The organism is Aurantivibrio plasticivorans (genome assembly GCF_055392955.1).
In genome coordinates this window covers 3,571,912-3,802,597 of the sequence record NZ_AP036020.1, presented here as the reverse complement: position 1 = coordinate 3,802,597, position 230,686 = coordinate 3,571,912, and the positions used below count along the sequence as shown (strand labels likewise).

Below are 230,686 nucleotides of genomic sequence, written 5' to 3'. Positions count from 1 at the left end.
TGACGCCCTGTTAACGGAAGAAGATTGGGTAAAAGAGCTGTATCGCATTGAAACCGTGGAAACCTTACCGGTAGAGCGTATCTCCATTAACGACGAAGATCGCCAACGACAGGGCTTCGAACTGCAAACTACCTATCGATTCCTGCCGGGTCCCGATGGAAAAATCCAACAGCAAAAAGCCATTGTTCAGGCAGACGAAGATAGTCTGGCTGAACTGACATACGCGCCAGCCGCCCGTATCTGGCGAATCAATCGGGGTTGGCGTCGCAGGAAAGATAAAAACCAACTTGGTTTCTACATTAACCCCATTACCGGCACCTGGAGTAAACAGGACGATCCCAATAGCGAAGATGACAAGAGCGGCGATGAAGGGGCATTAGATAAAGTCGCTAACCAGCGCATTGTTCCCTTTGTTGAAGATCACCGCAATTTGTTGATCCTTCAGCCGATTAAGCCTCTGTCCATTGAAGCCATGGCAACGGTTCAGGCCGCATTGAAGCGTGGCGTTGAGATGAGCTTCCAGATTGAAGAGTCAGAGCTGGTTGCCGAGCCGCTACCCAAGCTGGATGACAGAAAGTCGTTGTTGTTCTATGAGGCCGCCGAAGGCGGGGCCGGAGTGCTGACTCGTTTGGCTTCTGAGCCAGAAAGTCTGGCAATGGTGGCCAGCAAGGCATTAGAAATCATGCACTTTCAGAAGCCAGAAGGAGAGTGGAACGTCAGCCAGCTTGCCTCATTAGAGAAAAAGGATGATCTCAACAACGCGCTGTGCGAGGCCGGTTGTTACCAATGTTTACTCTCTTACTACAATCAGCCCGACCATGAAAATATCAATCGTCGCAATGCCGATGCTCTGGAGTTATTAGTGGCTCTGGCCAACGCCAACGTCAAACCGGTGGCGCTATCAGAAGTATCAATTCCAGTTGCCGCCGGTGATTCACTTGGGCAGGAGTTGCTCAATGTCATCAGTCAACGAGGGCTTAACCAGCCAGACGCTACCTTCGTTACCGTATCCGGAGGAGCGGCCACGGCAGTGGCCCAATATAAAGGCGCCAGAGCATTGGTTTTCATTCAAACGCCAGTAGAAGAGATCATCCAGCAACTAGCTGATAAGGGGTGGGACTGTATCGATGCATCCGGCCAATCTTCCTGGGAGACCCTATTTAGTCGTTACGCCAATGTCTTTGGTGTAAGCGAGGAACAAGCCTAATGACGCAAGAGTACAACTATCAACCTGGCAACCTGGTGCATGCGAGAGGGCGTGAATGGGTAGTGCAAAATGAATCCAGCCCTGAATGGCTTCGCCTCCGTCCACTGGGCGGTACCGACGACGACATTGTTGCGTTGATTCCCGATTTGGAGCTTGAACCTGTCAAGTCGGCGACCTTTCCATGGCCCGATGCAGAAAAACCTGGCAACCATTCAGGAGCATTATTACTACGCGACGCGCTGCGCTTGAAATTGCGTACCGGCAGTGGCCCATTCCGTTCATTTGGCAATATCGCTGTTGAACCACGGGCGTACCAGCTGGTGCCACTGTTGATGGCACTGCGCCTGAGCACGGTACGCCTGTTGATCGCTGATGACGTCGGTATCGGTAAAACCATTGAGGCCGGCCTGATTGTTCGCGAATTGATGGATCGTGGCGAGATCGCCAGGTTCGCAGTGTTGTGCCCGCCTCACCTGGTAGAACAGTGGCAATCTGAACTTGAGAACAGGTTCAACCTGCAGGCAGTGGCTTTGACGTCAGCTACTGCCGGCCGTGTTGAGCGTGAAGTGCCTCATGGCACCAACTTGATGGATCACTTTCCCATCATCGTAGTAAGCCTTGATTACATCAAAAGTGAGCGCCACAGGGAGCATTTTCTCTCAATTGCACCAGAATGCATTGTGGTAGATGAGGCACACACTTGCGCCGCGTCCGGCCAGGGAAAACAGCTCCGTTTCGAATTGTTGCAACGACTTGCAGCGAACGAAGAGCGTCATTTGATCCTGCTGACGGCCACGCCCCACTCAGGTGATGAAACCGCTTTTTATAATCTCATTTCGTTGCTCAATCTCAAGTTCGCTGAACTGCAAAACCGCACCTCAGCAAACGACCCGTTGCGTCAGGAGCTGGCACGCCATTTTGTGCAGCGTCGCCGCAAGGATATTACCGAATGGCAAGCTGAAACCAATGACGGCACAGGCTTTCCCCGCCGAATGAAGGCTGAAGTCACTTATAAACTCAGCGGTGATTGGGGCGGTTTTTTCGATGCTGTTCAAAACTATTGCGTTGAGCTGGCTGAGAGTGTTGAACGCCAGGGAGAAAACGATTCACGTCTTATCTGGTACGCCACACTTGCGTTGTTGCGTTGCGTTGCCTCCTCACCGGCAGCTGCAGTCAAAGCCCTCAGCAACCGGCTGGAAGGTTTGCAGTCTACTGACGAGTTGTTGACCGATGAGCGACTGCATGACGGCGAGGCGGATGACCTTTCCGCCTCTGATCTGGAGCCGCCAGCGCAGCTCAATAACCAGGCATTGCAAAACCTGATAAGCGAGGCAGAGCGCTTGAGCGGAAAGCAGGGCGATCCGAAATTGGCAGCGTTGATTCAGCACCTGGACGTGCTAGTCAAAGACGGGTACCACCCGGTGGTATTTTGCCGCTATGTAGCGACCGCTCATTATGTCGCCGAGCATCTGCGCAAGCATTTCCCCAAGGCGACGATTGAATCTGTCACCGGCGAATTAACCCCGGAAGAGCGCCGCCTCAAGGTAGAGGAGATGGAGGAGGGGTCAGAGGATAAACAAGTTGGGCGAATTCTTGTCGCTACGGACTGTTTGTCAGAAGGCATAAACCTGCAGCACCTGTTCACAGCCGTCGTGCATTATGACCTGGCGTGGAATCCTACCCGCCACGAACAGCGTGAAGGCCGGGTAGATCGCTTTGGTCAGCAGGCCTCCGAAGTGCGATGCACCATGCTCTACGGGCAAGATAACCCGGTCGATGGCTTTGTGTTGAACGTAATTTTGCGCAAGGGCGAAGCCATCCAAAAGGAGCTGGGTGTATTAGTCCCCATGCCAGAGGATGATAACCGCATCAATCAGGCGCTCGTAAAAGCCGCTTTAATGAAGCGCTCAGCGGGCAACGCCCCTTTTACACCGGACATGTTCGCCGATGCCGAGGAGCTGCTAGCACCGGTTGAGACCCAATGGCAAGACGCACTCACTAAAGCCAAAGCAAACCGCACGGTATTTGCCCAGCGCCGTATTCAGCCCAATGAAGTCATGCCTGAGTGGCAAAAGCAACAAGAGTCATTGGGTAGCCACGAAGACGTACAGCGTTTTATCAGAACGGCTGCCGCTCGCCTCAATGCGCCGTTGGAAACTGCCAAGGGTAATCGTTATCGCTTTTTACCGCAGTACACACCTGACAACTTGCGTCAGCGCCTGTTCGATGAAGGTATTGAGCAGCCTTTGCTGATTGATTTCAATGAACTGCACCGAAGCCATCCGTTGGTGGGCGTTTTAGCGGATCACTTGCTGGAAGAAAGTTTACAGGGCGACAGCAATCTGGCTGCTCGCTGTGCTGCCGCCGAAACCGACAGCGTTGATGTAGTGACGACCATTTACCTGCTGCGCCTGCGCCACCAGTTGGAATACGTGCGCCGCCGTGAACCCTTCCAGTTGATGGCTGAAGAAACCATCGCCTTGGCGGTAAAAGGGCGCACCAGTCCACAGTGGCTGACAGGCAATGAGGTGAATAACCTGCTGGAATGCGTGCCCAGTGGCAACCTTCCCAAAGAGGCGATGACTCGCGAAATTAATCACGCCATCGGCTTTTTACAGCAGCACAAGCACAAGCTCGAAGCACTGGCTACGGAACGCGCCAGCAATCTTTTAAAGGATCACAAGCGTGTGCGCGAAGCCGCTCGCGACGTAGGTCAATACAGCGTCAACGCCTGTTTACCCGTGGATGTGATTGGCGTGTACGTACTGCTGCCGGATGCGCTGTAAGGAATAAGAATGAAGAAAGTTAAACGCCAGGCCAAAAGCGCTCTCAACCTGCCCAGTCTTACCCTGGAAGGCGCACTGTTTCTACCTGATCAACTGGAAAAGGCTGCATTGGGCCAGGCCAAACATCAAGCCGAGGCCGATTACCACACGCCTAAAGGCTTAAAACTAAAAGATGACTACAGCCGGGCCTTCCAGATCGCCTGTGCCCAATGGAAGCACTTTGCCCCATTGCTGGAGCGTGAGGATGTGGATGCACAGTTAGTCACCCAAACCTTTGTGGCAGAGCTGCTGCGCGATGTATTCGGCTACGGCACGCTGCAGGCTACAGCCCCGGTTTTAGTCAACGATCGTTCGTACCCCATCACTTTTTTAGCCGGCCACGTGCCGGTTGTGGTAGCACCCTTTAACGCCAGGTTGGACGACAGCCTTCCCAGCTTTGCTATTGAGGGCAGTGGCAGCCGTAAAAAGTCCGCCTTTCAGTTGGCGCAGGAACTGCTCAATGCCAGCGATGCGCATTTGTGGGCCATCGTCAGCAATGGCAAGCAGCTGCGCCTGCTGCGTGATGCGGCTAGTCTGACGCGCCCCAGTTTTCTTGAAATCGACCTGCAGGATGTACTCGAAGGTCAGCGCTTTAGCGAGTTCGCCAACGTCTGGCGCCTGCTGCACGCCAGTAGAGCATCCCTTAACGACAAGCCTGAGCACAGCATTTGGGAAGCCTGGCGCGAAACCGGTAAAGCCGAAGGTACCCGCGTGCGCGACGGCCTTCGCAACGGCGTAGAGCAAGCCCTGCTGGTATTGGGAGAAGGCTTTATCCAACACCCATCCAATCAAATGCTGCGCCAGCAGCTTGATCAGGGTGACCTCAGTAAGAACGACTACTTCCAGGAATTGCTGCGCCTCATCTACCGGCTCATTTTCTTGTTCACCGTGGAAGAGCGCGGTGTATTGCACACAGCCGATGATTCAAAGCCCGCCCAGCAAGCCCGCCGCCTCTATGCCCAGGGCTATGCGCTGGCACGCCTGCGTGATACCTGCTTAAAGCGCCGAAATCTCAACCGCTTCGACGACCACTGGCAGGCGTTGCGTATCGTTTTTAAAGGGCTGGCCGAAGGAGAGCCTCGCCTGGCGTTGCCCGCATTGGGTGGGTTGTTTAACGCGGCCCAGTGTCCAACGCTGGATTCTGCCGCGCTCAGCAATCACCACCTGTTAACGGCTATTCGATACTTGCGCTGGGCCAAGCATGATGGCTCTTTGGCACCGGTGGACTACCGCAACATGGGGTCAGAGGAGCTGGGCAGTGTGTATGAAAGCCTGCTGGAACTGGTACCCGAGATTGACCTGACCGCAAAATCCTTCGGCTTTGTGGGTATCACCTCTGAGGGTTCCACCGCGGGTAATGCCCGTAAAACCAGCGGCAGTTACTATACGCCGGACTCATTGGTGCAGGAGCTGATTAAGTCGGCACTGGAGCCGGTGATAGAACAGCGGTTGGCAGAAAACAGAGCCAATCCAACAGAGGCCCTGCTCAGTATTCGCGTCATCGACCCGGCTTGCGGCAGTGGCCACTTTCTTCTAGCCGCTGCACGTCGTTTAGCCCAAGAGTTAGCTTTACTACGTAGTGAGGATGGCGCGGTAAAACCTGCCGATTATCGCCATGCTCTGCGCGAGGTAGTGAGCCACTGCATCTTTGGCGTTGACCGTAACCCAATGGCACTGGAGCTGGCACGCACCGCGCTGTGGCTGGAAGGTTTTGAAGAAGGTCAGCCGCTGTCCTTCCTCGATCACCACCTGCAGTGCGGCGATGCCTTGCTGGGCTTGACCGATCTGAAAGCGTTGGAATATGGCATCCCTAAGGCGGCGTTCAAGCCACTCTCCGGGGATGAGAAGCCCGTGTGTACGGCCCTCAATAAAGCCAATACCGCCTCGCTGAAAGATCTGGAGAAAAAGCGCAACGCCGCACAGTTCAAACAATTGGATGAATTTCTCACCACCGACTCCGGCCTGAAGGAACTTGCCGCTATTGAGGCGATGCCCCAATCGACCACTAAGCAGATTGCCAAACAGGAGGCGGCTTACAAAGCCTTTTTGGACAAGGCAAAGCACAGCCACCTGCGTCACGCCGCCGATATGCTGTTGGGGGCATTTCTGTTGCCGAAAACGGAAGCGACCGAAAGATCAATTCCTACGACTGCCAGTGTGTATCTGGAATTGGTCAGCGAAAGTCACAATACCCAGCACAACGCGCAGCGTGAAGCCGCTACCATTGCCTGTCGCGAGGCCTCCGCATTTCATTGGCCGCTGGCCTTTCCGCAGGTGTTTGCCCAAGGTGGGTTTGACTGTGTGCTCGGCAACCCGCCGTGGGAGCGCATCAAACTGCAGGAAGAGGAATTCTTTGCCACCCGCAATGCCGATGTGGCCAAGGCCAAGAACAAGGCGGAGCGCGCCCAGCGTATCCAATGGCTCAGCGAAGGTATGCTGGCCAAGCACTTACTGCCGGAGTTGCACCACCCCGAGCATGAATGCGCTGCAGAAGTGCGGCTGTTCAACGAATTTATCACCGCCAAGCGTACCGCCGAAGCGGCCAGTGCCTTTATGCATGTAAACGGGGATGAAGGTGGTCGTTATGCGTTAACCGGCGTTGGTGATGTAAACACCTACGCGTTGTTTAGTGAAACTATTTATCAAATCGTAGCACCTGCCGGGCGGGCAGGTTTTATCGTGCCCTCTGGTCTGGCTACCGACAATTCAACCAAAGGTTTCTTTGGCGAACTGATATCGAAGAAATCACTGGATAGCTTCTTTGAGTTTGAGAACGAAGGCTTTTTCGCCGGTGCCGGTCAAGGACATATGCTGCGATTCGCACTGACAACCATTGTTGGCTCAGCACAACAAATTCCTGAAACACGCTTCCTGTTCCAAGGTAAAAAAATTGAACACCTGCATGACCCGGAGCGTGTATTTACTCTAAGCCCTGAAGATATATTCCGGGTAAACCCGAATACTCTGACCTGTCCGATTTTTCAATCACGCTACGACGCCGAGATTACCAAGAAAATCTATCAACGTGTTCCAGTGCTTATTCGCGAAGCCAGTGGTGGCCAGTCTGAGGTAAATCCCTGGGGGATTACCTTTATGCGAATGTTTGATATGTCCAACGACAGCCACTTATTTAAAACCTATGAGGATTTGATAGATGAGGGATACGAGCTGGATGGGAATCACTTTATTAAAGATAAATCTGAGTATGTGCCGCTGTATGAAGCCAAGATGGTTTACCACTATAACCACAGATACAGCGATTTTAGCCAGACTGAGGGCGAGAGAGCACACATCCTTCCTAAGACCCCTATAGAAAAGCTAAAGGATATGGCTTTCGAGCCAATTCCGTTTTACTGGGTGACAAAATCAGACATGGAAAGTCGGTACTCAGATAAAAGTTGGGATAGAAAATGGGCTTTGGGATTTCGAGATGTTACTGACTCTCGCGCTAGTGCTCGATCTTTTGTCGGAACAGTTATTCCCCGAACCGCTGTTGGAAACAAATATCCTCTAATGCTAACCAATCAAGACCCTAGATTGGTGTCGTTGTTACAGGCCAATCTAACATCTATCTGTTTTGACTATTTTTCTAGGCAAAAGATCGGCGGATTGACAATGAATTTTTTCATTGTAAAGCAATTACCGGTTTTGCCGCCGGAGATTTATCGTGCAGTGGATATTGAGTTTATTTTACGCCGAGTTCTAAAGCTTACATATTCATCATACAGCATGATTGGATGGGCGAAAGATCTTGGATTCGACGGGAATCCGTTTGAATTTAACGATGAGGAACGAGTAATCATTCAAGCAGAGCTGGATGCTTATTTTGCAAAACTGTATGGGCTAAACCGTGAGGAACTTCAGTTTATTCTTGATCCAGAATCCGTAAGACCAGGCTATCCATCAGAAACATTTGCTGTTTTAAAAAGGAGTGATATCCGTCTCTATCAAGAATACCGAACCCAGCGCCTGGTGCTGGAAGCCTGGGATAAATTGGAAGCCGGAGCGCTGCACTGATGCTCACCCACTTAAAACTCGACAATTTCAAGATCTGGCGCAGTACTGGCCCGCTGCGCTTGGCCCCATTGACCTTATTGCTGGGCACTAACTCCTCGGGCAAATCCAGCCTGATCCAAAGCCTGTTGCTGATTCGTCAGACAGTAAAAAGCGACGACCCAAATTTGGATTTGAATTTGGGTAACCCGGATAACGACAACGGCAAGTCCGATTCCGTCACTCTTGGCCAGTTTCAGGATGTCCTCTGCCGCAGCGCCAGCGCCAGTCCCGGCACTCCGGCTTCGCAGTTCGGTATTGAGTTTCGTTGGGCTGAGGAGCCCGATGGTACCGATTCATCGCTGTTTTCTGCCCGCTATCGCAAAGGTTCTGGTAACAGTGCTGAACTCGATTATTTACGGTTGGGCAAGGATGGCCAAGGATTTACCGTCAAGCGTCGCAAAGCGGGCATTTATCAGCTAAGCCTTGCCAGCCAGCGAAAGCCATTGGGACAAAGTGCCGAATACCGTCCCGAGCGTTCTTTTGCCTTTTCCGCTGCGACCCTTAATAAGCTGGGTGAACAAGCTGAGAGCATTAACGAAGTTGGCCCAGAGCTGCTGGATGAACTCAGCCGTATCATCTATCTGGGCCCCGTTCGGCGGCTGGCTCAGCGCGACTATGTTTGGGCTGGCCGTATGCCAGCGCATATTGGCGATGACGGCGCCAAGGCTATAGATGCTTTGATAGCCAGTGGCGTGGCCTATCAGCGGCAGAAGAAGGCGGGGGAGGAAATCAGCGATGAAGCTGTGCTGTTTCAGCAATCCGCCGCCTGGCTGAACACCATGAACCTGGCAGATGGCCTTGCCGTGAAGCAATTGGGGCGATCCGCCCGCTATGAGCTTCACATTATCAATCAGAACGAAGTCAGCAACCTGAAAGATGTTGGCGTAGGCGTATCGCAGGTATTGCCGGTGATTGTGGCGGCACTTTTCGCTCAACCAGGCCATATCGTGATTATCGAAGAACCGGAAAGCCATTTGCATCCTCTGGCTCAAAGTCAGCTAGCGGAATTGTTTGCACAAATAAGTCATCAGCGCGGCGTGCAGTTCATTATCGAAACTCACTCTGAACACCTGCTCACCCGCCTGCAGCGCCGCGTAGCGGAGCAAACGATTGAGCCAGAAGCCTTGGCCATGTACTTCGTTGAGCGCGACGGAACCAGGGCTAAAATCAACGCCTTGAAGCTGGACGATTACGGCGAAATCAGCAACTGGCCAGAAAACTTCTTCGGCGACGAAATGGGCGACATCGCCGCCCGAACCATGGCCGCCATGCAACGCAAAATCGAAGAAAAGAAAATAACACCGCCCAAGGAAGGTGAGGAATGAATGCGGTAGTGATTGATACCAATGTATTGCTCGTGGCTAATCAGCAACATGAAGATATTTCTGAAGAGTGCGTTTTAGCCTGTACTGCAAAGCTGCTGGAAGCAAGAACAAGAGTGGTTGTGATTGATGACGGTTTTCGCATGCTCAACGAATACCAGAATAAAACATCGGCAAACCAGAATACCCGCATGGGCGACGTATTTTTAAAGTGGTTGCTACAAAATAAAGCCAATACGGATCGGGTGCATCAAGTAACCATCACAGACACCGCCGGAGACCACTTTGCAGAGTTTCCTGACCAAGCATTACAACCGCAATTCGACCCACCTGATCGAAAGTTTCCAGCGGTAGCCAACGCCCATGCGGATAAACCACCTGTATTGCAAGCCGCCGATTGCAAATGGCTAAACTGGTGGCCCGCTCTGCACGCTGCGGGCGTTGTCGTAGACTTTGTGTGCCCAGCGGATGTCTGTGGTTTTTACGGCAACAAATTCCCAGGCCAGCCTGTTCCGGCTATGCCTTAAGGTGATGTGATGGATGCCCTGAAACGCTCATTAATTGAAAAGGCCGGCCATGATTTTGGCTTTGAATACACAGTGGCCGAAACTCCCACCTCTTTGACACTAGGCTCAGCCCGGCATCCTCTCCATGCGCAAGTTACACTGGATGGTTCGCAGTATCTGCTTCAGCTTGTGAACGCAAAACCGCTTTTGATCAGCGAGCTAAGCCGTGATTTTTCCGTCACGGACCAAAAGATCAGCTGTAGCACCATTGAGCAACTGTCTGTTGTTTTCCGTCGTGCCGCCGCGTTGGCTCACTCGCTGCCTAACCAGGCTGAGAATGATTTTGAGTCTGCGTTGAAAGCGGAACTTGAAAAGCTTCCCTGTGCGATAAAAAACACCGAAATAGAACGTATGGTTCGCCAACGTGTGGGGCAGGATACCTATCGCAAGGCTATGCTCGACTATTGGGGTAGTGCTTGCGCAGTGACTGGTGTCGCTATACCCGAAGTACTTCGCGCCAGCCATGCACTTCCCTGGGCTGAATGTGAATCCGATGCGCAGCGCCTGGATGTCTTTAATGGCTTCCTACTTAACGCGAACTTGGATGGGCTGTTTGATCGCTTTCTGATCAGCTTTGATGAGGAAGGAGTCGTCATCGTCTCTGATCTCGTTTCAACCAAGGATCGGGACTACTTGGGCTTAATCGAAGGACTGCAGTTGCGTTGGCTTACAGAGCGGCACGAGACCTATCTGCAATTACACCGTACTCGCCTGCGAACTAAAGGGCAGTAGAGACAAATAACGGAATAGGGGATAGAGGGTGCCATCTCAACTTGCATGGATAGACCACGATTCAACAGCGAGAGAGCGTACACTTCGCATTCTTTCCCTGTTCCAGGAAAAGGAAAGCCGCGACGAGCTTGGGCTTGGCTCTATTCGCGATAGTTTCGCTGATCAGTTATTTCCCGGCACAAGTACCATCCAGACACGGCTGCGCTACATGCTTTTCGTGCCCTGGATTTATCACTCCCTGGAAGATAAACGATTACCTGCAGCGAACTTTGCCGTCCAGGCTGATTTTCTGGAAAGGGCGCTGGTTCAGCCGTTGATGGAGTCCGATGATCTGGCGGGAGTGTTTGGAAAGACGGCAGGAAAAAGTCTCAAACGGTTACCCAGCTCGGTTTATTGGGCAGGACTCGGCGTTTGGGGAATACGGCTGACGCCATTCTCGCAGGATGAATATCACAGGCGTATCGAAGAAGTCTATCGTCGCCGGGGCACACTGAAGTCACTGGAAAAGGACGCCAGAGCCAGAGGTGATGATGTCGATCAGGAACAGCGCCTGGCCACGTATAGCTGGCATCCTCGGCTGCCTGAACCGCCGGTTGAGTTTCCGGCTAAGATCGATTTCGCTTTAACCCGGGAAGAAGCAGAGTTTATTCGGGATCGCATCCAGGTCGCTTGCCCTGACAGTCTGCTTTCATTTCTGGTGTTGCACTGCAAGCCTGCTGATTCCCTGGCCCCGTGGGAGCACCCCGACTACGCCAGTTTTTCCACTCAACACCAAGAGCTCCTGACCCATGCGCGTCTCTTTTCTGAGACGATGCACGGGGCGTCACTCATGTACAACATTCAGCTCGCCAGGCTCAAGAACCATGAAGCGCTGGCTGAGGAACATCAGACTAGCTTCAATAGTTGGATTGAGAGTTTTCCTCTGGATGAAGTTCGCGAGTGGTCGATTAGCCGACTTTGGGAACTGACCATCGATCACGGTCACAGTGTTACCCCGCAAACAAGATCGTTTATTCAGCAATGGATCGAGCATACCCGCAAATCCCCAGAGGACCTTCTGGCTAATACTGATGCATTGAATTTGATAAAAAGAAGGGAGATGAAACTCAAAGGTGCGCGCTCACGGTTCAGAAACCAGCGTGCACTTGAGCAGTGGGGCGGATATTCGGGTGTCGGAAGACTGGTCTACCGGTGGCCTAATGTGAAGGTACTGTTGAACGACTTGTACCAAGGGCTGAGTCGGGAGCAGTTATGCTGAATCCAAACTCCCGAAGCCTCTATACCTCGGCATTGACCCCGCCTCCGGGAATGATCTTCGACGAAGCTGTGGCGACCACATTCTCAATGGATCCTGCGTTACTGCTTGAGGCGCCAGTCTACCTGGCACTTATGGCAGCCGACGGTCAGACAGATCCCGACCCGTTAGCGGTACTTGAAGCCATTCGTCGGTACTCGAAGCGTATTACTGTCTATGTGCAGCGTGGACGTATTCAGATCCCCCAGATTGCCAAGCCCAATCCACTGTTTGGCTTTCTGGAGAACATGGTAGTTGAAGTGTCTGCCCCGGGAGGCGGTGTCTTCCATCCCAAGGTTTGGGCAATTCGCTTTGTCAGTCCGGATCAAAGCCGTGCGATGTGTCGCCTGGTGGTGCTGAGCCGGAATATGACCGCCGATCAATCCTGGGATCTGTCACTGCAGCTTGAAGGATCGGTGGTTGGCCGCAAGGCCAAACTGAACAAGCCATTGGCGCACTTCTTTGACATGTTGCCCGGTCTTGCAACCGGCGCCGTAGCCGCGGAGCGAGAGGCGCAAGCACATCGATTTGCAGAGGCACTGCATCGCGTTGAATGGGAGCTGCCTGAGGGCTTTGATGAACTGGCCTTTTACCTGCCGGGCATAAAGGGCTTTGATTGGGAACCTCCGGAAGCGAATCGAATGGCCGTTATTTCGCCTTTCTGCTCGGATTACGCACTGCAAAATTTGGCGAGCAAATCGATTGCTGCTGATGCGCTCATCTCACGACCGGAATCATTATCTGCCTTGAAGCCGGAAACGTTGTCGCTCTTCGCTCAGTGCCTGCAGCTGGATGACGCGGCGGAAACGGAAGATGGCGAAGAAGACACAGCATCTGAACATCCGCTCGCGACGGGTCTTCATGCGAAGGTTTATCTATTCGAGACCCGATATTACTCCGACTACACCCATGTAATTATGGGGTCTGCCAATGCCACCAACGCGGCGCTGAATGCGGCAAAGAATATCGAGATTCTGGTGGGGTTGGTCGGCAGAAAGAGCAACGTCGGCGGTATTGACGAGCTGCTCGGGACAGATGGTCTGGGTGAATATCTGGTGGACTTCGATGTCAGCAAGGAGTCTATTGTTGATGTGGAGCGTCAGGCCGCGGAGGCGTGTGTTGAGGATGCACGATATCGGCTCGCTGACGCCGCGCTGTCGTTGGAATGCAGCCCTGCAACCAAGGAGAGCTTGTGGTCGCTGTTACTGATCGGTGAAGCTCCTCCCCTGGAGGGAATTGTCAGTGCGGAGGTCTGGCCAATCACTCTGCAGTCAGACAGTCGCGCAACCTCCCTTTTATCGAGCGAGCCCGTGGTGTGGGAGTGCGATGCAGCCTATGTCACCGGCCTCATTGCCTTTGATTTGAAAACCAACCATCCCGATGTGTCAGCCCGGTTTGTGCTGAACCTTCCCATTACGGGCATACCTGGAGAGCGCGACTCCGCCATTCTGCAAACGGTCATCAACAACCAGGAAGGTTTTATCCGGTACCTGCTGCTGTTGCTGGGAGACGATACAGCACAGGGGCTTGAGGGAGGGAATGCTGCTGGTTGGGCCAAGTGGCTGGCCCGCTTGGCGGCCGGCGAGGATATTCCGCTACTGGAAGAGCTTACGCGTACTTTCAGTCGCCACCCGGAGCGATTATCAGAAGTCTCGCGATTGGTTCGAGACTTGTCAAAAGGGGCCGAGAACGCGGTGGTTCCAGATGAATTTCTGGGGATGTGGAGCGTTTTTGAATCGGCGATTGGGGAGCGCGATGCCTAGCAATCGATTTCTGGCCGCGCCTGCATTGGCGGGATTAAAGGACTTTCAGAGAACGACCGTTGAGTATGTTTTCCAACGACTCTACGGGTCAGATTCGACGTCGCGTTTTCTTGTTGCGGATGAGGTGGGTCTTGGCAAGACACTGGTTGCCCGAGGCATCATCGCCAAAACCCTGGAGCACCTGCAGGATAAAGTGGACCGGGTTGATGTGATATACATTTGCTCCAATGCTGCGATCGCGACCCAAAACGTTAACCGACTCAACGTCAGCGATACCGAAGGCTTCACAATTGCTACGCGCCTGACCTACCTGCCCAAACAGGTACGGTCCCTGCGCAAGAACAAGGTGAATTTCATCAGCCTGACTCCGGGAACGGCATTTGATCATGCCCGCAGCCGGGGAGGTCACGCCGATGAGCGGGCCATACTCTACCGCATGTTATACGATCTGCCCCTGGCGCAGAGTGAGCGCCGCAAGCGGTTGCGAGTAGGGCTGCTGAATATACTGCAGGCGACTGCAGGCAAGAAAAACTGGCGGGCGAAAGCCAAAAACCTCCCTGCATCAGAACTGGATTTGGATCTCTCCAAGGCGTTTCGCCGAGCGGTTCTTGAAGATGCTGAGCTCTATGCTGACCTGAAGGAGGGCTGTGACCGCTTTGCCCGATATCGCGACTACAGCAGGATTCCCTGGGAGGATTCCGAGCTGCGCTATAACCTGATTGGCCGACTCAGGAGCAAGCTGGCATCCGTGTGTCTTTCTGCGCTTGAGCCTGATCTGGTTATCCTCGATGAGTTTCAGCGCTTCAAGAACTTGCTGGATGGTGATGACGAAGCCTCCATGCTGGCGACGGCGCTCTTTGAACATCCGGAAGTTCGCGTGCTTCTGCTTTCCGCAACGCCCTATAAGATGTTCACCCTCGATCAGGAGACGGAAGAGGACGACCACTATCCTGATTTTATCCGTACTCTGAATTTTCTGTTTAATGACCCTGCGGAAGTGGATGCGGTCAAAACGCTATTGTCGGCGCATCGAACCACGCTCCATGCGAGTACCAACGGCGCGGTAGGCCTTCCACAGAAAAAGGCCGAACTTGAGCAGGCACTTCTTAAAGTGATGTGTCGAACCGAGAGGGTCGCCACCACGCGCGATCATAACTCGATGTTGCGAGAGATTGAGCGGGTTGCCCCTCTTAAACCCGCGGATCTGCAGCACGCGGCCACTGCCGATGCGGTGGCAGTCTGTGTCAAAGCCGGGGAACCCATTGAGTACTGGAAATCGGCACCGTATCTGATCAACTTTTTAAAGCACTATGAGTTGAGGCACAAACTGGATGCCCAGTTGAGTGCGCCTTCAGATGCGCTTCGAGATGCCTTGCAGTCAGCAAACGGGTACTTGTTGTGCAAAGATAAGTTCGAAGGCTACGAGTCAATCGACCCTGCGAACCCGAGGATGCGCTTACTGTTTGAGGACACGATTGAAAAGGGTATGTGGCAGCTGCTCTGGATGCCACCGTCCATGCCTTATGTCGAACCGGGCGGGGCCTACCGAGATAAGGATAATCTGACGAAAGCGCTGGTGTTTTCATCCTGGAGTGCTGTTCCCGATGCTGTGGCTTCGATCTGTTCCTATGAAGCAGAGCGGCACATGCTGGGCGGAAACACGGTCTCCCACAGTGAGCTGTATGACAAGATCAAACCTTTGCTGCGGTTTGCAGTGGCCTCAAGCGACAACCGCCTGACGGGTATGCCGGTGGTTGCGTGGCTGCTGCCTTCTCCCACTCTTGCCACCCGGATCGACCCGCTGGAGATTGCGCTACGCCATGGGCCGCTGAGCGCTCAGGATTTGAAGAACGAAGTAAAGGCGGTGTGTCGTGATTTGATCAATACCCTGCCTGAAGGCAAGGAAGGTTCGCGGGCCGACGAGCGCTGGTATTGGGCGGCTCCCATCCTCATCGATGGCCACAACGGCTTGCTGGATTGGTGTAAGAGTGAGCTGGGGTGGCGATCTGCGACGCCAGACCACGAATCGGGTACCCGCTTCAGAGATCACCTTGATCTGCTGGTCAATGTCGCTGAGGGCAACCTGACGCTCGGCCCCATGCCTGACGATTTGGCGGATGTGCTCTGCGATCTTGCGTTGGCTGGCCCCGGTGTCTGCGCCTTGCGGGCGCTTCGTCGTATCGCGGGTGGGCTCGATATCGATAATCCAACACTGTTGTCAGCCGCGGCCAGAGTCGCGTCCGGATTCCGATCGTTGTTTAACATGCCGGAAACCATCGCCATGTTGCGTGGTGCGGGGGAGGAGACCTACTGGCGATTAACACTGCAGTACGGCATTGATGGCAATCTTCAGGCTGTGCTTGATGAGTATGTGCATGTTCTTCGCGAGTCCCTGGGCTTGCAGGAGCATTCACAGCAAGAACAGGTAGCCGCGATCGCTGAATGCATACAGTCGGTGCTGTCTCTGCGCACGGCTCAGATACGCATTGATGAGATAAAAAGCGGCGGAGAAGGGTTTGTTGTGGATGACTTCAATACCCGCTGTCGATTTGCGCTCCGCTTTGGTGATATTCGCGACGACAATAATCAAGCCCTGGTCCGTGCCGACTCGGTAAGAGATGCCTTTAATTCCCCGTTTCGCCCCTTTGTCCTCGCCTCGACATCAATCGGTCAGGAGGGACTGGATTTCCATACCTGGTGCCATGCGGTCGTGCATTGGAATCTACCGTCGAACCCGGTTGATCTGGAGCAGCGGGAGGGGCGGGTACACCGCTATAAGGGGCATGCCGTCAGAAAGAATGTTGCTGAGCGGTATGGCTTGAGCGCGCTCTCTGAATTTCACGATGGCGGGGATCCCTGGCAGACACTCTTCCGGATGGCCTCTGAGGGGAAAGCCAGCGGGTTGTCCGATCTGGTTCCCTACTGGGTATTCGAAGAGGGTTCCGCGCGTGTCGAACGCCGAATTCCAGTGCTTCCGTATAGCAAAGAAGTGGGGAAGCTCAAGCGTTTGAAGCAGGGGTTGGCACTCTATCGAATGGTGTTTGGCCAACCGCGGCAGGAAGATCTGTTGTTTAGCCTCAGCCAAAATGGCCACCACGAAGTGGCGGACTTTGCCAACTGGCTGATCTCGCTCCAGCCGCCGTTAGCGGACAAAAACCTACCAGAACCTGCGGGCTCACCAATCAGGGAAGAATAGGACGATCAATCTATGATGCAGGCTATACAGTTTCTTTTGGTTCCCGACGGCAGTGCCGCTCGCCGCCTTCGCCGAATACTGGCCACCCAATCCCCAAGCATGGGGATTGTGGTTGGTACCTGGCCGGAGCTGATCGAGCAAGCCAAGAGCGCGTATGTCATTGCACCTCAGGTAAGTGACTGGAAGTCTCAATTTCATGCGGCGCTGGAACAGTTGCCTGATGCGTTCTGGTCCAACAGTTTTGAGGTGGCGCCTCAAGAAGTGGCTGCAGAAGTTGAAGCCGCGCTATCCCTGATTGTTTCTGCTACGCGGCCTAGCTACAACGTTAGTGATGCCTTTCTAAATTTTGACCAAATCCCTGATCGTCCCAGAAAGCACGTTGAAGATATCGTGTGTTTGCTGGTTAAGTTGGATAGCCTGCTACCCGACGAGTTACTGGGTATACAGCAACTACTTTCTGCTGAACCCTCCGCCGCCATACGGCGGATCGCGGTTTATCATTTGGAGGGATTTCCGTCGCTGACTCGCTGGCAGGGGGCGTTGATAGACAAGCTCAACGAGGATTCTGGGATAGAACCTGACTCGACATTGACCGCGCTTATCGCGTCGCTCTTGCTCGATCCCTCTCCGACTACACCACAGACCAGCATTCAGGCTTTACAGCAACGCCTGTTTGCTGTGCCAGAGGAGACGGTGCCGCTGGATGATACTGTGCAATGGGTGGGCGTCAGGGATTTTCTGGAGGAAGCCGAAGTGGCAGCAGGCATGGCTCAGCAAATGCTGGCCGAAACCCCGGGGCTCGTCCCAGCTGACATCGGCTTGTTGTTGCCTGATACCTTTGAGTATTCACTGGCCGTCAATGATGCATTTTCAGCGGCGGGGCTGCCACTTTCCGGTTTGCCTGTGGATCACTGGCAGCGGGATCTGGGGCATGAAGCCCTGTTCCACTTTCTGTATTGCCGTCAAAAGCCTTCACCGGCCATGGCTCTGGCCGTTTGCTTGTCGTCTCCTTTAATGCCGTGGTCGAAAGAACAGGGCGCCGAATTGGCCCAGGCTGTGATGGATGGCGACTATCGATTGCGTCCATTTCCGGAGGCGACTCGGAGTGCGCTGCAGATGTTGGACCTGTTGCATGAGGGCGATGAGCGTCCGGACACCTTAGCCGCGGCGATTCAGGCTTTTGTCGGCTTGCTGGACGGCAGCGAGCAATTGGAATCTCACGTCTACCACGCGAAGGCAACGGCCGACGAGTTGTGTGCGGCATTAACCGGTAAGACGGATATCGACTGGAGCTTACTGCGGCGCCTATCCAGCCCAAAGAACATTAGCACTGGGGAAGCGCCCGTTTTTAACCTGGAAGGGATTACGGTGTGGCGTGAAGCCCACGAGGCCTGGCGCCCGGTTCGGTTTTTGCTGGTGTTGGGGTTCGCCTCGGGACATTACCCGGTGGCCAGCAGCGATTCCACGGTATTTGTCTCTGAGGACTTGCTGGCGCTTCGGGACACGCTCGGGTTATCGCTGGCAACACCGGCAGACCAAATGCGCGATCGACGGGCGCGATTTAAACGCCAGTTGGCATCCGTTGCCGAGTTCATCTGTTTCACGATCCCCCGCAGAGACGCCAGTGGCGCATCCCAGTCGCCGTCGGAGTCACTGGTATTTATGGGCCAGTTGTACAGCGGTATCGATGACGGAGAGTCTCTGATTCTGGAGATGGATGTGGCGGCAGACCGCGATCGCATTCGTTTCCTGCCGCAGGCCGGATCACAGCCGCCGCAGCTACCGCGTGCGCTTGTCACGGAAGATATACAGTTTGGATGCGACCTGCTGGCGTTACGCACTGATGCCGAGGGTAATCTTCGACCCGAGTCTCCCAGCAGCCTGGAGACATTGATGGTGTCCAGGCTGGCCTGGCTGTTACGTCGCATCAACGCGGAGCCCCAGGGCTGGGAGCCGGAACGGCCCGATGTCATGCTGTTGGGCACGCTCACCCACCAGGTCTTGGAGGAGTTGTTTCAGGCATCGCGCCCGATACCCGACCCACAGGCCATCAGCGCACAAGTTGAGCCACTGCTGGACGCGGCCATCAGAACCCACGCACCCTTCCTCCGCGCTGCGCAGTGGCAGGTTGAACGCCGGCATTTGGCCTCTGGCATCACCAAGGCCGCCTTGGCCTGGCGAGACGTGTTGGAGACCCTGAATGCCGAGATTCTCGGTACCGAAGAGTGGCTGGAGGGGCACCTGGAAGGTCTGCCCATTCATGGCCAGGCCGATATATTGCTGGGCCTGCCCGATGGCCGATTGCTGGTGGTCGACTACAAACGCTCCAGTGCCAACAGCCGCAGGCCCCGTATGCAGAAAGGCTACGACAGTCAGGCAAACCTGTACCGCACCATGCTGCAAACCGGGGGGCCTAAGAGCGAAGACAATACGACCTTGCTGGAGAGACTGAAGGCTGGAGATACCACCGGTATCGTCTATTTCATGACGAACGACCAGACGTCGCTATCGGATGCATTAGTGGTCGAATCTGGAGCCATTCCGGGTTGGGAGGTGCTGGAAGGCGATGTAGCTCATCAGGCGATGACCCTGATCCGGGAGCGATTGGGGGAGGTGAGGGCAGGGCAGTTGTATTTGAATCGGGACGGCGATGCGACGTTCTTCGATAAACAGGCAGGCGTGAAGCCCTATGCCCTGGAGAACAGCCCGTTGATTCCGCTATTCACAATACCCGGTGATACCAGGGAGGCCGAATGATGTTGCCAGCACTCACCATTATTCCCGCCGGCGCGGGGTCCGGTAAGACCTACACCATTCAGCAGCAGTTGGGTGAGTGGGTGGTTGCCGGATTGATTGCTCCCGAACGTATCGTGGCGGTGACCTTTACCGAAGCCGCTGCAGCAGAGCTGCGGGAGCGGATTCGCGTCAAGTTGCTGAGTCTTGGTCGCCTGGAAGAAGCCTTAAAGCTGGATCAGGCCTACATCTCCACCATCCACGGTTTCGGCTTGCGCTTGCTGACGGAATTTGCCTTCGATGCAGGGCTGTCTCCTCGGCCCCGACTGCTGAATGAAGACGAAGAAAACACGCTGATTCGGCTGGCGTTGGCGCGCACGGAAAAGGCGGATGTCATCACCTCAGATCTGGCCAGGTTTGGCTACAGCTTTGATTTCAACTCCCAGAAGAGCGCCGAAGAGGGCTTTCGCGATGATCTGCTGAGAATCGTCACCTTGTTGCGATCTGCCGGTTGGTCCGAAGAGAGCGATAGCTACGCTGCGTTTGCCGCCGATTGGATCAGAGCACGCTACGGCGTCACCGGAGACGGCGACCAACTGACGGCACGGTTGCAGCAGGCGGCAAGTCGTTTGCTGGAGGCCTTCCCGGAGAATTTATCCAGAGAATTTGGTAATAGCGCTACGGCTGCCAAGGAGTTTCAGCGCGACTATCGAAATTTGCGGGCCGCGGCGACAGGTGAAGGTTTAAATACCGATTGGAAACTGTGGAAAGAGCTGCGCGCGCTGCGCAAATCCAAGCGGGGTTGTCAGTTACCCGACGGCTATGACGAGTTGGCCGATGCCGTTATCGAGGCGGCGGACGCATTGCCTACGCACCCCGGCCCGCGTGAACAGGCCGTATTGCACATTGAATCGCTGATCGCCGCCGGCCAGGAAGTGCTGGTCCACTATGCGCAAGCCAAGCGTGAAGCGGGGCTGGTCGACTACGGCGACATGATCGCCATGGCCGCAGACATGCTGCGCAACCGCCCGGAAGTATTGAATACCCTGGGGCAGCGCATCGATTGCCTGGTTGTGGACGAGTTTCAGGACACCAACCCGCTGCAGTTTGCCTTGCTGTGGCAGTTGAGGGACGCCGGTGTACCCACTGTCACCGTCGGTGACTTGAAGCAGGCGATTATGGGTTTCCAGGGCGCCGATCCGCGCCTGTTCGATGCCCTGATCCGCCAGAATCAGGATGTCGCCAAGCCCTTGACCAGCAACTGGCGATCCCAGCCAACCCTGATGCACTTTATCAATGCGGTTGGCCCCAGCTTGTTTGGTGATGAATACGTGCCTCTGGCGCCGCAGGGGGCTGCGAGCCGCCAGGAGCCGATCGAGCTGATTGATTTTCCGGTGAAGGCCAAAAAAGGTCAGCATGCCGTTCGGGCGCTTTCCGTGGGTGAGCGGCTACAGGTGATGCTGGAAGATCCTTCACAGCAGATTACGGATCGACGCACAAAACAGCTGCGTCGACTGCGTGGTGGGGATATTGCGGTGCTCTGCCCTACCCACAGGATGCTGGCAGATTACGCTGATGTGTTGCGGGCGATGGGGCTACGGGTGCGATTGCAAGAGGACGGCTGGCATTCCTCACGGGTGGTGCAACTGGCCTGCCAGGCCATGGCCTATGTCGCCAACCCGACGGATCGCCATGCCGCCTTGTACCTGGCCGTCACGGAATTGGGTAGCTGCGATTTAAAAACGGCCCTGGAACAGCTGATTGCCAATGGGAAAATCGTCGATCCAGTGTTGGCACGGTTGGATGCGCTGGCCGCGAACGTCAAAGACCGCACTCTTTTTGCCTTGGTGGCTGACACCTGTGCGGCACTCAATCTGTTTGACGAGGTGTCCGTCTGGCCGGATGCTGATCAGGCACGCGCAAATCTGCTTCGCTTGCAGGCCGAGGCGGGCGAATACATGGATGCCAACCGTGAAGCGCTCGCCAGCGGTGGCTACTACGGTTCCGGTATTCAGAGCTTCCTGGCCTGGCTGAACGCCAAGGTTGAGCAGAAGGACAAAAACCATCAGCCCGATCCGCGGGTGATCGACGAAGATGCCATTCAGCTGGTGACCTGGCACAGTTCCAAAGGCCGGGAGTGGCCCGTGGTGTTTGTGTGTGGCATGGATAGGAGCTTGAGCCCGGGATTGCCCAACATGGCGCTCGGCTACAGCACATTTGAGGATCTCTCCCAGCTGATCGAGAAGGCGCAGATTGAGTACTCACCCAAGTTTGCCGCTCCCGAGTCCGACGACAAGTTTCTCGAAGCGTTGGGGCTTGCTAACGAGCTTGAATCCAGACGATTGATCTATGTGGCCATGACCCGAGCACGGGAAAAACTGGTGCTGGAATGGCCGAGCTATTTGGCGGGTAAAGATGGACTGACCTATTGGTCGATTCTGGCGTCAAACCTCACCCCATCGCGTCAAGACGCGACCATTGCCGTTGGTGGCAACTCGTTCCCATGCCTGATCAGGGAAGGAGGGTCGGAGCTGCCAGAGGATGTCGGGACGGGCGGGGAGACAACCACTGACCTACTGGCCACCATCGGCCGCCGGGCGATACAGCGCGGAATCGTCCCGCAGGGATTGATTCCGGACAGCGTTGTGCCATCGGGAATGGAAAGTATCAAGGCCTCAGAGACGGACAAGCAACCACTGGAGTTGATCCGCTACCACAAAGGGTTGGACCTGGATATCGAGCTTACCGGCACGACACTCGGTACCTTTTTGCACCGCTGCTTCGAGATTCTCGGCGCTAATCCAAGTCACGCTGCGAATATCTCAGGTATCACTGGCGTAGAGCTCAGTGATGGCACCGCCGCGAACATCGCTGCCAGTGTGAATAGCTTCGAGCAATGGACATCAGACCACTTCTCCGCAACAGCTGTGCATCGGGAACTTCCATTACTGGGGCTTGATGATAACGGCTCCGTGGTCTCTGGCACCGCCGACCTGGTGCTGGAAACAGGCAGCGGCCTATGGATCCTTGACCACAAATCAGACCAGATTGAGGATCCGGAAGCGGCATTTAATGGCTATCGGCCACAGTTGGAATGCTACGCAAATCTAATCGAAAGTATGGGTCATACCGTTTCAGGTATAGGAATTAACTGGATTCGGCGAGGGGAAGTGGTGTTGGTGCCATTTCTCTGATTATATAGGCTTATAATTTGCAGTGAATAAAAGATAGAAACATGGAGATTCGAATGAAAAAGATGCCACTTCTGATGCTGTTGATGATTTTCACATCAATACCGGCATTCGCAGGAGAGAAGAGAATTGTTCATGGTGCCCAGACTGCTGCAGATGGCTCGACCTATGAAGTAGGGTTTTGCGCAAGGGGGCAGGATGCTGCAGGTAGCAAACCTGGCCATGCTTTCGTTGTATTGCAAAGTTTCGATAAAAATAAAAAGAGAACAGAGTTTCTAACTGCGGGATTTGGACCACCCAAATCAGTGCCTGTGCACCAATATGGGTTAATAAGCCCTGAAAACTACTCCGATCCAACGCAAGATTGTCTTGTTGCTGAAACAAATAAAGACAAATATCTAAAGATTAGGCAAGGAATACAAGATCAAAAAGAATTTCTGTTCGCTGGTGTCAAAATACCGCTTACTCGCCCATACACCGTGGTTCTAGATGACTGCGTGACTTTTCTGCAGGCTATCGCAACAGATTTTGGACTGGTGGTACCAAGCCGCCAAGAAGGTTGGATGCCTCTCTCATTTGTGCAGGCTTTGAAGGCGGCCAATTGACGAATAGGGACCGGAGTATGAACCAAGGAAAGATGATTCTCTACAGTCATAGTGGAATATGCGTAGGTATATTGTCGAGGAGATTTCGTAGCCTCGGTTTTCATACAGTCGGATTATGCGCTGCAATACTAACAATGATTGTTTTTCCGAATTCTGCGTTTGCAGAGAAAACGCAGTGGATCTGCGAAGACGCGCTGTTCCCCATCGTTGTCGAGGCGCGCACTGCGGCCGACAACAGAGTTTTTGAATTCAGAATCAATGCCGGCGACTTCTGGCTTCCGCCGAAGTCGAAAGGTTCGGTCAGAGTAGCGCCGGATTTCGAGATTGGCCTTGGGCAGATCGTGCAAACAATCGAACTTGCAGAGTACGAGCAGCAGACTACAGTAACACCCGTCGCCCGGGAGGCCGGCACGCTGGTCGAAGCTATCGCATACTACACCGCTGGCGACGCCTGTGGCGCCGATGCCGTGGGCAGGGTCGACGGGTTGATCAATGAAGGAGAGTCAGCCAAGCGCGTGTGCGGGGAGTTATCGATCCGGGTTGTAGACGAACCGTTGGGCGAAAACCTGCAATTCTACCCAAGCGTCAGTGACAAATGGACACCCGTGGCGACATTTACCGTGGCCATCGAGTCACTTTCTGGCCGGTGGGAAAAGACTGACGAGACACCTCCCGATGGTCTGTGTGAATAAGCTGTTTATCGCGGTGGTGGCGGCGATACTCGCTGCACCTGCAGCGTGGGCAGATCGCACCTACATGAGCGAAACACATGCGTGGAACGGTCCGATTAGCGTCACCGCGAAGGGGCAGTTAATAGCTGGCGGCGCAGCATACACGTTCACGCTGAGTATCGAGAACAACGATACGCCAGCGCTCCACCTCGGCGACAAGGTCCGGGTGAGCAACGTAGGTCCATCCGAATTTTCGCCAATTACCTGGTGGCAGAATGGCAGGCGCTATGCCGGAAAGAGCTGTAGCGGTTTCTTATTCAAGAAATGCAAAAAGACGTACCACAATCACCAAAACAAAAAGCGTGAAAACTATCGTGCATCCGAAGTTCGATTCGGACTTCGACCGCTGGCAGGTGGCGACTGTCGATCTGATCCGAAGGTGGGGCTGAACGAGGAAATGACCGTTTCCTTTCCATCGCGTCTCTGCGTCATTGGAGAGGGCCGTTTTTTGAGGCCGGCTTCGGTTCCGGGGCCTGGGAATCCAACGGGGCCAGTTCAGAAGTTCACAATGATAGACAACGCAGGACTGACAGTTTTGCATTTTGCCGTGAATATTGTTCGAGAAAAGTAGGAGCAGGAGGAAAAGATGAAAAACAAGAAGGATTTCGTCTTGATGATGGTAATTACGTTACTTGTCGCTGGCTGCGGAAAAGTAGAGGACCAGTGTGCCGCTGAAAAATCTGAGGTCGCAGTACTCAAAGCGATCGTGGAAATACACAAGTCGCGTTTCGAGAGTCGCTCCGCAGAGGCGGTCGGTTACAGGGCGACGGATGAAGTGCGACAGATACTGCAGCAGCGCGATGATAATATTCGTCTTGCCCAGCAAGCCGAAATTCAGCGCCTCGAAGATATGCTGCTGGGGTTGAGTCAGGAGCTGCAGCAGGCAAAGGCCGGTGATGTTGCGGCCGCAGCCGCCAAGCAGACGGAGCTCAATGCTGCGCTCGTCGAGGCGCGGCAATTGCGCTCGAGTCTGGAGGCGCACGAGAAAAACCAGCAAGTGGTGGAAATGCGGCTTCGGAACTTACGTGAAGTGAAAAGCGAAGATTTGAAAGATAAAACGGTGTTCTCGCCAACGGCTATGGGTGACGAGAACACCGATGAGAACACGTCTGAACAGGACCTAGTTGCCATGGCGATGGTTGCAGGTGTTTGCTACGCGGCGTCGGGAGGACTCTGCGCCATTGTTGCCGCCGATTTCTTACAGGGTGTGCTGGGCGGATCCTCGACGGAAGAGGATATCGAGAAAATGGGCTCTATCATTGAAAAAACCTCCAACGGTGAGCCTTTGTCGGACGAGGAACGAAAGTGGATTCGAGGAAAAACGCGCGACCTGTTCGATGACAACGAAAACGTGCAGGAAATTCTCGCCGACGTGCTCGGCGGATCGAAAACGCTAGATGAAAGCTTCCAGGGAACGGTTAAACAGGTGATCAACGACAAGATTGGCGAAGAGACTCTGCAACAGCTTGAGCGGCTGATTGATCGTGACATCTCCTGCAGGGATATGAAAGATCTTATCAACGAGGTAGATGACAACAATCTTCGCAATATCCGGAGGGTCTTGCCCAAACTGCAAAAGGAGCTGCGTACCAAAAACCCGGACGCAGCGGCTTGTCTTGGCGAACTGGCAGGCTGATCTGGCGGAATGAAGATGATGTTGACCAGCCTTAAAAATCCGGACACCTTGCTGATCGTATTGCTGGTGTTTTCTCTGTTAACGCTACCGGTAGCCGTCTTTGGTGGCATCTATGAAAACTGGAGGTGGTACTCGCTGTCGGGATGGGTGCTTGCATTGGCGTGGATTAGCATCTACGCCGGCTCTTGGTGTACTAGGAAATACGGCATGAGGAAGGTCAATGGCTGGTTCTTGAGGGCCTGGATGCGAAAGTCCCTGCTCGTCGTCTTCGTTGCGCTGATCGCGGCAAACGTTGGGATTCGCAAAGAGAACTGCAGCTGGCTCGGCGATTGCACTTCAGTCACTGGCGTGTACGAAGCCGAAGTAGAGCCTGTCGTCGATGTGCCAAGCTGTGTGGATGGGCTCGAGGATGACCTCGCGTTTTATGAGAACTGGAATACCCGAGGAAAGCTGGTCGAGTTGAAGGCGTCTCCCTCTGAGTTGCTTGCTGATCGGCAGCAGGAGCTCACGTGCGATGGCGAGTTGACCGAAGATCAGCAAAGTAGGGTCGTTATACTTGACCAGGCATTCTCCGCCGCAGTCAATGCGTTGAACGAACGGGAACGTGCCGATCGTGCGGCGGTGTTGCAACGCCAGCAGGACGAGATGGAAAAGGCAGCACAGGTTCCGCAGACCTTCGAGTTGGCGGATTACACCAAACTTGATTTCGAGCCTCCCCAAGGCAATTCGCCGACCCTGGACGACTTTCACGATATCATCGACGATTCGCGCGGCGCGACAGTTCCGGGGTTTGACCGACGAACAGTTTACAAGAAGCACAAGATCAGCGGTTTTTTTCCTCAATTTCTGTTAGGCGCGCTTGGCGCGGCGATCCCGGGTGGATTCACTCGAACCACGATCGTCGAGGAAGCTGTCGAAGGTGTCGCGACGAATAGCTTTGACGTCGAGGAGGCTATCTCACGCCTTACGCCATTGTTTGAAGGGCTATCGGTCGACGATCAGCTTCGTCTCAAGGATCTGATCGCAGCCGAGCTCGAGGTCGCAGTCATGAATGGTGAGATGTCGAAGGATGACGCAAGTGCAATATTTGCGAAAGTAGTCGACGTAACCATGGAGTCGGCAGCGAATGACGCAGAGGCGGAAATTATGCGTCACGCTGAGGCGATCTGTGCGGGTCTTCGTGATGGCAAGGTCCCTAAGGAATCCGTGAAATCGATGCTCGTTGGCAATCCTCGTCTGGTCCAGATGGTGTCGGCGTGTATCGACAAGGCGGTGCCCACGGGTGAAATGAAGTCCGAGTTGCTTAGTAAACTCTCCGAATGGGGGACTTGATGAACAAGGGCATTTCGATAGGTCGGCGACTGAGCGCAATCCGCAGGGGCCTTGTTCAGTGGGTAAATGCAGAACCCCAGGTACTTATGGACCCGGCGCGCAGCGACCATGGCCGCTTTTACGAAACCGGCAGCCAACTTATCCAAACGATCGAGGCATCGATTCAGCGTGGACAACATGTCGTCCTGTACGGACCGCGCGGCTGTGGTAAGAGTTACTGTGTCGCGAAAGCGATCGAGCGAGCCGAGGCAAACGGGATAATCGCCAAAGGTGCGTGGATGAAGGTGCAGGGAAACAAGGAGTTCTCGAGAGATGCACTGATCGAAGACGATATCGTCCTGACGCTCGAGGAAACGATCGCTGCCGACGGATCGCGGGACCGGCGCGTCATTCCGGAAATTCGGAAGGCGCCGTTGCTGCGGCGTGTGGAGCGTGACTCGACCACCAACCGGCCGCTCGTGCTCAATGCATCCGGGGATGAAGGTATTAAGACCTTCAAAATGGACTACAACTCTGGCGATTCCGACGAACAGGGGCTATTCGTCCTATTTCTCGACGAGATCAATCGTTTTTCCGACGGTGTATTGGACAGCCTGCTGCTCCTGCTGGAAGAAGGCCAGGTCGTGATGGGCGGAGAGCTCTACGAATTGCCCGTAGTCGTCTGCATGACGATGAACCCTCCCGGTTACGACGCATCCGCACGCGTGCTGAGCCCGCCGCTGGCTGCGCGCATCGGGCAGTCTTTTCGTTTGAGAAGCCCAAGCATCAACGTTCTCTCGGACGTTATTCTTGGTAGCCGTATCCGTGAACAGAAGGTCGACTGGATGTTGCTGCGACGGGCGGCCCTGGTGACCCTGTGTTGCTGGGGTAATCCATACAGCCGAAAACCCGGCCTGGAGTACCTGTCGGCCGAGACAATGGTGCTGCTGGAGGACGTCATCAGAACGGCTGAGAGCGCTGGGTCGTCTCGCGAAGTGACGGCTTCCATGGACACGCTGTCGGAGCTCTGCAATTTCGGCCCGGACGGTCGCGCGCTAGGTGACTGGTACGACGCAGCCTACGCGGAAGCGCGTAGGGAGGGCGAAGAACGCGGTGTCGCGGAGGAAGATATCCAGGTTCGGGCAGTACACCTTATCAACGTTGCCGTCCGTACCCTAGGGCACAAGATCCAGGATACATTTTCACAGGCTAGCAATCCCGGAAAAATCGCGCGAAAGGAAAACGCGATTCGGGATCTTGCCGCTGAGATTCTCCGGCACCCAAACGTCTACGACAAGTGTAACGGGCTCAAGCGGCCCGTTGATAGCATCGAACAGATGGAGTCCATCGCGGCCATGATCAATGGGGATAGAACGCTGTACAAAGAATGCCGACGCGCGCTCGTCGATAACGGTCTTACGAGCACGGGTGACACGGAGCGGTGGCGCATTGCCATCCAGGAACTTTCCCGGGATGCGTCGCTTACGCGCGAAACACTGCGCGACAACCGGGTACTCGAACCGTTGAACAGTGACTACATATTCCGGTCCGAGTCAGATAGGGCGATGGCGATCTGGCTTGGTGACCAAGCGTGGACCAATGCAGATGTGGCCAGGCAGCTAAAATCTGTCGTCAAAGACATAAAACGCAGCAGGAGCGACCCAGTGGATCATTATCTGCTATCGCTGAATGCGATATTCGACAACCAGAGTCTCAATGAAAGTGAACAGGGGGTCATCTCCTTGCGAGATTTTGAGCAAAGTTTCCTGTCGCACTGCGACAATGACTACGACCTGCTGAAGATCGTCGGAGATGAACTCGAGAGAGCTTGGCTTTACGTCGAAGAAAGCGGGGACGCGATCGTAGAGCCGATGGTGCAGCGACTGGAGCAGGAGTTTTCGAAGGTCTCCAACGATACATCCGATGCTCGCAGGCGAAGCTACGCCGTCGTCCGGAAGATCGCCGCGAAAATTTGGCGACGCAGGCCGGCCAGTTTTGCGGTGATGGCATTCCGGAAGAAGGCTGGGTCGTTGAGTTAGGCCGGCCCCGGTGCTTTGATGCTGCAGGCCCTGCTATATATCCTGATCGGCTCCGGCGCGGCTCTTTCCGTCGCAGGATTGCTCTATGGTGTAAGTATTCCCCGCCGGCCCAGGCTGATTGTCAGCTCGGTGTCACTTGCTCTTCTCGTTGCGGGACTCTGGCGCCTCGAGGGTGGCAACCTGCCGATCTCCATCCCGCGACATATTATTGCTGTCGTCGATTGCAAAGTCGGCGCACTGGACGTGGCCGCAGCCAGCCTGTCGGAGTTAGACAATGTCGCGAGTGTCTCGGTTGTTTTGTTCGACGGTGGGTCCCGGTTTGGTTGCGGATCACGGGCTAACGGTGACGACGCATTTCGGGGCCTTAATCTGCCCGCTGAGCCCGATGAATTAGAGGTAATAGCGGGTAGGAGCCGCGCAGCTCATTGTGGCATGGAAACGACAGGCATTGCCGCAATAGACCTGCTAAATGACATTGCCTGTGGTATTCAACTGGCCCTAGATCGTCGCGGACTGCAGTTCAGAATGCGGATACCCTCTGTCGTCCTGTTTCTGGAATCTGAACGCCAGCTGGGTAGGATTCCCCGCAATGCACTCGACATCGAACCGAGTGTCCGTGAAACACTGGCTCGACTAATCCAGCAGGATGTACCCATCGGCACTTTTTTCGTCGAGGAGAGCCGATCGATCGGCCGCGCCGCGACTTTGGAAACGCGCAATGCTCTGGCCTCGGAATCTTGGTCTGCTAAGACGGTTTTCGTATTAACTCTGAGAGATGAAGCACTGATCGATCTTGCGGAAGCACCGCCATACCGTCTGAAGGGTACTTTTCGCAGCCTTGGTGGAACGGGCTGCAGTGAAGTCACGGACCTGACGACGCAGTACTACCCGCTAGGTGAAAATTGGGTGACGGCTACCCGACAGGACCTGATCCGCCCAGGCGAGAGGCCGGAGGAGTTACAGATAACTTTCAGCGCGGATCACTTGAAGTCAAGACCCCTCATCGAACCACGATTCTCATGCGATGGCTGGGTTCGGCTCGAAGTGGAAGCAACGCTTCGGGTTGATGGTGAAGACGTCCGGTTTCCAGTGACGGCGACATATTTTCGACAGGATCCCGTGCCATCCGCGACTCTGATCGAAGGCAATGATGAGGGTAGGCTAACGAGAGATACTTGGTATGGCGCAAGCGCACCCGATGCGATTGGTACTGTCCTTCGGGCATCAACGTCAGGTTTTGCATCATTTTTCGGGCATCTTGGTAGTGCACCCCTCGTCAAGTCAGGCTGCAGTTTCAGGATGTCTGAACTCGAGAACGGCGCAAGGTCGGTGGCAGACCTTGCGAACTGCCTGAGGAACACTGAGGCCTTGCTGCTCGTTGAACCTACTGCGGACGATACCCGATGGTTGGAGTCGGAGGTCGATTTGACGACGTTCCTTCACCAACGTGGCCGAACAGCGGTCGTCATAGGGCCGCCGGCGCAATCTGGTGACGGATCCCTACCCCACTGGATTAGGCCTTCCAATGGGCGGGCGGGCAGTGAGCGGGGGCAGCTCGTACGGCGGGAACGGCAGTTGCACGTCGTGCCGGACCGAGGTTTGCTCGCCAGGGCTGCCCACGATGGCATCCGGCGGCAGCAGGAAGCGATTGACACAATTGCCAGGCAGACGGACCTGCTCGAGTGCGGGACGACCAATCACAGTGTGGGGGTCATCGATTTTGCGGCAGCGCATTTTGGCTTGGACCAAAAGACACTGGTCAATCTCGCAGTCAATCCGCAGCCTACCCGGCTCGATATCATAGGGCCGGATGCGGAGGCAGCGTACAGCACGTACAGCACGGCCCCTTCGGGTTGGGGTGTTTCACCGTCGCTGGAAACCTACCTTGCGAGTCACGCTCTATTGCAGCTAGCCGAATTCGTTAGAGACAAAGGCGATGTAGATGAGTGGGAGTCGTCGATCCGCTACGCCACTACAGTCGTCCTGTTCGCCTCCGATGTCTTTCAGCCGGATATCGATGCGCTGGTGGACTTTACACCGGAGCGTAAAACGGAGATTAAACGCCGGCTAAGTGCCTTTTTCCGGTCGGGCGCACGCGTTGTTGTTGTCGAATTACCTACGGGATTTGCAGATGTCCCAGAAATAGACGACTACATCAGGACGAACATAGGTACAAGGGGAGCCGCCAGCCCTTATGAGTCGGTCAGAGATTTTGCTGCATCGATCGGTTTCGCCGGTCAGGTGTTCTCCGAGAGCATCAACAATCCGGTCGGCATTCTCGAGCATGTAGCGAGTAGTTCCGAGTCGATCAGCAGGACCGCTTTCGGCCGTGGGTTCGATAGCGAGGTAGACTGTATTGGTTCTATCGCAACGCCATGTGATCGATTCGGTCTGAGTGCCGAACGTCCGGCCCCGGAGCGTCACCTCATTCTTGATGGTGCCGATCCGTTGGATGCAGCTAGTGTCCGAACGAGTGCAACCGGAGATTTAATCTATGCGGAGCACCATTTCGGGCGTAGCCGAATTCATACGCTCGGTTATAGTCCGTTGGCTCGCGACTTCATCGAACGTGACACGCTTACGACATATGTCACAGACGCTGCCGGCAGGCCGGTAATGCTTGATCGATGCTTTCTCGATTCGGGGAATCTTGCAATGCCTGATCGGGATACCGAGCCCGGCGTCCGGGCTTGGGTGGACGGGTGGGGGTTTACGCGTCTGATCGACCTCGTTCGGCATTCGGCCGCAGACATTCTCGAAGAGCAGGACGGACAAATCGTTGCGATCGAGGAGGCACCAAATGGACAGTCTGTGGACCTGTTCGTTCGCGCGAGGCCAGATAGTCAGTGGTCGGAGCCTGCCATCAGCGCCGGTTACGTCATTGCACCGGTAGACTACGATCCGGTGACGAGACTGGCGAAGCTCAGGATCAATCGGAACCCGAGCGGAACCGAACCCGATGACAAAGAACCGCTAACGATCGAATCATTGGGAAGGCAGGAACGCATCGCCGTAAAGCTCCTGCCGCTGGAGACGTCGTTTAGCAGCTTCGAAATCTGGAGGCGGGTCGCGGAAATGTCGAGCGGCACAGGCAGTCTGTATGGTAATACATCATCTGCGGCCGGTCGCTACGGTATCGCTACACTTTCAGTAATGGTACTACTGTTTACGCTGATTGAGCTTAGCCCGCTGACGCGCCGCTGGACAGGCTTCCTTGGCATGATCCGACGATTGTTCGAACGACAGGGTCCCGACGCATTGACGATCGTGACAATTTCCGGATTTTCCGTAGAGGCTGTGCTCAGTGAATGGGGCGCAAACCCCGGCAAAGCGGGAAGTGGGCGGCATGCCGGCATCCCCCTCGGCGTTCGCACTGCCCTCAAGGATGATTCACTTACGTCGGTCATCTGGGCCGACCTTGCTGGACTCGTCGCACCGGATACGTTTCCGTTCAAAAAGCCGCGAGTGCGCCTGCGGTCACTGAGCCAGACGAAGGAATCCGTAGTCGTCGTGGATGACACCGGTGCACTCCGGTATCCATCGCCGTCGTGGCAGCGCGCTGACCAAAACACAACTGGACACGGGGGGCACGTCATCAATATCCGAACCCAGAAATCCGAATTTGCTGCACGACTCGCTGCCGTTGTCGCCTGTGGACTCCGGCAGACGGGTACGGTCAAGGTTGTCAGTTCGAGCGCCACTGTGCTGTTGAGTGAAGTTCAGCCTGACGCCGATTCGACGATGTTAGCCGAGACGTTTCGGAATCGAATCAATCGTTCGAAAGCAGAATTTAGCATCCACCGGGAACAGTTCAGCGATGATGAATCCAACCGGCTCCTATTCCTTATTGCTGATCCGCTATGTACGGAAGTGCTGAATATCGAGAAGCTTGCCGAGAGAATGGCTTCAAATGGTGGCGAATTACGCCTCGCACTGGTCGTTAGTGAAAACGATCACAATCCAGCAGGCCTGATGCTGGACTTGTCCAGCAGTGGTTTCATTGACCGAACGGAATGGACGCGTTATGAGTTGACTGTGGCGATGGAAAAGCGCATCGAGCAGCTGAGGGCCGCCATAAATGCGCATGGAGCTCGCTTGGCGGTGCTCGACGCTGACATGACGAGTTCTGAGGTGCTCGCTGTCATCCGCGACGGGGGGCTGTTGGACTAGCATGCAATTCGCCATCGATAGTCTGTTATCGCACTTCGTCACGCCGTTCTGGTCAATCCCGGTTGGTCTGGCACTTTGTGTGCTCGTTGGTGGTTTTTGTATTGCTGCATTCTGGTGGGAGGCGACTGGCGGTGAGTTCTTCAGGAATGAGGGCATCCAAGTCAGCTCGAACCGGGTTGTTAACGTGGCGCTTGCGCTCGTAGTGCCGATATTGATTGCTATGGGTGTATTTCTGATCGTCTTTCCGGTCCAGTCGCCGGTTGGTGTCTTCCTGAAAAGCCAGTCGCACCCATCAGGATTCGATCCTGCCGTGCAGAGTCCATGGGATTCCGACCTTCTACAGTGGTCTCGAGACCTCGATGCGATTGGCATGACTCCGCTTGATGCGTCGCCTTATGTCAATGAGGTCCTGTGGGGTCTGGTAGACGTTGCGCCCCAAGACGGATGGCGGCGCGATTCGGAAGAAATTAGCGCCACGATTTCTGACCTTGTTCTTTCCTCTCTGCGAAAGGACCCTTCCGAGCTGCGACGCGGTACGTCATGGAATAACCGCTTGCCGCGCTGGCTGATTGAAAGCACCGAAATCGCCGTGATCAAGGCTCTGCTCCTCAGGAACAACGTCCATGCGCTCATGATCGAGGCGCATCCGAGACGCACGCCCTCCGGGCATGCCTGGGTGGGAGTTATGCGCTATTTCTCTGAAGACCTTGGTGCCTATAACTGGATTTGGGGCCAGGATTCCGAACGTATTTTCGGCAATGACAAGGTCGTGCCGGCGTCGTACATCAAGGATGACGCATCGAATTTGGGCAATGAGGAAGTACCTTACATCGTCGGTCGGCCGCGGTTTTTCTTGGGAGCGAGGAGCACGGGACAGACCGAGATTAACGTTGCGATAAAGATTGCTTGGCCGCCCGGTTCGTCCGAAGCGAAAATCACTGTGCTGGTCGACGGTGAGGAGTCCATATCGAAGACGCTGGCTCGGGATGTAGTGGTCCCGAGCAATAGCTTGCATCAGATCAGTGGAAATATATCGATGACTGACGCCGCGGACCTGCAAGTGAAAATGAAAACAGCCGGAATTGTTACACGCGTAAGTGGTGTGCAGTTCTCTTTCCCGCATGCGATCCGCGTGAGCATCACAGGCAGCCATGCTGGGGCAGTTTCAGAGTCTATCCGACAGGTTCAGAACTGTAACGTGCCGGAGTTGTTCAACTGGCGGGGGCAGATGATCGAGGTCATTGACGTCGCCAAGGTCAGCCTTGTCGGGAGCGGCAGCGACGTTGAGGTACGTAATGCCGGTGACGAGGGTGTCTGGCTCATCCCGAAAGGCTTTATGGAAAAGAGGTTGGAACAATTGCAGGATCGACTTTCCCGGATTCCCGTGGACGAGTTCGGAGATCGGCAGTTCATGAAGGTGTCGCGGTCAAGAAGCGTTTCACCGGGTCCCTATAGTTTCTTCAATACCCCGTTTCGATACAACGCCGAGCAGCTTTATTTCCAGTCCGACGATGGCGATGCGAAGGCGTTCATCGTTGATCATGATCCTAGGATTGCGCTGAACAGCGGCCCGGTAAGAATACATACGACGAGGCCGCTCATCGTTAAATGGCGGGTTGCCCAGGATAACGCTCCGGGGTTCCTGAATTTGTATCACCTGGCTGTCAACCTCGAAGCACAGGGCCTTTTGCTGAATGCCGATTGCTCACCCCGAAACCCCGCGGAGTTCGATAACGGTCGCTTCTTTCCATTCTGGCGGGCATTTTTCGAAGCACTGCACGGCGCTGCCATCGCCCAGTTGTCCGCCGATACCATTGAAGCGCGGGAGCGCCTGTCCGAGCCACTGTTTGCGCTCAACGATGCGGCACAGGCTCGATTGCGTGCCGAACGAACCCGCCCCGGTCTCATCATGGTGTTGCTCGGCGTCCTGTTGCTGCTGTTTACTGCGACGCGCGGTGTTATTTCTGCTAGGCGAGTTACGAGGGACAAATGAGACAATGAATGCTCAGATAAAAACGGCCGGGTACTACACTAACTTCTGAGACCCGCGAACCGTCAATTCTGGCAAATTATGGCGCTCATTGGTGGGGCCTCCATGAGCCCATCATCCCAAAGGTACTGGGATATGCTGTACGTTGTTCGTAGGGGATTCCAATGTTTCTATATCGGAATCGTCCGGCATATCCTGGGCACAATCACTTCCTTTAGTCTTACACACCTCTAGTTTCGACTTGGCTTCTTCGAGGCGAGATTTGTACTTGTTCAGATGATCGATATTCCGCTGAACCCGCCCCTTGTCCTGGCGCAAGAGGTCGACTAGGCCCAGATACTCTTGGCATCCGGGAGCGCCGCATTCGGTGAGTTGGTACAGTATGTATTCTCCATCTAGGTCGTCGAAGCTAACACTCGCCGCTCCGTAGTAGGCAGACGCCTTCTTGTAATGGGCGATCGAAATATTGATAAGCTCGATCGCCTCAGCGCATTTTTTGACAGTGCTAGGAATCTTGACTATCTCCTTGGTGCATGACGGTGAGCCCCCGTAACATGATATTATCAATTTCCCGGTATTAGCGATGCATGATGTTCCTTTGATTGCCCCTCCTTTTCCTACATCAAAACCTATATCCTCTTCTTGACGACCAAGTTTGCGGGTCCCCTTGATGTCATGGATGATCGCCTGGCAGTTCTTTCGGAGCTCTTGCACTTGGTTGCTGGAGCATTCAGCCGCTCCTATTTGCGTTGTGGCTAGCACAATGGGCAGTACCAGAAAAATTCGTAGGGCGACGATCATTGCTTGGTCAGTTTCCAATGTGGGGGGATCGCCATATCATGGCTGTGTGGTCATCATGCTGCAAGCGCTAGGCTTTTAGAGGGATCTCATGCGTCGGAAGTTGTATTATCTGTGTTCGCTTATTAGTCAAGTTGATTCGGGTAACCAGCTATTGCAATGCAGCGTTTCTGTGTGTTCACGTCTTCGAAAAATAAAACAGGTGTCATATTTTTCGATTTATTTTGATTAATTTTCTAAGCATGGTATTTTTCATGGTATTATCATCTCTCAGGAAAATAAGTCATTGAATATAAAAGATAAAAACTAATTATTGATAATAGAGTGGGAATTATAAATTAGAAAAACTTGCTAAATGAAGGTAACCAATGTATCGCTAAGCTTACAGTATGTCCGCCAAGTGCTGACCAACGACCCGGTTACCAATCTCTTAATGCACTATCCAGAGTACTGGTGAATCTGATCGAACAGTTCTAAGCACACGAGTTCGAGGCAGAGCCGACAGATGAAGAGTTCAGGGCCATTCTCCTCAAATCCGATTCGTGGTCGATGTACTTGCTTCAAATTTTGGAAGATGCCTCAAGAAAGTAAACGAGGCACAACCTCAGCGTGGTAGGCGTATATGACTTGGCCGTGGTGGCCGCAGACAGATTGTACACGGATGATGTGTTAGGCGAGATTCGTGTGCTGCTTGATCAGACACAAGCTACTGGGAATACGTTTCTCAAGCAGTCCTTGTCGAGAAGAATCTGACAGTTCAGGTGAAGGTAGGAGAGTAAAAATAAGTCGGTGTGATGGTCCGAGTTTAGCGCCAAAATCTCTATTCTGCGTTCCACCCACGTTCCACTGGCGTTCCACAGAAGGGACAATTTGAGATGATGAGAGACAAGTGGTTGAGTGGGTATAAACAAGAAAACCATTTAAGAATCAGCATCTTAAATGGTCTCTCGTGGTCTTTCGACGTTTTTCAAAATGGTGCCCAGGAGAGGACTTGAACCTCCACGGGATTGCTCCCACCAGCACCTGAAGCTGGCGTGTCTACCAATTTCACCACCTGGGCATTTGAAGGTGGATTTTAAATTATTGCTAACTGCACGTTCTGTGTATTTACCCCGACACACAGTGGTCGCTCCCGGCTCCTGCCTCCCGCAACACTTGTGCATCCTGCACATCGCCTACGCTCTTTACCTATGCGAACGCACCACCTCGGAATATTGGGGTGTTTTGCAGCTGATAGTGCTAAGGGCGCGAATCTTAGAGGCCCTTTGTAGTTGTGTCAAACAGTGTTTGAGGGGTAGTTCTCTGAGCTTAGGGCAACTTGGTTGCGACCATTTTCTTTGGCTCTGTAGAGGGCGGTGTCGGCGAGTTGTATTAGCTTGTGGGTGCTTTCTTCGCTGCTGGGCTGGTGGGTGGATACGCCAATGCTGGCTGTCATTTTTATGGATTTGCCTTCGTGTAAGACTGAGATATTTTCGATGGCTTTACGAATTCGCTCAGCGAGATGATGAGCTCCAGGTTCATCGGTTTCTGGCAGTACGAGGGCGAATTCTTCGCCGCCGTATCTGGCCACCATGTCATTTGGTTTGCGTACGTTTGTTGCGATGCAGCTGGCGACGAGGGTTAAGCACCTGTCGCCTGCTTGGTGGCCGTAGTTGTCGTTGATGGCTTTGAAGTGATCAATATCTACCATCATTAAGGATAGCGGTTGTCCGGTGCGGCTTGCTCGCGCGATTTCATATTCAGCCACTTCGTCGAATTGCCGGCGGTTGTTGACGCCGGTTAATGGGTCGGTTTTGGTTAGCTTGGCGAGCTCGCTGTTAGCAACCTGAAGTTTGGTCATCGCGTTTTCTAGTTCTTCGGTGCGTAGTTTGACTTGGTCTTCTAGTTCTTTGTTGGTTTTCTCCCGAAGCTGCAATAAGGAGCGTTGAGCCGCTTCTTTTGCAATGCGTTGACGTCTGATTCGATCAGCCAAGGCGAGAGACAGAAGAACAATTTCAAGTACAAAGCTGCCTGCCTGTGTGTATTCCAATAGTGGCGAGTAATTTATTTCACCTTGCAGTGTTAGGACCATAAATGTGGTGCTAATGGCAACGCCAGTCCATGCCACAACAAAGTAAATGGCTGATCGATTGCCTCGCCGCCAAACGACGAACGATGTAACTATCGCTAAAATTCCAAGGATGCCTGAAAGGCTGCCTAGCAGCAGCATTGCATAGCCTAGGTAAGGAGTGAGGGTAAAGACTAATACTGCTGATAGCCCTATCAGCATTGCTGTGTTGGCTTTTAAAAGCCAGTTTGTATATCGAGGTAGGTCGAGGAATATGCGAAAGAAATAAGTGACTGAGAGAAAACAATAAGATGCGAAAACGGGGGAGGCGTGGAGGTTCAGCCAATCGTTAGTTGGCCATAACAATAATCGCCCATAGCCGCTTACGGCGAGTAAATACAAGAAGCTGCTAAATACGGTGTTGGTATAAAAGAGGTACATCGAGTCCCGTACGGCAAAATACAGTGACAGGTTGTACAGAATCATCACGAGCAGTATGCCGAAGACCATGCTGAACATGATGGTGCGTGTTAGGTCATGCTTTTGGTAGGCCTTATCCGAGAAGAGCATCAACGGAATATAAATAAAGTTGGGGTCTTGAATTCGTAAATAGACAGTTGTTGTGTCTTCCTGCAGTTTTAAAGGAAGCACGATGTTCTTGTGTGCGTTGTCCTCGGTGATGGGGGTAGATTTCCCGGCGCGATAAACTTTTGAGAGTGTATTTTGGTTGCTGTAGACCGCGAGTTCTACTAGCGAAATGTGAGGCCAAAGAACCTCGAGCATCCAATTTTGTGGGCTATTGGCATTTGTTGTTACGTTAAAGCGTATCCAAAGGGTGCCATTGGTTCTGATATTTAGCGTGTCTATTTTGGGTGTTTGCCATGCGTTATTGTGGTGGATCTGGGCTATCTGGCCCCAATCAGAGCTGGCGGGCATCAACAAGTATTCAAAGTTTTGATTGCTAATTAATGTTCCGCTTTTGATTGTTGGGCTGACAGGTGTTGTGTCAGCACTTGTAGTCGAAGTGCTGGCTATCGAAAGAAAAAAAGCTATCAGAAGAAGGGCGCGCATATATCTACAACTATAGAAGGCTTTGATCAGCTGTCCATCTGCGATGGCAGTGCGTTATTGTTGAATCGAGCCTATAGGTTGAGGCGCACATTTTAAATAGCGCTCGTCTGGTTGGCCGATGCTCGGTTAGTCAAAGTTTCTATTTGGCCCTCTCTGATCGCTAATCTCGAGCTGGTGTTGATTCTTTTTAAGTATGTTGAACATACTAATCGGTCACAATGTTGTCTTTTTAACTTCATAAAACTGACCCTTTTCTGCCATATCCCCTGACTAAGGTGACGCCTTTTACGACATGCAAACGGTCAATTGGGGGGCTGCATGAACCAACCACTGTGTCTTAAAACGTTACCTAAAAATCTATTGAGTGTGGCAGTCGCTAGCCTTATCTCTGCTACTACATCTATTTCTGTTGAAGCTGCTCGCGTTGAAGGTCGCGTAACGGACAGTCAGCAAAAAGTGAACTTCGCTGGCGCGCAGGTTCGTCTCGAGGAAATTAATCGAACAGTGAGTACCGGTGAAGACGGTCGATTTGTTTTCCGAAATGTGCCTGAGGGGACTTATACGTTAAAAGTCGACTATGTTGGCGCAGACGCGGTCTCGCAAACGCTTGTTGTTGACGACGAGGTCGAGTCGCAAATCGTTCGCATTGGTGAAAACGTGGCGGACATGGATAACATCATTGTTTACGGTGTATCGAGTCAAGCAGCGACGGCCCTCAATCGTCAGCGCTCAGCCAATACCACGATGAGCGTCATTTCTTCTGATCGTGCGGGTGATCTTCCAGACCAAAACATAGCGGAAGCGCTTCAGCGCGCGCCGGGTGTCTTTATTGAGCGGGACCAAGGGGAAGGTCGTTTCGTTGCTGTTCGTGGGTTACCTCAATCCCTGAATACAGTGTCCATTAATGGCGTGAATGTGCCAGCCCCTGACTCGGGGGAGCGTGTTGTAGCGCTAGACGTTATACCTGCTGATTTACTTGAAACAATCGAGGTCAACAAAACCTTTACGCCGGATCAAGATGCGGGGTCTATCAGTGGCAGTATCAACGTAAAAAGTCTTAGCGGTTTTGATCGCAATGGCCAGTTCATGCGATTTAGTGTCGAGAATAACCATAACAATTTGCAAGAAGAGAATAGTCCGAAAATTTCAGCGACCTATTCCAACGCTTTTGATTTGTCGAATGGAAACGAGTTGGCAATCGCTGCGTCTTTGTCTTATGAGGATAGGGAATTTGGTTCGGAAAATACGGAACAAGATGGCGACTGGGAGATTGTTGGCGGAGCGCCAGTAACTGAAGAGGCTGAGCTACGAGACTATCAAATTTCGCGGGAACGACTTGGCTTTGCGTTGAATTTTGACTTGCGCACCAGTGAGTCACAACGCTTTTACTTGCGAACGTTATACAGTGATTTTGAGGACGCCGAAATTCGTAATCGTATTGAAATTGAACCCGATGCGGATACAGTCAGTGCTATCGGCGGCGGTGCGAGCTTTACTGAAGCCGAATACAAACGCAGCATGAAAGATCGTATTGAAACACAGGAAATTATTTCGCTGGTGCTCGGTGGCGAGACTGAAGTAGGTACTTGGTCTTATGATTACGCTCTAGGTTTTTCAACGGCTGAAGAAGACGAGCCTAATCGGGTGGATTCAAAAATTGAGACGGATGATCCTTACGCGTTTTCCTATTCAAACTTGGGGCAGATACCTAATTATTCATTGGCTGCCGAAGCCTATGATGCAAATAACTTTAAGTTTGATGATATCGCCATCGAGAACAACTTGGTGGAAGATGAAGAGCTTAGTTTCAAGCTAGATGTTGCCCGCGACATTGATTTTGGCGGCAATCCAGGTGAAGTGAAGTTTGGTTTTAAATATCGTGATCGCGAAAAAGAGCGTCGTTCAGATATCCGGGTTTACGATGACTTAGACTTCTTGAGCGCCAGTGACTTCGTGGCGGGCTCACCAGATTATTCTCTAGCAAACTTTGGTTTTGGTTTAAATGCCAATGCGTTGCGTTCAACAGCATTTGCTTTGGGAAGTACCGGTCTGAATGCTGAAGAAAGTGTCGTTGAGTCGAGTGTTGGTGATTACGGTATGAGCGAAGAAATTTTCGCTGCCTATGTAATGGCTCAGGTCGATATCAATCGTTTGCGTCTTGTCGGTGGTGTGCGGTTTGAGCAAACCGATTTTTCTTCCAGAGGTGCGGTGGGAAGCATCTATGAAACTGACGATCCATCGACTGCATTTGCCGCCGCAGACCTGGCGGATGGCAATCAAAATGATGTTGTCGCAAGTGCCGACGGTGTGTCTTTCGATGGTGATTACGACTATGCATTGCCAAGTATTGTCGCGCGCTATAAGGCGACGGATGATTTAATTATTCGTGGTGGCTTGAGTCAAACCATCAGTCGTCCTGGCTTTGGTGCGATTAATCCCTCGGCCTTAGCGGAAATTGAAGATGAAGACGGCGAAGTGAAGTTAGAGATTGAAGAGTTGGGCAACGTTGACTTAGATCCTTACGAGGCGTTTAACGTTGATTTAAGTGCTGAATACTATCCCGGTAAGCTTGGTGTCATGTCTGCGGCATTCTTTTATAAAGACATCGATAACTTTATTGCCTTAACCAATGTGTCTGACACTATCAACCTAGCGCCTTGGTTAATCCTTACGCCAGACTTAACAGCCGCGGATATCGACGATGTTGACGCTACGCAATATCGCAATGGTGAATCTGCGACGGTTGCGGGGGTTGAGTTGGCGTACATCAAAAACTTTGTCAACGGCTTAACCGTCGGAGTTAACGCAACCTTCACTGATACCGAGGCGGATTACGAAGATGGTGTGACCCGCGACCTCATTGGTTCTGCCGATACTGTGGCAAATCTTATGTTGGGCTACCAGCTGGGCGGTTTTAGTGGTCGGCTTGCCTACAACTACACGGCGGAAAGATTAGAGGAAATCGGTGGTTCATCAGCGTTAGATGTTTATCGTGATGAGCATGCGCAAATCGATCTTTCATTAAAATATGATTTCAATGAAAGCTTTCAGGTCTACCTCGAAGGCGCGAACTTAACTGATGAGCCTTATTACATTTACCAGGGTGGCGCTAGCTTCAACCGTCAGTACGAAGAATACGGTCGCACGTTTGTACTGGGTTTGAGCTACACGAGGTTTTAAGTGATAAAACGTTTTGTTGTAACCGTTGCAGCAGCTTACTTGATGGTGAGCTGTGTGCATCAGACCGTGCCACCAGAAATTGCTGCGACCACACACGCATTAAAAACGCTGGACGATTTAGCGTCAATTGATCCCGGCGTACTGCATCAGGGTGTGCAGCGGGCCAGTTACGGATGGAATTCCACGCCGCGTGAATTGGCGGTGACATTGGATGATGAGTCCGGTCTTTTATCTGTGTGGCAGAAATCGGGTGAGAAGTACTCATTGCTGATCGGGCATTATTTTTCTACGCAACAGCTCGACGGGGTTTGCTTGTCGTCCTATGACAATTTGCCAACACTGATTACCTTCGATGACAAAGGTTATTTGGCGCAATGGCTGATCGATTTGCAAACGACACAATTACAGCTTGTGCGAACATTGGCTGGAAGCCTGAACAGCAAAATGTGTTACTCCCCGCCCAATACGTTTGACTTATTTGTCATGGAAGAGGGGGTTGGGCTGTGGCGCTTTGCATCAGACCCTGAGCTCGAAGATGAGCGTAAGCTTGTGGCGGCCGTTGAGCCAATAGGTAATTTGAATGCGGATGCAGAAAGCGTCGAAGTGACCGATAAAGGCTTGTGGGTTGAGGAAAAGCTTGTTGTCAGTGTCGACGGGTTTAGAGCCAACTCGCGCAATGTTGCTCAGATCACTCCGAAATTTGAAACAACACCTGCCGAATTAACAGGCGATGTCATGGATGATCCGGTTGTGTGGAGCGGCGTTCGCAATGAAAAGTATCATCGCATATTGGCAACGGATAAGCGCGTTGGTTTACGAGTGTACGACTTCACGGGAGAGCAGCAACAGTTCATCCCTGTGGGGCGAGTCAACAATGTAGATTTGCGCCCTGTCGATAATCATCCCGATTTTGTTGCCATTGCGGCGGCAAGTAATCGTACATTGAAATCCATCAGCTTATTTGGCATTGATAAGAAAGGCCGCGTGACGTGGTTGGAAAATGCCGAGGTTGCCACAGGTTTAGACGACCCTTACGGCTTGTGTATGCATAAACATCAGCAGCAAGTGTTTGTGTTTGTGAATGATAAGGATGGGCGCTATCAGCAGTGGCTACTCAACATTAATCCGGGCTCGATTACCTCCTCATTGTTGCGCGAATTTGTCACTGATGATCAGCCTGAAGGCTGCGTCGCCGACGATGCGAATCAGCGTTTATTTGTCGGTGTGGAAGATGACGGTATTTACGTAACGTCCACTCTCCCGGCCGCCAATACGGCCCTGACATTGGTTCATGCCATTGACGGCGAGCGACTTGTGGCAGACGTGGAGGGTTTGGATATCTACCTCCAAGGCGACTCTGGGTATCTGGTAGCGTCTTCCCAGGGAAATTCAACCTACGCGATCTTTGATCGACTGCCTCCGTATGGTTATCGCGGTAGTGTAAAAATATCGCCAAACATCGGGCTTGGTATCGATGGATCCGGTGGTACCGACGGTTTAGCGGTAGACTCGCTGCGAGAGGTGTTGGTAGTCCAAGATGGTCTCAACGTTTTAAATGACACGCGTAGTGGTTATTTGCCTCAAAACTTAAAGGTGGTTGAGTGGCAGGATGTGGTTGAGGCGCTTAAGCTTGACGAATAGCCTGTTTGGGCCGCCACTATCGAGACTCAATAGATGCAAGTGGCGGTTCAGCGGCGTATAGTATCCGTTCTTTAGTATCTATTGAGCACATCTTTTGAGTAAACGAAAACGTAGCAAACCTTCCTCCGATCCCTATGCGAAGCGCGAAGCATCGCAATACGAAAATCCTATCCCCAGCCGAGAGTATATTCTTGAGCAATTGCGCGACGTCGGCAAACCGCTAACGCATGACGAACTAACGGCGTTACTTAATCTCAGTGACCCTGATGATGTTGAGGCGTTGCGTCGGCGGTTGATCGCCATGGAGCGAGATGGTCAGTTAATTAGAGACCGTCGGAGAGCCTATGGTGTGGTTGATCGTATGCATCTATTGCGCGGGCGGGTGCAAGGTCATCGAGACGGTTATGGGTTTTTCATCCCTCAAGACGGAGGTGAAGACCTCTATCTGACATCGCGTCAAATGGACAAGGTCTTTGATGGTGATGAAGTCTTGGTGCGGTCCTCAGGTTATGGCTTTAAAGGCAAAAAAGAAGGCTCGATTGTTGAGGTGTTGTCCCACAATACGCGCCAAGTCGTTGGGCGCTTTTATAAAGAGCGCGGCATTCAATTTGTTCGCCCCGATAATCCGCGTTTAGTGAAAGATATTCTTGTACCGCTTGGAGAGCAAGGCGACGCGGAATCTGGTCAATATGTTGTTGTGGATATCGAACAGCAGCCAACACGTAGCCAGCCTCCGGCAGGCCCGATTGTGCAAGTGTTGGGTGATCACATGGCGCCGGGAATGGAAATTGATGTGGCAGTTCGCAGTCACGGCATTCCCAATCAATGGCCTGGCGATGTGCTCGATGAGGCAAGCCAGTTGCCGAGCGAAGTGGATGAATCCGATAAAAAACATCGAGTCGATTTGCGTAAACTTCCGTTCGTAACGATTGATGGTGAAGACGCACGAGATTTTGATGATGCCGTTTATTGCGAACGTAAAAAGTCGGGCGGCAAACCAAGTGGTTGGCGGTTGTGGGTGGCGATCGCCGATGTATCACACTATGTGAACATTGATTCCCCGCTTGATCGCGAAGCACAGCTGCGCAGTACGTCGGTTTATTTCCCTGACTACGTTATTCCCATGTTGCCTGAGGCGTTGTCGAACGGTTTGTGTTCGCTCAACCCTGAGGTGGATCGCTTGACGATGGTTTGCGAGATGACCATCAGTGAGGCGGGTAAAGTCAGTGGCTATAAGTTTTATGAGGGGTTGATTCATTCTCACGCACGGCTGACTTATACCAAAGTGGGTCAGATGTTGGAGGAGCGCGGCGATAACAAAAGTGGTATCCGCAAGCATTATCACAATGTGGTGAAACACGTTGATGAATTACATTCATTGTATACAGCGTTGCGTGGCGCGCGAGATGAGCGTGGTGCGATTGACTTTGAAACGGTGGAAACTCGAATTATTTTCGATCAAAACCGCAAGATCGAAAAAATTATTCCTGTCGTACGGAATGATGCGCACAAAATTATTGAAGAATGTATGTTGTGCGCCAATGTGTGTGCGGCAAAGTTTTTAGAAAAACACGAACTGGTGGGTTTGTATCGCGTTCACGAAGGCCCTACAGACGAAAAGCTCGAAAATCTTCGGGACTATCTAGCGGAACTGGGGTTGTACTTACCTGGAGGTCGCAAACCTAAGCCTGAACACTATCAAGAACTGATGGCAATGATTGAGGATCGCGTCGACGCGCACATGATTCAAACCATGATGCTGCGAAGTCTTCGGCAAGCGGTCTATTCTCCTGAAAATGAAGGTCACTTCGGCTTAAATTACACGGCGTATACCCACTTTACGTCACCTATTCGTCGCTATCCGGATTTGTTAACACATCGCGCGATCCGCCATGTTATTCGCTCAAGGCAAGACACTAAGAGCGTAAAGCGTGTAACTGGTGCGAAGGTAATCGCCAAGCAAAAAATTTACCCCTACGATATGGCGATGATGCTGCAGTTGGGCGAGCATACTTCGCTGGCGGAGCGGCGCGCTGACGATGCGACTCGAGATGTCGTTAGCTGGTTGAAGTGTGAGTTTTTGCAAGCCCATGTTGGCGATACGTTTCAGGGGGTTGTTACCTCCGTTGTTGGGTTTGGTTTATTTGTCGAGCTGGAAGACTTATATGTCGAAGGCTTGGTGCACATTACATCGTTGCCTAGAGATTATTATTATTTTGAGCCTTCCAAGATGCGTTTGGTGGGAGAAAATACGCGTCGCGTGTTTCGCTTAGGTGATGAGTTGACTGTCCAGGTAGCGCGTGTTGATCTGGAAGATCGCAAAATCGACTTTGAGCTTATTGAGGCGAAAGGTTCGAAGACTCATCGCATCAGTAAGCAAGAAGCACAGCAAGCGATGAATGACGCTCGAAGGCCGAACAAAAAGAATCGTGCTGGCAAAAAGTCTAAATCGACGAAAAAGGATCGTTCGGAACGTGGTGAAACGTCGACAGGCAAAAAATCTAGCAATTCCAAAAAGAAAGGCTCCGCTCGCAAACGTCGCCGCTAACCTCCGATTTACGTTTCTATAAAGTTAATTATGAGTAAGAAAGCAAATCAAGCAAAACCTGAGTGGGTGTTTGGTATTCATTCAGTACATACATTATTAAAGACAGCGGCAACTCGAGTTCAAGTGCTGTATGTTTCGCAGGGGCGTCGCGACCAAAAGCTGCAAAAGTTAATTGCGCTGGCAGAAAAGCAGGGTGTCGATGTTAGTGCTGCGTCTAAAGATCAGTTGGATAAGTGGGTAGATGGAAATCACCAGGGTGTGGTCGCGCAGTGCACACCTGGTGAGGTTTATGATGAAAAGTATTTGTTATCCATGTTGGATGATTTATCCGAACCTGCCTTTTTGCTGGTGTTAGACGGCGTAACTGATCCACATAACTTGGGTGCTTGTTTGCGTACTGCTGACGCCGCTGGCGTGCATGCGGTTATTGCGCCGAAAGATAATTCCGCCAGTATCAATCCGACTGTGCGTAAGGTGGCTAGTGGTGCGGCCGAATTGGTGCCCTATATTTCCGTAACAAACCTCTCTCGTACCTTAAAGGCCATTCAAGACAAAGGTGTATGGGTTGTTGGCAGTGCAGGTGAGGCCACCCAGTCGCTTTACCAGACTGATTTAAAAGGCCCGCTGGCGATTGTGATGGGTGCAGAAGGTGAAGGTATGCGCCGGCTCACGCGAGAAGGCTGCGACTTTATTGCCAGCATTCCTATGCAGGGTGGAGTTAGCAGTCTCAATGTCTCGGTTGCTGTGGGTGTCTGCTTATTTGAGGCCTTGCGGCAGCGAGGTGCCGAGTAGGCTTTTCTGTTGACGTTTTTCTAGCCAAATTGCTTGCAATGCCCCCCCTAACTCCATAGAATACGCGGCCCCGCTGGCCACAGGTCTATTTATAGATTGGAAGTTGGTCGGCTCTCCTTGCTTCACTGCGACGCCACAATGCGTTTAGCGGGAAGCTTTAACCCGTAAGGAGCTTCAATGCGTCACTACGAAATCGTGTTTCTGGTCCACCCTGACCAGAGCGAGCAAGTGCCCGGTATGATCGAGCGCTATTCTTCGGCAATCACTTCTACTGGTGGTCAGGTTCACCGTCTAGAAGATTGGGGCCGTCGTCAACTTGCTTATTCAATCAACAAAATCCATAAAGCTCACTACATTCTTATGAACGTTGAATGTACCGAAGAAGCTTTGGAAGAACTCACTACTAACTTCCGTTATAACGACGCCGTACTGCGTAACATGGTTATGCGTATGGACGAAGCGGTTACTGAGCAGTCTCCTATCGCGAAAGCAGAGAAAGAGAACCGTGAACGTAAGAGCCGTACAGAGCGTCGCGAAGAGCCTTCTGAAAATACTGCCGAAAGCAGCAGCGACTCAGAAGCAACAGCGGACACATCCGATAACACTGAAGCTGAGCAAGGAGAATAATCATGGCTCGATTTTTCCGACGTCGTAAATTCTGCCGATTCACAGCTGAAGGTGTTAAGCAGATCGATTACAAAGATTTGGATACATTGAAAGCCTACGTTTCTGAAACTGGCAAAATTGTTCCAAGTCGTATTACGGGTACTAAAGCGAAGTATCAGCGCCAGCTTTCTAGTGCGATCAAGCGTGCTCGTTATTTGGCTTTGTTGCCCTATACAGATAGCCACGACCAGTAGGCATAACCACAACTAAAAGGCTGCTTAGCTAGCGGCCTTAACAGGTGAGGTAAGTCATGCGAGCCCTGGCTGAATTCGTGATGCGTGGGCGAGCACAAGCGGCGATAGTTGCGCTGTGTTGCTGGATTGTACCGTTTGTGGGTCCGGCAGTTGTTGCTCTCGTAACCCTACGTCGAGGCCTGCTAGACGGTTTTAGTGTCGCCATTTGGGCACTGTTACCGTGGATTGTATTCTCTCTGCTCGATTCAGCGCTAGTACCTTTGGCCTTCATCTATTTCTCCATCATCGTGGTGGTGATGGGTGGAGCGGAAGTGCTGAGGAATGTAAATTCCTGGCCGGCCGCTAGTATGGGCTTGGTAGTTTTAGCTGTTACCGCGAGTTTGGTTTTTGGTTCCAGTTTCGACCAGCAGAGCGCAGAGTTTGTCGCTGCGGTTAATGAAGAACTGAAACGTTATGCAGAGCAGAGTGGCATAGAGCCTGATGACCTGCAGACTATAACCATTTGGTTCGTCGCTGGCATGTTTGGCTTTGGCATCGTAGTCGATGCATTGCTTTCGCTGGTGTTGGCTCGTTGGTGGCAAGCATTGCTGTATAACCCCGGTGGTTTTCGCCAGGAGTTTTATAGCTTTCGGCTAAGCAAAACCCAGTCCCTTGTGGTTTTGGGGTTTGGAGCGTTGCTCATTGCACAAATGCAAACGGCGCCTTGGGGCTTTTTGGTAACTGTACCGTTGTTGATGGTAGCCAGTGCAGTTGCTCATAGCCTGGTAGCGAACCGACGACTGGGTACCCCATGGTTGGTTGGCTTTTACCTGTTATTGCTGTTCGAGCCGACGCGCCTAGTTGCGCTTTTGGTAGGGTTTTTTGATGCGTGGGTGGATTACCGTAGCCGCTTTAGTCGGCCGTCTACTCAATCGCGAGACTGAATGTATTTAAACCGCATCGTTGATGCGAATTTTGTGAGGAAAAACGATGGACGTTATCTTATTAGAAAAGCTTGGCCGTATCGGTCAAATTGGCGATAAAGTCGCTGTTAAAGCAGGCTTTGGTCGCAACTTCTTAATCCCGCAGGGTAAAGCTGTGCCTGCGACTGAAGCGAACATTAAAGAGTTTGAAGAGCGTCGTGCTGAACTTGAAGCAGCGGCAGCAGAGAAAGTTGCTGCAGCAGAGAAACGCGCTGATCAACTCTCGGGTGTAAGCGTAACCATCACTGCGAATGCAGGTGACGAAGGCAAGTTGTTTGGTTCTATCGGTACTAAAGACATTGCCGATGCCATCTCTTCTGCAGGCGTTGAAGTAGCGAAAGCTGAAGTGAAGCTGCCAGAAGGTACGTTGCGCGAAGTGGGTGAATACCAAATCGATCTGCAGTTGCACTCAGAAGTAACGACTTCTATTACCTTGACTGTTGTTGCAGAGTAAGGGCTAGCAGTAAGTTCTACTGCCAGCTCAGCCTCAGGCATCTATCGGGGTCTCATTTGGGATAAGCTCGATGGGTGTGGCGCTAAGTGCTTCGAGCGCTTGAAGAGATTCAGCAGTCGACATCCATCGGTCGCTGTTGATCATCGATTGCTTCTTGGAGCATGTATCGCCGCCAGCTAGGCAAGAGCGAGTGAATAATAGAGCGGGTGCTGTGTTGTGCAATTAGCGCAACGGAGCGCTCGCTTTTTTATTTGTCGGTTACCGCGGTCACCTGTATCCAAATCCGGTTAAGTGGGTGTCATTGATTGTATGAAAAGGCGGTAGGATTGATTAGTATTAGCTGTTCTGTGCCACCTATAAGTCTAATGATTCTGTCTTCACTATGGCCCTAGATTTACCCGAAGAATACCCGCTCGAATACCTCGAGCCTGCTGACTTGCTAGATGCCATGCAAAGTGGAGATAGTGAGCGCTCGCTGCCACATTTCATTGAGGCAGAGCAATCCGTGCTCGGTGGGTTAATGCTCGACAATCAGCGCTTCGATGCGGTCGCTGAGTTGGTCAATGAAGAAGACTTTTATCAAGACAGCCACCGTCAAATCTTTAAGGTGATGGGTGAGCTGGCTGCTGAATCACACCCGTTAGATGTTATTACACTGTCTGAGACACTCTCTCGGCATGGTGAGTTAGAGCGGGTCGGTGGTATTGCCTACCTCACGGAAATGGCGCAACAAACGCCTAGCGCAGCAAACATCACCACCTACGCCAAGATTGTTCGCGATCACGCCACCGTCAGGAAGCTGATTTCTGTCGCCAATGAAATCAGCCGGTCTTCGATGAACCCAGCGGGGTTGGATTCGGATGATTTGTTACAGTTGGCTGAGCGGCGTGTTGCCGAAATTGCAGAGAACCGCCCGAAAGAGGGCGGTTTTATGGGCGTTAATGATCTTCTCAAAGGTTCGGTTGACCGCATTAGTGAGCTATTTGACTCCGATGAGGCTATCACCGGATTGGCAACAGGCTTAACCGACCTCGACGAGAAAACCTCCGGCTGGCAAAACGGTGAGCTCATTATCCTTGCGGCGCGCCCGTCGATGGGTAAAACAGCGCTAGCGCTAAATTTTGTTGAGCATGCCATTTTGCATCAGGATAATCCGGTACTGGTATTCAGTATGGAGATGCCCTCCCAGTCCTTGGTCATGCGGATGCTGTCGTCCATTGGGCGTATTAATGCGGGCAAGATCCGCAACGGTAAGTTGACCGAGGAAGATTGGCCAAAGCTGTCTGCTGCGGTCGGAAAAATGAAAGATCGCCCACTCTTTATTGATGACACACCAGGCTTAACGCCTCAGGATGTCAAAGCACGAACTCGCCGAATCGCTCGTGAGCACGGTAGTCCTGCGCTGATCATGCTTGACTATATTCAGCTGATGCACACGGGCGGTACCAGCGACGGGCGTACCCAAGAGATCTCAGAAATTTCTCGCTCTCTCAAGGCGCTCGCTAAAGAATACGACTGCCCCGTAATTGCCCTGTCTCAGCTCAATCGTGGTGTAGAACAGCGTCCTAATAAGCGCCCAATGAACTCGGATCTGCGTGAGTCCGGGGCGATTGAGCAGGATGCGGATATCATCTTGTTCATCTACCGTGACGAGTACTACAACGAAGAGAGTCCGGAAAAAGGCATCGCCGAACTCATTGTCGGCAAGCAGCGAAATGGTGAAATTGGTACCATTCGAGCCGCCTTCGTTGGTCAGTTCACTCGTTTCGAAAACCTTGCGCCAGAATACTTTAGTCAGGATTTCTAGCGGCTAATCGGCGCGCCCGCGTTTTGACGCGCAAGATAAGGCTTCTATTAGACCTGTATAACGGCGCGTGTGTCTGATAGGGCTGTTGCTCGAACTCTTATGCGGGCGCTCGGACACCCTAGGGCTATTAGCACTCCCTCCTTATTTGGCCGCCTTATTGTTTGGCAGAAATCATGCTGAAAATGTAACCGTTACTTGTCGTCAAAACGTGTACATCGGTAACATCCTTGTGTATGATCGCCGGCCACGTTTTGTACAGCTTTGTGACTTTATATGCCATTTGAGTGCTAAAAGTTGAGGGTCACATCGCTTTCCTGCCGCGCAGGGGTAAACAGTATGCAGATATTCCATCACGTTGCTTCGGTTCGCGAGGCGCTTAATGCAGAGCGAGCAGCCGGTAAAACCATCGGCTTTGTGCCAACTATGGGGAATCTCCATCAAGCTCATATTGAGCTGGTTAAGATTGCTCAGCAGCAGTGCGACGTGGTTGTGGTGAGTATCTTCGTCAACCCACTACAGTTTGGTCTTAACGAAGACTGGGACAAATATCCACGTACTTATGAGGCGGACACAGCTAAACTCACCGAAGCCGGCTGTGATTACTTGTTCTACCCCGACGAAAAAGAGATTTACCCTAACGGCATGGCTGAGCAGACTCGAGTGGTTGTTCCGTCTATGACCGATGTGCTGTGTGGTGCTAGTCGGCCCGGGCATTTTGAAGGCGTCACGACTGTCGTTAGTAAGCTGTTCAACATTGTACAGCCGGACGAAGCGGTGTTTGGGATTAAAGACTTTCAGCAATTGGCGGTTATTCGTCGTATGGTTGAGGATCTCTGTATTCCAGTAAAAATTGTTGCTGGTGATATTTTCCGCGAAGATGATGGCTTGGCGATGAGCTCTCGCAATGGCTATATCACCGACGACGAGCGCCCCAAGGTGGGGGTGTTGTATCAAACACTGTGCTGGTTGCGGGATCGCATAGAGCAGGGTGAAAAAGATTTTATAGCTCTCGAACAAGAGGGTACGAAACGCATCGAACAGGCAGGCTTTCGAGTAGATTATCTGAGTATCAGCAACAGTAAAACACTGGAGCCGGCAGCTCACGATGACAATGACATTACGGTGCTCGGTGCGATGTTTACTGAGAGTGCTAGGCTGATAGACAACCTATCATTAACTTTACAATAGTCGGCGGAAACGCCAGGAAACGCGGTTGCATTGATGGCTAAAAAAGGCACAATAGCCGGCCTGCTGCGGCAACCCAAAGTGAAAGCGAGGTAGATATGTTATCCACTTTCTTAAAAGGCAAATTACATATGGCCAGCGTTACCCAAGCTGAGCTTTGGTACGACGGTTCCTGTGCGATTGATGCGGACCTCGTCAAGCTTGCTGGGCTGCGCGAGTTTGAGCAAATTGACATCTATAACGTCAATAATGGCGAACGTTTCACAACCTACGTCATTATCGCCGAAGCGGGATCAGGCACTATCTCCATGAATGGTGCAGCGGCGCGTAAGGTGCAAGTGGGCGATCGTGTGATTATCGCGGCGTACGGGCAGCTCAGCGAAGAACAAGCCCAAGACTTTAAGCCTAAATTGGTATATCTCAACGAAGATAATACGGTTGAGCGCACGGCAAACACCATTCCGGTTCAGCTCAAAGAAGTAAAATAACCCCACCAAAACGCCCCGCCCGGGGCGTTTTTGATTCCCCTTTTCGCAATTCTTACAACGCTTCACCATCTTCTTGACTTCTGATGCTCATCTAGACGGGCTACAATGGCTCAAAATTGATGGCTGACCCATTGATGCCAGTGTTTGAGTGCCAATAAGAATTAACAACGAATACACGATAGGGGTGAATGAATGTCGGATCTACCCAAGCTTCATCAAGTGCCACAGCAGTGGTCTTCCAGCGCGCATATCAACAAAGAGCGCTACCAACAAATGTACCAACAGTCCATCAGTGACCCTGAGACCTTTTGGGCTGAGCAAGCGAATAGCTTCCTGGATTGGAGTAAGCCGTTTACCAAGGTTCGTGAATTCGATTTAGACAAAGGCGAAGTGAGCTGGTTTAAAGAGGGTGAGCTGAATGTTACCTATAACTGTATTGACCGCCACTTACAGCAGAGGGGTGATCAAACTGCCATTATTTGGGAGGGAGACGATCCGTCCGAAGATAAAACCGTCACCTACGATGAGTTGCACACAGCAGTTTGTAAGCTTGCCAATGCACTGAAAGCACGGGGAGTTTCAAAAGGTGATCGTGTGTGTATCTACATGCCCATGATTCCGGAGGCTGCCTACGCGATGTTGGCTTGCGCGCGCTTGGGGGCAATCCACTCTGTTGTGTTTGGCGGCTTTTCACCGGAAGCGCTGAAAGATCGTATCCTTGATGCAGAATGTGAAGTCGTGATTACGGCTGATGAAGGTATTCGAGGAGGCAAGACGATTCCACTAAAAGCCAATGCGGATAAGGCGATGGCTCAGTGCGAATGTGTGCACACCTGTTTTGTGGTTAAGCGCACCGGAGGCAATATTGAATGGGATGCCGAGCGTGATATTTGGTATGAAGAGGCCATGATGGATGCGGCTGAAGTGTGCCCGCCCGAGCCAATGAACGCAGAAGATCCATTATTTATTCTTTATACATCAGGCTCAACGGGTAAGCCTAAAGGTGTGCTTCACACCACTGGCGGCTATTTACTGCAGGCGTCTATGACGCATAAATACACCTTCGATTATCACGAAGGGGATGTGTATTGGTGTACTGCGGATGTTGGTTGGGTGACAGGCCACACTTATATTGTTTATGGTCCGCTAGCAAATGGCGCAATTACATTAATGTTTGAAGGTGTGCCTAATTACCCTACGGCGGCGCGCTGTTGGCAAGTTGTCGACAAGCATCAAGTGAAACAATTTTATACCGCCCCGACGGCAATCCGTGCATTGATGGCAGCGGGCGACGAGTTTGTTAATGAAACCTCCCGTCAATCTTTGGTGTTGCTGGGTACGGTTGGGGAACCTATCAACCCAGAAGCCTGGGAGTGGTACTACAACGTAGTGGGAGAATCACGTTGTCCTATTGTCGATACCTGGTGGCAAACGGAAACCGGCGCTCACATGCTAACGCCTTTACCCGGGGCGACTGATTTAAAACCCGGCTCAGCAACCTTGCCTTTCTTTGGTGTCGAGCCTGTTATTTTGGATGGCGAAGGTAATGAGCTCAGTGGCGTTTGTGAAGGGAACCTTGCCATTAAGAGTGCGTGGCCGTCCCAGTTGCGCACCGTGTATGGTGATCATGAACGCTGCGTGCAAACGTACTATTCAACGTACAAAGGTTATTATTTTACGGGTGATGGCGCTAAACGCGACGAAGATGGTTACTACTGGATCACAGGTCGGGTGGACGATGTGCTTAACGTCAGTGGCCATCGAATGGGTACTGCTGAAGTCGAAAGTGCGCTTGTGTTGCATGATAAAGTGGCGGAAGCTGCCGTGGTAGGTTGTCCCCATGACATTAAAGGCCAGGGGATTTATGCCTACGTGACTTTAATGGCTGGAGAAAGTTTTACTGATACGCTGCAGCAAGAACTTATTGATTTATGTGTCAAAGAAATAGGCGCAATTGCTAAACCTGATTACATTCAGTGGGCACCCGGTTTGCCTAAAACGCGTTCAGGTAAAATTATGCGTCGTATTTTACGAAAAATCGCCGCTAACGAACTCGACAGTTTAGGTGATACGTCTACCTTAGCTGATCCGAGTGTAGTAGACGATTTAATTGAAAAGCGTTTAATTAAATAACGTTGTACGACGGATGGTTTTTGCTCGGCTGTTATGGCGAGTTAGTCGGTGCCGAGCTAAAACTATCCAAGTCAGGGATTTTCAGCATTTCTCGTTCGTAGGCGATATAGTTTTTTATCAGCCATTTGTCGTCTTGCTTTTGCCACTCCAATTGATAAGTCGATGAAAATTTAAATTGTCGCGGTGTTTCTGCAGAATAATTGTAAACCCCTTGTTCAATAATATTATTAGGGGTGGTCATTTCGATGCTTTTAACGGTTAGTGTCAACTTGGCATCGAGTTTTACCGCAAACACTAGTATCTCAATAATTTTATCGACCCCTTGCGTGGTTACACCGGCGACGGTGTAACTCCCATCCTTGTGGTAAAGCTCTGAAAGTTTTTTCGCATCACCTGAAGTGTAACTTTCGTAATAGGCTTGGCGGGCTGATTCGATGTTTGTGATGATGTCTGCCGATTCTTTGTCGCTCAATAAACTTTCAGAATACGTTGTTTGCAACTCCCGCTGGGTTGATGTGGCTTCTTGGGCGGTAACCGGAACCTCAATTAATGGTGTGGCGACTAGATACGCCAGCATTGCAAAAAATGTTGTAGCCTTGTTGCCAATGAATGATGGCGTACTATGTCGTTTATTGCTCACTTGAGTCGCTGGTGTCTTCGCTTGGTAGCCATGTTGGTTCATCTGCGTGGTATCTGTAAATTAGCCAGCGGCCATCTTCTTTGATCCATTTAATTCTATAAGTCGATGAAAACTCCATGGTGTAAGCAGAGGAGACCTTGTAGTCGTACTCTCCGTGTTCAACGATTAGTCCGTCTGCATCGACATCAAGAGATTCAACGCGCAGGTGAATTCGAGCGTCGAGCTTTAAAATATAGCTGAGCGTTTCTTTGATCTTTTCTTTGCCCCGGCTAGTGACGCTTGAAACAGTATGGTGCGCTTGTGGGTGGTAAAAACTGATAAGGCGTTCTAGGTCGGCATCTCGGTAGGCTTCAGATATCCCTAGTCGGGTGACTTTTAAGGATTCGTTGATTTGAATGAATTGATCTTCATCGGCAATTGAAAGCGATATGCGTCGGTTGGTATTGCCTTGCTCCGCAACGGAGGTTGTGTTGTTAGCGTCGGCGACAAAAGAAAGGGCTGGTATCAATGTGAATAGAGCAAAATATCTACCAAAGCGCGTACTGGTGTCGAGCATTGCTTTCTCCTAGGTCTTTTCTAAATCCTAGCACCGTTAATTTTTCCTGCCTGAAAACCTAGATCTGTCACGAATGATTATTAACCTTTCTTTACGTGAATGGGTGGGGTTTTGTGGTTATGGTGTTATAGTGATATATAACACCAGATAACAGGGGCTAGATTCGGTCTCTGCTTTTTCAATGATCTAAATGGTAACTCATGACACAGCTCGACGACTGGGATGACTCAAAGCCGATTTATCGGCAGCTACGTGACAAAGTCATCTCCCTCATTATTGATGGAAGCTTCGCGGAAGGTGAGGCGGTTCCGTCTGTTCGGCAGGTGTCTAGCGACTATCGAATTAACCACTTAACAGTCAGCAAAGCCTACCAAGAGCTAGTTGAAGACGGCCTATTAGAAGCCCGAAGAGGTTTAGGTATGTTTGTAAAGACAGGGGCGAAACGGCAATTGCTTGAAGCTCAACGTAAGCAATTTATTGAAAAAGAAATTCCCGAATTGTTAGCACGGCTTGCGCAACTGGGTCTCAGCAAAGCCGAGTTGGTAAGTTTGTTAAAGGATGAGGAAAGCAACAAGTGACTGATGCGCTGATAAAAGTACGTGGGCTAAGCAAGCGCTACGGCAAGAAAACCGTACTCAATAACCTTAATCTTGATATTTCGGCAGGGCGAATCGTTGGCTTGGTTGGCCACAATGGTGCGGGCAAAACGACGGCCTTGAAATGTTTACTGGGCCTAGCAACGTACGAAGGTGATATCAGTGTCGTTGGAATGTCGCCGCGAAAAGCTCGTTCAACATTAATGAATGAGGTGTGCTTTATTGCGGATACAGCAATCCTGCCCAAATGGATTACCGCGGCGAAAGCAATAAAGTTACTTGAGCAGATGCATCCACGCTTTATACCTTCTGTTGCATTAGACCTGCTGGGTAAAACAGATATTGACCCAGGCGAGCCTGTCTCAAAATTGTCGAAGGGTATGGTGACGCAACTACATCTAGCGCTTGTTATGGCTATTGATGTCCCATTGCTGGTATTAGATGAGCCGACGCTGGGTCTGGATATCGTCTATCGTCATCAATTCTATAAATCATTAATGGATGATTATTTCGATCAGCAGAAAACCATCATTCTAGCGACCCACCAGATTGAAGAAGTTACAAATTTACTAACGGATGTTGTGTTTTTAAAGCACGGTGAAATAGTGCTTCACCAAACGATAGATGAGATTGCTGAACGTTACTGCGAAGTATTAGTACCATCACTCAAACAAGAACAAGCTCGTGCATTTAGCCCTATATATGAACAGCCAGGCATGGGGCGTACAGCAATGCTATTTGAGAACGCTGATCGTGATTCTCTGCGGGAGTTTGGCGATCTCTGCGAGGCAAAAATTGACACCATTTTTCTGGCAAAGATGCAGTCTCAGTTAACCTAAATGGCAATAAAGATGATTAGAAATTTTACAGGCTATCAAGGGCTAATGTTGCGTGAATATTGGGAGAATAAGGGTATCACCCTTTGGTTGCCGTTAGTGCTGGCGGCGCTACTGGTGGCACAGAACGTCTTGGGGTTGGGTGTTCTTTTTATCAATGGTGGGATCGACCATGTCGTCGAGGTGATCGATCATTCAAAACAGTTGAGTCAAATGGATGGCGCTGAGCGCTCCGGTGAAATTACATTTCATGACCGCGGATGGAAGCTAAACAACAAAGAAGACAGTAGCTATTTTCTGCGTTTGAGTGATGCGCAGTTTGCTATGAGTAGTGGGCTTCATGTTATCAGTGTTGTTTTTATGGTGGTGGCCGCGTTGATAAGTGGGTTTTATCTTTTGCAATGTTTGTATTCAGATCGTAATGATCGCAGCGTGCTATTTTGGAAAAGCTTGCCTGTGGATGAAGTGGCAAACGTGCTGAGCAAATTACTGTACGGTATTTTGGTCATCCCGTTGGTGGTTTTCATATTTGCCGTGATAGCTGAGGTGTCTGGGTCTCTGACCCTTGCGTTGATCTACTCTGCTAGTGAGAACTATAGTTTTTGGGGAATGCTGGGTGAAATAAACCCTATTTCCATGGTGCTTAGACAGCTGCTGAGCATACTGATGTTTGCATTTAATGGTCTTCCGATTGCCGCGTGGTTGTTATTTTGTTCTGCTTTTTCTCGGCGTTTACCGATCGTTATGGCGCTAATTGTTCCGTTTGTTATTAGCGTGCTTGAGCACTTTTTATTGGGTGATAAATATATCGGCGCTTTTCTTGAGTATGTGTTTGATACCGGCCACCCTGTGCTTGAAGGTGTGTGGCGAGGGGAGTCTTTTAGTACGCTGCTCGCGTACTACGATGGTGTTCAAGTTGTCACGAGTATCTGCTTTTCAATGGTGCTACTAGCGGGCGCGGTTTGGTGTAGAAATAATCGGTTTGAAATTTAGAGAGGTTAATATGGATATTCAATTTACGAAACGTAAATTTCTTGAAAAGGGGTTGAGTGAACCCGCAGGCCCTTTCCGAACAGAGCTTGGTTATTTCTTATTTGTCGAGGCAGCCTGTTTTTATGGGGTTTTACCCCCTTTTACCATGCTCAACTCCATGTTGCGTGAGGGTAAAATTATCAGCACCAAAAATTATTTACTGGAGTGGCAGCCCTTTCGGATGACGCGTATTGACTATGAAGAACTCAAGTGGGCGATACAAGACAATCCCACATGGGGCGGGGAGGTTGATGATGGTTATCGTGGGAGCCGCAAGTATTGGTCTCGTTGGGCAATGCTGCGTACGCTTGATAAACAGTTCGTTTCTGCCTAAGAGCGTTCTTTATTCTTCCCATCGCGATGAGAGCTTCCCCCTCATCGTTGGTGGGTTTTTTGCGTTTTAGTATTTAGTGATTCATTGCTCTTCACGATATTTTTCTCCATGTTATAGTTAGTGCTTTAACTTCTTGTGCTTTAACGACATGACTGATGATGAAGATTTGTTCGCTCAGGCGATGGGCGATGTCAAACCATTACAAACCGCTAAGCGAGTATTGTTGGACAAGCGTGATAATAAGGACGCTGCATCTGGTCATCGTAGGCGCGCTGCGCAAACGCAGGTGTCTGTAGCCTCTGACTCGCTGTCAGGCGATTTCGTCGCACCGGTTGGTCCTCACGATATACTCGAGTTTAAGCGGCCTGGTATTCAGCACGGCGTTTATAGGAATCTTCGATTAGGAAAGTACGCAATAGATGCACGACTAGACCTGCATCGTATGAAAGTCGATGATGCTCGCGTTGCTGTGTCGGAGTTCATAAAAGATTGTGTTGCACACGATATTCGCTGTGCATTGATAACCCATGGTAAGGGTGAAAACCGTCAGCCTCAGCCCGCATTGCTCAAAAGTTGCGTTGCGCACTGGTTGCCACAGTTAGAGGCAGTCATGGCATTTCATAGTGCTCAAAAGCAACATGGTGGTGTGGGTGCCACTTATGTGTTGTTAAAGAAAAGCGAAAAAAAACGTCAGGAAAACTTCGAGCGCCATCAAAAGCGCCGTTAAACGACCAGCTTTTGTAGCGTTTAGTCGTCGGTTTTCAGTTTATCGATGGCCTCATTGAGTGCGGCGACGTCGCGACAGATATTTTCTGAAACAGATTGGACGTCAGCAGCGACTTGCGTATTTTCTGATGTGGCTGAGGAAATTCTGTTGATACTGGTATCGATTTCATTACTGGCTTCAGCTTGTTGTTGTGTTGCGGTTGCGATGAGCGAACTCATTTGGTGGAATTGTTTTATCGCGGCAACCACGTGTGTCAGAGCTTCTTTCGCTTCACTGATTTGTTCTGAACTGGTTTGCGCACTTTGAGTGCTTGTTTCCATCACTTCTACTGCTTTTCGTGCTTGTGTTTGTAAGCGCTGAATAATTGTTTCGATTTCTTCGGTCGACTCTTGGGTGCGTTGCGCCAGTGTGCGCACTTCGTCCGCCACGACTGCAAAGCCTCGTCCTTGTTCTCCCGCCCGTGCGGCTTCAATAGCCGCGTTCAACGCCAGTAGATTGGTTTGTTCTGCGATATTGGTGATGACAGTGAGCACGTTGCCAATTTCTTGGCTTTCTTTATCAAGCTCCTGCATTACACCGACAGCATCATTCAAGTTGTTGCTCATGTTGTTGATGCCGTTAAATGTACTTTCCACTATCGACTGGCTGGCAGTGGCTTCACTCGCAACATCGTTGGCGTCGCGCTCGGAGTCGTTCGCGTGATCGCTGACTTCTCGAATGGTCGCTGACATTTCGTTCATCGCCGTTGCTACTTGCTCGATCTCCTTACTTTGCTTGGCTGTATTGGACGCCGCCGTTCGCGATGCACTAATCAATGAATCGGTTTGTTGCGAGATGCTATGTGACAATGACTTGGCGGAGCCTGAGAGGGCGCCAACTTGCTGGATCATGCGATTGTAGGCGGAGAACATATCCGACACTTCGTTATCGCTAGCAGGTTCGTGAATGGGTCGAGAAAAGTTGCCGCTGGCGACTTCATTTAGGTGGTTGCGCAATCGATTGATTTGCGTCATTAACCAGTTCATACCAAGAAAATGGCTAATCAAAGAGGTTAACAAAATTGCGATAGAAAATAGTAGGGCGACGGTTTGAAAGCGTTGTGTTTTCGCATTGGCTGCGCTAGCCATGAGGCCAACTGCCTCGTTCATTGTCCTTAAGACAACTAGGCTTTGCTCGTTCAGGGCTTTAAGTTCGGAGGTGCTCCCAGAACTAATGTACTGCTTGATCCGATCTTTATAGTTACTCCAGGCGCGTTGGACTTGCGTTAGTTTTGTTTCTACCGCTTCATTCGGTGGTGCGAGTATACCTTTGGCAGGATTGCCAGCTAGCAAGTCTCTGTGCGACGTTTCGAATAGCTCGATAGTTGCATCGATAGTCGCCTGGGATTCTGCACCCTGCTGGACTAGAAAGGCTTCTTTTGCCACCCGCTGGCTCAGCATTCTCTGCCGGCCAGCCAGGTTTACCGTGTCGGCGCTGGCTGATAGGGTGAGATAGAGAGTAAGAGTAGAGCCAATGGCAAGGGCTATGATGGCTAGTGAGGCGATTGCAAACTGGCTCTTGATGCTGCGGCAGCCCAGCATTCGCAAAAAACTATCCATGATAAGGCTCAATTGGTAACGCATGAAAAACCTCAGGGAGTTAAAACTCAGTTGCAGCAAAGAATAATGGTTCTCCCTCTTTAATGGGGAAGAGCAAGCCAACGTCTGTGGCACTTTTGATGGTGATTGTTTCTCGTAGATAGAGCATAAGTTGTGATGCTCAAAGTACCTATCAGGCCTCACAATGTGGCTCTTGTTTCAACAGTATAGACAAGAATCGAAAGGTCGCCGTGCGCGTGTGGGTGGCTAACTTTCGTGCAAAAATGTTCAATTCTGTCTTTTTAAGGGCCTGGGTTGCTTAGGGGTGGTAGTTTGGCGCAGGATCACTTATAAATCGCACTCTATTTGTGGGGAAGGTATTCATGTCAGAACAGCAGAGTCGTCGAGTCAATTCGCTAACCGTTGTGCTAGTTGGGGTTGTTGTGGTTTTAGTGTTCGCGGTTGGCTGGTTAGTGTTAGCTCCGCAGGAAGAGCTAACACCGCGGCCTGCAATGATAGAAGTTGCACCTATCCAACCAATAGCAAGAGATGCATCGCCTAAACCGGCGCCATTGTCGACTCCCGTTACAACCCAGGAAGAGACGGCTGAAGAAGAGGTTGTTCCGGCGCCGATGGACCCTCCTGGTCCCCCGTTACCTGCCTTACCCAGCTTAAATGAAAGCGATACGGCTGTGATGGACATAGCATCGGATCTAGATCCTCTACAAAAACTCAGTGCTTTACTGATTCCAGATCGCGTTCTCTTAAAGTTCGTGCGCGCAGTTATTGCGCTTGATGAAGGGAATGTAGTGAAGGATTACCGACCGCTTGAATCGCCTGCGCCGCCAATGAAAGTGATCGCGATCGACGAACCGTTAAATATTGAAATTGGCCAACGCTACCGCATTGATCCGGCGAATTATGGCCGTTATAACGCTTATGTCGATGCGCTGGTTGCTGTGGATAAAGAGCGTGTAGCGGCACTTTACCATCATTATTACCCGTTATTGGATGAAGCTTACCAGCAGTATGGCGTTGATCGCGGTGGTTTCCTGAATGTGACGCTGCGAGCCATTGATGCGGTTAACGCTGTAAAAATAAATGACTTCAATGCGGTACTCATTCAACCCAAAGTGTTTTATGAATTTCAAGACCCGCAACTACAGGCGAAACCTGGGCCGTATAAATTGTTGTTTAGGCTAGGGCCAGATCATTCAGCGAAAGTTCAAGCTGCATTGCGTGAGCTTCGCGCCGCTTTAGTCAAACCCAGATAACTTCCAATGAGAGCTAAGTTGTAAATTTATGCCAATTTTTCAGCCAGAACCCGATGTCGAAACGTTTCGGTTGTCGCGCGACGACGCAAGCGAATCGTTATCCTGTGTTTCACCTTTTAGTTTTGAATTGGATGGCCACCGCTGGCCAACGGTTGAACATTACTATCAAGCGATGAAGTTCGATAGCGCAGGCTTGCAATCAAAAATTGCGTCTGCTGCTACCGCGCAGGCAGCTAGAAAAATTGGCCGTGGATTTTTTCGGCGGCCACGTAAAGATTGGTCGAAAGTACGCGAAGTTGTCATGACTCGCGCTGTTTACATACGAGCACGGACGCATGAGGACATTGCTGAACGATTGTTGGCAACCGACGATCAGCCCATCGTGGAAACGAGTGTGTACGATTATCACTGGGGTTGTGGTCGCGATGGTCGAGGACACAATCACTACGGTAAAGTGTTGATGAATGTTCGTGATAAGCTGCGTGAAGAGCGCGCCAAACAAAATGATCAGTCTGACTCTACGCATAGTGGAGGCTAGTTGTATCGTGGCCGTGTGTTATGAAGCGTCACGCTTGCGTCAATATCTGATTCAAACCTTAATGTCTTGATTCTGCTAACAGTATGCGAATTCATTTAGCTCCGATGGAAGGAGTTGTAGACCATACCATGCGTACCTTACTCACCGAGGTGGGTGGTGTGGATCGGTGTGTGACAGAGTTTGTGCGTATCACGGACCAGCGTTTGCCGCCTCGCGTTTTTTATCGCCTATGTCCAGAGTTGCGAAACCAAGGTAAAACCGCAAACGGTATTCCTGTTTACGTACAGTTGCTGGGTGGCAAACCAGAATTTATGGCTGTTAATGCAGAGCGTGCAGCAGAGCTAGGGGCGCCAGGTATTGATATCAACTTTGGTTGTCCTGCCAAGCAGGTTAATAAAAACGATGGTGGATCAATTATTTTGCGTGAACCGCAACGGGTGTATGACATTACCCGTGCGGTTCGTGATGCGGTGAATAACACTGTACCGGTGACGGTGAAAATGCGTTTGGGTTATGACAATGCCGACCAGTTTATCGATACAGTTGATGCCATTGTTGAGGCCGGTGCGGACGAGCTTACGGTGCATGCGCGTACCAAAGTTGATGGGTATAAACCACCTGCATTTTGGTCGGAGATTAGGGCTGCGAAAGAGCGTCACCAGTTACCCATCTATGCGAACGGTGAAATTTGGTCTTTTGCCGATTATCAGCAATGCGTTGCACAAAGCGGTTGTGATGATGTGATGCTCGGTCGTGGTCTATTATCACGACCGGGATTAGCCTTGCTTATAAAAAACCATAGTGATCAATCAGACTTATCATGGTTTCAGGTGCTAGCCCTGCTGCTACGTTTTAGTGATATTACACATGAGGCCTATGACCCACGTTATGTAGGGAATCGGGTAAAACAGTGGCTGGGATATTTGCGTCAGTACTATACCGAAGCAAGTGAGCTATTTGAGACCGTCAAACGAATGCGCAGTGCTACCGAGATTCGCAGTGCGATTTTAAAGCAACGAGATCAATACGAAGCAGCGGCGTGATAGCTTTTATGCCATATTCTGCGCGATGAATACTAAGTAGGGGAAACTGCGTTTTATGAGTGAGAATTCGGTAAAAGAATTGTTGCAATTGAGTGAGGCAGAAGCAAGGGTGTTGGGCTCGCTTATGGAAAAGCAATTAACCACACCTGAGACCTATCCACTAACTCTCAATGCCTTAGTGACAGCATGCAATCAAAAAACTAGCCGCGAGCCAGTCACTCATTATTCATCCGGCGAGGTGCAGCAGGTGGTGAATAGTCTGCGGGATCGAGATTTGATCGAAGTTGAATATGGCTCGCGAGCTGACAGATTTAATCAACGGTTATCCAAACACCTCTATCTAGATAAGCCGCAGCAAGCACTACTCACCATCATGTTATTGCGAGGCCCTCAGACAGTGGGCGATTTGTTTGCGCGCACGCAGAGGATGGCTGCCTTTGATAGTACTGAGTCTGTGAGTACTCAGCTTGAAATTCTTTGTCAAAAAGTTACGCCGTTTTTGATACAAATACCTCGTCAGTCTGGACAGCGAGAAGATCGTTATATGCATCTACTCTGCGGCGATGTTGACGCCGACAGCTTTGTGGAGACCGCTCCTGTCGTTAAAGCAGCCTCGCCTAGCACCGTTGCTTTAGAAGAACGAATTGCCCTGCTGGAAGCTCAGGTTGAAAAATTACTCGCGCATACTGGTTTAGGCAGTAAGTAGATTGGTTTTGCCCTGTGGTTAGCAGTATCGTACTGACAAGCCTATTTATTATAATCGCGCTCAGTGCGTGGTACCTGTTCATATGGCCCAGGCAAAAGCGGGCCCGTATAGTGAATCGAGAGTTCCCTGTTCAGTGGGAAGGTATTCTAGTAAAAAGCTTACCCATTTATACCCAATTAGCTGATTCAATAAAACAAGAATTGCATGGCCATATTCAGGTGTTTTTATCTGAAAAGGAATTTGTCGGTTGTGCGGGGCTTGCTGTAACAGAAAAGATGCGCGTTATTATTGCCGCGCAAGCGTGCTTACTTGTCTTGAATCGCCCTAGCCGAAGCTATTCTGGGCTTCACTATATTTATATTTACCCATCGTCTTTTAAAGTGAATCGAACAGTAAGAGACGAACTGGGGTTGGTGTCTGAACAATCGCATCATTTACTCGGTGAGTCTTGGGATAGCGGTAAAGTTATTCTCGCCTGGGACCAGGTGGCTGAAGGTGTGCGAAACTTTAAAGACGGTCATAATGTTGTTTTGCATGAATTTGCACATCAGTTGGATCACGAATCGGGAGTCACCAATGGGGCTCCCCTTTTATATACGCAAGGCGCTTACAAGCAATGGGCTCAGGTCTTGGCAAAAGAGTTTGAGTCATTACAGCGTTTGGACCCGGCTCAGCGAAGTGTTATAGATCAGTATGGTGCCACGAATCCCGCTGAATTTTTTGCAGTCGCGACGGAAACCTTCTTTGAAGAGCCAGAAAGAATGTCACGTCATCATCAAGAATTGTTTGATCAATTAAAGGCGTATTATCGGATTGATCCTAGGGATTGGTCTTTGGTAACTGAGTCGCGAGATAGTTGATAAATTAGGGTTAGTTAATAACAAGGAATATTATGAAAAAAATTGGATTGGTGGCTTTGCTCTTGCTGGTGGTGGCTGCGTTTTTCCAACTTGATTTGCATCAGTGGTTAAGTTTCGAAAAACTCAAAGCATCACAAGACACTTTTCAACAGTGGTATTCCGCAAACCCGCTATTGGTGCCTCTCGCCTACTTTATTCTTTATGTCATAGTGACCGCGTTATCTCTACCAGGGGCGGCGGTGATGACGCTGGCGGGTGGGGCGCTGTTTGGCTTATGGATGGGGCTGCTGTTGGTTTCATTTGCCTCATCGATGGGCGCAACGCTTGCGTTTTTAGTTTCTCGCTTTCTGTTACACGATACCGTTCAGCAGCGGTTTGGATCAAAGTTAAAAGCGATTAATAAAGGTGTTGAAAAAGAAGGTGCCTTTTATCTCTTTACGCTCCGCTTGGTTCCCGCATTTCCGTTTGTTCTTATTAATCTCGCAATGGGGCTAACGCCAATAAAAACGTGGACTTTCTATTGGGTGAGTCAGGTGGGAATGTTGGCGGGTACTATCGTATACGTTAATGCTGGAACTCAATTGGCTGATATTGAACAGCTTTCGGGCATCTTGTCTCCTACATTAATCGGGTCGTTTTTACTGCTAGGCCTATTTCCTCTTATTGCGAAAAAAATTGTGTCTTGGTTTAAATCGCAGCGTGTCTACAAAGGGTGGAAAAAACCCAAGCGATTTGACAACAACATGGTGGTCATCGGTGGTGGTGCAGCGGGTCTCGTGAGTGCTTATATTGCAGCGACGGTTAAAGCGAAGGTGACATTGGTAGAGTCCCACAAAATGGGCGGTGATTGTTTGAATTATGGTTGCGTGCCGAGTAAGGCATTAATTAAATCAGCCACTTTGGCTCACCAAATAGCAAATGCCGATCGCTTTGGTCTATCGGCGAGTACACCGCAAGTGTCTTTTAAGGCGGTGATGCAACGCATTGAATCAGTCGTTAAAGCCATTGAACCTCACGACAGTGTAGAACGGTATACGTCGCTTGGCGTTAATGTCGTCGATGGATATGCAACAATTGTTGATCCATGGACCGTTGAAATAAAAACGAAAACAGGTGCGCAAAGGGTCACGACGCGAAGTATTGTGATTGCCGCGGGTGCCTCCCCCTTTGTGCCGCCGCTGCCAGGTATCGAGGATAGTGGTTACGTTACCAGCGACACGTTATGGGAAAAGTTTGCCCAATATGAAAAGCCGCCGCAGAGGCTGTTGATTCTGGGAGGAGGTCCTATTGGTTGTGAGTTGGCACAGAGTTTCCAGCGTCTCGGAAGTCAGGTAACACAAGTCGAAATGTTGCCTAGGTTAATGATTCGTGAAGATGTAGACATATCTGAGCGGGTGTCAGAACGTCTTACTAAAGAAGGCGTTGCTGTTTTAACTGAGCACAAAGCGCTGCGTTGCGAGCAGCGGCCAGAGGGACGCTATCTCATCGTGGAACACAAAGGAGAGGAGATCTCTCTTGCGTATGATGAAATGATCTGTGCTGTTGGTCGTTCTGCTCGATTAACCGGCTACGGTTTGGAAGAGCTGGGTATCGATACCAATAAAACCGTCATAACAGATGAGTACTTGGCGACACTCTACCCCAATATATTTGCTGCCGGTGATGTCGCAGGGCCTTACCAATTTACACACACGGCATCTCATCAAGCATGGTATGCGGCAGTGAATGCGTTGTTTGGTGGGTTTAAAAAGTTTAAGGCGGATTACAGGGTTATTCCCTGGGTCACGTTTGTAGATCCTGAGGTGGCTAGAGTAGGGATTAATGAGCAGGAAGCAAAAGAGGCTGGAATTCGCTACGAAGTGACGACATACAACATCGATGATTTAGATAGGGCGATTGCTGAGAGTGAAGCAGAAGGGATTGTTAAAATTATTACGGTCTCTGGTCAGGACAAAATTCTTGGTGTTACTATTGTGGGGTCTCATGCTGGCGAGCTTCTTGCGGAGTTTGTGATCGCAATGAAACACAATATCGGCCTGAATAAAATACTCGGTACTATACATACATATCCCACCTGGTCTGAAGCAAACAAATATGTTGCTGGCGAGTGGAAGAAAGCCAGAACGCCTGAAAAACTGCTGACCTGGGTTGAAAAATATCACCGTTGGCGGCGCGGGTAAGGCCAGTATGTTTAGACGGTGATGATAATCTGAACCCATGACCCATACTTCACTCAATATTGAACTGCTTTCAAGTCTTCAAGCGCTATTGCCGTCGGCATCGTTAGAGGTATTTCAGGTACCTGAAACACCCATTGACCTATTTCTGATTAATGCTGACTACCCACGTGGGCGGCTGCCTGACGACGTGGCGCTCGCTATCATGGAAAACCCGCTGTACTGGGCTTTTTGCTGGGCCTCCGGTGCGGTTCTGTCTCAATATATTTTGCGTAATCCTCAATTAGTTGACGATAAAACAGTTGTGGATTTTGGGTGCGGTTCAGGTGTTGTTGCAGTTGCTGCGGCAATGGCTGGTGCAAAGCGAGTGATTGCTTGCGATATAGACCCCTTGGCGATTATGGCCACTAAATCTAACGCGATGTTAAATAATGTTGTGTTAGAAATAGAAGACGATTTCGAGAAGGTGCCCGATTCAGTAGATTTGATCGTAGCAGCAGATGTTTTATATGACCGAGAGAATTTACCTTGGTTAAAGCGTTTTCAACAGCGAGCAGCTAGCGTGTTGGTCGGTGATTCTAGAATTAAAAATTTCTCTTATGATGGATACAGAAAACTTGGGGAAAAGGAATCATGTACTCTCCCAGACTTAGATGAATCTGCTGAGTTTCGGCGGGTTTCACTGTATCAGTCTGGATGAAGCGCATGTGAGATTGCGGTTTGGAAGTTGTGTTAACCTGTATTTATCGGCTTTCAGCCGTCGGCGTGCGTGAGGCCCCTTGGTGAAATTGATCCATATCATTGAGATGATAGCCTTGAATAGCATCACAACCACAGCGCTCGACTAGCCGATAAGTCTCATCATCAGCGACACCCTCGGCAATAACATGTAACCCAAGTGTGTGTCCAAGGCTACATATAGCGGCGATAAGTGTCTCCCTTGATACACCGTCGGTCCTCGGTGCTAGTAATCGTCTATCTATTTTTAGTTGTTGGCAGTTTAGGCTGCCGATATATTCAATCGAGCTGAATCCGGTACCATACTGATCGACTGCGACATTAACGCCTCCACTGGCTAAAGAGTCTACAGACATCTTTATATCATGCATGCTCTGGGCTAATTGTTGTTCTGCGATATCAATGATGATGTCGCTTGGGGTAAGGCCAAATTTTCCTGCCTGTGTAATGATGGTATTTGTAATTGAATGGTTATTTAAAGCCTTTGCACTAAGATTAATTGCGCATTTAAGTTGAGGAAACGCTTTTTGTATCTCCAGCAGTTTAGCTAGTGCGAGCGGGACAAAGTTTTTGTAATATTCCGACATGATGTCTGCGTGATTGCAAATCGAAAAAATCTCTTTTTCATTAAAAGATTTAGAATGTTTTCCAAAATTTGGCAACATTTCAATTGATTCAATGGCTTCTTGGTTAACGCAGAACACTGGCCGGTAGTCGATGCTAAAATCACCATTTTTTATTAATGTTTTTATCTTCCCTTGCTCTATCTCTTTGTGCTCCCTCGCCAAGTCTACTTCTGGCAAATATTTCTTATAATTTAAGTTATCTGTAATAGCTTGTTTGACTGCAATATTCGCTTGTCTAAGTAGGTCGGCAGAGCGGTGTGTCGTGGCATTAGTTACTGACATGCCAATCGCCAATTTGGGAGTAACAGAGTTTCCTTCGATATTTTGTGTTTTAGAAAGTAAGCTAGTAAATTTTTGCGAAGTGTAGTGGCCAATATGCGATTCGCAAGTATTTAGGAGGGTGGAAAATTCATTGCCGTGTAAGCGTGCTACGATGTCTCCTTTGCTAAGGTTTTGAGTTATGTTGCGGCTAATCAATTTAATAACTTCGTCGCCTATATCTTCGCCAAATTGATCATTTATATCGGTTAAGTTGGTGATTTGTATTCTCAATAGGCATGACTGAATCTGAAATTTACGGAATTGCTCGACAGCTTCTTCTATATGTTTGTCGAAAGATAGACTATTGATGAGCCCTGTAAGTTGATCATGGTTAGATTTGAAATTGATTTCGGCCTTTTTTGCGAAACGAGAAACGGTGTCATTGAGAGCGTTGGACAAAACCGCTTCGTTGAGGTCACTTTTTAGTAAGTAGTTTTGTATGCCTAGCTGTATCAGTTCTTTGGCTATTAATTCATTACTTTGGCCGGTTATGACCACAATTGGGAATTGTAACTCCCCAAATTTGAGTTTAATTCTTTGTAGCAAGTCTTTGGCATTTCCATCCGGAAGGCTGTAATCCATGATGCAGCAGGCTGGTGTTACACTATCCAGGTGCAAAAGAGCATTTTCGACACCATTTACATAATAAAAATCGGTAAAGATATGCTTGGATGAATCGAGCAAGCGTAAATAGTGTGCGTAATCTGCTGGGTTGTCCTCGATGATGAGTAATTCACGATTCTTTTTCATGCTGGGTCTATCCATAGTTGGGGTTGCTGCGTTGCGGGATTGAAATGCTCACTTCAGTCCCTTTCCCTAATTCACTCGTGATTGCTAGCTGGCCGCCATGGAGTTCACTTATATGGCGCGCTATTTCTAAACCGTATGTATGCGAAACTTTATGTTCGTTGTGTTCGTCGTAATGTGGGCGTTGTAAATACTCGATTTGTTCTTCAGCCATGCCTTGGCCCGTATCTTTTACCGTGATTACCAGTTGTGACGTGTTTTGTGCCTTTTCACTCGAGGCTCTAATAGTAATTTCGCCAGAGTGCGTAAATTTAATTGCGTTGCTTAATAGGTTGCCAACAACTTGTTTTATTCTATTTAAGTCTGCGTAGGCGATGATGTCTGTAGGATAAAAAATTGACAGCGTGTTTTCGTTATTTTTGGCTATAGGAGCATAGCTTTGCTCGAGTTCACTGAATAGCTCAGCGAGCTTGAATGGCTTACGATAAAGCACAAGGTTGTCTAAATCAATCTCTGAATAACCCGTTAAATTCTCCACAAGATTCTTCAAGTGAGAATAAGAACGATTTATTTTTTCAAAGCAATCGTTGATTCTGCCCTTGGTGTCTCCATCTGAAGCATTTTGCCAATTGTTTTCGACAATTTTAAGGTAACCTCCAATGTCACTTAGCGGTGTCTTAATATCTTGGCAAACCTGAAAAACATGCCTCGAGCCTTGCTCTTGACTGTATAGCATATCTTGCTGTTGTTCGAAGCGGTAACGGGCATAGCGGAGAGAGCGCTCCAAGTGGTTTGGGCTAATGTTATTTTTATCCCAGTAATCTTGAATACCCAAAGCCATTAGCTTCCGGTCAATCTCCTTATCTTCAAAGCCGGTCATAATGACAATGGGTAGCTGACGGATATCTCTCGTTTGTAATTGTGCGATAAAGTCGAAGGCTGTTTGGCCAAATAGTCGATAATCAACTAAGCACACATCAATTTGGTCTTGCTGATCATCCAAAAATGTCAACGCGTCTTTAATGGTCGTAAAGCTACTTGCCTCGTATGCCGAACCGTCTATCTCGTCGAGAATCCTTTCCACCCGCCGAAGATCAGCAGGGTTGTCATCAAGGATAAGAATGCGTGTTACAAAAGAGGTATCTGACATCTACTGCTTCCTACTACTATTACTTACAACGCGGGTAGTTTTGCTAAATTAAACCAAAACTCTTCTATTTTCTTCGCAATAGATACGAAGTCTTTCTCTTCCATAGGCTTCGTTAAATAGGCGTTAGCTCCACTACGATATGCCTGTCTAATATCGTGATCGCTTGACGAGGTCGTTAACATGACGACCGGAAGGTGTTTAAGTTCTTCAGTGTTTCGTATGGTTTGTAGCGTTTCAATTCCACCCATTAATGGCATATTGATATCCAGTAGGACGAGTAGGTGAAGATCATTATATCGCTCGCCTATATTAGTGGACTGATCTTTGAGGATTTGAAGTGCTTCGATACCGTTGTTGGCAATTAGCAGATTGCATTGGATATTTGCATCTTCGAGAGCCCTACGTATCAACGTTTGATCGGCAAGGCTGTCTTCGACTAGCATGATGCTGGCAATATTTTTGTTGTCAATCGATTGATTAGCTTGCATGAGCGATCGAGCTCTCTTGTTGTGCAAGTTGAAGGTTTATCGTAAATCGCGTGCCGCGATTGGGTGATGAATCTACTGATATTCTCCCGTTATGTCTTTCGATCACTTTCTTAACGATAGCTAAGCCGATACCGGTACCATCATACTCAGATACTGCGTGCAGTTTTTTGAACGCACCAAATATTTCATCCGTTTTGTCCTGCTGTATACCAATGCCATTGTCCTCTATCACTAAGGTACACATTCCTTTTGTGTTCTCGTCTAGACGGGTTATGTTGACCTGAGGTGTAGATCCTGGCTTATGAAATTTAATCGCATTGTTAACTAGATTGAGAAACACGCTAGCTAATTGTGTGTCGTCTCCCCTGACGATTGGTAGGTGGTCATACGCGACGTTTGCATTAGTTTCTTTAATTAAACCGTCGAGCTGGGCGACTATGTTATCCATGCAATCATTGAGATTAACGTCGCTGAACTCGAGTGTCTTGTTCGATACTCTAGACAATTGAAGGAGATCATCAATGAGGCGAGTCATGCGTTCAGATGCGCTATTGATAAATTCAATGTCTTCATTAATTCGCGTGGTATCGCCATTTTGTAAATCTTTAAGTAAATACTTGCTGAACGTTCGCATCGTTCGCAGCGGCTCTTTGAGGTCATGTGATGCGATGTAGGCAAACTGATTCAATTCTTGGTTGATGCTGGATAATTCTTGGTTTTGGTCTTCGAGCGCTTCTTTTAATCGTTTTTCTTCTTGGATATCAAGAATCTGTGCAGCGATATGGGTGATTTCACCCTTGTTATTGAGTACGGGGGAGGCCGCTAAATACCCCCAAACAACCTCGCCATCTTTCCGTAGGTAGCGTTTCTCTGCCAGCATAACCTCGTTAGGCTCGATTAATAATCGGTCAAATAACGCTCGTCTCTCTTCCCGTGTTTCCTCGGGTACTAAATCCAGGAAGGACCGCCCGATGATTTCGTCTTTGTCATAACCCAGCCAACGACAAAAAGCATTGTTAATATCAATATAATTCCCTTGGGCGTCTGTAATTGCCATAGCGACTGGAGAATTTTCGATGGCAGCTCGCAGCATAGCTTCATGTTCGGCGAGTTTTTCTTGGGTGGCGAGTTGCTCGGATAGATCTCTAATGACGACGGTGTAGAATATTTTCCCGTCATCAATGCCTCTCGATATTTTTGCTTCTAGCGGCACTTCTTTCCCGCTGCGCTTCATTCCACGTACCGTAGTCGATAGACCATTATTCGGTTGGGGAGAGTTATGCTGTTCAGCAAATTGCGCTTCAATTTTTTGTATGAATGCCGCATCCGCTGCGATGGGTGCAAGCTTTACCACATTTTTCCCGATGAGATCCTCTCGAAGGTAGCCAAGCATGGTTGCGGCAGTGTCGTTAATGTCAAGAATGACACCTGAACTGTTTACAATGATAAGCCCGTCCATCAACGCATTGACTGCTCCATCTAAGCGGTTGTGCAGTAGTGTAAGTTGTCGTGAGCGCTGTGCACCTTTCAATAATATATGCATCAACCAGATAATGAGAACGCCACTGATAAAAACCAGCATAGTAGTAACATAGCTTAGCGGCCTATGATGAAAACTGAAAAATGAGGGCGTTGGGGTAACCACCAGCTCCCATGTTTGGCCGGGTATGTTTAATGTCTCAGTTGACGCAAAAAAAGGATCTATATCGATTGCTTTAGTTAATGTTGTACCGTGCTGTTGCTGGATTTGTGCGGCAATGCCTAATCTGTTGGTGAGTGGTGTGAATGAGTCTAGGAGTCTGTTCATGTCAATACGAGCAAGAATCCACCCTTTAAAATCACGTTCTTGATATATTGGCGAGAGTAGGAGTACGGACTGTCCAATAATGGGGCTGTAAACTAAGTTTGAATAGAGGGTGCCTTTATCTTTTGCTAGGTCGAGTGCATTACTTACTTTTTCGTTGGAAGCGAAATTGAAACCAACATGCTCGCTTGAAGTTGTTTCCGGTTCCGCCCAGCCAATCGTTTTATCCGGTTTAATCCACTCAATGGAATTGAATTCATTATGGTCAGCGAGTAAGGCGTGAGTATAGTTGCGCCAATAGGTCTCTCTATCTCCATCGAGGTCTGCCCAGAGTTCGCTGTTGCGGTCGATACAGTTAGACAAGTCATCGAGACTATTAATGATAGCTATTTGCAGTATTTGCGTATCGTGCTCAACGATTTGTTTTAGCCCGCTACTACGTTCGTCTCGTAATTGAAAAAAAATCGCGAAACCCACCATGATGGTAAATGGAGCTACGGTAGCCATTAGGGTTATTCTGAATTCTTTAAATCCAGCAATTGATCTCCAGGTTAAAATTAGCAGTGCTATAGATACTAGGCTTAAGCTGCCGGCCCCATGTGCCGTCATGTATGTGCCAGTTCCCCACCCGATGGGACCAAATATTGTTGTTAGATAGCCTACGAATGCGGCGGAGGATATACCTAATGCAGCGGCGGTAATTCCAGCGATCCATGAAGAGCGGTTGGGGATCGACACGAGTTCACTACTTCTGAGAATAATGGCAGCGCTGATTAAGCAAATGCAAGCGGCGGTATTACCGGCCATTCTTCCTGGGTGCAGTGACGCTGTTGTGAGGTAAGCGTTCTTAAAAAGTTGGTCAATTCCTAAATCAATGAGCGCAAAGTATTGAACTAGGGTGATGCTAGCAATTAAAAAACTGGTAGCAGCGAAAATGCTACTAATAACCTGACTGCGTTTAAAAAGGCTAAAAAACGTGCTGGCGCCTAAAAGAACAATGCAAAGAGCGGTATTAAACTGCATGGGTGAAAAAGCAGGTTGAAGCTGGATGAGGCGCGGAATTTGGAGCCACCAACCAAGCATGACAGCTGAGCCTACGATGGTGGCGGCTAGGCTGCAAAACCAAATAATGAATGCTGCGTGATTAATGGGAAGCTTGCGCATAATGTCCCTGATTGTGAACCCGTTAATTATTGTCGTTGCTTCGGGCACACCATGCAGCGTGGGAACCCGAAAATGCTTCGCTAGTTATATGTTTAATGCAGCAATAATTTTACTGTTAGCGGTAGCCCTAAGTATGTATTAACTTCAGGTATCGGACTAGTAATGTTCCTTATAAGCAGGCTCGTTAATAGTTACTTTACTTATTTGGGTTCTGGCCGTATGCAAAAGTTTGTATACGTTACGTTAAAGTTGTGGGCTTATTCGATGTACGCAGCTTACCCATGCGAGCATGTGAACCATTTATCACGAGCGTTGAATTCATGGTATGGATTACACGCTAATGTAGAGATTGACAGTAGCTCAAGATAAACGAGTGAGATTGCCATGAATAGGGGGTGGTGAAAAATCTACTGGTTTATTTTGCGAATTCAATAACGCAAAGTTATTTATCTTTTAACAACCCTTCACCTTTTGTAAACCAAGCGATTCCAAAGGCAACCTGAGCGACCGATTCCATCCAAAATGTCATATTATATTGCGCTAGTTGGGGATGCTGTTCCCGTAGAAAAATATAAACACCCATCCCCGCGATCATCAATAACATTGTGTAGCCACATAGTTTGTATATGCGATTACGCTTTAGCTTTTGCGGCGTGGGCGAGCTGCCAGATTTGGTAAAAAGAAAAATACAAAAATACGAGAGAGTAAGAAAAAAGACTAAAGCGGCTAGAGAGTGAATCTGTGCGATTAATCCTTCCGGCGTTGGTGATAGTTGGCCGCCACCAAAAAACGCCACACCCAGCGCGGACACGGCCACAATATCACCTGCGATATCGTCTTTGCGTTCTGGCCCACGATACGCAAAAGAAAATACGGCGGTCGCACACAATATACCGACAAATACGTCACCCATCGGGCCAAAGTAATAACTACTGAGGTCCGGCAGTACGGGAGTTTCGCCAAGCATCACGTGCCCCAGCACCATGACGAATGGCAGAGAAATACCTAGTACACCAATAGATTTGCGTAGAGTTAAGAAAGAGATAACAAGGTCGCGACGGTGGTCGGTTGTCATCATAACTAGAAGTCCTTTCACGTGTATCATGTCGGGAAGCTTCATCGCTTCCAATGGTCGCTAGGGATTATTCCTTAATCCATCAGCGACCTCAAACAGGGAAAGATAGTCGGTACTATTTAGGTGTGTATCTGCCTTTGCGTAAATGGCCATAGAGCAGCTCTTCGACAAATTCAACACATTTAAAATCTAATAGCTGAGCGCCCTTGTCGAGGCGGCGATAGAGCGGCAATTCAATGGTCCAGGCCTGGGTAAAGACTTCGGGGTCTGTCATGGTGGCGCTATACATAATGACATTGTCGCTTACCAGTTGATAACGTTCTTCTACTTGCAGTTGTGCGCTATGAAAATTGCCGGCGTAGTCAAACCAAGTTTCTGGCATTTGATCAGTGACATTAATTACTAATGTATCGCCTTCCCAGTGACCGAGGTTGTGCGCCATCCAACTTTCAACAGGGGCTTCGAAGTCTGGACGGTTCATGTAAACAATCCGGTCCGCTCCAGCGAATTCATAGGTAATCAAAGTCGTATCGGGGCCCTGTACGATTTGCAGTGGGAAGGGTAGGTAGGTCGCTCGCGGCACACCTGGCAAATAACATTTTACGAGTGGGTCATTGGCCAACCAATCTGCACGGTTTTTTTCACGCTGTGCGAGTGCTTTATCTGTATAAGGTATTTCGCCGTCCGTGACGATACTGAGACCACCGGGGATGGCACCAATCGCACCCATCTCTGGTATAGGTCCAGCGCTAGCGCTATGGGCCTCGAGATTCCAATGAGCGGATCCGATGGTTTGCCAAATGCCGTTGAGGTCGGGTTCACCTGTTGGTGTCCGCGGGATGTCTGCATAACTTAGCAGGCTCGCGCAGGCGGCCATCAGGCCTAGTACCTGTGCGCAAAGGTTCACTCGCGACAATAAAAACATAGTGGTTCCTTAATTATTATTTTTGTTGTTGGGTTTTCAGCTCTTCGACGCGAGCGCCTTGTAAAATGTTAACCATGCCGTAGTTACCTTCGTGGCAGGCGTACTCAAAAATTTCGCCATCGACCTTGACCAGCGGAAATAAGACGGTGATTGGCTGCGTAAACGCTTTAGGTGCATCGACTGTGGCTCTATATTCGATACTCTCTGGCCCTGTGCGAGTAAAGCGTTCAGTGAGATGCATATCGGAGCCAATCCCTGTGCCGCGGAATGCTTGGATTTTATCGGTGAAGTTTGAAGTCTCTACCACGAGGGTGTCGCCTTCCCAATAACCAATCGAGTCTCCGCTCCAACGGCTAAGTTCATTTGGGAGGTGATTTCGGTCCTGGAGTTTAACGACGCGTGCATCGTGAATCATCTCTGTGAGAATCACCACGTGGTCGCTGTTTTGAAAAATTTGTAAGTTATTGTTGTACATACTTGGCATGAAAGGGGGGCCGGAGTTAAACCCTTTTAAGCAACGCTCGGAAAGTCCTCGTTGTTCTGGGCCGTCTTTTCCGATTCCGCCAACCCGAAAACGCACGGGTAGTTCACCTTTAGAATCTGGTCCCAGGCCACCAAAGGATACATCCGCGCCAGGCACTCGAGGGGGTAATTTGCCATTCTTCGGTTCAATAATCAGCGATGTGCGATAGTTGTCGCCCTGGGCCAAACTCTCTACCCAAAACTGGTTGTAGCCGCCGACGCCACTGCCGCTGCCTGAACCAGCACCGCGTTGTTCGAGAGACTCTCTACGAGCCACTTCCGCTTCATGACGTGCTTCCACTTCCGCGGCAGAGAGTTCCGCTCGATCACCATATTCGTCGGGTCGTTCGAGCGGTGTATTGGAGCTAAAATTCCAAACGCCACGTAAATCCGGCTGGCCGTACTCAGTTCGAGGGACGTTAAAATCCGAAACGCTATGGTTACTGCTAGGGGTTGTACTGCACGCCGCCGTAAACAAGGCGGTCATTGTGATTGCAATACTCGAATAAAGTGACACTCGTGATTGTTCTGATGAGCATGGGGGCTTCATAGCATCCTCCTATTATTATCTAGGGCTGAGCATATCAACCAATGTCACCAGTTCAACAGAATTTGCGTTTAGAAAGGTTGGCGGAAACCCAGCGGAAATAGTCGGTATTGATACGACAGAACTTTGTAGTCGAGTTTATCTTTGGTTTTCAACCCCCGCTTCGCGGTACCCTGGGAGCTTTCATATTTAAATGTCGAGAGAAACGAAAGGTATAGGGTGAATTGTTCTACAGTAAGGTGTTGAAGTCGGCAGTCTCGGCACTTAACTGAAAATAGCTGGTCTATACTGAAGCAGTATCGCAAGGGAAGTTGTATGTATCACGGTGAAAAGTTTAATAGTATTTCGCATCTCGTAGGGGCAATATTGGCCCTGGTCGGGTTTGGCGGTTTGTTGACCGTTGCCATTAATACTGGCGATACCGCCACGATCATTAGTTTTGCTGTGTTTGGGGCGACTCTGGTGTTGCTCTACACTATGTCTACTCTGTACCACAGTTTCCATCCGCCTCGGTTAAAGCGCGTCTTCAGAAAATTTGATCACCTTACGATCTATTTATTGATAGCAGGCACCTACACACCCTATATGATGGTCTCCATTGGTGACAGCGCCGGTTACGGTATGTTGGCATTAGTTTGGGGATTGGCCTTCATTGGAGTAGCGATTGAGCTGCTCAGCCCAAAGCGTATCGAAGCACTGCAAATTATTATCTATTTGTTTATGGGCTGGGTGTGCGTATTTCATTTTTCGACATTGGTTGAAAATGTCGGCAAGGCGGGTGTCATTTGGTTAGCAACAGGTGGAGTGGCTTATACCGTTGGCGTAGTGTTTTATATTCTCGATCACGCCGATAGGTTGCGACATGCACACGGAATTTGGCATTTGTTTGTTTTAGTAGGTTCGTTGACCCACTACGTTTCTATTGTGGGTTACGTGCGATAAACACGTAACCCCATTCTCGATTTTTCTGCGCAGTTCTTTCTAAAATACTTACCAAGGAAGCTGATCGCCATTGGCGTGCCAAAACGTTCCTGAAGTTTCCATAGTCAATTCTTCAATTCTCGCAGCCAACCCGCTAGCGGACTGTTGTGGCGTAACATCACCCATCCCTCCGACCATGTCAGTTTGAACAAAACCAGGATGTAAAATAGCGACGGCAATATTATCCCCTGCGAGATCATGGGCGAGCGAAACACCTGCCGCATTGAGCGCTGCTTTTGACATGCGATAGCCGTACTGACCACCGCTGCTATTGTCCGCCATGGAGCCCATGCGACTGGTAACTAATGCGAGCTTTGAACCCGCTGGCATTAAGTCACGCAAGGCGGCAGTGACTTTGAGTGGTGCTAAGGAATTGACTCGGTATTGACGCTCAAACGCTGCGTCATCAATATTTTCGATTGATGTTCGCTCAAGAATCCCGGCATTATTAATGAGAATGTCAATTTGAACGCCGTCGAGTCGGGAGCGAAGTGCTTTTAGACTATCGGTGCCAGTGACTTCGACATTAGCAATGACCTTCGCTGCGGTAGCCGACAATTCAGCCGATGGCTTTCGACATAACGCATACACCGTGTCGCCTTTTGCAAGAAAATGTTCAGTTAATGCTAGGCCAATGCCGCGATTTGCGCCGGTGATAACAACGGTACGAGTCATCTTAATTCCTTCGTTTTTAGTGAATAGGGTTGGGGAAATTGTATTGCTAAAGCTAAACGCTTGGGGCGCTTAATAAGTTACTAATACTATACCAACTGTTTGGCTGTCGGCGGGCATTCGCGTGTTGCTGCGCAAAAAATACTCGTGACTCATTTCATAAGCACATTCGCGCAAGCCATCAATTTTCTGATCGACGAGATATTTAGCTCGCGCTGCCCGGCGATGAGGCTGCTGAAAGCAATCGTCGAGTTGTTGCCAATTAATATTGTTGTTGAACCACCAAGCGATATCCGCATCGCGTGGATGTTTTTTCAATGATACAAAACTGCCACCCACCACAATGCGTTCGACACTACTACTCAGCATATTATCGACGGCGGCACTCAAGCCCTGAAAAATATTGCGCCGTGAGTGATTAGCGCTGCCAAATTGGCTACGAATGTCGTCGAGTGATAGCAAGTAGGGCTCTTCTCTGGGTGCGAGTAAGCCGTACTGTGAGAAACGTAAATCGTCCATGTTCTTGTGTATGAAAAACCGTTTAGGGTAACTATTGAGTACTGTGATTATATACAGATGAGTGTTGGAAGAGTGTGCGCTATTTTGCGCTTAGCGGCAATCTATGATTTTTTGTCGGTCTTCAGTTGGGCGTTGAATACCGCTTAAGCTACCGCGGCAACTGGAAGCCATGGGGTTAGGCCCCCTTTTGCATCGGCTTGTCGGTAGCTGTTGGTCTCTAGTGCGATACAGGTGAGTGGCCCACCTTGGCCCATACCCGTATCCAAACCAACAAAGTGGTCGGTTATTAATGGCTGTGAGCGAGGAGTATGCGCACTGACAATACGCCTACCGTCCGCTAGCCGATACGGTGACTGATGGTGCTGCCAATACAGCTCCTCTTCTGTTTGGCGACCGAGAGGTTTGTGATGATTTACTCCAGCATGAACGAATAGCGCGTCACGGGTGCTTAAAAGCGGCAGACACTCTCGTAAAAACGTAAGGTAACGAGAGGGAATTGCACGCGCAGTGGAGACCCCTAAGCTAGATAATGTTTGCTCGCCACCTTGTCGCCGCCACTCACGCTCGATATCGGGGTCTTCAGCTGCACCGAGCATCATGAGTTCGTGATTGCCGATCAGGCAATGTACGTTCGGTTGGTGTCTTAAGCGAATCAGGTAATCAAGAACGTCACGGCTGGCGGGACCATGATCAATATAGTCGCCTAGTAGCACTAAATTGTCGCTAGCTTCCAATGGTATAGCCTCGACTAAAGCACGCAGCGGCTGGATATGACCGTGGCAATCGCCAATAGCGTAATACATCAGCCGACCTCTGAAACTTTACCTTGGTAGTTAAGTTGAAAACGCTCTAGCACCGTATTCACCACCTGGGTGGATGCGTTTTGGTATTCGTGCGCTTCGTAACGCTTTAATTGGCTCAAACTAATGCCCACGTAATCGGCGAACGCTTGCTGGCTCATGTCGCGTGCTAAGCGAATCACTATGGGAAACTTGAGAAAATCTTGATAGGTAGAGAAGGTGTAGTCGTGTAGCGGGGTGCAGCAGGCCGCATCATATTCTTCGATCTCAGCTTCGAGGAGGGCAATATCCTCATTAATTTGCGCCGCTTCCACGGCGAGCAAGTGCGGTGGAACACCAGGCTTGGCTGGCGCTTCGAGTCGAGCATTGAGGCTATCAATATTCGCTTGAACACGATTCTTTTGTTGCGGGCTGGTAATCATAAGCCTGAGACCTTGTCTTAAGATTCGGTACTTGCCAGGTGGTGGGGGTGCTGTGTCTGCAGCCACCTAGCTTTGCTAGTGTATGTTTAAAAATAAAACAGGTCAAATATGAACCTTTTGGGTCGGCATTGATTGTTGTGTTCTTTTATAACTTGTTGTTTTTACAGGTATTATTTGTCTTGGCGTGAGTTCCTCTCAGGCGGAATAATGCCTAACTCATACCTTTTTAGCGCTGCTTGATGATTGTTGGTACAAAAATCCTGCTTTTGACGTGCGGCTCTACCTCACACTTAACAATTCGCAATTCTGCTTTGCAGCTATTCAATAGTTCGGTTAACGTGTCGAGCCCATAAGCGAGCGAATTTAGCCCACAGCGCCCGCGATATTTTCTCCTCTCTCTTATGATTTGCCATGTCTGTCGGCCAATGGCTAATCAGCATGTTGGCAAACAATGAAATTACTCGACAAGGAATGTAGCTATGAACAAAAAAACACTGAAATTGACGGGAGTCTTGAGTGGTATAGCCTTGGGGATAGTAGGGTGTACCTCGTTATATTCGACTAAAGGCTATTACAGTGATGTGACAGATGTCGCGCTGACCCCTGCGGTGGGGACAATCCCCGCTCGTGTTGAATTAGAGCAAGCGTGGGATGCAGAAACTCGCATGCGCTTTTGGTTTACCAGCCAAGGTTCGCGCATTATGCCTTACAGCTGGTTTGCGTGGTTAGAGCAAGCTGATTCGGAAGAATTATTTCGCTCTGCCGAGAATATGGAATCTCTGCGTTATTTGCCGATGCCTGCATCACAGCTCAACCCCGCAGGGTTGCCTATTGGTTTTGCGTTAGATGTCGACAAAGAAAGTGATGTGGCGTGGGTGGGTATGACGTGCTCGGCGTGTCATACCAATCAGCTAGATTATCAAGATACAAAAATCTTAATCGAGGGTGCCCCCACATTAGCGAACTTTGTGAAATTTTATAGTGATGTGGTTGCCGCACTGAATGCCACTCATGAAGACGATGAAAAATTTGAGCGCTTTGCTCGCAACGTTCTAAAAGACGAGTATTCAGAATCGCGAGCAGAAGGCTTGCGTGAGCAACTCGCGCAATTAAGCCTCGCAGCATCAGAAAGGCAAGTGGTCAATAATTTACCCGACGACTTCCCTGCTGACTTCACAAGTTATGCGCGCTTAGATGCGTTTGGCAACATTCAAAATGCGGGGTCAGCTTTTGCGTTAAATGATCTCAGTAATCGTAATCCACCGAGTTCACCCGTTTCTTACCCGTTTATTTGGGGAACACATCAATCTGACGTCGTGCAATGGAACGCGTCTGCTCCCAACACACCGGTGGTGGGTCCATTGGTTCGTAATATGGGCGAAGTCGTCGGTGTATTTGGTGATTTAAAAATTAAAAAAGCGCCCTGGTGGCAGCGTTTATACGGTAAAAAATATCGATATAGCTCTACGGTGGATATGGAAGGGCTTGGTCATCTCGAATCTTGGGTGAAAGCGCTACGCTCTCCACGGTGGCCTGAGGAACACCTTCCCGCCATACGTGAGGGTGATGCCGCGCGTGGTGCACAGCTATTTGATGCAAATTGTAAATCATGCCACAACGTTGTGTTACCAAAAGACGAAGGGCTGAAATATATCGCCACGCAAGTACCACTGGATGTTGTCGGTACGGACCCTATGATGGCCTGGAACGCTCAGCATCACAGAGCTAAGTCATTAATCCTCGAAGGTTCTCGCGATAAAATTATTTTTGGGGATCGATTCGAAGAGGAGACTGCCGCGATAGCAATACCCGTCAACGGTGTAGTTGGGGTTGCACTGCGTGATCCTATCACTGCAATTAAAGCGGGCATCATGCCAATGGAAGTGGGTGAGTATGAGGTGGATAAAACGGAGGAGATCCGTAAATCTATCGAAGAATACCTAAAAGAAAATTTGGAAAAACGTACGGTCATGGCCAGTGATTCATCTTCCCCTTATTTAGAAAACGGTGAGAAAAATCTTGCTGGTTTGGTCTATAAAGCGCGTCCACTAAATGGTATCTGGGCGACGGCTCCTTACCTACATAATGGTTCAGTACCTAACCTGTGGGAGTTACTACAAAAACCCGAAGAGCGTGTTAAGGAATTTTGGGTAGGCAGTCGACAGTTTGATCCTAAGCATGTTGGCTACAAAACCAATGAAGGTCTCAACCTTTTCAAAGTCAATAATGCGCAAGGTGAAATACAACCAGGAAATTCCAACCTAGGGCATACGTGGGGTACGCACTTAAGCGAAGCTGAAAAGTGGCAGCTTATAGAGTATTTAAAAACGCTTTGATTGATCGCTATATCGATGCTCGTTCCGTGCTAAGTGGGACGAGCGTTGATTTGCTTAAAGCGAAATTGACAGCTTCCGATGCTTTAATTAATAGCGATTAAGATGAGCAAGAGCGCTAGAAACCACAATGCTAACCAAAGGCTTCGATAGTACCAATTCACCTCAGCTTCGTTCGAAAGATAATTTTTAATCGCGCCCTCGTATATCTCAAGTGTAGCTGCCGATCTATCAATTTTGATGAGAAAGCTTGTGCTAAACGCAAAAAAATATGTGCATAAAAACCCAATCACATTCCACCAAAGCCAAGAGATGTTGGGGTGGAAAAGCCACAAGTAGCTATTTAAAGCCACGCCGATTATAAGTCCGCCTATGACATGCGGACCTTGAACCCGATGAGTTAAAAAGCCTAACGCAAAAACCGCGAGTATTGGTCCGTTGGCTAGGGACCCGACTTTGTTGATTGCTTCAAGCACAGTGGGCGCAATATCGCCAACAAAAAACGCCATCGTTAATGTCACAGCGCCCCAGGCGGCAGTGATCCAGCGTGAAAGAATCAATTCTCTGTGATGATCCCAGCGACCCTGGTGAAATCGGCGGACAAAATCTTCCATAGTCGTGGCGCTTAACGAATTTAATACGGAATCCAGCGAAGACATCGCAGCTGCGAAAAGCGCAACTAAACTAAGACCCACTAACCCTGTGGGTAGTGCATTAATCATATATAGCGGGACCGCGACGTTGAACTCCGGTGAGTCGTTATTTTTAGGCAGTGAATTTATAAACTCTGGATGCTGTGTAGCATAAACAGCGATTCCTACCCCCACAAAACAATATAGCAATACTAAGGGAAATCGCAGTAACCCGTTGATCAGTAATGCATTGTTGGTGGTGTCAATATTTCGTGTGCTCAGTTGTCGCTGTACTTGGCTCTGGTCGCACCCGTAGTACGAGACATACAAGAAGAGCCCACCTAGTAACATGGGCCAAAACGCAAAAGTCTGACCGTCACCAAAGCCGTGATGGGAGAAGTCTAGGCTTGTTTTTCGTTCATCTGAAAAATGTTGCCAAAGGTTCTGTGTGCCCCCGGCATCGTCGACAAGGTATAGCAGAACCAACACTAGCATCGTAACGAGAATGCCAAGTTGGAGAACATCGCTGTAAATTACGCCCCGGATACCACCGAGCACATCGTAGATAATGGTAAAAATACCGAGCAACAAAACACTGGGTATAAAGCCTAACCCTGTAATTAAATCAATGACAATGGCGATACTGTAAACGGTAACTGCTGTTGCAAATGCGCGCACAAATAAAAATAGTCCACTTAAAGCGAGGCGCGTTCGCAAATCAAAGCGTTGTTCTAAGTAAGCGTATACGGAAATCAGGCGCAAATGGCGAAATAAGGGCATAACAAACAGCATCAACGCCACCATGGCCAGTGGGACAGCAAGTTCATACTGCAACCATATGAGGCCTCCACCAGCAGCGAAAGCGACAAACGCCGGAGCGCCAAGAATACTATTGGTCGAACATTGCGTTGCCATGATCGATAAGCCTACGGGCCATGCACCGATTTTTCGCCCGCCGACGTAATAGTCTTCGCGGCTGTCTTGGCTTCGCGATAACCACAGGGCGAGTGCGATAAGCCCACCGCAATAAAGCACAATAACTGACCAGTCGAGGGTCGCTATATTAGTAGTCATGATGAGTGGTCATGCTGTGGCGTATTGGTTGTCGGTTGATGCAAAAGGAACCAACACGCTAACAAGGTGACAGTGAATGTCAAATAAGAACGGTATGCTCGAGGCAATAAGTCATTTTATTGCCTCGGTAGGTGGGGTATTAATCGCGTTGATACGTGCCGATAGTACGGTTCATCCCGATGGCAATGGGTTCTATTTTTTCGAGTAATTCCCACATGGTTAGACCTGGTTCAAATTGGGTTTCTTCCTTAAGCGCAATTACCCAAAAGTAATAATGGTGGGTGCCGTGTCCATCTGGTGGCATTGGGCCGCCGTATGCGACATTACCAAAATCATTTTTCCCATCTGTGTGCGCCTTACAGTTTTCGGGTAATTCACTGACATTGCCTGGAATGTTGTAGTGTACCCAGTGAACGAAGCCGTACGTACCATTGGCGCTGATCAAGGGTGCATCCGGGTCGTGACAAATAACAGCAAAGCCTTTTGTGCCTTCCGGCGCGTCTGTCCAAGCGAGCGGCGGTGAAACGTCGTCACCTTCGGTCGAAAACTGTTTGGCAATATCGGTGCCGTTGGCAAATGCGGTGCTGTGAACCTGCATGCTAGAGAGTGCAAAGCCCATGGAGGCCTCCTAATGACTACTGTGGATTGTATATAGAGCAATTGAAGCCAGCATTGTAAAGGGATTGAAAAAATACTAAAGCACCTCTGTGCTCGCCGTATTCTTCTATTCATTCAATATCAGTCCGTTGAGAAGTACAGGTAAACCAGCGGCTGGTTGCAATACGTGTTGTGTTACCAATCTCCTTTATTAGAGGTTATGCATCAAGTTTATTAAGGATTATTTGGGGTGGCTTTCGTTGTGTCCAAATGTCCGCTTTATAGGGTTTGTTTGTTAGCAGGCTAGTTTTATGTAACAGATTTAACTAAGTATGGTGCATTAGCGTTAAAAATGTGGGTCTCATAATTATCGAGTCTTTCAAATCTTTTTGTCATGAATAGCTAATCTTAAACAGCTGATCCAATTTCGGTTTGAATTGCGTACCCTAGTTAACGTTTGAAGTATTGAGTTACGTAATCCAACGTCAACGACATTATGGAGGGTGACAAATGAAGCGCCATTACTATATTTCTGATGATATAAGTGAATTGCAGCGGGTCGAGAATGAGCTGGAAGAAAGCGGTTTTTCCAGGCCGCAAATTCATGTGTTGACTGAAGACGACTTTGAGTTAGAAAAGCGACATATTAATGGTGTTGATCCTTTTCTCCGGAAAGACATTGTGCTCACTGCTGAGATTGGTGCCGTGGTAGGTATATTGCTGTCAATTAGCGTGCTTGGTTTGGCTTATTTTTTCGGCTGGTATGAAACTTTTAGCTGGGCACCATTTTTGTTTCTTTCCATTGTCATACTAGGGTTTTGCACCTGGGAAGGTGGGTTGATAGGTATGCACCTGCCTCACCGAGCATTTAAGCGCTTTCAGACCTTGTTGAAGCAAGGTCAGCACGTGCTTATGGTCGATAGTAAAGAGGTTCAAGAGTCTCGCTTGGGCGCTATTGTCAGGATGCACCCCAAGCTAATGCCGGCAGGGACAGGTAAATCCACTCCCAGTATGGTGATCTCTGCGCAAAATGGATTTAGAAGTTTTACGCGCTTTATGCCATAAAGGCTCACCCTGTGGTCGGTATATATCCCGGTAAGCGCTCCCTTTGACCTCATGGTGTGGCCGCGGTGGCAAGGCCAGAGGCTCTCAGGACGCTGAGGTGTTCTGAGAGCTTAACGCCAATTATTAAAACTCATATTCTACTAATAACTTAATGGTGTAGTCGGGAGTTGTATCGTTTAGGCCAACGATGAGGCCATTCTCCCAATGCACTTGGCTACGACCCTTAAGCTTAATAGTTCCTCCAGCTACAGGGCCTAACCCTTGAGTGTCTTCCGATAGGTACCATTCGATACCAGGCTCAAGATGTGGGTAAAAACGATAACGTACCTGGCCGTTAAAGCTACTTTCCCATTCATTTTCAATGTCGTCGTCAAACTCATAGCCGACACCTAGGTTGCCAAGTATAGTCCAGCGCTGTATATCTTTGGCTAGCAATAACGCGATGCTGGATTCGTAGATTGAATCATCGTGTTCCTTCTCGAGTTCTACCAATAGTCCCCAGTCGGCGGCGTACTCGCCTTGCTCTGTGAGTTGCCATTTTGCTTCAATCTCTACTGCCTCGAGTTGAGTGTTGCTTTCTCTCTCTCCGATCACGTAAATCTCGGAGAAAAAATTATCCGTCCAGCCGTAGCCAAACCCCAATTTATGAAGGCTCACATTGTCCGATTCGTCAAAGTGAAAAAACGTAGAGCGCCATTCGATCTCTCGCTCGTGAAATTCAACATAGGGATCGTAAATTCGATCAATTGTGACACCGTCAGAAAATGCAGAACCACAATAGATCAGCACAAAAATTAATATGAAATCTCTTAACGCTATTGGCATAACAATTAATTATCCGGTTGCTTTTTTATGCGTGCAGCTAGAAATAGAAAAATACCAGCGATGCAAAAATAGCTGCTAACTTGCAACGCGCTGGGCGTAGACTCGTAACCCATTACGGCATAGAGTAGCTGACCAATAAGAGACGACTCTCGAATAAGTGCTGAGCTATCCCAAAGCGCGCCATTGCTACTTAAAATGTCTGCTTGATATAACAACGTAATGGCTTGAGACACAAGCCCTGCGCTGATGAGCCCTAGCAGGATAAAAGTTACGGGGATGAAATGGCCATTACGTAGCGAAAGCAGTAAATAGTAGCATATGGCGCCGATGCTCACTCCAATTGCCAGGCCTATGATGCCGCCTACTGACACATTCATTAATAGATCGGCGTTACTCATAAAGCCGGTATAGTAAATTATTATTTCACAGCCTTCCCGTAGAATTGCTAAGTTAATAGCAAATAGCATTAGGTAAGGTAGAAGGTGGGTTTGGCTGGGGTTTGACCATAGCCAAACAACCAGGCCTAAAACGGCAACAACGAGAAAGTGAATCGTTGCAAATAGAATATCTTGGGCAACACCTTCGCCAATTTCAGACAGCCAAGGCAGAATGTTTGCCAATAGGTATGAACCAATGGTGCCGAGAGCTATCGCTTTCCAAAGCCAAGTAATGGGGAGTTTTGAATAGCGGCTAAATGCTAGAAGTACGCTGATAATTAACGCTGCCTCTAAAGCCTCTCGGAGTATGATAATGACTGATGTAATAATCATTGTTCGTCTACCGCGATAATAGTGCCTTGGGCAGTGGTAGGGAAAAATTCGCCAAAAAATGGATATTTTCCAGGCTTTAAAGGGCCAATAAAAATAACGGCTTTCTGTTTTCCCATAACAACTTTTTCTCGGTTTAACTCATAGCTTTCAAACTCTTCAGGCGTTGGGTCGTTATTGTGGACAATGAGCTTAACTTTGGTGTTGGCTGGCACAAACACTTCACTTGGGATAAATAAATGGTTTTCGATGATGATTTCAAATGTCGGCTTATCAGCATAGCTTAGGTTGGTACACCAGAATGTCAAGATCAGTAATATTCGTAGACGGCTGGATACTTTTTGCGTGTATTTGAATAAGAAATTAATTGTCATTTTGATTGTCGGGAGCGTTGTTTTTGCATAGTAAAGCGTGATCGAATGTCACTGAAATTGCCAGCCCTCCGAGTTGTTTAGAAGTGCTTATGGTAATAGTTGCACCATGCGTATCGGCAACTTGTTTCACAATATAAAGACCCAATCCACAGCCCATTTCTCCAGACGCATGGCGATCACCGCCAGAACGGTAAAATCGCTCGAATACTATATCCTTTTCATCATCCGATATTCCGGGGCCACTATCTTCGAAGGTCATCCGTATGTGGTCTTCTCCGCCCAGTTGACTTTTCTCGACTGTGATAATGATAGATCCATGAGGTGGACAATATTTATTTGCATTGCCTAAGAGGTTGTTGACTAGCGTTTCAATTGCATTTTGATTGCCGTATATCGCAAGTTCGGCCTTTTCAGGATAAATTAGTTCGACATCTTGCTGCTTGAGTTCCATAGCATCATAGTGATGCCCTATTGCGTCTTGCAAGATTTGCGTAAGGTTGATGCATTGACGGTTGACACTGGTTTGGCTTTGACTGCTGCGATGGAGGCTTAAGGTTTGCTCGACAAGGTAACTCAGTCGATCTAGGCCTAGACGAACTTGTTTTAGTGAGTCAGGTTCGTTCACTAAATCTTGGCTCAAATTATAGAGGTGAACCTTCATTGCGCTGATAGGTGTACGTAGTTCGTGAGCCGCATTGGATGAGAAGCGCTTTTCTTGTTCGAGTGTATTGTTTAGCCGTTGAAGTAGATCATTGATCGTCGTCTCGAGTTGAATCAACTCACGGGTCGGTGCTTCGTTCGATAAAGGTGATAGGTCATCACTTTGCTTTCGCTTCAATTGCAAGGTTAATTTTGCGAGCGGCGCTAAGCCTCGGCCAACGACAAACCAAATAAGTAGGCCTAATATTGGAATAGCGATGATAATAGGAAAGACAGATTCAATAGTCACCGCTTCTGCAAGCGAATAGCGTTGGTCCATGCGCTCAGCTACGATAATTAGCAGCGTCAAATCTGCATCCTCTTCGTTGCTAAGTAGAGTGTAAGCCCGCCATCGATATCCATTGACATTTGTGTTATGAAATCCCGTTATGGGTTGCGTTATCGGTTGGTCACTTGAAAGTGATGCTTTAACCAGCTGGTTACCTCGCCAAACTTGAAGTTGCATGTTGCTCGCTATGTTTGGTTGGGTGTAAGGCGCAGAGTCACTTCGCGTTTTGTACCTGTCGTTATCGACGATATGCGCTGTTGCTAAAAGCTGTGCGTATTCTTTGAGGCGACTATCCATCATTGAATCGATGGCGCTCATGCTAGCGCGGTAGCCGTGTAACGCGGCGATAAAGTTAACCAGGGTTACTGTGGCCAAAAGTATGACGATCAAAAAGTAACGGATAGATCTCAATTGTGTCTCACCGTGTAGCCGACACCACGTACTGTTTTGATGAATTGTGTTCCCAATTTTTTACGTAAGTGGTGGATATGCACCTCAAGCGCATTGGAGCTGACCTCCTCTCCCCAGCTGTAGAGTTTATTTTCTAAGGATTCTCGCGTAAGTATTCGGCCAGAGTTCTCCATCAATGCTTTTAGGAGCATGTACTCCCGTCGTGCCATGTCGACTTCTTGGTTGTCTAGGTAGGCAATATGGGAGGTGGTATCAAGGCTAACGTTGCCTACCGTTAGGGTATTAGAAGTATTAGCCGTGCTTCGTCTTTCCAAGACCCTTAATCTGGCGAGCAATTCTGGTAATTCGAATGGTTTCGCTAGATAGTCATCCGCACCGCTGTCGAGCCCTCCAACCTTGTCTTCAACCGTATCGCGGGCAGTTAAAATCAACACCGGGATATGCTTATGTTCGTTGCGTAACTTTTTTAATACAACAAGTCCGTCCATGTCCGGCAAGCCGAGGTCAAGAATAATCAAATCGGAGGGTTGGCTGCTGCTGATCGATAGCGCAGCGCGTCCATTATTAACACAATTGACGGCATAGCCGGCATGTTGCAACGCATTCTGTAAACCACTGGCCAATCCTGGATCATCTTCAATCAGCAATATGTTCATAGTTATATTTATCGAAGATTTGAAATAGAAAATGCTGCTATGAAAGCATTCTAGACCTTTTAACGTAGTTTTTCCGCCACTTGGATCAAGGCTATACGAATTTCTTCTTGCCTTCCTGAATCGGCTATCGGTCTGTCGGGTCGAGCGGCGGCTTGTTGCGCTAAACGATAGTGTTTGTCAGCGGTGGTATAGTTTCCTTGATCGAACATGAATTGTGCGAAAAAATAGTTGCTATCGATCCCTTTGGGATTCAACTTTAGTGCTTCAGCAAACAATGCTTTGGCTTTTTTATTGCTGCCAAATCCAATAGGCCAGCCAGGCACCTGAGCATACAGTGTTGCCAAACTAGTGTACGCGGAGCCGTCTAATACTTTGCCATCGATTTCGATAGCACGCTCTAAATCTTTGCGCGATGCCTTGGCCAAGCTAAGGGCACCCAGCCCGCCTTTGACGCCAGCGTAACTGGATTTAGTAATACCACGCCATGTTAGCAGTTGAGCGTCATTGGGTGATGCTTGCAGTTGTGAATCTATATCGGTTAATAAGGACTCAAAAGCCTTTAATTGGGTGTCGCCTTGTAGTTGATAGTTGGCAACACCCCAAGCTTGTTGGATTTTGTGTATCTGTTCGTAATCACTCGCGTATAGATGGTTAGATGAAAAACCCAATATGGATGCCAGTGCGAAAAACTTAATAATTGCTGCAAGATTCTTCATGTTAATTACCTCGTTGTTCTCGTAGTACGCATTTAGCGAATGGCGGAGGGAAAATAGCTGTAAATAGTGGGTAAATGTTTGGCAATGCTTTGACTAACGACTTTAGGCATCAGTGCATTGAGGCGAACGAAAAGCTTTTCTGGCCATCCTAGATATTGGTCATAACCGATTTCTCGTTGTAGTTGATGAAGAGCTGCGTCGACTACGGTCTGTGGGTCATCAACACTATTGCCAAGCATAGCGTTGAGAGAGTCGACACTCTCACTATTCATGGGGGTTTTTACGGCGCGCGGTGAGAGATAGTGAACAGTAATGTCGCTATCAAGTAATTCCCTGCGTAATGCTTCAGTGAAACCTCTTAGCCCAAATTTGCTCGCCGAGTATGCCGCATAACCAGGATAGCCAATACTCCCAAACGTTGATCCGATATTGAGAATGGTGGCGTGTGATTGAAGGCGTAGCAATGGCAATGCTGCACGACAGACAAACATGGGGCCCAATAGATTGGTTTGAATCATATTGTGTATCAGTGAATAGTCTTGCTCTTCATATAAATTGAAATCGTTAACGCCTATGCAATTAATGATGATATCGAGTTTTTTAAAGGTGTTGATTTCCATTTGAAATTGTTGAATACCTTCAGATCGACTCAGGTCGGCAACAATAATGCGATGGGTACCTGGAAGCTGGTCGCATTGTGTTTGTAGTTTTTGTTTATCTCGACCGACAAATACGAGTGAGGCACCTTCTGCCGCTAATGCGGAGGCGAGAGGCTGTCCTATTCCACCGCTGCTACCGGTTAGAAGGACAGTTTTGTTTTCCATATAAGATGGCATAGCGATATCCCGAAACTAAAATTGACTGAATCGATCTCATTGCAATGTTAAGCGGCGTTCGCTTGGTCTTCAGCAACAGGTATTGAACGAAAAATATCACCATAGAGGTGGTAAAAACGTCTAGCGCAGTGAATGACTAATGTTTGTTCCTCAGGGGCAGCAAGTTGATTAACGAGGCTTTGGAAAAATACGATATGTTCTTGATCCAGTGCACCGTGAGAACGCAAGTAGGAAAACGCTTTGTTAGGTAATCCGAGCGCGTTCTGAATGGCTTCAGCCGCTTTGTCTGCTACAGAAATGCTAGTACCTTCTAGGACAAAAATCATTCCTAGCAATCCAATCGGATTTACGCGGTTGATGGTATCGTAAGCATAGGAGACCATCAATTCTGTTGGTAGGTTTGCTTTGCTGTGTCTTGTAGATTCTTTATCAAAGCCGCAAGCGGCAATGTCATTAAGAATCCATTCCTGATGACCAATTTCTTCTTCGATATAATGTGCGCTTGCTTCGCGCAGCCATTCTTTGCTGTCCGGTAATCCAGCACCCATTGACATAATAAGTGGCACAGTATGTTTTACGTGATGATAAGCACACGTTAAAAAACGTCGATACTCTTCTAAAGTAATATCTCCTGCAAAACAACGGGAAAAAATGGGTGCGTCGTACATGTACGCCTGTTCATCTGCAGTTTCTCTTTGTAATACGGCATAAAAAGTTGTCATGATACATTCTCTTGTTTTGGATATAGCGCTTCGATAGTGTTATCAAAGTAGCGATGAATGGTTTGACGTTTTAATCGCCCGTTGTTGGTCATAAGATCAGGGATAGTTGAAAGGCTTTGATCTAAGCGGTGCCAATACTTTATACGGGCGTAATCTGGCAGCGTTGAATTTACTTGATCAATCCATTGCTGAATGCGGTTGTCGGTGGTTTGTGGTTCTCGCGCTAGAATGAGTGCAGTGCAATAGGGTTTGTTGTCACCAATCACAATAGACTGTTGCAGTAGCGGGCCGGCGAGTAATTCTGCTTCAATCCATTCAGGGCTTATGTTACGACCAAAAGAAGAAATTAATAGGTGTTTTTTACGTCCGCTAATGCTGAGAAAGTCAACGTCGTCGAGTGATCCTAAATCTCCAGTCATTACTTCTCTTGGGTGCCATGATTTAGGTTCATCGCAGTACCCTAGAAAGCATGAGCCTTGAACCACCACTTCGCCATCAAGAATATTTAATTTTAAGTGTGGTAAGGGTTTTCCAACAGAATCTATTAGATTATTGGAAGGGGTGTTTAGGCTGACCACAGATCCACATTCTGAAAGTCCATAACCTTGATAAACCGGTAATTCATGTTTTCGTGCATGAACCAGTAATTGCTTTGAAACGTTCCCGCCACCCACTGCGATAAATTGCAAACTGCTGGGTGCTTGCCAACCTAAATCGCAGGCTGCCGTTAATGCAGTGAGCAGCTCTGGGGTTAAAATTAGCGAATGCGGTTGGCATTTTTCAATGCTGGCCAATAGTTTGCCGAGATCTAACTGCGAGCTACCGGACAGGCCAACTTCTGATAGTGATGGTGTGAAAACAGTGCCGTCTGATAACCAAGGAACATAAATACCCGCAAGATTTTCTAGCAGAGTACTGAGTGGCAAAATGCACAAATGTCGAGGAGCGCGTATGCCAATCATTTTTGTAAGACTTTGTGCAACTTGAAATAAGTGATCTGAGCTAAGACAAACGCCTTTCGGGCTGCCTGTAGTGCCGGAAGTGAAGGTGATTTTTTGTGTGCCTTTGGGTATTCGAGGTGATGCCTCGTCTAGTTTATTTGGTTTCGGGTAAATATAGCTAAACTGAGATAGAACCGGATGTTGCTCAGATTTTTTGGAATCTTCATAACCGACTATGCCGAGGTTGTCGATCAATAAAGGTTGATCCGTTAGGATGCAATCTACACCGGATTGGTGAATAGCATGAGTCAGTTGTTGATTCGAAAAGAAAGTAGGTAAAGGAACGATAGCAATATCGTAGGATAAGCAAGCATAATCGGCGATAACCCAATCTGCACTATTGTCACCATACAAACCGACACATCGAATGTTGTTGGCATGTAACCAGTCGCCTAAGCGGTTGGCTTGTATGATCATCTCACTAGCAGTCAGTGATCGCTTGCCATCATTTAAAACAATGTCGTTTGACCGCTTTAACAGAACGTCATGTAAATTCATTGGTGATATCCATTGAGTTGTGCCGCAAGATCAGCCACTTGGTTGCGGTAGAGATATAAGATACCGTTGTAAATTAATTGCTTTCTTGCAGAGGCGAGCGCGCTAGGTAAATGTACCGCGTGAATGTGTGGTCGGCTGTCGTAGTAGCTACCCCATTGGGCTGGATCACTAATTAAACGCGAAGAATTTGCTCGACCAAGGTCAATCATCTCACAATGAAAACGATCGATGATTTTTTTGACTTGCGGTGTGGCACAGAAGGTCATCCATACGGCGCCGTGTTGTTCTAGTGCGTCGGCGAGCAATAGAAAAAGTAATTGTGATGCGCCACGGCGTTTTGCGACGAGATTGCCAATTTCACAAATCTTTTCACGTGCTATAACCTGTTGAGTTGCAGTACTTAGAGTTGACTCGATGGGTGAATCTAAATATTGTTCTAGAAATAGTGAATCTCGATCGGCGGTGCGAGTGCCGACAACGGCTGATATCTGTTGTTGGCAGCTTAAAGTCACTAGACAGGGTAAAAATTCGGTGACGTTTGCGGCGTAGGTCTGGTGAAAACGTTCTTTAATATAATCTTCTGTTTCTGAACGTCGGGTGTTCGAACGAGAAATCAGTGCGACTTGTGATTGCGGCAGCAGCAATTGTTGTACGCGTTGATAGCGCAGGCCAAACGCGGGGTTTTCCTCTATCAGTTGCCGTTGGTTGGCGGCGGTTAAAGACATAACTTGGCTTCCTATATAGTAACCATCATTCATGCGTTACATGAGTTGTTGATGGTTACTATAGGGGAGCAAGCTTATGGCAGACTTAAGAGTTACAGGTCGTCACACAAAAGCTAAGAGCAATTAGTGATGCATATCCCAAACTTACCACCCGATGGTTATTAGCGACCAAACTGTTTGCTGACGGCAATCCCTCCCCATACTAAATGCCTATCACCATGACCTTCACGAATTTCGGAAGTATGTCCGCGGACGTAGTAGCTCAGGCGGTAGCCATTTCGAAACCCTAGTGTATAACCTGCCCAGGCTTCGAGTAATCCGTGGCGTAGTTCATTACTGCTGTAGCTAATGTCGCTATCTCTAAACTGACCTTGTAAAAATGCGTTGTAAAGTCTTGCTTTGATATTAAAGCCGGCCCACCAGTAGGCTTCGGGTGCGGAATGATTTTGCCCTTGCACCCCACGTTCACCATAGGTTGCCAAATCCGGGTCAAAGCTCCACCAGCTATCGGCGAAATTACCTCCACGTATACTGAGCCCAACACCCGCCTCGGAGATGTAGCCGACGGAGCCTTGGTGTGTCACTTTGATTTCAGTTCGCGCTGTGCGATGCACGATTTGCTGTCGAGCGACGGTGTACCTGGCGGTAATTTCGCCACCGTCACTGATTTGGTGTTTCCAGCCTTGCGCTTCATTACCGTCGATGGCGCGATGAAAACGATTTTGCGCACTGCCTGCTAAATCTAGCCCAAGGACTCCGACACTTAAGCTGCTCGTCCAGCTGTACTCTTCTGCTAGGTTAATGCGTTCGTGGCGGCTTTGCGCATAAAGCAAACTGGCGTATGGCCGGTCATCATAGATTGGTTCTGCGACCGTGATGTCGTCGGGTGTAAATCCATAGACGCCAACCTCTAAGCTGTAGCGGTTTTGATTGCTTGATCCAATCCCAACAAGGTCATCGATAGCTGTCAGCACCGGTTGCGGGGTAAATCGAGACTGCGCAAGACTGTTGTCGCTCAAGGTGAAGTTAAGCCCGTAGGTGTAGTCGCGATCAGAATCGCCACCCGCCAAGATGTCGTTTTCAAATGCAAAACTCCAGCTGGGAAGCGGTTCATCGCGATTGGTAGCACTGTGAGAAGTGCCCGATACGGTAACTATGGCTACAGCTAATAGATTGATAAGTAAGGAATTTTTCATGTTGCACTCCGTTTAGCTGACCGGTCGTCTTGAAATAATGGCAATAGATGACCGGTCGTCTTAATCCAGGGCCTAAAAAATGAAGTGTTAGTTACAGCAAGCGCGGTAGTTGTGCCATGAAGGCGTCTAGCGGCTCGCGGCATTTAGCTGCTTTCATCCGCATCATGGCGCCTTGCCAGGCGTTGAATAAGAATTCAGCAGTGCTTTTAGGGTCAACCGATGCATCAATACAGCCGGTATCTATACCCTCTTTAATGATCTGCTCGATCAGGGATGTGTGCTCGGCAAGTGCCGTTCGTAAAGTGGAACGTATGTTTTCATTACTGTCGGCCATTTCTTGGCACATGTTGCCCATGAAGCAGCCTACTGAAAACCCGTCCGCGCAACAGTCGTTAACCTGGCTTGAGAAGTACCGTTCTAACCTCTCAAGGGGCGTCAACTGTTTATTCCCTAGCAATTTTTGCGAATGCTCTTTGGCTTCGATTGAGGCCTTGGTTAAAGCCTCAATTGAAAACTCTTCCTTGCTGGGGAAGTAATTATAAAAAGACCCCTTCGGCACACCGGCAGCATCGACAATGTCTTTAACGCTGGTGCCATGGAAACCTTGGTTTTTCATGACTTCCAAACCGGCGTCCAGTAGATGATCTTTTTTAATCTCATGTTTGCTCATGGGTGAGAATAATATGACCGGTCGGCTTGTTTTGCAACGGATCTATTAGAATAGTCTGGCCTAAGGTTATGTGTAAAACGCAGTGGGGCGAGTCCGCGAGATTGTCGCTTTTCTTCCATGAAGCACCCACGCTTCCGTCGCATATCCGACATCAGTACAACACTGAGAGTACTCTGAACTCCCCAACTTATTGATTTTGTAGCAAAATTTCTATGCTGTTTTGCTCCGAAAATGGGCCTGGTAATTGCTATTTCGTAACCAGCCATTGTGGTTCTTACCACCTTGGTTCTGAGAGGTGCCGGTCGATTAGAGCTAGGTGCCCGAAACGCCTGTGTATTCCGCAGGAACTTGAATCATTTAATTCAGAGAGATTTGGATATGTCAGTCGAGCAAATTGCGGCGTTTTCCGCCAAAGCAAAATCAGATTCAGCATTAGGGGAGCAATTAAAGGCCTGTCAAAAAATGAAAGAAATGTTTGCTCTCGCTCGAGAGAACGGGTTTCAGTTTGAGGAAGATAGCCTCTACCCACCTAATGAAGCGCAATTTACCGAAGATCAATTAAGTGAGCGTCTAGTTAAAGCGCTACTCAGGGTATAGATCGCTGCGAGTATAGACCGCTTCGCGTAATACGAAATCGAGGTTAACCAAAAAGCACTATGCCAATTGCTCAATCACCCAATGCCAATGGTCGCGCAGTAATAAACTCGTTTACGATCAGCGACGAGACAAAACGTTGGTTGTCGGCGTCGGGTTTTGATGAGCTCAACTTGAACGCTGTGAATCAATACAAGCGTACGCCGCTCATGTCGGCTGCTGCGGATGGCAATGAACAGCATGTCAGTGATTTGCTTTCTGCCAATGTGGATGTCGAAGCAGTGAATAGTGATGGCAATAGTGCGATTTGGTTGGCCTGTTTTTCTGGTAACGAGCGCGTGATTCAAATGCTCGTTGATGCAGGTGCAAATCTTGATCATCAAAACCCAGACGGTGTTACCGCATTAATGTATGCAAGCTCGGCGGGTAAAACAGCAGCGGTCAAACAATTGGTTGCGGCGGGCGCGAATACACGCTTGCGTAGCAAAGATGATTTTTCTGCGTTGGACCTCGCATCGAATATCGATATTTTGCGTTTTTTAAAAGCGCGTTCTTGATAGATCTTTTAAGCTAATTAGGGAAATACCGGTGGGTGACGCACAGTTGCGAGCGATCGTCTGTCATAAGCATCCGTCCAGCGGCAGATTAACTTTTTTGCAATTTGCGTCGGGAAACATTTGCGGGCCTTTGGTTCTACCGCGCTTGTCAGTGATAAGTGATTTGCCACAAGCAAAAGTAGTGTTTCATCCATCGATTGCCGTTCGCCAGGTCGCAGAGCATCTGCAGCTGCCAGAACAGTGGCTAATGTTAATGCAAGACTTCAAATTGTTTTTGGAGGTTCCAAAGCAATATGCTTCGGGCGGCTTGCTGCCGGTATTCTTAGTCATGGTGGTTGGTCGCGATTTGCCCAATGTTCCCTATGGACATAGTTGGATTGAATTGCCAGATGGTTTTTCCCTTCCTTACTTAGAGCGCGAAATTTTGCGTGAGGCATATCGACATGTCATGTAGCTTAAACATCCACAAAGTTAAAAGCTGAATGTTTAATACACGAGGTTTAGTGCATGAGGTTAAATGCTTAAAATTTAACGAGAGTAACTATGAATAAGATCGGTATGTTTTTCGGAACGGAAACGGGCACGACGCGCCTCATCGCCAAAAAACTGCATAAATTAATTGGTGACGAAAATGCAGCTAAGCCAATTAACGTAAACCGTATTAATGCCGAAGATTTTATGCAGTACGACGCCTATATTTTGGGGACCCCCAGCTATGGGGTGGGCGATATTCCAGGGTTAAGTGCGGGGTGTTTAGAAAGAAACTGGGAAGAATTCTTAGATGTCTTAGGACGACAAGACTTGAGCGGAAAATGCTGCGCGTTTTATGGGCTGGGTGCTCAAGAGCGCTATTCAGAACGATTCGCGAGTTCACTCATTGCCCTGTATAGAGTCTTCGAGTCGATGGGAGCCACCATGATTGGCGATTGGAGTACCGATGGTTATACCTTTGAGAGCTCTGCGTCAGTGGTTGATGGTCGTTTCGTTGGGTTGGTTATTGATCAGCGCACACAAAGCATGGAAACTGCGACGCGACTTGAGCAATGGACCCAACAAGTCGTGCCTGAACTACTCGCTCATATCCAAAAAGTGTCACAACACGCAGCTTAGCGTTCGCGGAGAGATTCAATGACAACCCCTTTAATTGCCGTAGCGACTAACGAAGACGGTACAGTATCACCTCATGCGGGCCGTGCAGAAACATGGAAAGTGTATGCGGTGGAAGGTGATAAGCCAGAGCATGTTTGGGATATTCACGTTGACCCACCGGGAAGCCTACATGAATGGCATGTGCGAGGGGATGGTAATCGTCACCCCGTGCATGGTGTGGACGTAGCCATTGCTGGCTCTGCAGGTGAGGGTGTAACTCGTCGCCTTGCGGAGCGCGATACACAATTAGTGACTACCGCAGAAAAAAATCCTGAAAAAGCGGTGATTGATTATTTGGAAGGAAACCTTGCGGCTGGCTTGCCTCACGAAGAGACGGAGTGTTTAGACCCTGAACACCACGCGGCTGTTAGTGCAGCCGGGCAGAGTTAAATGACGGCGATGGATTTAATTTGCGCCCAAATATCCATGCCGGTTTTTAATTCAAGGTTGTGAGCGGATCGGCGCGATACCCTTGATAGTAAGACGCTGCCATTCGCTTCTTTTTCAACCTCATCATTACCGTTTCCTTTCGCGCCAATCAGTAATTTCACTAGCAGTGAACCGTCGTGTTCATCTTCGCCAATGTCGAGAACGTGCGCGGGTAAAATATTGGTAATACTCGTATCTTCATGCTGGGTTTTGGACAAACTAATATCCCGCGCTAATACGCGTATTCGTACCTGGCTATGAATCGCATTGCCTCCGTCACGTAGCCAAACTTCACCGCCAGGAATACTCACTCGGGCCAATTGCCACTCGAGATCGCGTTCGATAACAGTGCCTTCTATAACCGCACCGGCGTCTTCGCCAAGTCGAATGGGGAAGTCGATGCGGGTCATGGCATTGCTCAATGTATCACTACTGACGGCACGACCTTCTTTCATTACCACTAAGTAATCAGCTAAACGCGCAACTTCATCCGGTGCGTGGCTCACATAGATGATCGGTAATTCCAAATCTCGCTTTATACGTTCTAAGTAGGGCAATATCTCTAACTTGCGCTGCAAATCCAGCGCAGCTAAAGGTTCATCCATTAGCAATAGTTTGGGTTGAATTAATAGTGCGCGAGCGATAGCAACACGTTGCCTTTCACCACCTGACAATTGTTCGGGGTGGCGTTTTAATAAGTGTTCGATACCTAACAATTCGATGGCGTGATCGTATTGAATGTCGGTATGAGCTTTAGGCGCTCTTTTTAGCGCGTAATGCAAATTGCCCTCAGCGCTCAAATGGTTAAATAAACTTGCTTCTTGAAAAACATAACCAATCGGGCGTTTATGTGTAGGTACAAAGCTAGATTCAGACTGCCAAAGTTCACCATTGACTCGTAATAAACCATTATGGGATTTCTGTAGGCCAGCAATGCAGCGCAGCAATGATGTTTTTCCCGAGCCCGAATGACCAAATAGTGCGGTCACTCCCTGAGCGGGAAGTTGTAGGTCGACGTCTAAGGTGAAATCAGCAAAAGACAATGCAAATCGCGCATCGATACCGGGCCGGGTGATTTGTTTTGGTAAAGGAAGATTATTGATCACGCTTTAACCCCTGTACTAAAAGAAGCACGTGGGTTAAATAAATACAAAGCAATCAAAACGCAAAATGAGAAACCAACCATTAACAACGACAAGCTATGGGCGCTAGCGTAATCGAGTGCTTCAACGTGGTCATAAATTTGTACTGATACAACTCGCGTTTCACCGGGAATATTGCCACCCATCATTAATACCACGCCAAACTCACCCACAGTGTGTGCAAAACCGAGTACGGTTGCGGTTAATAATCCGGGCCGCGCTAAAGGTAGCGCAACAGTAAAAAAACGATCAAGCGGGCCAGCGCGCAGTGTGGCGGCAACTTCCAGCGGGCGTTTGCCAATCGCTTCAATCGCATTTTGTATGGGCTGTACGACAAACGGTAACGAATAAATAATTGAAGCAATCACCAAACCGCTAAACGTAAAAGGTAAGGTGCCTAAGCCAAGGCTGGTAGTGAGTTTGCCTAGCGGCCCGCTGGGCCCCATAAAAATTAATAAATAAAAACCGATGACGCTGGGCGGTAAGACAATAGGCAACGCAACAACCGCGCTAACTAAGCTTTTTAATCGCCCTTTGGCGTTAGCAAGCCACCAGGCGATGGGGGTGCCGACGATCAATAGACAAATTGTCACTGTGGTCGCTAGTCGCAGGGTCAGCCAAATGGCGCTGATGTCGGCATCGCTAAAATGCATTGGTTACCTATATAAAGTGGTCATGCAACTATTGTTGCTCGCTCGGTGTGTCGTAGCCGTAACGTTGGATGATAGTGATCGCCTGGTCACTACGCAAAAATTTTAAGAAATCTACTGCCGCTTTTTGAGTTGATCTTGTCAGCAATACGGCATCTTGAGCGATAGTTTGATGGTTGCTTTCCGGTATTAACCAAGCGCTGGCTGGAAGCGTGCCATCATCAATAATTTGTGAGGCTGCAATAAAACCTAATTGCGCATTGCCGCTGCTTACGAATTGGTATGTTTGCGCAATATTTTCACCCATGACTAGCTTAGGCTGGGCGCTTTCCCATAATCCCATGGAGGTTAATGCCGAATGCGCTGCGGCACCGTAAGGTGCGAGCCTGGGGTTGGCAATTGCAAGGCGTTTAAATTGTTTATCGAGAAGTTGTTGTTTCGCATCTCCGCCTTGGCTGCTCATAAGTACTAGTCGGCCGATGGCGTAAGTAAATCGACCGGAGTCGTCTGCGAGATTGACCTCAGTCAGTTTCAAAGGTTTATCTGAATCGGCGGAGAGAAAAATATCGAAAGGAGCGCCGTGTTGAATTTGCGCATAAAACTTTCCAGAGGAACCGTAGCTTACCAATACCTTGTGTTCTGATTGTGCTTCGAAGGATTGTACGATCTCTTTCATCGGTGCCATAAAATTCGAAGCCACCGCTGCGCGAATGGTGTCCGCCATTGCTGGATTACTAAGCAATAAGCAAAAACTGATGGTGGCGATGAACAACTGCTTCATAATTCTTTAGCCGATGTGTCTACATGTTGATTGACATGAATGCGATTAAATAATCGCCTTACCGAATAGTTTTTCACAAAGGCTAAACCCGTAATGATAATAGCGATGATGAATGCATGCTGTATTGCAACCTCAATGCCAAAAAGAGGGTAAACCAAAAACTGAATCAGCACATTTAGTAGATAGCCAGCGAGAACACTCACAGTACTTTCAACAACACTCATGAAATGGCTTTGACCTATATGCATTGCAATCAATCCTTGGGGTGTGCGCCTGGCAGTTATGTCGTCGCTAATGGAGCCAAGCATTACGAAAATTGATGTTTTGCGACGTTTTCTATCTCTCGTTGGCTGTTATCCTACAGCCACACTATACCGAGAAGCATAGTGTTATAAAAAGTACTCTCGGTTAATAAGTACTTACTTCAATAATCGTCATTATTCCAATTCTGAGGGATTTTTTATATGCAGCGACGACACTTTTTGCTTGGTGCTACTGCACTGACCACATCAGCATGGCTCGGGCGGGCCGTTGGTGCCGAGGCGGATTACTTTCCTATCGTAGAAACAGCCAACGGTAAGGTGCGCGGCTTGGTTTCGGGCGGAATTGCGTACTTTAAAGGAATCAATTACGGAGATAACACCGGCGGAAAAAACCGTTTTCTCCCAGCGCAACCGGTTAAAAAGTGGTCGGGTGTGAAAGACGCCTTTGCCTACGGGCAGATCGCGCCGCAAATCCCTGGCAATCGTCGCCACGTCTATGCCGACCTGATCTTGAACGATGTGCAATCTGGCGGTATGGGAGAAGATTGCCTGGTTCTCAACGTATGGACTCCAGAACCTAAGTCCGGTGGTAAAAGGCCGGTGATTGTGCGATTCCATGGTGGAGGTTTTTACGGTGGTTCTAGCAATACCCCCGGTAATGATGGTTGGATGTTAGCTCAGATGGGTAATTGCGTCGTGGTAAACATTAATCACCGTCTTAGTTCGCTGGGTTTCTTGTATCTCGGTGATGAAGGCGAATACGCCGATTCAGGGTCTGTCGGAATGCAAGACCTCGTCGCCGCATTGGCGTGGGTGAAAGAAAACATCGAAAGCTTTGGTGGTGACCCTGATCGGGTAATGATCTTCGGCCAATCCGGAGGTGGTGCAAAAGTGAGTCACATGCTGGCTATGCCATCATCGAAAGGCCTATATCGCAGTGCAGGTGTCATGAGTGGTTCAAGCTTAGTGACAATGAGCCGAGAAGATGCAGTCGAAGTGTCGGACAAGTTTCTAAATAAGCTAGGTATTAAACGCAAGGAAATTAAAAAATTACAAAAGGTCCCTTTCACCACGTTATTGAATGCGCAAGCGGAAGTAGAAGCATTTGAGCGGTCACGTGGTGAAGCGCCAAAATCTTTTTCTCCTGTCATAGGGGAAGCAATTCCAAGAAATCCATTTTCTCCAGATGCGCCCCCTTTAGCGAAAGATATTCCAATGATTGTATCAAGCGTGTTGGATGAGCGCAGCTATCGCGAAGTGAAATTCAACATGACATGGGATGACGTAAAAACTAATTTAGAAAAGCGTGTCGACAAAAGCGAAGTGGGTGACTTGTTAGCGATGTATCGCAAAGAAGATCCCAAAGCCACGCCTTACATCATCAACTCACGCTCAATTACAGATGCCACTTTCCGCCGCAGTGCGCACATCATGTCGGACTTGAAAGCCAAGCAAGGCGGGGCGCCGATTTATAAATATTTATGGACCAAAGGCAGCCCTGCTTATGGTGGTATTTATGGTGCGGTGCATGGTGTCGACGTTGCCTATTCTATGAATGATGTTCGCTTCCCGCTTGCTGGTCCCACGCGTGAAAATAAAAAACTCGCCAGCCAAATCGCAAGCGCTTGGATTTCCCTTGCAGCTACTGGTAACCCTAATAATAAAATGACACCCGAGTGGCCGGCTTACGACGTCAAAAAGCGCACAACGATGGTGTTTGGTGATAGTCCTGCTGCCGAAAATGACCCGCGCAAGGAATTCCGCGAGTTTTGGGCGAGCCATGGGAAAGACGGGCGAATGATATAATTAGTTGAATTTTTAAACCGCATTGATCGTCCCAAATGCGGTTGAAGTGTATAGAGGTTCTATTTAGAAAAAGTCTGTACGGCGCGGTGTGCCATTCTATTTAAAATGGCTACCAACTTGTCGAAAATCGTTTTTATTGTTTGATAGGTGATTTCTTTAATAATCGTTGTCAAATCTCCCATAAACGCTAGCATGTGGCCGAGTAGACCTTTTACATCCGCTTCATTATTTTCTGAGGCTTTATAAATTTCAGCAACAGTGCGAGCGAGAAAATCGTAAAATGTTAAGCCTGCCATAAGGGCGGCTTGCATTTGCACGAGTGCGAGGTAGCCCGCTTTTTTCAAGAGTGCAATAAGGGCTGCTGTGATTTTTTCTAAGCCATCTTTGTTAAAAGATGTTTCGTGGCGACGGTTATATTGCAGTTGAATAGATTGATTGAGATATTTTCCGCCACGAAAAGCAAACTCTTCCCAGTTGCGTCCCGATACGGCTTGAATATATCCGGGCTTTGCGCCTTGGTTGGCATCCATTCCGTGTGCAGAAAAATCAAAAATTCCAGTATTATTACTGCGGTATTCCAATCCTCCCAATGGCGCGTGCATGAAGGGCCAAAGAGGTACCATCGGAACTGGGTCTGCCGAATTAGCGGTGCGATAAATTTGTGGAAGGCTAGCGTTTCGAGTGAGCCTTCCGGCGAAATCCTCTAAGCCAACACGAGGCGCGCCAAAAGTATACAAAATGGTGTTGTGGGCGGTGTTTTCTGAAATCCAATCTGCGCAAAGAGTGGCGATCGCGCCGCCTAAGCTGTGACCTACGCAGTGAATAGTTTTAACGCCATTCAAACCATTGGTAAATTCTTGAATGGCGCCGGAAATAGAATTAAAGGCATTGTTAAAGCCCGCGTGGGCCATGGCTTTATTGCTTGCTGGTTTTAAACCGATTTGGCCATTGGTTAGCCAATCATGTGTTGAGGTGAATTCCGTTCCGCGAATAGAAATAACCGCTTCATTACTGCGTGGGCCTGTTCCCGTTCCTGCCATCGCAAAGCCGGTTTTTTTGTTGAATTTAAGAATGCTTCCGCTGATGCCTTCAATGCGGCCTTCGTTTTCAAAATCAAAATGAAAATTCTCTGGGAGGAGCGGGCGCATGGTAACGGCGTAGGCGCGCGCGGGCATTTTGCTGCGCAGTTGGTAAACGCCACTTGCTAAGTTCGCTGCTTCTGATGCAGTCAGTTTGGGCATGATAAATCCTTTTAGTATTTATGTTTATATTCGGTGTTTTCTATCGCTGTTTATTTCCAGCGGCAAATGGTCAATACCTCGTGGGTGGCGCCGTCGCTAGACTCCTGATTGGGGAAGCTGAAACCTTCCTCAGGATTGCTTAGGTCACAATGCAGCGCTGACAATTTTTCAGTAATGGTTTTATGCGGAATGATATTCGGCGCTACCGTGGTCCAAAGAATAATTTCACGGTCATCAAGGTGTGCCGTGATCACTTGCATAATGCTGGCGGTGCCGAAACTATTGGCGTTGCGGATTTCTTTTTCTATTTTCGGAAACTGAAAATTGCCGTCAGCGTCGGTTACAACTTCATCTTCTTGATAGTTGTCCGCGAAGTCCAAGCCTCGCACAATACGAATACCTGCCGCAGGCTTACCTTCGTTCTTCAGGCTACCAACAACATCGGGGCAGAGGTGAACGGTATCGGCTTTAAAAATATTAAACATATTGCTAGCAAGTCCTATTGCAGAGAAGGTCAGTAATGCGCCGCTAATCACCAGGACCGCCAATTGGCGTAGTGACGGTCGGTGGGCTGATCTATTGTTTGGGAACGATGCGTGTCGTGATGACATCTAGCGAATAGCTCCTTTTACGCGTCTGTCATATAGAAAATGACAGTAACGATTCCGTGTTCATATTTCTCGATTGGTGATGGCTCTATTCGACTCAATATTAGTCTGGTATGGCATTCGCGAACCGTGGTGGTGCAGGGGTGGTCGTGCAAAATTGCCATCCAACTGGGAGTCTACTGGTTGGTTTGGTTGAGCGTAAAGTGAATAATTCGGTGTATTGAGGTTCTGTGAATAGACTCACATCTGTAATAGCCCATCATATTTAGGAGTGATCTAGATAAGCGTCGCGAGCAACCTATGTGTTTCGCTGGTGTGAAGCTTAATGTGAGAGTGGCCGCTAATTTCTTGATAATACAGGATTTTTCCTCTGGCTCATGTATTGCTACACTGCACAGCAGTGAATTGGCTTGCAACTGGTTGAATTGTATACAGTTTGTGGCTTGCTTGCCGTCAGGTGCCGTGGGAGCAAAGCCGATTATAATGTTGTCGTAAAAGAGTGGTCGTTGCCTGCCGTATGCAGGCTCGAAACGCTTAGTCTCGATAAAATTTCGCTTGAGGAATTAGTGTGGTGAAAAAGATACACCGTCTATGTTTAATAATGTTCAGTGTCTTATTGTCTTTTTTGGCAGTTGATGTTGCTAGAGCCGAAGATAAAACACTTACTATTGGTATTTCTCAATTTCCCGCGACGTTACATCCGAATATAGAGTCGATGGTAGCGAAAAGTTATGTATTAGCCATGGCGCAGCGTCAGCTTACAACCATTGATGCGAATTGGAATATGACCTGCCTGTTTTGTGAGACATTGCCGACCTTAGAAAATGGCTTGGCGGTGTTAGAGGAAACGCCGGATGGCAAGCCGGGAATGTCCATGACCTTCACGTTACCTAAAAATGCAAAGTGGGCGGATGGTGTGCCGGTGACAACGAAAGATATTGAATTTGCTTGGCAGGTCGGTCGAAACCCCGAAGTCGGTATTAATAATATGGAGCTCTACCGGCGCATGTATCAGTTAGATATTAAGGATGACAAAACATTTACCTTTCATCTAGATAAACGCACCTACGATTACAATCGTATTAACGATATCTATCTACTCCCTGCCCATCTCGAGCGCAATATCTTTGAAAACGATCCCAGAGAATATAAAAACCGTACAAAATACGATTCGGATTCAACCAATCCGGGCCTCTATCAAGGGCCTTATCGCGTTACCAATATTGTGCGTGGTTCAAGTATTACGTTGGAGCGCAACCAGTACTGGCACGGGAAAGCACCGTATTTCGACAAAATCATTGTCCGCACGATCGAAAATACCGCGGCATTAGAAGCCAATTTATTGTCAGGTAATATTGATATGATTGCCGGTGAGCTTGGTGTAACACTTGATCAAGCCATCGCGTTTAAAAAGCGCCACGGAAAAAAATTTGAAATTGTTTATAAACCGGGACTAATTTACGAGCACATCGACTTGAACTTGGATAATCCCATTCTTAAAGACAAGCGCGTCCGTCAAGCCTTGTTGTATGCGATTGATCGAGAGTTAATTAGCCAGCAATTATTTAATGGGATACAACCTGTAGCGCATGGCGATATTAGCCCATTGGATAAAGTCTATTCGCCAGACATAAAAAGATATCCTTTTGACGTAAACAAGGCGAAATCACTCCTAGAGGAGGCTGGTTGGAATATTATTAAGAGAGGTGTTCGTCACAATGCTAACGGTGACGCATTACGATTGGAGTTGAATACAACAGCAGGTAACAAAACGCGTGAGCTGGTTCAGCAAGTGTTGCAGAGTCAGTGGAAACAAGTTGGGATTGATATTCGAATTCGCAATGAGCCGCCACGTGTGTTTTTTGGCCAAACAACACGTGAGCGTAAATTTGACGCGATGGTTATGTATGCATGGATGAGCTCGCCAGAAAATCCCCCTCGCCCACAACTCCATTCAACAGAAATCCCCACAGAAGCTAATAACTATTCTGGCCAGAACTACACGGGATTTCGACATTCGGAAATGGATGAGCTGCTAGCGGCGCTAGAAGAAGAGTTGGATTTCGAAAAGCGAACGCCATTGTGGAAACGTATGCAGGATATTTATGTTGAAGAACTCCCTGCGCTGCCTTTGTACTTCCGCGCTAATCCCCATATTTGGCCAAAGTGGTTAAAGGGTGTTGTGCCCACTGGCCACCAATATCCTTCTACGGAAGCAATTGAATATTGGAGTCGAGCTGAATGAGTCTAGCGGGACAACCGCTAGACAAGGAAAGCACTGCGGAAAAATCATCACAATCGCTCTTAACCGTTGATGATGTGAGTATCGGATTCGATACTGATGACGGTTTAATTCGTGTTGTTGAAAATATTAGTTTTACCTTGCAGCGCGGAAAGACCTTGGCGTTAGTTGGAGAAAGTGGATGTGGTAAATCTCTTTCTGCTTTAGCGTTACTGAATCTCTTACCTTCATTTGGCAGTATTCTCTCGGGTAGAATTTTACTAGAGGGACAAGACCTCTCACACGTTAACGAAAAAATTATGCGTCGTATACGAGGTGATCGTATCGCGATGATTTTTCAAGAGCCGATGAGTGCACTTAATCCTGTTTTTACGGTGGGTGCTCAGGTCGCTGAATCTTTTCGCCTACATCGTGGGCTATCTAAGCGGGAGTCACAGGAAAAGGCCATTGAGGTTATCGCCTCTGTAGGTATCCCAGATCCCAAAGCGCGCGCAAAAAATTATCCTCACGAGTTATCGGGTGGTATGCGGCAAAGAGTGATGATTGCGATGGCACTCGCCTGCGAGCCGGATATTTTAATTGCTGATGAGCCTACAACCGCGTTGGGTGTCACTATTCAAGCTCAAATTCTTGACCTCATGCAAGAGTTGCAAGCGAAACACGGTACGGCAATTTTATTTATCAGTCATGATTTTAATGTTGTCTCACGTATGGCAGATGATATTGCCGTGATGTACGCGGGAAAAATTGTTGAATACGGAACATCTCGCGATATTTTGGCCAATGCAATACACCCTTATACAAAAGCATTGTTAGAGACAACCCCTCGAATTGGTGTGAGCGTTTCACACCTGCCTGCTATTGCTGGTCGCGTACCGGGGCCTGCTGCGCGGCCGGCGGGTTGCTATTTTCAACCGCGGTGCCCAATCTCTTTTGCTCAGTGTCAGCAGGTTCCAGAGCTTATTTCTATTTCCCCTACTCATCGTGCCGCCTGTTTCTCATTGTGTCAGGGTGAGTTAGATGACTGAGGCAAGCGAATCAACCAACACTGTGCCTGCGAATCCGCTTATCGATGCAAAGCATATCAGCCGGGTTTATCCGCCCGGTGTTGCCGCTGTTTCGGATGTCAGTTTGATGATTCGCGAAGGTGAAACGCTCGCATTGGTCGGTGAAAGTGGTTGTGGAAAATCAACTCTCGGTCGTATTCTTGCGTTATTGGACAAGCCCACCGAGGGTGATCTGTCTATTGCCGGAGATGATGTGGTTGCGCTAAATCGTAAACAACTCAAGCCACTCCGTCGAGAAGTGCAAATGATTTTTCAAGACCCCGTAGGTTCTCTCAATCCTCGGCATACGGTGGAGGGAATTCTCACCGAGCCGATGAAAATTCACGCCCTCTACGACGTTAAGCAGCAAGACATAGAAGCTATCAAGCTCCTAGAGTCAGTAGGTCTAGGTGAAGAAGACCTTAAAAAATATCCACACGAATTTAGCGGCGGCCAGCGTCAACGAATTGCGATTGCGCGAGCGTTAGTTCTGAACCCCCGGTTTATAGTGGCTGACGAACCTGTGTCGGCGCTTGATGTGTCGGTGCAAAGTCAAATACTCAACTTGTTGGTTGAGTTGCGAGAAAAATTCGCACTTACTTATCTTTTTATTAGCCATGATATGGCGGTGGTGCATCATATTGCTGATCGTGTTGCGGTGATGTATTTAGGACGGATTGTAGAAGTTGCTTCGCGTGATCAATTGTTCGGAAAACCTGAGCACCCGTACACACGAGCATTACTAGCGTCTGTCCCTAGGATGACCTACAAGAAAACGCCAATGGGGCAAGTCCTCCATGGTGACCCACCGAGTCCATTGCACCCTCCATCGGGTTGCGCTTTTCATCCGCGTTGCCCTCATGCGCAACCCATATGCCGTCAGCAATGCCCCAACTTAGAAGCAATCGACGGATCACAGAATCAATTAGTCGCTTGCCACTTCAGGGGAGAAATCGAATGACTCGATTTTTTATGCTGCGCATTGGGCAATCACTGATTGTGCTTTTTGTTATGTCGTTTTTGATTTACGGACTGATGGGACTAATGCCTGGCGACCCCATCGACCTAATGATTAGCTCTAATCCAAATATAACATCGGCAGACGCCCAACATCTTCGTCAGCTCTATGGGCTGGACCTCCCTATCTACGAGCGTTACTGGAATTGGCTTGTTTCGGCCCTGTCGGGTGACTTGGGTTATTCTCGTTTGTTTTCTCAGCCTGTATTGGAAGTACTCATTCCGGCGCTTAAAAATTCCGTTATGTTGCTAGGCTTGGCCCTCGTTTTATCAGTGTCGATCGCGATTCCTGTTGGCGTATTAGCAGCTTCAAAACCTCGTTCTATTTTTGACTATGGCGTAAACCTTTTTGCATTTGCGGGTATTTCAATTCCATCGTTTTGGCTGGCATTGATGCTGTTAATTTTGTTTGCGGTGCAATTGAGTTGGCTGCCTGCCGGTGGTACGGCACCTGCAGACGCCGGCTTTTTTGAACAGTTACGTCATTTGATTTTACCTGCGGCGACAATCACAGTCGCCAGCGTTGGCGGTCACGCACGTTATGTTCGAGCTTCAATGCTTGAGGTGTTGCGGCAAGACTATATTCGTACCGCGCGGGCAAAGGGCGCAAGCACCTTGCGTGTGATTTGGGTGCATGGCTTACGCAATGCAATGATTCCTGTCGTAACAATTCTTGCGTTAGATTTTGGCACGCTATTTTCCGGAGCGCTTATTACCGAGACTATTTTTTCTTGGCCCGGTATGGGCAAACTAATTTTTGAATCCGTAATGGGAAATGATTTCAACCTGGCGCTGGTCGCGCTGTTGTTCGCGACTACATTGACCCTTACGGGGAATGCTCTTGCGGATATTTGTTACGCTTGGCTTGATCCCCGTATTAGCGTCGGCGGAAACACCACGTCTACTCACGGGGTGAGCGCATGAATAGAAATTCGCCACTCTACCTAGCGCTGCGTCGCTTCCGACGTCACACCCTTGCAATCGCAAGTTTTGCTTTGCTCGTCATTATGATAATTGTTGTCACTATAGCGCCGATGATTGAGAGCTGGCTTGGACTTGATGCCAATGCTGTTAATTTGTTTAACCGTATGAGTCCTGCATCCAGTGAGCACTGGCTAGGCACCGATGAATTAGGGAGAGATACATTTTTACGCTTGTTGTATGGCGGGCAAGTGTCCTTATACGCGGGGTTAACTGCTGCCTGTGCAGCGGCAAGTATAGGAACGATTGTCGGTTTGTTTGCTGGTTACTATGGTGGTCGACTTGATGCCATCCTCATGCGCTTAACGGATGGTGTAATTGCCTTGCCGTTGTTGCCACTGTTGATTGTGTTAGCAGCAATCGATCTGAATAAGATTGGTTTGCCGCAATCCTGGATTGACTCGGAAGATGTCAGTTTCTATCGCATTGTCGTTATTGTTGCCCTCGTTGGCTGGACCACTGTTGCGAGGTTGGTGCGAGGTGCCGCGCTGAGCATAAAAGAGCGTGACTATGTTAAAGCGGCTGAAGGTGTAGGGGCGGGGCATATACACATTATGTTTAAACACATTCTGCCAAACCTTATTTCCCCCATTGTCGTTGCTATCACCCTATCGGTAGGGAACGTAATTTTATTGGAGTCTGTTTTGAGTTTCTTGGGGTTAGGTATTCAGCCCCCCATGCCGAGCTGGGGCAATATGCTTACCAACGCACAAGAATTGATTTGGGAGGCTCCAATGCTTGCCGTTTATCCAGGGCTATTAATTTTTGCGACGGTCATTTCGTTTAACTTTTTAGGTGATGGGCTGCAAGATGCGTTTGACCCTAAAGCCGAATACTAACGCTAAGCGCAGTGATTAGCTATCATAACGCGACTTATCAGTATGTGTGTTCGTTTTATCAGCTAAGGGGCTAGCGCAACTAGCCGGTTTGGCTAGCCCTATAGCAATCGAGCGAATTGGTAGTTTAGCGCGATTCTTCGTTCGTAATTAACTCAAGCTAAAAGTATGTGCTTTCGAAAATTCAGGTTTTGGCAAATTTTTACTGCCGGCTCGCTCTCTTACGCGCCAAGCTTGCACGTTGAGTTTAATCTTACCGCCATCTCGATGGCAGCTAATGGTCATGAAATGCTCTCGTGTCCTCGTTTTGGGGTAGGCTGAAAATATAAACCCTTTCTTTGTACTGACATCGAGCTTCTTACTGTAGTTAACTTTTACTTGCGCCCAACTATCGGGTAATACTTGCTCTTCTGGAAATTTTTTCGGCTTGTGTTCAGACTTGGACGTCGCTATCCCATTCAAATAGGTTAAGTTTGACATTGGGGAAGAGATTATTTCAGTCAGTGTTGCACCGTTATTGCCGAGTTGACAAGACGCGATGCGGCCAAAATGAACATCTCCTGATAACACCACAATATCGTGACCGCTACTGCCCAGCGCTTCTAATAAACGCTTATACTGCGATTTAAAACTTAATAAGTTTCTTTCGGTGTTGTTGGTTTTTACTATCAAAGGTTGCGGAATAACGAGTACTCCAGGTCCCTTTAAAGACTCCGCCCAATTGACAAGCTCATTGAATGGCTTGCTTGGAAGAAAATTGGACTTGGATCGGTAGGACCGCAAATCCGCTAAGCAAATTGATAGGTCGTCGCCAAACTTCAAGAACTCGACTTTGGGTGAGCGTTGAATGTTTTTGACAGCATCCTTGGACGCATCTGTCCACGCTTTTCTTACCTTACTTAGCTTTAGTGCAAGCAATTGCGGAATTAGTGAATCGTGAAAGGGGTAGTCATTCCAGTATTCGTGATCATCTGGCAGCATCCAGGTACCACCTCGATTAAGAATGCCTCCTAGAGCTTGCCAATGTGCTGCGTAGTCATCACCAATGCGTTGCCGGATTTCTTCGGGCCTTCGTGATAGTGAATCGAAGCCAATATCCAAGTAAACTTGGTCGCCGGTCAAAAAAGTGACGTCGGGTTTAACGTTGTCATTACCTCTCTCGTACAGCGCCTGGTATGCACCAGCGGCTTGCCCGCCATCCCGGTGGTTGTAGAAACAGCTGCCTAACCCAATAGTGAAAGGCACTTGAGATTTTGTCGGTATTCTACTGGGTAGTGTCTTAAAGTAGGCGCTGCGTAGATGCATCCAACCAGAAGGTTTGGTCATTTCAGATGGATCGACAAAGCGCTCAAACCGAACGGTATATTCAGAGGACTCTGATAAGCCGGAAAATTCAACGGTGGTGCAGAATCGTTGAGTAGTCTTTCGAAACGGCCGTTTCCAGCTTTTGGTGTTGATATTACGTGTTTTAATCACGCTGCCATTTTCGAGTAGTTGGACACGCGCTTTTTTAGGTTTGATCAATGTAGGAAATAGCGACCCAACCCAAACCTCTGCTGTGCTAGAGGATACTCTATGTATTGAAATGCTCCATTTACTGGTATCTGTCGTATATTCCGTCATAAGCTAACTCCTGCCTGTCGCGTTTTTTGTTGTCGAGTTTATGTAATTTTATTTATTATTGGTTGAGCGTACTATTCAATGCGCGTCGCTATTGTTCCTGTTGTGCTATACCTGATGTACTTTACAGCCTTTCTCAGTAGAGAGCTAGATCCTCCTAGAATGCTCCCTCGATGTGAATGGTCCACAAGGTTTCGTCTATAAACCTGCTAGAATTACAACCCTTTCATTAGTCAGCATGATTAGGTATGAATGTATTAAATTTACTCGAGAATTGGCTTCAAATCTCCAATAAGTCGTTTTCTCGACAAGCGAGCGTAACCGCCGCCGAGATAGCTTGTGATTGTTCTGGTCTGATTAATCTAGCGTTTGAAAAACTAAAACTCCCTTTTCCCTATCAATTGATACGGCCCAAAGCGGTTCACTACTATGCATCGCTACAAGAAATCGGTAGTAACAAGATAAGTCAGCTGAACGAAGGATGTCTATTGGCGTGGCGCAAAGATATATTGCCAAAATCCGGTGATACGGGACACGTACTAGTAACAGCAGGTAAACCTACTCTGGTTGCTAAAGATCGCTACAGTATTCCAGTATTCGATTCTACCAAGGCGGAAGGCGGTCTTGCTAAACGGTATATAGATCTCTATACCGATGAGAAAGGCACAATTATCGGTGTAAAGTTTCATAAATCAGAAAGCAAAATAAAGCGGACGCAAATTTATCATCACTCTTTGGTGAAAACTCGCTACTGTTTCGGGTGTGGCCTGCCGAAAAAAGTGTGTAACTGTGGTGTTATTGAACCGAAGCTTGAATCTCCTCCTATTATCATTCTTCGTCATCCTGGCGAGCGCAAAAGGACCTTATCCACTGTTTCGTTAATTAAGCAGCGCTACCCAAATGTGCTAGTGAAGGAGGGGGAGCTATTTTCTCCATTAAGAAAAGAACATATGGTCCTACTGTTTCCAAGCGATGGGCTAGAACATGCTGAGCAATCAATTAAGGAATCCGACGATCAATTTTACATACTATTAGATGCAACGTGGCGAAAGGCGAAAAAAATACTTCATCAGAATCCTTGGTTGCAAGTATTGCCAAGGACTAGTTTGCGACCAGCGTCGGCGTCTCAATACCTATTAAGAAAAGTGGCTGATGAGCAATCATTATCGAGCGTAGAAGCGTTTGCAGCGGTAATGCAAGATAATCCGTTGGCAGAAATGCTCGGAGGCTATATGCAAAAACACATAGAAGTAATGGGTGAGGATATATATCAGAAAAACTACAAAAATCACTTAAATTACAGGACTTGAAATAGTTAAATTTGCGATTATCTATGTTGTGAAAAGTTAACCTTCACAATGTTGTCGGTTGTCGGTTGTCGGTTGTCGGTTGTCGGTTGTCGGTTGTCGGTTGTCGGTTGTCGGTTGTCGATATGACCGGGTCTGGTTCAGCTGGTTGATTTTCGACGCTGTGTTCCACGAGGTTTAAGCAATAATTGCCTAGAGCCTCGACGGCACTTGGTTGATCGTTCTGCTGCTGACTTTTTGGCTTGCGCGTATTGATTGGGAAGGTGTATTCAAACGCTGACTTGCCATCCATCGGCAAAGGTTCTTTATCGTATAAAAATCGGCGTTCCAGCTTTTCAATCACATTAAGCAGCTTCCCTTCTTCTAAAGGCTCTGGATTTAGTCGATAGCTTTGGGAATCAAAAATCTGTTTTAAATGTCTACTTAAAATAGATCGTTCGTAAAGGTTTGCTTGTTCACAAATGGCGACTGCTTCACGCCAAAGACGATCAGTGAATAACAATGGGAACTGCGCAAAGTCATCTTTATCTAAACCGCAAAGCACTAAAATATAATTGGTATATTGTTCTTGTGCGACAACACATGCATTACTGCCGATTTGGGCGATGTCGGCATTCCATAATAAATCGGGTTGTAAATTAATATTGGGTCTACTTTTTGAGTAAACGTGTCGCGATAACGGCTTTGCTAGTTCTTTGGACACTTCTATTAATAACACACGCGATTCCTTATGGGATTTGTTTAGTGGCAGCGTGGCCTGGATGAAGGCCAGACATTAATCGAATGCTTTCCGCTGGAACAGCTAACTTTTGCATCAAGTAATTGCGGAAGTCATTGGGGTAATCGAGCTGTTGAAGCGCGAGATCCATGCAGTGCAACCAGCTGTTTTTAGACTCTTCATCGACGTGTAGGTGGCTGTGGGCAATAGGAATGTTAATCGGGCCAAAATGTTCAGCGAATAGCTTTGGCCCACCCATCCAGCCGGATAGAAAATACGTTAGTTTTTGTCGCGATAGTGCTAGATCGTCCCCGTGCATGTCACGCAGGACTTTAGCTGCGGGTAGGCTATCCATTAAATCGTAAAAACGGTCGACGATTCGAGTGATACCTTCTAGCCCACCCGCGGCTTGGTAAGTTGCATCGTCTACGCCGTAAACAGGCAACGTTTCTTGTGTCATTAGTGTGTTACCTTGTTTTCTAGCGCTCGTTGATACGACCATTGAATCAATTCTTTCAGCAGCGTCTCATCAAAGTTCTCAACACGTTGTATAGTGATCCAATAATCATTATCTTCTTTCTTCACCTTTTTATTAGCCTTGCGAACTAAAGGTGGGTTGGGAAGGTCGTTAAAGTGAGATTCCGTTACGCGCAAAGAAAATCGCCATTGGATGGGGGCGCCTGTTTCGAAATATCCAAACGGACTGGATTCAGCTAACAACGCAAAAGCATTTCCATCCGCGCTCAAGGGCTGACGTTTCGTCTCAGGAAACGACAGGCAATATTTCATCACTTCACTATATTTCATGTTGCGAAATTAACCTGCGAGCCAATCTTTTGCCCACATCGCGGCGGTAAGTTGAGGGCGGTCATCAACCTGTGCGTCGATGCGTAGTAATTTGCCAATGGGTTTGGCTCCAGACCGGTACAAGGCATCTTCGATTAGCATACCTGCATGTGCGAAGCGAGGAAAACCGCTATCGCCTAAAGCGATGATGCCATAATGTCTCCCCGATAAGTCCAACACTTCATTGTTCAATGCGGAATAAACTGGATAGATATTGCGGGGTACTTCACCGTCGCCTGTCGTAGAGCAGCACACTAGCAGTAATTCGTCTTTGTCACGCGTAAGATCGTGAGGGGTGGTTTCTTCATTAACTTGAGTTTGGTGCCCTAGTTTCTCTAAGATCGCTGATGCTGCCTGTGCTGCTTTCCAAGCGTTACCTTCTACTGTGCCTACGATAATTTGAATAGTCGCCATGATGTTTTAGTGGAACTACCCATCCCACTCTTCATCATCCATAGTATCAAAACGGTTTTCGTCTTGCGATTTTGCTTTGCGCTGAATGAGTTTTTCTAACCAGGGTTCTTTGTCACCCTCCAGTTGTATTTGTATATCTTCGATAAGCTCTTCGACGTCCGGTCCACCTTTAACTTTGATAGGGTGAACGCCAAGAGTAATTAACTGGCGGGTCGCTGACCCACCAATCGAACCACAATATACAATATCAGCACCGGCTAACCAGGCGAGTTTAGGTTTTAGTTTATCTTCGTTACCATCTTTCTTTTCGATACCGAAATTTTGTGAGGCAATAAGTTCAGCGCCTTCATTGTTAATGGCGTACAGATAAAAAGCTTGAGCGGAACCAAAGTGCTGGTCGACCATATCGCCGTCTAAGGAGGCGAATGCCACAAGTAAGTCGTCATCGTTGGTTTGTGCTTCGGCGACACAGGCTAATTGGGCTGCAGTATTCATAGGCTATTAATCGTCATCATCATCGTCGTCATCCAGTACACGCGTAATGGGCCGATAAATCTCTACCCGGTCTCCTTCGGATAGACCCTTCTTGAGCGGCGTCACCTTGCCATGAACACCAACCTTCATTGAATCCAAATCAATTTCTGGGAATTTGCTGAGAATCCCACTCTGTTCAATGACATCCCTAATTATGCAGTCGTCATCAACATTGAGCTCAATCCATGACTGCGCGGTATATCCTGCGTACACAACACTGACTTTCATGGCTATATACTCATTAATGGATAATTACGATTAAACATTACTTGGCATAACGAGATCAGAAGATTTTTTGCTGCCGGCAAATTTCCGATCAATAACCCGTTTTATAGCAATCAATAAGCCGAGCGCTATAAACGCACCCGGTGGTAAGACAGATAATAAAATACCTGAAAAGTTAGGTATGACAGTGATTTCGAGCCAAGCGAAATTTTCACCTAGCAATAAGGAGGCATGTGAAAATAAAGTACCGCTTCCAAAAATTTCTCGCATTGCGCCAATGGCAACCAACACCCAAGTAAAACCTAAACCCATAGCTACAGCGTCTGCACCTGCGACAAAAATGGAATTTTTTGCTGCGAAGCTTTCCGCTCTACCAAGAATGGCGCAGTTGGTAACAATTAGCGCAATAAATAAACCGAGTACTTTATATAGCGGGTGCAACCAAGCGTTGATAGCCATATCAACGAGGGTTACTACAGAAGCAATGATGACAATCAGAACAGGGATACGTACTTGAGGCGCAATAAAATGTCGCAATGCGGAAATAAAGATATTGGTAATAAACAGTACTACCATCGATGCTATTCCCATACCCAAACCATTAGTGGCAGAGGTGGTCACCGCTAGTAAGGGGCATAAAGCAAGCATTTGCCCCATGGCAACATTATTGTTCCACAATCCATCACTGAATATTTTTTGATAAGACTGATTCATAAGTACCTCTATACGAATATCAATACCACTAGCTTTATAAAAAGTGGCATCAACAACTCACTATTCAGATGCTTCGCGAGGTGTTTGTTCGCGCCACTGTTGCAACTGCAGCAAGGCGTGATAAACACCATTCACCATTGCGCGTGGTGTAATAGTCGCCCCTGTAAACTGATCGAACTCACCACCATCTTTTTTAACTCGCCAATCGGGGCCTGGAGTATTACTGAGCGATTTACCTAAAAAGCTGTTGATCCAATCCGATTTATTGCGCTCGATGCCGTCAGCTAGGCCTGGTGTTTCTTTGTGGCTAACCACTCGAACACCAGTAATCTTCATGTTTTGATCGACAGCAAGAATAAAATAGATATTGTCACCCCAGCCGGGCACGGCGCTTTGTAATATAGCGCCACTAAATGCACCGTTTAGCGTTGCTGTAGAAACTTCTATCGGAGCGGAAAAGTCGGCTGATCCGGCTAGTTGTATCGTCGTGCTTAGCGGTTCGTTGTCATAAAGTGAATCGGGAAAGACTTCCGTAAGCAGTGCGACTTTGTCGGCTTCAATCAGCTTTTCAACTCTAGGTTTTGTTTCCTCATTACCAAACAACAACATAATACTGACTATCGCACACACGCCGCCCAGCAGTATGGCGTGATAACTCAGTTTCGAGTGAAAACGTGTGATGTTCTGCGAGGGAGCTGTATCCATTGCTTAGATAACCTTTCGCGCATTTTTCAACAATTTCCTGGCCTTGCCTTTGAAGTCACGACCATAGGCGCGCGGTTTACAATAGCGGTCAATCAACGGCGTTAACGCATTCATAAACAATACCGCGAAGCCTGCGCCTTCAGGGAATCCTCCCCAACTTCTAATAGCGAACATCACCAGTGCTGTACCGCAACCGAATAGAATTTTCCCGAATGGTGACGATGGTGAAGTAACATAATCAGTGGCGATAAAAAACGCGGTAAATAGCAAACCACCACTAGTCAAATGCAAAATAGGGCTCGCGTAACGATCTGGATCTCCGACGTGGAAAAGCAGGGATATCATCGCTATAGTAGCGATTATGCTTACGGGTATATGCCAACTAATAATGCGCAGCAACAATAACCACGCAGCACCAATTAAAATAAGAATTTCTGATGTTTCACCCATACTACCCTTAGTTATGCCGGTTAGTGCGGGCCACCATTGAAAGTGTGTTGAGCTCACTTCGGCGACAGTATGTGCCGTATAGGCGGTTTTGAGTTCACCCAGAATTGTTGCACCTGTAACGCCGTCAGTTAATTGATTGGTGGAAGATAGATATTCTCCACCATCACTAAAAATAATGCTGAGCGATGTGACAAGATCAGGTGCTGGAATATGGCTTATTGGTTCGACATAGATCCATGTGGTCATTTGCACAGGGAAAGAGACTAGGAGAGCAACCCGCGCAAGCATGGCAGGGTTAAATATATTTTGCCCGATGCCACCATATAAGTGTTTACCCACGATAATCGCTAAAGCACTGCCTCCAACACCAATCCACCATGGCGCCCAAGGTGGCAAACTTAATGCGAGTAGCCATCCAGTCAATAGGGCAGAAGCATCACTTACACGATTAATCTTGTAACCACGTAGCCAAAGACAAAAAGCTTCTGAAGCGACCGCACTTAAGCAGGTAATGGTCCATAGAATAATCGCGGGCCAGCCAAACAAATAAAATCCCCATGCGGTAACTGGAGATAGTGCAAGACAAACATGCAGCATAATGCGATCGACAGATGACTTGTCGTGCGCATGTGGGGCTGCGGCCATTAATAAGTCAGCGGTAGTTTTCATGAATCATTTTCCGCTGTTGGCTCGGAGCTTGAAGTTTCACTTGGAGTGCTGCTAGGAGTACTTTTGGAAGCGGAGCGATCACGGCTACGACGCTTTTTGCTCTTCGCCGCTTTCTTAGCGGCCGCTTCTTTTTCGATGCGCTCTTCTCGCGCTTTGGTTAGCTGTTGTGTGTAGGCAAGCTTTTGTGCAGCCGTTCTTTGGTTTTTCAATTCGCCTTTAGCGTACTCAAAGTAATTGACCAAGGGTATATGCGACGGGCAGACATAGGAGCAAGAACCGCAAAGAATGCAATCGCGAAGTCCGTAAGTTTGTGCGCCATCAAAACTATCAGCTTTTACGTGCTTTGCCATTTCTAGAGGTACTAAACCCATGGGGCAAGCAGAAACGCAGCGGCTACAACGTATGCAGGGATCTGGAGATTTTTCGTTAACTTCTTCAGGCGACAATGCCAGAATCGCCGACGTGCCCTTCATGACCGGTGTGTTTATGGAAGGTAATGTTTGCCCCATCATTGGCCCGCCCATAATCAAACGTGCGGGTTCACGTTTTAAACCACCGCAATACTCGATTAAGTGTGAAATGGGTGTGCCGAAAAGTGCCTCAACATTGTGAGGGCTGGCAATGCAGCTACCGCCGACTGTAACGACGCGCGAAGTTAGGGGGCGCTTAAAACATAGAGCTTGCTGAATGGCATAGGCCGTCGCAACGTTGTGAACAAGAATGCCCACGTCGTTGCTGCGCATTCCCGCTGGTACTTCTTCACCGGTAACTGCTTGAATGAGCTGCTTGGCTGATCCCATAGGGTACATGCTCGGTACAACAGCAACGCGCAATTTACCGTGGGGTGCTGCGGCTTTTTTCAGAGCAGCTATGGCATTGGGCTTATTGTCTTCAACGGCAATGATAACTGCGTAAGCTTCAATAATGTGTTGAATTAAACGAGCACCTTCGACAATTTGCTCTGCGCGCTCTTGCATTAATCGATCATCGGTCGTTAAGTAAGGCTCGCACTCACCGCCATTGATAATCAATGTCTTGATTTCAAAACGGCGCCCTTGGCGAAGTTTTACAGCAGATGGAAAAATTGCACCGCCTAAACCAACGATACCTGCTTGCTCCACTTCGGTGGCTAATTCTTCTGGGTCACGCGTGAAAGGGTTACAGATCGAAGGTTGTTCCAAAGGTAAATCATCACCATCGCTCTCAAGTACCATGGCGGGGGCCGGCAAACCAGATGGGTGAGGTGCAACGATATCTTCTATGGCAATTAGTTTTCCTGACGTCGGCGCGTGAATGTGCGCCGATAAACCACCACCGGTAACCGCGATTTGTTGTCCCTTTAACACGGGGTCACCTATGCCAACTACCGGTAATGCACTTGCACCTGCCTGCTGAAAAAGCGGCAAGTACAAACGCTCAGGTATAGGCATGCTCGTTAAGATGTCACGGTTCGCCGTGTGATCTTTGTGCGAGTCAGGGTGGATACCACCTTTAATGGGAGAAAATCTAAACATTACTTAAGCCCATTGTGGTTTTGGCCAATGCCACGAATCGAGATCGACAGTTTCAGGCTCAAGGGAAATACAGTCTTCAGGGCAAGCGTCTTTGCATTTTCCACAGCCTGTGCAGGCACTGCCAATAACAGAATGAATTTGTTTGTTGGCGCCAACAATGGCATCGGTTGGGCAAACCTTGAAACATCGGGTACAACCAGTGCACAAGGATTCCTTGATATAAGCAAGGCTTGGGGCTGCCGGTTCGCCGATTGTGCTTGGGTCCATTCCAAGGTGTTCTGCCAGGCTACTAACCAACGCTTTACCACCGGGAGGGCAACAGGTTAGGTCTGCACTACCATCAACAATCGCTTCGGCCGCTGGCTTACAACCGGGGAAGCCACATTGACCGCAGTTGCTCCCTGGTAACATTCCTTCAATGTCTTCAACCAGGGGGTTTTCTTCACCAACAGAAAAAACCTTTGCAGCTAGGCCTAACAAACCGCCGAGACCAACTCCAAGTAAAGATAAAACAATGGTAGATGTGAACATCATAATTCCTCACATTGTTCGTAGCGCGCAGCGTTAAAGCATGCCACTAAAGCCCATAAACACGAGAGACAAGACACCTGCTGTTACTAAACCTACAGGCGTGCCTTCAAAAGTTTCCGGGACATCAGCGAGCGCTAATCGCTCGCGTAAACCCGCAAAAATAATCATTACTAAACAAAAGCCTAAAGCAGAGCCAAATCCGTACACCAAACTTTCTAGCAAACTATAAGATTCACGAACGTTCAGCAAAGCCACGCCTAGAACGGCACAGTTAGTAGTAATAAGAGGAAGAAAAATGCCTAAAGATCGATGTAGCAGTGGACTGAATTTGCGAACGAGTAACTCGGTAAACTGCACAATTGCAGCGATCACCAAAATAAATGAAAGAATGCGCAGAAATTCGATGTTCAGTGGAACCAATATAATATTTTCAATGAACCATCCACAAAAAGCAGATAGGGTTAAGACGAACGCTGTGGCTAGACTCATTCCGATTGCAGAACTCAATTTATTAGAGACGCCCATTAACGGACAAAGCCCTAGAAATTTAGCGAGGACAATATTGTTAACTAAAACAGTGCTGCCAAGTAGCGTTAGATACTCCATGACTCATCTCGCGACCATAGATACAAAATTTAATAGTGTTTCACGGGAATATATTGGCAATAGACTTTGTTCCGTCTGCAACAAATTTCCCTACGCCAACCATCTAATGGAGTAATTTGCATTAACCGTGCCACGGAGTTTTTAAACGCGAGAGATTGGAAATGATCTAAGAATAGATAGCTACGCCCAAAAAGTGCGCAATAATAATGATGAATTGTAGTGTTTGCGACAAAAAATACGTGGTGTATTCGAACGCATTGTCGTAATGATGACAACTAAGTCATTGGTCTTTGTAGCATTTTGGTGGTTTGACGTTGGTTTTGTCGCTAGGCATACATCTTGCAATTTCGTAATCAAACATCTAACAACATGCTTGTCAGTGTAAACGTTATCAATAGTTTACATAAATTGTCTGGAATAAAGCCTTGATGTTTTAAGAAAAGTTTAGAACTAAAAAAAGGCAAAAACCTAGAGTTTTGCTCTGGTGTTTTGGGAGAGACCAAAAGGGGCAATCAATCAGCTCCTTTGCATTGAGCGTGATAGTAATGTCTAGTAAGCGGTACGCGATCTAGTCACTACCTTAGCCGATTAGTTAGTGAGGAATTCAATGAGTAAAACAAAACCAACAGCCGGGGCGTCGTCTCTCTCCGTCGCCATAAATTCGTCTGCTCTCGGCGCAGAAGGTAGTCCATTGCATGCAAAAAGCCTTTCAGAAGAAGTTTTTTTTCAAGCCGTTGAACATTGCCCTGTCGCTATATCTATCACAGATTTGAAAGCGAATATCATCTATGTGAACCGCCAATTTACTCAAGTCACAGGATACTTAGAAAGCGAAGTCATTGGGAAAAACGAGTCCATCCTGTCCAATCACACTACGCCTCGCATCGTTTATCAAGCGCTTTGGGGGAGGTTGGCGCAACAAAAACCCTGGTCGGGTATGCTAGTTAACAGACGAAAGGATGAATCGCTGTATCTTGCCGAGCTAACGGTTGCGCCGGTTATAAATGATCAAGGAGCGACCGTCTTCTACTTGGGTATGCATCGAGACGGTACTGATGTTCATGAGCTTCAGCAAAGAGTCTTAAACCAAAAGCTGATGATTGAGTCAGTAGTCAATTCTGTGCCAGCGGCGATGGCTCTGTTAGGGCTTGATGGCAGACTGGTATTGTCGAATCCGAGTTTTGATAGTCTTTCTAGAGAATACATTCAGAAGGGCTCAACCGTGGACTTTGTGGGGTTGCTTGATAAGCAACTTGAAGGTGCGGTAAGCAAATTGAAGTCTGACCGTTTAGCATTCGATCGCAAGGAAATTACGATTGACCGAGGCGATGGACATCCTAAGCGATTGTCTTGTTTCGGTACAACCATCGATATTAATAGCGAAAGCGCCGACGTGTTTTTTGAGCAAGAAAGCTCCCACTACCTGTTGTTGATGATTAATGACATTACAGATTTGCGACGCAATCAGGAATTAATGCAACTAAACATTCTGAAAGCATTAATGGCGGAGGAGGACCTCGTTCATGGTATGAGAGAAACAGTTAACGGCGCCATTCACCAATTAGAGGGCCCCGTTAATTTAATCTCGGCAGCAGTTAGTACGCTACAGCGACGTGCGGCGAATGGGGATAAAGATGACTTGGTTCTATCTGCGGCTGAGGAGGCTCTGGACGCCGGGCGATCAGCGCTTGAAAACCTTATCGGGTCTTTACCTCCACCGATTGATGAAAGTAAAAAGCCGGTTAATATCAATCAAATCATTAGAGAAGTGCTGTCTTTGTCAACTGATTCGTTGTTGCGAGCGGGGGTTACAATCGACTGGCAGCCATCTATTCATCTTCCTTGTGTTATTGGTCAAGAACGCAGATTACGAAGTATGTTCCGACAGGTCTTGACCAATGCAATCGACGCACTATCAGAAAGTCATAGTGCAGAACGAGAGATCGATATTGTTACTAAAGCCGATGCTAGTCAACTAACCATTGAAATAACGGATACAGGTCCGGGAATTCCAGAGGATTTGTTGCTGAAGGTATTTGAACCGTTCTTTAGTACCAAAAAGACACACGATGGCTTTCGTGGAATGGGATTGCCGATGATTCAGGAAACGGTGAGTGATCATTCAGGCACTGTGTACATAGATTCCAAATACAAAGCCGGTTGTAAGGTTGTCATTCAACTGCCTACTTCTGCCATCTGAACGAGCATTTAGGTTTGATCATGGATTCGTCACGATTTGTTAGTACTGGATTTAGTGTCAATAGTCGCGGTGAGCTCATCGATCGGCAGTTTAATGCGTTGTGCCACATCGCGCAGATATTGTCACGCGTGACCGACATTGAAGAAACCTTAAAGCAAATACTAGGAATTATTCATAATGAAGTTGGATTGCTCCATGGCATAGTGACGCTCACAGACCCAGAACACAGTATTTTACAAGTGGGTGCAATCTATTGTGATTCTGAATCTGTCATCAAGGCTTCAAACTCCATACGCTATCAATCGGGTGAGGGAGTGGTCGGTAGGATTCTTCAACACAATCAATCGATCGTACTCGGCCGAGTGTCAGCAGAGCCACGTTTCCTAGACAAGCTATCTCTGTATGAAATGGAATTGCCATTTATTGGTGTGCCAATTCGCGACAATGACGGTTCTGCTATCGGAGTGCTCGCAGCGCAACCTGATGTACCGGCAGATGACTACCTCCCCGAGCGTACTGCGTTCTTAAAAGCTGTATCTGATTTACTGTCTCAAACAACCCGTTTACTCGTTAACGTTGAAAAAGGTCAAACACTCGCCAATGAACGTGATGAGTTGCGTCGCGAGGTGCGTGGACGTTACGGTTTTGAAAACATGGTTGTCGGAAATACCGATAGCATGCGTCGCATATTTGACCAAGTTCGACGTGTTGCCAAGTGGGATAGTACGGTTTTGGTTCTCGGCGAATCAGGCACCGGTAAAGAGCTAATAGCCAGTGCTATTCATTACAATTCCCCGCGCGCACACAAGCGATTCGTCAAGCTTAATTGTGCCTCATTACCCGAAACGCTTTTAGAATCTGAATTATTTGGTCACGAAAAAGGTGCATTTACTAATGCAGTAAAACAACGCAAAGGGCGGTTTGAACAGGCCGACGGAGGCACATTATTTCTGGATGAAATTGGAGAAATATCGCCTATGTTCCAGGCTAAACTGCTGCGAGTTTTGCAAGAAGGCGAAATAGAACGTATTGGTGGAGGCCAAACCATCAAAGTAAATGTACGAATTGTGGCCGCGACTAATAGAAACCTCGAAGAAGAGGTAGAGAAAGGCAAATTCCGAGAAGATTTATATTATCGGTTGAATGTAATGGCAATTCGGTTGCCACCTCTTCGCGAACGTATTGTTGATATACCCGAATTATCAACATTCTTAGTTGACAAAATATCAAAGGCGCAAGGGCGACCGTTGCGTATAACCGACAACGCTAATCGAGAATTGATGAGTTATGATTGGCCGGGTAATGTACGCGAACTAGAAAATTGTCTTGAGCGTGCAGCTATCATGAGCGAGGAAGGAGTGATCGACGCAGACGTCATCAGCTTAAAAGGTACTCATCATGTGAGTGTGCAGCCGGTACAAAAGCCAATTCCGGCGGCGGATATTGATGATCCAGATCTAGACGAGAGAGAACGACTCATAGCCGCTTTAGAGCAAGCGGGTTGGGTTCAAGCAAAAGCTGCTCGCCTGCTCGGGATGACACCAAGACAAATTGCTTATCGAATTCAAACTATGAAAATTAACGTACGGAAGCTATGACGTAATTTTTATACCTCGTTGATACTTAACGAGACATATCAACTCAATTCTAGACTCATGCAGTTTCTTAATATTGCGCACCTTCTTTGGTACAAGGAGAGGTCGCGTAGGGCACGTGCTTGCTCAAAATTCATCAACTCGGCAAGCAAAGAGAGTAAAGAGGTAATGCTTACGAAGTGTCGACTAAAGAACAATTGCAAAAAATTGGCGTGTATTAAACCCCACAAAACGATCAATAACCATTGCTAAAAGTTAGATAAAACAACGAGTTACAGAATGGGCATAGGCATTGCAACCACAATAGGTGAAAGCTAAATGAACGTTGTATGAAGACGCATGGTGGTGCGAATAGCGAGCGACTTACACCACTATAAAATTAAGTGTTCTTCATGTTACCCAACCAATCCCTAATAGGGAGCGAATAGGAGTTCTCGTTATGGAGCTTACCGTTCTAGGACAAGAAGAAGCGACTGCAGTACCAGCCGAAGGTGGTGGATGTTCTACAGGATCGTGTGGCAGCACTGATGATCAGATGTCACATCTTTCCGACGAAATTAGAGAGAAAGTACAAAATCACCCGTGTTATTCTGAAGACGCCCACCACTATTTTGCACGTATGCACGTCGCCGTGGCACCTGCGTGTAATATTCAATGTCACTACTGTAACCGAAAATACGATTGCTCGAACGAATCTCGGCCGGGTGTTGTGTCTGAACTTTTGACACCGGAAGAAGCCGTAATGAAAACTAAAGCTGTTGCGGCAACAATTCCTCAAATGACGGTGTTAGGAATAGCCGGTCCAGGCGATCCACTAGCAAATCCGGAGCGTACCTTTGAAACTTTTCGACGTCTCTCGGATGAGGCGCCAGACATCAAATTGTGCGTATCAACCAACGGTTTGGCTCTCCCAGATGCTGTGGACGAGTTGGCGAAACATAACATTGATCACGTCACTATAACGATCAACTGCGTCGACCCAGAAGTTGGGGAAAAAATATATCCATGGATCTACTGGAATAACAAACGTATTCGCGGAAAACGAGCGGCGAAAATTCTGATTGATCAACAGCAAAAAGGCCTAGAAATGCTAGTTGAGCGTGGAATTTTAGTCAAAGTGAATTCCGTTATGATTCCCGGCGTCAATGATGAGCACCTAAAAGAAGTCAGCCGCATAGTAAAACAGAAAGGCGCATTCCTTCATAACGTTATGCCATTGATTGCTGAAGCGGAACATGGAACCTTTTACGGCATCATGGGACAACGCGGGCCTTCAGCTGAAGAATTGCAGGATTTGCAGGACGACTGTGCTGGTGACATGAATATGATGCGGCATTGCCGTCAGTGTCGTGCTGATGCAGTAGGGTTACTCGGTGAAGACCGAGGTGAAGAATTTACACTCGATAAAATCGCAGAGATGAATATTGACTACGATGCAGCAATGAAGACACGTAAAGTCGTTCACGATGGGATTCTTGAAGAGCTGGATGAAAAACGTGATAAAAAGGCGCGTCTTGCGGCCGTATCCGTACCCGCTCCGGAGGATATTATTAACCCGAATTATCGTCCTGTATTGGTTGCTGTAGCTACCAGTGGTGGTGGCTTAATAAATCAACATTTTGGTCATGCGACTGAATTCCTAATCTATGAAGCCTCCCCCACTGGCGTACGTTTTATTAGCCACCGAAAAGTAGACCAGTATTGCATTGGTGGTGATACCTGCGGCGAAAAAGAATCAGCCCTCGATGGCAGTATCCGAGCACTTAAAGGTTGTGAAGCAGTGCTATGTTCGAAAATCGGTTACGAGCCTTGGTCTCTCCTAGAAGACGCCGGTATTGTACCAAATGGTGAGCATGCGATGGAGCCAATCGAGGAAGCTGTGTTAGCGGTGTATAAAGAAATGATCGCTGCTGGAAAACTCGAGGGTGAGGCACCCGTGGCGCAAGTGCAGGAAGCGTAGAGATGACCTTGTTGCAGCCTGGGAGCTTGTAGGCGGCTACTAGCATCCTTGGCTGCCTTTTTAATAGCATTTAACGACAGAATTGGGAGAAGAACATGGCATTATCCATTGTTGAATCGTGTGTTAATTGCTGGGCTTGTTATGACGTCTGCCCAAGCAATGCAATTTATCAAAGCTCTCCCCATTTTAAAATTAACCCCAAAAAATGTACTGAGTGCGAAGACGATTATGCTCACCCTCAGTGCGCGAGTATTTGCCCAATTGAAGAAGCTATTCTCGATGCGAGTGGGGCACCCCTGAATGTATTGGGGTCGTTGACCGGCATTCCACCAGAAATGATGGACGAGGCAATGGCTGAGATACAATCTCGATAAAAAGGGGATTGCATTGGAGACCATAATTTTTTACGAGAAACCGGGTTGTATTACCAATAGCAAACAAAAAAGTTTGCTAAGAAAGGCAGGCTACTCATTAAAAGTTGAAAATCTGCTGACCCATTCGTGGACAGTAGAAGAATTACAGTCGTATATGCAAGGTTTAAGTGTGGGTGAATGGTTTAACCGAGCCGCTCCGAAAGTAAAAAGTGGCCGGGTTAACCCAGATATTATGACTGCCGATGAAGCACTAGCGGCTTTATGCGATGCCCCGATATTAATTCGTCGCCCGCTGATCAGTTTTAATGGCAGAAAAATCGCGGGCTTTGATGAATATCGGTTGCGCGAGAGTATGAGCATCACGTTAACCGATAGTCGCCCGAGAGCTGGTACTGACCGAGACCTGGAGAGCTGTTCCAACAATCATGCACAAGCTGCGTGTGCGGTGGAGTAGGCATCGATGAAATCATTAGCAGCTATGTCCATAAATGAGGATAGTTCGCTAGAGCATCTAGATCTAGCGGCAAATCAAGCAAAGAATGAACAACGCTGCGCGGATTTTTTCTACCAGTTACTGCTTGGACAGAGACGAGGCCATGGTTGTTTACCTAATTATCTAGGGTTATCCGAGGCAACGTTCAACAAATTACTGTTGAAGCATTTTAGCCATTCTATTGATGTAGGTGCTTTTCTTACATTGACAGCTGATAGAAGCCTACCGATTTGGCGTAATGGCGAGATTCGTGAAGAACTAATGGAATTGAGAGCTGCAGAAATCGCAGATTTGGTGGGCCTGTTAACTGAGCACCGGGCAAGTAATAGTGAATGGGAGCATTACTTTGCAAAAATTGTTGCAGCAGGCTGTTTAGGTGGAGAACACCTTTGGAAGGACCTAGGTTTGGCGACACGCGCAGAACTGCGTGAATTGCTAACGCTGATGTTCCCCACGCTTGTCAGTAAAAATGTAAAAGATATGCGCTGGAAGCGATTTTTTTACAAGCAGTTATGTGAGCAGGAAGGCGGGTATGTTTGCCGCGCGCCAACTTGCGAAGAGTGTTCGACCTATGACGAATGCTTTGGGCCTGAAGATTAATTGACATCAATCTAGTAACGGCGATATCCGCGAGCGAGGAGAAGTCCAATGAGTAAATGGCAAGTACTGAATATTGAAACTGCCGAGCGTATGATCGCGGAGCAAAATGTTATTGTGTTAGACATGCGTGATATTCGCTCCTATTCCATGGGGCATTATCCTACCGCACTACATTTAGATGACAGCAATTTACGGATGCTATTAAAGCATACCAACAAGTCGTTGCCGATAATTATCTACTGCTATCACGGTCACTCTAGTCGTGATATGGCTCAACTTTTCAGTGACTTTGGCTTTTCTTGCTGCTACAGCCTAGAAGGTGGATACGAAGCTTGGTTCCAAGCGCTTAACCCTCCTATGAAAAAACTATCGCCTGAACTTACCAACTGGCTCACTAACGAAGGATTTAATCCCGAAAACCTAGACTCTCGATTAAGCAACAATGAAACGGCATTGATGGTGGCCGCACGTAAGGGGCTATATTGGGTGTGTAATCAATTAATTGATGCCGGTGCATCTGTGGACCTAAAAAATGCAGATGGTAACAATGCGCTATGGATGGCTTGTATGTTTGACGATTGCGAATTAGTTAAATTGTTCATCATGGCTGACATAGACGTGGATAACCAAAATGACAACGGTGCAACAGCGTTAATCTACGCTGCATCTAAAGGTAACCACGAAATGATCAATATGTTGATTAACTGCGGCGCAAACCCTAGCTTGACCACGCTCGATGGGTTCTCACCCTTAGATGTTGCTGGAGATTTGCCAACATTGCGTATGATTAAAAATTTCGTTACCAATATTCAAGAAGGTGTGATCTATCCCGTATCTGCGTGATATCCACTGTGAGGAAAACATTATGAGCACAGAAGAAATGATTCAGCAGCAATTGGCTAGCAACCCCGTTCTTATTTATATGAAGGGCTCGCCAGATGCACCAGAGTGCGGGTTTTCAGGCGCGGCAGTTGCGGCATTGAAAAAAACCGGCGCGCCTCTTGCTTACATCAACGTACTTCAAGCTCCATTTATTCGTGAGCGTCTTCCTAAAATTTCAGGGTGGCCAACATTCCCTCAGTTGTTTATCAAAGGCGAATTAGTTGGCGGCAGCGATATTATCTGTGCCATGGTGGATGATGGCTCATTGCAGCCTATGTTGGATGCAGCCGTAGAGAAAGAAGCATCGTAGTTGATATTTTAATTACATATTTGTGTAATAGGGGTTGAATAATGGAAGAAGCTGAAGTTGTCGAACGCATTCGCAAAGTAACACCCGATGCAGAAGAAATTAAGGTCGAAGGTGCTGACTGCAATTTTACAGCCGTTATCGTAAGCCCAAGCTTCGAAGGATTGAATTTACTTAAAAGGCAACAGTTAGTGCTAGCGGGATTTTCTGATTGTTTGGCAACTGGAGAGTTGCATGCGCTGACCATTAAAGCGTACACACAATCTGAATGGCAGGCTTTTAATCAGTCTTCGCTAACGCAAATTTCTCTTTAACCCTGATTTGCATAACTAGGTTAACGTAAGTCTTCAAATAGCTTAGTTGCATAGATAAGGCCAATGTATGTCTGACAGCCCGAATTTAACTCGTGATGTGGCATTAAAGATTGCGTTAGCCGCGCGCATATTACCGGATATTGGTGTTGGCCAATTACTCGAAATATTACATCGTCGTATAGAAGGCGAATTGACCGAAGAAGCATTGAAAAATGTGACGGTAACAGACCTTAAAACGGGCTTTGCCAGTGTTGATGGTGAAGAAGACGGCGAAGACATCGGTATCGGTTTACCCGCATTGAAAGAAGCCGTCAGAATACTGTGGGGTGAAAATGATGAAGAAGATCTACCCGCAATCTCAAATGACCCTATTCCACTACCGAATTCAATACGCGTAGCGATTGCTTCCAATGGTGGCGACACGTTAAATGGGCACTTTGGTTCTTGCATTCGTTACTTAGTCTATGAAGTGAATACAGAAGCCTATCGCCTTGTTGATATTCGATCAGCGCTGGAAGCTGACTTTTCGGATGATCGTAATGCATTCCGCGCGGATCTGATTAAAGACTGCCAGGTGCTGTATGTCGTATCGGTTGGTGGCCCGGCAGCGGCCAAAGTCATTCGCGCAGGCGTTTACCCTATCAAACAAATTGAAGGTGGTCAGGCTGGTGAGGTGTTAACAAAACTTCAATCGGTTATGGCAGGCACCCCGCCGCCTTGGTTGGCTAAAATTCTCGGGGCTGATGAGCAGGCACGAATCCGCTATCGTGGTGGAGAAGAGATGCAAGCAAACAATATTGCTTAGTGTCCTTGAGAAAGACCAAAGACCATCGAGTAAAACCTAATTGAGATTTGATTAGGTTTTTTAAAGTTAGCTATCCAGCTTATATTCTCCGGCATCTATCATGCCTTCTAGAATTTCATACAAGCGGTGTGGTGAAATTAAGCAGCCTGGCGATTGTGCATCTGGCATAATTGACAGAGTAATATCGCAATCAATCAGCTCGCTCAGTGTATTGTAGAGGAAGTCTTCCAACGACTCGGCAGTGATACCCAGCTGTGTATTTGCTTTTTCTGCGTTATGTGCATCGGAAAAATCTTGTGCAAACTTTTCGTAGGGCCAAATAGGCATGATGTTGTCGTCGCCGTGATCTATGGTGACCCATTCACAGCCATCATCTAGCCCCCATATCTCTTCCGCTTCAAACACACGCGTTAAAAAATACTCGAGTTTTGCTGCCTCAGACATCATGGCTGCGGTTTTGTACTCGTTTTCGTAAGGCGAATATCGCATATAAACCTTCTTAATATTTGAGGCTAATTAGATTGATCGTGCTACGTCTAATTAACACGGCTGAGACTATTGACGAACTGACTCCATTCGCTGCGATGGAAGGCGTAGTCATGCTCGCCAAAAAATTCGGCCGCATTGTCAACTACATCTTCCAACACCAAACGAACAAAATCGTTTGCTTTAGGCGAGTTGATCAAATCTTCTGGTACGGGCTTTTGGAAAAACAACGTGTTTTCGGTCGATTCAAACCCACCCATACTCATGCCCGTAAAATTAGGCTTGTCTAATTTACCTGGGATCATGAAAGTAATATCAAGATTAGGGGCGCTTGGTACTAAACCATGTATAGAATGTAATTTAATTTTAGCCGCTAGGTTGGTAATCGCACTGGACATTGGACTATCGAGCGCTTCGCTGCTTGCAGATGTCAGGTTAATTTGTAGTGGCATTACACTTTCCTCTCTAAAAAAATGTTCTCTCCTAAGACAGTCCTTTCTCAAACACACTACCCGAATGTCATTAAGGTATATGTTCGCGCTATATATGCCTAAGTGCAAAAACTGAACCAAAAACAACCCCTGATTTATTAGGCTTCAACGTGCTTCACTGTCGTATTTCAGACAAAGTGATTTCATGATCGAGCAATCGCTTTGTCAGCTATTTAACAAAATGTCGCATCAAAAAATTGTGGTGCCCCTTGTAAGTTGTTGTTTATACGACGAATCTAAAATTGTCGTGATCGGCACGCAACTTGCCATACTCTCTACTAGTTAAGTCTATTAGCTAAACATCGACCCTGTGTCATCAACAGCAGTTATTGCGATCTAGAACTGGAGAGACCGTTGTGATTTTAGAAACCTACCAAGCGAATCATCTATTTTTTAACACCAATTTCATCGAGCCAACGTCAGATGGTTCGATGCAGGGATACCGTGGGGATTTGGTTATTATCGATGGCGGATTAGATGATAAAGGTCATCCAAACCCACCGGAAGTAACCATCAAAGGGGCGGTTGTTCTCGCTGACGATAAAATACACATGCTGATTGCTAGCCTTGATCAAGTCGAGGATATTCCTACTCTCCTAGATCGTTATCAAGCGGATTTCGCTGATGACATTGCGATTTTACTATTCGTGGTCAACGCCAAAGAAAATGCAATTTATGAAATTGGTTCCGCCAAGGCAATCATTATTCCTCTTGTACAAGGTGTACCCTGGAACGAGGCAATTGATGAACTAGCTTTAGAAAAGAGTGACTTTAAAGGCCAAAAGCCAGCAGACAAAATAGCCACTGTGTACGCTGAATTGAAAAGCTACAAGGCTAAAGGCACGGTTAAATCACTCGACCAGCTACTTGCAGATGTCACGGAAGAAAAACGCGAAGCTTGGGGTGCGGTTTAATTTTTTAGCGGGGATCCACTATGAATCATCTGCGTAGTGTTCAAAAAGGTGATGCGGTATTTGCCACCACCACAATTGTGAATGACGGCTCTGTTCCGGGTGTTGATGACGATGTTGTATTCGCAACACCAGGCACTATGGGTATGTTGATTAATACCGGTTATGTTGAAGAAGAGCCACAAACGGAATTGTATTTGGTGAGCTTTCGCGATGAGCATGGTCAAGCGGGCCCGCCCGTTACATGCCTAGCTGATGAAATAAGCGCATCGCCCGTATCGTGACGTTACCCATTTCAAGACATTGTTTTTGCAATGAATAAGCCGTTACTTTCTGCCACTGAAACGTCTTCGGGCGTTTCTGATGCCCGCGATTATCATCAGCGTACAAAACATCATTTTTCTGGTTACGCCAAAGGACCAGAAACAATCGATTGGGATAATCAGCCAAATCCGTTTCGGCGATATGATGGTGCGCCGCTGGTAGAGCTGCCATTCGTTGCTGATCAGTTGTCGGTTTCCTATGCGCAGTTGACCGACAGTGCGGCACAAAAAGTGGCTGCCGAAAAGGTTAATCTGAAGTGGATTGCGGGCTGGCTCGAAACGTCCTTAGCGCTGTCGGCGTGGAAACAATTTGGCACGGCACGTTGGTCACTGCGCTGTAATCCATCCAGCGGCAATCTACATCCCACCGAAGCCTATTTGATATTGCTTGGTGTGCCCGGTGTAGCCGATGGTTTATATCATTATTGTGTTGAATTGCATGCGCTTGAGTTGCGTTGTGACTTTCGTTGTGAAGAGCATGATGAGGCAACGCCTGCGGAAAATTCACCTGTTGTATATCTCGGTTTAAGTTCGATCGCTTGGCGCGAAGCCTGGAAGTACGGCGAAAGGGCCTATCGCTATTGCCAATTGGATATCGGTCACGCGGTTGCCGCATTAAATTATGCGGCAGGTCTGCAAGGTGGCAGTGTCGAAGCACTACCCGCTACACCTGATGCTCAATTAGCACAATTACTTGGTGTTGATCGCGCTGACGATTTCGCCGAAGTCGAAAAGGAATACCCTGAAGTATTGTTGCGTTTAAATACGAGCAATTTAGACAGCTTTGAGGGAGCTGAAAAGGACAACGTTGAAACACTGTTGGCCGATGTATCGGCAGGAAAATGGTACGGTAAGCCCAACTTGTTGGATAAACATCCATTCTACAAATGGCCCATTATCGATGAAACCTTTGCGCTCTGTGAAAAGCCCGAAGGCATAGAGATTGAAGAGACGCAAACGCTAAACGTGTATTCGGCTGCTTTGGCGTCACGTTGTGAAGAGTCTGCAGCTCGTATTATTCGTTCACGCCGCTCTGCTCAAGCTTTTGACGGACAATCTGTGTTGGCAAAAGATGACTTTTATCGAATTCTCGATCAAACACTACCGCGCAAAGATTTTTTACCCTGGAGTGGCTTAACCGGTGATGTGTTAGTACATTGCGTTTTATTTATACATCGCGTCGAAGGTTTCGCGCCGGGCTTATACGCTTTTCCGCGCAGCGAATCCGGAGAGGCAATGATGCGATCGGAATTGCGTGATCAATTTTTGTGGAAAACATTAGACGATGGTCCAAATTCTGGCCAAAGAGATTTTCCGCTTTATCAACTAATTGCTGCAAAAGCCGAGCGCACGGCATCTAAATTAAGTTGCCAACAACCCATTGCGGGAGATGGCGCATTTAGCCTGGGTATGCTGGGGGATTTTGCTGATGTTGAGGCAAAGCCCTGGCGATATCGCGCCATTTTGTCTGAGGCTGGAATGATCGGCCAAACTCTTTACTTAGAAGCTGAGTCAGTCGGCATGCGCGGCACAGGTATTGGGTGCTTTTTCGATGATGGTGTCCATGATCTGTTGGGTATACAAACCGAGCGATTACAAAGTGTGTATCACTTTACTGTGGGCAATCCCATTATTGATCATCGACTAGCGAGCTATTCACCCTATTCAGAGCTGAAAAAGCAACGAGGTGCTGATCAATGAAGTTACAAATTGAACGCCCATTCGCCGAAGCTTTGTTAAGCGAATTCCCGGATATGACCGTGGTCTCCGATCAACTAAAGTTTGGTAACCGAGCAGAGCTAACCACCAGCCAGTTATCCGTTCAAGAACTAGGCTACTTACAAAACCTTTATGAGCAAGCCGGGCCGACTATGCGTGGCAAAGCAGCTCAGCTGGACACATTAAAGCAAGCATTGAACGATCCAGGGGTTACCTATGGAGAAGGTGAACTAGAAAAACTAGTAGCGGGTATCGCAGAGTTTCTTATTGATAACGCCATTAATGGCTGGTTATTCCAAGCAAACCCTAATGGGAAACCCATAGCCTACTTGGTCACGCGTATCGACTATACGCCGCCTGGCGAAGAAGAAGCGGGGCGCATTGTGTTGGAATTAAAAGCCAACTCAATGGCAAAGATCGTGTCGATACCGCTGATTATTCGCGAGCGCGATATGGTTGGAAAAACCATTGCAGAAATGTTCGCAGAAAGGGGCTATTTCAAAGAAACACAAGCATTAGTCGACAACTACCAGCAATCAGTCGAAAAGTATTTTGCCTGGCGATCTGATTACGGCCGCCAGTTTTCCGGTCGCGGCACCGGGATATACACCGAGGATCCAAGCGCGTCGCACCGAAGTAGCGATTGGACACGAAAAAGCGTTGTCGTACTGTCCAGTAGTGGTGGTTCAGCGCGTTTGGTTAATGATGAAGATGTGATTAAAGAGCGCGCGCTGACAATCGATGCTACCGGCAATATATTAAGTAAGTACCTGCGCAAAGCAGGTAAAAGCATGAACTATGACGATAAAGTCGAACGCGAAGCTGAAAAACTTCAGGAGCGTTTAAAACCTGGCTCGTTTACGGAATTACCTGTTCACGCCTATATTTTATTCTTCCACTTAGACCTCCATCATCATTTGTGGGTACACGTGGACGACATCGCACCTTACGAATACCAACCTGAATTAAAAGACAAATTAATTCTTCCGCCGGAACAAACGGATCTCATCGATATTTTGACTGCAGAAATGGATATGTTGATGGACGATATCGTTGAAGGTAAATCTGGGGGAACTACAGTGTTGTGCGCCGGACCAGCAGGTGTTGGTAAAACACTGACGGCGGAAGTGTATTCGGAAATTATTAAACGACCACTGTATCGCGTCCATTCGGGCCAGCTCGGCCTAAACGTTGCGGAAATGGAGCAATGCTTAAAAGACACACTCACGCGTGCACAGCGCTGGGGTGCGGTGATGTTAATCGATGAAGCCGATGTCTATATCAAGCGACGAGACGACAATATTTCTGCAAATGCTGTAGTGGGTGTTTTCTTGCGCGTACTTGAATACTTCAACGGTTTATTGTTTTTAACCACTAATCGTGTGGGCGATATAGACGAAGCGATTATTTCTCGGTGTATCGCCATGATTAGCTACCACGCACCGGACCTGGAAGACCGTCGGCGAATTTGGCAAGTCATGACCGAGCAATTTCAACTAGCCATTGACGATACTCTCCTTGGCATATTGGCAGAATTATTTCCCGAAGCGACAGGGCGAGATATTAAAGGTTTAGCAAAATTGGTAGCCAAATACTGCCACCATAAACAAGTTAAGCCAACTCTCGAAGTGTTTGAACGTTGCAGCATATTTAGAGGTATGAACAGAGATAGCACTAGGAGCATACAATGAAAGTGGCTGTAGCCAGTAAAGATGGTATCTCCATTAACCTCCATTTTGGTCATGCGAAAGAGTTTTGGGTGTATGAGCTTGGCGAAGCTGCACCCGTACTGTTAGAGCGCCGCGAAGTTGATAACTATTGCCACGGCCAACATGGCAGCCAAACAGCGATGCAAAAAATACTGCAAACGATTAGCGACTGTAGTGCCGTGTTCAGTGCAAAAATTGGCGATGGGCCCATAGCTAAGCTAGAAGCAATTGGTGTGCAATCGGTAGATGATTTTGCCTATTTAGGTGTAGAAGATTCGTTGGCAGAGTTTAGTCAAACAGTGACATCGGAATAGACATGTCGAGTGTGCAACAACCACTAGTTTCTGCCGATTTGCCATTGCAGGCAGTAAGGCAATGGTTTTCAGAGCAAGTATTTGAACCGCTCGATGTGGATTGTGTGACAACGATTAAATTAAAAATCCTCGACGGCAAATGCAAGATGACGGAAGAGGATAAGTGGGTAATCGGACTGTTATACGAGGTAACGAAAGACATCCCAGGTAAGTTATTCGACGAAGACATGCATGCGCTGATTGAAGAGGCTTGTGCTGTCATGGCGGGTAGCTGGGAAGCAGAGCAGCATGAGCAGCTGCGTATTAATATTTATGAAAAACGCTTGTTGGCTGAAACAATGATATCCCGCCCAGTAATGAAAGCGTTTAAAAAAATGATTCGTGAAAATGGTGTTTATAGCACCGCACTTTCTGGCAACTAAGCTAGTAAGACACGTCCAGCTAAGGTTATTGAATAGATGGCAAATTTAAAGTTCTATTTTACACCAGGCTCCTGTAGCACTGGCATCCATATCTTGTTGGAGGAGGTTGAGGTCACCTTTGAGGCCTACCTGATTAATCTCATAAAGGGTGACCAATACAAGCCAGAGTACTTAGCCATAAACCCCAGAGGAACAATTCCCAGTCTCGTGACTACGGATGGCAATGCACTAACAGACTTTGTTGCAATTGCCTTGTGGATAGCGAAAGAATATCCACGTAGTAGTTTACTTGGTGATAATGAAGAGCAGCGAGTAGCGATAATGGAGATGCTGGATTTTGCTACCCGAAAGGTTCACGGGGAAGGTTTCACCCGCATTTTTACCACAGACAAGTATACCGCCGATAAAGTTGAAGCTGAGAAAGTGCGTGAGCAAGGCGTGGAAATGGTCACCAAAGACTTCGATTGGATCGAGAAAACAATGCGTGAGAATAATTGGCATCAGTGGAAGTTTAATATTGCTGACGCCGCGTTGTTCTATATCGAATTTTGGGCTGAGCAGGTTGATATTCAATTACCACTGTTGTGCCAAAGCCATTATCACAAAATGCTTAAACGCCCTACCGTCCGGCAAGTGTTAATGGAAGAAGGTTATCATTCGGTGATTTCGCGGCACGAGAGCGTGGCGGTATAAACATGCAGTTGCGAGATTTACTAACAGACATACCCGTTAGCCAAGATGCAGTGGTACCCTTGGCGATTAAGCAATTGATGCGTGAATCGCTCAATATTGCCGATGACTGGCAACGAGCAGAAACCTTATTATTAAAAGCCCAGGCCGAGCTGCCCGAGGAGTTAGAACTTCAAGTGGCGCTCTACAAACTTTACGCTTATAGCAATCGCTTTGAAGAGTCATTGAGCTTTATAAACAGCGTATTGGAGACTGCAGCGAAAATAGTCGGCTTTGAAAATGATTGGCGAACCCTTAAAGCGGACACGGCCGACTGGCAACATGCTACAGGTGCAACGAGATTATACTTGTACAGCTTAAAAGCAGCCGGTTTCGTAAACCTTCGCAAGGGCAATATTGAGTTGGCCATAGAAGTGTTGACCAAGTTACAAGAACTCGACCCCCTCGACCAAGTTGGTGGCAGTGTGGTCTATGAGATGGCAATGCGCATAGTTGAAGATGAATAGCAAACGAGAGGACTAAACCATGCCCGCTTTTAAAACTCTGGAAGTCGAACATTTGCAATCAACCCTAACGGATAATAGCTGCGTGCTATTAGATTGCCGAACAACACCAGACTATAAGATTGAGCACATGGAAGACGCACTGCATGCCCACGATGCGTTAGTGGAGTCTTTGCTAAAGAATGCTGACAAGAATAAGCATATTGTTATCTACTGTTATCACGGTCATTCGAGTGAACATCTCGCCGAGCTCTTTGCCAATTTTGGTTTTAATAATGTCTACAGCCTTGCAGGTGGTTTTGATGCCTGGCGAAAGTTCAACGCACAGTAACAACATAGCCTCTAACTTTTTGTTGTCGCAAAACCAACACTGAGTTGATGGGCTCACCGGTTTGTATCGTAAAAGCCAACTACAAAAATGTATCTTACTAATAAAATCAAGCAGATAGCGGACAACGCGTTTGGCGTGGCTATTGCATTTTGTCTATTGCAACGGACTAATTGAAATGTTCCTAGAGAAGTTGCCGTATCCAATAGACTCCGAAGGTGGAGGAATTATGCTAGGTTTTAAGCGTAAGCACACACAACAACGTCCTGTCAGTGCGAGCCCTTATGAGGACATGCCGAATATATGGGCGCTCGATAAACACATGGGAATCAAGAGTTTACTCTTGGTGTTAGTCGACCACCTTGGCGAAGCGTCGTTTAAAATTAATATTAACGAAACCGTCAATCGACAAGCGATTTACATTGAGCATCCCGAGTGCGAGGGGCTAAGAGCCTATCTGTACAACTATGGGCAAGAGCAAAACTGCTATGGCGCACATTTAGAGTTTCCGGACGTGGGTGGTGAAACCAGTATCTACAATACCTTCGAAGGTTTGAGTGTGGCACAGCTATCCAGCATGCTCGCATCGCATTTTGATATTTGTTAATGGCAGGTGGTATTAAGTGTGGCAATAGAACCCGTCAGCCTAATTACTGCGTTGGAAAATCGACTGAAAGCCGCGATCAATTTAACTGCCATGTCTGATGATGGATGGCTACTGAGTTTAAAGCTCATGTATGACGGCGAGCCCGCTGGCGAATTAAGTTTTAATTTGCATGGCTATAGTGAGGATGAGGCGTTGCAGATTGCGAAGGATGTGAAGAATAATCATTTTTTGATGCGCGAGATAGATGAGTATCTGTGGGGTGAATCCGACTAGTTCTTGCGTCAGATCCAAGCTTTTACCACTGGGCGGCGTTATCGCCATTTTTCAATGCTCACGTACTACGTGTACGACCGCCACGGACGGCGGAAGTGCAGAAAATGCAGGAGCAATTTTCTGCCGCTCCGCTTAAAAAATAGCTCTGGCCTTGCCCAGTGGCAAAATCTTGAATCTTCTTTCCTTTGTATTTTCCTGTAGGCTCTTATTGGCTTTGCCAATAATTCGTACACACAAGTCTATGATTCTTACATTGCGAGTAATCTGCGGCTAGGGCCTGGTTTCAAAACGCTTCAAAACATGGATGTTTTGGACTTTCGTACATGAGAATTCCCATGGATGGGTTTATACGTTTTTGAAACCAGGCCCTAGTTGTAGATTACGGATTCAGCGCTAAATTCTATATCCGCAAAAAACCATTAACCCGCAGCTGATGCAGAGACTTTTTCGTCTAGCGAACCGCTGATTAGGCTGTCCCAATCCGCGTCGATGACTTCGATGCCTTTTTTCTTACAAAAGCGGAGTTCTTTTTCGGTGGGGTTGGGGATGAGTGCCCAACCGGTGGGTTTGTCGGCGGCGTAGATGATGTCGCTCAATACCATGCGTTCGGTGTCACGGGTCATGTTAATGCCCAGAAAGAGGTACTGCCTTTCTTTGCGGTAGTCTTTCATGAAGTACGGGATAGAAAAACCGCCCATCAATTCGGTAATGTAGTCGACATAGTCCGCGTCAGAGGCAATAAATGTTGGCTCTGGTCGAGGTGAACCCATGGGCTTAAATAAAATAGGTAAGCCTGGGTCTGCGTTTTCGACATCAATCTCTTCATATTGGCCATCGGTGAATTGGAAGATTCGAAAACGGTAATCGGTACCTGAGATGCGTGCAACACCAAGTACTAAATTATGGGCGCGGTCTTGATAGTAATCTTGAAATTGTGTGTCGCGGTTAATGTCGATGATGTAGGGCAGGCCAAGGCTTGCTAACCAGTCATGCAGTTTAGAGGCGGTATACTGTTTTTCGCCATAAGTCGTTGTTAGAAAACGCTCTACAAACTTGCGGCCTTTCTTCAATTCTAAATTCATAGCAGCACGTGGGAATTCGTACATCAGTTTTGGCGCCATGGGCGTACCGTTGTTCATCGCAAGGATAAGGCTTTCGCTATCCGCGGGAATGGGTGTGCCGTCGGCTCTGTTGGTTACGCCTGCAAGCGCGCCTGGACCGATGTAGGGAACAATCTTTCCTGATTTTAAACCTGAAACAATAGTATCGAATGTTGATTCACTCATAGTGGGCGCCTCGTGCCGTTAATTGTTATCGCCAGTAAATGGTTTTGCGACGTCATTAAAGTGTTTAAAGCTTTCAAAAAGTGCGCCACCAGTAAGTCATTGATTTCCCGTAAAACTTTTTGAAGTAAATATCACATTCATAAAGAAACACCTTCGCGCGACTCTATTTTGTATGGTTTTCGACAACATTAAGCGAGCAAAAATGCTGTTGTTGTTCGCTACAAAAATCCCTCAAAACTCTTGTTGTTATTGCGACACTTCCCTCCTTTTGTCGGGTAGAACACCATAGGGAAATACTCGGGTTAAATAAATAATCCTCATTAAAACAATAGGTTACGAAATTTTGCCCCGGCTGGCACAAACGCTGCACCTAAGGCAGTGCTACAGGCAGTACGAGCTATGTCAGGTATGTGGCCTTCTCTGCTGCTCCGAAATAGATGAACGAACGCCTGTTAAATCCGAGGAGAATTATTATGGCAATGCGTCAATGTGCAATTTACGGTAAAGGTGGAATCGGTAAATCCACTACCACTCAAAACCTTGTGGCTGCACTAGCTGAAGCTGGTAAAAAAGTCATGATCGTAGGCTGCGATCCTAAAGCAGACTCAACTCGTTTGATCCTTCACTCGAAAGCGCAAAACACCATCATGGAAATGGCGGCTGAAGCGGGAACTGTTGAAGATCTCGAGTTAGAAGATGTATTAAAAACTGGCTACGGCGAAGTTAAGTGCGTTGAGTCTGGCGGTCCAGAGCCAGGTGTTGGTTGCGCAGGCCGTGGTGTTATCACTGCAATTAACTTCCTTGAAGAGGAAGGTGCATACGAAGACGATCTAGATTTCGTTTTCTACGACGTACTGGGTGACGTTGTATGTGGTGGTTTCGCTATGCCTATCCGCGAAAACAAAGCACAAGAAATCTACATCGTTGTATCTGGTGAAATGATGGCTATGTACGCTGCCAACAACATTTCTAAAGGTATCGTGAAATATGCAAACTCAGGCGGTGTTCGTCTAGCTGGCTTGATCTGTAACTCACGTAACACTGACCGTGAAGATGAATTAATCGAAGCGTTGGCTGCTAAATTAGGCACTCAAATGATTCACTTCATCCCACGTGACAACGTTGTACAACGTGCTGAAATCCGTCGTATGACTTGCATCGAGTACGATCCAGCTGCAAAACAGTCTGATGAGTATCGTGCACTTGCAAACAAAATCATCGAAAACAAAAAGCTTGTTATTCCTGCGCCTATCACCATGGACGAACTCGAAGAGTTGTTGATGGAATTCGGCATCATGGAAGAAGAAGACATGAGCATTGTTGGTAAAACAGCTGCTGACGAAGGTTAATTCCTCTCTACAGCAAAGTGGTAACCCCGGATTTCGCTCCGGGGTCAGATCGGGATAGGGCAGATTGGCCCTATCAGATATCTTTCGATATCTGCACCCGCAACCCGGGTCTGTTAATACCTATTTGGTTATCAAAACAGTGGAAATCAAATAGGTATTAACAGACCCAAATTAGAGGAGGCTCACCATGGCCGTAATGTCTAGAGACGAAGTTGAATCGTTGATTCAAGAAGTACTTGAAGTTTATCCAGAGAAAGCGAAAAAGGATCGTGCGAAGCATTTATCGCCTAATGATCCTGAATTAGAGCAATCCAAAAAATGTATTACATCGAACAAAAAATCTTTGCCAGGTGTAATGACTATTCGCGGATGTGCTTACGCTGGGTCTAAAGGTGTGGTTTGGGGTCCAGTAAAAGATATGATTCATATCTCTCATGGTCCTGTTGGTTGCGGTCAGTACTCACGTGCTGGACGTCGTAACTACTACATCGGTACTACGGGTGTTAACGCTTTCGTTACCATGAACTTCACTACCGATTTCCAAGAGAAAGACATCGTTTTCGGCGGTGACAAAAAGCTTTCGAAAACTATTGATGAAATTGAAACGCTTTTCCCATTAAACAAAGGCGTAACAATTCAATCAGAATGTCCAATCGGTTTGATTGGTGATGACATTGAAGCAGTATCTAAAGCAAAAACTAAAGAACACGGTAAAACTGTTGTACCCGTTCGTTGTGAAGGTTTCCGCGGTGTTTCTCAATCATTGGGTCACCACATTGCTAACGATGCGGTTCGCGATTGGGTATTAAGTGCTCGTGACGAAGACGATTCATTTGAAACCACTCCATATGACGTAGCCATCATTGGTGACTACAACATCGGTGGTGACGCATGGTCATCTCGTATCTTGTTAGAAGAAATGGGCCTACGTGTTGTTGCTCAATGGTCTGGTGACGGTACGATTTCAGAAATGGAATTAACGCCTAAAGTTAAATTGAACCTAGTTCACTGCTACCGTTCAATGAACTACATCTCTCGTCATATGGAAGAGAAGTATCAGATCCCTTGGATTGAATACAACTTCTTTGGTCCAACCAAAACTGTTGAATCACTCCGTAAAATCGCTTCTTACTTCGACGAAACTATCCAAGCTAAATGCGAAGAAGTTATCGAGAAGTATAAAGTTGAGTGGGAAGAAGTTATCGCTAAATTCCGTCCTCGCTTAGAAGGCAAAAAAGTTATGTTGTACGTTGGTGGCTTACGCCCACGTCACGTAATCGGCGCCTACGAAGACTTGGGTATGGAAGTTGTTGGTACTGGTTATGAATTTGGCCATAACGATGACTACGACCGCACACTCAAAGAAATGGGTGACGCAACGCTCTTATACGATGATGTAACTGGCTACGAATTCGAAGAGTTCGTGAAGAAAGTTAAGCCAGACCTCATCGGCTCAGGTATTAAGGAAAAATACATATTCCAGAAAATGGGTATCCCATTCCGTCAAATGCACTCTTGGGATTACTCAGGTCCTTACCACGGCTTCGATGGCTTCGCTATCTTCGCTCGTGATATGGACATGACGTTGAACAACCCATGCTGGAATAAGCTACAAGCGCCTTGGAAGAAAGAAGCAGAGCAAACTGAATCAGTTGCAGCTACTGCTTAATCGATCTGAATAGTCGTTACGTAGGTATCTAACCTTGGTGGGTTGTGTACTCAACCCACCACTTACTCAACCTAGCTCGCCGGACCACAGATTAGTGGCGCGAGAGGAGAAATTACCATGAGTCAATCAGTTGAAGACATCAAACCCAGTTATCCCTTGTTCCGCGATCAGGACTACAAAGATAGCCTGAAAAACAAACGAGAGCAGTTCGAGGAAGTTCATCCACAAGAATTAATCGACGAGACTTTTTTGTGGACAACAACCGAAGAATACAAAGAACTCAACTTTGCTCGCGAAGCGTTAACTGTTAACCCAGCTAAAGCCTGTCAACCACTTGGTGCAGTATTGTGTTCATTAGGTTTTGAAAAAACCATGCCTTATGTTCACGGGAGCCAAGGTTGTGTTGCTTATTTCCGCACTTACTTTAACCGTCACTTCAAAGAGCCAATCTCTTGTGTATCTGACTCAATGACAGAAGACGCGGCAGTATTCGGTGGTCAGAAAAACATGTTTGACGGACTAGAAAACTGTAAAGCGACTTACAAGCCAGACATGATCGCTGTGTCTACTACGTGTATGGCTGAAGTAATCGGTGATGACCTTAACGCCTTTATCGGAAACTCTCGTAAAGAAGGTCATATCCCTGACGATTACCCAGTACCTTTCGCTCATACTCCAAGCTTTGTTGGTAGCCATACCACAGGTTGGGATAACATGTTTGAAGGTATTATCCGTTACTTCACTTTGAACCATATGGAAGATAAAGAAGTAGGCAGCAATGGTAAAATCAACATCGTTCCAGGCTTCGAAACTTATCTTGGCAACTACCGTGTTATTAAGCGCATGCTTAATGAAATGGACATTGACTTCACAATGTTGTCTGATCCAGAAGAAATTTTGGATACTCCAGCTGACGGTGAATTCCGTATGTATGCCGGTGGTACTACGCAAGACGAAATCAAAGATGCGCCTAACGCGCAAAACACGTTCTTCTTACAACCTTGGCAGTCAACCAAGAGCTTGAAGTTCGTTAAAAATACTTGGAACCATGCAGCACCTGGTGAAAAAGATTCACATATCCCAATGGGTCTTGATTGGACAGATGAATTCCTAATGAAAGTTAGCGAAACCACTGGTCAACCAATTGCTGATAGCATCGCCAAAGAGCGCGGTCGTCTTGTTGACATGATGACTGACTCACACGCTTGGTTACATGGCAAAGAATACGCACTATGGGGCGACCCAGATTTTGTCATGGGTATGACTAAGTTCTTATTAGAACTCGGTTGTGAGCCTACTCACGTATTAGCTAACAACGCTAACAAGCGTTGGAAAAAAGCCATGGAAGCTATCTTGGCGGAAAGCCCATACGGTGCTAACAGTGAAGTGCACATCGGTAAAGACTTGTGGCATATGCGTTCACTCGTATTCACCAACAAGCCTGACTACATGATTGGTAACAGCTACGGTAAGTTCATTCAGCGCGATACGCTTTACAAAGGCGAAGAGCATGAAGTGCCACTAATCCGTATCGGCTTCCCAATCTTCGATCGTCATCATTTGCATCGTCAAACCACTCTTGGTTACGAAGGTGCTATGCAAATTCTCACTACCTTGGTTAACACTGAGCTTGAGCATTTGGATGACAAAACCCGTGGTATGCAAACCACTGACTACAACTACGACTTGGTTCGTTAATTGACTAACGAGTAGAAGTATTCCGCAGCGGCAACCCCGCTGCGGATCATCTGTGAGCGCGCCATTGCTTATCATGCTAATGGCGTTCACATATTGTTAAGTGTGCATAACGGGAGATACGCAATGCCAAGCGTAATGATTCGCCAAAATGATACTGGGCAACTAACGCTCTATATCGCGAAAAAAGATTTAGAAGATACAATCGTATCTGTCGAATATGAGGATGATGACAAATGGGGTGGGAAATTTACCTTAGCGGATGGATCATCATATTATATTGAACCTTTTACCGAACGCCCGCGTTTACCCATAACCGTTAGGGCGAAGCGCGCAGAGGAGGCCTAACATGTCTTCTCCGCTATCAGAACAAGTCGCACTACGCATTGGTCTGGCAGCACGTGAACTGCCAGATACCGAAGCGAGTACGCTGTTAAAAATTCTACTGCAAGCTGTTGGCCATCCTATTACGGCCAACAAATTGTCAAAGCTGCGTAAAGGTAAATTGGTTTCCGCGTCAAACGATTTACTCGCCAATGCAAGCGATGACGAACTCACCCGCGCAGTCAATTATTTAAAAGGTCGAGGCTTTGAATTCGAAGCTGAGCCTTTACCTGAAATTGACGACTACGCCGAAGACGACATGCCGGGCTCTATTCGTATTGCTTGCACGTCAAACAATGGCGATAAAATCGATGGCCATTTCGGTTCCTGCGCCCGTTTTCTCATCTACCAAGTCTCCGGTAGCGAAATTCGTTTAATCGATATTCGTAGCGTTCCCAAAGTTGACCCCGACGACGACAAAAATGTCATTCGCGCGAATCTAATCGAAGATTGTCACGTGCTGTGTACAGCGTCGATTGGTGGTCCAGCCACAGCCAAAGTGGTTCGTGCAGGGCTTCATCCAATGAAGTTAAAAGAAGTCCGCCCAGCTCCAGAATTAATGGCTGAGTTACAAACCGTTATCGGTGGTACACCACCACCCTGGTTAGCGAAAATCATGGGTGAACAACCGCAAGAACGTGTTCGTTTTGCAGTTGAAGGTAATGGTTAAGGCTTTTGGTTAAGAGGTTCATCAAATGAAAATGCAAGTGATTGATGACGTAGTGGCCTTCGTTGAAAAACAAGGCCTCTCCGAAGCGACTATGCAAAAAGTGCGTGAAGAACATAGCGACGCGCACTTCACTTACTGCTCAGATGACGACGTGAATATGGGCAAAGCTTTTCGCGAATGCGAGGGGTTTAATGTATATCTCGTTAATTCGTCTGATCATTGTTCGGTATTAACTAACGACGAAGAAGCTGCATCTGGAATGGTACTTGCCGAGTTGTATGAAGACTAAAAGTCTGTAGCTACTATAAGGGTATGTGAAGACTCATAGAACAAAACATTAATTGAAGGCAAACAAACGTCCCTCAATGTAAATACCGGTAACCCTAATTGAAGACAATGAGCGACGACCGAAACGACCTAACCCCGAGAGCCGATTGTATTTCCTGCCGCTACTCGGAAAACCTCCTTCCGGCACAACGCTGCTGTCCGGGCGATGCCTGCGTGGTTGTCGACAGCGGCCGCCAAATTGATCGCTTCCTCCGTTTAAACCCAGAACTCGCACCACTCTATGTAGGTGATGATTTCTGGGAACGCCGCGCAATAGCCGCACGCTACATCCCCGTCGCGATGCTCGACGAACTAATCTACGACCCAGACGAAGCCGTAAGAAGGGCAGTCGCCTATCGATTACCTCGCGATAGATTGTCAGAACTCATGAACGACGAAGACCGCGAAGTAAGAATCACCGTTGCCGATCGCTTGCCGCTAGAACATTTAGAGAAGCTCGCCAGCGATCCTGATTACTTAGTCCGCGCCTACGTGGTACAACGTTTACCGGCCGGTAGATTATTTCGTTTTATTCGTGATGATGATCGTCAAGTGCGCAAAATGGTGGCCAATCGTTTGCCGGAAGAAACGCTGGAATTAATGTCAACTGATCCCGAACCGGAAATCCGGCGCATAGTCGCAAGTCGTTTACATGGGGAAAGTGTTGTTCGTTTGTTGAAGGATAGTGATTGGACGGTGCGGTTGGCGGCGGTTGAAAATGCGCCGTTGGAAGCGATACTTCCTTTGAAGGAGGATAGTGATCCGGAGGTTAGGGATGCGGTGGGATGGAGGTTGGAGCAGGAGAGCAAGAAGCTCTCTGATTCATAATCTTTTGATTAATCCATAAAGCTAAATAAAGGTTCGCCTTTGGGCGAGTTACTTCTTTATTTGGGGACAATTTTGTATGGAACAAAATTGGGCAGCCGCTTTTTGTGCTGGTCGAAGACCGAAGAGCAGGACGCTCTGAGTCAAAGAAGTAACCAAGACCGCTCCTACGCATCCATGCGTTCGCGGCATTCGAACGTCCCTGTACATCAAAGCCCACCCATCAAGCCGGCCTTCGGCTTCTCTGCGTTACTCGCCATCAAGAGAAGCTTCGGAAACTCGCTCCGCTCAAACAGCCTCAGCTTTTATCTCTTGCTTGCTCCGTTACTCGACGGCTTGAAATGGGAACGCCGTGGCGAGGGGCACGCGGCGCTAAGAAAAGCGCGTCCCGCGCAGACCATGTTTTTTAGTGACCGAAGCATCCTTCGTTATGAGCCACAACTCTCCGAGAACTCTTCCTTTATCTCTTTTGCTTGATATTCCATTTCCGGGAATAAAGTTGCCTCCCGAATACCCGCATAAGCGAGCTCTTTTAGAATATTTCGCTTTTCTTTCGATGATATTCGAATTTTTAAAAGACAGTTTTCACTATAAGTGTGTGTTTCCATCTCATCCACTTTAATGAACTCTTGGCCTTCTATAAACATGCCGCCGTGAAACGTAAAAAAGCCATGTTGCTGCCTTATGCGAGGATTTAGATGTGGAGATCTAAATGGGATAATGTTGGAGAACGCGCTGATTACATCTTGCTCAATCATGTGCACAGGCTTCCCTTCATGATCTACGGTATTTTGTAGTTTTTGTATAATTGTGAGACTGTTGAAATCTTCCGTGCTTCCTGTAGATAGGCCATAAAATTTAATTTGCGTATGCAAGTCATTTTTTATCTGGGCGATAGAAATACCATTAATTTTCGTACTGTCTTCTATCAATCCTTCTGTGTTAAAGACTAGTCTCCTATAAAATTCATGCTTTGTCTTTTCTTCCACCTGCATTTTCATAAACTCATTAAAATGGAAGTCTCTTTCCATATAAGTAGGATCAAAGACAAATAGTGCTGCATCATCGTCAGGGTTTGAAACACAAGCAAAATATAAACCGACGGTTAGACTACTACTCCAATCTAATAATCTTGAGGGTAGTCCATAGTGTTGCATTAGAGTTAACCATTCATAAGTTGTTTTATGCTGCTCCGACTTGTCTGGGTACCTACGTTTGAATTCCTCAAACATTTTTTGTTCATGGAATACCATTCCGAACTCATTGCCTTGCCTAAAAATACTTGGCCTCAATTTATATTCGTAGCTTGGCTGACCCCTAAACCATAAATTTCTGTAGTCACTAGCATATTCTGAGAGGACGTCAGCTATATCACTAATCCGTCCTTTAGGCTCAATTTCTTTCATTGTCTTCCTTTGTATGAGAGCTCATAAAAACAATTTATAGAAACGCGTTGACGATAAATACCGGATAAATCAACAACAGATGTGTAAATAAAAGAGATAGAGGGTATGTTTATTGATCAATTGCGGTGTTGGTCAAAAATTATTCCCTCCGTCTCCTTTTACCAAATTCTACATTTAGGCTTATGGCACTTTGTGCCACGGTATAAAATTTTTAGGTAGTTGCTCGGCAATTAGGAACCGTTGTCTACCTTGATGACGAGCTATACCAACCTTTTCAAGATCTTTAAACCAAAACCAGAGATTTTTTTGTCTTGCATCGATAGAGGCTTGATCTTCAGGCCAATCGAGCAGCTCGGATATCCACGCATCATCTGCAATTGATTTTAAACTCACTTCAAAGCCTGTTTTTCTTGAGATTTTGTAGTACCACACGAGGCTTTTCCAAACCGACCAAGTAGTATTCCAGTTCGGTAAATAACTACCTTCTTTTTCAGGTTTCTTGATATTAAGTTTTTCTGCTATGAATTGCAGTTTGAATAGATCATTGCCATTTCTAAATTTTTCAGAGAATTCACTAATATCGCTATGTTTTTTCTCATTCCTGTAAAATTCCTCTTCGCATCGTTTTTTAGCGATTTGCTCAAGCTTACTGATCCATGTATCAATGCCTATCCATTCTAGCTCACAAAACTCCTCCACTATTTCTCCATCATAAATTTCAAGCCAAATGACCAATGCGGGTTTTTCGATATCAAAGCTAACATTCGGGGTGCCGCGCAAGACTAAATGTATGGGTAATCTTGTTTTGCCGTTGACTAAGCCTGTTACAGAAAATACGTTGTGATCACGCTTCCAGTCGTCATGAAGGATGGTGACTTTAGGTTGGGTTTTGTGCTCAATAACTGTAAGCCCACTTTTTCCTTTCTTACGATATGTGCCAGTAATTATGGGCCAATCAAAGAGCTTTAAAATTCTATTGCCTTGCTTTCCAAGCTTTTTGCAAAAGTCTTCAACTGCTACGAAATCAAGGCGCTCAGTATTACTAATATATGATCTAAGCTCCTTTTTTGTTTGTTCTATAAGCAAGTATTCGTAGTCACAATATATCCATTTTTTTGGTGCCTTTTGTAAAACAGCATCTTTTATTTCCTCAGAAGTGCTATTCCAAGGTATTTCGGATAAGTCTATTTCAATACAGGATAACTTTACGTCTTCGTATTTGTCTGCCTCAACCTCGGTCTTTGCGTGTGTAACATAGATTTCAATTGCCAGCTCTTGCTCACCTTCTCCTTGCGTAAGGACATCGGCAATGAGGTCGGGGCGTATTTTTACCTCTTGCTTTGCCGAAAAAAGTCGAAGGTTTTGGGGTTGCATGCTCCATGTTCTTTGGAATGATTTACCCCGTGAAGAACGCAAGGTCACTATCCCAGATTTATCTGGTAAGCTGATTGATTCTTGTTGGTTTGCCGCATCTACAATCGCTTGCTTTGCAGCACGGTGCAGAACACTCTCGCCGTTGCATTCAATTGGAACTGCATGTGCAAAATGCCATACTACTTTTTCACCTTGCCTTGCAATTAGCGGGTTTTTGCAGTCTGGGCAAATGCAGTTGCATTGCTTACCTCGATCTGCATCCGCAATGTGAAGCATTCGTCCTGTATCGTGAAGCCCCCAGCCAAGTTTAATTCCAGTCATGGTTCAAAATAGTGTTTGTTTTGTGCTGATTCGAAATATTATAAAGACACTCACTCTGCCAGCTCTAAACATATAAAAAACTAAATATAGCTGATACTGATCTAACTATTATTTCATACCCCTCTATCACAATTGAAATATGCTTGCACTATATTGTGAGCGGAACTGTCTTCGAAATTGTAAATGCCGGCTATAGTCAAAATTGTGTCAGGTTCTAGTTCAGAAATTCCCTTTTCATCCAATTTCGGGTTTTGTAAATTTCTATCGTGCTTAGAAATATAAACTTCATCGATTGGGATATAACCTTCTGTTTGATCAAAACAGACATGTTTTATCTGTAAATTGCTAATGAACTCCATTTTACTCCATAGAGCCTCAGTATATGTGTTCCATACGAACCTTGCCCATATTTTTGTGTCTATGCCGGGTATATAGCTATCACAAAATTGGATATCGGTTGGCATTGAACGAGTGATTTCATCAGTAGCCCTCAAGAAATACCATGTAAAATCTGCGAGCTCTGAACACCGAGTCTTATTGGGAGCCTCACTAAACTGATGTTCTATAGCGTTCCTGATTGCTCTAATTTGATGGAGCATCGCTGGCTTGGCTAAGCCTAGCTGTGTAAGTTTATCGAGGTCACCTTTGGAATAATTGAATACATTGAGGCGCTTAAACTTATAATCGGAAGAGATTTTTTTAATTCGGTGATCTATAGCTCTTTTCAAATTTGACACGCAATCAATGAGTTCTAGATTGTCTAGATGGTTGTTTAGTGTTCTGTATGCAAGGTCAAGATATTCGTAAGGCCTTTTCCAATCGGCTTGCATCGCATAAGTACAGCTATCGTTGCTTACATGCCAACTAAAAATTTCCCTTGTTATATAAATTCGGTTCATGATCTGTTCTAGAAAAACTATGAATAGGACGAAAAGATAAGAGAGGTTAGGTTTACAAGCAGCTTAAACGAAATTTACCCATTATCCCTTTGGCTTGCTAGTGTGTTTCTTGCTCATATTTATTGTTATTTCCTCGTGCGACCTTAAACTCTGCCAGTTCTTCATCGGTCAGCTGGTATAGGTCTGGGTCATTCTCAATTATCTTGTCGATTTTTTTATCAGTCATGTTCTTGACTTTTTGAGCATTGGATAGGCTTCTAAGTTTTCGAGCTCGGTCAAGAGTAACGCTTGTGGTTTTTTTGCTCACTTATAACCCCTAGTTAAAACTTCGGCTCGTACTCCGCCCAGTTAAGTTAGCATTCGAGCCGTAATTTATGCAGCTATGTTGCATGTGTTTTGTTGTCGTTATATGGACTCTCTAGAAAAGTTAAGTATTTGCTCGCCAAATACATTTACTGCTTCCGAACATAAGCGTTCGTACAACCCGGAAATCTCAATATAGTCATTTCCTGCATCGGCGGCTTCATCTTCGTCTTCCGAGGTGGCGTTAATGGTTTTCAATCTATTCATTTCAGCTGCGAGCGACTCTAGAATATACCGTGTTTCCCAGTCGTTTGAGCTAATGTTCATTTCTCTTATTGTTGCCATCTATACTACCTCTTTCTTGAAAACCTTTTGGCATTTGAGCGCCAACTTAGACAGTAAACCAACGAATTCATCTAAAGGCATATTCGCGGTTGGGCATATAGAGTAGTGGCCCGGTCTATCGTTGATTAATCTCAAACCAGAAGGAACTTGGGTTCCCCTAATAATCTTCCAGACCCAACCTGACATTTGGGTTTTATCTAAGCGCTCTTTGGTTGAGAGCGAAACTCCCTTTCCGTTTGCAATGACAACGGTAATGCCATTCACTTCCATCGTATCAATATCTTTAGGGCGCCGAACATTTGTTAGTCGCGGGCTCGAAGAGTTACCTAGTCTGTAAAGGTCCTCGGGCGCAAAAAATAAGTCCTCTAACTGCATTATCTTCTCCTTGATTTATTTGTAATCTGGTTTGCTAGAGCGTCAATTTATGTAACATGATTGACAAATTTATAATCATATTTAAATGGCGTTTAATTCATTGTATGGGCGTTTTTATCGAGTTTAGCGTTTATTGAAGTCAATACGCTAGATCTTCGCTTCCTTTCTGAAAGCTTTGCTGAATGCGAATAACGAGATAGAAATCGCTGGCTCGCAACACAAGCACCGACGAATCCTCCAACAATAATGTCGGTATTGCAACCAAAATGCTGTCAATGATCTAGATCAAACAAAATCTTTAATGGTCTTCAAAACAGAAGTTTTATAACTGTTTGATTTTATTGAATTATTAGAGACGTTTATACAGAGGTATTTGGTACAAGATTCGCATTTTACCTGTAGGCCTTAAAGGTAAGTCTGCAGCGGCTGACAACAAGCGGTTAATCAGTAGATCTCATCAGGCCAATTAAACGACAACATCTCTTAATAGAGATTAATCGACCAGATATAAATCGAGGTGTGAAATGGCAGAATTTTTCTTGGATAGAAAAAGTGAAGAAGACAATATCGTTCACCGTAAAGAGTGCGCAACTATAGTGCCGAATACAGAATTCCGTTATTTGGGGTCGTTTGCGCAGGCGATAGCTGCTTTTGATAAGGCAAATGGTTTCGCGCGTGGTGTGAGCTATTGTCCGGACTGCATTAAGGCTTAATATTAAGGCTTAAATAGCTCTTGAACATTTCTCTAAATTTAGCGATAGATTTAGAGAAATGTTTATCTACATGCGGCGAAAAAAATTGGCTAGGCAGTAGCTGTGCTATTCAGCTCTGCCGCCAATGCGCTGTCCATGGTTTTTGCATGTGTGGAAAACCAAACGAGTAGGCTTTCGCCGACCCAGGCGCGCGCCATTGCTGGGCGGCCGGCATTGGCGCGCAGGCAGAGTCTTTCCATGTCGCCCAATATGCGTTGATGATCGGCGCGATGTTCACTTAGAAGCCCGTGTCCGATTTCGGTCATGCGGGCTTCTTCATCGGCAAAGTGTGTTTTGGTATGTTCTAAAAGCGCGGTCATCGCGGCGGGAAATTGTTGCTGGTCGGCGTCACTGGCTGCTTTTACTAAAGACAAGAACTCGATGTGAGTGTTATCCATCGTTTCGTCGTCTAATGTAAATTCATCGGCGAAACGATTAAGCAAATCTTCTGCGCTTGGCATGCTTACAATTCCCTATACTAAAGACTATTCGCCAGCGTCCATCTGTGATTGCAGGTAGTTTTCTACACCGACCTTAGCGACTAGCTCTAGTTGTGTTTCTAGGTAGTCGATATGGTCTTCGGTGTCTTCAAGGATAGATTCGAAGATTTCGCGGCTGACATAGTCTTTTACTGTTTCACAATAAGCGATGCCTTCGACTAAATCTTTGTGTGAGCCTTTTTCCAAGTCTAAATCGCACTGTAGACACTCAGGCACATTTTCGCCGATCATCAACTTGTTGAGGTTTTGAAGGTTTGGAAGCCCTTCGATCATTAAGATACGCTCGATAAGCTTGTCGGCATGCTCCATTTCTTCAATGGATTCTTTGTATTCGTGTTTGCCAAGTTTGGTTAATCCCCAGTTGTCGTACATGCGCGCGTGTAGAAAGTACTGGTTGATGGCGGTTAGCTCGTTGGTGAGTTGGGTGTTGAGTAAGCTGATGACTTTGCTATCACCTTTCATAGATCAAATGCCTCTTTATGGATGAAACTATTGATAGAACCTTAGTGCTTATGCGTTAGGAGTATTGCCATAATCTCTATTCGAGGCTTAAGCAGTAGCGGCGTAGACCGGGCTGCAATTGGCCTCTTTGGTTTGTAGTGATTCGCTCAAACATTTATGCGCGCAGTGTTTACAGCGGCCACAGACGGTGCCGACTTGTAAGCTCGAACGTAAATCGTTTAAGTGCTTAGCGCCTTCACTCACCGCTTTTTCAATGTGGCGGTCGGTGATGCCTTGGCAAACGCAAACGTACATAAGTCACTCCTCATCACTGAACTGATTTCCCAGCATCGCACTCACATAACATCACTCACATAACATCAAGGGCTCGTTGGAATTTCACTCGGGCATGAACACATGGAACTGGTAATGCAATCCGCGCGCCCATTTCGTTGTAAATTCAGAGCAGAAAAAGAAGCGAAATAAATCAATCACTTACGATGCAGTGGCTTGCTTTTCCAAATTCAGCCAACGACGCGTTGTTGCAAAGCCGACAAATTATTTTGTTTTAGTTCGACTGTTTGATGCGATCTGCGTTGATGCGGAATCGTTGTAGTGTTTTTGTCGGGTTTGTCTCCTGTCGATAGCCGCAAGTGCTTGTCGTGTTCGTTGCAAACAAAACTCAATTGTTGCAATTGCTACACGTCAAATGTGTATATAAAACGTTATAAAACAGAGGGTTAGATGGCTGGTCTGAGTATTGCAGCTAAGCTTTCAACGGGTGCGTGTTGGTATGGTTCGCCGAATGATGGCCGAGGCATAACCGACATACGCAATCAAGCCAACGAGCGTTAAGGGTTGTTCGGATGAAAGCAAAAGACATTGCTGAGTTGTTAGATGAACCGGCCTGCGAGCACAACAAGAAAGAAAAATCGGGTTGTGCAAAACCAAAGCCGGGAGCTTCTGCCGGCGGTTGCGCATTTGACGGTGCGCAGATTGCGCTTTTACCGATTGCTGATGTAGCGCACATTGTTCACGGCCCAATCGCCTGTGCGGGTAGTTCTTGGGATAACCGCGGTACGCGTTCCAGTGGTGCCGATTTGTATCGTATCGGTATGACCACTGACCTGACCGAAGAAGATATTGTGATGGGGCGCGCGGAAAAACGTCTGTTCCACGCGATCAAACAAGCAGTGGCTGACTACAACCCACCCGCGGTATTTATTTACAACACCTGTGTGCCCGCGCTGATTGGTGACGACATTGATGCGATTTGCAAAACGGCCACCGAGCGATGGGGTGTACCCGTGGTGCCGGTGGATGCGGCGGGTTTTTACGGCACCAAAAATTTAGGTAACCGCATTGCGGGCGAATCGATGGTGAAACACGTCATCGGTACGCGTGATCCCGATCCGATTCCCGAATCAGTCCAGCGCCCGGGTATTAAAGTTCACGATGTGAATCTCATTGGCGAATACAACATCGCCGGTGAATTTTGGCATGTGCTGCCATTGCTTGATGAGCTAGGTATTCGCGTGTTGTGTACCTTAAGTGGTGATGCGCGTTTTAGAGAAGTGCAAAGCATGCACGCCGCCGAAGTGAACATGATGGTGTGTTCCAAAGCCATGCTGAACGTTGCACGCAAAATGGAAGACAACTACGGCATTCCCTGGTTTGAAGGTAGCTTCTACGGCATTACCGATACTTCCCAAGCGTTGCGTGACTTTGCCCGCTTAATTGATGACCCAGATTTAACCGAACGCACCGAAGCGCTAATTGAGCGAGAAGAAAATCGTGTACGCGAAGCCCTCGAGCCTTGGCGTGATCGGTTGTCCGGTAAGCGCGTGCTGCTTTACACCGGTGGTGTGAAATCGTGGTCGGTGATTTCTGCGCTCCAAGATTTGGGCATGAAAGTGGTTGCCACCGGTACCAAAAAATCGACCGAAGAAGACAAAGCCCGCATTCGCGAATTAATGGGCGACGACGTCAAGATGCTAGACGAAGGTAACCCCAAAGTGCTCCTGCAAACGGTTGAGGATTACAAAGCCGATATCTTGATTGCCGGTGGCCGCAACATGTACACCGCATTAAAAGCGCGCATTCCATTTTTGGATATTAACCAAGAGCGTGAATTTGCTTATGCCGGTTACGAAGGCATGTTGGAATTGGTTCGACAATTAACACTGACTCTTGAAAGCCCAGTATGGGAAGCGGTGCGTCGACCTGCTCCTTGGTCAGAAAGCCCCGCACTTGCTAATACAATTTCCGATAACTCACTAGTAGCCGCTGGATAAGTTATGACAGAAATTTACCGCCGTAAAAAAGCGCTTTCGGTTAGTCCGCTAAAAACTTCGCAAACTACGGGCGCCGCCTTGGCATTCTTGGGTATCTCTCGTGCTATGCCATTGATGCATGGCTCGCAAGGGTGTACCGCATTCGCGAAAGTGTTTTTTGTTCGCCATTTTCGCGAACCGGTGCCTTTGCAAACTACCGCAATGGACCAAGTGAGTTCGATCATGGGTGCGGACGAAAATATCACCGAAGCATTGCGAGTTATTTCAGAAAAGAACAGCCCATCAATTATTGGTTTAGTCACTACGGGTTTAGCCGAAACCCAAGGCGCTGATATTAATCGTGCGGTGTACGACTTTAGACAGAAATATCCAGAGTATGAAAATGTCGCCGTGGTCGCGGTGAATACGCCTGATTTTGCGGGCAGCTTTGAAAGCGGTTACGCCACGGCGGTGAAAGGCATTATTAATACGTTGGTGCCAAAAACGATCGAAGAGATTACCGATGCAAGCGGCGAAGCCAAAAAAGTTAATAAGGTTGGCTTGAGAAAAAAGCAAGTCAACGTGTTGTGTGGTGCGAACTTAACGCCAGGCGACTTGGAGTTTGTTAGTGAAAGTATTGAAAGTTTTGGTTTAAGGCCGCTACTCATCCCTGATCTATCAGGTTCGCTCGACGGTCATTTAGATGATGGTCAATACAACGCATTGACTACCGGTGGTGTGTCGGTAGACGACATTAAAACTGCGGGTGAAAGTATCGCAACCTTGGCCATTGGCGAAAGCATGGCAAGCAGCGCCAAGTTGATTGAGAAAAAAACCGCGGTGCCGAGTTTTTGTTTTGGCCATCTGCTTGGCCTAGACGAATGCGATGCCTGGTTTAGTCGAATTGCAGAATTAAGCGGGGCCCCAGTGCCAATGCGCTGGCAAAAGCAGCGTCGCCAATTACAAGACGCCATGCTCGATACACATTTTATGTTAGGGCAAACACGCGTTGCGATTGCATCGGACCCAGATATGTTGGCGGGTTTCCATCGTTTGGTAAATGGTATGGGTGCAGACACTATCGCCGCCGTCAGTCCGGCAAAAGGCCCAGCGCTAGACACATTAGGCGAAACCAGTGTGCAAATTGGCGACTTGGAAGATATGGAGAAACTCGCTCGCGAAAATCACGTGCAGCTGGTATTGGCGAATAGCCACGGAGTAGACAGCGCGGAACGTTTAGGTGTGCCTATTTTGCGCATTGGTTTCCCACAATACGATTTAGTCGGTGGTTTTCAGCGTTGTTGGTTCGGCTATCGCGGTACCAGCCAAGCGCTGTTTGATTTGGCGAATTTATCCATGTCTCATCATGTTGAAACTCAGCCGTACTATTCAAAATATGCGCAAAAACGCGAAGACAAGTACCTCGAGGTGGTGGCGGATGGGTGGTCGTAATGAGTAGTGATGTCACCCGACAACTTCGAGTGTTAGATGACGATACAGATTCACACTTAGTGAAAGTCGCATTTGCCACTTCCGACAGGCAATCGGTTAATCAGCATTTTGGTTCGGCTAGTTGCTTCGCTATTTACGGCGTTGGGCCAGACGACTCGAAATTATTGAATGTCACCGAGTTTGGCGATCTAAATCAAGACGGCAACGAAGATAAGTTGGTAATCAAGTTAGAAGTGTTATCGGGGTGTATTGCCGTCTATTGCCGAGCGTGTGGTGCATCGGCGGTGCGCCAATTAATGAGCTTAGGTATTCAGCCGGTGAAGGTGACCGAAGGCGCGCAAATTAACGAGTTAATTAAAGCTTTGCAACAAGAGTTAAAAGAAGGCCCATCGAGTTGGTTAGCCAAAGCGTTGAAACGCATTCAATCTCCCGATGTGGGCCGATTTGATGCGATGGAATCCGAAGGATGGGTTGAGTAATTACATTCACTTTATAGACAACCAGCAAGCGAAAGCAGCGAAGACGAGGACATTATGAGCGAGACAATTATTCAAGCCAGCGATCCATTAATGGAAAACTTGATGGTACGGCAAATTGTTACCCAGCTTCGTGCGCTGGATAGTTATGGCACTTATGACACGTGGGAAGATTATCGTGTACTTGACCCTATCGTGCTCACTAAAGAGCGTCGACGTGAAATCCCGGTCGTTGGCGACCCTGACGAAGTAACGATTAGCCGTTTGAAAGCTTACTACAATGCGGTCGCTGCTGGTATTGAGCGTGAAGTGGAATTGATGGCCGTGCCGTTGATTAACTTAACCCACGAAGGATTTGGTAAGGCATTAATCACTGTGGGTCGATTAGTTGTTTTGAACAAAACCTTACGCGATGTGCATCGTTTTGGTTTTGATTCATTAGAGGCGCTAGTCAAAGATTTGGAAAAAAATATTGGCTCCGCTGTGGAAATTGTTACCAAGTACCGAGAAGTTGCTGAATTGTAAGAGAGAGGTCGTTATGACAGATGAAGAATTAAAAGCGCTAAAAAAGGAAGTAAGCAGCAAAAAGCGTGTTGCGATGGAATTTGCATCACAGGTTCATGACCTGGTTGAAGATCGTTTGTTAAGTGATTTCAATCAATTAACGCCATTGGCTGAACAAACCGTGGCGGCCTGTGAAGAGTGGGTCAAAAAGAAAGCCGAATTTGATGCGGTGAGTGCGTAACATTAGTTGGTAACACACGTTCGTAACTTAAGTTCGTAACGAAAGCCGCGTGTTGACAGAGGAGTACAACATGTCAGATGTGATAGTAGGTCGCACCCGTGGTGGTGAGGATTGGGTTCCTGAATTCGTCACAGCGCTCAACGCAGAAACCTGTATTGGCTGCGGGCGTTGCTACAAAGTCTGCCCGCGCGATGTGTTTGAGTTAACAGAGCGAACCGACGTCGTCGATGATGACGATGACTTTTATGATGACGACGATGAAATGATGGTGATGACTATTAAGAATGCCATGGATTGCATCGGATGTGTTTCTTGCGCACGGGTGTGCCCGAAGAAATGCCACACCCACGAAGCCTTGGCTGGGTAACTACAGCCGGGTAATTTTGGCTAGGTAATTAGCAACCATCGGGAGAATTCACTATGCCTAAACCTGAATATCACGTGTTTGTCTGTGCGCAGCAGCGGCCTGCCGGTCACCCACGCAGTAGTTGTACCGAAAAAGGTGCGCAAGCGATTATGCCGCAATTGTCGCAAAGCATTATGTCACGCAATTTAATGCAGAAAGTATCACTAGTACCGACGGCTTGTTTGGGGCCCTGCGGTGTGGGTGCCAACTTGCTGGTGTTCCCCGGCGCTGTGTTATATGCAGGAGTGAAACCGGAGGATGTCGATAACATTGTTGAGCAGCATTTTGTTGCCGGTACTCCGGTTGCCGAAAAAATTGCCCCTGCCGAAGTCTGGTAACGAGTGATCGTCCATGACTAGTCCAGCCGTTGATGTCGGATCTCAAGAAACTGATTCAAAGTTAAATGCGAGGTTGGCGTCGGATCAACCTACCATTGAAAAAATCTGTGCAGCGCTGGTTGCTCAGTTGAAAAAATATGGGTTCGACAATAAAGCCGATGCCTTAGCTCAACCGATGGTGAATGGCGAGTTGCGCAAAGACCCTTATGACGGTGCCGAGTCACTATACGCCGAATGGCGCTCTGCAAATGGTGATTTATTAGGTCATGTCATGATTCATGACAGCGGACAATTGTATGCAGAGTTCGATATTGTTGCTCCTCATCCAACCGATAAGCGCTGGTTTATTGAGTCCATTACGGCGTGGGGCAGTGCCGAGGCCATCAAAACCGAACTGCAAAACTTAGCGGCTTTAACTTAATTTCGTGATCTTAGTGCATGATGAACAGTGCGCAGTTTTATCAACGCTTATGTGACAGCGCTCGAGAAGCTCTGGATCACTTTCCTGGTCGTGAACCTTCAGCGCCGTTGTTGATCCAGCAAGTTATGTTGGGGTTGAGCTGGAGTTATGCGCGCATTGCTAGTAGCGATTCAAATATTAGCCACGATAATCAACTCAATGCTAGTACCGGTATCTGCTTTAGCCCGTTGGACCCACCGAGAACCTTGCCCTGGGCAGGTAGTTTAGTCGGTCGATCTGTAGAAGAGATCATACCCTGGGTAACTCAATGGGACAGGTGCGCTGCAACCGTCGGGGTTGCTGTCTGTAATGCCATCATTAATCACAGTGAAAATGAATTATTGTCTCGTGCACAATCAATTCATTGTGGTAGCGATCCCCATTTGTCGGTTTTCCAACATTTTTCCGATCAGCTTACGCATGCCAAGGTGGCAATCATCGGCAGGTACCCTGGATTAGATCAATTCGCTTCATCATTTGACTTTACCTGTATCGAAAAGCGACCTGGGCCGGATGATTTACCCGAGTCGGCGGCGGAATTTGTGCTGCCCACCTGTGATTGGGTGTTTATTACCGCGAGTAGTATTGCCAACAAAACGCTCCCGAGGTTATTGGCGTTAAGTCAGCACGCAACGGTTGTGTTGTTGGGCCCCAGTTTGCCGTGGCTAGCCGATTGGTCTAGCTTGGGTGTCAACTACCTTGCGGGTGTGCGCGTGAATGATCCACAAGCCTTGTCTGCTGTGGTCTCTGAAGGGGGTGGAACGCGCCTCTTTGACGAGGCTGTTCGCTACCACTTACTTGCCTTGTAGCAAGTACTACAAAGAACGTGTCGAGTGTCATTTCCGACACGCTGTTTTGCAACTTTACCGCTCCTTAACTTGTTGTTTTATAACAATAAATAAATCCCACAACCTGTGGCATATCGATTGCAATCTCTCTGTTGTAGATAAAATTTCTGTGCTCAATTAAAGCTTCGCTTGAACACAGACATTAAAACACAGACATGTAAACACAGACATGTAAACGCAGACATGTAAACGCAGACATTGGAGTGACAAAGATGCTCACATTAACTGACAGTGCAGTGAATGCCGTAAAACGATTCATTGATTCCTCTGAAAAATCGATTGCAGGTTTACGCATTCAAGTCGAAGGCGGCGGTTGTTCAGGATTTCAATACGGTATGAAGTTGGAAGAAAGTGTCGCGCAAGATGATTCGGTCTTGGACTTCACAGGCGTGAAAGTCTTGGTGGATGCCAACAGTGCAACCTTGTTGGACGGAGTCACTGTCGATTTTCTCGACGGGCTCGAAGGCACTGGTTTCAAATTCGAAAACCCCAACGCCAGCAACAGTTGTGGCTGTGGAAAATCTTTTAGTGCGTAAGCGTTGAATTATCTTTCATTACCGGTGGGCCGACCCGGTTAATTCTCAAACATTTGCAGGAGATCCGAAATCATGTGGGATTACTCAGAAAAAGTTAAAGAACATTTTTATAACCCCAAAAATGCCGGAGCGCTTGCGGATTCAAACGCCGTCGGCGACGTAGGCTCAATTAGCTGTGGTGATGCACTTCGCCTTTCACTCAAAGTGGAACCTGAGACAGAAATTATTCTCGATGCAGGCTTCCAGACATTTGGTTGCGGTTCTGCCATTGCGTCGTCATCGGCGCTTACCGAAATGGTAAAAGGTAAAACGCTCGATGAAGCACTCGAAATCAGCAACCAAGACATTGCTGATTTTCTCGATGGCCTACCACCCGAAAAAATGCATTGCTCGGTCATGGGCCGGGAAGCACTACAAGCCGCAGTGGCGGACTACCGAGGTGAAGAGTGGGTGGATGATCACGAAGAAGGTGCTTTGGTGTGTAAATGTTTTGCCATCGATGAGGTGATGATTCGCGATACGATCAAAGCCAATAATCTCAGCACTGTAGCGGATGTGACTAACTTTACTAAAGCTGGTGGCGGTTGTTCTTCCTGTCACGAAAGTATTGAGTACATTCTTGAAGATGAATTGAAGGCGCGCGGTGAAACCTTCGCGCCAGCGGGAGTGAGTATTGCCGCTGCCGCGCCTACCTCTACACCACAACAACCGCTAGTCAGTATTGATACGAGATCATCGGCGCCAGCCGAGGCTGCACCGGGTGCGGGTTTATACGCGCGTATCAAAAAAATCGAGCAAGTGCTTGACGATATCCGACCTGCATTACGCGCCGACGGTGGTGATGTCGAGTTGATGGATGTTGAAGGTAAAAATATTTATGTGAATTTGGTTGGTGCGTGTAGCGGTTGCCAAATGGCCGCGATGACAGTCGGTGGTATACAACAGAAATTAATCGAAGCCTTGGGTGAGTTTGTCAAAGTCATCCCTGTTGAGAAAAAACCCGCTGCGGTACAAATGGGAGGTGCGCAATGAGCAATCCAGGACTTGCTGACGTCTACCTCGACAACAATGCTACAACGCAATGTGATCCCAAAGTCGTTGAAGTGATGATGCCCTATTTTACCGAGCAGTTCGGCAATCCTTCATCACTTCATAGTTTTGGCAACAAAGTGGGCTTTGCATTAAAAAAAGCCCGCAAAAGTGTTCAAGACTTATTAGGGGCAGAGCACGACTCTGAAGTGGTTTTTACTTCATGCGGTACCGAGTCGGATTCGACGGCCATCATGTCGGCACTTAAAGCGCAGCCCGAGCGCCGTGAAATTATTACCACCACCGTTGAACATCCCGCTGTATTAAACCTTTGCGACTACTTGGCTACTGAAGGCTACACCATCCACAAATTAGAAGTGGATGGACAGGGTCGTCTTGACCTTGCTAAGTACGAAGCATTGCTCAGCGACAAAGTGGCCGTCGTTAGCGTGATGTGGGCGAACAATGAAACCGGCACCATTTTCCCAGTAGTCGAAATGGCAGAAATGGCTGACAAAGCCGGTGTCATGTTCCATACCGACGCGGTGCAAGCGGTTGGAAAAATTCCAATGAATCTACAAGACACCAAAATCCATATGTTGTCTTTATCCGGCCACAAGTTACATGCGCCGAAAGGTGTGGGTGTGTTGTATCTAAAACGTGGAACACGTTTCCGCCCATTATTGCGAGGCGGTCACCAAGAGCGTGGTCGTCGTGCGGGTACTGAAAATGTAACGAGTATTATCGGTTTAGGTGTGGCGTGTGATCTTGCACAAGAAAACATGGAGCACGAAAACACAGCGGTTAAAGCCATGCGCGATCGTTTGCAAGAAGGCATTCTCGCTGCAGTTCCTAATTCGTTTGCGACGGGTGATGTCGACAATCGATTACCCAATACAGCAAACATTGCGTTTGAGTACATCGAAGGTGAAGCCATCTTGTTGCTGATGAACAAAATGGGTATCGCTGCTTCAAGTGGTTCTGCCTGTACTTCAGGCTCACTCGAACCCTCACACGTAATGAAAGCAATGGGAATTCCCTATACAGCAGCGCACGGTACGGTACGTTTCTCTCTTTCACGTTACAACACTATGGAAGAAGTCGAGCGTGTCATCGAAGCGGTGCCGCCCATTGTTGCGCAATTGCGCAAATTGTCGCCTTACTGGGGTGAAAACGGTCCAGTGGAAAACCCAGAGCAAGCATTCGCCCCCGTTTACGCCTAACTGCTAATGGTTAGCCGTTAACTTTTAGTCCCTGTTTTATTAAGCCACGGTTTACTGTTGAATGAGTTGTTAAGCATGAACACAGCACTAAACAATACAAAGAGCGCATCACTCAATAAAGTGATTATTGATGATACGACCCTACGCGATGGTGAGCAGAGCGCAGGCGTAGCGTTTAGTGCTGAAGAAAAAGTGGCTATTGCAAAGCAGTTAGCGGCAATTGGCGTGCCGGAGTTGGAAATCGGCATCCCAGCCATGGGAGAAGAAGAGCGCTCCGTGATGCGAGACATCATTGCCGCTGTGCCAGGGGTTCGAACCTTGGCATGGTGTCGCATGACTGACACAGATCTTGCGGCAGTAAAAGATGTACCCGTGACGATGGTTGATTTATCGGTGTCGGTTTCCGACCAGCAAATCACAGGTAAATTAAAACGCGATCGACAATGGGTGCTGGCAGAAATAACTCGCTTAGTCACCGAAGCTTGCAATCTTGGTTTTGAAGTGTGTGTTGGCTGCGAAGATGCATCGCGTGCGGATATGGACTTTCTAATTACCGTTGCTGGCGTTGCCGAAGCAGCCGGTGCGACGCGGCTACGCTTCGCGGATACGGTAGGAATTCTCGAACCCTTTGTTACCTTTCAAAAAATATCTGCCTTACGTGCGGCGACCAATTTGCAATTGGAGATGCACGCCCACGATGACTACGGGTTAGCAACCGCCAATACCTTAGCTGCTGTCGCCGCTGGTGCAACGCACATCAATACCACGGTTAACGGTTTGGGTGAGCGCGCCGGTAATGCGCCGCTTGAAGAATGTGCCATGGCGCTGAAAAATCTTCACGGAATTAGTACCGGCATAGATGCAACTGCGATGTCAGCGTTATCGAAAATGGTTGAGCAAGCGTCCGGTCGGACAGTGCCTTGGCAAAAAAGTATTGTTGGCGAGGGTGTGTTTACGCACGAAGCCGGAATACACGTTGATGGTTTATTAAAAGATTTTAAAAACTATCAAGGGCTAGATCCGCAAGAATTAGGGCGTAGCCACCAATTGGTGTTGGGTAAACACAGTGGTACCCATATGTTGCGCAATGTGTATCGAGACTTGGGTATCGAAGTACTCGAAGCACAATTGCGAACCTTATTAAGCCAAGTCCGCGTTTTAGTCACTGCGACGAAGCGCGCTCCTACACCTGATGAACTAATTGAGCTGCACGCAGCGTTGCCGTCAATTAGTGAAAGTATCAGCGAAGGTATCGGCGACGCTATCAGTGTTAATTCATCCAAAAGCAACGAACAAGGTTCCTTACCTGGAGTTGTACCATGTCAGATGCTCAGTGCGATCAATTAGAACAGCCTAAAGGGTTGTGGGCGCAATGGCGAGACGACATCGCCTGTGTATTTCAGCGCGACCCCGCTGCACGTACCACGTTTGAAGTAGTAACGACTTATCCTGGTGTACACGCCATTATTATTCATCGTTTATCCCATAAGCTTTGGAATGCGGGCTGGCGCTATTCGGCGCGCTGGTTATCTGCCTTTGCGCGTTTCTGTAGTAACGTCGATATTCATCCTGGTGCGACTATCGGTCGACGGTTTTTTATCGATCATGGTGCTTGTGTTGTTATCGGTGAAACTGCAGTGATTGGTGACGATGTCACTATGTATCACGGCGTCACATTGGGTGGTACCAGTTGGAACAAAGGCAAGCGTCACCCAACCTTATCGGATGGTGTGATGGTCGGTGCAGGCGCGAAAGTGCTTGGCAATATCACAATTGGTGAAAATGCCCGTGTCGGAGCTAACTCCGTGGTGGTTGAAGATGTACCCAATGGTTGTACGGTTGTGGGTATTCCCGGAAAAGTAGTGAAAATACGCAGCGCTGGGCAACCCAATCCGTACGGTGTGGATCTCGATCATCATTTAATCCCTGACCCCGTTTCCAAAGTGATTGCTTGTTTGCTTGATCGTCTTGATGCATTGGAGTTGCAAGTTGAAGGTGCAAAAAAAGTCTTTGAGCAGGAAGTTCAGTGCGATGCGGACAACGAAATATGTGAAAACGATTGTGCCAAAGGTTTGCTCGCAAACCAAGTAGCTGTGCGGTAGCTTGGGTGACACACGGTGTCTGTGTGTCTTGGTAGATCTCATTATAGGTATAGGAAAATGGACCTACAGGATTTTGAATCACAGTTAATGTATTTCGACAAACCGATGTCGGAAGAAGTGTCTGAATTAATTGAGAAAGCCGCGGCTGCTTATTCAGAAGGTGAAGCTGAGCCTTATTTGCAGCGCGCTTTCGATATTGACCCTGATAACTTGTCAGTGTTGGTCGCTTTGTATCGATTTTATTATTACCAACACCGTTACGAAGATGCCATAGATATTGCCGACCATGTGATGTCGGTTGTAGCGCCTACCATAAAATTCCCCAGCCACTGGAGTGAAATTCAGTTCGCTCATTTAGCCCGCGGTGTAATGGAGTCATTTACGATGGTGCGTTTTTATTTACTGGCTGTTAAGGGTGCTGCGTACCTAAATCTGCGTTTAGGCAATATGGAACTCGGTGTAAGGATGTTGAATAAGGTCATTGAGTTGGATAACAAAGATCGACTCGGTGCGCGAGTGCTATTGCAAGCAATGGGGCCTGCAGTTGTTACCGAAAAACAAGCAGTGCCTGCATCCCAGTGTTAACGAGATAAATCAAAGAGGAAATATCATGAGTGCTGATGACAAGCTCGAGTTAGAAGACGCGATGGACGAACTCAGTTCGGCTGAAGATTTTCTAGAGTACTTTGAAATTCCTTTTGATCAAAAGGTCGTTCACGTTAATCGGCTGCATATTATGCAGCGCTTTCACGATTACCTGAATAATGGCGAGCAAGCTGTGGAAGACTACGAAGGTAATGATGAAGCCTTGGCGGCAGTATACAAAGCATTGTTAACTCGCGCCTATAACGACTTTGTCGAATCTGATGCGCTCACTGAAAAAGTGTTTAAAGTTTTCAAAATGCACGAGCCGCAAACTACATTTGTTTCATTGGATTCATTAGTTAAGTAACGAGCGCCTACCCCTATGAAACCTGCTTACGAGTACGGGCAAGAAGTACGCTTAATTCGCAACGTCCGAAACGATGGGACTTACCCTGGTTTGGATGTGGGCACGTTACTTATCCGACGTGGTGCAGTAGGCGCTGTTTATGATGTGGGCACGTATCTACAGGATCAATTGATCTATCGCGTACACTTCTTGGAGGCTGGTAGGACAGTAGGCTGTCGCGAAGAAGAATTGATTAGTGCCGATGTCGAATGGATCCCGAACAAATACGAATTCCGCGATAAAGTTAAAGCAGCACTGTCATTTAATTTAAAAGGTGAAACACCGGTAGAAGAGGGCGATGAAGGCGAAATTCAAAAAGTGCTTCGCGAGCCCGGAATGATATTTTACGAGGTACGCTTTAATGGCCGGGTATTCAAGGTGCCTGAAGCGGCGCTGGCGGATATAGAGCCTGTAGAAGAGAGCAGTTTTACAGAGAAACAACCTGCGGAAGTAAACGCTGCGGAAGTAAACGCCGCGCGAGCAGTAGAGTAAACAAACGAGAGTTATGATGACGAGCGTGTTTGCAGAATCCAGTCTTCCTTCAAGCGTTAACTATCGCTTGTTACGAATTGCCACCGAGCAATTTGGCGAACTACCTGCAAAACTGGATGAAAGCCAGCAAAAACAAGTTAAAGATATCGCCGCTAAGGAATATGTATTAGAGCAGGCTGTTCTGTCGAGTGAAGAAGCTCGAGGTGTTCAAGTACCTGAATCGCAAATAATGGTGGCTATTGACCAAATTAAAGCTCGGTACGAAGATGAAGACGCCTTTTTAAGTGCGTTAGAAGCAAATTATATTGACCTTGATAATTTGCGTGACTCTCTAGAGCGTGAGCTTCGAGTCGAGGCAGTCTTGGGGCGTGTAGGTGCTAAAGCGCCAGAAGTAGATGATACGGAAGTTGATCTCTACTACTACATGAACTCAGATAAATTCGAAAAGCCTGAAACCCGCCAAGCGCGACATATCCTCATTACTATTAACCCTGATTTCACTGAAAACACAGACGAGTCTGCTCGCGAGCGTTTAGCGCTCATCCGTAAACGCTTGATTAAAAATACTAGTCGTTTTGGCGAGCAAGCAATGAAGCATTCTGAATGTCCATCGTCTTTACAGGGTGGTGTACTAGGTGAATTAAAACGGGGTGTGCTTTTCCCTCAGCTAGATGAAACGTTATTCTCAATGAGCGAGGGTGAAATCAGCGAAATTATTGAATCTCCCGTTGGGCTTCATATTCTGTATTGCGAAGCAATTTCACCAGCAGGTATGGCTCAGCGCAAAGATATTGTGGCAAAGCTTAAAGAACAACTGCAAGACAGGCAGCGATCGCGCTACACCAAGCAGTGGGTTCAACAACTCATTCAGCAAGGTTCAGCGGGCAATAGTACGACGATAGGCAAGCCAGAAACAATTACTGAACCATAGGGGTAATTCTAATGACACAAGACAGCGATTCCAATGAGCATAAAGCACCGTTAACTTGTTCGTTTTGTGGCATTGAAAAGAGTGCCGATGTTCCACTTATCGCAGGTAATGAAGGTCATATCTGTGAGCATTGCGTCAAGCTTGCGCATCAAGTGGTCAGCAGTTGGGGGCGTCGAGCGGCCCTGGTTCGTCCGGAATTAAAAGCGCCACATATCATTAAACAGTATCTTGATGAGTACATCATTGGTCAGGACGATGCGAAAAAAACCTTGTCAGTAGCTCTGTTTAATCATTACTTACGACTTAACAATCAAGATGTTGAACAGCCGTTTTCCACCGAACCGCAACGAGAAAATGTCGATGTTGAAAAGTCCAATGTCTTGATGACGGGGCCATCTGGTGCAGGCAAAACCTTATTAGTGAAGACGCTGTCTAGAATTATTGGCGTCCCCTTTGTGATTGGCGATGCAACTGCTTTGACCCAGGCCGGTTATGTCGGACAGGATGTCGAAAGTTTGTTGAAGCGTTTGCTTGAGGCGGCTGATTGGGATGTGCAGCAGGCGGAATGGGGTATTGTCTACGTTGATGAGATTGATAAGATCGCAAAGCGTGGTGATGGTGGTACGGCGGTACGTGATATTTCCGGTGAAGGTGTTCAACAAGCGTTATTGAAAATGATCGAAGGTGCAGAAATTCGCGTAACGAAACCAGGTCAACGAGAAGGGCATGGTGAAGAGGTTATGCTCAACACGCAAAATATATTATTTATCGTAGGCGGGGCATTCCCTGGATTAGTTGAGTTGGTAAGCAAACGTCTCGTGCCTAGTGAGAGCGGTATTGGGTTTAATGCACCACTTAAGAAGGAGTCGGAGTTTTCCAATAACGAATTATTGGCGGCCCTACAACCAGACGATCTACAAAAGTTTGGATTAATACCTGAGTTTATTGGTCGCTTTCCAATTGTGACTTTTCTACAAGATCTTGATGCAGATGCGTTACGTCGAATTTTAACGGAGCCAAAAAATGCCCTTGTTAAACAATATCGACGGCTATTTTCCTACCAAGGTGTTGAGCTGGTGTTTAGTGACGAATCTCTCACGTTTATTGCTGAGCAAGCCGTAGAGCGTGGTACAGGTGCGAGAGGTTTGCGCGGTATTCTTGAAACTTTATTGTGCGATACTATGTTCGAAGCGCCAAAAATTGACGGCTTGATTCGCTGTGAGGTGGTCGTTGTCGAAGATCAGGATGTTCCTGATCGCAATAAATTAGAAATAACCAAGGTTGTATCGCCGGAGAGTCACACTTCAGCTGGGGTTAACCAAGAGAGAAGTTCACTTTCGGCATCGGTAATCTGAGAAATCTATTGTCGTTTTTTTCGTATATCTTGTAGCTATATTTTTAGCCATTGTCGTTTCTTCCAGTGGATGGCAATGGTTTTTTTTGCTGGGTAGATTATTGTTAAGTACCGAGGCACGGCAAGACGAGAAAAAGTCTGGGAAGCGCAGTGTTGCACCGTGAACGCATAAGGACAGTGCTAGCCGATTACAACTGCGCTCCCAGCGTGATTAAAGCAATCACTTGGAGAATAGTCTGAACTTGCGTTCAGCTAGGAGTTTTCGATTTGACAGCCATTGTTAATCAGAAGCGCGGGCTGTCAGATTGGTGTTGAGTTAACTAAAGAGGAAGTCCAAATTCAGGGGCGATTTGACTTAACCATAAATCCAAACGTTGTTCGGTCAGATTTGCCTGGTTGTCTAAATCCAGCGCAAGCCCTACAAACTTGTCCTCAAGGATAGCCTCCGAGTGTTCGAATTCATATCCATCGGTTGGCCAGCTGCCTACCACCTTGCCTCCCCGGTCTTGTACAAAGTCGTATATTTCAATCATTGCATCGACGAATTCATCGGGATACCCAATTTGGTCTCCTAGGCCATAGATAGCGACTGTTTTCCCTTCAAAACTAATATCTTCAATTTGCGGTAAAAATTCTTCCCAGCTTTCGTTTTCACAGTCCGCAGACAAACCCGGTAAAAGCCCCTCGCCGAGAGTGGGTGTGCCCAAGATTAAAAATTCATACTCGGCGAACTCTTCCACAACGGCACGATTTACATTGATAGGCTTAGCCATAAGCTCGTCATCTTCGAACTTCTTTTTAATCATTTTTGCGACTTTACGAGTTTTACCCGTATCTGTTCCGAAAAATAATCCAATTTTGGCCATTGTCTGATACCCCTTTAAATTGGTAATTCATGGTGCCATGTGAACTACCTGATGAATGTAATGCGCAAGCCGCAGACCACGGCTTTCATAGAGGTTATGTGCATGAGCTATGCCACTTAACTATTTAAGATGCTGGTAATGTAAGCTATTGATATATCGGTATTTAACTGGCTGAATCAAACGGTGATCTCGATGATTGTCTGAAAGGTGACAGGTTTTTTTGCGAAGTCATAATTTTTTGTTGGTTTTGCTGCAAAAATAATTCGGTGACAGAAATTATTCAAACTTAGTCGTTGCCAACGATAGCGTTGTAGAGTTTGTGACAATAAGTTAGAAGAACTCGAGACTACCCCTGTTTAATGATGGGGATTATTGATGTTCAACGATTTCGGGGTGATTGGCTAAGAAGCGAATCCAATCAGCAAAGATCTTCGATTCGGGCGCTATATCACCCGAAATAGCCTGCAGGAGCCTTTCTTGCCGCTCGTCGAGTGGAGCTAAGTCGCCTTTCGTTAAAGCCATGTAGTATTGACCTAAGTTATTAATGACATATTTGCTGATTGGACTGTAAGTGTCGTCTAGTTTGATGGCGTAGCCTCCGCGCTTCATCACTTTGAGATGCGGTTCTGGATAGTAGTTGTCTATTTTTGCTAATACGTCGAGTACATAATTCATCGTGTTTTCATTTGTCATTATTTCGACATGCCCACTATTAAATCCCTGTTGTGCGGTCGCTTGCTGCTGCGCTTCAAGCCGAAGTTGGCTAGATAATGGGACTACGCCATCACTGTTTCTATTCATTTTCAGTGTTGAAGGGTTGTCAAAAGCATAAAGTAAGTGATGTTCGATTGAATCGGGTAATGGTTTTCTAAAGAGCCCTTGAATAAATGCACTTTCAGGGTTTAAGTCGCGCCATGATGGAAGCACCATGGGGGCGAGCTTTTCTCCCTTCGCTGCAGAGGGGTGGCCATCAAAAGGTGAGGCAATACTGATGAATAAGTCGATGGGGTTTTCTGAAGGCTTATTTTGGTAAATATTGAGCGCTTCACGTACGACGAGGCCGCCCATGCTGTGAGCAACAATCACCATGCCTAGTTTATCTATTCTTACCGTTTCACCGGATAAAAATATGCGATGGAAGGTGGCCGCGAGTTGGCTTAAGTCCCCTCCGGACGGGTAGTAAAAAAACCAAGCTTTGAATTTCGAGGAATCTATTTGGCTAACGAATGGCTCGAAAATGCGAATCGAACTATCAATGCCGTGTACAAACACAACTGGTATTTTGTAGGGAATGTCTTCTTCCAGCGCGAAGAATGTGGTTGGCGCATATTCAAGAAAGGTCGCCGGGTCATACATTCCCAATAGCGCCATATTTTTTGAAAATAACGGGTCGTCAAACTGTCTGATTGCACCGCTAGGAAAAAATAGCGAACGCTGCGGTAGGTTGGGCTGAGGATTTGAAAACGGCTCTACCCAGGAAATAGTTTGTTTTTCAGATAATATAATTTCGACTCGGTCCATAACTTTCTGAGGTGCGACGCTTTCATCTATGGTAATTGACGTATCACCAATGACTTCCGTGGACTCGAAAAGCTGATTATTATTTTCATCGGAAAACACCAATATCTGGTAGGTGCCATCTGGAAGGTTTAACCCAAAATGGGTTCCTGACCCAAGTGAAAAGTGCGTGTCAACGTGTTCGTTAGGTTTGAACTTGCTTGAAAATGCAGCGATTGCAATAGGGGTTTCGGTGAAGCTGAATTGGTTGTCTACCGTTTTGCCAATAATAAAAAAGTTATCTCGGCTGATCATGTGCTTTAAATTAACTTGCCCTGGTTCGGCATGGTGTAGTCGCTCGTACTCTGCTTGAACAGCTGCGTGCTTTAAGTAAGCGCATGATGACAATAAGCAGGTAATAAAAAGAAGCGTCGCGCTTCTGATGAGTTGTTGCATTGCGTATGTTCCCCAGCAGTGAAATAGGCCTAATATTTACCGTTTGTTTTGTGATTCAATTTCCTCGAAGCGGTCATACGTGATGAAGGTATCGAATTTACCGTCTAGATCGCTATCCAGCTCCGTTTTTTTCAACTTAAATGGCCCGTAGAGACTGGATTTCACACGTCTTTTTAATCTGGAGTCATAAATATCGACGCTGTGCCTTTGGCCATGTAAGTAGTTGATCTGAATGTCGTAAAAGCCATCGCCAGTGCTATCAGATTTTTCCCAGCGAGGATTGCCCTGAATATATTTCACGCGGGTTTCAAAGTTGCCGTCAAAATTATTATCCGCCGTGGCGAAATCTAATATGCCACGGCGATCAAAGGTATACACGTAGTCGGGCTGGCCATCGAAATTTCGGTCGAGTGTTGTTTTTGAAATTCGCGAGCTGACGTAAGTCCATATTTCATCGAGCTGGCCATCGTCATTATAATCAATACCATCTTCTTGAACCGGTGAGTGATAATAAGCGGTTGTCGCTGCGACGCCTGCGAGGAAGGTGAGCATCAGTGTGCTGATTTTCTGCAAGGGCGTTTGCTTTGCGCTAGCTGTGGGGTCATTTGTTGCTGGTTCTGGAATGGGCTGAGTACGTTCCCATTCGTCCACTAACTGTTTTGCTTGATGATAGTCCTCTTCATCCACCATGACGCGCACGATGCCCATTGCTTGTAATTCACCAACGCCACCTTGCAGCAACTCTCCCTCAACCCGCCCATGTATTTCGGCTTGTTGCAATAGGTTTAAGATCATGTGGGCTTCGAGGCCGTTCTGAGCGTCATAGACGGGTAGCATGTCGGTTCCTTTGTGTGGTCAGTTTGTTTGTAAATGCTCGGCAGTGGGGGCTATATATCCAAAAGAAAGTACCATATGCCACTTAATTGGTTGCTCTGGCTAAGGGTCTGCCACTATCCTTCCGGGTTTTGTTCTTTCTAGTACGATCTTTCTAGTAGACATAGCTTTTTAGAGTGTATCGCAATTTATGGACTGGCAGGCTTGGTTATCGCTAGGTTTAACCCTTGGCGCATTATTAGTATTGACGCTGACGAGGGTTCAACCTCATTTGGTCATGATGGGGGCGCTAACGGCACTCAGCCTGGCGGGTGTGCTTGAGCCCAGTGAGGCGCTCTCTGGGTTCGCGAACCCAGGCTTGGTGACAGTCGCGGCGATGTTTGTTGTCGCAACCGGTATTCATGCATCCGGTGGAATCGATATCTTGGTCAATCGAATATTGGGCCATCCAAAGGGCGTGCGTTCTGCAATGAGTCGGGTATTTTTACCTGTGGTGTTGTTGAGTGGTTTTCTCAACAACACGCCCGTGGTGGCGACAATGATTCCTGCACTGCATTCGTGGTGTCGCAAAATTAATATTGCCCCCTCTAAGTTGATGATTCCCCTCAGTTACAGCGCCATTTTAGGTGGTACGCTGACGTTGATCGGGACCAGTACCAATCTGATCGTAAACGGCCAATATCAGTCTATTACTGGTGAGGCGGGATTTTCGCTTTTTTCGATTAGCCTCATTGGTTTGCCAGTTGCCGTTCTGGGCTTGCTATTTATGTGGATTTTTTACCCGAAATGGTTGCCAGACCGCAGTGAAAAAGAAGCGTTTGGCAATCTGCGGGAATTTACCCTGGAGGTGATGGTAGACCCGAATGGCCCATTGGTAGGCAAAAGCATTTTAGATGCAGGGTTGCGTAACCTGCGTCGCGTTTACCTTGTCGAGATCGAACGCGCTGATACTGTCATGACCGCTGTGCCCTCAGAACAGGTACTGCGTGGCAACGACCGTCTCGTCTTTGCTGGAGATACCGAAGCTATCTCTGATCTTTTACGCATTAACGGCATCATGCCGTCGGAAGCGGATTCTGATGAACAAGCGATTGCGGTTGACCGATCTGAACGGCGTTTGGTGGAAGCTGTCGTGTCACCGCATTGCGAATCCATTGGCCAACAAATTCGTGATTCGCGCTTTCGTGATCGATATGGTGCCGTGGTGCTGGCTGTGGCTAGAGGCGGTGAACGCGTCAAAGGAAATCTCGGGACGATTAAGTTGGAAGCAGGCGATACGTTGCTGCTCGAAGCGCGGCCTGCGTTCGTTAGCCGGCAGCGATATAACAAAGACTTTTTACTTATTAATGATCTTGATACGGCTACCCCCCGTCATGATCGCGCATATATTGCCTGGGCCATTCTTGGTGTGGTTGTGTTAGCCGCCGGTTTTGGAATTACGTCCATGTTAAACGCATCATTGTTAGGTGCTGGACTGATGTTGCTGCTTCGCTGCTGCTCACTAAACGAAGCGGAAAAAAGCTTAGATCTTACGGTACTCATTACTATTGCCGCGTCATTCGCACTCGGAGTCGCGCTCGATAAGACTGGTGTCGCGGCGGTGTTGGCGGAAACAATTGTTGGTATGAGTGGCGGTAGGCCGTGGTTAATGTTGGTACTGGTTTATCTGGTGGTGTCGATGTTGACTGAAACCATTACCAACAATGCTGCTGCGGTGTTGGTGCTTCCGGTTGTTTTACAGATCACCGCTCAAGCGGGACTCAATCCTGAGCCTTTCGTGTTTGCGATCATGATAGGAGCATCCGCCAGTTTTGCTACGCCATTGGGGTATCAAACCAACTTGATGGTGTATGGTCCTGGTGGTTATAAGTTCTCGGATTTTGTTAAGGTCGGTCTGCCGATGAACGTTTTTATCGGCCTTATTACAATCACCATTCTTTTGTTAGGCTGGGATTTAACGGCGTAGCCATTCTGTTTGTTCGACCGGGTTTCCCTTCTCTAGGCGGGTTATTGGTGGATGGTTTTTGGCATTCCGTGAATGTGTAGCCTATGTCGACATCAATAGCGGATGTTTTGTGTATCAGCTCGTAGCTGACGCAGTCCTCAGATATATGCCAGTAACGGTAGCCGTGGAGGCCGCTAAACTGGTCGGCTTGATAATATAATACGCCGTCTTCCGTCCACCAATGTCCAGATTGCCTGATTTCGAGCAAATCACTTTGGCTCTCACCGTGGTAGATGAAGTCGATGATATAACGGCCGTCCACCGATCTTTGGTGATGCCACGACCTCAGTTCATTGTGCTTGTTGAACTGGCTTCCACGCCAATGGCCCATTAGTGAAATATCTAACCGCTCATTTTTTACATAATCTTCAGTCAGGGGCAAAGACAAAGCATGGTGGTATCCCACAAACGCAAGTCCAATGACACTCAGTAGCTGGACGGGAGTTCGCATACCTTAGGCTCTCCTTGCAAAGGTGGTGCACCAAGTAAGTGCAATAAAACAATTGGTAATGACGTTCTAGACCACCCTGCCAAAGAACTTGTTTAATATCAACGAAACGGCAATTATGTTTCTGAGAAGGAAAGCTGCAACAATAGAGTGTTATATGCTGTCCGCCTAATTTAAAAGATCAGATATGTGAGCGTAAAATAGCGCCTGGCGTAATTATTGCTCTTATTTATGTTTGGTCTAAATGTCGAGGAGATAAGGCTAAGGAATGAAAGAAGCGTGGAAAAACTATCAGCCATCTAATTTTTACGATGAGCTGGTCAGCCCTAAGGGTCATGCAAGGCAGCCCTCAAAAAAAATCGTTTCCTATCTAAAATCTCTTGATGGAGAAGAGTTTAACTCTCGACAACAGCTTGCCGAGTCCACCATAAGAGAGATGGGGGTTTCATTCACCGTCTATACCGAAGAAGGCAATATCGATCGGGCTTGGCCATTCGATATCATTCCTCGTGTAATCAGTAAGCAGCAGTGGGACAAAACCGCTAAAGGTCTCGAGCAGCGTTTACGCGCAATCAATATGTTTATTGATGACTTGTACCACGAGCAAAAAATCTTAAAAGATGGCATCGTCCCTGAATTTGTGCTGAAGCAGTCGAAAAACTACCGTAAAGAGTGTGAAGGTATGACGCCTCCCTATGGCGTTTGGGCCAACATCTGCGGGACTGATTTGGTCCGAGATTCTGACGGTGAGTTCTATGTGCTTGAGGATAACCTTCGAGTCCCGTCAGGCGTGTCGTACATGCTAGAAAACCGCTCCATCATGAAGCGGGTACTGCCGGAAATTTTTGAAAATGTCGACATCGTGCCGGTAGGGGAATATCCGGACAAGCTGCTCGATATGTTGACCTCCATATCGCCCCGTAAAGTGAAAAAGCCAACGGTGGTTGTATTGACACCGGGTATCTTTAATTCAGCGTATTTTGAGCATGCGTTTCTCGCACAGCGAATGGGCGCAGAGCTGGTTGAAGGCAGCGACCTCATCGTGCAAGACGACTGTGTTTACATGAAAACCATTGCCGGGCTTGAGCGGGTTGATGTGATTTATCGTCGCATAGACGATGAGTTCCTAGATCCTGAAGTGTTTAACAAGCAGTCAGTGTTGGGGGTGGCAGGTCTGATGCGCGCTTGGCGCAAAGGTAACGTGAGTTTAGCCAATGCTCCGGGTGCCGGCGTTGCGGATGATAAGGTCGTGTACGCGTATATCCCTCAGGTCATTAAATATTATTTAGATCAAGATCCGCTCATTCCAAATGTTGAAACTTATTTGTGCTATGACGATAAACAGCGTGAGTATGTGTTAGCAAACCTCGACAAGTTAGTTGTTAAGCCAGCCAACGAATCCGGTGGCTATGGCATGCTCATTGGCCCACATTCCACCAAAAAAGAGCGCGATGAGTTTGCTGTCCTAATCAACAAAAACCCACGTAATTATATTGCGCAGCCAACGTTGGCGCTGTCCACTGCACCGGCTCTGGTAGGTAAAGATCAGCTCGGCGCTCGCCATGTAGACTTGCGTCCATTTATTTTGCAGGGCAAAGACAGTTATGTCACAACGGGGGGGCTGACACGAGTTGCGATGAAGGAGGGATCATTGGTGGTGAACTCTTCGCAAGGTGGGGGCAGCAAAGATACTTGGATCGTCGATACCGCAGGAGCTAAAAAATAATGCTATCTAAAGTTGCTGAGCGCGTTTATTGGACTGGGCGCTACTTAGAGCGCATCGAATCGACTGCTCGCTTGATTACAATTTATGACACACTGTTGTTTGATCTACCACGGTCGGTAGAAATCAGCTGGTATAACCTAATATTGATTAACGGTATAGAGGATAGTTTTCTAGAACGCTATTCAGTGAAGGATGAAAAGAATGTCGTTAAGTTCCTAATCGCTGACACAACAAATTCCTCATCAATCGTCTCCTCATTGAATGCCGTTCGAGAGAATGTGCGAACCACCCGTGACGTGGTACTGCAAGATACCTGGGAGTTGGTGAATGAGCTCAATCTTTTTGTGAAGGAAAATGTCCAGCAGGGTGTAGGTCGTAAACAGCGCCACGAATTTCTTGAAGAAATTATAAAGGGGTGTCAGCAAATATTGGGTTTGCTATTTGGCAACATGACTCAGGATGCACCTTGGCGCTTTTTGTCACTAGGCCGGAACCTAGAAAGGGCCGATATGACCACTCGAATCTTAGAGGCTGGTGTCAAGGCGTACTCGGATCTCGCTGACGAAGATGCGGCCGTCAATACCCGTCAAATTATCCTTGGTCAGGTGCTTCGGTCACTCAATGCAGACCAATCTTATCGCCGCATTGTACGGTCTAAAGTCAATGCAACCGAAGTGGTTGAATTTTTGTTAGAGAACCCTCAGTTTCCCCGTTCCATCCTGTATTGCCATAAAGCACTTGTGGAGCATGCCAAGCCTTTGCCTAGTGCAACAAGGTTGTTAGACGAAATGGCCATGTTGGAAAATAAAATCGGCAAGATTAAGGCCGCGAAGCTCAATGAAAAGCTCCCCGACCATTTAAACTGGTTGCAACTTTGTCATATTAATATTCATACCATTATTTGCGAAACCTGGTTCCCGGCTTGGGAATAGGCTAGCTACCCTTATTTTATAGAAGACGCCATTTATGACCATCAGGGTTGCTATACAACATAAGACATCTTACGAATTTGACCGTCCGGTAAATTTGAGCCCGCATACTGTTCGCTTGCGCCCAGCACCTCATAGCCGGACAAAAATCCATTCCTATAGTTTGAAAGTCGAGCCAAAAGAGCATTTTATTAATTGGCAACAGGATGCGTTTGGTAACTACCTCGCACGATTCGTCTTTCCTGAAAAAACCAAAAAGCTCAAAGTGGATGTTGAAGTCATTGCCGATATGACGGTGATCAACCCATTTGACTTTTTTGTTGAAGAGTATGCGGAAAAATATCCATTCGACTACTCGACGAGCTTGCAAAAAGAGCTAGCACCTTATCTGGTCAAGCGCCGCGCGGGTGTGATGTTCAAAAAAATGCTTGCCGATGTGCCAAAAGGCAAGCAACCGATCAATGATTTTTTAGTTTGTGTCAATCAATTAGTACACAACGCGGTGGAATACTGCATCCGTTTTGAGCCAGGTGTTCAATCGCCTGAAAAAACATTGATGTTAGGGACTGGGTCCTGTCGAGACTCGGCTTGGTTATTGGCTCAACTCTTAAGACATTGTGGTTTGGCAACGCGCTTTGCATCGGGATATTTAGTGCAGCTAGCACCGGATCAAAAATCTCTTGATGGTCCGTCTGGTCCTGAAGAAGACTTCACGGATTTACACGCCTGGTGTGAGGTGTTTTTACCAGGTGCGGGCTGGGTAGGGCTGGACCCTACGTCGGGTCTGTTCGCGTCCGAAGGCCACATACCCTTAGCGTGTACGCCTGACCCCTCGTCTGCTGCGCCAATCAGCGGTGCGACTGATAAATGTGAGGTAGAGTTTTCCTACAGCAATGAAGTTATAAGAGTATTAGAAGATCCTCGAGTCACTAAACCCTATGACGATGCGCAATGGGCGGACATTATTGCACTGGGTGATAGTGTCGAAACACAATTAAATGACAACGATGTTCGACTAACGATGGGTGGTGAACCGACCTTTGTGTCGGTTGACGATATGGAAAGCGCGCAGTGGAATACAGAGGCGCTAGGTGCTGATAAATTAAAACTCGCCAAACAATTGCTTCTTAACTTGCGAGGCCACTTTGCGCCTCAAGGTATGCTGCACTACGGGCAAGGAAAGTGGTATCCCGGAGAAGAGCTTCCACGTTGGGCATTGGGTTTGTTTTGGCGCACGGACGGTGAGCCAATGTGGGGAGATAAATCCCTACTAGCCCGCATCGATAAAGATTATGGCCACACCGCCGATGATGCAAAGCGTTTTGTACAGCAGCTTGCTTTACAGTTGGGTTTGGCCGATAAGTATTTACACCCTGCGTTCGAAGATGTGTTGCACTATTTGACGGAAGAGCAAAAGCTACCTATTCAATTAGATTTGCAAAAGGCAAAAGAAAAGGGTGACCTTGATCGAAAACGTTTGCTGTCGTTGTTGGAGAAAGGGTTAGATAGCCCAACCGGTTACGTATTGCCTATTCAGTGGGATGATTTCAATCAACAATGGCTGAGCAGTAGCTGGCGTTTTCGCCGCCAAGAATTGATTTTAATGCCCGGTGACTCACCCATGGGTTTGCGTTTGCCGTTGGGCGAAATCGAGGTGCAAGATCGCTACACCAAAGAACGCGATCCGATGGAAGAGCGCTCACCACTGAAAAGTCACGATCAAATGGCAATGCCTGTGGCGCCGATCACTGAAACAAAGGTGTCCGGTGAGAAAGTCTCCCCTCAAATAGAAAGCGAAGCAGAAAATAAAAGTGAGCCAATTCCAGACTGGATAATTACCGCGTTATGCATTGAGTCGCGTGATGGTAAGTTGCATATCTTTATGCCGCCGATGCGTTGTTTGGAAAGTTATTTATTATTGTTAGGCGCGATCGAAGCGAGCGCAAAAATATTATCGCTCCCAGTAGTAATCGAAGGTTATGAGCCGCCAAAAGATTTTCGCTTGCAGAAGTTGTTGGTTACCCCAGACCCGGGCGTAATCGAAGTCAATATTCATCCGGCGAACAATTGGCGAGAGTTGGTTACTCATACCAAAGCATTGTATGACATTGCTCGAGAAACGCGGCTATCGACAGAAAAGTTCATGATTGATGGGCGACACACTGGAACCGGTGGCGGGAATCATATAACCCTTGGTGGAGTCACACCCAGTGATAGCCCGCTACTGAGGCGGCCTAATTTATTGCAGAGTTTTATTACATTTTGGCAGCATCACCCTAGCTTATCGTATTTGTTTTCCGGAGCTTTCGTTGGTCCGACGAGTCAAGCTCCGCGGGTTGATGAAGGTAGAGACGAAGCACTTTACGAACTAGAGATCGCGTTTCAGCAGATGCCGGAAGGTGCAAGCGAGCAGCCTTGGCTGGTTGATCGGCTGCTGCGTAATTTATTGATTGATGTAACAGGTAACACGCATCGTGCGGAGTTTTGTATCGATAAACTTTACGCGCCTGGCAGCGCCAGTGGGCGTTTGGGAATTTTAGAGTTTCGTGGGTTTGAAATGCCGCCGCACTATCAGATGTCGGCGGTGCAAAATCTACTTATCCGTTGTTTGCTGATGCGTTTTTGGAAACAGCCCTATCAACACCGTTTAGTGCGCTGGGGAACTAGCCTGCATGATAAATTCATGCTGCCCCATTTTATTTGGCAAGATATCAAACAGGTTGCGGAAGATTTAAACACACAAGGGTTTCCTTTCAAGGCTGAATGGCTTTTACCTTTTGAAGAATTTAGATTTCCGCACTATGGGCGAGTCAAAATCGACGATGTCGAAATTGAATTGCGATGGGCCATTGAGCCCTGGAATGTACTGGGTGAGGAAATTGGCAGCTTTGGTACCGCACGTTATGTTGACTCGTCAGTTGAGCGACTGCAGGTAAAAGTGACTGGACTAACCGACGGCCGTTATGTGCTCGCATGCAACGGCCGTCGTGTACCGTTAGCGGATACTGGTAGGCAAGGCGAGTACGTTGCGGGTGTGCGCTATCGCGCGTGGGCACCGCCATCGGCATTGCACCCCACGATTGGCGTGCAATCACCGCTGGTATTTGATCTGATAGATACGTGGAATGGGCGCTCTATTGGTGGTTGTACCTATCATGTCTCGCATCCAGGTGGGCGCAGTTACGAAACCTTCCCGGTAAATGCCTTTGAGGCTGAATCGCGACGTGTGAACCGCTTTGACAATGTCAGCCACAGCCAAGGCCCTTACACTCCAAGGCCGGATGTGGATGCGATGCGGGAATTTTTCCCCAATGTCGATCCTAAACCGATGGGGCCACCCCCGGAAGAGTCGCCCGGTGAGTACCCTTATACTTTGGATTTACGTCGGATGCGTGAATGATTCCAAGAATAAGCTCCGCCAGGGACAGCAGGGAGATGAATTGGGGTCTATTGTTATCTTGTCAGCCCATGAGATAATGTCGCCCCAATTTGTTTACCGTTAGAGCGCTTTTTTGTCCCAGAATACTAATGTGTCTCAGAGCAGCAATCTGTTAGTCGAAGACACCTTCCAACCATTACCATACAGATCCTCCAATATGAGCCGAGATGAAGTTTATCTGCCCGACGGGACGGTAAAGCCACACTGGCAGGACCTGCTATCAACTATCGAGCGCGTGGGTGCTGAAGACTTTGAGCAAAAAGAAGCCAAGTCTCGCCGCATTCTCCGTGACGATGGTGCTACCTATAATATCTATGACGATCTCAATAACGCTGCCTCGGCGTGGTCGCTGGACCTGGTGCCGTTCGTTATCAGCAGTGAAGAGTGGGGAGAGATCGAATCAGGGTTACTGGAACGTGCGGAATTATTTAACCTGCTGTTGAAGGACCTATATGGCCCTCGCAAGCTTATTTCTCAAGGTGTCATTCCACCTGAAGCACTTTTTTCCCACCCCGGTTTTCTGCGTTCGTGCGATGGCATCACCATCCCTGACGAACACCAATTAATATTGCACGCCGTCGATATGGCAAGAAATAGCGATGGCAATATGTGCGTCATGACCGACCGCACTCAAGCGCCTAGTGGTGCTGGTTACGCTTTAGAAAACCGGACCGTCATGTCGAGAGTCTTTCCAAGCTTGTATCGGGAGAGCCAGGTACACCGGTTGGCCAGCTTTTTTCAACGCTTACGCGCCAAACTATACGCGATTTCGCCGAATCAAAAACAGCCCCGCGTTGTTGTCTTAACTCCGGGGCCGCACAACGAAACCTATTTTGAACATGCGTTTATCGCAAATTATCTAGGGTTTCTGTTAGTTCAGAGTGGCGACTTGGTCGTGCGCAACGGCTTTTTGTGGATGAAGTCGTTGCAGGGGCTAAGTCGAGTCGACGTTGTATTGCGTCGCGTTGACGATTGGTATTGTGATCCCGTTGAGTTGCGCGGCGATTCCCTTTTAGGTGTCGCGGGGTTACTGGAAGCTGTTCGTGCTGGCAACGTGGTTCTCGCAAACCCTCTCGGTTCCGGCATTTTGGAAAGCCCAATTTTTTTGCGCTATTTACCTGATATCTCTAAACATTTGCTCGGCCGCGACATGCGCATGCAAACGGTTGAAACCTATTGGTGTGGTAATGCGCAAGACATGGCATTCATTGAAGCCCATTTCGATGAGCTGGTGATCAAACCCGCGTATCGTGGTACGGGGCAACGGAGTGTTCATGTAGCGGGGCTGACTGAAGAGAAGAAAAAAGAGTTTCTCAACGCCATTAAAACGAACCCTTATGCGTATGTGGCTCAGCCTATTTTGGATGTGAGCTTTCTACCCACCTACGACAATAATGTCATTACCTCTCGTCCGGCAGTGTTGCGGAGTTTTGTTACCGCCAGCGAAAAAGCCTACTCGGTGATGCCTGGCGGGCTGACGCGAGTCGGCATTGAGGAATCAGCCTTTTATATATCCAATCAGGCGGGCAGTAAAAGTAAAGATACCTGGGTTATTTCCTCTGAGCCATCGGTTGCAGAAACGCAGGTGAGTCGAGTCGAAGCGAAAAAAGATGCCGAGGTTATTCGCCTCCCCAGCCGTGTAGTGGAAAATCTATTTTGGATGGGGCGGTATGCGGAGCGGGCCGAAGCGTCATTACGCTTATTACGCACCGTGTTCATGATGTTGAATGGGGAAGAGCCTTTATCTCGCGATGTTAAACGCGTATTGCTAACAGCGGTTACTAAAGTCACTACAACCTACCCGGGGTTTACTGATGCCGATGACGCATTAATAGATGACCCATATACTGAGCTTTTGCATGTGGTTGTCGATGCGGCGAGGCCAGGCAGCATCGCGGCGAATCTTAACGCAATGTTATATTGTGCTGATGAATCGAAAGAGCTGGTTTCATCAGACACGTTGCGAGTCATTAACGATATACGTGATATTTTGTTTGACCTGCAAGGCTCGTTTGGCCAAGGCATTATGACTGCACCAGAAGAGTCGCTGGATCCATTAGTTACTGCGTTGATGGCGCTTTCTGGATTGGGGCATGAAAGCATGGGGCGTGGTGTGGGCTGGCGCTTTATGCAAATTGGTCGTCGCTTGGAGCGTTCTATTCAAACTAACATGGTTATTAATGACATGCTGGCTCAGTCGGCGCCTGAGCGTGATGAAAAACTATTTTTGTACGGTACTTTGCTGTGCCTAGAAAATTTAATTAATTATCGCCGCCGTTATAGCGCTGATCTTAATATTGAATCTTGTTTGGATCTCATCATGCTAGATTCAACTAATCCACGTTCATTACTCTTCCAGCTCAATGAATTGTACCAACATTTGACAGAGCTCAGTACGGAAGGCGTTTCCAATGAACTTGATGAGCATCAGAGTGTTGCATTGCAAGCGCAAACCTTAGTGAAGTTGATTCGATTAAAAGAGTTGTGCCAGTTAACTGATTCAGCTCGCCCAGCATTGGCTGAAAAATTAGTTCAATTAAACACCTTGTTGTCATCAATGAGTGATTTAATTAGCGATAAATACTTCGATCATCGCGAAAGTTCCCAGCAGCTTGTTTTATCGATGTGGGAGAACTAGCGTGCGCTATCGAGTTAAGCATATTACTGAATACAAATACGTTGAAGCAGTAACACACTGTTACAACCTAGCTCACATGACACCGCGTTCTACCCGTCGACAACGTTGTTTTAGTAGCGACGTTATTGTTTCGCCCAGACCTGCTGTGCATTCTCAACGCGTTGATTATTTTGGCAATCAAGCCTATCAATTTGAAATCCAGCAGCGGCATAAGAAACTCACTATCACCGTAGTCAGTGATATTGAAACAAAAGACCAGCCTATTTCGCAGAATTTTGATTTCGGCATTAGCTGTGCTGAAGCGCTGGCTCAAATACAGCACTCGACAAAGCCCGATGATATTCTTGCTCGCGAGTTTTTACTGAGTTCGCCGCTGATACGAATTCAACATGACGAAATTCGCGAATACGCGGCAGCCTCATTTGAGGATGACAAACCATTGTTATCCTGCGTGATGGATTTGACATCGCGTATCTACCGCGACTTTGAATACTCACCCGAGTCTACGACGGTATCAACGCCTTTGATTGAGGTCTTGGAAAAGAAACAAGGCGTCTGCCAAGATTTCGCACACTTCCAAATTGCTTGTCTGCGCGCGCTGGGTTTTCCGTCAAAGTATGTATCCGGCTACATCGAGACCCTGCCACCCCCCGGAAAAGAAAAATTAGTCGGTGCGGATGCAAGTCATGCTTGGATCTCGGTCTATTCGCCCGCCGAAGGCTGGGTAGAGTTTGACCCTACCAATGATACCTTGGCGACAGAGCAGCATATCATCACCGCTTGGGGGCGTGATTATTCCGATGTTACACCGCTAAAAGGGATCGTTTACGGTGGGGGTGAGGATCCAGTTCTTCACGTCTCGGTTGATGTTGCAGCACAGTAGGTACCGAGCTGTTGCTGCGATTTGATCCGTAGTTAATTTATCATGGACCCCCCTCCAGCGGCCTAACAAGGTCTATACTTCTACCCACCTGACGGCCGTCAGGTGTTTTTCGTTATACCGTTATCCTATCGCTCCATAAATTTAATTAATCATAGCGTTGAATTTGTTCAATTATATGTATGGATTCCGGCACGCTAGGATCTCCCCATACTTTGATTTGGAGATAGCACCATGAATGACAAGAGCAACAGTGCAGGTAAATGCCCAGTAATGCACGGCGGGAATACAAAGCAAGGCAGCGGCACCAAGAATGTTGATTGGTGGCCGAATCAACTAAACCTAAAAATACTCCATCAGCATGGTAAGCAGTCAAACCCTATGAATGAAGGGTTCGACTATGCCGAAGCCTTTCGACAGCTAGATCTTGGCGCGGTCAAGAAAGACCTTGAAGCGTTGATGACTGATTCGAAAGAGTGGTGGCCCGCCGACTATGGTCACTATGGTCCATTCATGATTCGTATGGCGTGGCATTCAGCGGGCACTTACCGAACGGCTGATGGACGTGGTGGCGCATCCACTGGAAACCAGCGCTTTGCGCCGTTAAACAGCTGGCCGGACAACGCTAACCTCGATAAGGCTCGACGTTTGTTGTGGCCCATTAAAAAGAAATACGGCGATAGTATCTCTTGGGCAGACTTGTTTATTTTGGCCGGTAATGTCGCTATAGAATCCATGGGCCTTAAAACCTTTGGCTTTGCTGGTGGTCGTGAAGACATTTGGGAGCCAGAGGAAGATGTTTACTGGGGAGCGGAGTCGGAGTGGCTGGGCGATGAACGATATTCTGGTGATCGTGACCTAGAAAACCCTCTAGCTGCCGTACAAATGGGGTTGATCTATGTAAATCCAGAAGGTCCTAATGGTGAGCCCAACGTGTTGGCCTCAGGCCGAGATATTCGCGAAACTTTCGAGCGCATGGCGATGAACGACGAAGAAACCGTTGCGCTAGTTGCGGGCGGACATACCTTTGGCAAATGCCATGGTGCAGGTGATGCTGAGTTGGTTGGCCCAGAACCAGAGGCCGCGGACATTGAAGCAATGGGATTTGGTTGGGCGAGTAAACACGGCAGCGGTAAAGGTGACGATACGATAACAAGTGGTATCGAGGGCGCTTGGACAGCGAATCCCATCCAATGGGATAACGGCTATTTCGATTTGCTCTTCGGTTACGACTGGAATTTGGTCAAAAGCCCTGCAGGAGCATGGCAGTGGGTTCCTGTTAACCCTGACGAAAAAGATCTAGCACCAGCGGCACATGACGTGTCAAAAAAAGTCACGACGATGATGACGACGGCTGACATGGCAATGCGAATGGACCCAATCTACGGGCCGATTTCAAAACGTTTTCATGAAAACCCGGATCAATTTGCCGATGCATTTGCTCGCGCGTGGTTTAAATTAACGCACCGCGATATGGGACCGAAAGCTCGCTACCTTGGTAGTGAAGTTCCTAGCGAAGACCTGATCTGGCAGGACCCTATTCCAGCAGTCGATCATGCGCTAATCGATGACGAAGATGTGACCGCGTTGAAACAATCTATTCTCGATGCCGGACTAAGTGTATCGGAATTGGTTTATACCGCTTGGTCGTCAGCATCCACGTATCGTGATTCTGATAAGCGTGGTGGTTCGAACGGCGCTCGAATCCGTTTAGCGCCGCAAAAAGATTGGGAAGTGAATCAGCCTCTACAATTGAAAAAAGTGCTTGATGCTTACGAAGAAATTCAAAGGAATTACAATGCTTCTCAATCAGGCAAGGCAGTCTCTCTTGCAGACCTCATTGTATTAGGAGGCTGTGCGGCGATAGAAAAAGCAGCCAGTGATGCAGGGCACAAGGTGAACGTGCCATTTACACCAGGGCGCACAGATGCAACCGATGAACAAACCGATGCAGAATCGTTTGCAGTACTCGCACCCATCGCTGATGGTTTCCGTAATTACTCGAAAGGACAGTACACAGTATCTGCTGAAGAGCTACTTATTGATAAAGCGCAGTTGTTAGGTTTAAGCGCTCCGGAGATGACAGTATTGGTCGGCGGTATGCGAGTTTTGAATGCTAATTTCGACAAAGCGCAGCATGGGGTTTTTACTCAAACGCCCGGTACATTGACCAACGACTTTTTCGTGAACCTGGTTGATATGGGGGTCGAGTGGAAGCCTGAGTCGGATAAGTCTGGTACTTATGTGGGAATCAATCGGGCCAGCGGAGAATCTCAATGGACAGCAACTCGAGTCGACTTAGTATTTGGTTCTAACTCACAGCTACGCGCCATATCTGAAGTCTATGCTCAAGACGGCGCGCAAGAAAAGTTTGTTGAAGACTTTGTTTCCGCTTGGACGAAGGTCATGGATGCCGATCGATTCGATATTTAGTTCAAGCACTGTTTCGGCGGCCACTTTGTGGTCGCCACTTTACTTTAAGTATTTTGCTAATGTATTTTCCAAGTTCTTCCATTCAATGGGCTTAGTGATGTAGTCGTTCATCCCCGCTTGCAGGGCTAAATCAAAGTCGTCTTGCATAGCATTTGCTGATAGGCCGCAAACCACCAAGTCGGTAAACCCCTTTTCTCGTAGCGCCCTGGTTGTACTATAGCCGTCCATTATTGGCATTTGAATATCCATTAATATTAGGTCGTATTTGCTTGCGGAGGTTATTTTTTCTAAAGCTTCTTTTCCGTTTTCTGCGATATCTACCTTTAACCCCATATCTTCAAGCATGCCGCTTGCAACAACTTGGTTTATATCATTGTCTTCTACAAGTAAAACATGACCATTAAACTGAACGGATTCTTCTGTATCTTCGGTGTCGCTTTGTATATCAACATTAGATTGCAAAGAGGTGACGAATTGACGGAAATCACTGGGTGAAAATGGATGTCGTAACAGAGGTAAGTGACTATGAATTTTTATTTTACTTTTTAAACTGCTGGGTTGCATGTCAATGACTAAAGCGGCTGTGATATGGTGCTTCTCAATATCTACTATAAAGTCTAACTTATCCTGTAGGTCTTGATTGCTGCGAATTTCTAACCAAACGGTAGTGTCCTGAAGTTGATAGACATCAATATTGTCAATACCGTTTTTATACTCAATGTCGAAATCGTCTGCTAGCATTTTTTCCGGTATCAAAGGCGTACTAGTTGATCCGATATAAATCGCTCCGGGTTTATCCTTTGCTCTACTTGTTTGAGGTTGGTCGTTGGCTGATACCGAAAAACTGACGTTAAACGTAGTCCCAACGCCTTGAGTCGAGTGAACGCTGATTTCTCCTCCCATTAAAGACACAAGCTGCTTTACAATCGACAGTCCAAGACCTGTCCCTCCATACTTTCGGCTAGTTGACCCGTCAGCCTGAGAAAATGCGTCGAATATATTATCGACTTGATCCGTTGACATACCGATGCCGGTATCCTTCACGCTGACTTGTAGGCGATTTTCAGAATGATCATATTGTACTTCAACGATGATCTCACCTGTCTCGGTAAACTTAATGGAGTTGTTACAAAGATTTAGCAATACTTGATTAATTCGCAGCGCATCACCGCATAACGTAGTTGGGACATCGTTATCAACTAGTACGCGAAAGACAAGCGCTTTTTCATCGGCACGAAGGAAAATGGCCGATATAACATTTTCTATCACGTCGTTTAGTCGAAACTCAGCGTTTTCTATATCTAATTTTCCGGCTTCTATTTTAGAGAAGTCTAGGATGTCGTTGATGACACCCATCATAATATCGCTTGAATAAGCGACTTTTTTTAGGTGGGATCGCTGTTTGTCTGTAAGTTCAGTTTTCAATACAAGCTCAATCAACCCAATAATGCCATTCATAGGTGTTCGAATCTCATGGCTCATATTGGCTAAGAACATGCTTTTGGATTGTGTAGCCTGTTCTGCTTTGATCTTCTCTACTATCAAAGCGTCATTGAGTTGTTCTTGTGCTTGGTTTAGTTGTTGTGCTTTTGCTAGTAATTCATGTGTTTGCTGGTTCTTCTTTCTAAAAACGTCAGCAGCTTTCGCTAAGTGCCCAATTTCGTCTTTCCTTGTAGTGGCGGGTATGTCTCCGACCGTTTCGTCTTGTGCGAGACGAGAGAAAACATGGGTTATCTTGTTGACCGGCGTTAGTATTCTGAAAAATAGGAAAAAAGCCGTTATGAGAGCTAACACAACGGTGATTGAGGCCACGATGTTTTCTTGGGCGCGAATATCTTCTGCGAGTGATTCACTGGTATTTATTCTATTGATTTGATTTTCAATCGCAATTTCTCTTAACTCCTTGGTTAAGAATAAAAACTCATTTGCTGAGCCTGTCATGACGACATTGACGAGAAAAATATAACCTCTGGTTACTTGGGCTAAGCGATTAAAGTCGGTTGTCATGGTCTGAAGGATCTTGACTTCCTCCGTAAATAATGCGTTGGATGCAATGTCTTCAGCTAGCCTAATTTTTTCAGTAAACTGAGTGACATAGGAATACTCAGGTGAGACTACATATTGAAATAGCTTACTCTTGGCACCAGCGAGATAAAAACGAAGTTCGCCCAGCTTAGGGTGGTGTTCACTAGAATCAACCTTTTGCTTGAGTAGGGCTTCGATTCGGTCAAAGTTGGGTTTGAGTGAATCTTCCAGTAAGTGTTGCCGCTGCGTTCTACCGTCAACCACCGAGCGAAAATTATCTCGATAGTCAACCAAGTGAGCCATCATTCTGGAAACGAGCTGTGATTTATTAGTAGAGTCCGCGTTATCATTCAGCTCGAAAGTAATGTTACGTAGGTCGTCTATGGCTTGGTTGATTAGGTCTTCAAACTGTGATTTCGCTACGTCGCTCGCGGTTTCTTTGTAGATGAGTACATTTCTTTGTAAGTCGATGACGTTGCGTTCTAAGGTGCGCACCAAATCGGTTTCAGCATGCACAGCGTTAGTATCGTAATAATTTTGGATTAATAAACTGCTGCTTTGACGAGACAATACCACCTGAAGCAGCAATACAGACACAAGAGCACCCAGCGCAAGGCTAATTTGAAGACGTAAAGACTTAAACATAATTTATGAGCTAATGAATTCGTACCATTTTTGCAAACTGTATTCATAGGTAGGCATAACTGTGTTCCAAACCGCAACATTGCTAAATCGTTTTATATAACTGCCGCCTGTACGAACATCGCCAGCTTTAACGGACACCTTGCCATCTGTGCCCCGTAGATCTTTCGCGGCGGGTTTACCTTCGTACCAATAATCCCACTCAGCGGGATCCAGATAACTCTTAGAGCGCTGTGGGTTAGAAATGTAATACCCTTGCCGGGCAATGAAAGCGCCAGGCCATCCAGATAGCCACCAGTTCATGTATTCGTACGCTGCGTCCTTTTCTCGGCCTTGTGACGCCGAAGACAAACACATCACGCCGTGCCAACCTCGGTAGCCTTCTTTCGGTGCAGCATAAATTACGGGTATTCCTTGACCGTTCAGGCTCGATACGCCCGGCGAAAACATGCTTTCAATGACGACGCGCCCTGACGCCATAAATTGGACAGACTCTGGGACGGAATTCCAGAATCCGTTGAAGTGCCCTTGTTTTTTAAGATCAATGAGAACGGAAAACAGTGAATCTAGTTCTTGCTTTGTAATAGAGCCAAGATCATTGATCTTCACTAGACCACGCGTTTGTGCGGCTAATGCTAGGTCAAATAAGCCAATGGTCGGCTCGTTGACAATGGCTACCTTGCCTGAATATCTTTCATCGAGCAGCCATCCCCAGCTTTCCGTTTCATAGGGAATGCCGGGCGGTATAAAGTCGGTGTTGTAGCCATATGAATCGACATTGTGAACATAAGGTAAAAAACTGATTCTGTCAGAATGCTTCTCACCTAATGAGCTGTCGGGTTGTACATGCAAAATTTTATAGGGGGCATCGCCCGCACCAAACTTTGCGGTTGGTGATAGTTTTCCTGTCTTACTGAGGGCATTAATCTCGCTCCAGTTTTTTATGCGTGTTTTATCGATAGCTTGAATAGAGCCAGATTGCCAAAGCACATTGATACTGTTCGACCACTGTTCGTAGAGATCAAAAGATCGCGGGGAAATCGTCGCTTTTTGCAGCACAGCGGCACTGCCTCTAGGCTCGAACTCAATGTTGATTCCTAAGTCATCCATGGCGCGTTTGCGCAGTTCCTCCTGAAGCGTCACGTGTGTGCCAAGTATCCGAATCGTCACCTTCCCTTTTGAAAGCACATACGGGGCTTTGGCGGCGATACCCAGTGTAATACCGCCTGAGGCTAATGTTCTTAAGCTGCTTCTTCTATCTTGGTCGACCATATCGATTTCTCATAGCTCGCTTTAAATAAACTTGGAATACATAGGGCTATTTCACTTTGATATCTAAAGATTCAAGCCTCTATGTAGTCTAGTTCAGGTTTGTGAGGGTAATTTAATCGTAGCAATAGAGTCGGACTCATAAGGAGAGAGAGTTTGGGTTGCATCTTCTCTGTCTTATAAAAATATGCCGACGCAAATCTGGATCGCATACCGATGCAGATTGACGGCCAGTCTGTCCACTTTATTAATGAACCTGAAAATCGTTCTATAGAGAATATACGTCAATTCGGTTTCGACATGATGAAAGTAGTTATCCGGTATTAAAAAATAAAAACACATTGATCGCGGAATCAACTATTTGTATTGAGTCGCTTAATAAAAATAAAAAAATGGTGGAGAAGTTTGGCGTCTATATCTTCATGGTTTTATTGGTCTAGAGCGACTATCAGTGACCGTAATCAAAAAATATTAGAATTATTAGATTTTTATTGAACAGTTAACTCAATATCTATGAAGAAAAGAATAGATTTTCAGAAATTGGTCCGAGGGGAGAAAACACCAAAATTAACTAGTTGTCGCTCCAATCAACAGTCGACGAATTGCGATTGCGGAAAAGTATGAAAATTGGTTGTAAAAGAAATTACATTTTGACAAGTTGATTTTATCTAATAGTTAAAGAGAACTAGGATGTGACATTACTTAATATTTAATTATTTGATTGATTATTAACCCGTGGAATAGTGTGGATTATCAACGCAAAGTGCAATATACCGTCCCCGTTTGATAAGGAGAAAACCCTGACGTAAGTTTATATTTAGTTACTAATACACAAAGTGTGCTCACATCTAAGGATGTTGTTATCGCTCTAAGGTTTATTTTATGAAACGAGTTGCGTGCTTGAGCACAATTGTTCCTTCAGCGGCGGACATAACAAATTCTTCCCAAGTTATTGATGTGTTCAATCTAACGAGAATCCTCAATGAGAATCATGGTTTTACTGGGGCCTTTATCGTTTACCGAAATTACGTTTTGATTGTTGCCGACGGGAATTCCGAATCACTAGGTAATTTAATATTTAAATTTCGGCAAGACTATCGAGTATCTGATTGTAGCGTCATTTTCAACCGAGAAATTACCTCTCCTGCGTTTTCAAGCTGGGGGATTAAAGTATTTAAGGGAAGCAAACAAGATCATAAAGAATTATCAGCCCGTCTCAAGGCTTGTTTAAAAGATGGGCTGCGTTGCGAATCTCCGTTGGATCTAGAACGTATTAATTGCTTCTTTTCGTTAAGTGGGGCATCGAGTAGTAAAGTATCAACTTCCACGAACGATACCTTAGGTGCAAAGAGCAGTAAGGTTGAAGAAAAAACACTCAAAGCAGATAACAAAAAATACTCCACGAAGTCTTTGTTTATGTCTGGTTGGCCAAAGCCTGGTCAAATTCAACTGAGCCCAAATTTAATTCGCCTATGCGCCCGCCTTGTGGGTAGGTCAATTGCTTATGATGAAATATTAGCTCTGAATTTCTTTTCGTCCGAAAGCGAGCTGATTGAGCGATTGGCAGAGCTTGATGCATTGGGTCTGCTTAAGCAACGAGACAAGCCTGGCGGGGCGACTATTAGCAAAATCAGCGATGCGCCAAAGACGAAAGCAAAATCTACTCATAGCGATCGATTCGGGATGGTGCTCAAAAACTTTTTAACAGCCACAAGATCCTAAAAAAGTTGTTGAATGATTATGGACGCTATATACAAAAAATTAGCAGTTGTTGGCGAAGTTGGTGCCGGCAAAACAGAGCTAATCAAGGTGATTAGTGAAATTTCGCCATTTGCAACAGAAGAAAAGTCATCTGTTGACATAGGTAAGGAATATACCACAGTGGGTATCGATTATGGTCGACTTACACTGGGTAGCGATGTGGCGCTTGGACTTTATGGTCTCCCCGGGCAGAAACGTTTTGCCATGTTATGGGACATGGTGAAGAACGGGTTATGGGGTCTATTAGTTCTGGTTAAATATGGAGAAACAATAAAAATTGATCAAATTGAGGAGCTAATTAGTCATTTTGATCCGGCTAGTAGCAATCTCCCGGTGGTTATTGGTGTAAGTCACAGTGAAAATGCAAATGATGAGGCTCTCGATTCTCTTGTCGAGCATATTCAGAATGTTCTCATCAACTATCAGTTGATTGCTCCAGTCATACCCGTTGATCCTCGAAATATTGAATCGAATTTGATGCTCCTTGAACTTTTTCTATCACTCAGTACACAAGAAGACGAAGTTGATGAAGACTACAACGAGCTTCAAGGTCTGGAATTTAGAGTGTGATTAAATGACAGTAGAAAATTTATACTTACCTTTGTTAAGAGACCTGTTTGGCGCGTGCACAGACGGGAATCCACAAGTTGATGTAATCAGTCTGGCAACCTCTGACGGGTTTCCAGTGCTAAGTTACGCTAGTAATCAAGAAAATTTCAAAGAAGATACTATGGCTGCTGCGGCTAGTACTCTTCAATCGGTTAGTAGTGCTGTAGCTCAACAGATTTTGGGTCGAGAGTTTAAAAGTACATTTATCGAAGCAAAAGAAGGGAATGTGTGTTTTGTCGCATTGAATATGATGGATAAAGACTACGTATTAGCGATGTCTGCTAGCGGGGATATGAATATTGCGTCCTTGCGCCTATGTATTAATGGGCTTGCATCAGAAATATCGGCACTGTGAGCTGGCTTATTCTATGAAAAATGACGTAAATAGGCTGGTTCTAGAAAAATACAAGTTGGTACATATCAAAGAACCAAATATTTTTTTAGCTGGATTTGCTAAATACTTTGACTCAGGGTAGCAACGTATAAGCTTTCAAAATTACAACACACAAAATTATTTTTGAGGAAATATATTATGGCTATTAATTTAGATGACTTGCAAGGTATTGACGGGTTTATTGGTGCGGCTATTGTCGACTCCGAAAGTGGGATGTGTCTCGGTACAGTGGGTGGAGGCAGCGCTATAGATCTTGAAGTAGCTGCTGCTGGAAACTGCGAGGTGGTTCGCGCGAAACGTAAAACGATGGCCGCTTTAAAGTTAAAGGATCGCATCGAAGATATTCTGATTTCATTAGGAAAACACTATCACCTTATTCGACCCCTAGAGACTAATGATAGTGTATTTATTTACTTGGCGCTAAATCGTTCTCAGTCCAATTTGGCCATGGCACGCGTTCAATTAAAAGAATATGAAAAAGGTGTTGACCTAGCGGCTTAACAATTTTTTCATTATAACCACAATAGCGGGGTGAGCTAGAGGCTCGCCCCCTTTGTCGAATTGAATGCTACTGGTATCCAATGCGTGCTGCTAAAATATCAGATTCGGTTGCTGATCATGAAATAGTATCTGGTTTTGCAGATATAGGCTTGCCTCTCTGCCAACCACTTTGTGCAATGCTAAATGAATCAGCTGAGCATTGCCGCCCTCGTCGTGGCTGTGGGTATACACAAGCGAGCAGGTTTATTGCGCAGGTAGCAAATAGACCGCGCCAGCTAAGCAGGGGGCATTCGCTCGATTTGTTTAGCGAAGCAGGGCGGAAGTGTCTGAGCCCTATATTGTTGTCCGCCCAACGAATACTTGGTCGTGCACCCGTTGATATGCACGAGCTTGAGTCCATATTCGAGGGTCTTGATTCAGAAGATGAGGCTAAACAGAGCTTGAAATTACTGAGCGACTCATTGCTCGCGGTTCGCAACCAGTGTGTGTTAGAAGAAAGCCGGGTGTTGCTGGATATTTGTTTATCGTTGTTGGGCGCGAAATTACCAACATTTGAAAGTCACGTATCGCTTACAGAAGTAAATCTATCCATTGGTACTTGTCCGGAAGCGGAGCGGTATTTTTTTGAATTTGCTGGAGGCCATGTTCGAAGATCCGGTTCATTCAATATTATCGTCAATAGTGAAGATGAACCCATCGCTGTCGAAAAAGTGAATATTGGGGACTCACATTCCTGCATAACTCTGCGTCCAATCACTTTGAACGACATCATTCTTCCTCCAGGAAGCCTCGTCGGTGTTAGCTATAACGATCTCCCACATTCAGTCGTAAAATGCGAGCAGACTAAAGGATTGTGGATTCCCTACTCGTTGTGTAGTGGCTTTAGGTTTTTGCGTTTAACGACACTGGCCATATCACCTATCAATCGGGCTCGAGCATTCACAACCCATTTAGAAAGACAGCTCCAAGATAACCCGTTCTTTGACCCTCTCAATACCACACTCGATGATCTCCGTTATATGGCAGAGAAACAGCGGAGCATTTAGCGCTTAAACCAGAGTGAGGCGCAATGGTTTATGCATAGTGCCAATATGATTATTTCGCTGCATAAGGCGATCAACTTATGTGATACCGTTGAGTCGCCTAAATAATACAAATTGATTGAAGGTCAGTTGAGCTTCGCTGCTAGCTCAATCGGCAGTACATTGTTGTCGGCACTTAATTGGTGTATCTGTTTTAAGAGTTGATCCAATGAGTTGTTGCGAATATTGATATGTCCCACTTTGCGTCCTGGTCTAGGCTGCTTGTTATACCAGTAAACCACGCTGTGTTTATCCACAAGGTGCATAGGTGGAGCTTCAACGCCGATTAAGTTAACCATGCCTGTCGCACCAGACTCCTCTGGCTTGCCGAGCGCTAATCCTGTAATGGCGCGCACATGGTTTTCGAATTGACAGCTACCTTTTGCTGATGATGTCCAATGGCCGCTGTTGTGCACTCGCGGAGCAAGTTCGTTGACGACGACATTATCGCCGACGACAAACGCTTCAATTGCGAGAACACCCACATAGTTCAAAGACTCGAGAATTCGCGTGGCATAGCCTTCCATTGTGCTTTGTAGGTGGGATGTCAAATGCGGTGACGGGCTAACGCTATAACGCAATATACCGTTTAGGTGAACGTTTTCTGTGACGGGATAAAAGACGCATTCCCCCTTCACGTCGCGAGCCGCGATTATCGAAACCTCTCGATCAAAATGAATTTTTTCTTCTAAGATCCAAGCCCCGTCATTAGGTCCCTTTGAAAACTCGATGAGATCTGCGCGGTTTTGCAAAATATGTTGGTTGCGACCATCGTACGCAAGACGAGTTGACTTTGCGTACACTGGAAATTGTGCAAACTCTTGTGTTGCTGCTTGAGCACGCTCTTCAACAAATTGGCTAGGTGCGGTGGGGATCTGCAAGCTTTGCAATAGCAACCGTTCGAGATGCCTGTCACCACACTGTTTAATGGCCGAAGGGCTTGGGTGTACCGGACAAAATTTTTCTAACGCGGTCAGCAGTTCGATGTCGACCTGCTCATTCTCGCTGGTAATAACATCGGGGCTACCGAGTGCACGATACACATCGTCTGCTTTGGCGTGTTCGTTTATCGAAACAATCTTGCCTAAGTGTTCGATGGGTTGAATGTCAGTCTTCTTCGATGATTCAACTAAAAAACTAAAGGTGAAACCAAATCGCAGTCCGCTGAGGGCAAGAAGTCGCGCCAGCTGACCGCCGCCAATAATTGCTATTTTCATTATTTACAATCTACCTACTCGTCTACTCAACGTTGATGGGAACAGCTTCTGTTTGCTGCGCGCGCCAATTAACCAACCTGGCAAATAAATCTTCGTCGAGCTGTGCCAATATTTGCGCGGCGTAAAGACCCGCGTTGAAAGCACCGGCGCCACCGATCGCCTGAGTGGCGACTGCAACACCGCGTGGCATTTGTGCAATCGACAGCAAACTATCCATGCCATTGAGCGCTTTGCTTTGTACGGGAACTGCAATGACAGGTAGTGGGGTGAGTGCTGCCACCATGCCTGGTAGGTGTGCTGCACCCCCGGCTCCGGCGATAATGACTTTGAAGCCGTTCTCTGCAGCTTTGCTACTAAATTCAAACAATCGTTGAGGTGTTCGGTGTGCCGACACCACTTGTTTATGGAAAGGTATATCCAGTTCTGTCAGCACCGTGGCGGCTTCTTGCATCGTGGGCCAGTCGCTTTGTGAGCCCATAACGATAGCGACTTGAGGTTTATTCATTGGGTTTCCTTGGTTTTAACGGTAAGGCGTGGCTGATTGCTTAAGCTGTCAGCCACTGTGTTGCAGTAATATAGGTTGGGATGCCTAGTAGTACGTTGAAGGGAAAGGTAATCCCGAGGGAAGAAGTAATCGATAGGCTGTGATTAGCCTGGGGTAGTGCCACGCGCATTGCGGCGGGTACGGCAATATATGAAGCGCTTGCGCCTAGAACGGCGAGTAAAATCGCACCACCTGTTGAAAGGCCGATGGCTATGCCGAGTACACAACCTAACAAGCCGCCAATGAGGGGCATGGCGATACCAAAGCTAAGAATAAAGCCCGCCGAACCTTTGAGTTCTTTTAACCGGCTGGCGGCCACCATGCCCATCTCTAGTAAGAAAAGGGCTAGCGCTCCTTGGAACAAGTTGATGAAAAGCGGCGCAATAGAATCAATCTGTTGAGCGCCAAAGTAGCCAATGAGTAAGGCGCCGACCATCAAAACCATGCCCTGGTTGAGAAACACTTCGTGCAATAATTTGTTCAGCGGGACGTCACGGCCTTTGGCGCTGGCGAGAGCAATCCCGACCGCGATGGCAGGTACTTCGAGAAGCACAACAAATAACGGGAAGTAGGGTTCGTAAACAATGTCCTGGCTGTCGAGTAATGCTACTGCAACAGCATACGTCCCTACGCTTACAGAGCCGTAGTGAGCGGCAATTGAGGCAGCGTCATGTCGCTGAAACTGGCCAATAAAGTAAAGTATTGGAAACGCTAATAAAGGAAGGGCTAGACCAAATACGATCACCGCAATCGACTGTGGGATAACCGTTGGCGAGCCATGGTTGGCTAACGCAACCCCACCTTTCAGGCCAATAGCAATCATTAAAAACAGTGTAAGAGTTTGATAAAGGCCTTTCGGGAACTGAATGGGGCTGCCTGCCAGGCGCGCAAATATCCCCAATAAGAAGAACGCTATGACGATGTCGAACGCCATTAGGCTTTAACCCCTGCAGTTAACCGAGCGGCGAGTTTAGTGTGGGTCGCCTGGTAGTATTGGTAGCTGTTAAATGCGATTAATGCAGCGCCGAGGCCAAGCAAGGGAATACCATTCCCGCCAATTGCCAGAATGCCGCTGCCGAGGAGGAGGAGAGCAACACCAGTAGCCAAGGCGAACAGCCATTGTCGCTTAGCGTTTAGCAACGTTTCGTCTTGTAGGTAGGCCATAGTGGGATCCTCAGCTCGTGATGGGAAGAAGGTTGGAACATGGCCGCTAGGATGGGGTTTAAGCTGTATAGATAAAAATAGATATTATTTATCTTTTGTATAGATGATAATCTATACATATATTTTTGCTATACAGGCCTTTAGGGCCTGACATGAGGGTGGAATTATGCGCTCCAGATTACACGCACAAATAGGCACATTACGCCAATTGGAAATTGTGCTGGCAGTATTCGAGGCTGGCAGTATCAGTGGTGCCGCCGATAGATTATTTTTAACCCAGCCGACGGTTTCAATGCAGCTTAAAAAATTGAGTGATGCCATCGGTATGCCACTCTACGATGTCATCGGTAAGCAGATTATTTTTACCGAAGCAGGACGAGAGCTGGTGGCAACTGCGCAAGAGGTTCTTGCCGAATTTGAGCGGTTGGATATGAATCTAGCGAGCCTGCGAGGGATGGCTTCGGGGACCTTAAAGTTGGCGGTGGTGACGACATCGAAATACTTTATTCCTCACTTGCTAGGGCCTTTTTGTCGCCGTTTTCCCAAAGTAGATATTCGTTTAAAAGTGGGTAACCGCCAGCAGATTATTGACCGTTTACGGCGGGGTGAAGATGACTTTTATGTATTTAGTCATCCGCCTTCTGATATAGACGTCGAGAGCATTGAGTTTCTTAGTAACCCTCTCATTGCGTTGGCGCAGAAAAATCATCCTTTGTCGAAGAGGCGCCAGCTGCGCTTGCGTGATATTGAAAGCGAACCATTCCTAATGCGTGAGTCAGGGTCCGGTACTCGGTTGGCCATCGAAGATTTTTTACGACAAGAAAACATTGAACTTAACGTGCGTATGACAATGGAAAGCAATGAAGCAATTAAGCATTCAGTAATGGCCGGCCTTGGGATCTCCATTTTGTCTGCACATACGCTAACCTTTGGTGGTAAGAGCGGGTTGTCTCAGTTGAATGTACAAAAACTACCCATTAGCACGCACTGGTATTTTCTTTGGTTGAAAGCAAAGCAGCCTACAATCATTGCGGAAGAGTTTTTGCATCACGTACAAACCGAAGGCAAAGATATGTTGCTTAAGGAGCTGCGTAAAAGCGGTATCTCCGACCGGTTTTTAAAGTAATGCCGTTAGTATCACATCGACGCTTAAATAAACGGGTTTAAGCGTGTGAATCGTTCCCTTCTTACTCGAGACTATTGGCGCCAATTTTCATACTGTATTGTCAACCTACGTCAACAATAGCGTAGCGTGCCAATCGACCACAATTTTATCCCATGGGGCGTAAATGTCCCGCAATATTCATGCTCCTTCCTGATTGTGTGGGACCAAATTGCCCCACATCCCCCAGGCTTTTTCTCTAAGTAGTTAATTTCTAAAGCGTTATTGTAGTTGGAACACATTTTGTAATGTTGTGATTATGAGCGAACGTGATGATGACGATGGAGTAATAGACAACATAGCGCAGGAGATTCTTCGCTACTTAGCCGAATCGCCGCGGTCCTCGGATACGCTCGACGGTATAGCGCTTTGGTGGTTGCAGAATAATGCTTATCCTCGGTTGGCTATTCAAAAAGCATTGGATTTGCTTGTAAAAGATTTAAAAGTGGTTGCTCGTAAAAACAGTAACGGTGATACGTATTATTTTAAAAGCTAAATGTTTCAGGGATTAAATCTCGAAAGACGAAAATACGTCCTTCGTACTAAATCGCGGGTTTAAAAAAAGAGTCAGCGCTCAACATAATTCAATCGATTAATTTGCGGGAGGCAAGAATGCCAACATATTTAAGTCCAGGTGTTTATGTAGAGGAGATTTCCAGTGGATCCAAACCGATCGAAGGCGTATCGACGTCCACTGCGGCTTTTGTTGGTTCTGCCAACAGGGGGCCAGTCGGTGAGCCGGTCTTGGTAGGGAAGTTCGACGATTACGTTGAAACATTTGGAAAAATTAGTAGTGAGTCTGACGAGATGGGCTTAGCTCTATTGGCCTTCTATTTAAACGGCGGTAAGTCGGCCTATATCTGTAGGTTGGCAGGTGCTGGGCATGCGGCGGCTTCCGCAACGTTTGATGGGGATGATGGCGGTGGCGGCGCGGCCGGTGATCTGCTAACAGTGACGGCGACCAGTTCTGGAACCTGGGCAAATGACTATTACATTACCATTACTAATGCCGATGTCCCTGCAAGAACTTTCGATATGGCAATTGGGAAGCGCGACGCCGATGGTGTGTTCGACGCCGAAGAAAGTTATACCGGGTTGTCGATGGATGATGCAAGTGACGACTTCGCTGAGTTGCAAGTTAACGATGTGTCTTCGTTGGTAACTATCTCTATAGCAGCACCAGGTTCAGAATGTGTTCTAGATACCGCTTCTGTGGACGGCGAGGGTAACCCAAGTGGCGAACCTATTACGGGTGATACGCCTGGGAATGATGGTGCGGCGCTGGGTGGCACTGACTACACTAGCTTTTATAACGACACACTCAGAAAATATCGTGACGTTAGTATTATTTTATTGCCAGGCCAGCAATGGGAGGAAACACCTCCTGCTTCCGGCAACTATAGTAACGCCGCAGTGTCTGCGACACGCGCTTTCTGTGAAACGTACAAGCGTACGGTATTACTCATCGATCTACCGGAGACCTTGGAGCTAACCTCCAGCGCGGATGTGTCAGCTCTAGGGCTACCAACTTCAACATACACTTCACTTTATTATCCGTGGGTGCAAGTTGCGAATCCTCTGTATAACGAAACAACCAACCCATTAGCTGATCGCACAGTCGGTGTCCCACCGTCAGCGTTTGCGGCGGGTATGTTTGCCAAAATAGATGGTAAGCGTGGTGTTTGGAAGGCGCCTGCAGGTGTCGAAACCAACCTGGCGGGCGTTGCCTCACTGCAATACAACATTGAGGATCTTGAGCAGGATTACCTCAATCCCGCCGGCGTAAACTGCATTCGCAAACTCCCTAATTTTGGATCTGTCATTTGGGGCTCGCGAACCTTGGCAACTCGTGCCGATCCAGAGTGGCGTTATGTACCTGTGCGCCGAACAGCCATCATGATCGAGCAGAGCATTTATCACGGCATTCAATGGGCGGTCTTTGAGCCAAATGACCATCCGCTGTGGGGGTCTTTGCGAGCGAATATTGGTTCATTTATGAATGGACTATTTAGGTCAGGAGCATTTCAAGGTGCAACCGCGAAAGACGCGTACTTTGTTCGCTGTGGTTTGGGTGACACCATGACTCAGGGCGACATTGATCGCGGCCAAGTAATCGTTGTTGTTGGTTTTGCACCGCTAAAGCCTGCGGAGTTCGTCATTGTTCGTATCCAACAGAAAGTCGGCCAGCAATAAATTCGAGAAAACCAGAGTGGGCTGGTGGAGAAAATTTCTCTGCCCGCTCGGCCGAAGCAGCCAATTAAATTTAGTTTAATGAAAGGAGAGTGCCAATGGCAGCCCCGTTATTTCCCGCAAATGCGCACCGTTATGATCCGTATAGAACTTTTATGTTTCAGGTAGTTATTGATGGCGCGCCCGTAGCGGGATTGAAAAAAATGAGTGGTTTGAAAAAGACAACGGAAATTGTGAAGTGGCGATCTGCAGGTGACATCGCAAGTGAGCGCATGATGGCAGGCGGTACATCCTACGAAAACATCACGTTAGAGCAAGGACTCACTCATGACCCCGTTTTCGAGGATTGGGCAAATCTTGTGAATAATATTCAAGGTAATGCTGGCATGTCGTTGGTTAACTACCGTAAAGACTTGGTCATTAATGTGTTGAATCTACAAGGCTCGGTGGCCATGTCGTACCGTGTGTTTGGGGCTTGGGTTTCTGAATACCAAGCGCTTCCGGAATTCGATGCAGGCACAATGAATGCAGTTGGAATACAAACGTTAACCTTGGCTCATAATGGTTGGGAAAGAGATACCTCAGTCACCGAGCCAACAGAAAGCTAAATAGCGTTTAAGTGAGGACGAATTAACGATGTCACTTGGTGCACAGCCATCTGTCGATCAATCAAGAGCAAGTGGATCAGTTTTGCCTGGTGGCATCATTATTGACGGTAGTTTGCGAAAAGACTTCTGTTTCAAACCAGTTTTAGGAGAGATGGAGCTTGTTTTTTCAGATGCGCTAGTGACGTCGAGTTCCTTTCCTTCAATGGTTACATCGGTACTTCAAAATTCGCTTGAGTCCATTGCCGGAGAGTCCCCAACTAGACACTTAGTGCAGCAGCTATCGGTTGGCGATCGACAGTTTCTTATGCGGCAGCTGGCTGCACATGTCAATGATCAAGAAACATGGGTGTCTGCAAATTGCCGTGCTTGTGGAGAAACCATGGATTTATCTTTCCGCTATAGCGAGTTGCCGATAAAAGAGGCATCGGAAAATTATCCAGGTTTTACCTATGAGTGCGAATCTGGCCAATACGAAATTCGAGCGCCAATTGGAGAAGACCAAGAAGTGCTGGCATCAATAAATGGCGATGGGTTAGAGCTTCTATTAAACCGAGTTATTGAACCTGTAAATGGTTCAAAAATACTAGCTCTCAGTAACAATGATTTAGAAGGCATTGAAGCCGCAATTGAAGACGCATCACCCGAAGTGGGAAATCGATTGTTGGCCTACTGTCCCCATTGTGAGGTTGAAAATACTGTTGAAGTCGATTTGTATGGATTTCTCAGTGCCAGCAATAGCCAATTGTTAATTGATGTCCATCAAATCGCTACGCATTACCACTGGAGTGAAGATGATATTTTGAAGCTGCCGACTCATCGTCGAAAGCAATATTTGGCAATGATAGACCGGTCGAGAGGTATGACCGGTGGAAAAAATATTCAATAACTCTTATCAAATTAATACGCTAGAAATACTGGAGTTAAGCGTGGGATTTTTTTCGCAAGTGATATCAGAAAGTCGACGATCGCCAAAGTCTGTAGCGAGAGAATCGGCGATGTCTGCGCCGGTTACGAATTCATCGGCGTTGGACAATACTTCAGTACCGAATGAACAAAACCAATCCAGTTTACATCAGAAGTCAGACACACTCGCTCCATTACAGCTACCTGCTAGCGAAGCTGAAAGCTTAGGTACATCCTCGGGTGATTTGATGAATGATGATTATTCGGCCGAGCCAGCTGGCAAAAATTTGTCGGCATCAAAAAAAATATCTGCTAACGAGCTGAATTCTGAAATATCTCCCCACTTAGCACCCACGAAATATACAGGGGTTCGCCAGCGAGAAGGCTTGTCATCAAAGAGTTTGGCTAAGGTTGAAAATAGAAATCACTCTTCTACCAGTTCGACTAAAAGCTCTGTGTCAGAAGGTGTTTCGAATCGTTCTGCTAATGTCGCTTCTGAAAGCAATTTATCGGGAAATATGGGAAAACCGGTAAATCTGGGTAGCCCAGGGTTATCAGAAAAAACTGGCCTAGAAAAAAGTATAAAAAAAGGGCTTTCAAATGCAAAGCATCCTGATGGTCTAGGTACTTACGATGCTGAGGGAGCAGAGCGCAACATCGAGCCTGATGTGTTTAAGGGTCAAGCTTCTAAGTCCTCTCATCAAAGTGTTGCTGATGACGCGAATCATGTTAAACAAACATCTAATGATCATGCGATCACAAAAACTATCGCCAACGAAGTCGTAAAGGCAACGGCGAGTGTGTCACAACCGTTGCCCGTGCCTCCGGTGTCTTCATCAAAAATTGAAAAGGCTGCATCAAAATCCTCTCAGGTGCGCATTGGCCAGGTTAATGTTGTCGTCGAAAGCGCGTCACTTGAAAAGACGGCTAAAGCAGACCGCAATAAGCACTACCAACTCGATAGTCGCCTCTTTTTGAGGGGGCTTTAGTCATGCCATTACCGCTTTCTTCTATTTCAGTTATGTGCAACTCGGTGAGCGATTTTCTTCGCACGAGCTTGAATGCAGCGAGCAACAATATTGACATTACTGTGGGTGCGCCTGCGGAAGTGCCAGACAGTACTGACGAGCATCGCGTCAATTTGTTTTTTTACCGTTTTGAACCGAGTAGCTTTCAAGCAGGTGCTTATCCAGATGACCCGTGGCGAGTGCGAATGTTTTGCATGGTTACTATTTTTGGCATAGTCGAAGACAGTATATCTGCTGGTGAAAATGAGCTCCGTTTGATTGGTGAAATTATGCGGGTATTTAGACATCAGCCGATCTCAGATGAAGTTGCTGTCAACGGCGACGTAGTACGTTTGCAAACAATTTTCAGTCCTGCGACGGATGAGCAAATCAATCAAGTTTGGTCTACGCAGGGTGACACTACGTATCGACCATCACTTATCTACGAGATGGCGTTGGCACCAGTAATGCCAACAGAGCTTCGTCCTCAGCCTCCGTTGGTAGGAGCATTTGGTGCGGAAACTCGTGCAATACAAGCTGCACGCTACGAAGGTTTTGCGGGCGTAGAACATCAACCGGTAGTGCCAGCGCAATATGTCAATGTCGCCAATCCATTGTGGCAGCCGCTTATTTGTTGGGTGTATAACAATCGCTGTCAACATACGTTGTCTCTCGATGTGGACGACCCTGGATTTGTTTCCTTCGTACCGCAAATTTGGTTAGCAGGTGATCCGAGTGAAAGTGTTGAGCTATTTTGGGAGGCTTGGGATAGTAGCGGTTGGTCCGAAATAACACCATCAGTTAGCGAAAACCCAATCGGAACCGAAATCGACCCAGAGAATATTCCTGCATCTTCTCCAGGCGTATTTCCAATTGATCTTGCTTTGCCGATCTCATTAGCGCCGGGTGAGACCGCCGCGCAGGTTCTGCTTTATGCACAACGCTCAGTCGTCACCTCAGCAGGTGCTGATCCTATTCTGGTGAAAAGTAATCCTTTGCTTATCAGTTTATACAGGGTTTTACCATGAATGATCTAGCAGAAGCATTGTATGTGCCGGCGTTAGATAGTGAGTGGGACCGTGTGGAGCTGCTAGCTAGATGTTTGTTGATGTCGAGAGCCGGTGTAAAACCTGATGATGGAACGATAGCTACGCTAAAAGAGCTTCAACACCAAGTTGAAGCCCTTCGCACTAGCCACCCAAACCCGTGGCAAAAACTACCCGTCGAGAATTTGTCTCCGTTGGCTATGGATGTCCTTGCGGTTATTTATGCCGTTGAGGCTCAGCCGCGTGTTGGCTTGTTGTTACAAGATTTAAACAATACGTCTCAACCATTCCCAACGTTAGCCTTAGTGCAGGTGTTGTTAGCGCTCGATAATCATGAATCCAAGCATTTATACCAGCTTGCGGGTGAGCATGGCGAACTACAACAGCGTGGCCTTATTCAACCAGTGAGCCAACAAAGTGATCAGGCTCAGGAGGCAGGCAGCCATGCGTTTACGTGTATTCGCGCAAATCGATTTTGGTTGGGGACGTTATTGGATTGGCCATTAGCGGAAATAACCCCGCCGGGAAGCTTTCGAGTTAAACAACAAGCGTGCTGGGACGATCTCGTGTTACCACAAGACCGCATTAGCATGCTGCATGAATACATGATGTGGTTAAGGCACAAACACACCGTAGTTGATCAATGGGGTGGTCGCAAAGTGGGTGGTCCTGTCGCACTTTTTAGTGGGCCATCAGGAACCGGTAAAACGTTTGCTGCGAGTGTTATTGCAGGTGAACTGGGCTGGCCATTATATCGAGTCGACCTTGCTCGACTCGTATCAAAATACATTGGTGAAACGGAAAAAAATATAGGTCGCTTGTTTGATTCCGCTCATGGCAAGCAATTAGTGTTGCAGTTTGATGAGGTGGATGCGCTTATGAGTAAGCGCGGAGAAGTAAAAGAAGCTCGTGACCGCTACGCTAATATGGAAGTTAGTTACTTACTGTCCCGTATAGAAGAGCATGATGGCCCTTGCATTTTAACAACTAATTTACGTTCCCATATCGACAAAGCATTTATCCGACGTTTTCAAGCTGTGGTCGAATTTCCGAGACCTAACGAGGCTGCGCGTGCTTTGTTGTGGCGGCGAATGTTGCCACCGCAGGCACCGATTTCTAAGAATGTTGACTTTGAAATGCTGGCGCGATCAGTCAGTTTAACCGGGGGCAACATTCGTAATGCTGCATTACACGCTGCCTATCTTGCCGCAGAGCAAGGTTTTAAAGGGGGGGGAACTGAAATAAATCTTGAGCACATCGCGATTGGTGTATGGCGAGAGTTGACTAAAGATAAAGCGCAAATTCCTACATCAGATTTGGGCGTGCTTGTCGAATACCTACCTGAAAACATTGTTGACCAGGGGGCAAGATGATGTCGCGAGTCGACCGTAATGACACAGAGATCCCGACAGAGCTACTGATCGACAGTTTAAACATTCGTTTACCGAAGGGGTATGAAAAAAGAGCGAATAGTATCGCTAGGTATGTGGCAAAGCACCTGAGTGGTTCAGGGCTACAAGATATTTCAAGTCTCCACCTCGAGTCCCTGACTATTCCAAAGTTGCAGATAACGGATGGTGAATCTAACAGTGTTATTGCTCGACGGGTAGCGAGGGCAGTTGAATCGCAGATAGTGTCGGCGTCAGAAAATAGCGCTATGCATACCCGTGGTGGCGAGCAGCAGATTAAGAATAACAATCAACACAATAATCAGTCGGGGAGTGCATAAAATGCTAGTTAATCTAACCCGAGGAATATTGTTGGAATATGGGTTGTCATTGCCGCCACTCATTTTGCAGTTTGATTTTAATCCGCAAACTCTCTCACGAACGCGATCTATCAATATTACGACTGGAAATGCACCCGGTACGCGTGGCGGCTACGACTTCGCGCTACCAACAGAAACATCCCGTGTCGCACAAGGCGTTAGTGTTGAGCCTGAATCATTCAGCATCGATATTCTTTTAGATAAGTCCGACGTGATGGGCGATCCAAGTTTGCCGGGGCATGCCATTGCAAAGCAGTTTGGTATTGAGCCGGAGTTGGACACGCTACGCAGCATGGTTGAACCCAAAACTCAGGGGCCTGGCGGTATGCAAGTGCTCAGTGGATTGGGGTTAGGAGGGAGCCGAGCCTTTCAGCGAGATGAACACCCCTCTGTACTCTTGTTTATTTGGGGGACACACATTCTTCCGGTTTTCTTAACCAGCGTTCAGGTCGAAGAAGTCTCACATATGCCGTCGCTCATCCCATACCGAGCGAATGTCAGCCTCAGCATGCAAATTATCGAAGGGAATAACCCGTTCTATCAAGTGGAAAAAGTAAGGCAAATGGTTGGTGCAGCGTTAAATCTGGCGCAAGGTGTGTCGGCGACGTTTAGTAGCTAATTTAATATGTTTAATCACTTTAACTAAGGCTTAGCCCGCAAATATGCTGACTAAAAAATCTCGCTATAGAAACGCCAAAAAGTTTTCAGAGGACACTCAAGGAAACTCCATATTCCCTGGTGTTCGCGCTCGCAGGATTGGGCCTGCGACCGGTGTTATTGAACATGAGATTGCGGCAGGTGATCGGCTCGATATCTTGGCACGCCATTATTACAACGATGATAGGTTGTGGTGGCGAATTGTCGACGCCAACCCACAAATACACTTTGCGCAACACCTTCTTGATGATTCGATGGCTGGTAGCGTCATACTGATACCTAAGGTCAAAGAGTAACGATGGGGCTCTTGGATATATTCAGTGACGTCAAACGACAGCCAGCCGAATGTTTGATTGAGGTGGATGGTGAATCGATTGACGACTTGTATCCATCATTGGTTGAAGTCGAAGTGGAATCTAACCGAAGTGATTGGACAGTGGCCACCTTGATATTTGAGAGCCGGCGGATGGAAGACGGCACGTGGATTATTCAGGACGACGAACGAATTGCTGCCTGGAAACCAATCAAAATTGAAGCGGCGTTTGGCGAAGAAACAGAGGAAGTGATGCGCGGTTATATAAAAGAGGTCAGAGCAGAATACCCCGCAGATAAAGGCGGTGCAAAAGTCACTGTTACTTGTCAGGACCATTCCATTTTATTGGATAGGTTACAACGTGAAGAGCGCTGGGGCGCCGATGCGCCGACCACAGATGGTGTTATTGCAACAACCATTGCACAACGAAATGGATTGGTCGTCGCTGATTCGTTAGGTGAGGGCCAAACGGTCGAAGACCTCTTGCAAAATTCGACAGATGTTCACTTTCTCAAAGATCGAGCAGATGCAAGTGGCTACGAAATCATTTTTAGGCAGGGTGAAATGCATTTTGGTGAACGGCAGTTAACCGCCGCGCCCCAATCCACTATTAAAGTGTACGCCGGTCAAGACACAAATTGCATCAGCTTTTCGGTGCGTGAAGATGGGCACCAACCCGATAGTGTTTCTTACCAGATAGCGCCTGAACAGGGGGTTGAAGCAACATCGGTGGAGGTGCAACCCAATCTGCCGTTGTTAGGAAACACCCCAGCGAATAGCAGCAACTCGGGCCTGGAAAATTTTACCTGGCGTTTACGCAAGGAAGGCTTGAGCGACGATGTGCAAGCGGAAGCGGCCGCGCAACGAGCGGCGAATGATGCTGCAATGAAAATAAAGGCCGAAGGAGAGTTGGATGGCAGTTTGTATGGGCATGTATTACGTACAGGTGAGCCGGTTGGCGTCGATGGCGTAGGAGAAAAAAATAACGGCACCTACTATGTCGATTCCGTAACACACCGGTTCGATGTCGATGGGTATAAAGCGATGTTTCAGTTAAGCCGTAACGCCTATGGCGACAATTTGCCGGAAGAAGACAGTCCGTTAGCTGGGATTTTATGAATGAAAGCACATCTACTTGGCGAAAAAGTAGAGCAGAAAGCAGTCCTTAATATACAACGTATTTAGTGAATTTATGGATCAAGCCGCCAGACAAATAGCGCAACAGGTACAGAAACGATACTACGGAAAGTATCGAGGTTTTGTTGCAGACAATTTAGATCCAGAAAAAAGAGGTCGCATTAAAGTGCGTGTGCCTTCGCTTCTTGGCGACCAAGATACCGGATGGGCGTTGCCTTGCTCACCGTTTGGTGGGTTAGCGGATCAAGGTCTGTTTATGGTGCCAGAAATAGATTCGCAGATATGGGTAGAGTTTGAAGAAGGGAATTTAGACAAACCAATTTGGGTTGGGGTTTTTTGGCAACAAACCAGTGATACACCTAGTGAAGCCGCGATTGAGGAGCCTACGACGCGGATGATTAAAACCACTTCTGGTCACGTGTTGCAATTCGATGATAAGGCTGGTGAAGAACAATTCAGACTTTTTCATCCCGCAGGTAGTGAGCTGCTGGTTAATCCTGAAGGAACGGTGAGCTACACCGATGCGGGTGGATCCTCAATTACCCTTGATGCGGAATCCAACAGTATCGTAATTGAAGATAGTAACGGCAACACAACCACTATGGATAGCAGTGGAACAATCATCGAAGATTCCAACGGTAACAAAATCGAAATGGCAGCAGCGGGTATCACTGTCAAAGCGACAAAAATAGTGCTGAAAGGCGAGCAAGTAGAACTCGGTGGTGAAGGAGGAGAGCCATTGATAAAAGGTCAAACCTTTCTGTCGATGTACAACAGTCACACACATGTAGCGACGTCCATTGGCGCTCCTACGGCGCCGCCGGTACCACCATTAACACCCGCAGCGCTCACAATTAAAACCAAGGCTAACTAATAACCATGACTCGACTCAATAATTCGGACTTTATGACGTTTCCACTTTCGATTGGTGCAGATGGATCGAAAAATAGTAACCGGAGAGAGCATGTGCGTGAGCAAATAGAACAGGTGTTGTTTACACACCCTGGTGAGCGTTGGTTTCGTCCCGAGTTTGGCGTTGGAATTCGCGCTCTGGTATTCGAACCGAATGGGAACGCATTATGGGAGCTGACTAAGAAGCGCTTATTGGCATCCTTATCGGAAGCGCTACAGGGAGAGGTGAACCCCGCGAGTTTAGACGTCAGCGTAACTGGCGATGAAGAAAAACTTTTGGTCACTATCGCGTATACATTAGCAACTATTAATCATACTGAAAAATTAGAATTTGCCATTGGCAACTGAAGAAAAAACAACTGGGTAAACGATTAATTTTGCCCTGATTAAAACGACTAATGACTTGAATTACTACTATGGCTAACTCACCAGTACCGCTATTAGAGTTTGTTGAAGGATGCAGTGACTGTGGTCTGCGCACGGCAAGCTTACCATTGCCATTACCTAGTTTAGGTGATGACTTCGATTGGTTGGTGAGAGACTATGACGGCTTCCGTCTGTTTATGATGGAAGAGTTGTCTGCGAGATTTCCAGAGCGGCGCCGTTGGACTCCGGCGGATATGGAAGTTGTTATTGTTGAAGCCTTATCGGTCGTATTAGATCAACTATCCGATATGCTCGATCGGAGTCATGCGGAGGCTTTTCTAGAAACCGCAAGGCAACCTCAATCGGTGCGACGTTTACTGTCGTTAATTGGCTACGATGCTATCGCGCTAGCAGACCCTAAAGCAAAAATACCCGATGCAATACCCAGTATTGTGGAGACGGAAGTCGATATGCGTACGCGGCTGTTGGCTTTTCATACTGGTGTAGAGCGCTATGAGCCTGAGTATCAATTCGTTATCGCGCAACTAACGGCAACTCAACAGACCCGGCTTCAGAATTTTATTAGCGATCCGCATGCGTCAACGTTAGCAGACTTAACAGCAACACAAGCATTCTTAGACAAAGCGCCTGAATTAGTGCAGCGCATTCAGCACGACGCATTACATCAATATTGGTATCTCTATCCTCGTGCAATGGACGCCGCGCGAATGGCTGGGCCGCGTGCAGTGCATACTCAGCGTCGTATGGTGACAACGGCAGATTATGCTGATCGGCTAGCTGACCATCCTCTCGTGTTATTTGCTGAATCCTACAGCCGATGGACCGGGTCTTGGTCGACGGTCCAGGTGGCTTGCATGCTATTTTCGGCAATCGAGTTAGATACGGCGATCAATGAATCTACGTTGGGTGGGCCCAACGTGCTGGCTAGCTTACAGGCACAAGTTAACGAGTTTCATCGCCAGAGAAACCTGCCAGAAATCAATTGGGTGGCCGAGCCGACATCTCGCACAGTATTGCGTACGTACATCGATGCTTACCGTATGAGTGGACAAGAAGTCTTTGTGAGTGATGCGGAAAAAATTGGTATTAACATTTCATTATCCATTCGAATCTCTTCGCACTACTTTCAATCAGAAGTTCAACAAGCCGTATTCCACACTTTGGGAAGTCAGCTGGGCGGCTTCTTTGAGCCTGGGCGCTTGCGTTTTGGTCAGGATCTTTACGCGAGCGACATTGTTGAAATAATCATGGTGCTAGATGGCATTGAAGCCGTGTGCTTAAACCGTTTTAAGCGTGTTGGAAAACGTTTTACAGATCAGTCAGATAGTGGTCGTATCGAGTTGGCCGGATATCAAGTCGCTGTCTGTGACAATGTTGCCAGTAATCCTGCGATGGGCATCTTGCGGTTGGTGGTCCATGGGGGGCAGCGCGGATGAGTGAATTACTCGATAAAAAAGACCTCACTCGTTGGAACCGCGCTGGACTCGAACGTTTTCGATACGTCGATGGTAACGCGGTCACCTATTTAGAAACGCTCCGACTACTGATGAAGCAGGCGTTCACGGAATCTGGTGTCAATCAATGGTCAGCACTTGATACTGAGATACCTGTTCCATCTAATGAGACTGCAGCAGAGAAAAAATCGAGGTGGCAGGCACAATATAAAGCAGAGCGTCGCGATTATGCGTGGGAAATATTGCGAACCTACGCGCGAAGTACTCATGTACTAATGGAGTATGTTGATACTTATGCGAACGAGAATTTTCTGCGCACGGCGACAGAGTGGGAAAATGTCAAACGTTTGGTGGAAATGATCGATTACCACCCTAATCCTCCTGCGTCAGCAGAAACACCTATTGTACTGATTGCTAAAGAGGGGCTATCTGGAACAGTCGAAAAAGGCTTCGCTTTTAAAAACAAACCGGTTGATGGGAGTAAGCCCGCTATTTTTGAAACGCTGTCCGATATTGATGTGGATGTTGCGTTAAATACGTTAAAAGCGAAAGACTGGAATAAATCACAAAACCTTTTTACTTACGACGCTACATCACGAAGTGCAACATTTGAGTTAGCAGAGCCTACCGAGAATGTCTCGGTGGGAACTCTGGGTGTGTTAGTTATCGAGCCTGAGGACGATGATTCCTTCGGCATTGCGGTCACCGTAACCGAGGTGGCTGATACCCAATTAACGCTCTATGGTGAAATGTTATATACCTCAATACCCAGCAGCTTAACAGACTTTCAAGTGCGTTTGCTTTTAAAGCCGGAAGAAAAACGTGAACCCTTGATAAGTGGAAGCCAGGTCATCGAACTTAGTGAAGGGCACGGATTAGGTATCGGTGCTGTTATTAGTTGGTATGCTAGTGGATGGAAAGTGGCGAAGGTGCTCGATTTAGAGGGGAATCGCGTTCGTCTGTCCAGCAATGCGCCATATATTGGCGAAGAAATCTATACCGCAGATTTTGCTGTAAAAGACTACCACTCCTTCCCGAGTGGATCTGAATACGGGATTATTCTACCCACACACCGCGATAATTTACGGAAAAATAATGCTCTGTGGGATCAAAACTTAAATTCGGTTAGCGATTCAAACCACAATCATGGTACCTATGGGTATGAGTTGGACTTTTTCGCGTCCAGCACAAGAGATCGTTTGTACTATGTGCCGGAGCGTGAACCAGTAGCAACGGTTACCGACCGAAATATACAAGATTGGACTTTTACGGGGAAATCGAAAAAATTTAAGAGTGGCGATTGGTTGGTCGCTCAAAATGACAGCTTAGGGAATGCTTATCGAGCAACACAGATTGAAGAAATAATCGAACATAGCGATAGCTTTGACATTGTACCGGATAGAACCGTCACCAATGTTGAAGTGGTGCATGGACTTTTTTCTGTTGAACTCAAACCCAAAGACTACGATAAAAACCACCAGCCCATATTTTTAACGGATAGTGTTTATCGTTCAGACGTTAACAGCACTATCCCGCTTGACTTTGATAGCTATTCCGATTTGCTGGCACCTGGGCGACAAATAATGTTGGTGGGCAAGCTAAGTGCTTTGGCACTCACAGTCAAAGCAGTTGATACAGATAATGAATTACTTGTGGTCGAGCCAGCAATTCCGGGAAGTGAAAAGAGCTCAACAGGAGAAACAGATAACTTTACCCGATACGACAGTGTGTTGTATGCCAATGTGGTGAACTCCGGACATGGTGAAACACACAACAAAATAATATTGGGATCTGGCGATGCGACCAAAACTAATCAATCATTTCACCTTGATGTAAATGATATCAGCTTTGTTGCTGATTCGAAGTTCAGCTCAGGCGTCCGAGCAGATCTGGCCGTCAAAGTAGATAACCGTACTTACACCCAAGTGAGTACGCTCATTGATTCAGAACCCGAAGATCCACACTTCGTTGTTCAAATGCGAGAAGACTCTACTCTCGATATCGAGTTTGGTGATGGCACCTTGGGGCGTCGTTTGCCCAGCGGGACCAATAATATTGTTGTCGTTTACAGAACTGGAACAGGCTTGGCGGGAAATTTATCCGCTTACAGTTTAGAAAAGACAGTAAAACCACACTATTTAATTGAAAGTGTGGCCCAGCCAATTCTCGCGTCCGGCGGGAATGACATGGAATCTGCTGAGTCTATGCGCGAGCATGCGCCGTCTAGTGTGTTGACGTTAGAGCGAGCTGTATCGGTAACGGATTTTTCAAATCTGGCCCAGGCGAACAGTAGTGTATGGCAGGCAAAAGCCGTTATGCAGCAGCCAACGCTTTCACGAAGTAATAAAGTCAATGTGGCAATTGTTCCCGCCGGCGGAGGCGACTTGGGAAGCTTATCAGAGACTATTGCCGGTACGCTAAACGAACATTGTTTACCTGGCGTGAGCGTCACTGTGTTGCGCTACCAAGCCATACTGCTTGCACTCACGATTATCGTTAATGTTAAAACCGATGAATACGATATTGATGAAGTAGAACTAGCCGTTAAGCAAAAAATAGCAACGGATTTTAGTTTGAAAAATGCATCACTTGGCAAACCGTTTTATCGAAGCCAAATTATTCAGTCGGTCGAATCGGTCACAGGTGTTGAAAATTGCCAGTGTCAAATACTAGAGAGTTTTATCGATGAGTCTGGTGCGACGGTAACGCCAGATTCCGTCGCGCTTAGCCTAAACGGCTATGTAAAGCGAATATCGCCTAGTTGGAATCAGTTGGTTTATTTTGAGTCAAGCACGTCAGCGCTCAATCTGACGATGCAAACGTTCGTCCCTTAACGTGCGTTCAATTCGATAAACATAATGTGTTGTATCAATTTTTAAAAAGGGTTTAACCCAATGGCGCTTAAATACTATGCCTAATCAAGCAGATCAGTTGTACGACATCGTGCCGGCATTGTATCGCAATCGCGATAATGGTGATCTGCACAAATATTTTCGAGGAACGGGTTCTTTACTGGATCAAGTCTTAGCTACCCTCCATCAAAAGCAAGCGGATAACTTTCCAGACAGCCCTCTTGATGGAAGTTTATCGAGTCAAGAATGGCTACTGCCGTATTTTGCTGATCTGCTCGATGTGAAGCTGGTGTCGCCATTAGCAAAAGGTAAGCGAGAAGAGATTGCCAATGCGGTTCGGTGGCGACAAAGCAAAGGAACGCTCCAAGTCATTGAAGATATTGCGGAAGCCATTGGGCAGCTTGAAATTATCATTCAAGAAGGCTGGCAGCGCGTGGCGGTAACGCCACGACTCAACCTGCCAGAAATTCCTGCGACTGCTTATGGCTACAGCCAGGATGCCCCCGACGAACCGCCATCAATGGCGGCGAAACATCCTGGTTTACCCGCCGTAACACCAGACTTTCGTTGCCCGTCTGGTGCCGTAAGTTCGACAACGGCCAACCCGGCCGCGCAACAAACAACTGTTGATGGCGAAACAAGCGTGTGGCGGCAAAGCAGTTTTCATGGCGCGCCTTGCCATCCCGACCAATTTGATGATGTATCTCCACGGACCGTCGATTTTCGCACGTCAAATTGGCGCCAGGGCCACTATCATCCCGACAAAATAATGCTCTACATGGTACCGCCAGCCGGTTTTTTTCAAACGAATATTGTGAGCGTTAATTGGAGTGAGGAACCTAGCGATGCGTTTCTGTCTGTTATTGACGTAATCGAAGAGGAAGGAAAAACAATTTTCCGCAACAAAACCTTTGGCACCGATGATTTTACGCCTGTCCGTGTGAGAAAAGTGATTAAGTTGGGGCAAGTTGATGATGGAGTAGGAGACGCAGACTTTTACACCTGGCGATTTGAAGGTCTGGTGCTAGAGAATACTGTCGAAGCAGATTCCGGGCGAGTGGAGCTAGAGGCCTGCGCTGTTCGCAAAATCGAAGTGCACAGTATTGATGACGAATTACCTGTTATATCAGCGAAAAACTGTTTAATAAAGCGCCTGCAAGCAGCGCGTTCATTATCTCAGCTTGAATACTGCACATTGTTGGATAAGGTCGTCAGTGAAGTCATCAATGCGTCCGATTGTATCTTTCTCAATATCATCAAAAAAGATCACCCCTCCGATGCGCCACCTGAAGATGGTTGTATACGTTATTCCTCGGTGCCATTAAGTCAGGCTAAAGGTGGAATGTCTTTCTCAAAAATAACCAGAGATAAACCGACGTTTTTTGCTGAGTCATTTGGCGAAAGAAGTTGCGCCGTTCTCCATCCCGCGACATCTACAGCGATCCGTTATGGCAGTGCTGATGGTGGTGAGATGGGCGCATTTCACTTCCAATATTTAAGCTTGTTACCTGAAGCAGTGGCTAACAAGTTGGTGGACTATCTGCCGCTCGGATTAGAAGCCGTTGTTATACCAGACGAAGGATTGACTGAACTCTTGACCATATAAGCACACAGCTGCTTAAACAATTACTTGGGACTCCACTTAGGATTAGAAACGAGCAGACCTAATGAAAACACAAATTTCTCGCAACAGTTTTGATGCACAAAAACGATATTCCGGCGTATACCAACAAATGGGGCGGATGCTAACCGATGCAGATTGGAATGAATTTTCGGATTTAGCAAAAAATCGTTTAGCAGAAGCCATAACCGACATCATTGGCAGTGGCACCCCTCGTGATAGAGGGATTGTCGCTGTTAACGAAAACCCCGATGGCTCCGAGTCATATACGTTGCAATGGGGATATGCCTATGTTGACGGAATTCAGGCGCAAGTAAGGCCGTACCCCCAAGCCACATTAGCTGATGCCACCGGCGTGGCATTGGAATACGAACATCAAGATGACTTTCCTCTCGCACCAGTGCCATCTGGTAGTCATCGTTTATATTTGGATGTCTGGGAACGAACCATTTTATCGATAGAAGATGCCGACTTGCTCGATGCTGGTTTGCATGGAGCAGATACGTGTACCCGTACCCAAACCATGGCCCAAGTGAAATGGTGTGAGGTAGATGTTAACCCGGAAGATCCCGATGTAAACCCGCCTATTGGCAATGCTCTGCTGACCCTTGAGGTACGTCAGGGGAGCACCGAGCCTGATCCATGTGATCCTTGTGCAGATGAAATTGCACTGCAAGACGACATAGGCAATTACCTTTTTCGTATTGAAGCACACGACGTCATTTATGATAGCGACGGCAATCCAGAACGTATCACGCTTAAGTGGTCGAGCGAAAACGCAGGTGAGCAATATGGCATTGGCGAATTACCTCTAGGCTTTGCTAGTAGCAACTGGGCTTACGAGTTTTTTGATGGCGAGGCTGACCGTTATGCGACCGAAAAACATTTGGGAAAACATTTAGCCTCGGGGTTTAATCCAGAGCGTGGCACGTTAACCAAGGGTTATCCAGATGCTGAGCCTACAGGGTTTGAGCTGGTACGGCGTTGGGATGGTTTTTGTACGTTAGAAAAAAACGGAACGACATGGAATTTAGTGTCAGATAGTGGTTTTGATCGGGGTGCCGATATGGCATCCACGTCGTCAGCTGATGCTCACGGTCATGTGAGTGAAGGTGCCAGTGTCACGTTAAACTTGAATGCTTTAACAGCGATACTCGACATTGCCGATTGGCAAATGCTGGCCGGCGACTATTGGCAAGCAGATGTTCGCCAAGCCATTCATGTCGCAGGCTCAATATTATTGGCCGATGAGCTTCCTCATGGCATTCTCCATCACTATTTGGCTTTGGGCACTGTTTCTGACGGGGAATTTACACCCTACGATGCACCGGAGTGTAAACGTTTCAACTTTCCTCCTTTAACCGATATTAAAGCAAGCGACGTGTGCTACGACAACGGCGCATGCGAAATGCCCAACGTAAATACCGTGCAAGATGCGTTGGACCATCTATGTCAAGAACGGGATCTTCGCTGGCATAACAAGCATTTACATGGCTGGGGTATTGTTTGTGGTCTCGTGGCGGAGTGCTGTCCTAACCACTCAGAAAACGCTTCGTCTGAAGGAGCTGGCACTTCAGATGAGAACGAAGCATCCGACAACGGCTTCGATAGCCGCCGCAGTGTTTGCGTCACGCCAGGTTACGCCCTTACTTGTGAAGGTGAAGACATTGTTCTCGATAGCCAGCAGCAAGTTGATGTATTAGCTCAAATCTTGGCGTTAGAAGAATCCGGGCAAACCGTGCTGACGAACGGCAATGGTACCGTGTGTTTACGTGTTGATATAGGCGCAAATGGCAAGCCTGCTTTGACCATCGAACCCTATGATTCATCACGCCATAAAAATAACTTATTTGATGGCACATTGCTGATGGACTTCTTTCAGCACTGCATCATGGATTTGGTTACAGCGGTTCAAAACGAGTTTCGTTTTCTAAATGCTGAGGAAATAGAAGAAATTGAAGGTGGTGCAACAGGCTTGGTTTCTGTGCAGCGCCGAAAATTCACAAGTATCATAAATCTGTTAATACAAGTATTTAATGCAGACAATGGTGGTTATGTTTTCCTCTCGCTGAAAGAACATAATATTCTGAAAGACTTCTACCTTCAGCTGCAAGAGCTTTTACGGAGCAAAACCTTTTGCGCAATGTTTGAGGGTGATGAGTTTCCTGAATACCCGTTCCGCGAAACAGGGATGACTACAATATTCGGTAAGAATCTCCATACTCGAGTTCAGTTACATCCCAACGGCCGTTACCTCTACAGCTACAACGGTGTTGATAATACCATCAATGTTTATGAGCTAGAAAAACGAGAACTCGTTAAGGTGTTGGAGATGCCTTCAGCCGAGGGCGCGCAAATTAGTTCGTTAGCGATATCGCCAAGCGGCGATTTACTGTATGCCGCTGCGAGTGTGCGTGGCGTTGATACTGTATTTGGTGTGGCCCGAATCGAGGATGATTATCGTTGGGAAGAGATGACTATCCTTTGCGATATCACGTTGAGCGAAATGGTCGTCTCTCCAACAGATGAGGGGTTGATCTACGGCATTGGTATAGGCAAAGGCCTGTTCTATCTTCGGCCTCAATTACTCTTTGCCGATGTGAAACCTCAACCAGCACCAACCTACAGCTTTAATGCCGTAGGTCATTTGAAACTGGATTTTAATGAAGGTAATGCTTACTGCACCGCGAGCGGGAGTGATACGGGGTCTGATTACTATGACAGGATTGTACAATGTGATTTAAGAGGTACTGGTGAAAATCTACCGGTTACCACCAGTCTCATGCTGCAAGGATTCGCAGGGGAATCCTTAATCGGTCGTGATGGTATCGAGATTAATCCCGCACGCGTAGCTGAGGATAAACGGGTCTATGTCATCGTAGAGGCGAACGATAATCAAAAATACTTAGCAACGTTCTCGAGACCTTTCGAAAACGGAGCTGGCAAGCTGCAAAACATGGTCGCTATTGAAAATACTCAGGTGTGTTTAGCGTTTCATGAAGAGCGGAATCAGTTGGCGTTAGGCCTAGAAGACGGTTATCGGTTGCAGTTATTTGAATACAATGGATCAAGTAGTAACTTTTTCCGGACGCCAGTACAAATCCAACCGACCGATATGGTTGTGAACAGGGAGACAGGTGAGACCTATGTGCTCAATTACGTGAGTAATACGATAAGCCTAATTCCCAGCGAAGAACTTTCCGTACCACCTGAATTTCTAGAGCGTTTAGCCAATTACCGTATGGCGATACTCATGGCGTTTTATAGTCTGGTTGGCAATATCCTACAGTATTTAAAAGATTGCTTTTGTCATCACTTATTAGTCAAGTGTCCGAGTTGCGACGATGACAATGTGATCTATCTCGCGACAGTAGAAATCCGTGAAAATGAAGTTTATAAAATATGTAACTTCGACAAGCGCAAGTACGTGAAGTCATTTCCGACAGTCGACTATTGGATGTCACTGGTGCCTATCATGCCGTTGATTAAAACAGCGGTGAGCAAGGTGTGTTGTTCAATCATTCCAAATATATTTGATAAATATGCCGACACTGTCGTTCGTTCACCGAAACAATCGGCTGGGCAGAATGCAGCAGGTAATAACAGCGTCAAAGCTCAACAAGCCCGCCAGGTGATGCAGGTTGTACAAACCACTGATACTAAAGCTATTTGGCGAAATCAAACCAATAGTATCAACCTGGTAACCCAGCTCGGTGGCGATCGTGTCAGTAATTTTATTGATGTAAATCGTACCAATCAGACGGGCGTAGGAAAGCAAGCGCTGCTTCAAGCTGATGTCGATCAAGCGGTTGTAGAGTTAGAGAAGAATAATATTACCGTTTCCAGCGTTGAAGAGTACGACCCCAATAAAGCGAACGTCTATTTGGCTGAATACAATAAAGCGCCGCCGCGTATCGATCCTGGGAGTGAGGTCATCTTGATTAAAAAAGGTGATCGAGTGATGTACTACGCACCGAAACAGACTACAAGATCGGCGACTAGTGTTGATTTCACAAGTGTGGAAATTTCAGAAACCTTGAAAGGTGAGTTAGTGGCATTAGAGCAGCGTAAAACAGCGCTGTCCGATATGACACACCTTGAGGCTGAACTTGCGCAGGCTGAAGCTCGACGCAACAGTTTGTCTGAAACAGAATCGTTAAAAGCTGAATTGGCTGACTTGCAGAGCCAGAAAGCGAGCATGGAAGCAGAGTTGGCTGGCATAAAATCAGAATTCAGTAGTATTCAAAATACTCGCACCCAAGAAGAAGCAATGCTGACACAAATTAAGGCTGAGCGAGAAGCGTTGGCGGCTGATTTATCGGGTCTTAGTCAGAACCTAAAAGATATGGATGCCATGCGTAAAGAGTTAGCGGTCGAAGTCAACAAAACGAGGCCAGTGGCTGATTTGGCAGAAGTTGATACACAAACCGATGCGCTTTTAAAAGAGGCAGGTATTCGAACGATAGACGAGCTAGCTAAAGCCAGCGAGTCTAGCCTGGCATTAAATAGCGATGCTGATGTGCAAAAAATGAAATTAGCCATTGACGCAGCCAAAAACAAGTTGAGCCTGTTACCTTAACGGAGAAAAACGGGTGTTGATAACGCAATTGAGCGAGATGTATATATCACCCGCGTTAGATCCAGATGACAAGGCTCCAAATGATAAATCTTCGTATGACAGATAGGGTGGCTAGAACGTTGCGGATTGTGCGCTGAAGCGTTCAGTTTTGCTGTAAAAGAAGCAGTAATAAGCGTCTCAATGTCGATAGTGTACTTGGGCAAAATCACAGGTTCGGGTTGAAATAGACTTATGCATTATGGGCAAACTAATTGGTTCAAGCCGGCAACTGCATTACGCAAAAACAAACCTGCAGCCGACATAAATAGTCCAGAGCAGCATGATGCCGTTCGTGAAGTTATTGCGGATTCCACATCAGGTAAAGTGCAACCTAAATTAGCCATTAGTCAGCCCACAGACCCCAGTGAACAGCAGGCCGATCGGGTTGCTGAGGCTGTTGTAAGTAATCGAGACCAGTCGAGTGCGCAAAATACGCAAATCAACCGTACCGAAATGCCTAAGGGACCACGCATAGATCGAGTGTGTAATGAATGTGAGGAAGAGCTTCATAGAAAGCCAAATGGCGTAAGTACCCCAAGTCCTACTTCTGCCCCTCAGATGGGCACTGGTGAGCCTATTCCCGATAATCTAAAACGTTATTTTGAACCGCGTTTTGGTGCAGATTTTAGTCAAGTTAGATTGCATCGTGATAGCGGGACGGCAGATTATGCTAGTTCCATTAACGCACGTGCATTTACTTATGGGAATCATATTGGTTTTGCAAATGGTCAATTCGGTGAGGATACACAGGGAAAAAAACTATTAGCACATGAACTAACCCATGTTATTCAACAAAATAAGCTAGGCTCACGCCCGCCAATATCTTCGGAGTCGAACCAGACTTTGAACCGAAGTGTATCAAGTAGCTCCTTGTGTCCTGACGGTGTTAATGGTGCACCACCTAGCGCTGAAATATTTATTACCTTGACAGAAATGTTGGTGAGTAGCTCGATTACCATGGCGAATCTGCGACTTACATTTGATATTCAAGCGCTAGAATCGGGTAATCGGCCGACAAACTCTAAAAGCTTCAACGCCTATCTTTTACGTTTTGGATTGCCTGAACAATTAGACAACGGGAAATATAAAGAGCGATTTTCTGGCAGCCAGTTTGATACCGAGGACGAAGCAATATTGTCGGAGCTGAGAACAATTAAAGCCCGGCTAACCCGCATACAACGCTTCTTTGACCGGTCTATTCGTTATTTATGCACTAGTGATACCGCAAATACCCGGGTAGGAAGTTGCAATGACTCCTGTGACGGTGCTTTTGCTTGGGTGTGTACCAGCGGAGGTGCGCCAAGAACCATCGTGCTATGTCCAGCTTTTTGGTCTATGTCAGCACAAGATCGCGCTATCGGATTAATACACGAAGTGTCGCATTTACTATTTGGTTTTGGCGACCCTTCAGGGGCCTCGATGACAACCAGCCTTCGCGGTAGAAACCCTGTGTGTTATTCGGGGTTTGTTGCGTCTACATCGGATCAAAACCCGCCTGATCCAGATTGTCCCGTATTACCACTACCAGGCGCTACGTCCGAAACGGAGCAACCCGGTCCAGCAGTTCAACCGAAACTGACTATAGGTGACGCGAATAGCCCGCAAGAAAAGCAAGCTGATCTTGTCGCCGACGCAGTTGTGGGAAATTCAGTATTTAATTCACCAGTGACGCAACACATTGATGGAATAACTATTCATCGGCTATGCGATGAATGTGAAGAAGAACTACATCGTCAACCAACAACCGGGAAGCATGGCAATTCGAAAGCCGAAGCTGGATCACCTCCTTTAACGGGGGGACGACCTATGTCTACTTCAACACGGCAATTTTTTGAACCGCGTTTTAGGCATGATTTTTCCCAGGTGAAAATCCATGATAACCCTGCTGTTCATCAGTACGCAGCGTCAATCAACGCAAAAGCATTTACGTATAAAAATAATATTGGTTTTGGCCAAGGCCAAAATAGGGATGATGATGCGGGTAAAACATTGCTCGCCCATGAATTAACGCATGTCATTCAACAAAATTCTGCGGGTAATCTTATTCAACGGCAAGATGTTGCGGAAGCAGCAGCACCAGAGTCTACTGATGAACATGATAGTGATCTGGCCCGTGGAGAGATGCGCATTCGTAGGGAAAATTCAGGTGCTTGGGTTTATACCTTTAATCGTGAAGATGTGAGAACGTGGGACGACCCTGAGATTGCCGTTTTTCGTGTTTATATGGAACACGCTTTCCATGGTATGACGCAGATAGTTGTGGATGCTTGGCTCGCTGATAATCGCGGTGGAGCGGGGCTGAGAATTAGTGGTGGAATTGATCCAAGAGACGAGCAATATGGTTCACGTCCTTTGTCCGTGCGTGTGGTCTTGCCGTTTCACCAATCGGTTATTTCTTGGTTGGAGACACATTACTCGACAATCGTTCCGGTTGATGTTGATGGCGGGGTAGTTGCTATTCCGCCTGAGTCCGTAGCGATAGGTGGAGGGGTAACGGTCGAAGGTGGCGCTAATCCCGACGCACCAGGTACAGAACAAGCAAATGCAGAAGGCACGCGAACACCTTTAAGGCCCGATCACTCGGTCATGGAGGGTGATACGGAATTAAGTGTACTTTATTTACTGTTAATGGAGCATTTTACTAGCCTGACCGTTACCGATGAAATGCGAGGCATGGCCTCAAATGGGCTTACACCAGATGAGCTGCAAGCGATCATTGGTGATGACTCATTACGTGAAATGTTAACAATGTTATTCACCCAAGGTTGGGTGGAGTTCCAGCGGGCCGGTGGTGAGCAAGTCGATATTTTTGGGTCGTTAATCGAGCGAATTATAGAACAATTCACTCGGGGCAATGTTAATGCGCAATCAAATTTATTGCGTATTGGTTTTGGCATTCCTGAGCGAAATATCTTAGGCATCGCTCATCGAAATAACGGCATGCTACTTTACGATGATCTTGGCTTACCGTTGCGTGGTATTTCAGGTATCGCTTGGCGGGATCATGGCTTTGTCGGTTTTGCGGTAACTGAAGATACTACCCGCGAAGCGATGGAATCTGATGAGACCATGAGTCGTGATGAAGCAATTGACCGCTTAGTTGGAAATTTATTTGCGCAGGCTTTAGGTACGCACGAAAGTGCAATGGTAGCTCAGGGCGTCGATGCAGCGATGAGGCATATCGACGAAGTGAAAGTACGTGTCGAGCGGGGTTTACTGCCAGAAGTTATCGATACTATCGAAGAGACAATCGGAGTCCTAATATTTTTCATGGTGGGGCATGCATTTTCTCGGTCTCTTATCTCACGAGGTGGTTTTGCTGCATTGGTTGGTGTTGGGTTAGAGGTCGCGCTGCGTGCTGCAGGGTACATCTTTGGCGTGCAATTCTTATCGGATTCTTGGGAGGCGTTGCGAGAGTCTGCATTTCATCTAAGTCGAGTGCGGGAAGATGAAGAGGGGAACCTCACTGCATTATCGGAAGTGCATTTGGATCAAGCTGCAGCACCCGTCAGGCAGCTAATTAATTTAACCGCTGCGGCTATGACATTTGGTGTCTTCGCGCGAGTAGTGCGCGGTGTACGTAATGGCCGTCGGGCGCGCTGGGGAAGGCAAAGAGGCCGGTTAGGCGATTGGCGAAGTAGTACTTTAGCGCTGCGCCTAATGTTGGAGGTTGGGCGAGGTGTTAGGGAAGGCACTCAGCTTGAGTCTGGGTATGGTGGCACGACAGTTGAAGCTCCACGGGTAGAGGCGCCTTCGGCAGAAGTGCCTCAGATGGAAACTCCCCAAGTCGAAGCGCCACGCGTTGAAGCCCCGGCAGCTGAGGCTGCGCCAGTCGAAACACCCAGAGTAGAAACACCAGCGACTGAAACTACTGCGCCCGAATTATCAGCACGAGCCCGTGCAGCGAGAGCTAGAACCGGCGATGGTTTGGTTCGATTGTTTTTGGCTGAGCCAGAAACCTTCGATGCGAACAGTTTAACTCCTCAACAGCGACAAGCGATGCTTGAAGCATTTATGCGAAACCCTGATGCGTATGTTGAAGCGGCAGAGACCGAGATAGGGGATTCGTTGTTGTCTCGCTTGGTTGCCGAAATGAGAGGAGAAACTACTAGCGAGCCTTCTGCTGAAGTACCTGCCGAACCACGTTTAGAAAGTTCCGAAGCGCCATCGGCAGCGGATGCCAATCCTGTTGCTGAAAGCGCTTATCCTCAAGCCGCTCCTGAAATACCTGTTGAAGTTCCAGTGCTAGATCCTGCCACACAAGTTACGGTTAATACGCGCAGTAATATTTATTACCCTCCAGGCGTGAGATATCACGGGTCGACGGGTAGATACTGGGAGTCAATGACTCTTGCGGAAGCTGAAGCACGTGGGGCGAGAGCAACTCGCCTCCAGCCGACGCGTGCAGCGCCGCCCTCCGGCGTTTATGAAGTTGAGAGGCCTTCAGAGGGGTTAGCACGTGTTGTTTTGAGAGCTTGGCTTGGTCGAAGAGAGGCGCGGGCAGGTTTAGAGCGATTAATGTTCAGTGCTGGCGAGTACGCGGTTCAAATTATCCAAGGTTGGCAACGCGCTCATGCGAGTGGTGCCGGAGTTGGTGCAGAAAGCGGAAGAGGAATTCGTTTAGCCCCAGAATTTGTTAATCAGATTTTACAAAATCGAGGGATAGAACGTTTCTTGCGTCGGTTGAGAGATCAAGCATTTGAAAATAATGGTCAGGTGCATGTGACCACTATTGTAGAAACCCACCCATTAACTTTAAGGCTTCGTTCGATTACGTATCGTATCGAAATGCTAACTGAATCCGGACGCATGGAGACGCTGGGTGATGTCACCATCGATGTGACGCCGGAAGGTCATTCTACGGGTAGCGTACGGGCAGCAGGATCGGATGCGTATGCATCAACACCAACCTATGATGTAAATGGTAACGTTGTTGAAGGAGGCGGTAACTAAACCGCGCATTTGTTTGTGGCAATTATGACTGCTAATTCAAAAGATAGATAAAGTGGAAGCGTCGCTAAAAACTCCCAAAGCTACGCAACCCAAAAAAGCGACTGCTGTTAAAAAAAGTCGACGATCACGTCTGTCTGATCATAATGAAAACGTTGTCTCTATTCTTAAAAGTGCCAATATAAAAGTTGGCCAGCCGGACGATCATCTAGAGAAAGAGGCGGATAGAATTGCTGAGCAGGTTATTAGTCATGCTGTTCATGAAAGATCCGTTGGTTATTCCGGTGCACATAGCGATACCGGTCTAGGCAACAACAAGGCGGCTAAAAAAACGCAGCAGGAAAGTTACAAATTACCGCCGAGCTCCTCTCAAACGTCTGATTCAACCACGTCGATACATTCTGCATCCGGTCACCAAAAATCTTCACAGACACGAGTCAAACCGCCATCACTGCAAAATACCTTGGTAAGCGTGCAACGAGTCTGCTCTCAGTGTGAAGAAGAAGTACAGCTAAAAAAGGATGAGTTTCGGGACGATGTATACGAAAGTAGTTCACATCGGGATAAGTCACACACTATTGGGTATCACCATACACAAGGGATAGCGGAGGGTATTCGAACCATTCGACACGGAGGTCATAAACTACAAGACCCTGAATTTTATCAGCAACGTATGGGGTATGATTTTTCTAATGTGCGTATCCATACAGATGAAAAAGCAAACCGTTTAGCACAACAGCTTGGAGCGAAAGCGTTTACGTATGGCAATCACATTGTCTTTGCAAACGGGCGCTATGTTCCTGGTAGTGTCGACGGTAAAAAATTACTCGCCCATGAGCTTGCTCATA

Annotated in this window: 209 protein-coding genes and 1 tRNA gene (2 of these 210 running past the window's edge); 138 read left to right on the top strand and 72 right to left on the bottom strand. The window is 47.5% G+C overall.

What is annotated here, in order from left to right; all coding sequences use genetic code 11:
* The 19 genes from ACZ5NB_RS16945 to ACZ5NB_RS16855 form a co-directional block, all read left to right on the top strand.
* Positions 1 to 1,207 carry the 3' end of a DEAD/DEAH box helicase gene (locus ACZ5NB_RS16945; RefSeq protein ID WP_464107625.1) on the top strand. It extends 4,079 nt beyond the left edge of the window, so only the last 1,207 of its 5,286 coding nucleotides appear in the window; the start codon falls outside the window, past its left edge; it ends in the stop codon at positions 1,205 to 1,207.
* Positions 1,207 to 3,993, top strand: a complete 2,787-nt coding sequence (locus tag ACZ5NB_RS16940; protein ID WP_464107624.1) for a helicase-related protein — start codon at positions 1,207 to 1,209, stop codon at positions 3,991 to 3,993. The genes ACZ5NB_RS16945 and ACZ5NB_RS16940 overlap by 1 nt, the downstream gene beginning before the upstream one ends.
* Before the next feature lie 9 nt (positions 3,994 to 4,002).
* On the top strand, positions 4,003 to 8,049 hold the full coding sequence (locus ACZ5NB_RS16935; RefSeq protein WP_464107623.1) for an Eco57I restriction-modification methylase domain-containing protein: 4,047 nt from the start codon (positions 4,003 to 4,005) through the stop codon (positions 8,047 to 8,049).
* Positions 8,049 to 9,413 carry an AAA family ATPase gene (locus ACZ5NB_RS16930; protein WP_464107622.1) on the top strand — a complete coding sequence of 455 codons (1,365 nt, stop codon included), beginning with the start codon at positions 8,049 to 8,051 and terminating at the stop codon, positions 9,411 to 9,413. Before ACZ5NB_RS16935 ends, ACZ5NB_RS16930 begins: the two co-directional genes overlap by 1 nt.
* On the top strand, positions 9,410 to 9,937 hold the full coding sequence (locus ACZ5NB_RS16925; RefSeq protein ID WP_464107621.1) for a hypothetical protein: 528 nt from the start codon (positions 9,410 to 9,412) through the stop codon (positions 9,935 to 9,937). Before ACZ5NB_RS16930 ends, ACZ5NB_RS16925 begins: the two co-directional genes overlap by 4 nt.
* 9 nt (positions 9,938 to 9,946) lie before the next feature.
* Complete coding sequence (locus ACZ5NB_RS16920; protein ID WP_464107620.1) at positions 9,947 to 10,708, top strand: HNH endonuclease; 762 nt, start codon at positions 9,947 to 9,949, stop codon at positions 10,706 to 10,708.
* 28 nt (positions 10,709 to 10,736) lie between these two features.
* Positions 10,737 to 11,966, top strand: a complete 1,230-nt coding sequence (locus tag ACZ5NB_RS16915; protein WP_464107619.1) for a DUF6361 family protein — start codon at positions 10,737 to 10,739, stop codon at positions 11,964 to 11,966.
* Positions 11,960 to 13,765: a phospholipase D family protein gene (locus ACZ5NB_RS16910; protein ID WP_464107618.1), complete on the top strand. Its 1,806-nt coding sequence runs from the start codon at positions 11,960 to 11,962 to the stop codon at positions 13,763 to 13,765. The genes ACZ5NB_RS16915 and ACZ5NB_RS16910 overlap by 7 nt, the downstream gene beginning before the upstream one ends.
* Positions 13,758 to 16,961, top strand: coding sequence for a DEAD/DEAH box helicase (locus tag ACZ5NB_RS16905; protein ID WP_464107617.1), 3,204 nt, complete (start codon positions 13,758 to 13,760; stop codon positions 16,959 to 16,961). Before ACZ5NB_RS16910 ends, ACZ5NB_RS16905 begins: the two co-directional genes overlap by 8 nt.
* A gap of 12 nt (positions 16,962 to 16,973) precedes the next feature.
* Positions 16,974 to 19,718, top strand: a complete 2,745-nt coding sequence (locus tag ACZ5NB_RS16900; protein WP_464107616.1) for a PD-(D/E)XK nuclease family protein — start codon at positions 16,974 to 16,976, stop codon at positions 19,716 to 19,718.
* Positions 19,715 to 22,888: a UvrD-helicase domain-containing protein gene (locus ACZ5NB_RS16895; RefSeq protein WP_464107615.1), complete on the top strand. Its 3,174-nt coding sequence runs from the start codon at positions 19,715 to 19,717 to the stop codon at positions 22,886 to 22,888. The genes ACZ5NB_RS16900 and ACZ5NB_RS16895 overlap by 4 nt, the downstream gene beginning before the upstream one ends.
* 53 nt (positions 22,889 to 22,941) lie before the next feature.
* Positions 22,942 to 23,490 carry a hypothetical protein gene (locus ACZ5NB_RS16890; RefSeq protein WP_464107614.1) on the top strand — a complete coding sequence of 183 codons (549 nt, stop codon included), beginning with the start codon at positions 22,942 to 22,944 and terminating at the stop codon, positions 23,488 to 23,490.
* 134 nt (positions 23,491 to 23,624) lie between these two features.
* Entirely contained in the window at positions 23,625 to 24,182 is a 558-nt protein-coding gene (locus tag ACZ5NB_RS16885; protein WP_464107613.1) for a hypothetical protein, read from the top strand.
* Positions 24,175 to 24,792, top strand: coding sequence for a hypothetical protein (locus tag ACZ5NB_RS16880; RefSeq protein ID WP_464107612.1), 618 nt, complete (start codon positions 24,175 to 24,177; stop codon positions 24,790 to 24,792). Before ACZ5NB_RS16885 ends, ACZ5NB_RS16880 begins: the two co-directional genes overlap by 8 nt.
* 15 nt (positions 24,793 to 24,807) lie before the next feature.
* Positions 24,808 to 25,857, top strand: coding sequence for a hypothetical protein (locus ACZ5NB_RS16875; protein ID WP_464107611.1), 1,050 nt, complete (start codon positions 24,808 to 24,810; stop codon positions 25,855 to 25,857).
* A 15-nt stretch (positions 25,858 to 25,872) separates the two neighbouring features.
* Positions 25,873 to 27,189, top strand: coding sequence for a hypothetical protein (locus tag ACZ5NB_RS16870; protein WP_464107610.1), 1,317 nt, complete (start codon positions 25,873 to 25,875; stop codon positions 27,187 to 27,189).
* Positions 27,189 to 29,207, top strand: a complete 2,019-nt coding sequence (locus ACZ5NB_RS16865; RefSeq protein WP_464107609.1) for an AAA family ATPase — start codon at positions 27,189 to 27,191, stop codon at positions 29,205 to 29,207. Before ACZ5NB_RS16870 ends, ACZ5NB_RS16865 begins: the two co-directional genes overlap by 1 nt.
* An 18-nt stretch (positions 29,208 to 29,225) precedes the next feature.
* Entirely contained in the window at positions 29,226 to 33,377 is a 4,152-nt protein-coding gene (locus tag ACZ5NB_RS16860) for a hypothetical protein (protein ID WP_464107608.1), read from the top strand.
* 1 nt (position 33,378) lies between these two features.
* The gene (locus tag ACZ5NB_RS16855) at positions 33,379 to 35,370 is read left to right on the top strand and encodes a hypothetical protein (protein ID WP_464107607.1); all 1,992 of its coding nucleotides are present in this window, start codon (positions 33,379 to 33,381) and stop codon (positions 35,368 to 35,370) included.
* A gap of 111 nt (positions 35,371 to 35,481) precedes the next feature.
* On the opposite strand, the gene ACZ5NB_RS16850 is transcribed toward ACZ5NB_RS16855, so the two are convergent.
* The 3 genes from ACZ5NB_RS16850 to ACZ5NB_RS16840 form a co-directional block, all read right to left on the bottom strand.
* A complete protein-coding gene (locus ACZ5NB_RS16850; RefSeq protein ID WP_464107606.1) occupies positions 35,482 to 36,168 on the bottom strand; it encodes a hypothetical protein in 687 nt (228 codons plus the stop codon).
* Positions 36,169 to 37,138: 970 nt separating this feature from the next.
* Positions 37,139 to 37,225 (bottom strand) — tRNA-Leu (locus tag ACZ5NB_RS16845).
* A 216-nt stretch (positions 37,226 to 37,441) separates the two neighbouring features.
* Positions 37,442 to 39,283, bottom strand: coding sequence for a sensor domain-containing diguanylate cyclase (locus tag ACZ5NB_RS16840; protein ID WP_460233459.1), 1,842 nt, complete (start codon positions 39,281 to 39,283; stop codon positions 37,442 to 37,444).
* A gap of 318 nt (positions 39,284 to 39,601) precedes the next feature.
* Between ACZ5NB_RS16840 and ACZ5NB_RS16835 the strand changes: the two genes are divergently transcribed.
* From ACZ5NB_RS16835 to acs, 12 genes are all read left to right on the top strand, one after another.
* Positions 39,602 to 42,463: a TonB-dependent receptor gene (locus ACZ5NB_RS16835; RefSeq protein ID WP_460233458.1), complete on the top strand. Its 2,862-nt coding sequence runs from the start codon at positions 39,602 to 39,604 to the stop codon at positions 42,461 to 42,463.
* A complete protein-coding gene (locus ACZ5NB_RS16830; RefSeq protein ID WP_460233457.1) occupies positions 42,464 to 44,104 on the top strand; it encodes a phytase in 1,641 nt (546 codons plus the stop codon).
* A 94-nt stretch (positions 44,105 to 44,198) separates the two neighbouring features.
* Positions 44,199 to 46,652, top strand: a complete 2,454-nt coding sequence (gene rnr, locus ACZ5NB_RS16825; protein ID WP_464107605.1) for a ribonuclease R — start codon at positions 44,199 to 44,201, stop codon at positions 46,650 to 46,652.
* 30 nt (positions 46,653 to 46,682) lie between these two features.
* Positions 46,683 to 47,444 carry a 23S rRNA (guanosine(2251)-2'-O)-methyltransferase RlmB gene (gene rlmB, locus ACZ5NB_RS16820; protein WP_464107604.1) on the top strand — a complete coding sequence of 254 codons (762 nt, stop codon included), beginning with the start codon at positions 46,683 to 46,685 and terminating at the stop codon, positions 47,442 to 47,444.
* 177 nt (positions 47,445 to 47,621) lie between these two features.
* Entirely contained in the window at positions 47,622 to 48,071 is a 450-nt protein-coding gene (rpsF, locus tag ACZ5NB_RS16815; protein WP_460233454.1) for a 30S ribosomal protein S6, read from the top strand.
* 2 nt (positions 48,072 to 48,073) lie between these two features.
* A complete protein-coding gene (gene rpsR / locus ACZ5NB_RS16810) occupies positions 48,074 to 48,304 on the top strand; it encodes a 30S ribosomal protein S18 (RefSeq protein WP_460233453.1) in 231 nt (76 codons plus the stop codon).
* 56 nt (positions 48,305 to 48,360) lie between these two features.
* Positions 48,361 to 49,227: a YybS family protein gene (locus ACZ5NB_RS16805; RefSeq protein ID WP_464107603.1), complete on the top strand. Its 867-nt coding sequence runs from the start codon at positions 48,361 to 48,363 to the stop codon at positions 49,225 to 49,227.
* A gap of 46 nt (positions 49,228 to 49,273) precedes the next feature.
* The gene (gene rplI, locus ACZ5NB_RS16800; RefSeq protein ID WP_460233451.1) at positions 49,274 to 49,720 is read left to right on the top strand and encodes a 50S ribosomal protein L9; all 447 of its coding nucleotides are present in this window, start codon (positions 49,274 to 49,276) and stop codon (positions 49,718 to 49,720) included.
* Positions 49,721 to 50,168: 448 nt separating this feature from the next.
* Positions 50,169 to 51,527 carry a replicative DNA helicase gene (gene dnaB / locus ACZ5NB_RS16795; protein ID WP_464107947.1) on the top strand — a complete coding sequence of 453 codons (1,359 nt, stop codon included), beginning with the start codon at positions 50,169 to 50,171 and terminating at the stop codon, positions 51,525 to 51,527.
* 336 nt (positions 51,528 to 51,863) lie between these two features.
* The gene (gene panC, locus ACZ5NB_RS16790; protein WP_464107602.1) at positions 51,864 to 52,715 is read left to right on the top strand and encodes a pantoate--beta-alanine ligase; all 852 of its coding nucleotides are present in this window, start codon (positions 51,864 to 51,866) and stop codon (positions 52,713 to 52,715) included.
* A 95-nt stretch (positions 52,716 to 52,810) separates the two neighbouring features.
* Positions 52,811 to 53,200, top strand: a complete 390-nt coding sequence (gene panD, locus ACZ5NB_RS16785; protein WP_464107601.1) for an aspartate 1-decarboxylase — start codon at positions 52,811 to 52,813, stop codon at positions 53,198 to 53,200.
* A gap of 192 nt (positions 53,201 to 53,392) precedes the next feature.
* Positions 53,393 to 55,333 (top strand): acetate--CoA ligase, encoded by a 1,941-nt coding sequence (gene acs, locus ACZ5NB_RS16780; protein WP_464107600.1) that lies wholly within the window; start codon positions 53,393 to 53,395, stop codon positions 55,331 to 55,333.
* A gap of 31 nt (positions 55,334 to 55,364) precedes the next feature.
* Here the strand turns inward: acs and ACZ5NB_RS16775 are convergent, their stop codons facing one another.
* The gene (locus ACZ5NB_RS16775) at positions 55,365 to 55,973 is read right to left on the bottom strand and encodes a nuclear transport factor 2 family protein (RefSeq protein WP_464107599.1); all 609 of its coding nucleotides are present in this window, start codon (positions 55,971 to 55,973) and stop codon (positions 55,365 to 55,367) included.
* Complete coding sequence (locus ACZ5NB_RS16770; RefSeq protein WP_464107598.1) at positions 55,963 to 56,529, bottom strand: YybH family protein; 567 nt, start codon at positions 56,527 to 56,529, stop codon at positions 55,963 to 55,965. Before ACZ5NB_RS16770 ends, ACZ5NB_RS16775 begins: the two co-directional genes overlap by 11 nt.
* A gap of 200 nt (positions 56,530 to 56,729) precedes the next feature.
* Here ACZ5NB_RS16770 and ACZ5NB_RS16765 point away from each other — a divergent pair, with 200 nt between their 5' ends.
* The 5 genes from ACZ5NB_RS16765 to smrA all read left to right on the top strand — a co-directional run bounded on the left by ACZ5NB_RS16765 (position 56,730) and on the right by smrA (position 60,054).
* On the top strand, positions 56,730 to 57,107 hold the full coding sequence (locus ACZ5NB_RS16765; protein ID WP_464107597.1) for a GntR family transcriptional regulator: 378 nt from the start codon (positions 56,730 to 56,732) through the stop codon (positions 57,105 to 57,107).
* The gene (locus ACZ5NB_RS16760; RefSeq protein WP_464107596.1) at positions 57,104 to 57,964 is read left to right on the top strand and encodes an ABC transporter ATP-binding protein; all 861 of its coding nucleotides are present in this window, start codon (positions 57,104 to 57,106) and stop codon (positions 57,962 to 57,964) included. The genes ACZ5NB_RS16765 and ACZ5NB_RS16760 overlap by 4 nt, the downstream gene beginning before the upstream one ends.
* Before the next feature lie 12 nt (positions 57,965 to 57,976).
* Entirely contained in the window at positions 57,977 to 58,954 is a 978-nt protein-coding gene (locus ACZ5NB_RS16755) for a hypothetical protein (protein ID WP_464107595.1), read from the top strand.
* 10 nt (positions 58,955 to 58,964) lie between these two features.
* Entirely contained in the window at positions 58,965 to 59,327 is a 363-nt protein-coding gene (locus ACZ5NB_RS16750) for a hypothetical protein (protein WP_464107594.1), read from the top strand.
* Between the two features lie 148 nt (positions 59,328 to 59,475).
* The gene (smrA, locus tag ACZ5NB_RS16745) at positions 59,476 to 60,054 is read left to right on the top strand and encodes a DNA endonuclease SmrA (protein ID WP_464107593.1); all 579 of its coding nucleotides are present in this window, start codon (positions 59,476 to 59,478) and stop codon (positions 60,052 to 60,054) included.
* 20 nt (positions 60,055 to 60,074) lie between these two features.
* Here the strand turns inward: smrA and ACZ5NB_RS16740 are convergent, their stop codons facing one another.
* Positions 60,075 to 61,652 (bottom strand): methyl-accepting chemotaxis protein, encoded by a 1,578-nt coding sequence (locus ACZ5NB_RS16740; protein ID WP_464107592.1) that lies wholly within the window; start codon positions 61,650 to 61,652, stop codon positions 60,075 to 60,077.
* Positions 61,653 to 62,014: 362 nt separating this feature from the next.
* On the opposite strand from ACZ5NB_RS16740, the gene ACZ5NB_RS16735 reads away from it, so the two are divergent.
* The 7 genes from ACZ5NB_RS16735 (at position 62,015) to ACZ5NB_RS16705 (ending at position 68,929) form a co-directional block, all read left to right on the top strand.
* A complete protein-coding gene (locus tag ACZ5NB_RS16735) occupies positions 62,015 to 62,905 on the top strand; it encodes a DUF3014 domain-containing protein (RefSeq protein ID WP_464107591.1) in 891 nt (296 codons plus the stop codon).
* Positions 62,906 to 62,933: 28 nt separating this feature from the next.
* Positions 62,934 to 63,443 (top strand): NADAR family protein, encoded by a 510-nt coding sequence (locus ACZ5NB_RS16730; RefSeq protein ID WP_464107590.1) that lies wholly within the window; start codon positions 62,934 to 62,936, stop codon positions 63,441 to 63,443.
* 83 nt (positions 63,444 to 63,526) lie between these two features.
* Positions 63,527 to 64,486, top strand: coding sequence for a tRNA-dihydrouridine synthase (locus tag ACZ5NB_RS16725; protein ID WP_464107589.1), 960 nt, complete (start codon positions 63,527 to 63,529; stop codon positions 64,484 to 64,486).
* A 55-nt stretch (positions 64,487 to 64,541) separates the two neighbouring features.
* Positions 64,542 to 65,192, top strand: a complete 651-nt coding sequence (locus ACZ5NB_RS16720; protein ID WP_464107588.1) for a YceH family protein — start codon at positions 64,542 to 64,544, stop codon at positions 65,190 to 65,192.
* A 14-nt stretch (positions 65,193 to 65,206) separates the two neighbouring features.
* The gene (locus ACZ5NB_RS16715; protein ID WP_464107587.1) at positions 65,207 to 66,052 is read left to right on the top strand and encodes a M90 family metallopeptidase; all 846 of its coding nucleotides are present in this window, start codon (positions 65,207 to 65,209) and stop codon (positions 66,050 to 66,052) included.
* Between the two features lie 32 nt (positions 66,053 to 66,084).
* Positions 66,085 to 68,232: an FAD-dependent oxidoreductase gene (locus ACZ5NB_RS16710; protein ID WP_464107586.1), complete on the top strand. Its 2,148-nt coding sequence runs from the start codon at positions 66,085 to 66,087 to the stop codon at positions 68,230 to 68,232.
* Positions 68,233 to 68,269: 37 nt separating this feature from the next.
* Entirely contained in the window at positions 68,270 to 68,929 is a 660-nt protein-coding gene (locus tag ACZ5NB_RS16705) for a class I SAM-dependent methyltransferase (RefSeq protein ID WP_464107585.1), read from the top strand.
* A gap of 43 nt (positions 68,930 to 68,972) precedes the next feature.
* On the opposite strand, the gene ACZ5NB_RS16700 is transcribed toward ACZ5NB_RS16705, so the two are convergent.
* The 7 genes from ACZ5NB_RS16700 to ACZ5NB_RS16670 all read right to left on the bottom strand — a co-directional run bounded on the left by ACZ5NB_RS16700 (position 68,973) and on the right by ACZ5NB_RS16670 (position 78,339).
* A complete protein-coding gene (locus tag ACZ5NB_RS16700) occupies positions 68,973 to 70,664 on the bottom strand; it encodes a two-component system response regulator (protein WP_464107584.1) in 1,692 nt (563 codons plus the stop codon).
* Between the two features lie 7 nt (positions 70,665 to 70,671).
* On the bottom strand, positions 70,672 to 71,811 hold the full coding sequence (locus ACZ5NB_RS16695; protein ID WP_464107583.1) for a sensor histidine kinase: 1,140 nt from the start codon (positions 71,809 to 71,811) through the stop codon (positions 70,672 to 70,674).
* Positions 71,812 to 71,834: 23 nt separating this feature from the next.
* Positions 71,835 to 72,299: a response regulator gene (locus tag ACZ5NB_RS16690; protein WP_464107582.1), complete on the bottom strand. Its 465-nt coding sequence runs from the start codon at positions 72,297 to 72,299 to the stop codon at positions 71,835 to 71,837.
* Positions 72,289 to 75,267, bottom strand: coding sequence for a PAS domain S-box protein (locus ACZ5NB_RS16685; protein ID WP_464107581.1), 2,979 nt, complete (start codon positions 75,265 to 75,267; stop codon positions 72,289 to 72,291). The genes ACZ5NB_RS16690 and ACZ5NB_RS16685 overlap by 11 nt, the downstream gene beginning before the upstream one ends.
* Before the next feature lie 442 nt (positions 75,268 to 75,709).
* A complete protein-coding gene (locus tag ACZ5NB_RS16680; RefSeq protein WP_460233424.1) occupies positions 75,710 to 76,345 on the bottom strand; it encodes a hypothetical protein in 636 nt (211 codons plus the stop codon).
* Between the two features lie 112 nt (positions 76,346 to 76,457).
* A complete protein-coding gene (locus tag ACZ5NB_RS16675) occupies positions 76,458 to 77,267 on the bottom strand; it encodes a hypothetical protein (RefSeq protein ID WP_460233423.1) in 810 nt (269 codons plus the stop codon).
* Between the two features lie 16 nt (positions 77,268 to 77,283).
* A complete protein-coding gene (locus tag ACZ5NB_RS16670; protein ID WP_460233422.1) occupies positions 77,284 to 78,339 on the bottom strand; it encodes a hypothetical protein in 1,056 nt (351 codons plus the stop codon).
* 312 nt (positions 78,340 to 78,651) lie between these two features.
* On the opposite strand from ACZ5NB_RS16670, the gene trhA reads away from it, so the two are divergent.
* Positions 78,652 to 79,278, top strand: coding sequence for a PAQR family membrane homeostasis protein TrhA (gene trhA, locus ACZ5NB_RS16665; protein WP_460233421.1), 627 nt, complete (start codon positions 78,652 to 78,654; stop codon positions 79,276 to 79,278).
* 48 nt (positions 79,279 to 79,326) lie between these two features.
* Here the strand turns inward: trhA and ACZ5NB_RS16660 are convergent, their stop codons facing one another.
* From ACZ5NB_RS16660 to ACZ5NB_RS16645, 4 genes are all read right to left on the bottom strand, one after another.
* A complete protein-coding gene (locus ACZ5NB_RS16660) occupies positions 79,327 to 79,992 on the bottom strand; it encodes an SDR family oxidoreductase (RefSeq protein WP_460233420.1) in 666 nt (221 codons plus the stop codon).
* 69 nt (positions 79,993 to 80,061) lie between these two features.
* Positions 80,062 to 80,508: a DUF6932 family protein gene (locus tag ACZ5NB_RS16655; RefSeq protein ID WP_460233419.1), complete on the bottom strand. Its 447-nt coding sequence runs from the start codon at positions 80,506 to 80,508 to the stop codon at positions 80,062 to 80,064.
* A 143-nt stretch (positions 80,509 to 80,651) separates the two neighbouring features.
* Complete coding sequence (locus ACZ5NB_RS16650; RefSeq protein WP_460233418.1) at positions 80,652 to 81,311, bottom strand: metallophosphoesterase; 660 nt, start codon at positions 81,309 to 81,311, stop codon at positions 80,652 to 80,654.
* Positions 81,311 to 81,730: a helix-turn-helix domain-containing protein gene (locus ACZ5NB_RS16645; protein WP_460233417.1), complete on the bottom strand. Its 420-nt coding sequence runs from the start codon at positions 81,728 to 81,730 to the stop codon at positions 81,311 to 81,313. The genes ACZ5NB_RS16650 and ACZ5NB_RS16645 overlap by 1 nt, the downstream gene beginning before the upstream one ends.
* 479 nt (positions 81,731 to 82,209) lie before the next feature.
* On the opposite strand from ACZ5NB_RS16645, the gene ACZ5NB_RS16640 reads away from it, so the two are divergent.
* The gene (locus ACZ5NB_RS16640; protein ID WP_460233416.1) at positions 82,210 to 84,066 is read left to right on the top strand and encodes a di-heme-cytochrome C peroxidase; all 1,857 of its coding nucleotides are present in this window, start codon (positions 82,210 to 82,212) and stop codon (positions 84,064 to 84,066) included.
* 83 nt (positions 84,067 to 84,149) lie between these two features.
* Here the strand turns inward: ACZ5NB_RS16640 and ACZ5NB_RS16635 are convergent, their stop codons facing one another.
* Both ACZ5NB_RS16635 and ACZ5NB_RS16630 read right to left on the bottom strand, forming a co-directional pair.
* Positions 84,150 to 85,769: a sodium:solute symporter family protein gene (locus tag ACZ5NB_RS16635; RefSeq protein WP_460233414.1), complete on the bottom strand. Its 1,620-nt coding sequence runs from the start codon at positions 85,767 to 85,769 to the stop codon at positions 84,150 to 84,152.
* A gap of 139 nt (positions 85,770 to 85,908) precedes the next feature.
* Positions 85,909 to 86,388: a YbhB/YbcL family Raf kinase inhibitor-like protein gene (locus tag ACZ5NB_RS16630; RefSeq protein ID WP_460233413.1), complete on the bottom strand. Its 480-nt coding sequence runs from the start codon at positions 86,386 to 86,388 to the stop codon at positions 85,909 to 85,911.
* Between the two features lie 488 nt (positions 86,389 to 86,876).
* Between ACZ5NB_RS16630 and ACZ5NB_RS16625 the strand changes: the two genes are divergently transcribed.
* On the top strand, positions 86,877 to 87,431 hold the full coding sequence (locus ACZ5NB_RS16625) for an NAD/FAD-utilizing enzyme (protein ID WP_460233412.1): 555 nt from the start codon (positions 86,877 to 86,879) through the stop codon (positions 87,429 to 87,431).
* 123 nt (positions 87,432 to 87,554) lie between these two features.
* Here the strand turns inward: ACZ5NB_RS16625 and ACZ5NB_RS16620 are convergent, their stop codons facing one another.
* From ACZ5NB_RS16620 to ACZ5NB_RS16565, 12 genes are all read right to left on the bottom strand, one after another.
* A complete protein-coding gene (locus tag ACZ5NB_RS16620) occupies positions 87,555 to 88,256 on the bottom strand; it encodes a hypothetical protein (RefSeq protein WP_460233411.1) in 702 nt (233 codons plus the stop codon).
* A 5-nt stretch (positions 88,257 to 88,261) separates the two neighbouring features.
* Positions 88,262 to 89,026 carry an FTR1 family protein gene (locus tag ACZ5NB_RS16615; protein ID WP_460233410.1) on the bottom strand — a complete coding sequence of 255 codons (765 nt, stop codon included), beginning with the start codon at positions 89,024 to 89,026 and terminating at the stop codon, positions 88,262 to 88,264.
* Entirely contained in the window at positions 89,023 to 89,397 is a 375-nt protein-coding gene (locus ACZ5NB_RS16610) for a cupredoxin domain-containing protein (RefSeq protein ID WP_460233409.1), read from the bottom strand. The genes ACZ5NB_RS16615 and ACZ5NB_RS16610 overlap by 4 nt, the downstream gene beginning before the upstream one ends.
* Positions 89,387 to 90,760, bottom strand: coding sequence for a sensor histidine kinase (locus ACZ5NB_RS16605; protein WP_460233408.1), 1,374 nt, complete (start codon positions 90,758 to 90,760; stop codon positions 89,387 to 89,389). Before ACZ5NB_RS16605 ends, ACZ5NB_RS16610 begins: the two co-directional genes overlap by 11 nt.
* Before the next feature lie 32 nt (positions 90,761 to 90,792).
* The gene (locus ACZ5NB_RS16600) at positions 90,793 to 91,452 is read right to left on the bottom strand and encodes a response regulator (protein WP_460233407.1); all 660 of its coding nucleotides are present in this window, start codon (positions 91,450 to 91,452) and stop codon (positions 90,793 to 90,795) included.
* 59 nt (positions 91,453 to 91,511) lie between these two features.
* Positions 91,512 to 92,168, bottom strand: a complete 657-nt coding sequence (locus ACZ5NB_RS16595; RefSeq protein ID WP_460233406.1) for a tetratricopeptide repeat protein — start codon at positions 92,166 to 92,168, stop codon at positions 91,512 to 91,514.
* A 32-nt stretch (positions 92,169 to 92,200) separates the two neighbouring features.
* Positions 92,201 to 93,004, bottom strand: coding sequence for an SDR family oxidoreductase (locus ACZ5NB_RS16590; protein WP_460233405.1), 804 nt, complete (start codon positions 93,002 to 93,004; stop codon positions 92,201 to 92,203).
* Positions 93,005 to 93,051: 47 nt separating this feature from the next.
* A complete protein-coding gene (locus ACZ5NB_RS16585; RefSeq protein ID WP_460233404.1) occupies positions 93,052 to 93,726 on the bottom strand; it encodes a TenA family transcriptional regulator in 675 nt (224 codons plus the stop codon).
* The gene (locus tag ACZ5NB_RS16580) at positions 93,723 to 95,225 is read right to left on the bottom strand and encodes an AMP-binding protein (RefSeq protein WP_460233403.1); all 1,503 of its coding nucleotides are present in this window, start codon (positions 95,223 to 95,225) and stop codon (positions 93,723 to 93,725) included. Before ACZ5NB_RS16580 ends, ACZ5NB_RS16585 begins: the two co-directional genes overlap by 4 nt.
* Positions 95,222 to 95,950, bottom strand: coding sequence for a thermostable hemolysin (locus ACZ5NB_RS16575; protein WP_460233402.1), 729 nt, complete (start codon positions 95,948 to 95,950; stop codon positions 95,222 to 95,224). The genes ACZ5NB_RS16580 and ACZ5NB_RS16575 overlap by 4 nt, the downstream gene beginning before the upstream one ends.
* A 161-nt stretch (positions 95,951 to 96,111) precedes the next feature.
* Complete coding sequence (locus ACZ5NB_RS16570) at positions 96,112 to 97,146, bottom strand: lipid A deacylase LpxR family protein (protein ID WP_460233401.1); 1,035 nt, start codon at positions 97,144 to 97,146, stop codon at positions 96,112 to 96,114.
* Positions 97,147 to 97,237: 91 nt separating this feature from the next.
* Positions 97,238 to 97,816, bottom strand: a complete 579-nt coding sequence (locus ACZ5NB_RS16565; RefSeq protein ID WP_460233400.1) for a TetR/AcrR family transcriptional regulator — start codon at positions 97,814 to 97,816, stop codon at positions 97,238 to 97,240.
* Between the two features lie 378 nt (positions 97,817 to 98,194).
* On the opposite strand from ACZ5NB_RS16565, the gene ACZ5NB_RS16560 reads away from it, so the two are divergent.
* From ACZ5NB_RS16560 to ACZ5NB_RS16540, 5 genes are all read left to right on the top strand, one after another.
* On the top strand, positions 98,195 to 98,413 hold the full coding sequence (locus ACZ5NB_RS16560; RefSeq protein ID WP_460233399.1) for a Nif11-like leader peptide family natural product precursor: 219 nt from the start codon (positions 98,195 to 98,197) through the stop codon (positions 98,411 to 98,413).
* A 59-nt stretch (positions 98,414 to 98,472) separates the two neighbouring features.
* On the top strand, positions 98,473 to 98,967 hold the full coding sequence (locus ACZ5NB_RS16555) for an ankyrin repeat domain-containing protein (RefSeq protein ID WP_460233398.1): 495 nt from the start codon (positions 98,473 to 98,475) through the stop codon (positions 98,965 to 98,967).
* 31 nt (positions 98,968 to 98,998) lie between these two features.
* Positions 98,999 to 99,421, top strand: coding sequence for a hypothetical protein (locus ACZ5NB_RS16550; protein WP_460233397.1), 423 nt, complete (start codon positions 98,999 to 99,001; stop codon positions 99,419 to 99,421).
* 89 nt (positions 99,422 to 99,510) lie between these two features.
* On the top strand, positions 99,511 to 100,077 hold the full coding sequence (locus ACZ5NB_RS16545; RefSeq protein WP_460233396.1) for a flavodoxin: 567 nt from the start codon (positions 99,511 to 99,513) through the stop codon (positions 100,075 to 100,077).
* 18 nt (positions 100,078 to 100,095) lie between these two features.
* Positions 100,096 to 100,506, top strand: coding sequence for a NifB/NifX family molybdenum-iron cluster-binding protein (locus ACZ5NB_RS16540; RefSeq protein ID WP_460233395.1), 411 nt, complete (start codon positions 100,096 to 100,098; stop codon positions 100,504 to 100,506).
* Here ACZ5NB_RS16540 and modC read toward each other — a convergent pair.
* From modC to ACZ5NB_RS16520, 4 genes are read right to left on the bottom strand one after another with little or no spacing between them, the layout of a single operon-like run.
* Complete coding sequence (gene modC / locus ACZ5NB_RS16535) at positions 100,503 to 101,651, bottom strand: molybdenum ABC transporter ATP-binding protein (RefSeq protein ID WP_460233394.1); 1,149 nt, start codon at positions 101,649 to 101,651, stop codon at positions 100,503 to 100,505. The genes ACZ5NB_RS16540 and modC overlap by 4 nt on opposite strands.
* Positions 101,648 to 102,340, bottom strand: a complete 693-nt coding sequence (gene modB, locus ACZ5NB_RS16530; RefSeq protein WP_460233393.1) for a molybdate ABC transporter permease subunit — start codon at positions 102,338 to 102,340, stop codon at positions 101,648 to 101,650. The genes modC and modB overlap by 4 nt, the downstream gene beginning before the upstream one ends.
* Positions 102,341 to 102,368: 28 nt before the next feature.
* Complete coding sequence (modA, locus tag ACZ5NB_RS16525) at positions 102,369 to 103,118, bottom strand: molybdate ABC transporter substrate-binding protein (protein ID WP_460233392.1); 750 nt, start codon at positions 103,116 to 103,118, stop codon at positions 102,369 to 102,371.
* Positions 103,115 to 103,366, bottom strand: coding sequence for a DUF7220 family protein (locus ACZ5NB_RS16520; RefSeq protein ID WP_460233391.1), 252 nt, complete (start codon positions 103,364 to 103,366; stop codon positions 103,115 to 103,117). Before ACZ5NB_RS16520 ends, modA begins: the two co-directional genes overlap by 4 nt.
* Before the next feature lie 216 nt (positions 103,367 to 103,582).
* On the opposite strand from ACZ5NB_RS16520, the gene ACZ5NB_RS16515 reads away from it, so the two are divergent.
* Positions 103,583 to 105,187 carry a carboxylesterase/lipase family protein gene (locus ACZ5NB_RS16515; RefSeq protein WP_460233389.1) on the top strand — a complete coding sequence of 535 codons (1,605 nt, stop codon included), beginning with the start codon at positions 103,583 to 103,585 and terminating at the stop codon, positions 105,185 to 105,187.
* A gap of 59 nt (positions 105,188 to 105,246) precedes the next feature.
* Here ACZ5NB_RS16515 and ACZ5NB_RS16510 read toward each other — a convergent pair whose 3' ends face one another.
* Together ACZ5NB_RS16510 and ACZ5NB_RS16505 are read right to left on the bottom strand one after the other, a co-directional pair.
* Positions 105,247 to 106,428 carry a lipase family protein gene (locus ACZ5NB_RS16510; protein WP_460233387.1) on the bottom strand — a complete coding sequence of 394 codons (1,182 nt, stop codon included), beginning with the start codon at positions 106,426 to 106,428 and terminating at the stop codon, positions 105,247 to 105,249.
* Between the two features lie 50 nt (positions 106,429 to 106,478).
* Positions 106,479 to 107,039 carry a DUF6795 domain-containing protein gene (locus ACZ5NB_RS16505; protein WP_460233385.1) on the bottom strand — a complete coding sequence of 187 codons (561 nt, stop codon included), beginning with the start codon at positions 107,037 to 107,039 and terminating at the stop codon, positions 106,479 to 106,481.
* Between the two features lie 568 nt (positions 107,040 to 107,607).
* Between ACZ5NB_RS16505 and ACZ5NB_RS16500 the strand changes: the two genes are divergently transcribed.
* From ACZ5NB_RS16500 to ACZ5NB_RS16480, 5 genes are read left to right on the top strand one after another with little or no spacing between them, the layout of a single operon-like run.
* Positions 107,608 to 109,281: a peptide ABC transporter substrate-binding protein gene (locus ACZ5NB_RS16500; RefSeq protein WP_460233383.1), complete on the top strand. Its 1,674-nt coding sequence runs from the start codon at positions 107,608 to 107,610 to the stop codon at positions 109,279 to 109,281.
* Positions 109,278 to 110,306, top strand: a complete 1,029-nt coding sequence (locus ACZ5NB_RS16495) for an ABC transporter ATP-binding protein (protein WP_460233382.1) — start codon at positions 109,278 to 109,280, stop codon at positions 110,304 to 110,306. The genes ACZ5NB_RS16500 and ACZ5NB_RS16495 overlap by 4 nt, the downstream gene beginning before the upstream one ends.
* Positions 110,299 to 111,285 carry an ABC transporter ATP-binding protein gene (locus ACZ5NB_RS16490; RefSeq protein WP_460233381.1) on the top strand — a complete coding sequence of 329 codons (987 nt, stop codon included), beginning with the start codon at positions 110,299 to 110,301 and terminating at the stop codon, positions 111,283 to 111,285. The genes ACZ5NB_RS16495 and ACZ5NB_RS16490 overlap by 8 nt, the downstream gene beginning before the upstream one ends.
* Entirely contained in the window at positions 111,282 to 112,265 is a 984-nt protein-coding gene (locus ACZ5NB_RS16485; protein WP_460233379.1) for an ABC transporter permease, read from the top strand. Before ACZ5NB_RS16490 ends, ACZ5NB_RS16485 begins: the two co-directional genes overlap by 4 nt.
* Positions 112,262 to 113,161, top strand: a complete 900-nt coding sequence (locus tag ACZ5NB_RS16480) for an ABC transporter permease (protein ID WP_460233378.1) — start codon at positions 112,262 to 112,264, stop codon at positions 113,159 to 113,161. The genes ACZ5NB_RS16485 and ACZ5NB_RS16480 overlap by 4 nt, the downstream gene beginning before the upstream one ends.
* Before the next feature lie 147 nt (positions 113,162 to 113,308).
* Here the strand turns inward: ACZ5NB_RS16480 and ACZ5NB_RS16475 are convergent, their stop codons facing one another.
* Positions 113,309 to 114,781: a metallophosphoesterase family protein gene (locus tag ACZ5NB_RS16475; RefSeq protein WP_460233377.1), complete on the bottom strand. Its 1,473-nt coding sequence runs from the start codon at positions 114,779 to 114,781 to the stop codon at positions 113,309 to 113,311.
* Positions 114,782 to 115,026: 245 nt separating this feature from the next.
* Between ACZ5NB_RS16475 and ACZ5NB_RS16470 the strand changes: the two genes are divergently transcribed.
* Positions 115,027 to 116,088 carry a tRNA-uridine aminocarboxypropyltransferase gene (locus tag ACZ5NB_RS16470; RefSeq protein ID WP_460233376.1) on the top strand — a complete coding sequence of 354 codons (1,062 nt, stop codon included), beginning with the start codon at positions 115,027 to 115,029 and terminating at the stop codon, positions 116,086 to 116,088.
* A 43-nt stretch (positions 116,089 to 116,131) separates the two neighbouring features.
* Here ACZ5NB_RS16470 and ACZ5NB_RS16465 read toward each other — a convergent pair whose 3' ends face one another.
* From ACZ5NB_RS16465 to rsxA, 12 genes are read right to left on the bottom strand one after another with little or no spacing between them, the layout of a single operon-like run.
* Positions 116,132 to 116,803 (bottom strand): DUF6933 domain-containing protein, encoded by a 672-nt coding sequence (locus ACZ5NB_RS16465; RefSeq protein ID WP_464107580.1) that lies wholly within the window; start codon positions 116,801 to 116,803, stop codon positions 116,132 to 116,134.
* A gap of 10 nt (positions 116,804 to 116,813) precedes the next feature.
* A complete protein-coding gene (locus tag ACZ5NB_RS16460; RefSeq protein ID WP_460233374.1) occupies positions 116,814 to 117,263 on the bottom strand; it encodes a group II truncated hemoglobin in 450 nt (149 codons plus the stop codon).
* Positions 117,263 to 117,610 (bottom strand): MmcQ/YjbR family DNA-binding protein, encoded by a 348-nt coding sequence (locus tag ACZ5NB_RS16455; RefSeq protein ID WP_460233373.1) that lies wholly within the window; start codon positions 117,608 to 117,610, stop codon positions 117,263 to 117,265. Before ACZ5NB_RS16455 ends, ACZ5NB_RS16460 begins: the two co-directional genes overlap by 1 nt.
* 9 nt (positions 117,611 to 117,619) lie before the next feature.
* Positions 117,620 to 118,063: a flavodoxin domain-containing protein gene (locus tag ACZ5NB_RS16450; RefSeq protein WP_460233371.1), complete on the bottom strand. Its 444-nt coding sequence runs from the start codon at positions 118,061 to 118,063 to the stop codon at positions 117,620 to 117,622.
* A 15-nt stretch (positions 118,064 to 118,078) separates the two neighbouring features.
* Positions 118,079 to 118,558, bottom strand: a complete 480-nt coding sequence (locus tag ACZ5NB_RS16445; RefSeq protein WP_460233370.1) for a NifB/NifX family molybdenum-iron cluster-binding protein — start codon at positions 118,556 to 118,558, stop codon at positions 118,079 to 118,081.
* A gap of 6 nt (positions 118,559 to 118,564) precedes the next feature.
* Entirely contained in the window at positions 118,565 to 118,825 is a 261-nt protein-coding gene (locus ACZ5NB_RS16440) for an RnfH family protein (RefSeq protein ID WP_460233368.1), read from the bottom strand.
* 30 nt (positions 118,826 to 118,855) lie between these two features.
* Positions 118,856 to 119,536 carry an electron transport complex subunit E gene (locus ACZ5NB_RS16435; RefSeq protein WP_460233367.1) on the bottom strand — a complete coding sequence of 227 codons (681 nt, stop codon included), beginning with the start codon at positions 119,534 to 119,536 and terminating at the stop codon, positions 118,856 to 118,858.
* Positions 119,537 to 119,596: 60 nt separating this feature from the next.
* Positions 119,597 to 120,241 (bottom strand): RnfABCDGE type electron transport complex subunit G, encoded by a 645-nt coding sequence (locus ACZ5NB_RS16430; RefSeq protein WP_460233366.1) that lies wholly within the window; start codon positions 120,239 to 120,241, stop codon positions 119,597 to 119,599.
* Positions 120,242 to 120,244: 3 nt separating this feature from the next.
* A complete protein-coding gene (locus ACZ5NB_RS16425) occupies positions 120,245 to 121,360 on the bottom strand; it encodes an RnfABCDGE type electron transport complex subunit D (protein ID WP_460233365.1) in 1,116 nt (371 codons plus the stop codon).
* Positions 121,357 to 122,874 (bottom strand): electron transport complex subunit RsxC, encoded by a 1,518-nt coding sequence (rsxC, locus tag ACZ5NB_RS16420; protein WP_460233364.1) that lies wholly within the window; start codon positions 122,872 to 122,874, stop codon positions 121,357 to 121,359. The genes ACZ5NB_RS16425 and rsxC overlap by 4 nt, the downstream gene beginning before the upstream one ends.
* Positions 122,875 to 122,877: 3 nt before the next feature.
* Complete coding sequence (locus ACZ5NB_RS16415) at positions 122,878 to 123,408, bottom strand: RnfABCDGE type electron transport complex subunit B (RefSeq protein WP_460233363.1); 531 nt, start codon at positions 123,406 to 123,408, stop codon at positions 122,878 to 122,880.
* Between the two features lie 30 nt (positions 123,409 to 123,438).
* Entirely contained in the window at positions 123,439 to 124,011 is a 573-nt protein-coding gene (rsxA, locus tag ACZ5NB_RS16410) for an electron transport complex subunit RsxA (RefSeq protein WP_460233362.1), read from the bottom strand.
* Between the two features lie 607 nt (positions 124,012 to 124,618).
* Here rsxA and nifL point away from each other — a divergent pair.
* The 10 genes from nifL (at position 124,619) to ACZ5NB_RS16360 (ending at position 133,541) form a co-directional block, all read left to right on the top strand.
* A complete protein-coding gene (nifL, locus tag ACZ5NB_RS16405; RefSeq protein ID WP_460233361.1) occupies positions 124,619 to 126,211 on the top strand; it encodes a nitrogen fixation negative regulator NifL in 1,593 nt (530 codons plus the stop codon).
* 20 nt (positions 126,212 to 126,231) lie between these two features.
* Positions 126,232 to 127,809: a nif-specific transcriptional activator NifA gene (gene nifA / locus ACZ5NB_RS16400; protein WP_460233360.1), complete on the top strand. Its 1,578-nt coding sequence runs from the start codon at positions 126,232 to 126,234 to the stop codon at positions 127,807 to 127,809.
* Positions 127,810 to 128,245: 436 nt separating this feature from the next.
* Positions 128,246 to 129,766 carry a nitrogenase cofactor biosynthesis protein NifB gene (gene nifB, locus ACZ5NB_RS16395; RefSeq protein WP_460233359.1) on the top strand — a complete coding sequence of 507 codons (1,521 nt, stop codon included), beginning with the start codon at positions 128,246 to 128,248 and terminating at the stop codon, positions 129,764 to 129,766.
* Positions 129,767 to 129,861: 95 nt separating this feature from the next.
* Complete coding sequence (locus ACZ5NB_RS16390; protein ID WP_460233358.1) at positions 129,862 to 130,140, top strand: 4Fe-4S binding protein; 279 nt, start codon at positions 129,862 to 129,864, stop codon at positions 130,138 to 130,140.
* A gap of 13 nt (positions 130,141 to 130,153) precedes the next feature.
* A complete protein-coding gene (locus ACZ5NB_RS16385) occupies positions 130,154 to 130,594 on the top strand; it encodes an ArsC/Spx/MgsR family protein (RefSeq protein WP_460233356.1) in 441 nt (146 codons plus the stop codon).
* A 6-nt stretch (positions 130,595 to 130,600) separates the two neighbouring features.
* Positions 130,601 to 131,233 carry a nitrogen fixation protein NifQ gene (locus tag ACZ5NB_RS16380; RefSeq protein ID WP_460233355.1) on the top strand — a complete coding sequence of 211 codons (633 nt, stop codon included), beginning with the start codon at positions 130,601 to 130,603 and terminating at the stop codon, positions 131,231 to 131,233.
* 48 nt (positions 131,234 to 131,281) lie between these two features.
* Complete coding sequence (locus ACZ5NB_RS16375; RefSeq protein WP_460233354.1) at positions 131,282 to 132,076, top strand: ankyrin repeat domain-containing protein; 795 nt, start codon at positions 131,282 to 131,284, stop codon at positions 132,074 to 132,076.
* Between the two features lie 22 nt (positions 132,077 to 132,098).
* Positions 132,099 to 132,425, top strand: a complete 327-nt coding sequence (gene grxD, locus ACZ5NB_RS16370) for a Grx4 family monothiol glutaredoxin (protein WP_460233353.1) — start codon at positions 132,099 to 132,101, stop codon at positions 132,423 to 132,425.
* A 41-nt stretch (positions 132,426 to 132,466) separates the two neighbouring features.
* Positions 132,467 to 132,736, top strand: a complete 270-nt coding sequence (locus ACZ5NB_RS16365; RefSeq protein WP_460233351.1) for a BolA family protein — start codon at positions 132,467 to 132,469, stop codon at positions 132,734 to 132,736.
* A gap of 67 nt (positions 132,737 to 132,803) precedes the next feature.
* Complete coding sequence (locus ACZ5NB_RS16360; RefSeq protein ID WP_460233350.1) at positions 132,804 to 133,541, top strand: dinitrogenase iron-molybdenum cofactor biosynthesis protein; 738 nt, start codon at positions 132,804 to 132,806, stop codon at positions 133,539 to 133,541.
* A 66-nt stretch (positions 133,542 to 133,607) separates the two neighbouring features.
* Here ACZ5NB_RS16360 and ACZ5NB_RS16355 read toward each other — a convergent pair whose 3' ends face one another.
* Together ACZ5NB_RS16355 and ACZ5NB_RS16350 are read right to left on the bottom strand one after the other, a co-directional pair.
* The gene (locus ACZ5NB_RS16355) at positions 133,608 to 134,030 is read right to left on the bottom strand and encodes a DUF2750 domain-containing protein (protein WP_460233349.1); all 423 of its coding nucleotides are present in this window, start codon (positions 134,028 to 134,030) and stop codon (positions 133,608 to 133,610) included.
* Positions 134,031 to 134,077: 47 nt separating this feature from the next.
* Entirely contained in the window at positions 134,078 to 134,479 is a 402-nt protein-coding gene (locus ACZ5NB_RS16350) for a hypothetical protein (RefSeq protein WP_460233347.1), read from the bottom strand.
* A 395-nt stretch (positions 134,480 to 134,874) separates the two neighbouring features.
* Here ACZ5NB_RS16350 and ACZ5NB_RS16345 point away from each other — a divergent pair, with 395 nt between their 5' ends.
* The 11 genes from ACZ5NB_RS16345 (at position 134,875) to ACZ5NB_RS16295 (ending at position 142,317) form a co-directional block, all read left to right on the top strand.
* Positions 134,875 to 135,432 (top strand): hypothetical protein, encoded by a 558-nt coding sequence (locus ACZ5NB_RS16345; RefSeq protein WP_460233346.1) that lies wholly within the window; start codon positions 134,875 to 134,877, stop codon positions 135,430 to 135,432.
* Between the two features lie 20 nt (positions 135,433 to 135,452).
* Entirely contained in the window at positions 135,453 to 135,713 is a 261-nt protein-coding gene (locus tag ACZ5NB_RS16340; protein WP_460233345.1) for a nitrogen fixation protein NifZ, read from the top strand.
* A 30-nt stretch (positions 135,714 to 135,743) separates the two neighbouring features.
* Positions 135,744 to 137,453 carry a nitroreductase family protein gene (locus tag ACZ5NB_RS16335; RefSeq protein ID WP_460233344.1) on the top strand — a complete coding sequence of 570 codons (1,710 nt, stop codon included), beginning with the start codon at positions 135,744 to 135,746 and terminating at the stop codon, positions 137,451 to 137,453.
* Entirely contained in the window at positions 137,450 to 139,162 is a 1,713-nt protein-coding gene (locus tag ACZ5NB_RS16330) for an AAA family ATPase (RefSeq protein WP_460233343.1), read from the top strand. Before ACZ5NB_RS16335 ends, ACZ5NB_RS16330 begins: the two co-directional genes overlap by 4 nt.
* Entirely contained in the window at positions 139,159 to 139,494 is a 336-nt protein-coding gene (locus ACZ5NB_RS16325) for a NifB/NifX family molybdenum-iron cluster-binding protein (RefSeq protein WP_460233342.1), read from the top strand. The genes ACZ5NB_RS16330 and ACZ5NB_RS16325 overlap by 4 nt, the downstream gene beginning before the upstream one ends.
* A gap of 2 nt (positions 139,495 to 139,496) precedes the next feature.
* Positions 139,497 to 139,916, top strand: a complete 420-nt coding sequence (locus ACZ5NB_RS16320) for a hypothetical protein (protein WP_460233341.1) — start codon at positions 139,497 to 139,499, stop codon at positions 139,914 to 139,916.
* Positions 139,917 to 139,952: 36 nt separating this feature from the next.
* Entirely contained in the window at positions 139,953 to 140,609 is a 657-nt protein-coding gene (locus ACZ5NB_RS16315) for a glutathione S-transferase family protein (protein WP_460233339.1), read from the top strand.
* A 2-nt stretch (positions 140,610 to 140,611) separates the two neighbouring features.
* Positions 140,612 to 141,112, top strand: coding sequence for a hypothetical protein (locus ACZ5NB_RS16310; RefSeq protein WP_460233337.1), 501 nt, complete (start codon positions 140,612 to 140,614; stop codon positions 141,110 to 141,112).
* A gap of 19 nt (positions 141,113 to 141,131) precedes the next feature.
* Complete coding sequence (locus ACZ5NB_RS16305; RefSeq protein WP_460233336.1) at positions 141,132 to 141,440, top strand: rhodanese-like domain-containing protein; 309 nt, start codon at positions 141,132 to 141,134, stop codon at positions 141,438 to 141,440.
* Between the two features lie 226 nt (positions 141,441 to 141,666).
* Positions 141,667 to 142,044: a hypothetical protein gene (locus ACZ5NB_RS16300; protein WP_460233335.1), complete on the top strand. Its 378-nt coding sequence runs from the start codon at positions 141,667 to 141,669 to the stop codon at positions 142,042 to 142,044.
* Positions 142,045 to 142,062: 18 nt separating this feature from the next.
* Entirely contained in the window at positions 142,063 to 142,317 is a 255-nt protein-coding gene (locus tag ACZ5NB_RS16295; protein WP_460233334.1) for a hypothetical protein, read from the top strand.
* Between the two features lie 419 nt (positions 142,318 to 142,736).
* Here ACZ5NB_RS16295 and ACZ5NB_RS16290 read toward each other — a convergent pair whose 3' ends face one another.
* Complete coding sequence (locus ACZ5NB_RS16290) at positions 142,737 to 143,603, bottom strand: SIR2 family protein (protein WP_460233333.1); 867 nt, start codon at positions 143,601 to 143,603, stop codon at positions 142,737 to 142,739.
* A 473-nt stretch (positions 143,604 to 144,076) separates the two neighbouring features.
* Here ACZ5NB_RS16290 and nifH point away from each other — a divergent pair, with 473 nt between their 5' ends.
* The 7 genes from nifH to ACZ5NB_RS16255 all read left to right on the top strand — a co-directional run bounded on the left by nifH (position 144,077) and on the right by ACZ5NB_RS16255 (position 150,525).
* On the top strand, positions 144,077 to 144,952 hold the full coding sequence (nifH, locus tag ACZ5NB_RS16285; RefSeq protein ID WP_460233332.1) for a nitrogenase iron protein: 876 nt from the start codon (positions 144,077 to 144,079) through the stop codon (positions 144,950 to 144,952).
* Positions 144,953 to 145,139: 187 nt separating this feature from the next.
* The gene (gene nifD, locus ACZ5NB_RS16280; RefSeq protein ID WP_460233331.1) at positions 145,140 to 146,621 is read left to right on the top strand and encodes a nitrogenase molybdenum-iron protein alpha chain; all 1,482 of its coding nucleotides are present in this window, start codon (positions 145,140 to 145,142) and stop codon (positions 146,619 to 146,621) included.
* A 117-nt stretch (positions 146,622 to 146,738) separates the two neighbouring features.
* Positions 146,739 to 148,319 carry a nitrogenase molybdenum-iron protein subunit beta gene (gene nifK / locus ACZ5NB_RS16275; protein ID WP_464107579.1) on the top strand — a complete coding sequence of 527 codons (1,581 nt, stop codon included), beginning with the start codon at positions 146,739 to 146,741 and terminating at the stop codon, positions 148,317 to 148,319.
* Positions 148,320 to 148,442: 123 nt separating this feature from the next.
* Positions 148,443 to 148,664 carry a putative nitrogen fixation protein NifT gene (nifT, locus tag ACZ5NB_RS16270; RefSeq protein WP_460233329.1) on the top strand — a complete coding sequence of 74 codons (222 nt, stop codon included), beginning with the start codon at positions 148,443 to 148,445 and terminating at the stop codon, positions 148,662 to 148,664.
* Between the two features lies 1 nt (position 148,665).
* Positions 148,666 to 149,370: a dinitrogenase iron-molybdenum cofactor N-terminal domain-containing protein gene (locus ACZ5NB_RS16265; protein WP_460233327.1), complete on the top strand. Its 705-nt coding sequence runs from the start codon at positions 148,666 to 148,668 to the stop codon at positions 149,368 to 149,370.
* A 25-nt stretch (positions 149,371 to 149,395) separates the two neighbouring features.
* Positions 149,396 to 149,659 (top strand): DUF6129 family protein, encoded by a 264-nt coding sequence (locus ACZ5NB_RS16260; RefSeq protein WP_460233326.1) that lies wholly within the window; start codon positions 149,396 to 149,398, stop codon positions 149,657 to 149,659.
* Positions 149,660 to 149,766: 107 nt separating this feature from the next.
* Positions 149,767 to 150,525, top strand: coding sequence for a 4Fe4S-binding leucine-rich repeat protein (locus tag ACZ5NB_RS16255; RefSeq protein ID WP_460233324.1), 759 nt, complete (start codon positions 149,767 to 149,769; stop codon positions 150,523 to 150,525).
* Between the two features lie 425 nt (positions 150,526 to 150,950).
* Here ACZ5NB_RS16255 and ACZ5NB_RS16250 read toward each other — a convergent pair whose 3' ends face one another.
* The 6 genes from ACZ5NB_RS16250 to ACZ5NB_RS16225 form a co-directional block, all read right to left on the bottom strand.
* Positions 150,951 to 151,928, bottom strand: coding sequence for an FRG domain-containing protein (locus tag ACZ5NB_RS16250; protein WP_460233323.1), 978 nt, complete (start codon positions 151,926 to 151,928; stop codon positions 150,951 to 150,953).
* 180 nt (positions 151,929 to 152,108) lie between these two features.
* Positions 152,109 to 153,623, bottom strand: a complete 1,515-nt coding sequence (locus ACZ5NB_RS16245) for a competence protein CoiA family protein (RefSeq protein WP_460233322.1) — start codon at positions 153,621 to 153,623, stop codon at positions 152,109 to 152,111.
* A gap of 113 nt (positions 153,624 to 153,736) precedes the next feature.
* On the bottom strand, positions 153,737 to 154,522 hold the full coding sequence (locus ACZ5NB_RS16240; protein WP_460233321.1) for a hypothetical protein: 786 nt from the start codon (positions 154,520 to 154,522) through the stop codon (positions 153,737 to 153,739).
* A gap of 97 nt (positions 154,523 to 154,619) precedes the next feature.
* Positions 154,620 to 154,748: a hypothetical protein gene (locus ACZ5NB_RS16235; RefSeq protein WP_460233320.1), complete on the bottom strand. Its 129-nt coding sequence runs from the start codon at positions 154,746 to 154,748 to the stop codon at positions 154,620 to 154,622.
* Positions 154,749 to 154,927: 179 nt separating this feature from the next.
* Complete coding sequence (locus tag ACZ5NB_RS16230; RefSeq protein WP_460233319.1) at positions 154,928 to 155,170, bottom strand: hypothetical protein; 243 nt, start codon at positions 155,168 to 155,170, stop codon at positions 154,928 to 154,930.
* Positions 155,171 to 155,545: a Tse2 family ADP-ribosyltransferase toxin gene (locus ACZ5NB_RS16225; protein WP_460233318.1), complete on the bottom strand. Its 375-nt coding sequence runs from the start codon at positions 155,543 to 155,545 to the stop codon at positions 155,171 to 155,173.
* A 524-nt stretch (positions 155,546 to 156,069) separates the two neighbouring features.
* Here ACZ5NB_RS16225 and ACZ5NB_RS16220 point away from each other — a divergent pair.
* On the top strand, positions 156,070 to 156,258 hold the full coding sequence (locus ACZ5NB_RS16220) for a hypothetical protein (protein ID WP_460233317.1): 189 nt from the start codon (positions 156,070 to 156,072) through the stop codon (positions 156,256 to 156,258).
* 89 nt (positions 156,259 to 156,347) lie between these two features.
* On the opposite strand, the gene ACZ5NB_RS16215 is transcribed toward ACZ5NB_RS16220, so the two are convergent.
* The 3 genes from ACZ5NB_RS16215 to ACZ5NB_RS16205 form a co-directional block, all read right to left on the bottom strand.
* A complete protein-coding gene (locus ACZ5NB_RS16215) occupies positions 156,348 to 156,758 on the bottom strand; it encodes a bacteriohemerythrin (RefSeq protein ID WP_460233316.1) in 411 nt (136 codons plus the stop codon).
* A gap of 24 nt (positions 156,759 to 156,782) precedes the next feature.
* A complete protein-coding gene (gene bfr / locus ACZ5NB_RS16210) occupies positions 156,783 to 157,259 on the bottom strand; it encodes a bacterioferritin (protein WP_460233315.1) in 477 nt (158 codons plus the stop codon).
* Positions 157,260 to 157,346: 87 nt separating this feature from the next.
* Positions 157,347 to 157,553 (bottom strand): (2Fe-2S)-binding protein, encoded by a 207-nt coding sequence (locus ACZ5NB_RS16205; protein WP_460233314.1) that lies wholly within the window; start codon positions 157,551 to 157,553, stop codon positions 157,347 to 157,349.
* Positions 157,554 to 158,104: 551 nt separating this feature from the next.
* On the opposite strand from ACZ5NB_RS16205, the gene nifE reads away from it, so the two are divergent.
* From nifE to clpX, 19 genes are all read left to right on the top strand, one after another.
* Complete coding sequence (nifE, locus tag ACZ5NB_RS16200; protein ID WP_460233313.1) at positions 158,105 to 159,532, top strand: nitrogenase iron-molybdenum cofactor biosynthesis protein NifE; 1,428 nt, start codon at positions 158,105 to 158,107, stop codon at positions 159,530 to 159,532.
* A gap of 3 nt (positions 159,533 to 159,535) precedes the next feature.
* Positions 159,536 to 160,963: a nitrogenase iron-molybdenum cofactor biosynthesis protein NifN gene (gene nifN / locus ACZ5NB_RS16195; RefSeq protein ID WP_460233312.1), complete on the top strand. Its 1,428-nt coding sequence runs from the start codon at positions 159,536 to 159,538 to the stop codon at positions 160,961 to 160,963.
* Complete coding sequence (locus tag ACZ5NB_RS16190; protein WP_460233311.1) at positions 160,963 to 161,442, top strand: NifB/NifX family molybdenum-iron cluster-binding protein; 480 nt, start codon at positions 160,963 to 160,965, stop codon at positions 161,440 to 161,442. Before nifN ends, ACZ5NB_RS16190 begins: the two co-directional genes overlap by 1 nt.
* Before the next feature lie 54 nt (positions 161,443 to 161,496).
* On the top strand, positions 161,497 to 161,964 hold the full coding sequence (locus tag ACZ5NB_RS16185) for a NifX-associated nitrogen fixation protein (protein WP_460233310.1): 468 nt from the start codon (positions 161,497 to 161,499) through the stop codon (positions 161,962 to 161,964).
* Between the two features lie 13 nt (positions 161,965 to 161,977).
* Positions 161,978 to 162,184, top strand: a complete 207-nt coding sequence (locus tag ACZ5NB_RS16180; RefSeq protein ID WP_460233309.1) for a CCE_0567 family metalloprotein — start codon at positions 161,978 to 161,980, stop codon at positions 162,182 to 162,184.
* 70 nt (positions 162,185 to 162,254) lie between these two features.
* Positions 162,255 to 162,551, top strand: a complete 297-nt coding sequence (gene fdxB / locus ACZ5NB_RS16175) for a ferredoxin III, nif-specific (protein ID WP_460233308.1) — start codon at positions 162,255 to 162,257, stop codon at positions 162,549 to 162,551.
* Between the two features lie 53 nt (positions 162,552 to 162,604).
* Entirely contained in the window at positions 162,605 to 162,928 is a 324-nt protein-coding gene (locus ACZ5NB_RS16170) for a (2Fe-2S) ferredoxin domain-containing protein (protein ID WP_460233307.1), read from the top strand.
* A 13-nt stretch (positions 162,929 to 162,941) separates the two neighbouring features.
* Positions 162,942 to 163,349 (top strand): hypothetical protein, encoded by a 408-nt coding sequence (locus ACZ5NB_RS16165; protein WP_460233306.1) that lies wholly within the window; start codon positions 162,942 to 162,944, stop codon positions 163,347 to 163,349.
* 17 nt (positions 163,350 to 163,366) lie between these two features.
* The gene (locus ACZ5NB_RS16160; protein WP_460233305.1) at positions 163,367 to 164,197 is read left to right on the top strand and encodes a Rossmann-like domain-containing protein; all 831 of its coding nucleotides are present in this window, start codon (positions 163,367 to 163,369) and stop codon (positions 164,195 to 164,197) included.
* A 251-nt stretch (positions 164,198 to 164,448) separates the two neighbouring features.
* Complete coding sequence (locus ACZ5NB_RS16155) at positions 164,449 to 164,772, top strand: HesB/IscA family protein (RefSeq protein WP_460233304.1); 324 nt, start codon at positions 164,449 to 164,451, stop codon at positions 164,770 to 164,772.
* Between the two features lie 72 nt (positions 164,773 to 164,844).
* Positions 164,845 to 165,804 (top strand): Fe-S cluster assembly protein NifU, encoded by a 960-nt coding sequence (gene nifU, locus ACZ5NB_RS16150; RefSeq protein WP_460233302.1) that lies wholly within the window; start codon positions 164,845 to 164,847, stop codon positions 165,802 to 165,804.
* Positions 165,801 to 167,024 carry a cysteine desulfurase NifS gene (gene nifS / locus ACZ5NB_RS16145; protein ID WP_460233300.1) on the top strand — a complete coding sequence of 408 codons (1,224 nt, stop codon included), beginning with the start codon at positions 165,801 to 165,803 and terminating at the stop codon, positions 167,022 to 167,024. Before nifU ends, nifS begins: the two co-directional genes overlap by 4 nt.
* 75 nt (positions 167,025 to 167,099) lie before the next feature.
* On the top strand, positions 167,100 to 168,371 hold the full coding sequence (nifV, locus tag ACZ5NB_RS16140) for a homocitrate synthase (protein WP_460233299.1): 1,272 nt from the start codon (positions 167,100 to 167,102) through the stop codon (positions 168,369 to 168,371).
* Positions 168,344 to 169,126 carry a serine O-acetyltransferase gene (gene cysE, locus ACZ5NB_RS16135; protein WP_460233298.1) on the top strand — a complete coding sequence of 261 codons (783 nt, stop codon included), beginning with the start codon at positions 168,344 to 168,346 and terminating at the stop codon, positions 169,124 to 169,126. The genes nifV and cysE overlap by 28 nt, the downstream gene beginning before the upstream one ends.
* A gap of 57 nt (positions 169,127 to 169,183) precedes the next feature.
* Entirely contained in the window at positions 169,184 to 169,711 is a 528-nt protein-coding gene (locus ACZ5NB_RS16130; protein ID WP_460233296.1) for a tetratricopeptide repeat protein, read from the top strand.
* A gap of 25 nt (positions 169,712 to 169,736) precedes the next feature.
* Entirely contained in the window at positions 169,737 to 170,078 is a 342-nt protein-coding gene (nifW, locus tag ACZ5NB_RS16125; RefSeq protein ID WP_460233294.1) for a nitrogenase-stabilizing/protective protein NifW, read from the top strand.
* Between the two features lie 15 nt (positions 170,079 to 170,093).
* Positions 170,094 to 170,609, top strand: coding sequence for a nitrogen fixation protein NifZ (locus ACZ5NB_RS16120; protein ID WP_460233293.1), 516 nt, complete (start codon positions 170,094 to 170,096; stop codon positions 170,607 to 170,609).
* 13 nt (positions 170,610 to 170,622) lie between these two features.
* Positions 170,623 to 171,540 (top strand): nitrogen fixation protein NifM, encoded by a 918-nt coding sequence (nifM, locus tag ACZ5NB_RS16115; RefSeq protein WP_464107578.1) that lies wholly within the window; start codon positions 170,623 to 170,625, stop codon positions 171,538 to 171,540.
* Between the two features lie 11 nt (positions 171,541 to 171,551).
* Positions 171,552 to 172,895: an ATP-dependent Clp protease ATP-binding subunit ClpX gene (gene clpX, locus ACZ5NB_RS16110; RefSeq protein WP_460233291.1), complete on the top strand. Its 1,344-nt coding sequence runs from the start codon at positions 171,552 to 171,554 to the stop codon at positions 172,893 to 172,895.
* A gap of 319 nt (positions 172,896 to 173,214) precedes the next feature.
* On the opposite strand, the gene ACZ5NB_RS16105 is transcribed toward clpX, so the two are convergent.
* The 3 genes from ACZ5NB_RS16105 to ACZ5NB_RS16095 form a co-directional block, all read right to left on the bottom strand.
* Positions 173,215 to 173,760 (bottom strand): flavodoxin, encoded by a 546-nt coding sequence (locus tag ACZ5NB_RS16105; protein WP_460233290.1) that lies wholly within the window; start codon positions 173,758 to 173,760, stop codon positions 173,215 to 173,217.
* Positions 173,761 to 174,129: 369 nt separating this feature from the next.
* The gene (locus ACZ5NB_RS16100) at positions 174,130 to 175,713 is read right to left on the bottom strand and encodes a lipase family alpha/beta hydrolase (protein WP_460233289.1); all 1,584 of its coding nucleotides are present in this window, start codon (positions 175,711 to 175,713) and stop codon (positions 174,130 to 174,132) included.
* A 36-nt stretch (positions 175,714 to 175,749) separates the two neighbouring features.
* Positions 175,750 to 176,550, bottom strand: a complete 801-nt coding sequence (locus ACZ5NB_RS16095) for a putative signal transducing protein (protein ID WP_460233288.1) — start codon at positions 176,548 to 176,550, stop codon at positions 175,750 to 175,752.
* Between the two features lie 187 nt (positions 176,551 to 176,737).
* Here ACZ5NB_RS16095 and ACZ5NB_RS16090 point away from each other — a divergent pair, with 187 nt between their 5' ends.
* Entirely contained in the window at positions 176,738 to 178,513 is a 1,776-nt protein-coding gene (locus ACZ5NB_RS16090) for an SLC13 family permease (protein ID WP_460233287.1), read from the top strand.
* Here ACZ5NB_RS16090 and ACZ5NB_RS16085 read toward each other — a convergent pair.
* On the bottom strand, positions 178,476 to 179,003 hold the full coding sequence (locus ACZ5NB_RS16085) for a hypothetical protein (RefSeq protein ID WP_460233286.1): 528 nt from the start codon (positions 179,001 to 179,003) through the stop codon (positions 178,476 to 178,478). The two genes, ACZ5NB_RS16090 and ACZ5NB_RS16085, sit on opposite strands and share 38 nt — an antisense overlap.
* Positions 179,004 to 179,268: 265 nt before the next feature.
* On the opposite strand from ACZ5NB_RS16085, the gene ACZ5NB_RS16080 reads away from it, so the two are divergent.
* The 6 genes from ACZ5NB_RS16080 (at position 179,269) to katG (ending at position 191,045) form a co-directional block, all read left to right on the top strand.
* The gene (locus ACZ5NB_RS16080) at positions 179,269 to 180,726 is read left to right on the top strand and encodes a circularly permuted type 2 ATP-grasp protein (protein WP_460233285.1); all 1,458 of its coding nucleotides are present in this window, start codon (positions 179,269 to 179,271) and stop codon (positions 180,724 to 180,726) included.
* On the top strand, positions 180,726 to 181,658 hold the full coding sequence (locus ACZ5NB_RS16075) for an alpha-E domain-containing protein (RefSeq protein ID WP_460233284.1): 933 nt from the start codon (positions 180,726 to 180,728) through the stop codon (positions 181,656 to 181,658). Before ACZ5NB_RS16080 ends, ACZ5NB_RS16075 begins: the two co-directional genes overlap by 1 nt.
* 34 nt (positions 181,659 to 181,692) lie before the next feature.
* Entirely contained in the window at positions 181,693 to 185,055 is a 3,363-nt protein-coding gene (locus ACZ5NB_RS16070) for a transglutaminase family protein (protein ID WP_460233283.1), read from the top strand.
* Positions 185,056 to 185,251: 196 nt separating this feature from the next.
* The gene (locus tag ACZ5NB_RS16065) at positions 185,252 to 187,732 is read left to right on the top strand and encodes a circularly permuted type 2 ATP-grasp protein (protein ID WP_460233282.1); all 2,481 of its coding nucleotides are present in this window, start codon (positions 185,252 to 185,254) and stop codon (positions 187,730 to 187,732) included.
* A gap of 1 nt (position 187,733) precedes the next feature.
* A complete protein-coding gene (locus ACZ5NB_RS16060; protein ID WP_460233281.1) occupies positions 187,734 to 188,615 on the top strand; it encodes a transglutaminase family protein in 882 nt (293 codons plus the stop codon).
* A gap of 231 nt (positions 188,616 to 188,846) precedes the next feature.
* The gene (gene katG / locus ACZ5NB_RS16055) at positions 188,847 to 191,045 is read left to right on the top strand and encodes a catalase/peroxidase HPI (protein WP_460233280.1); all 2,199 of its coding nucleotides are present in this window, start codon (positions 188,847 to 188,849) and stop codon (positions 191,043 to 191,045) included.
* Between the two features lie 39 nt (positions 191,046 to 191,084).
* Here katG and ACZ5NB_RS16050 read toward each other — a convergent pair whose 3' ends face one another.
* A complete protein-coding gene (locus ACZ5NB_RS16050) occupies positions 191,085 to 193,715 on the bottom strand; it encodes a hybrid sensor histidine kinase/response regulator (protein ID WP_460233279.1) in 2,631 nt (876 codons plus the stop codon).
* 3 nt (positions 193,716 to 193,718) lie between these two features.
* Positions 193,719 to 194,984 (bottom strand): ABC transporter substrate-binding protein, encoded by a 1,266-nt coding sequence (locus ACZ5NB_RS16045; protein WP_460233278.1) that lies wholly within the window; start codon positions 194,982 to 194,984, stop codon positions 193,719 to 193,721.
* Positions 194,985 to 195,863: 879 nt separating this feature from the next.
* Here ACZ5NB_RS16045 and ACZ5NB_RS16040 point away from each other — a divergent pair.
* The 5 genes from ACZ5NB_RS16040 to ACZ5NB_RS16020 all read left to right on the top strand — a co-directional run bounded on the left by ACZ5NB_RS16040 (position 195,864) and on the right by ACZ5NB_RS16020 (position 199,292).
* Entirely contained in the window at positions 195,864 to 196,703 is an 840-nt protein-coding gene (locus ACZ5NB_RS16040) for a BLUF domain-containing protein (RefSeq protein WP_460233277.1), read from the top strand.
* 18 nt (positions 196,704 to 196,721) lie between these two features.
* Entirely contained in the window at positions 196,722 to 197,312 is a 591-nt protein-coding gene (locus ACZ5NB_RS16035; protein ID WP_460233276.1) for a GTP-binding protein, read from the top strand.
* 4 nt (positions 197,313 to 197,316) lie between these two features.
* On the top strand, positions 197,317 to 197,706 hold the full coding sequence (locus ACZ5NB_RS16030; protein WP_460233275.1) for a roadblock/LC7 domain-containing protein: 390 nt from the start codon (positions 197,317 to 197,319) through the stop codon (positions 197,704 to 197,706).
* Between the two features lie 177 nt (positions 197,707 to 197,883).
* Positions 197,884 to 198,246, top strand: coding sequence for a hypothetical protein (locus tag ACZ5NB_RS16025; protein ID WP_460233274.1), 363 nt, complete (start codon positions 197,884 to 197,886; stop codon positions 198,244 to 198,246).
* An 80-nt stretch (positions 198,247 to 198,326) separates the two neighbouring features.
* Complete coding sequence (locus ACZ5NB_RS16020; RefSeq protein ID WP_460233273.1) at positions 198,327 to 199,292, top strand: hypothetical protein; 966 nt, start codon at positions 198,327 to 198,329, stop codon at positions 199,290 to 199,292.
* Between the two features lie 122 nt (positions 199,293 to 199,414).
* Here ACZ5NB_RS16020 and ACZ5NB_RS16015 read toward each other — a convergent pair whose 3' ends face one another.
* Genes ACZ5NB_RS16015 through ACZ5NB_RS16000 form a run of 4 tightly spaced genes read right to left on the bottom strand, consistent with a single transcriptional unit; the run spans position 199,415 to position 202,253 of the window.
* Entirely contained in the window at positions 199,415 to 200,545 is a 1,131-nt protein-coding gene (locus ACZ5NB_RS16015) for a 5-(carboxyamino)imidazole ribonucleotide synthase (protein WP_460233272.1), read from the bottom strand.
* Between the two features lie 22 nt (positions 200,546 to 200,567).
* Entirely contained in the window at positions 200,568 to 201,050 is a 483-nt protein-coding gene (gene purE / locus ACZ5NB_RS16010) for a 5-(carboxyamino)imidazole ribonucleotide mutase (protein ID WP_460233271.1), read from the bottom strand.
* A gap of 40 nt (positions 201,051 to 201,090) precedes the next feature.
* Positions 201,091 to 202,023, bottom strand: coding sequence for a sodium-dependent bicarbonate transport family permease (locus ACZ5NB_RS16005; protein ID WP_460233269.1), 933 nt, complete (start codon positions 202,021 to 202,023; stop codon positions 201,091 to 201,093).
* Positions 202,023 to 202,253, bottom strand: coding sequence for a hypothetical protein (locus ACZ5NB_RS16000; protein ID WP_460233268.1), 231 nt, complete (start codon positions 202,251 to 202,253; stop codon positions 202,023 to 202,025). The genes ACZ5NB_RS16005 and ACZ5NB_RS16000 overlap by 1 nt, the downstream gene beginning before the upstream one ends.
* 166 nt (positions 202,254 to 202,419) lie before the next feature.
* Here ACZ5NB_RS16000 and ACZ5NB_RS15995 point away from each other — a divergent pair, with 166 nt between their 5' ends.
* From ACZ5NB_RS15995 to ACZ5NB_RS15900, 20 genes are all read left to right on the top strand, one after another.
* On the top strand, positions 202,420 to 203,379 hold the full coding sequence (locus ACZ5NB_RS15995) for a LysR family transcriptional regulator (RefSeq protein WP_460233267.1): 960 nt from the start codon (positions 202,420 to 202,422) through the stop codon (positions 203,377 to 203,379).
* Between the two features lie 295 nt (positions 203,380 to 203,674).
* Positions 203,675 to 203,911 (top strand): hypothetical protein, encoded by a 237-nt coding sequence (locus tag ACZ5NB_RS15990; RefSeq protein WP_460233266.1) that lies wholly within the window; start codon positions 203,675 to 203,677, stop codon positions 203,909 to 203,911.
* Positions 203,912 to 204,027: 116 nt separating this feature from the next.
* Positions 204,028 to 205,608: a phage tail sheath family protein gene (locus tag ACZ5NB_RS15985; RefSeq protein WP_460233265.1), complete on the top strand. Its 1,581-nt coding sequence runs from the start codon at positions 204,028 to 204,030 to the stop codon at positions 205,606 to 205,608.
* A gap of 95 nt (positions 205,609 to 205,703) precedes the next feature.
* Entirely contained in the window at positions 205,704 to 206,213 is a 510-nt protein-coding gene (locus ACZ5NB_RS15980; RefSeq protein WP_460233264.1) for a phage tail protein, read from the top strand.
* 28 nt (positions 206,214 to 206,241) lie between these two features.
* On the top strand, positions 206,242 to 207,099 hold the full coding sequence (locus ACZ5NB_RS15975; RefSeq protein WP_460233263.1) for a hypothetical protein: 858 nt from the start codon (positions 206,242 to 206,244) through the stop codon (positions 207,097 to 207,099).
* 40 nt (positions 207,100 to 207,139) lie between these two features.
* Positions 207,140 to 208,105 (top strand): hypothetical protein, encoded by a 966-nt coding sequence (locus tag ACZ5NB_RS15970; RefSeq protein ID WP_460233262.1) that lies wholly within the window; start codon positions 207,140 to 207,142, stop codon positions 208,103 to 208,105.
* A gap of 2 nt (positions 208,106 to 208,107) precedes the next feature.
* Positions 208,108 to 209,151 carry a Pvc16 family protein gene (locus ACZ5NB_RS15965; protein WP_460233261.1) on the top strand — a complete coding sequence of 348 codons (1,044 nt, stop codon included), beginning with the start codon at positions 208,108 to 208,110 and terminating at the stop codon, positions 209,149 to 209,151.
* Positions 209,148 to 210,542, top strand: coding sequence for an ATP-binding protein (locus tag ACZ5NB_RS15960; RefSeq protein ID WP_460233260.1), 1,395 nt, complete (start codon positions 209,148 to 209,150; stop codon positions 210,540 to 210,542). Before ACZ5NB_RS15965 ends, ACZ5NB_RS15960 begins: the two co-directional genes overlap by 4 nt.
* Positions 210,539 to 210,898, top strand: coding sequence for a hypothetical protein (locus ACZ5NB_RS15955; protein WP_460233259.1), 360 nt, complete (start codon positions 210,539 to 210,541; stop codon positions 210,896 to 210,898). The genes ACZ5NB_RS15960 and ACZ5NB_RS15955 overlap by 4 nt, the downstream gene beginning before the upstream one ends.
* Before the next feature lies 1 nt (position 210,899).
* The gene (locus tag ACZ5NB_RS15950) at positions 210,900 to 211,556 is read left to right on the top strand and encodes a CIS tube protein (protein WP_460233258.1); all 657 of its coding nucleotides are present in this window, start codon (positions 210,900 to 210,902) and stop codon (positions 211,554 to 211,556) included.
* 43 nt (positions 211,557 to 211,599) lie between these two features.
* The gene (locus ACZ5NB_RS15945) at positions 211,600 to 211,890 is read left to right on the top strand and encodes a LysM peptidoglycan-binding domain-containing protein (RefSeq protein ID WP_460233257.1); all 291 of its coding nucleotides are present in this window, start codon (positions 211,600 to 211,602) and stop codon (positions 211,888 to 211,890) included.
* 2 nt (positions 211,891 to 211,892) lie between these two features.
* Entirely contained in the window at positions 211,893 to 213,026 is a 1,134-nt protein-coding gene (locus ACZ5NB_RS15940; protein ID WP_460233255.1) for a phage late control D family protein, read from the top strand.
* A 73-nt stretch (positions 213,027 to 213,099) separates the two neighbouring features.
* Positions 213,100 to 213,918 carry a phage baseplate assembly protein V gene (locus tag ACZ5NB_RS15935; RefSeq protein WP_460233254.1) on the top strand — a complete coding sequence of 273 codons (819 nt, stop codon included), beginning with the start codon at positions 213,100 to 213,102 and terminating at the stop codon, positions 213,916 to 213,918.
* A gap of 5 nt (positions 213,919 to 213,923) precedes the next feature.
* Positions 213,924 to 214,304: a GPW/gp25 family protein gene (locus ACZ5NB_RS15930; RefSeq protein ID WP_460233252.1), complete on the top strand. Its 381-nt coding sequence runs from the start codon at positions 213,924 to 213,926 to the stop codon at positions 214,302 to 214,304.
* A gap of 68 nt (positions 214,305 to 214,372) precedes the next feature.
* Positions 214,373 to 215,779, top strand: a complete 1,407-nt coding sequence (locus ACZ5NB_RS15925) for a baseplate J/gp47 family protein (protein WP_460233251.1) — start codon at positions 214,373 to 214,375, stop codon at positions 215,777 to 215,779.
* Positions 215,776 to 218,631, top strand: a complete 2,856-nt coding sequence (locus ACZ5NB_RS15920; protein WP_460233250.1) for a baseplate J/gp47 family protein — start codon at positions 215,776 to 215,778, stop codon at positions 218,629 to 218,631. The genes ACZ5NB_RS15925 and ACZ5NB_RS15920 overlap by 4 nt, the downstream gene beginning before the upstream one ends.
* Before the next feature lie 76 nt (positions 218,632 to 218,707).
* The gene (locus ACZ5NB_RS15915) at positions 218,708 to 220,255 is read left to right on the top strand and encodes a phage tail protein (protein WP_460233249.1); all 1,548 of its coding nucleotides are present in this window, start codon (positions 218,708 to 218,710) and stop codon (positions 220,253 to 220,255) included.
* A gap of 61 nt (positions 220,256 to 220,316) precedes the next feature.
* A complete protein-coding gene (locus tag ACZ5NB_RS15910; RefSeq protein WP_460233248.1) occupies positions 220,317 to 224,849 on the top strand; it encodes a DUF6519 domain-containing protein in 4,533 nt (1,510 codons plus the stop codon).
* Between the two features lie 231 nt (positions 224,850 to 225,080).
* The gene (locus ACZ5NB_RS15905; protein WP_460233247.1) at positions 225,081 to 229,841 is read left to right on the top strand and encodes an eCIS core domain-containing protein; all 4,761 of its coding nucleotides are present in this window, start codon (positions 225,081 to 225,083) and stop codon (positions 229,839 to 229,841) included.
* Between the two features lie 52 nt (positions 229,842 to 229,893).
* Positions 229,894 to 230,686 carry the start of an eCIS core domain-containing protein gene (locus ACZ5NB_RS15900; RefSeq protein WP_460233245.1) on the top strand. The gene runs 3,581 nt beyond the window's last position, so the window shows 793 of its 4,374 coding nt (coding positions 1-793); the start codon lies at positions 229,894 to 229,896; its stop codon lies beyond the right edge, outside the window.

What these genes read in the sequence shown, in the direction of transcription:
- ACZ5NB_RS15905 (WP_460233247.1), top strand. Translation starts at nt 225,081, where the DNA reads ATGCATTATGGGCAAACTAATTGGTTCAAGCCGGCAACTGCATTACGC.
- ACZ5NB_RS16040 (WP_460233277.1), top strand. Translation starts at nt 195,864, where the DNA reads ATGAAACGAGTTGCGTGCTTGAGCACAATTGTTCCTTCAGCGGCGGAC.
- ACZ5NB_RS16730 (WP_464107590.1), top strand. Translation starts at nt 62,934, where the DNA reads ATGCCAATTTTTCAGCCAGAACCCGATGTCGAAACGTTTCGGTTGTCG.
- ACZ5NB_RS16240 (WP_460233321.1), bottom strand. Translation starts at nt 154,522, where the DNA reads ATGAACCGAATTTATATAACAAGGGAAATTTTTAGTTGGCATGTAAGC.
- ACZ5NB_RS16520 (WP_460233391.1), bottom strand. Translation starts at nt 103,366, where the DNA reads ATGCATATAGGTCAAAGCCATTTCATGAGTGTTGTTGAAAGTACTGTG.
- ACZ5NB_RS16490 (WP_460233381.1), top strand. Translation starts at nt 110,299, where the DNA reads ATGACTGAGGCAAGCGAATCAACCAACACTGTGCCTGCGAATCCGCTT.
- ACZ5NB_RS16190 (WP_460233311.1), top strand. Translation starts at nt 160,963, where the DNA reads ATGAGTAGTGATGTCACCCGACAACTTCGAGTGTTAGATGACGATACA.
- ACZ5NB_RS16850 (WP_464107606.1), bottom strand. Translation starts at nt 36,168, where the DNA reads ATGATCGTCGCCCTACGAATTTTTCTGGTACTGCCCATTGTGCTAGCC.
- ACZ5NB_RS16260 (WP_460233326.1), top strand. Translation starts at nt 149,396, where the DNA reads ATGAAAATGCAAGTGATTGATGACGTAGTGGCCTTCGTTGAAAAACAA.
- ACZ5NB_RS16070 (WP_460233283.1), top strand. Translation starts at nt 181,693, where the DNA reads ATGACCATCAGGGTTGCTATACAACATAAGACATCTTACGAATTTGAC.
- purE (WP_460233271.1), bottom strand. Translation starts at nt 201,050, where the DNA reads ATGAATAAACCTCAAGTCGCTATCGTTATGGGCTCACAAAGCGACTGG.
- nifT (WP_460233329.1), top strand. Translation starts at nt 148,443, where the DNA reads ATGCCAAGCGTAATGATTCGCCAAAATGATACTGGGCAACTAACGCTC.
- panD (WP_464107601.1), top strand. Translation starts at nt 52,811, where the DNA reads ATGTTATCCACTTTCTTAAAAGGCAAATTACATATGGCCAGCGTTACC.
- ACZ5NB_RS16470 (WP_460233376.1), top strand. Translation starts at nt 115,027, where the DNA reads ATGAATGTATTAAATTTACTCGAGAATTGGCTTCAAATCTCCAATAAG.
- ACZ5NB_RS16610 (WP_460233409.1), bottom strand. Translation starts at nt 89,397, where the DNA reads ATGACAATTAATTTCTTATTCAAATACACGCAAAAAGTATCCAGCCGT.
- ACZ5NB_RS16460 (WP_460233374.1), bottom strand. Translation starts at nt 117,263, where the DNA reads ATGACACAAGAAACGTTGCCTGTTTACGGCGTAGACGATGCAACTTAC.
- ACZ5NB_RS16235 (WP_460233320.1), bottom strand. Translation starts at nt 154,748, where the DNA reads ATGACTGATAAAAAAATCGACAAGATAATTGAGAATGACCCAGACCTA.
- ACZ5NB_RS16250 (WP_460233323.1), bottom strand. Translation starts at nt 151,928, where the DNA reads ATGAAAGAAATTGAGCCTAAAGGACGGATTAGTGATATAGCTGACGTC.
- ACZ5NB_RS16660 (WP_460233420.1), bottom strand. Translation starts at nt 79,992, where the DNA reads ATGACTCGTACCGTTGTTATCACCGGCGCAAATCGCGGCATTGGCCTA.
- ACZ5NB_RS15925 (WP_460233251.1), top strand. Translation starts at nt 214,373, where the DNA reads ATGGCTAACTCACCAGTACCGCTATTAGAGTTTGTTGAAGGATGCAGT.
- ACZ5NB_RS15960 (WP_460233260.1), top strand. Translation starts at nt 209,148, where the DNA reads ATGAATGATCTAGCAGAAGCATTGTATGTGCCGGCGTTAGATAGTGAG.
- ACZ5NB_RS16580 (WP_460233403.1), bottom strand. Translation starts at nt 95,225, where the DNA reads ATGAATTTACATGACGTTCTGTTAAAGCGGTCAAACGACATTGTTTTA.
- ACZ5NB_RS15980 (WP_460233264.1), top strand. Translation starts at nt 205,704, where the DNA reads ATGGCAGCCCCGTTATTTCCCGCAAATGCGCACCGTTATGATCCGTAT.
- ACZ5NB_RS16575 (WP_460233402.1), bottom strand. Translation starts at nt 95,950, where the DNA reads ATGTCTTTAACCGCCGCCAACCAACGGCAACTGATAGAGGAAAACCCC.
- ACZ5NB_RS16770 (WP_464107598.1), bottom strand. Translation starts at nt 56,529, where the DNA reads ATGCTCGACACCAGTACGCGCTTTGGTAGATATTTTGCTCTATTCACA.
- ACZ5NB_RS16690 (WP_464107582.1), bottom strand. Translation starts at nt 72,299, where the DNA reads ATGCAAGCTAATCAATCGATTGACAACAAAAATATTGCCAGCATCATG.
- ACZ5NB_RS16300 (WP_460233335.1), top strand. Translation starts at nt 141,667, where the DNA reads ATGCTAGGTTTTAAGCGTAAGCACACACAACAACGTCCTGTCAGTGCG.
- ACZ5NB_RS16315 (WP_460233339.1), top strand. Translation starts at nt 139,953, where the DNA reads ATGGCAAATTTAAAGTTCTATTTTACACCAGGCTCCTGTAGCACTGGC.
- ACZ5NB_RS16735 (WP_464107591.1), top strand. Translation starts at nt 62,015, where the DNA reads ATGTCAGAACAGCAGAGTCGTCGAGTCAATTCGCTAACCGTTGTGCTA.
- fdxB (WP_460233308.1), top strand. Translation starts at nt 162,255, where the DNA reads ATGTCAGATGTGATAGTAGGTCGCACCCGTGGTGGTGAGGATTGGGTT.
- ACZ5NB_RS16505 (WP_460233385.1), bottom strand. Translation starts at nt 107,039, where the DNA reads ATGTCATCACGACACGCATCGTTCCCAAACAATAGATCAGCCCACCGA.
- ACZ5NB_RS16065 (WP_460233282.1), top strand. Translation starts at nt 185,252, where the DNA reads ATGAGCCGAGATGAAGTTTATCTGCCCGACGGGACGGTAAAGCCACAC.
- ACZ5NB_RS15920 (WP_460233250.1), top strand. Translation starts at nt 215,776, where the DNA reads ATGAGTGAATTACTCGATAAAAAAGACCTCACTCGTTGGAACCGCGCT.
- ACZ5NB_RS16680 (WP_460233424.1), bottom strand. Translation starts at nt 76,345, where the DNA reads ATGATGACAACCGACCACCGTCGCGACCTTGTTATCTCTTTCTTAACT.
- ACZ5NB_RS16185 (WP_460233310.1), top strand. Translation starts at nt 161,497, where the DNA reads ATGAGCGAGACAATTATTCAAGCCAGCGATCCATTAATGGAAAACTTG.
- ACZ5NB_RS16325 (WP_460233342.1), top strand. Translation starts at nt 139,159, where the DNA reads ATGAAAGTGGCTGTAGCCAGTAAAGATGGTATCTCCATTAACCTCCAT.
- ACZ5NB_RS16375 (WP_460233354.1), top strand. Translation starts at nt 131,282, where the DNA reads ATGAGTAAATGGCAAGTACTGAATATTGAAACTGCCGAGCGTATGATC.
- clpX (WP_460233291.1), top strand. Translation starts at nt 171,552, where the DNA reads ATGACACAAGACAGCGATTCCAATGAGCATAAAGCACCGTTAACTTGT.
- ACZ5NB_RS16480 (WP_460233378.1), top strand. Translation starts at nt 112,262, where the DNA reads ATGAATAGAAATTCGCCACTCTACCTAGCGCTGCGTCGCTTCCGACGT.
- ACZ5NB_RS16875 (WP_464107611.1), top strand. Translation starts at nt 24,808, where the DNA reads ATGAAAAACAAGAAGGATTTCGTCTTGATGATGGTAATTACGTTACTT.
- ACZ5NB_RS16510 (WP_460233387.1), bottom strand. Translation starts at nt 106,428, where the DNA reads ATGCCCAAACTGACTGCATCAGAAGCAGCGAACTTAGCAAGTGGCGTT.
- ACZ5NB_RS16570 (WP_460233401.1), bottom strand. Translation starts at nt 97,146, where the DNA reads ATGAAAAATTCCTTACTTATCAATCTATTAGCTGTAGCCATAGTTACC.
- ACZ5NB_RS15955 (WP_460233259.1), top strand. Translation starts at nt 210,539, where the DNA reads ATGATGTCGCGAGTCGACCGTAATGACACAGAGATCCCGACAGAGCTA.
- rsxC (WP_460233364.1), bottom strand. Translation starts at nt 122,874, where the DNA reads ATGTTTAGATTTTCTCCCATTAAAGGTGGTATCCACCCTGACTCGCAC.
- ACZ5NB_RS16380 (WP_460233355.1), top strand. Translation starts at nt 130,601, where the DNA reads ATGAAATCATTAGCAGCTATGTCCATAAATGAGGATAGTTCGCTAGAG.
- rplI (WP_460233451.1), top strand. Translation starts at nt 49,274, where the DNA reads ATGGACGTTATCTTATTAGAAAAGCTTGGCCGTATCGGTCAAATTGGC.
- ACZ5NB_RS16335 (WP_460233344.1), top strand. Translation starts at nt 135,744, where the DNA reads ATGAATAAGCCGTTACTTTCTGCCACTGAAACGTCTTCGGGCGTTTCT.
- katG (WP_460233280.1), top strand. Translation starts at nt 188,847, where the DNA reads ATGAATGACAAGAGCAACAGTGCAGGTAAATGCCCAGTAATGCACGGC.
- ACZ5NB_RS16920 (WP_464107620.1), top strand. Translation starts at nt 9,947, where the DNA reads ATGGATGCCCTGAAACGCTCATTAATTGAAAAGGCCGGCCATGATTTT.
- ACZ5NB_RS16740 (WP_464107592.1), bottom strand. Translation starts at nt 61,652, where the DNA reads ATGGATAGTTTTTTGCGAATGCTGGGCTGCCGCAGCATCAAGAGCCAG.
- ACZ5NB_RS16495 (WP_460233382.1), top strand. Translation starts at nt 109,278, where the DNA reads ATGAGTCTAGCGGGACAACCGCTAGACAAGGAAAGCACTGCGGAAAAA.
- ACZ5NB_RS16025 (WP_460233274.1), top strand. Translation starts at nt 197,884, where the DNA reads ATGGCTATTAATTTAGATGACTTGCAAGGTATTGACGGGTTTATTGGT.
- ACZ5NB_RS16640 (WP_460233416.1), top strand. Translation starts at nt 82,210, where the DNA reads ATGAACAAAAAAACACTGAAATTGACGGGAGTCTTGAGTGGTATAGCC.
- ACZ5NB_RS16020 (WP_460233273.1), top strand. Translation starts at nt 198,327, where the DNA reads ATGCGTGCTGCTAAAATATCAGATTCGGTTGCTGATCATGAAATAGTA.
- rpsF (WP_460233454.1), top strand. Translation starts at nt 47,622, where the DNA reads ATGCGTCACTACGAAATCGTGTTTCTGGTCCACCCTGACCAGAGCGAG.
- modA (WP_460233392.1), bottom strand. Translation starts at nt 103,118, where the DNA reads ATGAAGCAGTTGTTCATCGCCACCATCAGTTTTTGCTTATTGCTTAGT.
- ACZ5NB_RS16245 (WP_460233322.1), bottom strand. Translation starts at nt 153,623, where the DNA reads ATGACTGGAATTAAACTTGGCTGGGGGCTTCACGATACAGGACGAATG.
- ACZ5NB_RS16685 (WP_464107581.1), bottom strand. Translation starts at nt 75,267, where the DNA reads ATGCGCAAGCTTCCCATTAATCACGCAGCATTCATTATTTGGTTTTGC.
- ACZ5NB_RS16330 (WP_460233343.1), top strand. Translation starts at nt 137,450, where the DNA reads ATGAAGTTACAAATTGAACGCCCATTCGCCGAAGCTTTGTTAAGCGAA.
- ACZ5NB_RS16930 (WP_464107622.1), top strand. Translation starts at nt 8,049, where the DNA reads ATGCTCACCCACTTAAAACTCGACAATTTCAAGATCTGGCGCAGTACT.
- ACZ5NB_RS16100 (WP_460233289.1), bottom strand. Translation starts at nt 175,713, where the DNA reads ATGCAACAACTCATCAGAAGCGCGACGCTTCTTTTTATTACCTGCTTA.
- ACZ5NB_RS16015 (WP_460233272.1), bottom strand. Translation starts at nt 200,545, where the DNA reads ATGAAAATAGCAATTATTGGCGGCGGTCAGCTGGCGCGACTTCTTGCC.
- ACZ5NB_RS16415 (WP_460233363.1), bottom strand. Translation starts at nt 123,408, where the DNA reads ATGATGTTCACATCTACCATTGTTTTATCTTTACTTGGAGTTGGTCTC.
- ACZ5NB_RS16855 (WP_464107607.1), top strand. Translation starts at nt 33,379, where the DNA reads ATGCAATTCGCCATCGATAGTCTGTTATCGCACTTCGTCACGCCGTTC.
- ACZ5NB_RS16435 (WP_460233367.1), bottom strand. Translation starts at nt 119,536, where the DNA reads ATGAATCAGTCTTATCAAAAAATATTCAGTGATGGATTGTGGAACAAT.
- nifM (WP_464107578.1), top strand. Translation starts at nt 170,623, where the DNA reads ATGATGACGAGCGTGTTTGCAGAATCCAGTCTTCCTTCAAGCGTTAAC.
- ACZ5NB_RS15930 (WP_460233252.1), top strand. Translation starts at nt 213,924, where the DNA reads ATGACTCGACTCAATAATTCGGACTTTATGACGTTTCCACTTTCGATT.
- ACZ5NB_RS15985 (WP_460233265.1), top strand. Translation starts at nt 204,028, where the DNA reads ATGCCAACATATTTAAGTCCAGGTGTTTATGTAGAGGAGATTTCCAGT.
- ACZ5NB_RS15945 (WP_460233257.1), top strand. Translation starts at nt 211,600, where the DNA reads ATGCTGACTAAAAAATCTCGCTATAGAAACGCCAAAAAGTTTTCAGAG.
- ACZ5NB_RS16700 (WP_464107584.1), bottom strand. Translation starts at nt 70,664, where the DNA reads ATGAAAAAGAATCGTGAATTACTCATCATCGAGGACAACCCAGCAGAT.
- ACZ5NB_RS16870 (WP_464107610.1), top strand. Translation starts at nt 25,873, where the DNA reads ATGATGTTGACCAGCCTTAAAAATCCGGACACCTTGCTGATCGTATTG.
- ACZ5NB_RS16075 (WP_460233284.1), top strand. Translation starts at nt 180,726, where the DNA reads ATGCTATCTAAAGTTGCTGAGCGCGTTTATTGGACTGGGCGCTACTTA.
- ACZ5NB_RS16540 (WP_460233395.1), top strand. Translation starts at nt 100,096, where the DNA reads ATGACAACCCCTTTAATTGCCGTAGCGACTAACGAAGACGGTACAGTA.
- trhA (WP_460233421.1), top strand. Translation starts at nt 78,652, where the DNA reads ATGTATCACGGTGAAAAGTTTAATAGTATTTCGCATCTCGTAGGGGCA.
- ACZ5NB_RS16445 (WP_460233370.1), bottom strand. Translation starts at nt 118,558, where the DNA reads ATGAATACTGCAGCCCAATTAGCCTGTGTCGCCGAAGCACAAACCAAC.
- nifL (WP_460233361.1), top strand. Translation starts at nt 124,619, where the DNA reads ATGAGTAAAACAAAACCAACAGCCGGGGCGTCGTCTCTCTCCGTCGCC.
- ACZ5NB_RS16865 (WP_464107609.1), top strand. Translation starts at nt 27,189, where the DNA reads ATGAACAAGGGCATTTCGATAGGTCGGCGACTGAGCGCAATCCGCAGG.
- nifV (WP_460233299.1), top strand. Translation starts at nt 167,100, where the DNA reads ATGAACACAGCACTAAACAATACAAAGAGCGCATCACTCAATAAAGTG.
- ACZ5NB_RS16710 (WP_464107586.1), top strand. Translation starts at nt 66,085, where the DNA reads ATGAAAAAAATTGGATTGGTGGCTTTGCTCTTGCTGGTGGTGGCTGCG.
- nifA (WP_460233360.1), top strand. Translation starts at nt 126,232, where the DNA reads ATGGATTCGTCACGATTTGTTAGTACTGGATTTAGTGTCAATAGTCGC.
- ACZ5NB_RS16205 (WP_460233314.1), bottom strand. Translation starts at nt 157,553, where the DNA reads ATGTACGTTTGCGTTTGCCAAGGCATCACCGACCGCCACATTGAAAAA.
- nifK (WP_464107579.1), top strand. Translation starts at nt 146,739, where the DNA reads ATGAGTCAATCAGTTGAAGACATCAAACCCAGTTATCCCTTGTTCCGC.
- nifN (WP_460233312.1), top strand. Translation starts at nt 159,536, where the DNA reads ATGACAGAAATTTACCGCCGTAAAAAAGCGCTTTCGGTTAGTCCGCTA.
- ACZ5NB_RS16750 (WP_464107594.1), top strand. Translation starts at nt 58,965, where the DNA reads ATGGATATTCAATTTACGAAACGTAAATTTCTTGAAAAGGGGTTGAGT.
- nifB (WP_460233359.1), top strand. Translation starts at nt 128,246, where the DNA reads ATGGAGCTTACCGTTCTAGGACAAGAAGAAGCGACTGCAGTACCAGCC.
- ACZ5NB_RS16265 (WP_460233327.1), top strand. Translation starts at nt 148,666, where the DNA reads ATGTCTTCTCCGCTATCAGAACAAGTCGCACTACGCATTGGTCTGGCA.
- ACZ5NB_RS16440 (WP_460233368.1), bottom strand. Translation starts at nt 118,825, where the DNA reads ATGAAAGTCAGTGTTGTGTACGCAGGATATACCGCGCAGTCATGGATT.
- ACZ5NB_RS16225 (WP_460233318.1), bottom strand. Translation starts at nt 155,545, where the DNA reads ATGCAGTTAGAGGACTTATTTTTTGCGCCCGAGGACCTTTACAGACTA.
- ACZ5NB_RS16805 (WP_464107603.1), top strand. Translation starts at nt 48,361, where the DNA reads ATGCGAGCCCTGGCTGAATTCGTGATGCGTGGGCGAGCACAAGCGGCG.
- ACZ5NB_RS16600 (WP_460233407.1), bottom strand. Translation starts at nt 91,452, where the DNA reads ATGAACATATTGCTGATTGAAGATGATCCAGGATTGGCCAGTGGTTTA.
- bfr (WP_460233315.1), bottom strand. Translation starts at nt 157,259, where the DNA reads ATGAAAGGTGATAGCAAAGTCATCAGCTTACTCAACACCCAACTCACC.
- ACZ5NB_RS16425 (WP_460233365.1), bottom strand. Translation starts at nt 121,360, where the DNA reads ATGAAAACTACCGCTGACTTATTAATGGCCGCAGCCCCACATGCGCAC.
- ACZ5NB_RS16080 (WP_460233285.1), top strand. Translation starts at nt 179,269, where the DNA reads ATGAAAGAAGCGTGGAAAAACTATCAGCCATCTAATTTTTACGATGAG.
- nifW (WP_460233294.1), top strand. Translation starts at nt 169,737, where the DNA reads ATGAGTGCTGATGACAAGCTCGAGTTAGAAGACGCGATGGACGAACTC.
- ACZ5NB_RS16675 (WP_460233423.1), bottom strand. Translation starts at nt 77,267, where the DNA reads ATGTTTTTATTGTCGCGAGTGAACCTTTGCGCACAGGTACTAGGCCTG.
- ACZ5NB_RS16090 (WP_460233287.1), top strand. Translation starts at nt 176,738, where the DNA reads ATGGACTGGCAGGCTTGGTTATCGCTAGGTTTAACCCTTGGCGCATTA.
- ACZ5NB_RS16650 (WP_460233418.1), bottom strand. Translation starts at nt 81,311, where the DNA reads ATGTATTACGCTATTGGCGATTGCCACGGTCATATCCAGCCGCTGCGT.
- ACZ5NB_RS15950 (WP_460233258.1), top strand. Translation starts at nt 210,900, where the DNA reads ATGCTAGTTAATCTAACCCGAGGAATATTGTTGGAATATGGGTTGTCA.
- rlmB (WP_464107604.1), top strand. Translation starts at nt 46,683, where the DNA reads ATGAGTAAGAAAGCAAATCAAGCAAAACCTGAGTGGGTGTTTGGTATT.
- ACZ5NB_RS16655 (WP_460233419.1), bottom strand. Translation starts at nt 80,508, where the DNA reads ATGGACGATTTACGTTTCTCACAGTACGGCTTACTCGCACCCAGAGAA.
- ACZ5NB_RS16935 (WP_464107623.1), top strand. Translation starts at nt 4,003, where the DNA reads ATGAAGAAAGTTAAACGCCAGGCCAAAAGCGCTCTCAACCTGCCCAGT.
- modB (WP_460233393.1), bottom strand. Translation starts at nt 102,340, where the DNA reads ATGCATTTTAGCGATGCCGACATCAGCGCCATTTGGCTGACCCTGCGA.
- ACZ5NB_RS16035 (WP_460233276.1), top strand. Translation starts at nt 196,722, where the DNA reads ATGGACGCTATATACAAAAAATTAGCAGTTGTTGGCGAAGTTGGTGCC.
- ACZ5NB_RS16450 (WP_460233371.1), bottom strand. Translation starts at nt 118,063, where the DNA reads ATGGCGACTATTCAAATTATCGTAGGCACAGTAGAAGGTAACGCTTGG.
- grxD (WP_460233353.1), top strand. Translation starts at nt 132,099, where the DNA reads ATGAGCACAGAAGAAATGATTCAGCAGCAATTGGCTAGCAACCCCGTT.
- ACZ5NB_RS16290 (WP_460233333.1), bottom strand. Translation starts at nt 143,603, where the DNA reads ATGAGTGAATCAACATTCGATACTATTGTTTCAGGTTTAAAATCAGGA.
- ACZ5NB_RS16000 (WP_460233268.1), bottom strand. Translation starts at nt 202,253, where the DNA reads ATGGCCTACCTACAAGACGAAACGTTGCTAAACGCTAAGCGACAATGG.
- ACZ5NB_RS16320 (WP_460233341.1), top strand. Translation starts at nt 139,497, where the DNA reads ATGTCGAGTGTGCAACAACCACTAGTTTCTGCCGATTTGCCATTGCAG.
- ACZ5NB_RS16220 (WP_460233317.1), top strand. Translation starts at nt 156,070, where the DNA reads ATGGCAGAATTTTTCTTGGATAGAAAAAGTGAAGAAGACAATATCGTT.
- ACZ5NB_RS16340 (WP_460233345.1), top strand. Translation starts at nt 135,453, where the DNA reads ATGAATCATCTGCGTAGTGTTCAAAAAGGTGATGCGGTATTTGCCACC.
- ACZ5NB_RS16585 (WP_460233404.1), bottom strand. Translation starts at nt 93,726, where the DNA reads ATGACAACTTTTTATGCCGTATTACAAAGAGAAACTGCAGATGAACAG.
- ACZ5NB_RS16160 (WP_460233305.1), top strand. Translation starts at nt 163,367, where the DNA reads ATGATGAACAGTGCGCAGTTTTATCAACGCTTATGTGACAGCGCTCGA.
- ACZ5NB_RS16120 (WP_460233293.1), top strand. Translation starts at nt 170,094, where the DNA reads ATGAAACCTGCTTACGAGTACGGGCAAGAAGTACGCTTAATTCGCAAC.
- ACZ5NB_RS15965 (WP_460233261.1), top strand. Translation starts at nt 208,108, where the DNA reads ATGCCATTACCGCTTTCTTCTATTTCAGTTATGTGCAACTCGGTGAGC.
- ACZ5NB_RS16130 (WP_460233296.1), top strand. Translation starts at nt 169,184, where the DNA reads ATGGACCTACAGGATTTTGAATCACAGTTAATGTATTTCGACAAACCG.
- ACZ5NB_RS16860 (WP_464107608.1), top strand. Translation starts at nt 29,226, where the DNA reads ATGCTGCAGGCCCTGCTATATATCCTGATCGGCTCCGGCGCGGCTCTT.
- ACZ5NB_RS16095 (WP_460233288.1), bottom strand. Translation starts at nt 176,550, where the DNA reads ATGCTACCCGTCTATGACGCTCAGAACGGCCTCGAAGCCCACATGATC.
- ACZ5NB_RS16765 (WP_464107597.1), top strand. Translation starts at nt 56,730, where the DNA reads ATGACACAGCTCGACGACTGGGATGACTCAAAGCCGATTTATCGGCAG.
- ACZ5NB_RS16695 (WP_464107583.1), bottom strand. Translation starts at nt 71,811, where the DNA reads ATGTCAGATACCTCTTTTGTAACACGCATTCTTATCCTTGATGACAAC.
- ACZ5NB_RS16355 (WP_460233349.1), bottom strand. Translation starts at nt 134,030, where the DNA reads ATGCGATATTCGCCTTACGAAAACGAGTACAAAACCGCAGCCATGATG.
- ACZ5NB_RS16050 (WP_460233279.1), bottom strand. Translation starts at nt 193,715, where the DNA reads ATGTTTAAGTCTTTACGTCTTCAAATTAGCCTTGCGCTGGGTGCTCTT.
- ACZ5NB_RS16645 (WP_460233417.1), bottom strand. Translation starts at nt 81,730, where the DNA reads ATGATTACCAGCCCGCAACAAAAGAATCGTGTTCAAGCGAATATTGAT.
- ACZ5NB_RS15995 (WP_460233267.1), top strand. Translation starts at nt 202,420, where the DNA reads ATGCGCTCCAGATTACACGCACAAATAGGCACATTACGCCAATTGGAA.
- ACZ5NB_RS16620 (WP_460233411.1), bottom strand. Translation starts at nt 88,256, where the DNA reads ATGCCAATAGCGTTAAGAGATTTCATATTAATTTTTGTGCTGATCTAT.
- panC (WP_464107602.1), top strand. Translation starts at nt 51,864, where the DNA reads ATGCAGATATTCCATCACGTTGCTTCGGTTCGCGAGGCGCTTAATGCA.
- ACZ5NB_RS16910 (WP_464107618.1), top strand. Translation starts at nt 11,960, where the DNA reads ATGCTGAATCCAAACTCCCGAAGCCTCTATACCTCGGCATTGACCCCG.
- ACZ5NB_RS16630 (WP_460233413.1), bottom strand. Translation starts at nt 86,388, where the DNA reads ATGGGCTTTGCACTCTCTAGCATGCAGGTTCACAGCACCGCATTTGCC.
- ACZ5NB_RS15990 (WP_460233266.1), top strand. Translation starts at nt 203,675, where the DNA reads ATGAGCGAACGTGATGATGACGATGGAGTAATAGACAACATAGCGCAG.
- ACZ5NB_RS16390 (WP_460233358.1), top strand. Translation starts at nt 129,862, where the DNA reads ATGGCATTATCCATTGTTGAATCGTGTGTTAATTGCTGGGCTTGTTAT.
- ACZ5NB_RS16475 (WP_460233377.1), bottom strand. Translation starts at nt 114,781, where the DNA reads ATGACGGAATATACGACAGATACCAGTAAATGGAGCATTTCAATACAT.
- ACZ5NB_RS16430 (WP_460233366.1), bottom strand. Translation starts at nt 120,241, where the DNA reads ATGGATACAGCTCCCTCGCAGAACATCACACGTTTTCACTCGAAACTG.
- ACZ5NB_RS16350 (WP_460233347.1), bottom strand. Translation starts at nt 134,479, where the DNA reads ATGCCACTACAAATTAACCTGACATCTGCAAGCAGCGAAGCGCTCGAT.
- ACZ5NB_RS16105 (WP_460233290.1), bottom strand. Translation starts at nt 173,760, where the DNA reads ATGGCCAAAATTGGATTATTTTTCGGAACAGATACGGGTAAAACTCGT.
- ACZ5NB_RS16170 (WP_460233307.1), top strand. Translation starts at nt 162,605, where the DNA reads ATGCCTAAACCTGAATATCACGTGTTTGTCTGTGCGCAGCAGCGGCCT.
- ACZ5NB_RS16725 (WP_464107589.1), top strand. Translation starts at nt 63,527, where the DNA reads ATGCGAATTCATTTAGCTCCGATGGAAGGAGTTGTAGACCATACCATG.
- rpsR (WP_460233453.1), top strand. Translation starts at nt 48,074, where the DNA reads ATGGCTCGATTTTTCCGACGTCGTAAATTCTGCCGATTCACAGCTGAA.
- dnaB (WP_464107947.1), top strand. Translation starts at nt 50,169, where the DNA reads ATGCAAAGTGGAGATAGTGAGCGCTCGCTGCCACATTTCATTGAGGCA.
- ACZ5NB_RS15975 (WP_460233263.1), top strand. Translation starts at nt 206,242, where the DNA reads ATGTCACTTGGTGCACAGCCATCTGTCGATCAATCAAGAGCAAGTGGA.
- nifS (WP_460233300.1), top strand. Translation starts at nt 165,801, where the DNA reads ATGAGCAATCCAGGACTTGCTGACGTCTACCTCGACAACAATGCTACA.
- ACZ5NB_RS16940 (WP_464107624.1), top strand. Translation starts at nt 1,207, where the DNA reads ATGACGCAAGAGTACAACTATCAACCTGGCAACCTGGTGCATGCGAGA.
- nifD (WP_460233331.1), top strand. Translation starts at nt 145,140, where the DNA reads ATGGCCGTAATGTCTAGAGACGAAGTTGAATCGTTGATTCAAGAAGTA.
- ACZ5NB_RS16230 (WP_460233319.1), bottom strand. Translation starts at nt 155,170, where the DNA reads ATGGCAACAATAAGAGAAATGAACATTAGCTCAAACGACTGGGAAACA.
- ACZ5NB_RS16755 (WP_464107595.1), top strand. Translation starts at nt 57,977, where the DNA reads ATGATTAGAAATTTTACAGGCTATCAAGGGCTAATGTTGCGTGAATAT.
- ACZ5NB_RS16215 (WP_460233316.1), bottom strand. Translation starts at nt 156,758, where the DNA reads ATGCCAAGCGCAGAAGATTTGCTTAATCGTTTCGCCGATGAATTTACA.
- ACZ5NB_RS16835 (WP_460233458.1), top strand. Translation starts at nt 39,602, where the DNA reads ATGAACCAACCACTGTGTCTTAAAACGTTACCTAAAAATCTATTGAGT.
- nifU (WP_460233302.1), top strand. Translation starts at nt 164,845, where the DNA reads ATGTGGGATTACTCAGAAAAAGTTAAAGAACATTTTTATAACCCCAAA.
- ACZ5NB_RS16365 (WP_460233351.1), top strand. Translation starts at nt 132,467, where the DNA reads ATGGAAGAAGCTGAAGTTGTCGAACGCATTCGCAAAGTAACACCCGAT.
- ACZ5NB_RS16885 (WP_464107613.1), top strand. Translation starts at nt 23,625, where the DNA reads ATGATTGTTTTTCCGAATTCTGCGTTTGCAGAGAAAACGCAGTGGATC.
- ACZ5NB_RS16615 (WP_460233410.1), bottom strand. Translation starts at nt 89,026, where the DNA reads ATGATTATTACATCAGTCATTATCATACTCCGAGAGGCTTTAGAGGCA.
- ACZ5NB_RS16900 (WP_464107616.1), top strand. Translation starts at nt 16,974, where the DNA reads ATGATGCAGGCTATACAGTTTCTTTTGGTTCCCGACGGCAGTGCCGCT.
- ACZ5NB_RS16180 (WP_460233309.1), top strand. Translation starts at nt 161,978, where the DNA reads ATGACAGATGAAGAATTAAAAGCGCTAAAAAAGGAAGTAAGCAGCAAA.
- ACZ5NB_RS16555 (WP_460233398.1), top strand. Translation starts at nt 98,473, where the DNA reads ATGCCAATTGCTCAATCACCCAATGCCAATGGTCGCGCAGTAATAAAC.
- ACZ5NB_RS16720 (WP_464107588.1), top strand. Translation starts at nt 64,542, where the DNA reads ATGAGTGAGAATTCGGTAAAAGAATTGTTGCAATTGAGTGAGGCAGAA.
- ACZ5NB_RS16895 (WP_464107615.1), top strand. Translation starts at nt 19,715, where the DNA reads ATGATGTTGCCAGCACTCACCATTATTCCCGCCGGCGCGGGGTCCGGT.
- ACZ5NB_RS16045 (WP_460233278.1), bottom strand. Translation starts at nt 194,984, where the DNA reads ATGGTCGACCAAGATAGAAGAAGCAGCTTAAGAACATTAGCCTCAGGC.
- ACZ5NB_RS16635 (WP_460233414.1), bottom strand. Translation starts at nt 85,769, where the DNA reads ATGACTACTAATATAGCGACCCTCGACTGGTCAGTTATTGTGCTTTAT.
- ACZ5NB_RS16560 (WP_460233399.1), top strand. Translation starts at nt 98,195, where the DNA reads ATGTCAGTCGAGCAAATTGCGGCGTTTTCCGCCAAAGCAAAATCAGAT.
- ACZ5NB_RS16005 (WP_460233269.1), bottom strand. Translation starts at nt 202,023, where the DNA reads ATGGCGTTCGACATCGTCATAGCGTTCTTCTTATTGGGGATATTTGCG.
- ACZ5NB_RS16165 (WP_460233306.1), top strand. Translation starts at nt 162,942, where the DNA reads ATGACTAGTCCAGCCGTTGATGTCGGATCTCAAGAAACTGATTCAAAG.
- ACZ5NB_RS16305 (WP_460233336.1), top strand. Translation starts at nt 141,132, where the DNA reads ATGCCCGCTTTTAAAACTCTGGAAGTCGAACATTTGCAATCAACCCTA.
- nifH (WP_460233332.1), top strand. Translation starts at nt 144,077, where the DNA reads ATGGCAATGCGTCAATGTGCAATTTACGGTAAAGGTGGAATCGGTAAA.
- ACZ5NB_RS15935 (WP_460233254.1), top strand. Translation starts at nt 213,100, where the DNA reads ATGGATCAAGCCGCCAGACAAATAGCGCAACAGGTACAGAAACGATAC.
- ACZ5NB_RS16485 (WP_460233379.1), top strand. Translation starts at nt 111,282, where the DNA reads ATGACTCGATTTTTTATGCTGCGCATTGGGCAATCACTGATTGTGCTT.
- ACZ5NB_RS16360 (WP_460233350.1), top strand. Translation starts at nt 132,804, where the DNA reads ATGTCTGACAGCCCGAATTTAACTCGTGATGTGGCATTAAAGATTGCG.
- ACZ5NB_RS16590 (WP_460233405.1), bottom strand. Translation starts at nt 93,004, where the DNA reads ATGCCATCTTATATGGAAAACAAAACTGTCCTTCTAACCGGTAGCAGC.
- ACZ5NB_RS15910 (WP_460233248.1), top strand. Translation starts at nt 220,317, where the DNA reads ATGAAAACACAAATTTCTCGCAACAGTTTTGATGCACAAAAACGATAT.
- ACZ5NB_RS16255 (WP_460233324.1), top strand. Translation starts at nt 149,767, where the DNA reads ATGAGCGACGACCGAAACGACCTAACCCCGAGAGCCGATTGTATTTCC.
- rsxA (WP_460233362.1), bottom strand. Translation starts at nt 124,011, where the DNA reads ATGGAGTATCTAACGCTACTTGGCAGCACTGTTTTAGTTAACAATATT.
- ACZ5NB_RS16455 (WP_460233373.1), bottom strand. Translation starts at nt 117,610, where the DNA reads ATGAAATATAGTGAAGTGATGAAATATTGCCTGTCGTTTCCTGAGACG.
- smrA (WP_464107593.1), top strand. Translation starts at nt 59,476, where the DNA reads ATGACTGATGATGAAGATTTGTTCGCTCAGGCGATGGGCGATGTCAAA.
- acs (WP_464107600.1), top strand. Translation starts at nt 53,393, where the DNA reads ATGTCGGATCTACCCAAGCTTCATCAAGTGCCACAGCAGTGGTCTTCC.
- ACZ5NB_RS16545 (WP_460233396.1), top strand. Translation starts at nt 99,511, where the DNA reads ATGAATAAGATCGGTATGTTTTTCGGAACGGAAACGGGCACGACGCGC.
- cysE (WP_460233298.1), top strand. Translation starts at nt 168,344, where the DNA reads ATGTCAGATGCTCAGTGCGATCAATTAGAACAGCCTAAAGGGTTGTGG.
- ACZ5NB_RS16905 (WP_464107617.1), top strand. Translation starts at nt 13,758, where the DNA reads ATGCCTAGCAATCGATTTCTGGCCGCGCCTGCATTGGCGGGATTAAAG.
- ACZ5NB_RS16705 (WP_464107585.1), top strand. Translation starts at nt 68,270, where the DNA reads ATGACCCATACTTCACTCAATATTGAACTGCTTTCAAGTCTTCAAGCG.
- ACZ5NB_RS15940 (WP_460233255.1), top strand. Translation starts at nt 211,893, where the DNA reads ATGGGGCTCTTGGATATATTCAGTGACGTCAAACGACAGCCAGCCGAA.
- ACZ5NB_RS16030 (WP_460233275.1), top strand. Translation starts at nt 197,317, where the DNA reads ATGACAGTAGAAAATTTATACTTACCTTTGTTAAGAGACCTGTTTGGC.
- ACZ5NB_RS16925 (WP_464107621.1), top strand. Translation starts at nt 9,410, where the DNA reads ATGAATGCGGTAGTGATTGATACCAATGTATTGCTCGTGGCTAATCAG.
- ACZ5NB_RS16565 (WP_460233400.1), bottom strand. Translation starts at nt 97,816, where the DNA reads ATGAGCAAACATGAGATTAAAAAAGATCATCTACTGGACGCCGGTTTG.
- ACZ5NB_RS16890 (WP_464107614.1), top strand. Translation starts at nt 22,942, where the DNA reads ATGAAAAAGATGCCACTTCTGATGCTGTTGATGATTTTCACATCAATA.
- ACZ5NB_RS16840 (WP_460233459.1), bottom strand. Translation starts at nt 39,283, where the DNA reads ATGCGCGCCCTTCTTCTGATAGCTTTTTTTCTTTCGATAGCCAGCACT.
- ACZ5NB_RS16515 (WP_460233389.1), top strand. Translation starts at nt 103,583, where the DNA reads ATGCAGCGACGACACTTTTTGCTTGGTGCTACTGCACTGACCACATCA.
- ACZ5NB_RS16595 (WP_460233406.1), bottom strand. Translation starts at nt 92,168, where the DNA reads ATGAAGAATCTTGCAGCAATTATTAAGTTTTTCGCACTGGCATCCATA.
- ACZ5NB_RS16625 (WP_460233412.1), top strand. Translation starts at nt 86,877, where the DNA reads ATGAAGCGCCATTACTATATTTCTGATGATATAAGTGAATTGCAGCGG.
- ACZ5NB_RS16310 (WP_460233337.1), top strand. Translation starts at nt 140,612, where the DNA reads ATGCAGTTGCGAGATTTACTAACAGACATACCCGTTAGCCAAGATGCA.
- ACZ5NB_RS15915 (WP_460233249.1), top strand. Translation starts at nt 218,708, where the DNA reads ATGCCTAATCAAGCAGATCAGTTGTACGACATCGTGCCGGCATTGTAT.
- ACZ5NB_RS16155 (WP_460233304.1), top strand. Translation starts at nt 164,449, where the DNA reads ATGCTCACATTAACTGACAGTGCAGTGAATGCCGTAAAACGATTCATT.
- ACZ5NB_RS16085 (WP_460233286.1), bottom strand. Translation starts at nt 179,003, where the DNA reads ATGCGAACTCCCGTCCAGCTACTGAGTGTCATTGGACTTGCGTTTGTG.
- nifE (WP_460233313.1), top strand. Translation starts at nt 158,105, where the DNA reads ATGAAAGCAAAAGACATTGCTGAGTTGTTAGATGAACCGGCCTGCGAG.
- ACZ5NB_RS16670 (WP_460233422.1), bottom strand. Translation starts at nt 78,339, where the DNA reads ATGAAGCCCCCATGCTCATCAGAACAATCACGAGTGTCACTTTATTCG.